At 58.7% G+C, this 230,686-nt stretch carries 198 protein-coding genes, 3 tRNA genes, 5 pseudogenes and 2 riboswitches (2 of these 208 running past the window's edge); of the genes and pseudogenes, 124 read left to right on the top strand and 82 right to left on the bottom strand.

Translation table 11 applies throughout. The features are described from left to right. Positions 1–1,782, bottom strand: the 5' portion of a protein-coding gene (locus ACYZT6_RS12225) for a response regulator (RefSeq protein ID WP_462027098.1). Its footprint begins 1,710 nt before the window's first position; the window shows 1,782 of its 3,492 coding nt (coding positions 1–1,782); its start codon is at positions 1,780–1,782; its stop codon lies beyond the left edge, outside the window. Positions 1,783–2,040: 258 nt separating this feature from the next. Here ACYZT6_RS12225 and ACYZT6_RS12220 point away from each other — a divergent pair, with 258 nt between their 5' ends. Together ACYZT6_RS12220 and ACYZT6_RS12215 are read left to right on the top strand one after the other, a co-directional pair. Beyond that, positions 2,041–2,400, top strand: coding sequence for a response regulator (locus ACYZT6_RS12220; protein WP_462027097.1), 360 nt, complete (start codon positions 2,041–2,043; stop codon positions 2,398–2,400). Between the two features lie 181 nt (positions 2,401–2,581). Then, the gene (locus ACYZT6_RS12215; RefSeq protein WP_462027096.1) at positions 2,582–6,418 is read left to right on the top strand and encodes a hypothetical protein; all 3,837 of its coding nucleotides are present in this window, start codon (positions 2,582–2,584) and stop codon (positions 6,416–6,418) included. 21 nt (positions 6,419–6,439) lie between these two features. On the opposite strand, the gene ACYZT6_RS12210 is transcribed toward ACYZT6_RS12215, so the two are convergent. After that, positions 6,440–6,697, bottom strand: a complete 258-nt coding sequence (locus ACYZT6_RS12210) for a hypothetical protein (protein ID WP_462027095.1) — start codon at positions 6,695–6,697, stop codon at positions 6,440–6,442. 296 nt (positions 6,698–6,993) lie between these two features. Between ACYZT6_RS12210 and ACYZT6_RS12205 the strand changes: the two genes are divergently transcribed. From ACYZT6_RS12205 to ACYZT6_RS12130, 16 genes are all read left to right on the top strand, one after another. Beyond that, positions 6,994–10,761: a hypothetical protein gene (locus ACYZT6_RS12205; protein WP_462027094.1), complete on the top strand. Its 3,768-nt coding sequence runs from the start codon at positions 6,994–6,996 to the stop codon at positions 10,759–10,761. Between the two features lie 108 nt (positions 10,762–10,869). Beyond that, positions 10,870–12,165 (top strand): glycosyltransferase, encoded by a 1,296-nt coding sequence (locus ACYZT6_RS12200; RefSeq protein ID WP_462027093.1) that lies wholly within the window; start codon positions 10,870–10,872, stop codon positions 12,163–12,165. Positions 12,166–12,313: 148 nt separating this feature from the next. Further along, positions 12,314–13,180 carry a phospholipase gene (locus tag ACYZT6_RS12195; protein WP_462027092.1) on the top strand — a complete coding sequence of 289 codons (867 nt, stop codon included), beginning with the start codon at positions 12,314–12,316 and terminating at the stop codon, positions 13,178–13,180. 188 nt (positions 13,181–13,368) lie between these two features. Further along, complete coding sequence (locus ACYZT6_RS12190; protein ID WP_462027091.1) at positions 13,369–14,256, top strand: phospholipase; 888 nt, start codon at positions 13,369–13,371, stop codon at positions 14,254–14,256. Between the two features lie 81 nt (positions 14,257–14,337). Beyond that, positions 14,338–15,243: an AraC family transcriptional regulator gene (locus ACYZT6_RS12185; protein ID WP_462027090.1), complete on the top strand. Its 906-nt coding sequence runs from the start codon at positions 14,338–14,340 to the stop codon at positions 15,241–15,243. Positions 15,244–15,586: 343 nt separating this feature from the next. Next, positions 15,587–16,897: an ABC transporter substrate-binding protein gene (locus ACYZT6_RS12180; protein WP_462027089.1), complete on the top strand. Its 1,311-nt coding sequence runs from the start codon at positions 15,587–15,589 to the stop codon at positions 16,895–16,897. Positions 16,898–17,144: 247 nt separating this feature from the next. Beyond that, positions 17,145–18,071 carry a carbohydrate ABC transporter permease gene (locus ACYZT6_RS12175; RefSeq protein WP_462027088.1) on the top strand — a complete coding sequence of 309 codons (927 nt, stop codon included), beginning with the start codon at positions 17,145–17,147 and terminating at the stop codon, positions 18,069–18,071. 10 nt (positions 18,072–18,081) lie between these two features. Further along, entirely contained in the window at positions 18,082–18,912 is an 831-nt protein-coding gene (locus ACYZT6_RS12170) for a carbohydrate ABC transporter permease (RefSeq protein WP_007936731.1), read from the top strand. A 32-nt stretch (positions 18,913–18,944) separates the two neighbouring features. Beyond that, positions 18,945–20,048, top strand: coding sequence for an ABC transporter ATP-binding protein (locus ACYZT6_RS12165; RefSeq protein WP_462027087.1), 1,104 nt, complete (start codon positions 18,945–18,947; stop codon positions 20,046–20,048). A 15-nt stretch (positions 20,049–20,063) separates the two neighbouring features. After that, positions 20,064–21,536: a mannitol dehydrogenase family protein gene (locus ACYZT6_RS12160; RefSeq protein WP_462027086.1), complete on the top strand. Its 1,473-nt coding sequence runs from the start codon at positions 20,064–20,066 to the stop codon at positions 21,534–21,536. Positions 21,537–21,692: 156 nt separating this feature from the next. Continuing rightward, a complete protein-coding gene (gene xylB / locus ACYZT6_RS12155) occupies positions 21,693–23,189 on the top strand; it encodes a xylulokinase (protein WP_462027085.1) in 1,497 nt (498 codons plus the stop codon). A gap of 13 nt (positions 23,190–23,202) precedes the next feature. Continuing rightward, positions 23,203–24,147 (top strand): carbohydrate kinase family protein, encoded by a 945-nt coding sequence (locus ACYZT6_RS12150; RefSeq protein ID WP_462027084.1) that lies wholly within the window; start codon positions 23,203–23,205, stop codon positions 24,145–24,147. Positions 24,148–24,529: 382 nt separating this feature from the next. After that, positions 24,530–26,725 carry a type VI secretion system Vgr family protein gene (locus ACYZT6_RS12145; protein WP_462027083.1) on the top strand — a complete coding sequence of 732 codons (2,196 nt, stop codon included), beginning with the start codon at positions 24,530–24,532 and terminating at the stop codon, positions 26,723–26,725. Between the two features lies 1 nt (position 26,726). Beyond that, positions 26,727–27,287: a lysozyme family protein gene (locus ACYZT6_RS12140; RefSeq protein ID WP_462027082.1), complete on the top strand. Its 561-nt coding sequence runs from the start codon at positions 26,727–26,729 to the stop codon at positions 27,285–27,287. Further along, entirely contained in the window at positions 27,284–27,817 is a 534-nt protein-coding gene (locus ACYZT6_RS12135) for a hypothetical protein (RefSeq protein WP_462027081.1), read from the top strand. Before ACYZT6_RS12140 ends, ACYZT6_RS12135 begins: the two co-directional genes overlap by 4 nt. 66 nt (positions 27,818–27,883) lie before the next feature. Continuing rightward, positions 27,884–28,528 carry a hypothetical protein gene (locus ACYZT6_RS12130; RefSeq protein ID WP_462027080.1) on the top strand — a complete coding sequence of 215 codons (645 nt, stop codon included), beginning with the start codon at positions 27,884–27,886 and terminating at the stop codon, positions 28,526–28,528. A 51-nt stretch (positions 28,529–28,579) separates the two neighbouring features. Here the strand turns inward: ACYZT6_RS12130 and ACYZT6_RS12125 are convergent, their stop codons facing one another. Further along, positions 28,580–28,876, bottom strand: coding sequence for a hypothetical protein (locus ACYZT6_RS12125; protein ID WP_462027079.1), 297 nt, complete (start codon positions 28,874–28,876; stop codon positions 28,580–28,582). A gap of 506 nt (positions 28,877–29,382) precedes the next feature. Between ACYZT6_RS12125 and ACYZT6_RS12120 the strand changes: the two genes are divergently transcribed. Then, positions 29,383–29,649, top strand: a complete 267-nt coding sequence (locus ACYZT6_RS12120; RefSeq protein ID WP_462027078.1) for a DUF2790 domain-containing protein — start codon at positions 29,383–29,385, stop codon at positions 29,647–29,649. Positions 29,650–29,739: 90 nt separating this feature from the next. After that, positions 29,740–30,135 carry a hypothetical protein gene (locus tag ACYZT6_RS12115; protein ID WP_462027077.1) on the top strand — a complete coding sequence of 132 codons (396 nt, stop codon included), beginning with the start codon at positions 29,740–29,742 and terminating at the stop codon, positions 30,133–30,135. Here ACYZT6_RS12115 and ACYZT6_RS12110 read toward each other — a convergent pair. After that, the gene (locus tag ACYZT6_RS12110) at positions 30,132–30,407 is read right to left on the bottom strand and encodes a DUF1652 domain-containing protein (RefSeq protein ID WP_462027076.1); all 276 of its coding nucleotides are present in this window, start codon (positions 30,405–30,407) and stop codon (positions 30,132–30,134) included. The two genes, ACYZT6_RS12115 and ACYZT6_RS12110, sit on opposite strands and share 4 nt — an antisense overlap. A gap of 385 nt (positions 30,408–30,792) precedes the next feature. On the opposite strand from ACYZT6_RS12110, the gene eco reads away from it, so the two are divergent. Further along, a complete protein-coding gene (gene eco, locus ACYZT6_RS12105; protein ID WP_462027075.1) occupies positions 30,793–31,275 on the top strand; it encodes a serine protease inhibitor ecotin in 483 nt (160 codons plus the stop codon). Between the two features lie 33 nt (positions 31,276–31,308). Here eco and ilvA read toward each other — a convergent pair. After that, positions 31,309–32,304, bottom strand: a pseudogene (gene ilvA / locus ACYZT6_RS12100) (threonine ammonia-lyase, biosynthetic); the annotation flags it as partial. A 248-nt stretch (positions 32,305–32,552) separates the two neighbouring features. Between ilvA and ACYZT6_RS12095 the strand changes: the two are divergent. Beyond that, positions 32,553–32,888, top strand: a complete 336-nt coding sequence (locus tag ACYZT6_RS12095) for a DUF2834 domain-containing protein (protein WP_462027074.1) — start codon at positions 32,553–32,555, stop codon at positions 32,886–32,888. Positions 32,889–33,006: 118 nt separating this feature from the next. On the opposite strand, the gene ACYZT6_RS12090 is transcribed toward ACYZT6_RS12095, so the two are convergent. Both ACYZT6_RS12090 and ACYZT6_RS12085 read right to left on the bottom strand, forming a co-directional pair. Then, a complete protein-coding gene (locus ACYZT6_RS12090) occupies positions 33,007–33,930 on the bottom strand; it encodes a magnesium transporter CorA family protein (RefSeq protein ID WP_462027073.1) in 924 nt (307 codons plus the stop codon). Positions 33,931–33,937: 7 nt separating this feature from the next. Next, positions 33,938–35,512 (bottom strand): RimK family protein, encoded by a 1,575-nt coding sequence (locus ACYZT6_RS12085; protein ID WP_462027072.1) that lies wholly within the window; start codon positions 35,510–35,512, stop codon positions 33,938–33,940. Between the two features lie 92 nt (positions 35,513–35,604). Here ACYZT6_RS12085 and rimI point away from each other — a divergent pair, with 92 nt between their 5' ends. After that, positions 35,605–36,711 carry a ribosomal protein S18-alanine N-acetyltransferase gene (gene rimI / locus ACYZT6_RS12080; RefSeq protein WP_462027071.1) on the top strand — a complete coding sequence of 369 codons (1,107 nt, stop codon included), beginning with the start codon at positions 35,605–35,607 and terminating at the stop codon, positions 36,709–36,711. Between the two features lie 136 nt (positions 36,712–36,847). On the opposite strand, the gene ACYZT6_RS12075 is transcribed toward rimI, so the two are convergent. Together ACYZT6_RS12075 and ACYZT6_RS12070 are read right to left on the bottom strand one after the other, a co-directional pair. Beyond that, complete coding sequence (locus ACYZT6_RS12075) at positions 36,848–37,999, bottom strand: PQQ-dependent sugar dehydrogenase (RefSeq protein WP_462027070.1); 1,152 nt, start codon at positions 37,997–37,999, stop codon at positions 36,848–36,850. A gap of 50 nt (positions 38,000–38,049) precedes the next feature. Further along, a complete protein-coding gene (locus ACYZT6_RS12070; RefSeq protein ID WP_461982023.1) occupies positions 38,050–38,409 on the bottom strand; it encodes a hypothetical protein in 360 nt (119 codons plus the stop codon). Between the two features lie 193 nt (positions 38,410–38,602). On the opposite strand from ACYZT6_RS12070, the gene ku reads away from it, so the two are divergent. After that, positions 38,603–39,475 (top strand): non-homologous end joining protein Ku, encoded by an 873-nt coding sequence (gene ku / locus ACYZT6_RS12065; protein ID WP_462027069.1) that lies wholly within the window; start codon positions 38,603–38,605, stop codon positions 39,473–39,475. Between the two features lie 136 nt (positions 39,476–39,611). Here ku and lpxO read toward each other — a convergent pair whose 3' ends face one another. Then, on the bottom strand, positions 39,612–40,511 hold the full coding sequence (gene lpxO / locus ACYZT6_RS12060) for a lipid A hydroxylase LpxO (RefSeq protein WP_462027068.1): 900 nt from the start codon (positions 40,509–40,511) through the stop codon (positions 39,612–39,614). 494 nt (positions 40,512–41,005) lie between these two features. Here lpxO and ACYZT6_RS12055 point away from each other — a divergent pair, with 494 nt between their 5' ends. Beyond that, on the top strand, positions 41,006–42,595 hold the full coding sequence (locus tag ACYZT6_RS12055; RefSeq protein WP_080943075.1) for an ABC-F family ATPase: 1,590 nt from the start codon (positions 41,006–41,008) through the stop codon (positions 42,593–42,595). Positions 42,596–43,100: 505 nt separating this feature from the next. Continuing rightward, entirely contained in the window at positions 43,101–44,288 is a 1,188-nt protein-coding gene (locus ACYZT6_RS12050; RefSeq protein WP_462027067.1) for an MFS transporter, read from the top strand. Between the two features lie 175 nt (positions 44,289–44,463). Here the strand turns inward: ACYZT6_RS12050 and ACYZT6_RS12045 are convergent, their stop codons facing one another. Together ACYZT6_RS12045 and ACYZT6_RS12040 are read right to left on the bottom strand one after the other, a co-directional pair. Next, positions 44,464–45,501 carry an alpha/beta hydrolase family protein gene (locus ACYZT6_RS12045; RefSeq protein ID WP_462027066.1) on the bottom strand — a complete coding sequence of 346 codons (1,038 nt, stop codon included), beginning with the start codon at positions 45,499–45,501 and terminating at the stop codon, positions 44,464–44,466. 168 nt (positions 45,502–45,669) lie between these two features. Next, the gene (locus ACYZT6_RS12040; RefSeq protein WP_438659255.1) at positions 45,670–46,281 is read right to left on the bottom strand and encodes an FMN-dependent NADH-azoreductase; all 612 of its coding nucleotides are present in this window, start codon (positions 46,279–46,281) and stop codon (positions 45,670–45,672) included. Between the two features lie 129 nt (positions 46,282–46,410). On the opposite strand from ACYZT6_RS12040, the gene ACYZT6_RS12035 reads away from it, so the two are divergent. Together ACYZT6_RS12035 and ACYZT6_RS12030 are read left to right on the top strand one after the other, a co-directional pair. Beyond that, positions 46,411–47,319, top strand: a complete 909-nt coding sequence (locus ACYZT6_RS12035; protein ID WP_461986442.1) for a LysR substrate-binding domain-containing protein — start codon at positions 46,411–46,413, stop codon at positions 47,317–47,319. Continuing rightward, positions 47,316–47,675 (top strand): MmcQ/YjbR family DNA-binding protein, encoded by a 360-nt coding sequence (locus ACYZT6_RS12030; protein WP_462027065.1) that lies wholly within the window; start codon positions 47,316–47,318, stop codon positions 47,673–47,675. Before ACYZT6_RS12035 ends, ACYZT6_RS12030 begins: the two co-directional genes overlap by 4 nt. Here the strand turns inward: ACYZT6_RS12030 and ACYZT6_RS12025 are convergent. Together ACYZT6_RS12025 and ACYZT6_RS12020 are read right to left on the bottom strand one after the other, a co-directional pair. Continuing rightward, positions 47,672–48,103: a DUF1294 domain-containing protein gene (locus ACYZT6_RS12025; RefSeq protein WP_462027064.1), complete on the bottom strand. Its 432-nt coding sequence runs from the start codon at positions 48,101–48,103 to the stop codon at positions 47,672–47,674. The two genes, ACYZT6_RS12030 and ACYZT6_RS12025, sit on opposite strands and share 4 nt — an antisense overlap. After that, positions 48,100–48,930: an undecaprenyl-diphosphate phosphatase gene (locus tag ACYZT6_RS12020; RefSeq protein ID WP_462027063.1), complete on the bottom strand. Its 831-nt coding sequence runs from the start codon at positions 48,928–48,930 to the stop codon at positions 48,100–48,102. Before ACYZT6_RS12020 ends, ACYZT6_RS12025 begins: the two co-directional genes overlap by 4 nt. A 290-nt stretch (positions 48,931–49,220) precedes the next feature. Between ACYZT6_RS12020 and ACYZT6_RS12015 the strand changes: the two genes are divergently transcribed. The 11 genes and pseudogenes from ACYZT6_RS12015 to ACYZT6_RS11965 all read left to right on the top strand — a co-directional run bounded on the left by ACYZT6_RS12015 (position 49,221) and on the right by ACYZT6_RS11965 (position 57,932). Continuing rightward, on the top strand, positions 49,221–49,826 hold the full coding sequence (locus ACYZT6_RS12015) for a cache domain-containing protein (protein ID WP_462027062.1): 606 nt from the start codon (positions 49,221–49,223) through the stop codon (positions 49,824–49,826). Positions 49,827–49,828: 2 nt separating this feature from the next. Beyond that, positions 49,829–49,948, top strand: a pseudogene (locus ACYZT6_RS12010) (HAMP domain-containing protein); the annotation flags it as partial. A 171-nt stretch (positions 49,949–50,119) separates the two neighbouring features. Further along, a complete protein-coding gene (locus ACYZT6_RS12005; protein ID WP_462029942.1) occupies positions 50,120–50,854 on the top strand; it encodes a methyl-accepting chemotaxis protein in 735 nt (244 codons plus the stop codon). Between the two features lie 236 nt (positions 50,855–51,090). Then, on the top strand, positions 51,091–51,654 hold the full coding sequence (pnuC, locus tag ACYZT6_RS12000) for a nicotinamide riboside transporter PnuC (protein ID WP_462027061.1): 564 nt from the start codon (positions 51,091–51,093) through the stop codon (positions 51,652–51,654). Then, complete coding sequence (locus tag ACYZT6_RS11995; protein WP_462029941.1) at positions 51,651–52,175, top strand: AAA family ATPase; 525 nt, start codon at positions 51,651–51,653, stop codon at positions 52,173–52,175. The genes pnuC and ACYZT6_RS11995 overlap by 4 nt, the downstream gene beginning before the upstream one ends. Before the next feature lie 331 nt (positions 52,176–52,506). Continuing rightward, the gene (locus ACYZT6_RS11990; RefSeq protein WP_462027060.1) at positions 52,507–52,944 is read left to right on the top strand and encodes a hypothetical protein; all 438 of its coding nucleotides are present in this window, start codon (positions 52,507–52,509) and stop codon (positions 52,942–52,944) included. 1 nt (position 52,945) lies between these two features. Further along, positions 52,946–53,518: an adhesin gene (locus ACYZT6_RS11985; RefSeq protein ID WP_462027059.1), complete on the top strand. Its 573-nt coding sequence runs from the start codon at positions 52,946–52,948 to the stop codon at positions 53,516–53,518. Between the two features lie 52 nt (positions 53,519–53,570). After that, positions 53,571–55,082 carry a heme utilization protein gene (locus ACYZT6_RS11980; protein WP_462027058.1) on the top strand — a complete coding sequence of 504 codons (1,512 nt, stop codon included), beginning with the start codon at positions 53,571–53,573 and terminating at the stop codon, positions 55,080–55,082. A gap of 62 nt (positions 55,083–55,144) precedes the next feature. Further along, a complete protein-coding gene (locus tag ACYZT6_RS11975) occupies positions 55,145–55,825 on the top strand; it encodes a C39 family peptidase (RefSeq protein ID WP_462027057.1) in 681 nt (226 codons plus the stop codon). 33 nt (positions 55,826–55,858) lie between these two features. After that, entirely contained in the window at positions 55,859–56,605 is a 747-nt protein-coding gene (locus tag ACYZT6_RS11970; RefSeq protein WP_462027056.1) for a hypothetical protein, read from the top strand. A gap of 46 nt (positions 56,606–56,651) precedes the next feature. After that, entirely contained in the window at positions 56,652–57,932 is a 1,281-nt protein-coding gene (locus ACYZT6_RS11965) for a hypothetical protein (protein WP_462027055.1), read from the top strand. Positions 57,933–58,100: 168 nt separating this feature from the next. Here the strand turns inward: ACYZT6_RS11965 and ACYZT6_RS11960 are convergent, their stop codons facing one another. Next, positions 58,101–59,426 carry a sigma-54 dependent transcriptional regulator gene (locus ACYZT6_RS11960; protein ID WP_462027054.1) on the bottom strand — a complete coding sequence of 442 codons (1,326 nt, stop codon included), beginning with the start codon at positions 59,424–59,426 and terminating at the stop codon, positions 58,101–58,103. A 342-nt stretch (positions 59,427–59,768) separates the two neighbouring features. Here ACYZT6_RS11960 and ACYZT6_RS11955 point away from each other — a divergent pair, with 342 nt between their 5' ends. The 3 genes from ACYZT6_RS11955 to nhaB all read left to right on the top strand — a co-directional run bounded on the left by ACYZT6_RS11955 (position 59,769) and on the right by nhaB (position 63,181). Continuing rightward, on the top strand, positions 59,769–60,035 hold the full coding sequence (locus ACYZT6_RS11955) for a hypothetical protein (protein WP_462027053.1): 267 nt from the start codon (positions 59,769–59,771) through the stop codon (positions 60,033–60,035). A 276-nt stretch (positions 60,036–60,311) separates the two neighbouring features. Further along, entirely contained in the window at positions 60,312–61,625 is a 1,314-nt protein-coding gene (locus tag ACYZT6_RS11950) for an NHL repeat-containing protein (protein ID WP_462027052.1), read from the top strand. 53 nt (positions 61,626–61,678) lie between these two features. Next, positions 61,679–63,181 (top strand): sodium/proton antiporter NhaB, encoded by a 1,503-nt coding sequence (nhaB, locus tag ACYZT6_RS11945; protein ID WP_462027051.1) that lies wholly within the window; start codon positions 61,679–61,681, stop codon positions 63,179–63,181. Positions 63,182–63,279: 98 nt separating this feature from the next. Here nhaB and ACYZT6_RS11940 read toward each other — a convergent pair whose 3' ends face one another. Genes ACYZT6_RS11940 through gnd form a run of 3 tightly spaced genes read right to left on the bottom strand, consistent with a single transcriptional unit; the run spans position 63,280 to position 66,601 of the window. Further along, entirely contained in the window at positions 63,280–64,104 is an 825-nt protein-coding gene (locus tag ACYZT6_RS11940) for an HAD family hydrolase (protein WP_462027050.1), read from the bottom strand. Next, a complete protein-coding gene (gene zwf, locus ACYZT6_RS11935; protein ID WP_462027049.1) occupies positions 64,101–65,624 on the bottom strand; it encodes a glucose-6-phosphate dehydrogenase in 1,524 nt (507 codons plus the stop codon). Before zwf ends, ACYZT6_RS11940 begins: the two co-directional genes overlap by 4 nt. Next, positions 65,621–66,601, bottom strand: a complete 981-nt coding sequence (gene gnd, locus ACYZT6_RS11930; protein WP_462027048.1) for a phosphogluconate dehydrogenase (NAD(+)-dependent, decarboxylating) — start codon at positions 66,599–66,601, stop codon at positions 65,621–65,623. Before gnd ends, zwf begins: the two co-directional genes overlap by 4 nt. 272 nt (positions 66,602–66,873) lie before the next feature. On the opposite strand from gnd, the gene ACYZT6_RS11925 reads away from it, so the two are divergent. From ACYZT6_RS11925 to ACYZT6_RS11910, 4 genes are all read left to right on the top strand, one after another. After that, positions 66,874–67,056, top strand: a complete 183-nt coding sequence (locus tag ACYZT6_RS11925) for a DUF6026 family protein (RefSeq protein ID WP_109630878.1) — start codon at positions 66,874–66,876, stop codon at positions 67,054–67,056. A gap of 200 nt (positions 67,057–67,256) precedes the next feature. Continuing rightward, the gene (locus tag ACYZT6_RS11920; protein ID WP_462027047.1) at positions 67,257–69,002 is read left to right on the top strand and encodes a phosphoethanolamine transferase CptA; all 1,746 of its coding nucleotides are present in this window, start codon (positions 67,257–67,259) and stop codon (positions 69,000–69,002) included. A gap of 298 nt (positions 69,003–69,300) precedes the next feature. Next, the gene (locus tag ACYZT6_RS11915) at positions 69,301–71,538 is read left to right on the top strand and encodes a TonB-dependent siderophore receptor (RefSeq protein WP_462027046.1); all 2,238 of its coding nucleotides are present in this window, start codon (positions 69,301–69,303) and stop codon (positions 71,536–71,538) included. A 97-nt stretch (positions 71,539–71,635) separates the two neighbouring features. Further along, complete coding sequence (locus tag ACYZT6_RS11910) at positions 71,636–71,845, top strand: hypothetical protein (protein WP_462027045.1); 210 nt, start codon at positions 71,636–71,638, stop codon at positions 71,843–71,845. 265 nt (positions 71,846–72,110) lie between these two features. On the opposite strand, the gene chrA is transcribed toward ACYZT6_RS11910, so the two are convergent. The 6 genes from chrA to ACYZT6_RS11880 form a co-directional block, all read right to left on the bottom strand. Next, positions 72,111–73,316 (bottom strand): chromate efflux transporter, encoded by a 1,206-nt coding sequence (gene chrA / locus ACYZT6_RS11905; protein ID WP_462027044.1) that lies wholly within the window; start codon positions 73,314–73,316, stop codon positions 72,111–72,113. Positions 73,317–73,322: 6 nt separating this feature from the next. Then, on the bottom strand, positions 73,323–73,814 hold the full coding sequence (locus tag ACYZT6_RS11900) for a GNAT family N-acetyltransferase (RefSeq protein WP_462029940.1): 492 nt from the start codon (positions 73,812–73,814) through the stop codon (positions 73,323–73,325). Between the two features lie 102 nt (positions 73,815–73,916). Then, entirely contained in the window at positions 73,917–74,498 is a 582-nt protein-coding gene (locus ACYZT6_RS11895; protein WP_462027043.1) for a DinB family protein, read from the bottom strand. 18 nt (positions 74,499–74,516) lie between these two features. Continuing rightward, positions 74,517–75,635 carry a cell division protein ZapE gene (gene zapE / locus ACYZT6_RS11890; RefSeq protein WP_462027042.1) on the bottom strand — a complete coding sequence of 373 codons (1,119 nt, stop codon included), beginning with the start codon at positions 75,633–75,635 and terminating at the stop codon, positions 74,517–74,519. A 167-nt stretch (positions 75,636–75,802) separates the two neighbouring features. Then, a complete protein-coding gene (locus ACYZT6_RS11885; RefSeq protein WP_131058650.1) occupies positions 75,803–76,144 on the bottom strand; it encodes a nuclear transport factor 2 family protein in 342 nt (113 codons plus the stop codon). Positions 76,145–76,196: 52 nt separating this feature from the next. Next, entirely contained in the window at positions 76,197–76,913 is a 717-nt protein-coding gene (locus ACYZT6_RS11880) for a helix-turn-helix transcriptional regulator (protein WP_462027041.1), read from the bottom strand. A gap of 202 nt (positions 76,914–77,115) precedes the next feature. Between ACYZT6_RS11880 and ACYZT6_RS11875 the strand changes: the two genes are divergently transcribed. Beyond that, positions 77,116–78,168 (top strand): aldo/keto reductase, encoded by a 1,053-nt coding sequence (locus ACYZT6_RS11875; protein ID WP_462027040.1) that lies wholly within the window; start codon positions 77,116–77,118, stop codon positions 78,166–78,168. A gap of 78 nt (positions 78,169–78,246) precedes the next feature. Here ACYZT6_RS11875 and speB read toward each other — a convergent pair whose 3' ends face one another. Then, positions 78,247–79,206: an agmatinase gene (speB, locus tag ACYZT6_RS11870; protein WP_462027039.1), complete on the bottom strand. Its 960-nt coding sequence runs from the start codon at positions 79,204–79,206 to the stop codon at positions 78,247–78,249. 17 nt (positions 79,207–79,223) lie between these two features. Beyond that, positions 79,224–80,315, bottom strand: a complete 1,092-nt coding sequence (locus ACYZT6_RS11865) for a polyamine ABC transporter substrate-binding protein (protein WP_461981954.1) — start codon at positions 80,313–80,315, stop codon at positions 79,224–79,226. Between the two features lie 101 nt (positions 80,316–80,416). On the opposite strand from ACYZT6_RS11865, the gene ACYZT6_RS11860 reads away from it, so the two are divergent. The 3 genes from ACYZT6_RS11860 (at position 80,417) to ACYZT6_RS11850 (ending at position 83,481) form a co-directional block, all read left to right on the top strand. Continuing rightward, the gene (locus ACYZT6_RS11860; protein WP_462027038.1) at positions 80,417–81,310 is read left to right on the top strand and encodes a LysR family transcriptional regulator; all 894 of its coding nucleotides are present in this window, start codon (positions 80,417–80,419) and stop codon (positions 81,308–81,310) included. A 166-nt stretch (positions 81,311–81,476) separates the two neighbouring features. Further along, positions 81,477–82,949 carry a nucleobase:cation symporter-2 family protein gene (locus ACYZT6_RS11855; RefSeq protein ID WP_462027037.1) on the top strand — a complete coding sequence of 491 codons (1,473 nt, stop codon included), beginning with the start codon at positions 81,477–81,479 and terminating at the stop codon, positions 82,947–82,949. 58 nt (positions 82,950–83,007) lie between these two features. Continuing rightward, the gene (locus ACYZT6_RS11850) at positions 83,008–83,481 is read left to right on the top strand and encodes an LEA/WHy family protein (protein WP_462027036.1); all 474 of its coding nucleotides are present in this window, start codon (positions 83,008–83,010) and stop codon (positions 83,479–83,481) included. A 113-nt stretch (positions 83,482–83,594) separates the two neighbouring features. On the opposite strand, the gene ACYZT6_RS11845 is transcribed toward ACYZT6_RS11850, so the two are convergent. Continuing rightward, positions 83,595–84,518 carry a carbon-nitrogen hydrolase family protein gene (locus ACYZT6_RS11845; protein WP_462027035.1) on the bottom strand — a complete coding sequence of 308 codons (924 nt, stop codon included), beginning with the start codon at positions 84,516–84,518 and terminating at the stop codon, positions 83,595–83,597. Between the two features lie 85 nt (positions 84,519–84,603). On the opposite strand from ACYZT6_RS11845, the gene ACYZT6_RS11840 reads away from it, so the two are divergent. Further along, positions 84,604–85,512: a LysR family transcriptional regulator gene (locus ACYZT6_RS11840; RefSeq protein WP_462027034.1), complete on the top strand. Its 909-nt coding sequence runs from the start codon at positions 84,604–84,606 to the stop codon at positions 85,510–85,512. A gap of 8 nt (positions 85,513–85,520) precedes the next feature. Here the strand turns inward: ACYZT6_RS11840 and ACYZT6_RS11835 are convergent, their stop codons facing one another. Beyond that, complete coding sequence (locus ACYZT6_RS11835; RefSeq protein ID WP_462027033.1) at positions 85,521–85,772, bottom strand: hypothetical protein; 252 nt, start codon at positions 85,770–85,772, stop codon at positions 85,521–85,523. A 164-nt stretch (positions 85,773–85,936) separates the two neighbouring features. On the opposite strand from ACYZT6_RS11835, the gene ACYZT6_RS11830 reads away from it, so the two are divergent. Continuing rightward, positions 85,937–86,254, top strand: coding sequence for an ElaB/YgaM/YqjD family protein (locus ACYZT6_RS11830; protein ID WP_462027032.1), 318 nt, complete (start codon positions 85,937–85,939; stop codon positions 86,252–86,254). Positions 86,255–86,348: 94 nt separating this feature from the next. Here ACYZT6_RS11830 and ACYZT6_RS11825 read toward each other — a convergent pair whose 3' ends face one another. Then, complete coding sequence (locus ACYZT6_RS11825) at positions 86,349–87,389, bottom strand: Ldh family oxidoreductase (RefSeq protein WP_462027031.1); 1,041 nt, start codon at positions 87,387–87,389, stop codon at positions 86,349–86,351. Positions 87,390–87,612: 223 nt separating this feature from the next. Here ACYZT6_RS11825 and ACYZT6_RS11820 point away from each other — a divergent pair. Both ACYZT6_RS11820 and ACYZT6_RS11815 read left to right on the top strand, forming a co-directional pair. Then, positions 87,613–92,483: pseudogene (locus ACYZT6_RS11820) on the top strand (dermonecrotic toxin domain-containing protein). 96 nt (positions 92,484–92,579) lie between these two features. Then, positions 92,580–93,581, top strand: a complete 1,002-nt coding sequence (locus tag ACYZT6_RS11815; RefSeq protein ID WP_462027030.1) for a FecR family protein — start codon at positions 92,580–92,582, stop codon at positions 93,579–93,581. Positions 93,582–93,638: 57 nt separating this feature from the next. On the opposite strand, the gene pvdQ is transcribed toward ACYZT6_RS11815, so the two are convergent. Then, a complete protein-coding gene (pvdQ, locus tag ACYZT6_RS11810; protein ID WP_462027029.1) occupies positions 93,639–95,981 on the bottom strand; it encodes a bifunctional acylase PvdQ in 2,343 nt (780 codons plus the stop codon). A gap of 243 nt (positions 95,982–96,224) precedes the next feature. On the opposite strand from pvdQ, the gene ACYZT6_RS11805 reads away from it, so the two are divergent. Continuing rightward, the gene (locus ACYZT6_RS11805) at positions 96,225–96,596 is read left to right on the top strand and encodes a fe2+ zn2+ uptake regulation protein (protein ID WP_462027028.1); all 372 of its coding nucleotides are present in this window, start codon (positions 96,225–96,227) and stop codon (positions 96,594–96,596) included. Between the two features lie 20 nt (positions 96,597–96,616). Here the strand turns inward: ACYZT6_RS11805 and ACYZT6_RS11800 are convergent, their stop codons facing one another. Beyond that, complete coding sequence (locus tag ACYZT6_RS11800) at positions 96,617–96,805, bottom strand: hypothetical protein (RefSeq protein ID WP_462027027.1); 189 nt, start codon at positions 96,803–96,805, stop codon at positions 96,617–96,619. A gap of 157 nt (positions 96,806–96,962) precedes the next feature. Between ACYZT6_RS11800 and ACYZT6_RS11795 the strand changes: the two genes are divergently transcribed. The 6 genes from ACYZT6_RS11795 (at position 96,963) to ACYZT6_RS11770 (ending at position 104,450) form a co-directional block, all read left to right on the top strand. Next, positions 96,963–97,100 carry a hypothetical protein gene (locus tag ACYZT6_RS11795; protein ID WP_165557409.1) on the top strand — a complete coding sequence of 46 codons (138 nt, stop codon included), beginning with the start codon at positions 96,963–96,965 and terminating at the stop codon, positions 97,098–97,100. A 276-nt stretch (positions 97,101–97,376) separates the two neighbouring features. Further along, positions 97,377–98,618, top strand: a complete 1,242-nt coding sequence (locus ACYZT6_RS11790) for an MFS transporter (protein ID WP_462027026.1) — start codon at positions 97,377–97,379, stop codon at positions 98,616–98,618. A 20-nt stretch (positions 98,619–98,638) separates the two neighbouring features. Beyond that, the gene (locus tag ACYZT6_RS11785) at positions 98,639–99,769 is read left to right on the top strand and encodes a LuxE/PaaK family acyltransferase (RefSeq protein WP_462027025.1); all 1,131 of its coding nucleotides are present in this window, start codon (positions 98,639–98,641) and stop codon (positions 99,767–99,769) included. A 1-nt stretch (position 99,770) separates the two neighbouring features. Then, entirely contained in the window at positions 99,771–102,173 is a 2,403-nt protein-coding gene (locus ACYZT6_RS11780; RefSeq protein WP_462027024.1) for an aldehyde dehydrogenase family protein, read from the top strand. Between the two features lie 52 nt (positions 102,174–102,225). Then, positions 102,226–103,515 carry a phenylacetate--CoA ligase family protein gene (locus ACYZT6_RS11775; protein WP_462027023.1) on the top strand — a complete coding sequence of 430 codons (1,290 nt, stop codon included), beginning with the start codon at positions 102,226–102,228 and terminating at the stop codon, positions 103,513–103,515. Beyond that, entirely contained in the window at positions 103,515–104,450 is a 936-nt protein-coding gene (locus ACYZT6_RS11770; RefSeq protein WP_462027022.1) for a GNAT family N-acetyltransferase, read from the top strand. The genes ACYZT6_RS11775 and ACYZT6_RS11770 overlap by 1 nt, the downstream gene beginning before the upstream one ends. Here the strand turns inward: ACYZT6_RS11770 and ACYZT6_RS11765 are convergent. Further along, entirely contained in the window at positions 104,439–105,365 is a 927-nt protein-coding gene (locus ACYZT6_RS11765; protein WP_462027021.1) for a LysR family transcriptional regulator, read from the bottom strand. The two genes, ACYZT6_RS11770 and ACYZT6_RS11765, sit on opposite strands and share 12 nt — an antisense overlap. A gap of 117 nt (positions 105,366–105,482) precedes the next feature. Here ACYZT6_RS11765 and ACYZT6_RS11760 point away from each other — a divergent pair, with 117 nt between their 5' ends. Continuing rightward, positions 105,483–106,478, top strand: coding sequence for an aldo/keto reductase (locus ACYZT6_RS11760; protein WP_462027020.1), 996 nt, complete (start codon positions 105,483–105,485; stop codon positions 106,476–106,478). A gap of 46 nt (positions 106,479–106,524) precedes the next feature. Here the strand turns inward: ACYZT6_RS11760 and ACYZT6_RS11755 are convergent, their stop codons facing one another. Continuing rightward, the gene (locus tag ACYZT6_RS11755) at positions 106,525–107,058 is read right to left on the bottom strand and encodes a hypothetical protein (RefSeq protein ID WP_462027019.1); all 534 of its coding nucleotides are present in this window, start codon (positions 107,056–107,058) and stop codon (positions 106,525–106,527) included. Positions 107,059–107,445: 387 nt separating this feature from the next. Between ACYZT6_RS11755 and ACYZT6_RS11750 the strand changes: the two are divergent. The 7 genes and pseudogenes from ACYZT6_RS11750 to rarD all read left to right on the top strand — a co-directional run. Beyond that, a pseudogene (locus ACYZT6_RS11750) lies at positions 107,446–108,576 on the top strand (HAMP domain-containing protein); the annotation flags it as partial. A 336-nt stretch (positions 108,577–108,912) separates the two neighbouring features. Then, a pseudogene (locus ACYZT6_RS11745) lies at positions 108,913–109,437 on the top strand (methyl-accepting chemotaxis protein); the annotation flags it as partial. Positions 109,438–109,687: 250 nt separating this feature from the next. After that, entirely contained in the window at positions 109,688–110,134 is a 447-nt protein-coding gene (locus ACYZT6_RS11740) for a DUF411 domain-containing protein (protein ID WP_109630789.1), read from the top strand. Continuing rightward, a complete protein-coding gene (locus tag ACYZT6_RS11735) occupies positions 110,134–110,568 on the top strand; it encodes a YqaA family protein (protein ID WP_462027018.1) in 435 nt (144 codons plus the stop codon). The genes ACYZT6_RS11740 and ACYZT6_RS11735 overlap by 1 nt, the downstream gene beginning before the upstream one ends. An 85-nt stretch (positions 110,569–110,653) precedes the next feature. Continuing rightward, positions 110,654–111,679: an alpha/beta fold hydrolase gene (locus ACYZT6_RS11730; RefSeq protein ID WP_462027017.1), complete on the top strand. Its 1,026-nt coding sequence runs from the start codon at positions 110,654–110,656 to the stop codon at positions 111,677–111,679. A 13-nt stretch (positions 111,680–111,692) separates the two neighbouring features. Next, on the top strand, positions 111,693–112,646 hold the full coding sequence (locus ACYZT6_RS11725) for a D-2-hydroxyacid dehydrogenase family protein (protein ID WP_462027016.1): 954 nt from the start codon (positions 111,693–111,695) through the stop codon (positions 112,644–112,646). A gap of 110 nt (positions 112,647–112,756) precedes the next feature. Further along, complete coding sequence (gene rarD, locus ACYZT6_RS11720; RefSeq protein WP_462027015.1) at positions 112,757–113,644, top strand: EamA family transporter RarD; 888 nt, start codon at positions 112,757–112,759, stop codon at positions 113,642–113,644. 140 nt (positions 113,645–113,784) lie between these two features. Here rarD and hppD read toward each other — a convergent pair whose 3' ends face one another. Then, positions 113,785–114,861: a 4-hydroxyphenylpyruvate dioxygenase gene (gene hppD / locus ACYZT6_RS11715; protein WP_219093983.1), complete on the bottom strand. Its 1,077-nt coding sequence runs from the start codon at positions 114,859–114,861 to the stop codon at positions 113,785–113,787. Between the two features lie 249 nt (positions 114,862–115,110). Then, positions 115,111–116,049 carry a DMT family transporter gene (locus tag ACYZT6_RS11710; protein WP_462027014.1) on the bottom strand — a complete coding sequence of 313 codons (939 nt, stop codon included), beginning with the start codon at positions 116,047–116,049 and terminating at the stop codon, positions 115,111–115,113. 79 nt (positions 116,050–116,128) lie between these two features. Here ACYZT6_RS11710 and ACYZT6_RS11705 point away from each other — a divergent pair, with 79 nt between their 5' ends. The 3 genes from ACYZT6_RS11705 (at position 116,129) to ACYZT6_RS11695 (ending at position 119,245) form a co-directional block, all read left to right on the top strand. Next, positions 116,129–117,001 (top strand): LysR family transcriptional regulator, encoded by an 873-nt coding sequence (locus tag ACYZT6_RS11705; RefSeq protein ID WP_462027013.1) that lies wholly within the window; start codon positions 116,129–116,131, stop codon positions 116,999–117,001. A 115-nt stretch (positions 117,002–117,116) separates the two neighbouring features. Then, entirely contained in the window at positions 117,117–118,649 is a 1,533-nt protein-coding gene (locus tag ACYZT6_RS11700) for an EAL domain-containing protein (protein ID WP_462027012.1), read from the top strand. Positions 118,650–118,882: 233 nt separating this feature from the next. Beyond that, the gene (locus tag ACYZT6_RS11695) at positions 118,883–119,245 is read left to right on the top strand and encodes a histone-like nucleoid-structuring protein, MvaT/MvaU family (protein WP_461981899.1); all 363 of its coding nucleotides are present in this window, start codon (positions 118,883–118,885) and stop codon (positions 119,243–119,245) included. Between the two features lie 177 nt (positions 119,246–119,422). On the opposite strand, the gene ACYZT6_RS11690 is transcribed toward ACYZT6_RS11695, so the two are convergent. Then, positions 119,423–119,947 carry a DUF4946 domain-containing protein gene (locus ACYZT6_RS11690; RefSeq protein ID WP_462029939.1) on the bottom strand — a complete coding sequence of 175 codons (525 nt, stop codon included), beginning with the start codon at positions 119,945–119,947 and terminating at the stop codon, positions 119,423–119,425. Between the two features lie 145 nt (positions 119,948–120,092). On the opposite strand from ACYZT6_RS11690, the gene gloA reads away from it, so the two are divergent. Next, the gene (gene gloA, locus ACYZT6_RS11685; protein WP_010460703.1) at positions 120,093–120,614 is read left to right on the top strand and encodes a lactoylglutathione lyase; all 522 of its coding nucleotides are present in this window, start codon (positions 120,093–120,095) and stop codon (positions 120,612–120,614) included. 177 nt (positions 120,615–120,791) lie between these two features. On the opposite strand, the gene ahpF is transcribed toward gloA, so the two are convergent. The 3 genes from ahpF to ACYZT6_RS11670 form a co-directional block, all read right to left on the bottom strand. Next, a complete protein-coding gene (ahpF, locus tag ACYZT6_RS11680; protein WP_462027011.1) occupies positions 120,792–122,354 on the bottom strand; it encodes an alkyl hydroperoxide reductase subunit F in 1,563 nt (520 codons plus the stop codon). Positions 122,355–122,492: 138 nt separating this feature from the next. Beyond that, positions 122,493–123,056, bottom strand: a complete 564-nt coding sequence (gene ahpC / locus ACYZT6_RS11675) for an alkyl hydroperoxide reductase subunit C (RefSeq protein ID WP_010460707.1) — start codon at positions 123,054–123,056, stop codon at positions 122,493–122,495. 150 nt (positions 123,057–123,206) lie between these two features. Then, a complete protein-coding gene (locus ACYZT6_RS11670; protein WP_462027010.1) occupies positions 123,207–124,145 on the bottom strand; it encodes a site-specific integrase in 939 nt (312 codons plus the stop codon). 178 nt (positions 124,146–124,323) lie between these two features. Between ACYZT6_RS11670 and ACYZT6_RS11665 the strand changes: the two genes are divergently transcribed. Then, positions 124,324–125,343 carry a DNA-binding protein gene (locus ACYZT6_RS11665; protein ID WP_462027009.1) on the top strand — a complete coding sequence of 340 codons (1,020 nt, stop codon included), beginning with the start codon at positions 124,324–124,326 and terminating at the stop codon, positions 125,341–125,343. On the opposite strand, the gene gorA is transcribed toward ACYZT6_RS11665, so the two are convergent. The 3 genes from gorA to galU form a co-directional block, all read right to left on the bottom strand. After that, positions 125,340–126,698 (bottom strand): glutathione-disulfide reductase, encoded by a 1,359-nt coding sequence (gene gorA, locus ACYZT6_RS11660; protein WP_462027008.1) that lies wholly within the window; start codon positions 126,696–126,698, stop codon positions 125,340–125,342. The genes ACYZT6_RS11665 and gorA overlap by 4 nt on opposite strands. Before the next feature lie 107 nt (positions 126,699–126,805). Beyond that, on the bottom strand, positions 126,806–128,368 hold the full coding sequence (locus ACYZT6_RS11655; RefSeq protein WP_462027007.1) for an MFS transporter: 1,563 nt from the start codon (positions 128,366–128,368) through the stop codon (positions 126,806–126,808). 195 nt (positions 128,369–128,563) lie between these two features. Then, on the bottom strand, positions 128,564–129,403 hold the full coding sequence (galU, locus tag ACYZT6_RS11650) for a UTP--glucose-1-phosphate uridylyltransferase GalU (RefSeq protein ID WP_010460715.1): 840 nt from the start codon (positions 129,401–129,403) through the stop codon (positions 128,564–128,566). A 258-nt stretch (positions 129,404–129,661) separates the two neighbouring features. On the opposite strand from galU, the gene ACYZT6_RS11645 reads away from it, so the two are divergent. Further along, entirely contained in the window at positions 129,662–129,850 is a 189-nt protein-coding gene (locus tag ACYZT6_RS11645) for a hypothetical protein (RefSeq protein ID WP_462027006.1), read from the top strand. A gap of 142 nt (positions 129,851–129,992) precedes the next feature. Then, complete coding sequence (locus ACYZT6_RS11640; RefSeq protein ID WP_462027005.1) at positions 129,993–130,274, top strand: hypothetical protein; 282 nt, start codon at positions 129,993–129,995, stop codon at positions 130,272–130,274. Positions 130,275–130,285: 11 nt separating this feature from the next. Here ACYZT6_RS11640 and ACYZT6_RS11635 read toward each other — a convergent pair whose 3' ends face one another. Next, the gene (locus tag ACYZT6_RS11635; protein WP_462027004.1) at positions 130,286–130,516 is read right to left on the bottom strand and encodes a hypothetical protein; all 231 of its coding nucleotides are present in this window, start codon (positions 130,514–130,516) and stop codon (positions 130,286–130,288) included. Positions 130,517–130,588: 72 nt separating this feature from the next. Then, complete coding sequence (locus ACYZT6_RS11630) at positions 130,589–130,945, bottom strand: hypothetical protein (RefSeq protein WP_462027003.1); 357 nt, start codon at positions 130,943–130,945, stop codon at positions 130,589–130,591. Between the two features lie 212 nt (positions 130,946–131,157). On the opposite strand from ACYZT6_RS11630, the gene ACYZT6_RS11625 reads away from it, so the two are divergent. From ACYZT6_RS11625 to ada, 6 genes are all read left to right on the top strand, one after another. Further along, the gene (locus ACYZT6_RS11625) at positions 131,158–131,460 is read left to right on the top strand and encodes a DUF1883 domain-containing protein (RefSeq protein ID WP_007946189.1); all 303 of its coding nucleotides are present in this window, start codon (positions 131,158–131,160) and stop codon (positions 131,458–131,460) included. A gap of 29 nt (positions 131,461–131,489) precedes the next feature. Beyond that, positions 131,490–131,666: a hypothetical protein gene (locus ACYZT6_RS11620; RefSeq protein WP_178082308.1), complete on the top strand. Its 177-nt coding sequence runs from the start codon at positions 131,490–131,492 to the stop codon at positions 131,664–131,666. Between the two features lie 137 nt (positions 131,667–131,803). Next, the gene (locus tag ACYZT6_RS11615; RefSeq protein WP_462027002.1) at positions 131,804–132,310 is read left to right on the top strand and encodes a methylated-DNA--[protein]-cysteine S-methyltransferase; all 507 of its coding nucleotides are present in this window, start codon (positions 131,804–131,806) and stop codon (positions 132,308–132,310) included. Continuing rightward, entirely contained in the window at positions 132,307–133,011 is a 705-nt protein-coding gene (locus ACYZT6_RS11610) for a 2OG-Fe(II) oxygenase (protein WP_462027001.1), read from the top strand. The genes ACYZT6_RS11615 and ACYZT6_RS11610 overlap by 4 nt, the downstream gene beginning before the upstream one ends. Continuing rightward, complete coding sequence (alkB, locus tag ACYZT6_RS11605) at positions 133,001–133,681, top strand: DNA oxidative demethylase AlkB (RefSeq protein WP_462027000.1); 681 nt, start codon at positions 133,001–133,003, stop codon at positions 133,679–133,681. The genes ACYZT6_RS11610 and alkB overlap by 11 nt, the downstream gene beginning before the upstream one ends. Positions 133,682–133,768: 87 nt before the next feature. Next, a complete protein-coding gene (ada, locus tag ACYZT6_RS11600; protein WP_462026999.1) occupies positions 133,769–134,833 on the top strand; it encodes a bifunctional DNA-binding transcriptional regulator/O6-methylguanine-DNA methyltransferase Ada in 1,065 nt (354 codons plus the stop codon). Here the strand turns inward: ada and acuI are convergent, their stop codons facing one another. Beyond that, positions 134,834–135,817, bottom strand: a complete 984-nt coding sequence (gene acuI, locus ACYZT6_RS11595) for an acrylyl-CoA reductase (NADPH) (protein ID WP_462026998.1) — start codon at positions 135,815–135,817, stop codon at positions 134,834–134,836. A gap of 237 nt (positions 135,818–136,054) precedes the next feature. Here acuI and ACYZT6_RS11590 point away from each other — a divergent pair, with 237 nt between their 5' ends. The 8 genes from ACYZT6_RS11590 (at position 136,055) to ACYZT6_RS11555 (ending at position 142,267) form a co-directional block, all read left to right on the top strand. Continuing rightward, positions 136,055–137,119 carry an NAD(P)H-dependent flavin oxidoreductase gene (locus ACYZT6_RS11590; RefSeq protein WP_462026997.1) on the top strand — a complete coding sequence of 355 codons (1,065 nt, stop codon included), beginning with the start codon at positions 136,055–136,057 and terminating at the stop codon, positions 137,117–137,119. 269 nt (positions 137,120–137,388) lie between these two features. Continuing rightward, entirely contained in the window at positions 137,389–138,156 is a 768-nt protein-coding gene (gene modA, locus ACYZT6_RS11585; protein WP_462026996.1) for a molybdate ABC transporter substrate-binding protein, read from the top strand. Beyond that, positions 138,157–138,837: a molybdate ABC transporter permease subunit gene (modB, locus tag ACYZT6_RS11580; protein WP_462026995.1), complete on the top strand. Its 681-nt coding sequence runs from the start codon at positions 138,157–138,159 to the stop codon at positions 138,835–138,837. Positions 138,838–138,840: 3 nt separating this feature from the next. Beyond that, a complete protein-coding gene (gene modC / locus ACYZT6_RS11575) occupies positions 138,841–139,920 on the top strand; it encodes a molybdenum ABC transporter ATP-binding protein (protein WP_462026994.1) in 1,080 nt (359 codons plus the stop codon). A gap of 77 nt (positions 139,921–139,997) precedes the next feature. Further along, entirely contained in the window at positions 139,998–141,038 is a 1,041-nt protein-coding gene (locus ACYZT6_RS11570) for a DNA topoisomerase IB (protein ID WP_462026993.1), read from the top strand. A gap of 73 nt (positions 141,039–141,111) precedes the next feature. Further along, positions 141,112–141,333, top strand: coding sequence for a hypothetical protein (locus ACYZT6_RS11565; RefSeq protein WP_131058711.1), 222 nt, complete (start codon positions 141,112–141,114; stop codon positions 141,331–141,333). A 115-nt stretch (positions 141,334–141,448) separates the two neighbouring features. Further along, positions 141,449–141,679, top strand: a complete 231-nt coding sequence (locus ACYZT6_RS11560) for a hypothetical protein (protein WP_010460746.1) — start codon at positions 141,449–141,451, stop codon at positions 141,677–141,679. Positions 141,680–141,982: 303 nt separating this feature from the next. Continuing rightward, the gene (locus ACYZT6_RS11555) at positions 141,983–142,267 is read left to right on the top strand and encodes a hypothetical protein (protein WP_462026992.1); all 285 of its coding nucleotides are present in this window, start codon (positions 141,983–141,985) and stop codon (positions 142,265–142,267) included. Positions 142,268–142,311: 44 nt separating this feature from the next. Here ACYZT6_RS11555 and ACYZT6_RS11550 read toward each other — a convergent pair whose 3' ends face one another. After that, a complete protein-coding gene (locus ACYZT6_RS11550) occupies positions 142,312–142,977 on the bottom strand; it encodes a TetR/AcrR family transcriptional regulator (RefSeq protein ID WP_462026990.1) in 666 nt (221 codons plus the stop codon). A 179-nt stretch (positions 142,978–143,156) separates the two neighbouring features. On the opposite strand from ACYZT6_RS11550, the gene ACYZT6_RS11545 reads away from it, so the two are divergent. After that, positions 143,157–143,993 (top strand): NmrA family NAD(P)-binding protein, encoded by an 837-nt coding sequence (locus tag ACYZT6_RS11545; RefSeq protein WP_462026989.1) that lies wholly within the window; start codon positions 143,157–143,159, stop codon positions 143,991–143,993. 86 nt (positions 143,994–144,079) lie between these two features. On the opposite strand, the gene ACYZT6_RS11540 is transcribed toward ACYZT6_RS11545, so the two are convergent. The 8 genes from ACYZT6_RS11540 to ACYZT6_RS11505 form a co-directional block, all read right to left on the bottom strand. After that, positions 144,080–144,166 (bottom strand) — tRNA-Leu (locus ACYZT6_RS11540). A gap of 162 nt (positions 144,167–144,328) precedes the next feature. Continuing rightward, a tRNA-Cys gene (locus ACYZT6_RS11535) sits at positions 144,329–144,402 on the bottom strand. Between the two features lie 46 nt (positions 144,403–144,448). After that, positions 144,449–144,524 (bottom strand) — tRNA-Gly (locus ACYZT6_RS11530). Positions 144,525–144,587: 63 nt separating this feature from the next. After that, positions 144,588–145,148 carry a CDP-diacylglycerol--glycerol-3-phosphate 3-phosphatidyltransferase gene (pgsA, locus tag ACYZT6_RS11525; RefSeq protein ID WP_109632018.1) on the bottom strand — a complete coding sequence of 187 codons (561 nt, stop codon included), beginning with the start codon at positions 145,146–145,148 and terminating at the stop codon, positions 144,588–144,590. Positions 145,149–145,180: 32 nt separating this feature from the next. Next, on the bottom strand, positions 145,181–147,004 hold the full coding sequence (gene uvrC, locus ACYZT6_RS11520) for an excinuclease ABC subunit UvrC (protein ID WP_462026988.1): 1,824 nt from the start codon (positions 147,002–147,004) through the stop codon (positions 145,181–145,183). Between the two features lie 2 nt (positions 147,005–147,006). Continuing rightward, on the bottom strand, positions 147,007–147,648 hold the full coding sequence (gacA, locus tag ACYZT6_RS11515) for a response regulator transcription factor GacA (protein WP_008015884.1): 642 nt from the start codon (positions 147,646–147,648) through the stop codon (positions 147,007–147,009). A gap of 127 nt (positions 147,649–147,775) precedes the next feature. Further along, entirely contained in the window at positions 147,776–148,219 is a 444-nt protein-coding gene (locus tag ACYZT6_RS11510) for a GNAT family N-acetyltransferase (protein WP_462026987.1), read from the bottom strand. Further along, positions 148,219–148,980 carry a carbon-nitrogen hydrolase family protein gene (locus tag ACYZT6_RS11505; protein ID WP_462026986.1) on the bottom strand — a complete coding sequence of 254 codons (762 nt, stop codon included), beginning with the start codon at positions 148,978–148,980 and terminating at the stop codon, positions 148,219–148,221. Before ACYZT6_RS11505 ends, ACYZT6_RS11510 begins: the two co-directional genes overlap by 1 nt. Before the next feature lie 626 nt (positions 148,981–149,606). Here ACYZT6_RS11505 and ACYZT6_RS11500 point away from each other — a divergent pair. The 11 genes from ACYZT6_RS11500 to ACYZT6_RS11450 all read left to right on the top strand — a co-directional run bounded on the left by ACYZT6_RS11500 (position 149,607) and on the right by ACYZT6_RS11450 (position 164,062). After that, positions 149,607–150,695: a 3-deoxy-7-phosphoheptulonate synthase gene (locus ACYZT6_RS11500; RefSeq protein WP_462026985.1), complete on the top strand. Its 1,089-nt coding sequence runs from the start codon at positions 149,607–149,609 to the stop codon at positions 150,693–150,695. A 288-nt stretch (positions 150,696–150,983) separates the two neighbouring features. After that, the gene (locus ACYZT6_RS11495; protein ID WP_462026984.1) at positions 150,984–151,865 is read left to right on the top strand and encodes a lipase family alpha/beta hydrolase; all 882 of its coding nucleotides are present in this window, start codon (positions 150,984–150,986) and stop codon (positions 151,863–151,865) included. An 83-nt stretch (positions 151,866–151,948) separates the two neighbouring features. Further along, positions 151,949–152,230 carry a peptidylprolyl isomerase gene (locus ACYZT6_RS11490; protein WP_131058720.1) on the top strand — a complete coding sequence of 94 codons (282 nt, stop codon included), beginning with the start codon at positions 151,949–151,951 and terminating at the stop codon, positions 152,228–152,230. A 135-nt stretch (positions 152,231–152,365) separates the two neighbouring features. Next, positions 152,366–154,234, top strand: a complete 1,869-nt coding sequence (locus tag ACYZT6_RS11485) for an extracellular solute-binding protein (protein ID WP_462026983.1) — start codon at positions 152,366–152,368, stop codon at positions 154,232–154,234. After that, positions 154,234–155,295, top strand: coding sequence for a microcin C ABC transporter permease YejB (locus ACYZT6_RS11480; RefSeq protein WP_462026982.1), 1,062 nt, complete (start codon positions 154,234–154,236; stop codon positions 155,293–155,295). Before ACYZT6_RS11485 ends, ACYZT6_RS11480 begins: the two co-directional genes overlap by 1 nt. Then, the gene (locus ACYZT6_RS11475; protein ID WP_462026981.1) at positions 155,295–156,317 is read left to right on the top strand and encodes an ABC transporter permease; all 1,023 of its coding nucleotides are present in this window, start codon (positions 155,295–155,297) and stop codon (positions 156,315–156,317) included. Before ACYZT6_RS11480 ends, ACYZT6_RS11475 begins: the two co-directional genes overlap by 1 nt. 41 nt (positions 156,318–156,358) lie before the next feature. Next, the gene (locus ACYZT6_RS11470; protein WP_462026980.1) at positions 156,359–157,933 is read left to right on the top strand and encodes an ABC transporter ATP-binding protein; all 1,575 of its coding nucleotides are present in this window, start codon (positions 156,359–156,361) and stop codon (positions 157,931–157,933) included. A gap of 141 nt (positions 157,934–158,074) precedes the next feature. After that, positions 158,075–159,490 carry a sigma-54 interaction domain-containing protein gene (locus ACYZT6_RS11465; protein ID WP_462026979.1) on the top strand — a complete coding sequence of 472 codons (1,416 nt, stop codon included), beginning with the start codon at positions 158,075–158,077 and terminating at the stop codon, positions 159,488–159,490. Positions 159,491–159,785: 295 nt separating this feature from the next. Next, positions 159,786–161,177, top strand: a complete 1,392-nt coding sequence (locus ACYZT6_RS11460) for a GntP family permease (RefSeq protein WP_461958628.1) — start codon at positions 159,786–159,788, stop codon at positions 161,175–161,177. Between the two features lie 7 nt (positions 161,178–161,184). Next, the gene (hbdH, locus tag ACYZT6_RS11455; protein ID WP_462026978.1) at positions 161,185–161,958 is read left to right on the top strand and encodes a 3-hydroxybutyrate dehydrogenase; all 774 of its coding nucleotides are present in this window, start codon (positions 161,185–161,187) and stop codon (positions 161,956–161,958) included. 148 nt (positions 161,959–162,106) lie between these two features. Beyond that, complete coding sequence (locus tag ACYZT6_RS11450) at positions 162,107–164,062, top strand: acetoacetate--CoA ligase (protein ID WP_462026977.1); 1,956 nt, start codon at positions 162,107–162,109, stop codon at positions 164,060–164,062. 129 nt (positions 164,063–164,191) lie between these two features. Here ACYZT6_RS11450 and ACYZT6_RS11445 read toward each other — a convergent pair whose 3' ends face one another. Continuing rightward, complete coding sequence (locus ACYZT6_RS11445) at positions 164,192–165,301, bottom strand: PilT/PilU family type 4a pilus ATPase (RefSeq protein WP_462026976.1); 1,110 nt, start codon at positions 165,299–165,301, stop codon at positions 164,192–164,194. 121 nt (positions 165,302–165,422) lie between these two features. Between ACYZT6_RS11445 and ACYZT6_RS11440 the strand changes: the two genes are divergently transcribed. Together ACYZT6_RS11440 and ACYZT6_RS11435 are read left to right on the top strand one after the other, a co-directional pair. After that, on the top strand, positions 165,423–167,960 hold the full coding sequence (locus ACYZT6_RS11440; protein ID WP_462026974.1) for a hybrid sensor histidine kinase/response regulator: 2,538 nt from the start codon (positions 165,423–165,425) through the stop codon (positions 167,958–167,960). A gap of 53 nt (positions 167,961–168,013) precedes the next feature. Then, positions 168,014–168,289 (top strand): peptidylprolyl isomerase, encoded by a 276-nt coding sequence (locus tag ACYZT6_RS11435; protein ID WP_007898282.1) that lies wholly within the window; start codon positions 168,014–168,016, stop codon positions 168,287–168,289. 118 nt (positions 168,290–168,407) lie between these two features. On the opposite strand, the gene ACYZT6_RS11430 is transcribed toward ACYZT6_RS11435, so the two are convergent. From ACYZT6_RS11430 to ACYZT6_RS11385, 10 genes are all read right to left on the bottom strand, one after another. After that, the gene (locus tag ACYZT6_RS11430; RefSeq protein ID WP_462029938.1) at positions 168,408–169,343 is read right to left on the bottom strand and encodes a sugar kinase; all 936 of its coding nucleotides are present in this window, start codon (positions 169,341–169,343) and stop codon (positions 168,408–168,410) included. A 166-nt stretch (positions 169,344–169,509) separates the two neighbouring features. Next, complete coding sequence (locus tag ACYZT6_RS11425; RefSeq protein ID WP_462026973.1) at positions 169,510–170,727, bottom strand: amino acid deaminase; 1,218 nt, start codon at positions 170,725–170,727, stop codon at positions 169,510–169,512. A 39-nt stretch (positions 170,728–170,766) separates the two neighbouring features. Beyond that, positions 170,767–171,531 carry an IclR family transcriptional regulator gene (locus tag ACYZT6_RS11420; RefSeq protein WP_462026972.1) on the bottom strand — a complete coding sequence of 255 codons (765 nt, stop codon included), beginning with the start codon at positions 171,529–171,531 and terminating at the stop codon, positions 170,767–170,769. 142 nt (positions 171,532–171,673) lie between these two features. Then, complete coding sequence (locus tag ACYZT6_RS11415; RefSeq protein WP_462026971.1) at positions 171,674–172,063, bottom strand: RidA family protein; 390 nt, start codon at positions 172,061–172,063, stop codon at positions 171,674–171,676. A gap of 28 nt (positions 172,064–172,091) precedes the next feature. Beyond that, the gene (locus tag ACYZT6_RS11410) at positions 172,092–172,883 is read right to left on the bottom strand and encodes an amino acid ABC transporter ATP-binding protein (protein WP_462026970.1); all 792 of its coding nucleotides are present in this window, start codon (positions 172,881–172,883) and stop codon (positions 172,092–172,094) included. Next, complete coding sequence (locus tag ACYZT6_RS11405; protein ID WP_149630110.1) at positions 172,880–173,542, bottom strand: amino acid ABC transporter permease; 663 nt, start codon at positions 173,540–173,542, stop codon at positions 172,880–172,882. The genes ACYZT6_RS11410 and ACYZT6_RS11405 overlap by 4 nt, the downstream gene beginning before the upstream one ends. Before the next feature lie 9 nt (positions 173,543–173,551). Continuing rightward, positions 173,552–174,214, bottom strand: coding sequence for an amino acid ABC transporter permease (locus tag ACYZT6_RS11400; protein WP_462026969.1), 663 nt, complete (start codon positions 174,212–174,214; stop codon positions 173,552–173,554). A 52-nt stretch (positions 174,215–174,266) separates the two neighbouring features. Further along, a complete protein-coding gene (locus ACYZT6_RS11395; RefSeq protein WP_462026968.1) occupies positions 174,267–175,115 on the bottom strand; it encodes a transporter substrate-binding domain-containing protein in 849 nt (282 codons plus the stop codon). Positions 175,116–175,331: 216 nt separating this feature from the next. Then, the gene (locus ACYZT6_RS11390) at positions 175,332–175,457 is read right to left on the bottom strand and encodes a hypothetical protein (protein WP_462026967.1); all 126 of its coding nucleotides are present in this window, start codon (positions 175,455–175,457) and stop codon (positions 175,332–175,334) included. Continuing rightward, on the bottom strand, positions 175,447–175,650 hold the full coding sequence (locus ACYZT6_RS11385) for a hypothetical protein (protein WP_462030038.1): 204 nt from the start codon (positions 175,648–175,650) through the stop codon (positions 175,447–175,449). Before ACYZT6_RS11385 ends, ACYZT6_RS11390 begins: the two co-directional genes overlap by 11 nt. Before the next feature lie 206 nt (positions 175,651–175,856). On the opposite strand from ACYZT6_RS11385, the gene ACYZT6_RS11380 reads away from it, so the two are divergent. Continuing rightward, positions 175,857–176,288: a thioredoxin family protein gene (locus tag ACYZT6_RS11380; RefSeq protein ID WP_462026966.1), complete on the top strand. Its 432-nt coding sequence runs from the start codon at positions 175,857–175,859 to the stop codon at positions 176,286–176,288. 30 nt (positions 176,289–176,318) lie between these two features. Here ACYZT6_RS11380 and ACYZT6_RS11375 read toward each other — a convergent pair whose 3' ends face one another. Both ACYZT6_RS11375 and ACYZT6_RS11370 read right to left on the bottom strand, forming a co-directional pair. Continuing rightward, positions 176,319–177,875: a TerC family protein gene (locus ACYZT6_RS11375; protein WP_462026965.1), complete on the bottom strand. Its 1,557-nt coding sequence runs from the start codon at positions 177,873–177,875 to the stop codon at positions 176,319–176,321. Between the two features lie 265 nt (positions 177,876–178,140). Next, positions 178,141–179,007, bottom strand: coding sequence for a LysR family transcriptional regulator (locus tag ACYZT6_RS11370; RefSeq protein WP_462026964.1), 867 nt, complete (start codon positions 179,005–179,007; stop codon positions 178,141–178,143). A gap of 164 nt (positions 179,008–179,171) precedes the next feature. Between ACYZT6_RS11370 and ACYZT6_RS11365 the strand changes: the two genes are divergently transcribed. Further along, positions 179,172–180,710 carry an MFS transporter gene (locus ACYZT6_RS11365; protein ID WP_462026963.1) on the top strand — a complete coding sequence of 513 codons (1,539 nt, stop codon included), beginning with the start codon at positions 179,172–179,174 and terminating at the stop codon, positions 180,708–180,710. A 63-nt stretch (positions 180,711–180,773) separates the two neighbouring features. Continuing rightward, positions 180,774–181,031, top strand: coding sequence for a DUF2790 domain-containing protein (locus tag ACYZT6_RS11360; RefSeq protein WP_109632065.1), 258 nt, complete (start codon positions 180,774–180,776; stop codon positions 181,029–181,031). On the opposite strand, the gene ACYZT6_RS11355 is transcribed toward ACYZT6_RS11360, so the two are convergent. Beyond that, positions 181,028–181,432: a MerR family transcriptional regulator gene (locus ACYZT6_RS11355; RefSeq protein WP_462026962.1), complete on the bottom strand. Its 405-nt coding sequence runs from the start codon at positions 181,430–181,432 to the stop codon at positions 181,028–181,030. The two genes, ACYZT6_RS11360 and ACYZT6_RS11355, sit on opposite strands and share 4 nt — an antisense overlap. Positions 181,433–181,509: 77 nt before the next feature. Between ACYZT6_RS11355 and ACYZT6_RS11350 the strand changes: the two genes are divergently transcribed. Beyond that, positions 181,510–182,733, top strand: a complete 1,224-nt coding sequence (locus ACYZT6_RS11350) for an NADH:flavin oxidoreductase/NADH oxidase family protein (RefSeq protein ID WP_462026961.1) — start codon at positions 181,510–181,512, stop codon at positions 182,731–182,733. Positions 182,734–182,816: 83 nt separating this feature from the next. Next, the gene (gene poxB / locus ACYZT6_RS11345) at positions 182,817–184,541 is read left to right on the top strand and encodes a ubiquinone-dependent pyruvate dehydrogenase (RefSeq protein WP_462026960.1); all 1,725 of its coding nucleotides are present in this window, start codon (positions 182,817–182,819) and stop codon (positions 184,539–184,541) included. A gap of 131 nt (positions 184,542–184,672) precedes the next feature. Here poxB and ACYZT6_RS11340 read toward each other — a convergent pair whose 3' ends face one another. From ACYZT6_RS11340 to cobW, 5 genes are all read right to left on the bottom strand, one after another. After that, complete coding sequence (locus ACYZT6_RS11340; protein WP_462026959.1) at positions 184,673–186,319, bottom strand: phospholipase D-like domain-containing protein; 1,647 nt, start codon at positions 186,317–186,319, stop codon at positions 184,673–184,675. 118 nt (positions 186,320–186,437) lie between these two features. Next, positions 186,438–187,049 carry a vWA domain-containing protein gene (locus ACYZT6_RS11335; RefSeq protein WP_462029937.1) on the bottom strand — a complete coding sequence of 204 codons (612 nt, stop codon included), beginning with the start codon at positions 187,047–187,049 and terminating at the stop codon, positions 186,438–186,440. 53 nt (positions 187,050–187,102) lie between these two features. Further along, positions 187,103–188,101 carry an ATP-binding protein gene (locus ACYZT6_RS11330; RefSeq protein ID WP_462026958.1) on the bottom strand — a complete coding sequence of 333 codons (999 nt, stop codon included), beginning with the start codon at positions 188,099–188,101 and terminating at the stop codon, positions 187,103–187,105. Between the two features lie 150 nt (positions 188,102–188,251). After that, positions 188,252–192,118 carry a cobaltochelatase subunit CobN gene (gene cobN / locus ACYZT6_RS11325; RefSeq protein WP_462026957.1) on the bottom strand — a complete coding sequence of 1,289 codons (3,867 nt, stop codon included), beginning with the start codon at positions 192,116–192,118 and terminating at the stop codon, positions 188,252–188,254. A 3-nt stretch (positions 192,119–192,121) separates the two neighbouring features. After that, entirely contained in the window at positions 192,122–193,183 is a 1,062-nt protein-coding gene (gene cobW, locus ACYZT6_RS11320) for a cobalamin biosynthesis protein CobW (RefSeq protein ID WP_131061542.1), read from the bottom strand. Positions 193,184–193,281: 98 nt separating this feature from the next. Beyond that, positions 193,282–193,495: riboswitch (cobalamin riboswitch) on the bottom strand. Between the two features lie 253 nt (positions 193,496–193,748). Beyond that, positions 193,749–193,976: riboswitch (cobalamin riboswitch) on the top strand. 120 nt (positions 193,977–194,096) lie between these two features. Here cobW and ACYZT6_RS11315 point away from each other — a divergent pair. From ACYZT6_RS11315 to cobM, 4 genes are all read left to right on the top strand, one after another. Then, positions 194,097–194,288: a CbtB domain-containing protein gene (locus tag ACYZT6_RS11315; protein WP_462026956.1), complete on the top strand. Its 192-nt coding sequence runs from the start codon at positions 194,097–194,099 to the stop codon at positions 194,286–194,288. An 11-nt stretch (positions 194,289–194,299) separates the two neighbouring features. Then, the gene (locus tag ACYZT6_RS11310) at positions 194,300–195,004 is read left to right on the top strand and encodes a CbtA family protein (protein WP_462026955.1); all 705 of its coding nucleotides are present in this window, start codon (positions 194,300–194,302) and stop codon (positions 195,002–195,004) included. Beyond that, positions 195,001–195,414 (top strand): cobalamin biosynthesis protein, encoded by a 414-nt coding sequence (locus tag ACYZT6_RS11305; protein WP_462026954.1) that lies wholly within the window; start codon positions 195,001–195,003, stop codon positions 195,412–195,414. Before ACYZT6_RS11310 ends, ACYZT6_RS11305 begins: the two co-directional genes overlap by 4 nt. 98 nt (positions 195,415–195,512) lie before the next feature. Then, positions 195,513–196,259 (top strand): precorrin-4 C(11)-methyltransferase, encoded by a 747-nt coding sequence (cobM, locus tag ACYZT6_RS11300; protein ID WP_462026953.1) that lies wholly within the window; start codon positions 195,513–195,515, stop codon positions 196,257–196,259. A 241-nt stretch (positions 196,260–196,500) separates the two neighbouring features. Here the strand turns inward: cobM and nfuA are convergent, their stop codons facing one another. The 3 genes from nfuA to ACYZT6_RS11285 all read right to left on the bottom strand — a co-directional run bounded on the left by nfuA (position 196,501) and on the right by ACYZT6_RS11285 (position 200,659). Further along, a complete protein-coding gene (gene nfuA, locus ACYZT6_RS11295; RefSeq protein WP_007898222.1) occupies positions 196,501–197,085 on the bottom strand; it encodes a Fe-S biogenesis protein NfuA in 585 nt (194 codons plus the stop codon). 90 nt (positions 197,086–197,175) lie between these two features. Continuing rightward, positions 197,176–198,177, bottom strand: coding sequence for an acyltransferase family protein (locus tag ACYZT6_RS11290; RefSeq protein WP_462026952.1), 1,002 nt, complete (start codon positions 198,175–198,177; stop codon positions 197,176–197,178). A gap of 184 nt (positions 198,178–198,361) precedes the next feature. Continuing rightward, a complete protein-coding gene (locus ACYZT6_RS11285; protein ID WP_462026951.1) occupies positions 198,362–200,659 on the bottom strand; it encodes a fatty acid cis/trans isomerase in 2,298 nt (765 codons plus the stop codon). Between the two features lie 155 nt (positions 200,660–200,814). Here ACYZT6_RS11285 and metH point away from each other — a divergent pair, with 155 nt between their 5' ends. Then, a complete protein-coding gene (gene metH, locus ACYZT6_RS11280) occupies positions 200,815–204,525 on the top strand; it encodes a methionine synthase (RefSeq protein ID WP_462026950.1) in 3,711 nt (1,236 codons plus the stop codon). 303 nt (positions 204,526–204,828) lie between these two features. Further along, on the top strand, positions 204,829–205,047 hold the full coding sequence (locus tag ACYZT6_RS11275; protein ID WP_462026949.1) for a DUF2970 domain-containing protein: 219 nt from the start codon (positions 204,829–204,831) through the stop codon (positions 205,045–205,047). Here the strand turns inward: ACYZT6_RS11275 and ACYZT6_RS11270 are convergent. Beyond that, positions 205,044–206,117 carry an ABC transporter substrate-binding protein gene (locus tag ACYZT6_RS11270; RefSeq protein ID WP_462026948.1) on the bottom strand — a complete coding sequence of 358 codons (1,074 nt, stop codon included), beginning with the start codon at positions 206,115–206,117 and terminating at the stop codon, positions 205,044–205,046. The two genes, ACYZT6_RS11275 and ACYZT6_RS11270, sit on opposite strands and share 4 nt — an antisense overlap. Before the next feature lie 523 nt (positions 206,118–206,640). Here ACYZT6_RS11270 and ACYZT6_RS11265 point away from each other — a divergent pair. Together ACYZT6_RS11265 and ACYZT6_RS11260 are read left to right on the top strand one after the other, a co-directional pair. Then, complete coding sequence (locus ACYZT6_RS11265; protein WP_462026947.1) at positions 206,641–208,299, top strand: nitrite/sulfite reductase; 1,659 nt, start codon at positions 206,641–206,643, stop codon at positions 208,297–208,299. After that, positions 208,283–208,777 carry a DUF934 domain-containing protein gene (locus ACYZT6_RS11260; RefSeq protein WP_462026946.1) on the top strand — a complete coding sequence of 165 codons (495 nt, stop codon included), beginning with the start codon at positions 208,283–208,285 and terminating at the stop codon, positions 208,775–208,777. Before ACYZT6_RS11265 ends, ACYZT6_RS11260 begins: the two co-directional genes overlap by 17 nt. A gap of 47 nt (positions 208,778–208,824) precedes the next feature. On the opposite strand, the gene ACYZT6_RS11255 is transcribed toward ACYZT6_RS11260, so the two are convergent. The 3 genes from ACYZT6_RS11255 to sohB form a co-directional block, all read right to left on the bottom strand. Next, positions 208,825–212,637, bottom strand: coding sequence for a dermonecrotic toxin domain-containing protein (locus ACYZT6_RS11255; RefSeq protein ID WP_462026945.1), 3,813 nt, complete (start codon positions 212,635–212,637; stop codon positions 208,825–208,827). Next, the gene (locus ACYZT6_RS11250; RefSeq protein ID WP_462026944.1) at positions 212,634–217,499 is read right to left on the bottom strand and encodes an NEL-type E3 ubiquitin ligase domain-containing protein; all 4,866 of its coding nucleotides are present in this window, start codon (positions 217,497–217,499) and stop codon (positions 212,634–212,636) included. The genes ACYZT6_RS11255 and ACYZT6_RS11250 overlap by 4 nt, the downstream gene beginning before the upstream one ends. 132 nt (positions 217,500–217,631) lie before the next feature. Beyond that, on the bottom strand, positions 217,632–218,654 hold the full coding sequence (gene sohB, locus ACYZT6_RS11245; RefSeq protein ID WP_462026943.1) for a protease SohB: 1,023 nt from the start codon (positions 218,652–218,654) through the stop codon (positions 217,632–217,634). 204 nt (positions 218,655–218,858) lie between these two features. On the opposite strand from sohB, the gene ACYZT6_RS11240 reads away from it, so the two are divergent. From ACYZT6_RS11240 to ACYZT6_RS11225, 4 genes are all read left to right on the top strand, one after another. Next, positions 218,859–219,569 carry a histidine phosphatase family protein gene (locus ACYZT6_RS11240; protein WP_462026942.1) on the top strand — a complete coding sequence of 237 codons (711 nt, stop codon included), beginning with the start codon at positions 218,859–218,861 and terminating at the stop codon, positions 219,567–219,569. A 64-nt stretch (positions 219,570–219,633) separates the two neighbouring features. Beyond that, the gene (locus ACYZT6_RS11235; RefSeq protein ID WP_007946492.1) at positions 219,634–219,948 is read left to right on the top strand and encodes an SCP2 sterol-binding domain-containing protein; all 315 of its coding nucleotides are present in this window, start codon (positions 219,634–219,636) and stop codon (positions 219,946–219,948) included. A gap of 307 nt (positions 219,949–220,255) precedes the next feature. Further along, positions 220,256–222,103 carry an amidohydrolase gene (locus tag ACYZT6_RS11230; protein WP_462029936.1) on the top strand — a complete coding sequence of 616 codons (1,848 nt, stop codon included), beginning with the start codon at positions 220,256–220,258 and terminating at the stop codon, positions 222,101–222,103. A 397-nt stretch (positions 222,104–222,500) separates the two neighbouring features. Then, entirely contained in the window at positions 222,501–224,228 is a 1,728-nt protein-coding gene (locus ACYZT6_RS11225; RefSeq protein WP_462026941.1) for a hydrogenase maturation protein, read from the top strand. Between the two features lie 163 nt (positions 224,229–224,391). On the opposite strand, the gene ACYZT6_RS11220 is transcribed toward ACYZT6_RS11225, so the two are convergent. Beyond that, positions 224,392–227,022: an MGH1-like glycoside hydrolase domain-containing protein gene (locus tag ACYZT6_RS11220; protein ID WP_462026940.1), complete on the bottom strand. Its 2,631-nt coding sequence runs from the start codon at positions 227,020–227,022 to the stop codon at positions 224,392–224,394. A 273-nt stretch (positions 227,023–227,295) separates the two neighbouring features. Between ACYZT6_RS11220 and ACYZT6_RS11215 the strand changes: the two genes are divergently transcribed. From ACYZT6_RS11215 to ACYZT6_RS11205, 3 genes are all read left to right on the top strand, one after another. Next, the gene (locus ACYZT6_RS11215; protein WP_462026939.1) at positions 227,296–228,159 is read left to right on the top strand and encodes a LysR family transcriptional regulator; all 864 of its coding nucleotides are present in this window, start codon (positions 227,296–227,298) and stop codon (positions 228,157–228,159) included. Positions 228,160–228,257: 98 nt separating this feature from the next. Next, positions 228,258–229,403 carry a sterol desaturase/SRPBCC family protein gene (locus ACYZT6_RS11210; RefSeq protein WP_462026938.1) on the top strand — a complete coding sequence of 382 codons (1,146 nt, stop codon included), beginning with the start codon at positions 228,258–228,260 and terminating at the stop codon, positions 229,401–229,403. Continuing rightward, positions 229,400–230,491 carry an SMP-30/gluconolactonase/LRE family protein gene (locus ACYZT6_RS11205; RefSeq protein ID WP_462026937.1) on the top strand — a complete coding sequence of 364 codons (1,092 nt, stop codon included), beginning with the start codon at positions 229,400–229,402 and terminating at the stop codon, positions 230,489–230,491. Before ACYZT6_RS11210 ends, ACYZT6_RS11205 begins: the two co-directional genes overlap by 4 nt. A gap of 141 nt (positions 230,492–230,632) precedes the next feature. Here ACYZT6_RS11205 and ACYZT6_RS11200 read toward each other — a convergent pair whose 3' ends face one another. After that, positions 230,633–230,686 carry the 3' end of a hypothetical protein gene (locus ACYZT6_RS11200; protein ID WP_462026936.1) on the bottom strand. Its footprint extends 189 nt past the window's final position, so 54 of the gene's 243 nt are visible here — the last part of the coding sequence; the start codon falls outside the window, past its right edge; the stop codon is at positions 230,633–230,635.

Here is a 230,686-nt window from a genome sequence, read left to right as displayed (position 1 = left end):
AAACTTCAACTGCTTGTCAGCGGCCATCGGCTCGAACATCCCGCGCAGCCCGTCCACCAGCCGCGCAACGCTGGTGTTTTCAGGGCGCATTTCCAGCTTGCCGGCCTCGACCTTGGAAATATCGAGAATGTCATTGATCAGATTGAGCAAGTCATTGCCGGCGGAGTAGATCGACTCGGCGAACTTCACCTGCTCGGCACTGAGGTTTTCCTGAGGGTTCTCTGCCAGCAACTTGGCCAGGATCAACGAACTGTTCAGCGGCGTGCGCAGTTCGTGGGACATGTTGGCAAGGAATTCGGACTTGTACTTGCTCGAACGCTGCAATTCTTCGGCGCGCTCTTCAAGCTGTACCTGGGCTTGATTGAGTTCGGTGTTCTTCAGGTCCATCGCATCGCGCTGGTCGGCGAGGATCTGAGCCTGATCAGCGAGTTGTTCGTTGGTCTGCTCCAGCTCGACTTGCTGGGTTTCCAGGTGAGCCTGGGACTCCTTGAGAATCCGCGACTGCTCTTCAAGCTCTTCGTTGGCGGTCTTGAGTTCTTCTTGCTGAACTTGCAGCTCTTCGTTGAGTTGCTGGGTTTCGGCGAGTACTTCCTGCAAACGCTGACGATAACGAGCGGCCTCGATCGACGTACCGATGTTGCCGGCGATCAGCTCAAGCAACTCGATGTCGCGGTCGTTCAAGGGGCGCAGGAAGCCCAGTTCGATCACGCCGTTTACCCGGTCATCGTCGCTGGTGGGCACCACGAGCACGCTATGCGGCAGGCCTTCGCCCAGGCCGGAACTGACTTTGAAGTAGTCGCTCGGCACGTTATCAAGACGAATCAGGCGAGCCTGTTGCGCCACCTGACCGATAATCCCTTCATCACTGTGAATCTGCTGCTCGCGCTCTTCCTGCTCGCGAGAAAAACCGTATGACGCCACACGCTTGAGGCCACCATGTTCTTCACGCACATAGATAGCGGCGACGGCCGAGCCCAGATATTGCGCGCAGAACTGCAGGATGTTGCGCCCCAGCAGATTGAGGGAGAGTTGCCCCAACACCTGCTCGGCCAGTTCGGTCTGGCCATTGCGCAGCCACGCTTGCTGTTCCAGACGCGAAGCGCTGGCCTGTTGCGCGGCGAGGTTGGCGCTGTAACTTTGGGAAAGGTTGAGCAAATCACGACGGCCGATATAGGCCAGCAAACCGCTGATACCGAGAATGAACAACAGGTAAAGGGTGATGCTCCAGATCGTGGTGCGGCGCACGTCCTCGTTGCGCGTGGTACGCAACTGCTGCTCCATGTCGATCACGTCTGCGAACTGCTTGCGGATCTCATCGGTAAGCCGCTTGCCCCGCCCGGCCTTGACGACACTGCGATAATCGCCGCTGGCGCGCTGCAGATCGATAAGCGACTGCGCGTAGTTGGCCCACTCCTGCTGCAAGGCCTGAAGCCTGTGCAGACGGTCGGTTTGAACCGGGTTGTCGGCGGTGAGTTCGAGCAAGGTATTGAGCGCAACCGCGATTCTCGGCTTGGCCGTTTCGTAAGGGTCGAGGAAATGCTCATCGCCGCTCAGCAGAAAACCCCGCATCCCGGTTTCCAGATCAACGGTCAGCTTTGCCGCTTCATTGGCGTTATTGATCACCCGGTCGGTGTGTTCGACCCACTGGATCACCGACAGGAGGTATGTGATCAGCGAGACAAAGAACACCGCACTGAGCACACCGACACCCAACGGCAGGCTGATGTTGCGGCTCAGAAGTTTACGGAATCGTTGCTCATCAACCGAAGACGCAGGGGTCATGGGAAGGCCTTGTCGAACTGTTCAAAACCAAGGAGTTTGCCCCAAAACTGGCACATTGATCCAATTTTCTGAGGTGTATGCGGGCAAATCCCTGCATTTAGCTGTTCTCGGTCAAAGGAGCGGTTATCCTGCCGCCTCTTGTGCAGCTATTCTTTTTTGCACAGTGCTGGGAACTTGTCGGGATCCGCCACTTACTCATGCTAGAGCCCGGCGACTTCGATCGACCGGCGACCCTGAATTTCACTTGAGAGCCCTCTTATGTCCTCCGACCCGTCCATCATCCTGGTAGTAGAAGACGATGCCATTGTGCGCATGCTGATCGTCGACGTCTTGGAGGAGCTGGAATTCAAGGTCCTTGAGGCCGATGGCAGCGAACAGGCGCTGGAGTTTCTCAACGATGAAGACCAGCACATCGATTTGATGATGACCGATGTGGGTCTGCCGGTGATGGACGGCCGAGAACTGGCGACGCAGGCACGGATGCTGCGCCCTGAATTGCCGATCCTGTTTGCCAGTGGTTATGCCGAGAGCATAGATGTGCCGGAAGGCATGTCAGTCATCGGCAAGCCGTTTTCCATTGATCAGTTGCGGGACAAGGTAAAGAGCATTATTAAATAGATATATCGACAATAAAATCCCTTCAAGTGGCAATGAAGGGATCGTCTTCCATAGGCAATTAATAAATGACATAACTCAAAATTAACACCACCAGCAAAACGCACTTACACAGCAACTCTTGATTAACGCCAGATAACAAAAGAGGATCTTTCAAACACCACCCAAAACAACGAATCTAATCATGACCCTCAAACATGCAAACTCTCCAGATCAACGTTTCTTATCCCGATCTATTCCCGACACCACCATTCAATATCGCCATGTTCAAAGCGACATCAATGAGCGGATGGAAATTGTAGACAAACTAAATCAGCGAGCAGAAGAACTTAGCCCTTCGCAAGCCATCAACTTGAAAGGTGCCGTCATTTCCCTGGAGTCCGGGTCGACGCTTGATGACGCTCTGCAACCCGGTCGGGATCTGCTGCAGAAAATGTCCGAACAAAACGCTTTCAAAAAATTAATGGCAACCTTCAACATTCCCGAACACTCGCTGTTCGAAGTAACTTCCGAAGGCGAAGTAAACGCAAGATACTCTGGCAAAACAGTTGGCTTTGCGAACGCATTCAAACTTGCACCGGATCTGACAGATGATCTTCTTGCATTGGTTGAAATGGCGCCATTGACCGGTGGCGTCATCTCTCTCGCTGACCATGTCGAGTTGGCGCAATGGCTGAAATTCCATGATTACATCACTCCCCAAACTGCCGCCGAAGTTTCCAGGCTGACAGAATTCATGGAACTGAAGCCTCCAGTGAGTCCACCGCTGGGTAACTATTGGGAGATGATCAAAGCCGGGGGAGATAACTCAGTCACTCTCTCTGCCGTTCAGCGCAGTGAATTTCGCACACTCATCACCAGTTACATCAAGGATCAGTCGTTACTTGAGCATCTGGTCAATAGCATTTTCGGAGGACGGTCTACCCCCTTCAAACGCTCGGAGGCTGAGGGCGTTCTTGAAAAACTTGTTTCCAGTCCCATCGCTTTTGACTGGGCCAACGCTTACGTGCGGGATCTGGGCTGGTATGGGGCGCAAGAAAACCAACCCCAATCAGATGAGTCGCTTAAGCAAATAATGCTGACTTCGTTCTTGCTCGATCTACATCCGGGCGTCGGCGGACAAGAGCCTCGCAATCATGTGGCAGGTTTCAACTTGTATGCTGTCGAGCACATGGAAAAATCCTTCGCCGACATTCAATCGGAATTCGAAAGGCACCTGATCGAGAACCACCGGATTACCGAAAAAAATGCGGCACTGGCCGCTCACCTGTTGCTGGCAGAGGCCGCACCGGAATTTCTGGTAAGAGATCTGCCTTCCACCCTGTCACTGGGCACGCCGCAATGGGTCGAATTTTGCCGGATCGTCTCGGTGCAGGAAATCATTGCGCCGGGATCGACGCGCTCGATGACTTATGCACAACTACGCCAACTGTTGAAGTTTGATTCGGTCTCCGAGTCGCGAAAGACGCTTGACGCTCTGGCTGCCGTGGACCCGGTGATTGATTGGGGGCTGCTCAACAAAATCATCACGCCGGATGACGTAGAGAAGTCGGTCACGGACTCGCTTGAAGTGGCATTAGGCGCGTACGCCCGACATGCCAAGACGCTTGCCGAAACCGCTGAAACATTGTCTCGCCCCCTACCAACTCGCAAAAGCGTCGCACTGGACATCCTCACGCAGGTCGCCAAAGGATGTACCTATCTTGAAAACGACGTCCTTCACCAACAGAAAAATCGACCGCTGGAGGACGCTTACGCCGACCCGTTTCCCGTATCGCCTGTCGAACTGCACATGTCCAATGACCTGGGGACCGGTGACTGGGATCTGAAGAATGGCGAAAGCATTTACAAAGCGTTTCCCCAAATGCTTCCCAACCTGATTTCTCCTGACGGTGAGTTTCACCGTCAATTCAATCGCGACTATGTGGTGCATGTACAAGCAATGAACATGCATTTGAAGCAGGCTTTTTCATCAATGCCACTGCCTGATCGGACACGCCTGCTAAAAGGCAAGGTGACGATGCTCACCGTCAGACCCTCAGTCGCGAAACTCCAATCGATCACCAGCCTTCCCACAAACCCCATCGCTTCGACCATTGAAGCGGTCCTGAAGGTAACCGAGCGCAAACCCACTGAAAGTCATAAGGACATCGATGAGGCAAAGGGTCGCTACGGTGTAGTCATCTGTTCACACTTCGAAGGTCGAGTGACGTGTTACGAATTATTCACCTTGCACGGAACCTGTCGCGAAAACACCGGGCTGGCTGCGCTTATCCAAGGGGAAAACCTTTTAAACACAACCGTTCGCAGCAGTGAGAAAAACTATTCTCCTCCGGCGAAGGTGCTCCAACTGCCCACGAACATCGAGTGTTATACCCATGGGGTCACGCCCGGCCTCGTCAACGTCAGTCCTGGTGTGATCGAAAAAATCGGTGAATTGGCAGCGTCTCCATCAACGCCAGAAATCAACGGTTATTACCAGAGTTTCTATTCGACAGAGTTCGACCCATTGGTGAACTTCGTACTCAAGCACAGACCCATTGCGACCTACGACGAATTGGTGAAAGAGTGCTGGGGACAGACCCGGCTGGAGGCATTGCGCGCAAAACGGGAAAAGGATCTGGATACGTTTCTCAACTTTGTCGTGCCCTTCAAATCCTGTATCGAAGACCTGAACTCAGACGATCTGGATCGACAATTCCAAGGGGTAGCGGCCTGTACTATAGAAGCCGCAATGACCGTTTTGTTAGTCGTCGGAGCCGTCGCTCAGGTTGCCAGTCTTGCCGCCAAAAGCATGAGCCTTGCTACCAAGGCCAGCGCAATGGCAACCACGGGGCTCGGATTGGTGAGCACCCTGTTCAATCCGCTGGACGGAGCATCCGACTTGTTTTTACAAGGCGCAAAACTGTTGCGCAAAACGTGGCGCAGCAGCGTGGCCGCGTTGGATAACGCGATTGTCAATGCGCGCAAATGGTCGGGTATAACGCCACACCACCAACTGGCCGCAACCGCCGACCCTGACACTATTCGCCTGGGAACCTGGCGTCCCGCGCAAACTTCCCAGGATGTCTTCCAGGTATGGGGAATACGCCGTAATGACGAATGGTACGCCCTGAACCGATTGGGTCAGCCTTGGGGAGCCAAACTGGAAAATTTCAATTACAAATTCAAACTGCCTACCCTGCCGTGGCACAGGATCATGCCAAAAAGCTACACCCAACGTTACATGAAGAAAGCTATTCCCGCCGCCAAAGCCAAACTGGACAGTGCCATCCGTTTGTTGGCCGATGTAGAGGCAGACGACGAGGTTCGCAAGGTTCTCAAATATCTGTTTGGGACAGGATCCGACGAAGCCGCTCAACATATCGGGCTAAAACTGCGTGCAATACGCAAGGATCTCGATGCCTTCACGCTCACTAATGTGTCGTTCCGAAAAGCCGATGTCAGCGCGGTGGCGGCACTGGACGTGCCTGATTACAAGCGGTGGAAGCAGGCGGTAACTAATGGGACTGCACATAAAGAATCAGTCAAGAGATTCATCAAGATTTACCCGGAACACCTGGATGATTTTTTTCGCACAACCAAATACGATGAATCCAGAATTGCGGATGTTTTGATCCATGAGATGTCACATGGCGCACCTGGCACGCTCGATCTGTATTACGGAAAGACTCTGAATCGTGTTGAATTCGACGCTGCACCGTTAATTGATCTCGCGCGTAACCCTCGCATGGTTGACCCGGCTTTTTCGAACCCTTACAAGACGGTGGACACGCAAAAATTTACGCATCTGCATCAGTTTGAGTCCATTCGCCCCAGTCTCCCGACTCTGATTCAGAAGCATCCAGCCTTATACAACGCGGACTCTTATGAAGTAGCGGTTTCCTTGATCGACCAAATCAAATCCGATCCTTCTGGATTTGCCATGAATATGACTACCATCGAGACTGCGCTAAGCAACACCGCAGCCGATAATTTCCTGGGCTCATTAGAAATCAATCTTGGCAGAGTCTCGAAATAATTTTTGTTCTCGACGCCAAAATCAATCAAGTTTGACTGATAAAAAATGCCAGTCCCGTTCAGGACTGGCATTTATGCATCTATCAAATTTTATCCAGAACAAAGAATCCAGCAACCACCACAACGAATGCACGCCATCGCCAAGCAAGATGCGAATCCTGACTCCAAACAGGATTAAAACTATCTGGCGCTGTGGTTTAATTGCGCCCTTTTCGCGCCCTACCGCCTGCAGCAAGGCTGGGACATTACGTTCAGCAGCCCGGCCGGCACCGGTGAACATCGGGCTGACCTGACGGCGCCGGGCATTCGCGAAGTGCCGGCTGGCCTGTCAGTGATCGGAAAGCCGTTTTCCATTGATCAGTTGCGGGACAAGGTAAAGAGCATTATTAAATAGATATCTCGACAATAAAATCCCTTCAAATGGCAATGAAGGGATCGTCTTCCATAGGCAATTAATAAATGACATAACTCAAAATTAACACCACCAGCAAAACGCACTTACACAGCAACTCTTGATTAACGCCAGATAACAAAAGAGGATCTCTCAAACACCAACCCAAAACAATGAATCTAATCATGACCCTCAAATATGCAAACTCTCCAGATCAACGTTTCTTATCCCGATCTATTCCCGACACCACCATTCAATATCGCCATGTTCAAAGCGACATCAATGAGCGGATGGAAGTTGTAGACAAACTAAATCAGCGAGCAGAAGAACTTAGCCCTTCGCAAGCCATCAACTTGAAAGGTGCCGTCATTTCCCTGGAGTCCGGGTCGACGCTTGATGACGCTCTGCAACCCGGTCGGGATCTGCTGCAGAAAATGTCCGAACAAAACGCTTTCAAAAAATTAATGGCAACCTTCAACATTCCCGAACACTCACTGTTCGAAGTAACTTCCGAAGGCGAAGTAAACGCAAGACACTCTGGCAAAACAGTTGGCTTTGCGAACGCATTCAAACTTGCACCGGATCTGACAGATGATCTTCTTGCATTGGTTGAAATGGCGCCATTGACCGGTGGCGTCATCTCTCTCGCTGACCACGTCGAGTTGGCGCAATGGCTGAAATTTCATGGTTACATCATTCCCCGAACCGCCGCTGAAGGTTCCAGGCTGACAAAATTCATGGAACTGAAGCCTCCAGTGAGTCCACCGCTGGGTAACTATTGGGAGATGATCAAAGCCGGGGGAGATAACTCAGTCACTCTCTCTGCCGTTCAGCGCAGTGAATTTCGCACACTCATCACCAGTTACATCAAGGATCAGTCGTTACTTGAGCATCTGGTCAATAGCATTTTCGGAGGACGGTCTACCCCCTTCAAACGCTCGGAGGCTGAGGGCGTTCTTGAAAAACTTGTTTCCAGTCCCATCGCTTTTGACTGGGCCAACGCTTACGTGCGGGATCTGGGCTGGTATGGGGCGCAAGAAAACCAACCCCAATCAGATGAGTCGCTTAAGCAAATAATGCTGACTTCGTTCTTGCTCGATCTACATCCGGGCGTCGGCGGACAAGAGCCTCGCAATCATGTGGCAGGTTTCAACTTGTATGCTGTCGAGCACATGGAAAAATCCTTCGCCGACATTCAATCGGAATTCGAAAGGCACCTGATCGAGAACCACCGGATTACCGAAAAAAATGCGGCACTGGCCGCTCACCTGTTGCTGGCAGAGGCCGCACCGGAATTTCTGGTAAGAGATCTGCCTTCCACCCTGTCACTGGGCACGCCGCAATGGGTCGAATTTTGCCGGATCGTCTCGGTGCAGGAAATCATTGCGCCGGGATCGACGCGCTCGATGACTTATGCACAACTACGCCAACTGTTGAAGTTTGACTCGGTCTCCGAGTCGCGAAAGACGCTTGACGCTCTGGCTGCCGTGGACCCAGTGATTGATTGGGGGCTGCTCAACAAAATCATCACGCCGGATGACGTAGAGAAGTCGGTCACGGACTCGCTTGAAGTGGCATTAGGCGCGTACGCCCGACATGCCAAGACGCTTGCCGAAACCGCTGAAACATTGTCTCGCCCCCTGCCAACTCGCAAAAGCGTCGCACTGGACATCCTCACGCAGGTCGCCAAAGGATGTACCTATCTTGAAAACGACGTCCTTCACCAACAGAAAAATCGACCGCTGGAGGACACTTACGCCGACCCGTTTCCCGTATCGCCTGTCGAACTGCACATGTCCAATGATCTGGGGACCGGTGACTGGGATCTGAAGAATGGCGAAAGCATTTACAAAGCGTTTCCCCAAATGCTTCCCAACCTGATTTCTCCTGACGGTGAGTTTCACCGTCAATTCAATCGCGACTATGTGGTGCATGTACAAGCAATGAACATGCATTTGAAGCAGGCTTTTTCATCAATGCCACTGCCTGATCGGACACGCCTGCTAAAAGGCAAGGTGACGATGTTCACCGTCAGACCCTCAGTCGCGAAACTCCAATCGATCACCAGCCTTCCCACAAACCCCATCGCTTCGACCATTGAAGCGGTCCTGAAGGTAACCGAGCGCAAACCCACTGAAAGTCATAAGGACATAGATGAGGCAAAGGGTCGCTACGGTGTAGTCATCTGTTCACACTTCGAAGGTCGAGTGACGTGTTACGAATTATTCACCTTGCACGGAACCTGTCGCGAAAACACCGGGCTGGCTGCGCTTATCCAAGGGGAAAACCTTTTAAACACAACCGTTCGCAGCAGTGAGAAAAACTATTCTCCTCCGGCGAAGGTGCTCCAGCTGCCCACGAACATCGAGTGTTATACCCATGGAGTCACGCCCGGCCTCGTCAACGTCAGTCCTGGTGTGATCGAAAAAATCGGTGAATTGGCAGCGTCTCCATCAACGCCAGAAATCAACGGTTATTACCAGAGTTTCTATTCGACAGAGTTCGACCCATTGGTGAACTTCGTACTCAAGCACAGACCCATTGCGACCTACGACGAATTGGTGAAAGAGTGCTGGGGACAGACCCGGCTGGAGGCATTGCGCGCAAAACGGGAAAAGGATCTGGATACGTTTCTCAACTTTGTCGTGCCCTTCAAATCCTGTATCGAAGACCTGAACTCAGACGATCTGGATCGACAATTCCAAGGGGTAGCGGCCTGTACTATAGAAGCCGCAATGACCGTTTTGTTAGTCGTCGGAGCCGTCGCTCAGGTTGCCAGTCTTGCCGCCAAAAGCATGAGCCTTGCGACCAAGGCCAGCGCAATGGCAACCACGGGGCTCGGATTGGTGAGCACCCTGTTCAATCCGCTGGACGGAGCATCCGACTTGTTTTTACAAGGCGCAAAACTGTTGCGCAAAACGTGGCGCAGCAGCGTGACCGCGTTGGATAACGCGATTTTCGACGCCCGCAGATGGGCGGGCGTAACGCCACACAGCCAACTGGCCGCAACCGCCGACCCTGACACTATTCGCCTGGGAAGCTGGCGTCCCGCGCAAACTTCCCAGGATGCCTTCCAGGTATGGGGGATACGCCGCAATGACGAATGGTACGCTCTGAACCGATCGGGCGAGCCTTGGGGAGCCAAACTGAAGGGATTTGATTTCAAACTCAAACTGCCCATCCCTCACTGGCATAAAGTCATGCCTAAAAGCTACGCTCGTACAGTGATCAAAGAAGGTTTACCACTCGCCAGCAGAAAAGTAGACGATGCCATCCACGTATTGAATGATCCTGCGCTGATTCAGGAATCGAATGCGGTTCTTGACCTTCTGCTTGCGGATAACTCTTCTGCAGCCCGAGGTACTTACCGCGATTACCTGATTGCAGTCAGAGAGGATCTTTCAAATATCAAACCCGCCAACTTCATAATCGACAGCGGTAAAGAAAGCGACGCAATAGCCGAGCTGCATTGGGGGCTATACAACGACTGGAAGACCGGCAACAAGGCGCAAAATGCCAATAACGAATTCATCCACGTCTACAGCAACAACTTCAACGAAGCCTATCGCAAGGATCATTTCAACCCGGGCATCACTGCCGATACTTTCGTTCATGAAATTTTCCACGGTACGCCGAAAACCAAAGATTTCGCCTACGCCGACCACAGCGGAATATTTCAGCGTGGTTCTCAGCAATTGGACGTAAGTCCACTCCTGAATCTCGCCAACGCCAAGATATCCATGGGCCTGCCGAGCTTTCCAAATGCCAACTACAACCGCGGTACGGCGTTTAAAAATGCCGACTCGTTTGCATTGACGACATCGCTGCTAAGCCAATTAAAGACGAACAAGCAAGCGTATCAGCAGAATATAGCGATCATGAAAGCGGCACTAGAAAATGCCAACCATGAATACATCAGCGGGAAGACAGTGGTAAAACTCAACATTCTTTGAGTTTCAGACGTGTCGAGTGACTGAAACAGGGTGCATGCGACCACTACTGTACTGTGGTTTAATTGCGCCCTTTTTTGCCTCCTCGCTTGCTGCAAAGGATCACTGTTCATGACTCAGCCACCCGCCACCAAAGTCCTGGTCATTGGTTACGTCTGGCCCGAGCCTCGCTCCTCGGCAGCCAGTGGGCACGTCATGCAAATCCTCGATACGTTCCTGCAACAGGGCTGGGACATTACCTTCAGCAGCCCGGCCGGCACCGGAGAACATCGGGCTGACCTGACGGCGTTGGGCATTCGCGAAGTGCCGATCGAGTTGAACAACAGCAGTTTCGACGCGTTTATCCGTGAACTGGCGCCGGATATCGTGCTGTTCGACCAGTTCATGATGGAAGAGCAGTTTGGCTGGCGTGTAGAGAAGCACTGTCCTGACGCGTTGCGTGTGCTTGAAACCTCGGATTTGCAAAGCCTGCGACATGCGCGGCACCAACGACTCAAAGACCGCTTGAAGGCCAGTGACGACAATAATGATTTCAGCGACCTGTTCGCGCCGGCGTTGCGCGAAGAGTTCGAATTGATGGCCGATACCGATCTGGCCAAGCGAGAGGTTGCTGCGCTGTATCGTTGCGACTTGAACTTAATGATCTCTGAAGTGGAAATCGAATTGCTGGTCGAGCAGTTCAAAATGCCGCGCAACTTGCTGCATTGGTGTCCGCTGATGGTCCAGCCTCCAAGCGTGCCTCCGGCCGCCTTTGAAGATCGGGCACACTTCCTCAGCATCGGTAACTTTCGACACGCGCCGAACTGGGATGCGGTGCTCTGGATGAAGACGGTGATCTGGCCGTTGATCCGCGAACAATTGCCCAGCGCTCAATTGCACATCTACGGCGCCTACACGCCGCCCAAGGCCACTGCACTGCATAACCCGGCCCAGGGTTTTCATGTCATGAACTGGGCGGAAGATGCCTTGCAAGTGATGTCGGCGGCGCGGGTGTGCCTGGCGCCGCTGCGATTCGGTGCAGGTATCAAAGGCAAGATCGTCGACGCCATGGTGTGCGGCACGCCCACGGTCACAACGCCTATCGGTGCAGAAGCGATGCATGGAGAGCATCGCTGGCCAGGCGACGTGACCCGAACAGCACGGGAATTCGCCGAATGCGCCGTTCAGCTATACAAGGATCAAACTCTTTGGACCGTCGCCCAATCGCTGGGGCGGACGTTGCTGGCCGATCGGTATCGACAGTCGGAACATGGCCCTGCACTGATCGACAAGTTGTTGTATTGCCAACAACATCTGACACACATTAGAAGCTACAATTTCACCGGCAGCATGTTACGCCACCACCACAATAAAAGTACGCAATACATGGCGCAATGGATAGAAGCGAAGAACCGAAAACCACTGTAAACACGCGCACCAATTCTAAACATTCTGCATTAACACTATTATTGACCAACTTTAACACTCGCCCTATAACTACCCCACCAAACACAAGCTCGCTAGTTGAGCGAGACACTACCACACTCACTTATAAATTAATGCAGGGATGCTTTAAATGGACAACTTCGTTCAAAATAACTTCACACTAAATAACTGGATGGCTGGCAGTCCGACGATTGACACATTGTCACTCAGTGAATTGACACTTCCAGGCACCCATAACGCCGGGAGCGACTGGAACGCATCTTGGCCGACGATTCCAGGAGCCCATTGGCTGGCCTGCCAGCACCAATCGTTTTATTCCCAGCTGTGCAACGGCGCCCGAGCGCTGGATATCCGATTGATGTTCGATGCCAATGCGCCGGGACTTGGAAAGTTCCGAATGCATCACAACGGTTACCGCAACGCTCGCAGCTTGGGGAACCTGTTGGATGACGTGAGGAATTTTTTGCGTGAAAACCCCGACGAATTCATTATCCTGGACTTTCACGAACTAAAAGGCGATACGTTCGATTTCACCTATTTCAACAACATGATGATTCACCTGCTTGGTTACCGCATCATCCCTACTCAAAACCGGTCTCTGAGCCTTCGTCAACTCAAACGAGTCAGTTCTGAACAAAGAGTTCTGGTCTCGGCCCCAGGGAACTGGGCACTTGATCGAAACGTGTTCCTTGGGCAAATTGAACACAAATGGTCTGGCAGTGGCATTACCAGTGCCGCTGATTTGAAAAAGCACATCACTAATGTGCTGACAAGCCCACCAGGAACATGGGCGCCGTGGTCCCTATCCGCCACCAGTTACAGCGCCCTAGGCGGCCCCGAAGATATTCATAAAGAGCTTGATTCGTGGTTTGATCCGAAAAAAAGCGATTGGGCACAAAAATGCAACATCATCAACGTCGACTTCATTGAAGAGACGCAAATTGTTTCATATTGCCGAACCGTGAACTTGAATAAGGCCGCCAAGCGAGCCTATTAACCGCCGTGCCATTAAATGGCTATTTTTGTGCAAGTATTTCCGTGACTGGCAATACTGTCGCTTACTTCTATGCTGGGTCATGAAAGCCTTTCTACGCAGGCGAGCAATACGGGTGTAGCACTCAGCCACATCTGACACCTTTACTTCGTCGCCCAACGGAAGGGGCGAGACAACGACAAGGAACTGTCATGACCCATAACACAGCAGGCACGTTAGACAAACAAAAGTGGATGAGTAACGTCCTCGACATCGATCGTATAAAACTGACCGATGTCGTCTGGCCCGGCGCCCATAACGCCGGCATGGATAAACAGGCGCCTAATTATGATGTGGTCATCGGCAACTGGACGACGTGTCAAAACGACTCATTTGCCTGGCAACTGTCCAATGGCGCACGAGCCTTTGATATCCGCCTGGGCTACACCGAGGGTATTGACCAGTCGATCTTCTATTTTCATCACAATGGATACCAATCCCACCGCGTCCTCGATGAACTGATCACGGCGGTTTCAGCGTTCCTTGAACGTAATCCGGATGAATTCATTGTGCTGGATTTCCACCAGCTCGAAGACGGGTCCAAACCCTTTGATTATCAAAAACTCAATGATCTTCTGGTGAGTCGACTCGGACAGCGGGTGATACCGCCCGAGGATGCGACAAAAACAATCGGTGAGCTCAAGCGGATCAGCACTCGCCGCAGGGTGATGTTGTCGGCGCTTGTACGTCCGGGACTGGATGAGGATTACTTCTGGCCGCGCATCCCGCATAAGTGGGTCAACAAGCGGTTTACCGACACCGAGGATCTGAAATCCCATATTTCCAATACACTCAAAGACGCGCCTTACGAAACATTTCTATGGTCGTTATCGGCCACCAGCTACGCGTTTCTGGGAGGTCCTCAAGACATCAAAAACCAGATCAATGACTGGTTCAATCCCACCCGGGACTGGGTGACGCGCTGCAGCATCATCAATACCGACTTTTTTGATGAGTCAGAGATCGTTCGTTATTGCTGGACGGCCACCAGCATGAAAGCCGTGTACGGTCATGCCTTGCATGATCGGGCTACGGCGTAACGCCCGCAGCGTTGCAAGCTGGCATTACAGGCCAGGAAAGAGGCATGATCAGGGTGCAATGACAATAAGAAGCGCCCTGACATGACCCGAACCGCCAGAGTCACCGATCCTTCCTACGAACTTATGGACGACCACAACGGGTTGTCGATCATCTATCGCCAGCATGGATTCCCCTGCCCTTTGGTGCGCTGGCATTTCCACAAGGAATACGAACTGCACCTGATCGTCGCCAGTTCCGGCAAGGTGTTCATCGGCGACTACATCGGCAACTTTTACCCGGAATCCCTGTTCCTGACCGGCCCCAATCTGCCCCACAACTGGATCAGCCAGGTGGCCGAAGACGAGGTAGTGCCCAAACGCGACATGCTGGTCAATTTCACCGATGAGTTGTTTGAGAGCGGTCATCAGGTGTTCGCGGAACTCAGGACCCTGGAGCCACTGCTGGAGCGTGCGCAGTACGGCATCGAATTTCGTTGCAAGCGCACCATCCGCCAGGCCATGACCTTGATGCAACGCATTGCCGATACCAAAGGCATAACCCGGCTGGGGCACTTTTTTATTCTGCTGGAACTGCTCGCCGCTTCTGACGATTTTCAGTTGCTGTCGGGGGCCACCACGCCGCAACTGGCGGATGAGCACAACATCGATCGCACCAACCGGGCGGTGGATTACATTTTTGCGCATTACGCCCGGGACCTGCCGCTCGAGGAAGTTGCCGAGCACTTGGGCATGAAGCCGACTTATTTTAGCCGGGTGTTTAAACAGGCCACCGGGCGATGCTTCATCGAGTTCGTCAATCGCCTGCGTATCAGCAAATCCTGCGAGCTGCTGGCTGATGGCGACAAAACGGTGACCGATGTGTGTTTCGAGTCGGGCTTCAACAATATTTCCAACTTCAATCGGCGTTTTCAGCAGCTCAAGGGCATGACGCCTTCGCATTACCGGCGGCTGGCGGTGCAGCGGTTGACTGAGCAGAACCTGGGTTGATCGTCTTGGTAATGGGGTGATCTTTAGTACGCCTTCACGGGCAAGCCTCGCTCCTACAGGTTTTACGTATATCCCTGTAGGAGCGAGCAGTGCGGCGATCCGACTTGCCCGCGAAGAGGCCCGTAAACCTGTACAAACTCGATGACCATTCACCTCCGCAAAGCCTGTCCTAACAGTTCCCTCCTTTAATCCCAGTGCAAAATAGTATCGATTCAAGTGCGACGGATGATTTGTCACATCTTCCATTGAACGCTGTAATCAGTGCACATTCTTCCCTCCGCAGGAAGACACAAAAACAATAACTGTCCTTCTGTAACCCATGGGTGCAGAAAAGGAGTGCACGATGCAACCTTCTGTAAAAGCTCTGCTTGCCCTCACCTGCATGACCCTCAGCAGCGTCAGCCTCGGCGCTCAGACCCTGACCATCGCCACCGTCAACAACAGCGACATGATCCGCATGCAAAAGCTCTCGAAAACCTTCGAGGCCGAGCACCCGGACATCAAGCTCAATTGGGTGGTGCTGGAAGAAAACGTCCTGCGACAACGCTTGACCACCGACATCGCGACGCAAGGCGGGCAGTTCGACGTGCTGACCATCGGCATGTACGAAGCCGCACTCTGGGGAGCCAAGGGCTGGCTGGAGCCGATGAAGGACTTGCCGGCCACCTACGCCCTCGACGATGTCTTCCCTTCGGTGCGTGAAGGCCTTTCGGTCAAGGGCACGCTCTACGCCCTGCCGTTTTACGCGGAAAGCTCCATCACCTATTACCGCACCGACCTGTTCGAAGACGCCGGGCTGACCATGCCTGAGCACCCGACCTGGACGCAGATCGGTGAATTCGCCAGCAAACTCACCCATAAAGACAAAGAACAGTACGGCATCTGCCTGCGTGGCAAAGCCGGCTGGGGCGAGAACATGGCGCTGATCACCACCGTCGCCAACGCGTACGGCGCGCGCTGGTTTGATGAGAAATGGCAACCGGAATTCACCGGACCCGAGTGGAAAAACGCCCTGAATTTCTACGTCGAGACGATGAAGAAGTCCGGCCCGCCGGGTGCTTCCAGCAACGGTTTCAACGAAAACCTGGCGCTGTTCAACAGCGGCAAGTGCGCGATCTGGGTGGACGCCAGCGTCGCCGGCTCCTTTGTCACCGACAAGACTCAAAGCAAGGTCAGCGAGTCCGTTGGCTTCACCTTCGCACCCCACGAGACCACTGACAAAGGTTCGGCCTGGCTCTATTCCTGGGCTCTGGCGATTCCGACCAGTTCCAAGGCCAAGGACGCGGCTAAAACCTTCAGTGCCTGGGCCACTTCCAGGGAATACGGCGCCCTGGTCGCCGAAAAAGACGGCATCGCCAACGTGCCGCCCGGCACTCGGGCCTCGACCTACAGCGAGGCGTACATGAGCGCCGCGCCGTTTGCCAAGGTCACGCTGGAATCGCTGAAAGCGGCGGACCCGAGCAAGCCGACCCTCAAACCGGTGCCCTATATCGGCATTCAGTTAGTAACCATTCCTGAATTCCAGGCGGTGGGTACTCAGGTCGGCAAGTTGTTCTCGGCGGCGCTGATCGGCCAGACCACGGTCGACCAGGCGTTGGCGGCCGCACAACAAACAACCGAGCGTGAGATGAAGCGCGCCGGTTATCCCAAGTAACCCCACCTGTAGGAGCGAGGCTTGCCCGCGATAGCGGTGTTCCAGCCGCTGAAGATGTTTCGGATGTACCGGCCTCTTCGCGGGGCAAGCCTCACTCCTACAGGTTTGACGCAATCCATGTGGGAGTGAGCCTGCTCGCGATGACGGCTTCACATTCAACATTGTGGGTGACTGATACACCGCCATCGCGAGCAGGCTCGCTCCCACATTTTGATCTTCGTCTGTCTGTCCTAATCGGTTTAATGCCATGAATATTTCAACTGCCAAAGCTCACATGGACATCCCCCAACCGGTGCGTAAAAACCGGCTGGCCAATCCCGGCTGGTTTCTGGTCAGTCCATCGGTGGCGTTGTTGCTGCTGTGGATGATCGTGCCGCTGGGCATGACCGTTTACTTTTCGATGATCCGCTACAACCTGCTGTACCCCGGCGAAAACCAGTTCGTGGGGCTGGAGAACTTTACGTACTTCCTGACTGACTCCGGGTTCATGCCCGGCGCCACCAACACCCTGTTGCTGGTTGGCAGTGTGCTGCTGATCAGTGTGGTGCTGGGCGTGCTGATCAGTGCGTTGCTGGAGGCCAGTGAGTTCCTCGGTCGCGGCATCGTGCGGGTGATGCTGATCTCGCCGTTTTTCATCATGCCCACCGTCGGGGCGCTGATCTGGAAGAACCTGATTTTCCACCCGGTCTCGGGGATTCTCGCCTACGTCTGGAAGCTGTTCGGTGCGCAGCCGGTGGACTGGCTGGCGCATTACCCGCTGCTGTCGATCATCATCATTGTGTCCTGGCAATGGCTGCCCTTCGCGATCCTGATCCTGATGACCGCCATGCAGTCCCTCGACCAGGAACAGAAAGAAGCCGCGCGCCTCGATGGTGCCGGGCCGATTGCGATTTTCTGGCACCTGACCCTGCCGCACCTGGCACGGCCGATTGCGGTGGTGGTGATGATCGAAACCATCTTCCTGCTCTCGGTGTTCGCCGAAATCTTCACCACCACCAACGGCGGCCCCGGCTACGCCTCGACCAACCTCGCCTACCTGATCTACAACCAGGCGCTGGTGCAGTTCGACGTCGGCATGGCGTCCGCCGGCGGGTTGATCGCGGTGGTGATTGCCAACATCGCGGCCATCGTGCTGGTGCGGATGATCGGCAAAAACCTGACAGATAAAGCCTGAGGCCTGCGCCATGACTCTTCAACAATCCCGCCGCCTGCAAAGCCTGCTGCTTGGCACCCTGGCCTGGGCCATCGCGATCCTGATCTTCTTCCCGATCTTCTGGATGGTGCTGACCAGTTTCAAAACCGAAATCGACGCCTTCGCCACGCCGCCGCAGTTCATCTTCACGCCGACGCTGGAGAACTACCTGCACATCAACGAGCGCAGCGATTACTTCAGCTTTGCCTGGAACTCGGTGGTGATTTCGTTCAGCGCTACTGCTCTGTGCCTGCTGATCGCGGTGCCGGCGGCGTACTCGATGGCGTTCTACGAAACCCAGCGCACCAAAGGCACGTTGCTGTGGATGCTCTCCACCAAGATGCTGCCGCCGGTGGGCGTGCTGATGCCGATCTACCTGCTGGCCAAGAGCTTCGGCCTGCTCGATACGCGCATCGCGCTGATCGTGATCTACACGCTGATCAACCTGCCGATCGTGGTCTGGATGATTTACACCTACTTCAAGGACATTCCCAAAGACATCCTCGAAGCCGCACGCCTCGACGGCGCCACGCTGTGGCAGGAAATGGTCCGTGTGCTGCTGCCGATCGCCAAGGGCGGCCTGGCTTCAACCGTTTTGCTGTCGCTGATCCTGTGCTGGAACGAGGCGTTCTGGTCGCTGAACCTGACCTCGTCCAAAGCCGCGCCGCTGACCGCATTGATCGCTTCGTACTCAAGTCCAGAAGGCCTGTTCTGGGCCAAGTTATCGGCGGTGTCGACGCTGGCCTGTGCGCCGATCCTGATCTTCGGCTGGATCAGCCAGAAACAATTGGTCCGCGGCCTGTCGTTCGGCGCCGTGAAGTAGCCCTCAAAGAATTAGCACTAAGGAGCGCCATCATGGCCAACCTGAAAATCAAGAATCTGCAAAAAGGCTTCGAAGGCTTTTCCATCATCAAAGGCATCGACCTGGAAGTGAACGACAAGGAGTTCGTGGTCTTCGTCGGTCCTTCGGGCTGCGGCAAATCCACGTTGCTGCGGCTGATCGCCGGGCTGGAGGAAGTCAGCGGCGGCACCATCGAACTCGATGGTCGTGACATCACCGAAGTCAGCCCGGCCAAGCGCGACCTGGCGATGGTGTTCCAGACCTATGCCTTGTACCCGCACATGAGCGTGCGTAAAAACATGTCGTTTGCCCTCGACCTGGCCGGTGTGCCGAAAGCTGAAGTCGAGAAAAAAGTCGGCGAAGCGGCGCGCATCCTTGAGCTGGGGCCGATGCTGGAGCGCAAGCCGAAGCAACTGTCTGGCGGCCAGCGTCAACGGGTCGCCATCGGCCGCGCCATTGTGCGCAACCCGAAAATCTTTCTGTTCGACGAACCGCTGTCCAACCTCGATGCCGCCCTGCGAGTGCAGATGCGCCTTGAACTATTGCGCCTGCACAAAGACCTGCAAGCGACGATGATTTACGTGACCCACGACCAGGTCGAAGCCATGACCATGGCCGACAAAGTGGTCGTGCTCAACGGCGGCAAAATCGAGCAAGTCGGCTCGCCGCTAGACCTGTACCATCAGCCGGCCAACCTGTTCGTCGCAGGCTTTCTCGGCACGCCGAAAATGGGCTTCCTCAAGGGCAAAGTTACCCGCGTCGACAGTCAAAACTGTGAAGTCCTGCTGGACGCCGGCACCCGCATCACGCTGCCGCTGGCCCGCGCCAACCTGAACGTCGGCGGCGCGGTGACCCTGGGAATTCGTCCGGAACACCTCAACCTCGCGCAAACCGGCGACTGCACTTTGCAGGTCACCGCCGACGTCAGCGAACGCCTGGGCAGCGACACCTTCTGCCACGTCGTGACCTCTTCCGGCGAAGCACTGACCATGCGCGTTCGTGGCGACCTGGCCAGCCGTTACGGCGAAGCCTTGAGCCTGCACCTGGACGCCGAACACTGCCATTTATTCGATGCCGCCGGCGTGGCGCTGACCCGCCCGCTGCGCGCAGCGGCCTGATTTAGAGAGCCTTTGATGAAACTCAATAAACACAACCTCAACCGCCTCGCCCCCGAGGTGGTCCTGCCCGCCTACACCCTGAGCGATACGCGCCAGGGCATTGCACACATCGGCGTCGGCGGCTTTCATCGTGCCCATCAGGCGTATTACACCGACGCCTTGATGAATACCGGTGAAGGTCTCGACTGGGGGATCTGCGGGGTCGGCCTGCGCGCCGAAGACCGCCGCGCCCGTGACGATCTGAAAGAGCAGGATTACCTCTTCACCCTGTTCGAGCTGGGCGACACCGACGACACCGAAGTCCGGATCATCGGCGCGATTCGCGACATGCTGCTGGCCGAAGACGGCGCGCAGGCGTTGATCGACAAACTCGCCAGTCCAGAGATCCGTATCGTCTCGCTGACCATCACCGAGGGCGGTTACTGCATCGACGACAGCAACGGCGAGTTCATGGCGCACCTGCCGCAAATCCAGTACGACCTGGCGAACCCGAACGCACCAAAAACCGTGTTCGGCTTTCTCTGCGCCGCACTGGCCAAACGCCGCGCCGCCGGCACGCCAGCATTCACCTTGATGTCGTGCGATAACCTGCCGCACAACGGCGCGGTCACCCGCAAAGCCTTGTTGGCCTTCGCCGCTTTACGCGACGCCGATCTGCGCGACTGGATCGACAGCCATGTCAGCTTCCCCAACGCCATGGTCGACCGCATTACCCCGATGACCAGCACCGAGCACCGGCTGCAACTGGCGGACAAACATGCGCTGGACGATGCCTGGCCGGTGGTCTGCGAACCTTTTGTGCAGTGGGTGCTGGAAGACAAGTTCGTCAATGGGCGGCCGGCCTGGGAAAAGGTCGGCGTGCAATTCACTGACGACGTCACGCCGTATGAAGAGATGAAGATCAAACTGCTCAACGGCAGTCATCTGGCCCTGACGTATCTGGGGTTCCTGAAGGGTTATCGCTTCGTCCACGAGACCATGAATGACCCGCTGTTTGTGCGCTACATGCGTGCCTACATGGACCTGGATGTCACACCCCAACTGTCGCCGGTGCCAGGGATTGATCTGACGGATTACAAAAACACTCTGGTCGCACGTTTCTCCAATCAGGCGATTGCCGATCAGCTGGAGCGCGTGTGTTCGGACGGCTCGTCGAAGTTTCCCAAGTTCACCATTCCGACGATCAATCGGCTGATTGCCGATGGCCAAGAGACCAAGCGTGCCGCGCTGGTGGTGGCGGCCTGGGCGTTGTATTTGAAGGGGGTGGATGAGAATGGGGATACCTACTCGATACCCGATCCTCGTGCGACGTTCTGCCAGGCCTTGGTGGCGGATGATGTGTTGATTACCCAGCGGTTGCTCGAAGTCGAGGAGATTTTCGGAACAGCGATTCCGCGTTCGCCGGAGTTTGTGGCGGCGTTTGAATGGTGCTGTAACAGCTTGCGGGAGGTGGGAGTGACGCGGACGTTGGAGCGGGTTCTGGCATAAGCCCTGCGGTGAAACCACTGCCGCCTTCGCGGGCAAGCCTCGCTCCTACAGGTCCGGGGTCAACCATCTGATCCGCGCTCGACACTAACCTTGTAGGAGCGAGGCTTGCCCGCGAATGGCTTCACCAAGATCGACCAGACACACCAAGGATTTTCCATGACAAACCAACACCTCTTCCTCGGCATCGACTGCGGCACCCAAGGCACCAAAGCCATCATCCTCGACGCCGTCAGCGGTCAGGTGCTGGGCCAGGGCGCCGCCTCGCACAGCTTGATCAGCGGCGCCAACGGTCGTCGCGAGCAAGACACCAGCCTGTGGCTGGAAGCGTTCACCCTGGCCACCCACCGTGCGTTGCTCGCCGCGAAAGTCGACGGTCAGGACATCCTCGGCATCGGCGTCTCCGGCCAGCAACACGGCCTGGTGCTGCTCGATGATCAGGGCCGGGCGCTGCGTCCGGCGAAGCTTTGGTGTGACACCGAATCCACTCCGGAGAATGACCGTCTGCTGACTCACCTCGGCGGCGAAAAGGGCTCACTGGAGCGCCTCGGCGTGGTCATCGCGCCGGGCTACACCGTTTCCAAATTGCTGTGGACCAAAGAACAGCACCCGGACATTTTTGCCCGAATCGCCCGCATCCTCCTGCCTCACGACTACCTGAACTACTGGCTCACCGGCCGCAGTTGCAGCGAATACGGCGACGCCTCCGGCACCGGCTATTTCAACGTGCGAACCCGCCAATGGGATCTGCAGCTACTGCGCGACATCGACCCGAGCGGACGCCTGCAAGCCGCGCTGCCGGAGTTGATCGATGCGCATCAAGCGGTTGGCACGATCCTGCCAAGCATCGCCGAACACCTGGGCATCAACCCGCAAGCGCTGGTCTCCAGCGGAGGCGGCGACAACATGATGGGCGCCATCGGCACCGGCAACATCAAGCCCGGCGCGATCACCATGAGCCTCGGCTCTTCGGGAACGGTGTACGCCTATTCCGACCAGCCGAAAGTCAGCCCGGATGCGTCGGTCGCGACCTTCTGTTCCTCCAGCGGTGGCTGGTTGCCGCTGATCTGCACCATGAACCTGACCAACGCCACCGGGGTCATTCGCGAGCTGCTCGACCTGGATATCGAGCAATTCAATGACTTGGTGGCACAAGCACCCATCGGTGCCGAAGGCGTGTGCATGCTGCCGTTCCTCAACGGCGAGCGCGTCCCCGCCCTGCCCCATGCCACCGGCAGCCTGCTGGGCTTGACCATGACCAACCTGACCCAGGCCAACCTGTGCCGCGCCGTGGTGGAAGGCACCACCTTCGGTTTGCGTTACGGACTGGACCTGCTGCGCCAGAATGGCTTACAAAGCCGCAGCATTTGCCTGATCGGCGGCGGCTCGAAAAGCCCGGTGTGGCGGCAGATGGTCGCCGACATCATGAACACCCCAGTCATCTGCACCGAGCAAAGCGAAGCCGCAGCCCTCGGTGCGGCGATTCAGGCGGCGTGGTGCAAGTCCTGGGCAAACGGCCACGAGGACAGCCTGGCGGACCTTTGCGAGCGTTGCGTGAAGCTCGATCCGGCCAGCGAAACCTTGCCGATTGCCGACAATGTGGCGGCCTGTCAGCAGGCCTATGAACGCTATCAACAGCATGTCGCAACCCTTTAAAGAGCGAACAATTATGTATCTGGTGTGTGGCGAAGCGCTGTTCGATTTCTTCAGTGAAGACGACGCCAGCGGCCTGGCTTCAAAAGTGAATTTCAAGGCGATTGCCGGCGGTTCGCCGTTCAACGTCGCGGTCGGACTTCGGCGGTTGGGTGTCGAGTCGGCGCTGTTTGCCGGGTTGTCGACTGATTACCTTGGCCGGCGGTTGCAGCAAGTGCTTTCAGATGAAGGCGTGCGTCCCGACTATTTGGTTGATTTCGCCGCACCTACGACTTTGGCGATGGTTGCTGTCGGTGCCAATGGTTCGCCGCACTACAGCTTTCGCGGTGAAGGATGCGCGGATCGGCAGCTCAAACCTGAGCATTTGCCTGAGCTGGGGCCTGACGTGCGCGGTTTGCACATCGGCTCGTATTCGCTGGTGGTGCAGCCGATTGCCGACACGCTGCTGGCGTTGGTGCAGCGGGAAAGCGGTAGACGCTTGATCAGCCTTGACCCGAATGTGCGACTCAATCCTGAGCCGAACATCGATCTGTGGCGATCGCGGATTGCGACGCTGGTTGAGTTGGCTGACCTGATCAAAGTCAGCGATGAGGATTTGAGCCTGTTGTACCCCGAGCAGGATCCGCAGCGGGTTATCGAGGGTTGGTTGCAGCATCGCTGTCAGTTGGTGTTCCTGACCCGTGGTGGCGAAGGGGCGACGGTGTTCAGTCGCAGTCATGGTTCGTGGTCGGTGCCGGCCTGCTCGGTGAAAATCGCCGACACCGTGGGCGCTGGCGATACGTTCCAGGCGGCGTTGATTACCTGGTTGACGGAGCAGCAGCTGGATTCGGTTGCGGGCGTGCAATCGCTGGAGCGCGAGCAAATCGACGGAATGTTGAAGTTTGCGGTGCAGGCAGCGGCGTTGACATGCAGCAAGACCGGGCCGGATTTGCCGTATCGGCATCAATTAGATCTTCGCTGATTGACAGGCCCCTATCGCGGGCAAGCCCGCTCCCACAGTGATCTCCAGCGGACACAGATTTTGTGTTCGGCAATGATCATTGTGGGAGCGGGCTTGCCCGCGATAGCGATGTAACACACACCGCTAACTTTCGATCCCAACAAGGGCTACAGATGACTTTAGTCTGAAAATGACTATCAGTTTCTGGCCGCCCCGCCCCTGTGATGCAAGGATGTGCTGGAGAGGATAAAGCAACAACCCCCGTATCCATTGGCCGAAACCCCGCACCTAGGGGTTTTCCCGATAGCTTAAGGCATCCACGCCTACGGCATTTGCGCCTTGAACGAGGCGGTTTAATGCTGCACCATCCGCACCAGCTTATTCAAAGGACGGAATTAAAGGCATGCTGGACGCGAACGCAACCCATATTTCCCTGACGCTGGAAGGCGTTTCCGTTGACCTGCAAGTGCTCAGCTTCGTCGGTCGCGAAACCCTCAACCAGCCGTTCTGCTTCGACATCGAACTGGTCAGCGCCCGTCCCGACCTGAAACTCGAAGAGTTGCTGCACAAGCCTGGCTGCCTGACCTTCGGTGCTACCGGCAAAGGCATCATCCACGGTCTGGTCTATCGCATCGAGCAAGGTGATTCCGGCAAAAGCCTGACGCGCTACAGCATCAGCCTGGTCCCGCAACTCGCTTACCTGCGTCACAACCATGACCAGCAGATTTTCCAGCATTTAAGTGTGCCGAAAATCATCGCCCAGGTACTTGAGGCGCGCGGCATCCTGGCGGACGCCTACAGTTTCCAGCTCGGCGCGATCTACCCCGAGCGCGACTACTGCGTGCAGTACGACGAATCCGACCTGCACTTCATCCAGCGCCTGTGTGAAGAGGAAGGCATTCACTTCCACTTCCAGCACAGCGCCAGCGGCCACAAACTGGTGTTCGGCGATGACCAGACAGTGTTCCGCAAACTGTCGCCCGTGGCCTACCAGCAAGACTCCGGCATGGCCGCCACCAAACCGGTGATCAAACGCTTCAACCTGCGCCTGGAAACCCGCACCTCCCGCGTCAGCCGTCGCGACTACGACTTCGAGAAACCGAGAATCCTGCCCGAAGGCGCCGCCAAGAGCACCTTCGCCCCGGACCTTGAAGACTATGACTACCCCGGCCGCTTCACCGACCGCGCACGCGGTAAACAACTGGCGACCCGCGCGCTGGAACGCCATCGCAGCGATTACCAACTGGCCGAAGGCAAAGGCGACGAGCCAACTCTGGTCAGCGGCCACTTCATGGCCCTGAGTGAACACCCGCGCTCTGAATGGAACGACCTCTGGCTGTTGCTCGAAGTCGTGCACGAAGGCAAGCAGCCGCAAGTACTCGGCAAAAACGTCACCAGCGACGTCACCCACAACAAAGACGATTTCCATCAGGGCTACCGCAACACCTTCCTTGCCACCCCGTGGGACGCGCACTTCCGCCCTGCCCTCGATCACCCGAAACCGAAAGTCCTGGGCAGCCAGACCGCCATCGTCACCGGCCCGCCGGGCGAAGAAATCCACTGCGATGAATACGGCCGCGTAAAAGTGCAATTCCACTGGGACCGCGACGGCCAGGCCAACGACAACACCAGCTGCTGGCTGCGCGTCGCCACCGGCTGGGCCGGCAGTGCCTACGGCGGCATCGCCATCCCGCGCGTCGGCATGGAAGTCCTCGTCACCTTCCTCGAAGGCGACCCCGACCAACCGCTGATCACCGGCTGCCTGTTCCACAAGGAAAACGTCGTCCCCTACGACCTGCCGGCCAACAAAACCCGCAGCACCTTCAAAACCCTGAGCTCACCGGGCGGCAAGGGTTACAACGAGTTTCGTATCGAAGACAAGAAAGGTGCGGAACAGATCTACCTGCATGCCCAGTGCGACTGGGATGAAAACATCGAACACGACCAGAAGATCCGGATTGGCAATGAACGCCATGACACGGTTGAGGCCAATGTTTTCAGCGAGTTCATGGTTGAAGAACATCGCATCACGCAACTGGATCGCAAGACTGAGGCGCGGGCGGATGATCACCTGACGGTGGCGGTGACCCAGCATGTGAAGGTGGGGACAGCGCAGTTTGTCGAGGCCGGCCAGGAGATTCATTACCACGCTGGCAACAAGGTGGTAGTTGAAGGCGGGATGGAACTGACGGCCAAGGCTGGCGGGAGTTTCGTCAAGGTTGATGCGGGGGGCGTGACGATTAGTGGGGCTGAGGTGAAGGTGAATACCGGGGGCTCGCCGGGGGCGGGTTCAGGTATACAAGCGTTAATCCCTTCGATTCCGCTCGCTGCTGCAATCGCTAGTGCCGGCCAACTTTTAGAGCGAAAAATAGTCCCTGAGAAAACGGATCACGATCTGGATTTTTTGATTACTGATCAAACCTCAGGTTTGCCGTTGAAAAATTTCCCTTATGTGATCAAAACATCTTCCGGTAAAAGCCTCACGGGACGCACCAACGATGAAGGTAGAACGGCAAAAATCAAAAGTACAGAAGCAGAAATGGCTGTAGTTGAGATTTATGACGACATTCCCCCAATCAATCCAGGATGGGATGCATGATATGCCCAAACAAAAACCTCTGGCCACAAGTCAAAAAGCGTTGACTCCAGCAGCCGATAAAAAACCAGCCTTAGTCATGGTCGATGATAGTAAGCGCCTGAAGGAAATCAGGGCGCTTGTCGAAGTCAATAACAAGTCAACGATCGATACAAATACTGTTATATGCCAGATTTATATGGAGTCGCGCTTCGATGCGAAAGCCGGCGCGGGCCATAATGCTCGTGGTCTGCTGCAGATGCAGCTGGAGGGAGTACAGCAAGTTTACAAATATCGAAAAAAGAAAGAACTTGGTCATATGCCGAGCGACCCTCTGACAAAACAGGCTTTCGCTGATGGCGAGGCTTTTTACAAAAGCGGCGCTCTTTTCGATGAAGCCAAGAATATTCAAATAGGTACGGAGTACATGCAGTACTGGATAGATATTTCGAGCTCAATCGAAGAAGCCTATAAAAAATATCGAGGCCTTTCCAACGGCGTTTATTATAAAAAAATAAGTGCGTGCGCAACAAAGCTCGCGGCCAAGCCTGATTCAATGCAAGTGCTTAGGGACAACTTAAAGTGAACAAAGCATGGTTTTTTTTAATCGCCGCATTGTCAGGGCCTACCGCTTATGCGGGACAAAGTAAGTCTATTCTCAACTGCCCCTTGTCTGACGGGACAAGCGTATCTTTACTGGCCGAGACAGACGCTGAAGGCCAGCGATTAAGAGTCAACGTCGATAAAAAAACACAAATTGCTTTCACCGACATGCCTGACTCCGATTTTGTCGGGGAAGTCGTCATGGCCAAGTGCGCGTCCTCGAGCCTGATATTTGTTATGAACTACGGCTCGCCCTATTTAAAGGGCGTTGTTTTACGCAAAAATCCGGTCAGTCATTCAATCGAGCGAATCGATTTCGCCGAGAAAGCCCTGCCCCGTTATCTTTATTTGGGGCAGCAGCAGATGCGGCTAGTCATTCCAAATATTGGGAATGAAGTGTCTACGAAGTTTTTGGTTTATGACTATGTGTCAGGCAAAGGTCAGCCGGACGAGGCTGCCGGCAGTGACGTCGTGCCTAATGGCCGTGGATTCAAGGTCATACGCCTCAAGTAGACATCAAATTCGGACATCACGCTTGATGCTCTGCACCAAGTAGACTGGGCGCAGGTGTTGATTGATGTGGGCATTGTCGACGCAAAATCAAGGAAGCCTCAGAAAAGCTTCGTGCAGCTCCAATTCGATGCAAATCTTAAGAGATATGGTCAAATGAGAGCCTTTATTTTTGGCATCGGTCTTTTTACTTTTTGCATTCAGGCGCTTGCTGCTCAACCTCATTTGAGGACGGTGATCGATTGCGAATTAGAAGGTCCAAAAAATACGATTTCGCTGCTACGTGGATCACCAATAGTCGACACCTATATCTACAAAGTTCGCCACGCCCAAAAAACCAGCTTCATGTATGAGGATGCAGAAGCATCGCGAGGCGGAAATGTGAAATGGCAATGTGCGTCAGGCCAACAAAATCTAAACGTACTGGTGGTTTCTGGCGAGTTCAGCTCAAATTTTTTGCGGGGTGCTTTGTTTTATTTCGATCCAGGTGATGGGCAGATAGAGCGAATTAACTTCGCCGAAAGAAATCGCCCTCAATGGGTAAGAATCTCTGCACAGGGAGCTCAAGTAATTTTTGAGAATACGGATAATGAAAGCTCGCACAAATATTTGAGCTATGGGAAAAACGGGACTTTTTTGGAGTTAGACGAATTTCCCGTAACCTCAAGTTCAGACGGTGACAGATTAATAGAGCTCGACACTTCCAAACCGTGAAACAAAAAATCCAGCACCCACGGACGCTGGATTGTTTGGGAATTTCAGAGGTCAGGCAGGCGCCTTCCACCCCATCATCCGCTGCTGAGCCACCTGCAGCAGATCAGAACCATCCTGAGTCAGCAGGTAAAGCGCATGGGTAATGTGCGGGATATCTTGAACATCGCCGTGCTTGAAGCATTGGCAATGAAGGGTTTCAAGTAACTGGCTGGCGGCCCGGACCCGCTGTAAGGCGGCTTCGAGAATGTCTTGGGGATTGGCTTCGGTGTCGATCACCAAAGGATTTGAATCGGTAACGCTGCTATTGATTGAACGATAGCGATCGGGAAACGGGTTTAACGTCGGCATAGTAATTACTCGGGTATTAATTAGTAATCGCCAGCACCGTGACCAAACGATGGGAGGCGGCTGTGTGCAGGCTTGGTCAACCGACAACACCCAATCGGCTCGCCCGAAGGCGTCCCGCACACAGCCACCATTACAACGCACTACGAGGACGTAGAAGTCCGCAGCGCGAATGAGGGCACATATATGTGCGGTGTTATCAGGTGACCAAACCTGTCCGCTGATTTTGCAGCGAGCCCAAACAGTAAACGCTGCCCCCATCCGGCGAAAGTCGACAAGGCATCTGACCTTGTAGGACCAAGCCGAAGATCCCGTAGATCGTTTCCCACATGAAACTTCTGACAGAAACGCCCTCGCGACAGGCGGCGTTCAGCCGGGTTAACCATCCGTTAACCCCGCGGTCCAAAACTTTACTGGACCGCACGCCCTCAGGTTCTTCTGACGCCCAGTGCGGCAGGTTCGACGCCAATTCGTCGAGCTGACTTTACGTCTGCACTGGAGATCGCCCCATGAACATCCGCACGCTGCTGATCACTTCCGCCCTCGCCTGCACTGCGTTTACCGGTCTTGCGCAGGCCGACGACACTTCGTCCTCGCAAGCCGTGCCCTATCACTACGGCATGCCGCTGAACATCGGCAAAGTGGTCGCCCTGACTGAGCCGAGCACGCCGGAATGCAAAGTGATAACGGCTGACATGAAGTACATCGATACGTCAGGCAAACCTGAAGAAATCAGCTACCGGAAGCTTTCTGACGCTTGCAGTTATCAGAACTGACCGAAAGGTCTGATTTTGCACTTTGCGGTACTCCTGTGAGGGATCAGGCGCTATGCTTTGGCGCGTCCCTCACTGCCGCAAGGATCCGCCATGCAGTTATCGTTTCGCACCCTGTCGACCTTCACTTCCCTTCTGTGTTTTTTACTGGCCCTGGTCTGGGGTTTGATGCCGGACGGGTTGCTGGCGCACTGGAGTATTGAATTTTCATCGGCGGCAGGGTTTGTTGCGCGGCGCAGTGCGGTGCTGTTCGCGGCGTTGGGCGTGATGTTTTATCTGGTTCGAAACGAGGCGCCGTCCGTCACCCGCAATGCGCTGAGCACCGGGTTCACCGTTGGCTGTTTCGGACTGGCAATACTGGGTTTTGGCGAATGGCTCAACGGCCATGCCGGGCCAGGCATTTTGCTGGCTGTGGTGGTCGAGTCAGCGCTGGGACTGGGGTTTGTCCAGACCCGGCGCGTGTCAGTGGAACTCGAAACCGTCGGTTAAAACGCTTTCCTGTCCAGATGCAAAGGCTGGGCCTCGGCGTGGGACTGGTGCTCCATGTCTGAGCGCAGTCCTGCGATCAAGTCGCCGATTTCACGGCATCCATTGAGCTGTTTGGCATTTATTCCCGTCACACACAGGTCGAGGTGATCGGTCTTACGGTCCGAATACACCTTGACGGTCATCGACAGGTCCGGCGACAGCGTGCACTGGCAGCGTTTCGGCAGAAAACTGCTTTCAATGATATTGCGTAGTTCCAAGGCAGAAAGAAACATGGCGACCCTCTCCTAATTGTGAGATTGCCAAATAAACTCAAGCGTTGGTCCGTGCTGAAATCTCCCGCTTTTCTTCCTCATGCGGAGTTTTTACGTCTCAAACACTAGACCGTCCTCGCGTTCCAAGCTGACTCAATATTGGCCCGGTCAACTCAAGACCTGAATGAGCATAAAACATGCCGCAAATTTCGCCGTGCAGCTCATCGGTAAATCAACGATTTAACGGACATGCCTATAAATGGCCTCATGCAATTTGCAAGAAAGGGCCGCTTCAGCCCTGCAATTTGCATACAACCCCAGCGGGTTTGCATTAGCGGAGGCCGACAGTAAGAATGCGCCTGTCATTCCAGTATCCGCTGACCCCACTCACACGCAAGGAGGCACCATGGGTTCATTGACCTTTGTCACTACCGTCGGGCTGATTGTTGCCAGTCTTTCGAGCGTGGCACATGCCGCAAAGCTCGAAACGGTCGCGCCGTTTCCCAAGCCTGAGAGCGGTTTTACCCGTCAGGTCATTCACATTCCTGAGCAAAAGCAGGAAGAAAACTTCCAGGTCGAGGTGCTCGCTGGCAAGACCCTGACCGTGGACTGCAATCGCCAACGTCTGGGCGGTATCCTTGAAGAAAAAAACCTTGAAGGCTGGGGCTACCCCTTCTACCGCCTGGAAAAAGTCATCGGCCCGATGAGCACGATGATGGCCTGCCCTGACGGCAAGAGTAAAAAGGAGTTCGTGCCGGTGGTCGGTGACGGCTTCATGCTTCGTTACAACAGCAAGTTGCCGATCGTGCTCTACGTGCCCAGGGATGTCGAAGTCCGCTATCGGATCTGGTCGGCGTCGAGCAAGGTCCAAAAAGCTGTTCAGGAATAACCACAGCGCCCCTCCTCACGCTGAAGCGCCGCTCAACGCGGCGCGCTCGGCGACGTGCCGCAAACTATCAAAATTGATGTTGGCGCCCGAGTCGATAGCTACCAGGATTTGACCGCGCGCACCGGTTTGATCGACGTACTTCTTGATTCCGGCCACCGCCAAGGCGCCGGAGGGTTCGGTGATCGAGCGGGTATCGTCGTAGATATTCTTGATGGCGGCGCACAGTTCGTCGTTGCTGACGGTCAGCACTTCATCGACACAAAACCGGCAAACCTCAAAACCGTAAGCGCCGATTTGCGCTACTGCCACGCCATCAGCGAAGGTGCCCACATTGGGCAGCACGATTCGCTCGTCTGCCTGCAACGCAGCGTACAAACACGCGGAATGCTCTGACTCGACACCGATGATGCGCACTTCAGGTCGCAGGTATTTGACGTACGCCGCGATGCCGGCGATCAAACCTCCGCCACCCACCGGGACGAAGATCGCGTCCAGCGGGCCTTGATGTTGGCGAAGGATCTCCATGGCGACGGTGCCCTGTCCCGCGATCACGTCCGGGTCGTCGAACGGCGAGACGAAGGTGCGACCGGTTTGCTCGGCCAGGTTCAGCGCGTAGTCGAGGGCAAACGGAAAACTTTCGCCGTGCAGCACGGCGTCAGCCCCCCGACTGCGCACCCCGTGCACCTTCAATTCTGGCGTCGTGCAGGGCATGACGATGGTGGCGGCGATCCCCAGTTCACGGGCCGCCAACGCCACACCTTGGGCGTGATTGCCCGCCGAAGCTGTGATCACGCCGCGAGCCTTTTGCTCATCGCTCAGTTGCACCAGTTTGTTGTAAGCGCCGCGGATCTTGAATGAAAAGGTCGGTTGCAAGTCTTCGCGCTTGAGCAGGACCTGATTACCCAAGGCCTCGGACAGCGCTGGCGCGGGTTGCAAGGGTGTGCGCACGGCCAGTTCATACACCGGCGCGGCGAGGATCTTTTTCACGTAGTGCTCAAGCAAAGCCTGCTGGGCGGGGGTGCTGCTCATGGTCGTCTCCTGACGTTGATCGGAGCCCGGGAGACAGAAAGTAAAAACCCGCCTCGAGGGCGGGTTGGGTGCTGCAGTCGTGAGCTAGCCCGCCAGATAAGGAATGGCGGTAATAATGCTTGGCTGGCAGCGCAATACGGTGGTAGTCATGGCTGGAAATTAGCCGGGCGTTGAGGGCAAGTCAATGGCCAATTTTCTTCGGCGTCTGTAGGCTGGCGACACCACTCATTGTCCCAAGGAAGGAAACCATGAAGTCTGTTGCCCTGCCCCTCATTGCCCTGATCGCCTTTGCCGGGTACACCGTTTCCGTGATGCTTCAGGCGGAGCAGTCGTTGATCGACTTCGGCATCAGCCTGATGTCGCGCCCGGATACTGCGCAGGTGGTGATTGATCTGTATCTGTTGGCGATTCTGGCTGGGATCTGGATGTACAAGGATGCACGCGGGCGTGGGCAGTCGGGGGTGTCGGTGATTCCGTATTTGTTGATCACGGCGGTTTTCGTGTCGGTCGGGCCGTTGTTGTACATCGTGGTCCGTGGGCTTAAAGACCGCAAGAGTTGCGTTGATGCACGGCAGCAAGTCTGATTCAGGTGTTGTTGTGATGCTGATTAAGTCTTCGCGGGCAAGCCTCGCTCCTACATTGGAATGCATTCCATTGTAGGAGCGAGGCTTGCCCGCGAAAGCGATCTGACAACCGCAAAAGCTATTTCGCCAAGCGCCTGAGCCCAAGCACCATCCCCCCCGCCCCGATCATCATCGCCGTCAGAAACAACGGATACGACACCCACCAAGGCGTGTCCCCGGTCATCATGCTGAACTCGGACATACCACCAATACTCGCAATCAGGTTCAGCGGCAAAAACACCACGTTGATTAACGTCAGTTTGCGCAGCAGGTTGTTCATGCTGTTGTTCATCAGGTTGCCCCGGGCATCGATCAGCCCGGAGAACACCGTGGAATAGATTTCCGCCTGTTTGTAGCACTGGTTGTTTTCGATGATCAGGTCGTCGATCAGGCCGATAGCTTCGGTGCTGAAGTGCTCCTTGGCCGCGTGGTTGCGCAGCCGCGTCAGGACCGCGCCGTTGCTGTGAATCGCGTTGATGTAATAGATCAGGCTTTCGCTGAGGTTGAACATCTGAATCAAGTGCTGGTTCTGCATGGAGGCGTTGAATTTCTGCTGCAACTCCCGGGCAACCATTTTGATCACCTTCAGGTGACCCAAATAGTGATGGATGTTGTTGAACAGCAGGTCTAGCAACACATCCAGCGGCGTGTTCAACCGCTGCCGGGTGCCGAGCCCATGCAGCGGCGCATCGTCGGTGGCAATCACCAGCAATCGCTGGGCAGAAAACAACAGGCCACAGGACGACACTTCAAAAGCCAGGCTGCCGGCGCCGGAATAATTTTCCGGACGCTTCCAGATCAGGAACAGGTTGTCAGGGTGGAACTCGATGCGCGACACCTCGTCAGGGTCCAGGGCCGAGGCCAAGGCGTGTTCATCGAGCTTGAAGTGGCTGTGCAACAGGTCCCGCTCGGCGGCATCGGGGTTGCTGAACAGCATCACTTCGGCATCCAGTCGTTCGACCGATTGCAGGGCGCCGCCGGCCAGTTGAAAGCTTCTGATCATCGGCCGTTCACCAGGCCTGGCCGCGACGTTTCAGTTCCAGCCGTCGGACGAACTCCTCCAGCACCAGCGAGTACAGATCGTCCTGCAAGTACGCGTCTTCGATGCCGGCGTCCATGTTCGGGTTGTCGTTGACTTCAATCACCACCACCTTGTCGCCGGACTGTTTGAGGTCCACGCCGTAGAGGCCGTCGCCGATAAGGTTGGCGGTTTTCACGGCCAGGTCGACCACGGCTCGCGGGGCTTCGTGGACCGCCAGCGTGCGGCATTCACCGTTGATGTCCTGGCCCTTGGCCTTGTGGTTGTAGATCTGCCAATGGCCCTTGGACATGAAGTATTGGCAGGCGAAGATCGGTTTGCGGTTGAGTACGCCGATGCGCCAGTCGTATTCGGTGTAGAAGAATTCCTGGGCCAGCAGCAGCACCGAGTGTTCGAACAGTTCGGCCGTTGCTTCGAGCAAGGCTTGCTGGCTTTCGACCTTGATCACGCCCCGGGAGAAACAGCCGTCGGGGATCTTCAGCACCAAGGGAAAGCCCAGGCGTTCGCCGACCCGTTCGAAATCTTCCGGTCGATCCTTGTAGAGGATTTCGGTGGCGGGCATCCCGAGTTGGTGACTCTTGAGCAGATCGGTCAGGTACACCTTGTTGGTGCAGCGCAGGATGGACGCCGGGTCGTCCATCACCACCAACCCTTCGCTCTCGGCTTTTTTCGCGAAGCGATAGGTGTGGTTGTCGACGCTTGTGGTTTCGCGGATCAGCAGGCCGTCGTATTCGGCAATGCGCGCGTAGTCCTTGCGTTCGATCAACTCGACATCAATGCCCAATGTCTTGCCGACACGTACGAAGTTATCCAGCGCCTTTGCATTGGAGGGCGGTAATGCTTCTTGCGGGTCATGCAGGATGGCCAGGTCATAACGGGCCAGCCGTCGTGAGCGTGGCACACGCCAGATCTTGCGACTGAAACTGTCCAGGGAGTTGGCGAATTGATCTTCCTGGTCTTCGCGCAACTTATGCAAGGCGCCGGACTTTATACCTTCGATGTGCCAACCATTGGTTCTGCGAAACTCAACTAACAATATCGGACACGGAAAAACCTCAAACAACTGGCGCGCCAGATCCTGTAACGGCTCTATATTGGTTTTGCCAAAGTACAACGTCAGGGGAAAGCCTTCGGTGTCGCTGTAAAGATGATTACTGAGGGCTTTTTCCAAGGGTTTATCCAGGTCATCCAGCGCCAGGCCGTACAGGGATTTTTTGGTCAGTTCGCTAATGGTCCGCACCGACGGAATGACCTTATGCCCACGCGCCTCGGCCAGCAACGAGCAGTAATAACCGTGCCCCAGGTACTTGTAGCTACGGCACAGGTTGATCACCTGGACCCGTTTTCCCTGTTCGTTGTCCCGCGTCTGCTCGAGGTATTCCTGGGCGCTGACAATGTCCTCGCTGGGGAAATACGAGGCCCAGTCTTCCTTGCGTTCGACGATGATAATCAACTGACTTGAAGTTTTGCCTGCGTCATTTAAATAAGTTGCTGCCGGCAAAGTTTGCTCGGATACTTCGCGCCAATGACCTTGTACCGCTGACATAGTGATTGATCCGTTGGAGAACAAGACCTTTCCTATTAAGCACGAACTTTTTCGAAAGTCCCGTTTCGTTACGCAACTTTTACGGCGGTCATATGAACACTGTCTTTCGCTTGGCGGTAGTTGAAGACTTACCGGCGCTGCTGGAGCTCGAACAGCAATGTTTCACCACGGACCGGCTCAACAGTCGCAGTTTTCTGTGGATGATCACTCGGGCCCACGGCCAGCTGCTGGTGGCCCAGCGTGGCGAGCAATTAGTCGGTTATGCGGTGGTGCTGTTTCACCGGGGCACTTCGCTCGCGCGGCTTTATTCGATTGCGATCGCGACCGAGGCACGCGGCAGCGGGCTGGGCAAGCAGCTGCTCAAACGCGTCGAGTCCTGCGCCCTTGAACATGATTGCGCCTACTTGCGACTTGAAGTGCGTATCGACAACCCGGCGGCGATTGCCTTGTATGAACGCAACGGCTATCGGCGTTTCGCACTGATCCATGATTATTACCAGGACCATGCCGACGCGCTACGCCTGGAAAAACGCATCCTTGAGCACCGCGATTCGCGCAGCATCAAGGTGCCCTGGTACCGGCAAACCACCGATTTCACCTGCGGCCCGGCCTGCCTGTTGATGGCCATGGGAGCTTTGCAGGGTGATCGAAGGCTGGAGCGTCGCGAAGAACTGCAAATCTGGCGTGAGGCGACGACGGTGTTTATGACCGCCGGCCATGGCGGCTGCAGCCCTCAAGGCTTGGCGCTGGCGGCATGGCGCCGGGGTTTTCGGGTGCGTTTGCAACTGAGCATGGACGGACCGTTGTTTCTCGATGGCGTGCGCGATGAGCATAAAAAAGACGTAATGCGCTTGGTGCACGAAGAGTTCACTGCGCAGCTACTCGAAACTGATGTGGAGCAAGTCATCGGCGGCCCGCTGAACCTTCCACGGTTACTGGGCGATGGCGGACAGCCGCTGGTGCTGATCAGCAGCTATCGGCTGACCCGCTCCAAGGCGCCCCATTGGGTGATCGTCACCGATTGCGATGACGAGTTTGTCTACCTGCACGACCCGGATGTGGACCACAGCCAACATCGACAACCGATGGACTGCCAGCATTTGCCGGTCAGCCATGGGGAGTTCGACAAGATGTGCAGCTTTGGCCGGGGGAAGCTTCGGGCGGCGGTTATCTTGTATGCCCGATCAGAAACCCTGTAGCAGCTGGCGAAGCCTGCGTCCGGCTGCGCAGCAGTCGTAAAATCACCCACCGCGGTGGCTCAGTCAGACCGAGGTGCCTGGGTTGACGACTGCTGCGCAGCCGGACGCAGGCTTCGCCAGCTGCTACAGGGTTGGGTTATTTCAGGCCGATCTTGTACAGCCCGCCATCGTCCTCATCGGTCAGCACATACAAGTACCCATCCGGCCCCTGGCGCACATCGCGAATGCGTTTGTTGAGCTCGCCAAGCAAGCGCTCTTCATGAACCACTTTGTCGCCATCAAACTGCAAGCGGATCAACTCCTGGCTGACCAGCGCACCAATAAACACGTTGTGCTGCCAGACCTTGAAGCGATCAGCGTCGTAGAACGCCATGCCGCTGAGACCGGGGGATTTTTCCCAGACATGGCGCGGCGCCACGGCACCTTCAGCGGTCTTGCCCTTGGCTTCCGGAATCGGCTGGCCGGAGTAGTTGATGCCGTGGGTCGCCAGCGGCCAGCCGTAATTCTTGCCGCGCTCGATGACGTTGATTTCATCACCACCCTGCGGGCCATGCTCGTTCTCCCAGAGGACGCCAGTCCACGGATTGAGCGCCGCCCCCTGCGGATTGCGCTGGCCATAGGACCAGATTTCCGGGCGCACGCCAGCCTGACCGACAAAGGGGTTGTCGTCCGGCACCTTGCCGTCGGGATAGATCCGCACGACCTTGCCTTGCAACTTGTCGAGGTCCTGGGCCGTCGCTCGGTCATTGTTTTCGCCGAGGGTGATGAACAGATAGCCGTCGCGATCAAACACCAATCGTGAGCCGAAGTGGTTGCCGACCGAAAGCTTGGGTTCCTGACGGAAAATCACTTTGAAATCCTTGAGGGTTTTCAGGTCCTCGGACAATTGTCCTCGCCCTACCGCCGTGCCGGCCTTGTCGCCCGCGCCGCCGCCCTCGGCGTAAGACAGATAAACCGTGCGGTCCTGCTTGAAGTCGGGTGACAACACCACGTCGAGCAAGCCGCCCTGCCCCTTGGCCCAGACCTTTGGCACGCCATTGATCGGCGCCGAAAGTTTGCCGTCGTAATCCACCACTCGCAGATTGCCGGGCCGTTCGGTGATCAGCATGCCTTTGCGATCGGGCAGGAACGCCAGGGCCCACGGATGCTCCAGGCCCTCGGCAACTTGCCAGACCTCAAGGGTGCCCTGCTCGCTTTTCATGTCCTGGGGCGGCGCCGCGAGAACGGGTGCCGTGGCGGAGATCAGTACGCTGGCGCAGAAGGTGGCCAAGAGGGTTTTACGCAACATGCACGATTCCTTTTGTCGTTCGAATGGCTGGCAAGAACCTGTCCTGCCGTTCAACGGTTGCTGGTGTCTGCGTCTCGATGGGGAGGGTTGGGAATGAATTTGGGAGGGCTGGCGGGAACCGTTCGGTCCTGCGGATAGCGATTGCCGATGCCGCCATTATCGAGGGTCGGTGGACGCGGTACCGGCACCGTGTTCGGCCCGCGAATGACCGGAGCGCCGGGCTGCGTGCCTTGCATGCTATTGGGATTGGCCCGGCGAATCGGGCTGTTGTAAGGGTTGTTATTGCCGGTGCCCGTTGGGCTTTGTGCCAGCAGTAAAGAGGACGAAGGCACTGCGACGTCGGCCTGGGCCAGATTGCTCAACAGGCCACTGAATGCCAGTACGGTGCAGGCGAGCACGAATCTGTTCATGGGAGGCCTCCGGGCGTCAGCGTGGATAGAGTCTTCGATAGCACGCTACGCCGGGGGTTCGGATTTGTTAACTAAAACCTCTTTCATAAGATGTAACACCAGTTGACCGCCCCGCAGGACCGGGCCGCAGCCCGCTGAAACTTTTGCGCCGCGCGGCAGGTCACCTGAACACATCACTTGCGAGTAGACGACCATGGCACGGGCAATCTGGAAAGGCGCAATCAGTTTCGGGCTGGTGCATATCCCTGTGGCGCTGGTTTCGGCCACCTCCTCGCAAGGCGTGGATTTCGACTGGCTCGACAGCCGCAGCATGGACCCGGTGGGTTACAAGCGCGTCAACAAGGTCACCGGCAAGGAAGTCACCAAGGAACACATCGTGAAAGGTGTGCAGTACGAAAAAGGCCGTTACGTGGTGCTCAGCGAGGAAGAGATCAAGTCGGCGCACCCATTATCAACGCAGACCATCGACATCTTTTCCTTTGTCGACGCCGAACAGATTCCCCTGCAAAACATCGACACGCCCTACTACCTGGCGCCGGACAAACGCGGCGGCAAGGTGTATGCGCTGTTGCGCGAAACCTTGAGCAAGACCAACAAGGTCGCCCTCGCCCACGTTGTCCTGCATACCCGTCAGCATTTGGCTGCGTTGATGCCACTGGAATCGGCGATGGTGCTCGTGATGCTGCGTTGGCCCGCCGAAGTGCGCAGTCTGGAGACGTTGGAGCTGGGCGCTGAAGTGACCAAGCCTGAACTGGCCAAAGGCGAACTCGACATGGCCAAGCGTCTGGTGCAAGACATGAGCGCGGACTGGAAGCCCGAGGATTACCGCGACAGTTTTGAAGACAAGATCATGGCGCTGGTCGAGAAGAAAGCGAATGAAGGCAAGATTGAGGATGTGGAATCGGCGACGGGCGAGGAGGAACGTAAAACGGCTGATGTGATTGATTTGACTGAGTTGCTTAAACGCAGTTTGGGGGGCAAGGCTGGCGGGAAGACGGCTGCGAAACCGAAGGCTGCGGAGAAACCGGCAGCAGCGAAAAAAGCCACGAAACGGTCGAGTGGTTGATCGATTACGGAGTGTCTGAGCGTTTTTCGGAGAATCTACCGGCCCCATCGCCAGCAGGCTAGCTCCCACAGTTGGAATGCATTTCATTGTGGGAGCCAGCCTGCTGGCGATGGCGTAATAAGCGGCGACGCAGAATTCAGATCCAGACAAAAAACGCCAGCAACCCACCAAAAATCGCCCATTTCTCAAGGTAATAAAGTTTGCGATTACGCTTCTTCAGCGCCTTGCCCCGCAAGCGAATCTTGTAGATTTTGGCGAACAGGCGGTTGATGCCACCGGTCTTGTCCCCCGCATCATTCGGCGCGCCCGCCGCCGACATCACATTACGGCTGAACCAACCGTTGAACGCCGCCGCCCACCGATACTTCATCGGTCGCTCGACGTCGCAGAACAAAATGATGCGGTTCTGCTGGGTGGTGTTTTCGGCGTAATGAATGAAGGTTTCATCGAACATCACCGCTTCACCGTCGCGCCAGTGGTAGTTGTCGCCATCGACGTTGATGTAGCAACCGGCATCGTTCGGCGTTTCCAGGCCCAGGTGGTAACGGTAAGAGCCGGCATAGGGATCGCGGTGCCGGACCAGTTTGGAGCCCGGCGGCAACTCGGCGAACATCGCGGCTTTGATAGAACCGATGCTTTGCACCAGTTCAGTGGTGCGCGGGCAGAGTTTCGTCGCCGAAGGATGGCTGTCGCCGTACCACTTCAGGTAGAAACGCTTCCAGCCGGTCTTGAAAAACGAGTTGAAACCGACGTCGTCGTATTGGTTCGAGCGCTTGATCTCCCCGGCCCTGAGCAGGTTCTGGCCTTCCGCGCGAATTTCTTCCCAATGCTCCTGCAACGGACTCAAGTCCGGAAAATCGGCCGGGTCGAGGTAAGGCTTGTTGGGGATTTTCGAAAACATATAAAGGAAGCAATTGATCGGCGCCAGAAACGAAGAGTGATCGCTCAATTGGCGGCCCAGCTTGTGGCGCACCCGACCGCGCAGGTGGACGTAGGCAATGGATACTACATAAATAGCGGCAATAATCAGTTTCACAGAAATCGTCACACGTCAGAGGTGAACAAACTGCTTCCCTCCAGGCCTCGAAGCCCTGGGTTCTTGTGCAGCGTCTGAATACGAAAGAGCGTTCCCGGGTGGCCCGTCCTAGAGCCTGCCGATAGTCGGCATCAGGTAGAAAAATGGCATTTTAGTCTCATTTTGTAACCAATAGTTAACGTTCAAATGTGAAAATCTGTCCGCTGATGCCGCGAAAGCGCCCGCGCGACCTAAACGCCCTATCGTTTAGAGAGCCAGACCAGTACAATCGCCGCCAAACATTACGCGCCCCCCTTGGTTGATGACGGGAATGAACCCCGCCTCAGCGCACTTCGACTCGGGCCAAGCGCTCCATATGCTGCTGTCCACTTATTGCCAGATGGACCTTCCGCTTCTGACCGGGATGCATTTCCCGTGGTTCGGATACCGGAAACGGGTACTGAATCGGTACTGCCGCAACCCTAGCTACTCTGAATGCTTCGCAGGAAAAACCTTTGATCTCTACAGCTAACATCACGATGCAGTTCGGCGCCAAGCCGCTATTCGAAAACGTTTCGGTCAAATTCGGCGCGGGCAACCGCTACGGTCTGATCGGCGCCAACGGCTGCGGCAAGTCGACCTTCATGAAAATCCTCGGCGGCGACCTCGAGCCGTCCGGCGGCCAGGTCATGCTCGAGCCGAACGTGCGTCTGGGTAAATTGCGCCAGGACCAGTTCGCCTACGAAGAATTCACCGTTATCGACACCGTGATCATGGGTCACGAAGAGCTGTGGAAGGTCAAGGCCGAGCGCGACCGTATCTACTCGCTGCCGGAAATGACTGAAGAAGACGGCATGGCTGTGGCCGAGCTGGAAACCGAATTCGCCGAAATGGACGGCTACACCGCCGAATCCCGCGCCGGTGAATTGCTGCTGGGCCTGGGTATCGGCATCGAGCAGCACTTCGGCCCGATGAGCGAGGTTTCCCCAGGCTGGAAACTGCGCGTATTGCTGGCTCAGGCGCTGTTCTCCGATCCTGAAGTGCTGTTGCTCGACGAACCGACCAACCACTTGGACATCAACACCATCCGCTGGCTGGAAAACATTCTGACCCAGCGCTCCAGCCTGATGATCATCATCTCTCACGACCGTCACTTCCTAAACAGCGTGTGCACCCACATGGCTGACCTGGATTACGGCGAGCTGCGCCTGTTCCCGGGCAACTACGACGAGTACATGACCGTGGCGACCCAGTCCCGCGAGCAACTGCTGTCGGACAACGCCAAGAAGAAAGCGCAGATTTCCGAGCTGCAATCGTTCGTCAGCCGCTTCTCGGCCAACGCCTCGAAAGCCAAGCAGGCCACGTCCCGCGCCAAGGCGATCGACAAGATCCAGTTGGCCGAGGTCAAGCCTTCGAGCCGTGTGAGCCCGTTCATCCGTTTCGAACAAACCAAGAAGTTGCACCGTCAGGCGGTCATCGTCGAGCGCATGGCCAAAGGCTTCGACGGCAAGACGCTGTTCAAGGACTTCAGCTTCCAGGTTGAAGCTGGCGAGCGCGTGGCGATCATCGGCCCGAACGGTATCGGTAAAACAACCCTGCTGCGCACCCTGGTCAACGAACTGACCCCGGATGCCGGCACCGTGAAGTGGACCGACGCCGCGGAACTGGGCTACTACGCCCAGGACCACGCACACGACTTCGAAGACGACTGCAACCTGTTCGACTGGATGGGCCAGTGGACCCAGGGCGGCGAGCAAATCGTTCGCGGCACCCTCGGCCGCATGCTGTTCTCCAACGACGAGATCCTCAAGTCGGTCAAGGTCATCTCCGGTGGTGAGCAAGGTCGCATGCTGTTCGGCAAGCTGATCCTGCAAAAGCCGAACGTGCTGATCATGGACGAACCGACCAACCACTTGGATATGGAATCCATCGAAGCGCTGAACCTGGCGCTGGAAAACTACCCGGGCACGCTGATCTTCGTCAGCCACGACCGTGAGTTCGTATCGTCCCTGGCCACCCGCATTATCGAACTCAGCCCAAGTGGTGTGATCGACTTTAGCGGTACTTATGATGACTACCTGCGTAGCCAGGGCGTTGTGTTTTAAGAGCAGCTATTAGTTTCAAGTTGCAAGCGGCAAGTAAAGGCCCTGTCCTGGTGACGTAATGCTGTTCACTTAAGCGCGAGCACTCACATTTGTGGCGAGGGGGCTTGCCCCCGTTGGGCTGCGAAGCGGCCCCCGGCGTCCGTTCAGACAAACCGAGTTGTCCGGTTTTGCGACTGCTTCGCAGCCGAACGGGGGCAAGCCCCCTCGCCACAAGTTTCTTGCTCGACTGAAGATTGTCTTAAGTGAACAGCATTGTGTCCTGGTGACGGGGCTTTTTGCATTCGAGGCTGAATAGATTTAGGTGCTGATGGCCCCTTCGCGGGCAAGCCTCGCTCCTACGGGATCGATGTCGTCCACAATAATTGCGCACGACGCAAATCCTGTAGGAGCGAGGCTTGCCCGCGAAGGGGCCCTCAAGCACAACGAATATAGTTAGCCTGCTTCCTTTTATTTCCCACCCGCGCCATGATGCAACTCTCCCACCGCCGCCCGCGAACGAGCTCTCATGTCTGCGCAGCAACTGCCACCGCAAAGCTCCATGGCGATTACCCTGCAGATCGTCTCCATCGTTTTCTATACCTTTATTGCGTTCCTCTGCATCGGCCTGCCGATTGCGGTGTTGCCGGGCTATGTCCATGAGCAGCTGGGTTTCAGCGCGATCATCGCTGGGTTGACCATCGGCTCCCAATACCTGGCCACCCTGCTCAGCCGCCCCATGGCCGGGCGTATGTCGGACACCTTTGGGACCAAACGGGCGATTGTTTACGGCTTGTCGGGGATCGTGTTGAGTGGCGTGCTGACGTTGATTTCAACCTTGCTGCAAAGCTTTCCACTGCTGAGCCTGTTGATCCTGATTGCCGGACGCTTGTTGCTCGGCATCGCCCAGGGCTTGATTGGCGTGGGCACAATCAGTTGGTGCATGGGCCAGGTCGGCGCGGAACACACCGCACGCTCGATTTCGTGGAACGGCATTGCGTCTTACGGCGCCATTGCGATCGGTGCGCCGCTGGGCGTGGTGATGGTCGCCGAATACGGCTTTGCCAGCCTGGGGATCGCGCTGTCACTGCTGGCCCTGGCCGCACTGTTGCTGATCCGCAACAAACCTTCGGTGCCGGTGATTCGCGGTGAGCGCCTGCCGTTCTGGGCGGTGTTCGGACGCATTGCGCCGTTTGGCGCGAGCCTGAGCCTGGCTTCCATCGGTTACGGCACCCTGACAACCTTTATTACCTTGTATTACTTCAGCCGTGGCTGGACCGGCGCGGCCTACTGCCTGACGGTCTTCGGCATCTGCTTTATTTTGTCGCGATTGCTGTTTATCTCAGCGATCAACCGCTTCGGCGGTTTCACCTCGGCGATGGCCTGCATGAGCATTGAAACCGTGGGCCTGGTGCTGCTGTGGCTCGCGCCCTCGACCGGCTACGCACTGATAGGCGCCGGCCTGGCCGGTTTCGGTCTGTCGCTGGTGTACCCGGCGCTGGGGGTGGAAGCAATCAAGCAAGTGCCCAACTCCAGTCGTGGCGCGGGGTTGAGCGCCTATGCCGTGTTTTTCGATCTGGCACTGGCGATTGCCGGCCCGTTGATGGGCGCGGTGGCGTTGAACCTGGGGTATTCGTGGATATTCTTCAGTGCGGCGATGTTGTCGGTGGCCGGTTTGGGCTTGACCCTGTTACTGAAACGCCGCGCAACATCCTGACTGACCGCGATCCCTGGTAGCAGCTGTCGAGCTTGCGAGGCTGCGTTCGGCTGCGCAGCAGTCGTGAATCGGGTTCCGCGGTTTTTCAGACAAAATGTACATGCAGATTTAACGACTGCTTCGCAGCCGAACGCAGCCTCGCAAGCTCGACAGCTGCTACACAGATGGATGGCGATTACTGATCCGCAGTCTGCATCCCGGCCCGGGTCGGTTTGCCCAGCGCATGGGCGAAGAACCGCCCGGCTTCGGACACCATATTGCGATGGATGTCTTCGCGGTCGACGCCGTCAGCGTCGGTGCACAGCGCCGGCATGGCGGCGATCTGCTCTTCGTTGCAAGGCGCCATGAATACGAAGTGCCCTGCCCCGGCCAGCAATTTGAAGTCCGGTGCGATCGGAAGCTTGCGCGCCAGAGCGGCGGCGTTTTTGTCGAAGGCCACCAGTTTGTCGCCATCTCCGCTATAGAGCAGCACCGGCACATGCACGTCGGCCAGTGTGTGGCGCCCGAACTTCAGGCTCAGCGGCGCCATCAGCAGCAACGCATGCACCCGTGGGTCTGCCACGGGTTGCAAGTCATCACGGTCGACAATCAACTCGCCTTTGGTGTTGCAGGCATCGCGGTCGTCCGGGCGTTCCTGGCAGTAGCGGCGCAGACGATCCAGGTCAGGCGTCGCCCCGGACAGGATCAACGCCGTTTCGCCGCCAGCCGAATAGCCGATCACGCCGACCTGATCGGCATTGACGAAAGGCGCGAGCATGCGATCGCCCAAGGTCGCGGTAATGGCTTCGGAAATCTGGATGGGTCGGCCGTAAAGGTTACTCAAAGTACCGAGGCGGCTGTGGTCTTTGGAGTTGTCGCCGGGGTGGATCACCGCCACCACCACAAACCCTTTGCGCGCCAGCGAGGTGGCGAGGTCGTGCAGCGCCAGCGGGGTTCCGGTGTTGCCGTGAGACAGCATCAACATCGGAAAACGACCCATCGCAACGCGGGTGTCTTCGCCCGCTTCGACGGTGTAACCCTCGATTTTGCTGGAGTGTTCCCGGTCGCTGGAAGGATAGAACGCGATGGCGCGCATCGGCTGCAAATCCAGAGGGTCGAGAAAACTCATCTCATGGAAGCCGACGCTCCAGTGAGGATGCGGTGCAGGCGCGGCATGCACTGAATTCAGGCTGCTGAGCAGGCAAATCAGTATCGTTGCACAAAGACGCACCATGGGATGCCCCACCTTGTTACTTGACCGGAGTCGGTAACCTTCGACTGCATAACCCGGGCCATAATCTGTAATAGCCAGAAACAAAAAACTCCATATCTGGCACTTGCGTGATCAGAATACAGAGTTTTTTGGGTGATGCCTGAGCTGTTTGAACTCTTTACGCAAGTCTTACGCAGCGGCGAACAACTGCTCGCTGATTTGCGTGTGAGCGTCGCTCATGGCTTTGGTGCGCACTTCGTCACCGTAGGCCAGGCCATGGGCGCGAACAAACTCAATGTCGGTGATGCCGATGAAACCGAACAGCACCTTCAAGTATTCTTCATGCGCAACGCCAGTCGCCTGACCGGCATGCAAACCGCCGGACGTCGAGACAATCACGACTTTCTTGCCACCGCACAGGCCTTCAGGGCCGGCTTCGGTGTAGCGAAAGGTCTGACCGGCAACGGCAATGCGGTCGATCCAGGCCTTGAGTTGGGTCGGGATGGTGAAGTTGTACATCGGCGCTGCGATCACAACGGCGTCGGCAGCGAGGAATTCGGCCAGGGTGGTGGCGCTCAGCTCGGCTTCGTGCTGTTGTGCGGCGTTGCGCAGTTCAGCGGTGGTGCCGGCGGCTACCAGGGTGGTGGCGGAGAAATGGCTGATGGCATCAGCGGCCAGATCACGGTAAGTCACCACGGCAGTTGGCTCGGCTGCTTGCCAGGCGGTGACGACTTCGCTGCTCAGCAGACGGGAAGCCGAGTTGTCACCGAGAATGCTCGAATCGATATGCAACAGTTTCATAAGGGATCTCCAGGTGAGGATCGCCACCGGGCGATCTGATGGGGAGGATGCTACAGATGAAACCAATAGCTGATTAGCCCGCAACAATGCGATAGTTCGTCCCACTGATAGAACAATCGGATTCCCATCATGCAAGACCTCAACGACCTCTACTATTTCGCCAAGGTGGTCGAAGCCGGCGGCTTCGCGGCGGCCGGGCGTTTGCTGGGGATTCCCAAGTCCCGGCTGTCGCGACGCATTGCCGAGCTGGAAGAACGCCTCGGCGCACGCCTGCTGCAACGCACCACCCGGCAGCTCAAGCTGACGGCGGTGGGCGAACGCTACCTGCGGCACTGTCAGGCGATGTTGCTGGAAGCGGAGATGGCCGATGAAGCCGTGGCCAGTATGTCCAGCGAACCCCGAGGACGCTTGCGGGTGTCCTGCCCCGTCGGCCTGGCCCACGAAATGCTGCCGATGGTGATCAGCAGATTTCTTGAAAAATACCCCCAGGTTCAACTGGAAGTCATGCTGATCAATCGCCGGGTCGATCTAGTGACCGAAGGTGTCGATGTCGCGTTGCGGGTCCGTGATTTGGGCGACGAGGATCCGCTACTGGTGACCCGTCGCTTGCGCCAGGCGCAGATGGCGATGGTCGCCAGCCCGGCATTCCTGCACGAACGTGAGATCAACCACCCCGAAGACCTGAAAGCCTTGCCGGTACTGGGCGCACTGGAAGCCGACCGCATGGTGCACATCCGCATGCTCGACCAGCAGGGCAAAAGCTATGACTTGAGCCTGGAAGCACGACTGGGCATCGACGACTTCATCGTACGCAAGGCCTGCACCCTCGCCGGCCAAGGCTTTACGATGCTGCCGATGATGTATTGCGAAACGGAACTGGAAAACGGCTCGCTGGTGCAGTTGCTGCCCGACTGGTCACTGCCTGGCGGCTGGCTGCAAGCGGTCTACCCTCATCGACGCGGGGTGATGCCGGCCGTGCGTGCCTGGATCGACCATTTGATCGAATCATTCAATGCCTGTGGGGACCGATTGATATGAAGGCTGGACGCATGAGCGAAGAGGACGTCGCGCAATTCTGTCTCGCGCTGCCCGGTGCGCGGGAAGACTATAAATGGGGAGGCGTACGCGTATTTTCGATTGCCGGGAACAAGATGTTCGCCTTGCAGAACCTGCGCGGCGATTCCCTGGCCTTCAAGGTCGACAAGGATCTGTTCCTTGGGCATTGCGACCGCCCGGGCATTCACCCGGCGCCGTATCTGGCGCGGGCCCAGTGGATCATCATGCAAACGCCCTACCCGCTGGGCGCCGAAGAGCTGCAGGCGTTGTTGCAACGCTCCCATCAACTGGTGGTGAGCAAGCTGCCCAAGCGTACCCAGGTCAGCTTGCTGCTTTAGAACAACGCGAACAGATGGGCGCCAAGGAACAGCTGGTCAATCCAGAACACCTGGTGCATCAGCACAATGAGCCAGAACACCAGCTGATACGAGACCTTGCGGGTCTTGTGCCGAAACACCTGCTGAGCCAGCAAGGCACCCGGCCAACCACCCGCCAGTTCCACCGCGTGCAACACGTTCTCGGGAGTGCGCCAGCTGTCGGCGCGAGCCTTGCGCTTGTCGCTCCAATACAGAAAGAAAGCCAGCACGCTGACAATGCCATAGGCCGCCAGCGGAATCAGCGAAACCCCGCGCAGCCAAAGCGACACCGAACCTGTCAGCGGCAGCGCGCACAGGATCGCCAGCACCAGCAGTTTCAACCGAGGATGCTGGACCCGCTCGCCCCCGGACCTGCGTCCGGGGTTGTTGCGCGCGCAGGTGTCATTCATGGGCGTGCAGCGGCCCAATCGACCCAACCGAACTGCCAGGTAGCCAGAATGAGCAGGCCGAACGCGATCCGATACCAGGCGAACACCGCGTAGCTGTGAGTGCCGATGAACACCAGCAAGCCTCTGACGGCAATCATCGCGAAGATGAACGCGGTGACGAAACCGATCGCGAACACTGGAAGATCGGCCGGTACGAACAGGTCGCGGTATTTGTAACCCGAATACACCGCCGCACCGACCATGGTCGGCATCGCCAGGAAGAACGAGAATTCGGTGGCCGTCTTGCGCGACAACCCGAACAGCAAGCCGCCAATGATGGTCGAGCCGGAACGCGAGGTCCCGGGAATCATGGCCAGGCACTGGGCAAAGCCGACTTTAAGGGCATCTTTCCAGGTGATTTCGTCAACGGTGTGGGCATGCACTTCGTGCTGACGCTTTTCCGCCCACAACATCACGACCCCGCCTACGACCAATGCCGTGGCCACGGTGATCGGGTTGAACAGGTATTCGTGGATCAGATCGGCAAAAATCACCCCCAATACCACCGCGGGCAGGAAAGCGATCAGCAGGTTGGCGGTAAAACGTCGGGCGCTCGGTTGCGTCGGCAAGCCGATGACCACGTCGAAGATCTTGCGGCGAAATTCCCACACCACCGCCAGGATCGCCCCGAGCTGGATAATGATGTTGAAGGCCATGGCGCGCTCACCACCGAAGTTGAGCAAGTCCGCCACAATAATTTGGTGACCGGTACTGGAAATGGGCAAAAACTCCGTCAGCCCTTCTACAACGCCAAGAATCAGTGCCTGCAAGGCGGTCCAAAGTTCCATCAATCCCCCAAAAGGCGATGCGCCAAAGGCATGCCCCATTAGTTTTTTAAGCGTTCATCGCGCCAAGCGTAGCTGAAGTCCCACGCGCAAAGGATCCAGACGGAGCCGTAATAATTCCGTGAAAAATCAACTCGGGTTCAGGTTTTTCCGCGCGGGGCCGAAATCCTATCAGACAAGCCTTGATAACGCTTCCGCGTAATGAGACTTGGGTCGCATATGCCCGACCGGCAAAGCGTGGTTGGATGCTGGCAATCTTTATTACAAGAAAAAGAAATCGGAGTGACAGCGTTATGAACAGCTTGCGCAGTGTGTCGATCAGCCGACGCTTGTGGCTCATCTTGATCGTGTCGGTGGTGATGTTATTGACGTTGGGCGTGTTGATGCTCAATCAGATCCATAGCGACCTTTATCAGGCAAAGGCCCAGAAAACCCAGCACGTTGTGCAGACCGCCAGCGGCATTCTAAGTTACTACCACGGCCTGGAAACCGCCGGCACACTCACCCGCGATGCCGCGCAGAAACAAGCGCTGACGGCCGTGCGTGGGCTGCGTTATGACCAGAACGATTATTTCTGGATCAACGATCTGACGCCGGTGATGGTGATGCACCCGGCCAACCCCAAACTCGATGGTCAGAACCTCTCGGCAATCCGCGACCCGGACGGTTTTGCGCTGTTCAACGAAATGGTGGCCGTCGCCAAGGCCAAGGGCGCCGGCACGGTCGACTACCGCTGGCCTAAACCGGGTGCCAGTGCCCCGGTCGAAAAAACCTCCTACGTCAAATTGTTCGAGCCTTGGGGTTGGGTGATCGGCTCGGGCGTGTACATCGATGACAGCAGGCCGAGTTCTACGGTCAGGTCTGGAAGGCTTCTTTCGTCGGCCTGGTCATTGCGCTGATCATGGCGCTGCTGGTGATCATGATCGCTCGCAGCATCGTGCGTCCGCTCCAGGCCACCGTGAACGCCATGGCCAATATCGCCAGCGGTGAAAGCGACCTGACCCGCAGCCTCGACACCCACGGCCAGGATGAAGTCACTCAGCTGGCACGGCACTTCAATGCCTTCACCGCCAAACTGCGAGGCGTGATCAGCGAGCTGCAAGTGTCTGCCAGCGCTCTGGGCCAGTCGTCCAGCGAGTTGGGCAACGACGCCGCCCAGGCTCAACAACGCAGTCAGCAACAGTCCCAGCAAATGGAACTGGTGGCGACCGCGATTAACGAAGTGACTTACGGTGTGCAGGATGTGGCCAAGAATGCCGAGCACGCGGCCAGCGAAATGCGCGATGCCGAATCCCAGGCGCAGCAGGGGCAGATCAACATTGATGGCAGCTTGCAACAGATCGACAAACTGTCCGGCACCATCGATCAAGCCGTTGAAGTGATTCGCACCCTGGCGGCTGAAAGCAACCAGATTGGCAGCGTGCTGGAGGTTATCCGCTCCATCGCCGAACAAACCAACCTGCTGGCCCTCAACGCCGCTATTGAAGCCGCCCGCGCCGGTGAACAAGGTCGAGGGTTTGCGGTGGTGGCCGATGAGGTGCGCCTGCTGGCCCAGCGTACGCAGAAGTCCACGGCGGAGATCCAGTCGATGATCGAACGCCTGCAGACGCACTCCGAAGCGGCGGTCAAAGTGATCGGCGACAGCAGCCGTGCCTCGCAACTGACCATCGAACAGGCCGGTCTGGCCGGTGCCAGCCTGAATGCAATCGGCCAGGCGCTGCGCAACCTCAACGGCCTGAACGCGTCGATTGCCAGTGCAACTCTGCAGCAAGCCCATGTGGTGGAGGACATCAATCAGAACGTCACCCAGGCCGCGGGGTTGTCCCACAGCACCGCGCTGGCGGCCGAGCAGTCGAGCGTGGCCAGTGTGCGACTCAAGGAATTGAGCGAGCAGTTGAACGGATTGCTCAAACAGTTCCGCGTGTAAAACGCCCTCTTGTAGCAGCTGCCGAGCCCGCGAGGCTGCGTTCGGCGACGCAGTCGTCGTAAACCCTGCAAACGCGGCTTTCCTGATGCGCCGCGGGGGCTGATTTCACGACGACTTCGTCGCCGAACGCAGCCTCGCGCTGCTCGGCAGCTGCTACGGGCCGCGCGAGCCGGTTCTACTTGGCGGCGCCTGCCGGTACAATCCGCCCCCCTCTTTCGTTTTCCCAAGGAACTTCCATGTCCGGGCTTGAACTGTTTGCCGCCACCCTCGGCGTGATTGCCGTCTGGTTGACGGTCAAACAGAATCCCTGGTGCTGGCCGATCGGTCTGGTCATGGTGCTGCTTTATAGCTGGATCTTTTTTGAAGTGAAGCTGTATTCGGACATGCTCCTGCAAGTGATCTACGCCGCGCTGCAGCTTTACGGCTGGTGGCAATGGACCCGTGCGGGTGAGGCGAATACCGGTCGGCAGGTCAGCCGGCTCGATGGAAAATCGATCGCAGTGAGCCTTGTGGCCGGCGCCATTGGCAGTCTGCTGCTGGGTGCCGCCATGGCGCACTGGACCGATGCCGCCCAGCCCTGGCTCGACGCTGCGCTGACCGGGTTCAGCCTGGTGGCGCAATTATGGATGGCGCAAAAACGCGTGCAATGCTGGCCGTTGTGGATCGTCGTTGATGTGATTTTCGTCGGGTTGTTCCTCTATAAAGGCATGTACCTGACCGCCACCCTTTATGCACTGTTCTTGTTGCTGGCCGTGCAAGGCTGGCGTGAGTGGCGCGCCGACCCGGCATTGCGCGCATGAAGGTTCTGGTGCTCACAGGCCCGGAATCCAGCGGTAAAAGCTGGCTTTCGAGCGAGATTCACGCCAACTTTGGCGGCATATTGGTCAATGAGTACGTTCGGCATTTTATCGACAGCGAAGCCCGAGAAACCCGCTACGATGACATCACATCCATAGCGAACGGCCAGTTGGCTTGGGAAGATGAAGCACGCGCCAGACAACCGTCACTGTTGATTCTCGATACACACCTCTTGAGCAACATCCTTTGGAGTCGCACTTTGTTCGGCGCTTGCCCGACGTGGATCGAGCAAGCTTTGCTGGCACGGCACTACGATCTGCATTTGCTGCTGAGCCCTGAAACCGTGGCCTGGCATGACGACGGGCAACGTTGCCAACCGCAGCTGGCAGAACGCCAGGCGTTTTTCCAGGCCAGCCGCCAATGGCTTGACCTGCACCACCAGCCTTGCCAGGTACTGCAAGGTGATTGGCAACAGCGCAAGGACGCGGCATTCGCGGCTGTGGCGCGCTTGCTCAAGGCCTGACAGGGTTCTTACCCTGCCACAGATGTTGCATTCCTGAAACACCCTCCCCTGTGCAGAGCCGCGAGCTAAAGCGGTCCGCGCGCTCCAGCACCGATATGTTAAGCCACTGATACAAGTTGCCTTCAGCGCCGTTGACGAGCAATGCCGCCAGCATGGGGCAGCGCTTTGACGTGGGTCTGTCTCAGTGTCTTTACAAAGAATTTTTGACTACCTCGACAATTAAATCCAACCAACTGTTTTTAAAAGAAAACCAGAAAGCGGCACACCTTCTGCTCTCTACCTCGCAACGCTGATAAGGGCCAGCGTTCCACTTACAGAAGGAATTGCCGCCGTGGGGAAATTTGATAAGCGCATCTTTAGCTTCCTGCTGATCGGATGCGCACTGGGCTCAAGTGTCTGCCTGCCTGTACAGGCTGAAAACGGCATCATTCTTATCAAACGTGATGTCCAACCGCGCAACGCAACGATTCCGCCGCTGATTCCCGATCCTAACCCCACGACCGTCAATGCCAACCCGTCCAAACAAATCCTCAGCCAAACGAACGAGTTGAGCGACGGCGACTTTGCCGGTGTCGCCAGTGGTGCAGGCATCTCCCGCCTGGTCACTCAAAACACCAACAACCTGGGCGGCAATATCAGCAACCAGACCCAGCTTTCCAACCTCCCCGCGGGACGTTCAGGAAACTCGGGCAGCGGTATTGCCAACATGGTCAATTCAAACGTCCAGCAGGGCCTGGGTGCTCTGAGAATCATAACGGGAGACCGTTAAGATGAATCGTACGCTGCTCTTTATCGCCATGTTTTGCAGTGCATCGATCTTTGCCCAACCTCCCGTCATCAATAACGCCGACATCGACGGTTCGGGCATGCAGTACCAAGGCAACCTCACGGTCAACCAGGCCGCGGGCGATTATCAGCAACAGGCCAACGCCCGGGCCATCGCCATTGGCAACAACGCCAGTGCGACCACACAGATCCGCCAACGGCTGCGTACGCATGTCGACCCCAGGATCGATGCCCGATCCAGCATTCAAGGCGACTCCTTCAGCCACGGCAACGGCGTACTGGGTGTCAACCAGAGCACGGGCGCGAGCAACCAGCAAGCCAATGCCCTGCGGATAAGCATCAGTACACAGCCGCAAAGTATCGACGACAGCGTCCTCATGCAACAGAACGTGGCGCTGCTCAACAACTCCGATCCGACTGACTCTGCACCAGGCTTTCGCCAGGTCACTACCAGTGACCAGGCTTTCACCGGTAGCCGTGGGGTGATCCAGTTGAATCAGAGCGCCGGGGTGGGAAACCGAACGGCCAACACCCTGAGCGTACGGGTCGCGGATTGACCCAAAAAGGTAGGAAACAACACTTAACCTAAAATAAGTACGGAGAATCACCATGAAACCTTCGATGGCACTAAAGCCTCTGGTTTTCGCAATTGCTGCGGTCATGGCTGTTGCTGTGCAAGCCGGGCAAAACGATCGGCGTGGCAACCACAATGGCCATCACAACGGTGGCCACCAAACCCCTCCTGCAAGAATGGTCCCTATCAACGCGACTGCCGAAGCAACGGACAGGCAGACCAGTGCCGACAACAGCATCTGGAATGAAGGGACACAAAACTCAGCCGAGATGAGCAGTTCTGCCGCAGGCTCGAGCGGTAACGTCGGCGTCAACGTGGCGGCCGGTGCCGGCAACCAGCAAGACAACGCCGCCGCCATCGCAAACGCTGCCTCCGACAACGCCGCGATCGATAACAGCTTTGTGTTCGGCACTTCCACTGCCACCGCTGACGTCAGGCAAGTCAGCAGAAATAACCGCGTAGACAACTTTGGCTCTACCAACTCTGCTTTGATGAGCGGATCCGGCGGCGGCAGCAGCGGCAACGTGGGTGTCAACATTGCTGGCGGCGATCTGAACCAACAGAAAAACACCATGGCAATTGCCAATACCAATGCCCCACTCGGTAACGCAACCGCCACCGCCTCTGCCAATCAAAACGGTCCTGGCCTGATCGTTAATAACAACGCCGATCGGACCTACCGTGTGGACACGATCACCGTGACCAACTCGGCGAGCGGTAGTTTCTCTCGCGATAAGTCCTTCGAGGCCAGCGGCAGTCAAAGCGCTTCTTCGAGCTGGGCTAAAGCCGGTTCCAAGAGCTCTGATGCCAGCGGTTCCCTTAGCGTTGATATAAGCGGTTCTTCCTCCAGCAATGCGAGCGGTTCCAACAGCAGTGCTGCAAGCGGTTCCAACAGCAGCGCTGCGAGTGGTTCCAACAGCAGCTCTGCGAGCGGTTCCAACAGCAGTAATGCAAGCGGTTCTTCGAACACTACGTTGAGTGCTTCCCTGGACGCTACGTTTGACGCTGCTACGGCGGCTTCCAGTTCCGTTACGTACGGTGATCGCACTCGCAGCAGGTCTTCGGACGCATCGCTTACCGCTTCGCTTGGCGCAACGCTTGACGTATCGGTAGACAAATCGTACGACAAATCGCGCGATTCCTCGTTCGACCGTTCGCGCGACTCCTCGTACGACCGTTCGCATGACTCCTCGTACGACAAATCGCGTGAATCCTCGTATGACAAATCGCGCGATTCGTCGTTCGAGAAATCCTACGATAAGTCGTACACGAAGTCGTCTGACTCCTCGTACGATAAATCGGGCAGCAAGTCGTCCGAATCTGCTTACGACAAAGCGAAAAGCTTCAGTGAAAGCAGCTCATATGATTTGAGCAACACCTACTCTTATCAAGTGCTGACTCCAACTGGCTGGGCAAACCCTGTGACCAACACTGCAACCCTGAGCGGTTCGGTGAACGGCGGCAGCGGCAACCTGGGCGTCAACGTGGCTGCGGGTGTGGGCAACCAACAAAGCAACTCGCTGGCTATCTCCAACCAATCGTTCTAATGGCTGTCTCTGGAGGCCCCCTTACGGGGGCCTTTTTCAACACCATCAGGGGGCGTCCCACCATGCGCATTATCGCCTTGGCATGTCTGCTTTGTGTGGCCAGTGTGATTGAGGCTGCACAAATGCCGCTTTCCGTCCTGCCGGGCGGCGCGCTGGTGTACAAGCCGATCCAGAGCGTTCGCGAGCGAAAATTTGAGGACCTGGTACAACAGAAAACCGACTTCAGTTGCGGCGCGGCTGCGCTGGCGACCATCTTGCGCCAAGCCTATTGGCTGGACGTGAATGAAGAACAGATTATCGAAGGCATGCTGGCTCACTCCGACCAAGACCTTGTCCGTGTCCAGGGCTTCTCCATGCTCGACATGAAGCGTTACGTGGAAAGTATCGGCATGCGGGCCCGTGGCTATCGAGTAGCGCCGGAAACGTTGAGCGATATCAGAATTCCGGTAGTGGTACTGATGGATATCCGTGGCTACAAACATTTTGTGGTCATGCAAAGAGTCCATAACGGCTGGGTGTATATCGGAGATCCGGTGCTCGGTCATAAACGCTACAAAGTCGACGACTTCATCAAAGGCTGGAACGGAATCATCTTTGCCATCATCGGCCAGGGCTACGACAAAACCAATGCGTTACTCGACCCGCCCATGCCACTGACCGCCAGGAACCGCATCAACGCCTTCAGCCCGGTGCAGGACGCAGAATTGATGGATTTTGGATTTATCCAAAGCGACTTCTTCTAATAACAAGCGAGCATGACGCTCCGGGAGCATCCCATGAAGACTTCAATCTGGCTGGCCGTGGTTTGCCTGGCCGCCAGCCTGCCGACCGAGGCACAGTCGTTCAAACCCATCGAACTGAAGGATCAGGAATTGGCGACTCTGCGAGGCCGTTATGTCATGCCGGGACGGATCATCAGTTTCGGCATTGCGATGACAAGCACTTGGCAAAATGCCAACGGCGAAGTGATCGGGGCAACGTCCTCGATGCAAATTCAGCAATCAACCATCAAACCACAGTTCTATGTGTCAATGATCGACGAAAAAGGTAATGGCTCAGCGCGCTCGCAAAACGCGGGCACCGGCACCGTCACTGGCGGCAGCGGCCTCAACACCACCGAAGGCGTCACTCAAGTCGTGCGGGCTGCCGGCGACAATAATACGGCCTACAACAACGTTGATATCAACGTTACAAAAGCTAACCAGGCACCAGCAACGCAACAGCAGGGCCAGGCACTGGCCGCAGGCACGACGTTGGTTGGCAACAATGGCGCGGGCTCGCTGAGCGTTTCCTCGACCGGGACTGGTGTGCAACTCAACATCGTGGCCAACAACAATCAGGGCAGTACCGTACAACGCCTGGCCCAGGGTGGGCTGATGCAGAATACGACTTTGCTCGGCAGTAGCAATCAGGTGCGCAACCTCACTTCCTTCAATGTCGTGCTTCGTGACAACGTGGCGTCAGCCGGATCGGTGAGCGGTAACCTGGATCAGCTCAAAGGCCTTCGCACTAGCGGATTCTGATCTACGCTCAGTCTCATCAGATGTAGTCAGAAGGGACGGCTAACCCATGCACCGATCTTTAACGTTCAGAGCTTTCGTTTGTTTGAGTAGCCTGGCCCCGGCCACTTTGCTATACGCAGCACCGGACCCCCAGGTCGAAATCCTAAAACAAGAACTCATGGAGCTGAAACAGCGTTACGAAGCACAACAGAATGCGCTGATGGTACTCGAGCAACGCATTCGCCAAGTCGAAGAAACACCTGCGACACCCGCTCCCAAACGCCTGACAAAATCCCCCGCCGATCCGGCCAGGGGGGGCCAGGCGGTGGCCGCCGGTGCGCCGGGAACCACCGGCAGTTCATATGGCCAATCGCTCAAGGATGATTCAGAACCTGCGCAAAGCGTTTCCAACCTGTACGACGAAGCGAGCGGCTTCTTTGGTGGCGGCAAATTCAGCGTCGAAACCGGCCTGACCTACACGCACTACGATACCCGTGCATTAACGCTCAACGGCTTCCTGGCACTGGACTCGATTTTTCTCGGCAACATCAATCTCGACCGTATCAAGGCCGACAACTGGACACTGGACCTGACCGCCCGCTACAACGTGGCACAACGTTGGCAGTTCGACATTAACGTCCCCGTGGTTTATCGCCAATCAACGTATTCCTCCGGTGGCGCCGGTGGCGCGGGCCCGGTGACGTCGGACGCAACCGTTACGCGGGACCCGACCATTGGCGATGTGAACGTTGGCGTTGCTTACAAGTTTCTGGATGAGTCGGCCAACCTGCCCGACGCGGTCGTTACACTGCGCGTCAAGGCACCAACCGGTGACGACCCTTACGGCATCAAGCTGATCGAAGACCCGAACAACGACAACCTCGCGGTACCCGAGGACTTGCCTACCGGCAATGGTATCTGGTCGATCACCCCGGGGATTTCGCTGGTCAAGACGTTCGACCCGGCCGTACTGTTCGGCAGCCTGTCCTACACCTACAACGTGCAGGACTCTTTCAGCGATATCAGCCCTCAGGTCGACTCCAAGGTGAAAGGGGACGTGAAACTGGGCGATTCCTGGCAGATCGGCGCCGGCATCGCATTCGCCTTGAACGAGAAGATGAGTATGTCGTTCTCGTTCACCGATCAATTCGCCCGCAAAAGCAAGATCAGGCCGGACGGTGGCGACTGGCAATCAATCACCAACAGCGATTACAACTCGGCCAACTTCAACATCGGCATGACCCTGGCAGCAACCGACAACTTGACGATCGTTCCCAACCTGTCCATCGGCCTGACCGACGACTCGCCAGACTTTTCCTTCAGCCTGAAATTCCCGTACTACTTCTGATCCACAACAACAAAGCCCCGCCGAGACTTCAATCCCGGCGGGGCTTTTGTGTGTGTGTGGGCCTGAAAAGCTCGCAGCCTCGTTCCACTCGACAGCTGCTACATTGGAATGCGTTCATCCTGTAGCAGCTGTCGAGTGGAACGAGGCTGCGAGCTTTTGATGTTGCGTCTAGCGGATCTGATGCTTGTGCAACAAACGGTAGAAAGTGGGTCTGGATATCCCCAGCACCTTGGCGGCGATGCTCAAATTATCGCTGTGGCGGTTAAGCACATCGCACAAGGCCTGGCGTTCAGCACGGGTTTTGTAGTCTTCCAGCGTGCCCATCGGCGCGGCAATCGTATGTTGGCTGATCAATCCCAGGTCTCGCGCTTCGATCTGCCGGCCTTCGGCTAGCACCAACCCGCGACGTACCCGGTTGGCCAGCTCGCGAACATTGCCCGGCCAGTCATGTTTGCCCATGGCAATCAAGGCATCCTCGCTGAAACTGCGAGGGCGGCGGCCGGTTTCATGGCTGTAGAAATGAGAGAAGTGGTTGGCCAGCATCGATAAGTCACCATGGCGCTCACGCAGTGGTGCAGTGACGACTTGCAGAACGTTAAGGCGATAGTACAAATCTTCACGAAAACTTTTTTTCTCGACTGCCGCCTCAAGGTCGACGTGAGTCGCTGCCAATACCCGCACATCCACCGGAATCGGCTGGCTGCCGCCGACATGCTCGATATGTTTTTCCTGCAGGAAGCGCAGCAGATTGGCTTGCAACTCCAGTGGCAGGTCACCGATCTCATCGAGAAACAGTGTGCCGCCATTCGCCGCTTCGATCCGACCAACCTTGCGTTGGTGGGCGCCGGTAAAGGCGCCTTTCTCGTGGCCAAACAGTTCGGACTGGATCAAGTGTTCGGGAATGGCCCCGCAATTGATCGCCACGAACGGTTTGCTGTGACGCTGGGATTGTCGGTGCAGGGTACGAGCGACCAGTTCCTTGCCTGTGCCGCTTTCGCCCCGGATCAGGACCGGAGACTCGGTGGGTGCCAGCTTGCTCAGCAATTTGCGCAGTTCACGAATGGGCTTGCTGTCGCCCAGTAGCTCGTGTTCTGGCTGATCAATGTGAACCGTGCCCTGCCCACGCAGGCGCGCCATGCCGAACGCCCGGCCCAGCGTGACTTGCACCCGGGAGACGTCAAACGGCAAGGTATGAAAGTCAAAAAACCATTCGCAAACAAAATCCCCGACATTTTGCAGGCGCAGGACTTCCTGGTTGAGCACGGCGATCCACTCGGTGCCACTGCGGCTGATCAGTTCTTTGACGGCCTCCGGGCGTTCCAGATGAAAGGGTTGTAATCGCAACAGGCCAATGTCGCACGTTCGGTCGGCGGCGTTCTCCAGGGAACAGCTGTCAACATCCCAGCCCACAGAGCGCAGACCCGGCAACAAACGATAACAGTCGTCACAGGGGTCAACTACTAACAGACGTCGTAACGCAGGCGTTTCGATCATGACTGTTCCTTGACGCCAAACTTTAGGAAATATTATTAAAAACAGTCGTTTGGCGGATCTGGCTGTAACATTAGCAAGAATTTGACGCACCCTTGTACCGTTTGACTATAGGGACGTCGAGTTATTAGTTATAAGAACAAGTTTGTTAGTTACCTAACGAGTTCAAGCTTTCATTCAGCTTTCAAAAATCGGCCTTGCATTGAGTATATGAAAGAAAGTTGAAATTTCTTTTGATTGTGTGTGACCTGACCCCCGGGTGAGGGCATCAGTACAAGTAACCAGCCGAACGGTAAGCCCAACCTACGGCCTGTCACTTGATTGGGCATAAAGAGAGAAGATCCCATGACCGCCCCGCTCCGTATCAACGAAGCTCTTTTGATTGCCAACCGCGCATTCCAACCATTTCAATGCGTCGCCTGGGCCCCACAAGACGGCAATGGCGAACTCTGCCTGACCATTATCGACCGCACCAATGCCCACATCGGCCGCACACAAATCCCATGCAGTACGTATTCCGACCCGGCGCAACTTGAACACATTCTTGAAGAAGCTCGCGCCGAACTGAGCGAGGAAGGCTACACGCTGCAATCGTGGTCCATGCCGCACTAAAGGGCTTTGGCGGATTACTTAAGTGTGATCCGCCTCCTCGCCTTTCTTTCAGTGGACTGTTTTCGGCAGTCACTGCCTCCCGTATTCCAACTTGCCCGCCAAGAATTGCTTGGCAGGCTTGTCAGTGGTTCGAAAAGACACTGTTCTGGCACAAAGCGACCCTCCATCCGTTAGTTGTGACAGTTGTGCTATCGAGCATTCAGGGATTGAATGTTTTGCACACGCAGTTGCCCTCCCGGTACCCGGGTTTCGGTCAGCTCGCAAGGAGATGCGCGCATGCCAGACCAGACTGCTTATGCCCGACCTGCAGCGCAGTACACGGCCGGCCACCTCGATAAAAATTTCGCCTCCAACGGCAAAACCCAAGTGTATTTCGCCGGCAGTACGTCGAGCATCGCCAACAGCGTGGCGATCGACTCGAGCGGTCGGGTGCTGGTGGCGGCGAAAGTCGGCACTCGCGACGGTCATTGCTTTGGCCTGGCCCGCTTGCTCGAAGATGGCTCGGCGGACCTGGCATTCGGCACTCGCGGCAGCGTCATCGGGCAGTTTCAGCGCGGTTATGAGGCAATGGCGGGCAAAGTGCTTGTGCTGGCCGACGGCAACATTTTGGTCGCCGGCCTGCACTATGCAGACGCACACCAGACGTTGCCGGCGCTGGCGCTGTTCGACTCGGATGGTCACCCCGTCAGGGATTTTGGCGACAATGGATGCTGCGTCATACGCCTGCCGGGGAATCTGTCACTGGGCGTGCGCGACGCCTGGCTTCCTCCCGGTGTGCCGGGGGCCGAAGCCTGCGACGTCCAGGTACATTCTGACGGCCGAATCCTGCTGCTGGCCAATCACCATTTCGAACTGGCCGATCACGTTGGCCTGCTGATTTGCCTCACCTGCAATGGCGAACTGGACAGCGCCTTCAATGGCCGCGGCTTTGTCATCGTCAGGCATTTGCTGATGAACTCCTGGCTCAGCAGCCTAATGGTGCAGCGGGACGGTCGGATCATGGTCGGCGGGTCAATCAATTTCCCTGAAGAAGGCTTGCTGGCGCGCTACCTCCCCGACGGCAGTCTGGACGATAGCTTCGCCGTGGATGGTTTCATGACCTTCACTGCTCTGGGGCACAGCGCTCAGGTCAGCCAGATCGTCCAGCAGGACAATGGCGATTTGCAGTGTTTTGGCAGCAGCCGTGACCCGATGCATTGCCTGGCGCTGAAACTGCACAGCAACGGTCGCCCGGACGCTCATTGCAACGGTGGCCAGCCACACCTGCTGAAAATCGGCCGCAGTGGCTGCCAGTGGACCGCTGCCCAACTCCAGCCAGACGGCCGCGTGCTGGCGGTTGGCGCCACGATTGGCGGGGTCGAAGCCGACTTCCTGCTGGCCCGGTATTTACCTGGCGGGCAGCTGGATCCCGGATTTGCCGAGGGCACCTGCTGGGTTCGCACCCGCCTGGGCCGCAGCCTGGACACCGCCACGTCGGTGGCCGTTCAGGCCGATGGAGGCATCGTCGTAGGCGGTTACTCGCTGGATGGCAACTATCGGGCGGTCGTGGTGCGCTATCTCGGTCAGAACAACAACTTTTCCCACACTTGATCTTCCCTTCGGCTTACGGCAAGTTGCGCGCTTCTTAATACAAGGAGTAGCCGATGTCCGGTTCAATGGCCCACGCCTTCGCGCACAACTTTCTCGGCCACTCACCCCGCTGGTACAAGGCGAGCATCGTCGGTTTCCTGATACTCAACGCCCTGGTGTTGTGGACGGTAGGCCCGGTGGCGGCCGGTTGGCTGCTGGTGCTGGAATTCATTTTCACCCTGGCCATGGCCCTCAAGTGTTATCCGCTGATGCCTGGCGGGCTGCTGCTGGTTGAAGCGCTGCTGCTGAAAATGACCACGCCGCAAGCGCTTTATGACGAACTGGTGCACAACTTTCCGGTGATCCTGCTGCTGATGTTCATGGTGGCGGGCATCTACTTCATGAAAGACCTGCTGCTGTTTCTGTTCTCTCGCCTGTTGCTGGGGGTTCGCTCCAAGGCCCTGCTGGCCTTGATGTTCTGCTTTCTCTCGGCGTTTCTGTCGGCGTTCCTCGATGCCTTGACGGTGACGGCGGTGATCATCAGTGCCTCCGTGGGGTTTTATTCGGTGTATCACCGCGTCGCCTCGGGCAATGACCCGCGCCAGGACAGTGAGTTCAGTGATGACCAGCACCTGCCCAAACTTCATCATGAAGACCTCGATCAATTTCGTGCGTTCTTGCGCAGCCTGCTGATGCACGGCGCCGTGGGCACGGCATTGGGCGGTGTTTGCACGCTAGTCGGCGAGCCGCAGAACCTGCTGATCGGCCACGAAATGGGTTGGCACTTTGCCGAGTTTTTTCTGAAAGTCGCGCCAGTTTCATTACCGGTATTGGTCGCAGGTCTGGTGACCTGCGTCCTGCTGGAGAAATTGCGCTGGTTCGGTTACGGCACGTTGCTACCGGAAAACGTACGCACCGTACTGGCCAATTACGCTGCCGAAGACAACGCCGAACGCACCTCGCGCCAACGCGCAGCCTTGATCGTTCAAGGGTTGGCGGCGCTGATTCTGGTTGGCTGCCTGGCGTTTCACGTGGCTGAAGTGGGTCTGATCGGTTTGATGGTGATCGTGTTGATCACCGCCTTCACGGGCATTACCGACGAGCACCGCATCGGCAACGCGTTCAAGGACGCCATGCCGTTCACGGCATTGCTGGTGGTGTTCTTCGCGGTGGTCGCGGTGATCCACGATCAGCAGCTGTTCACACCGCTGATCCAGTGGGTGCTGGCGCTTCCGGTCGATCAGCAGCCAGGCATGCTGTTCATTGCCAACGGTTTGCTGTCGGCCATCAGCGATAACGTGTTTGTGGCAACCATTTACATCACCGAAGTGAAACAGGCGTTCATCTCCGGCCACATGAGCCGTGAACACTTCGAAACCCTGGCCATTGCAATCAATACCGGCACTAACCTGCCGAGCGTGGCGACGCCTAATGGCCAGGCGGCGTTCCTGTTTCTGCTGACGTCGGCGATTGCGCCGCTGATTCGTCTGTCGTATGGCCGGATGGTGTGGATGGCAGTGCCGTATACGGTGGTGATGGGTGTGTTGGGTTGGTATGCAGTCAGTTTCTGGCTTTGAGTCGACAGGTTTGACGCCTTCGCGGGCAAGCCTCGCTCCTACAGGCCCATCGCTGACCTGTAGGAGCGAGGCTTGCCCGCGAAGAACGATAACGCGGTTTAACCTGCGTTGAGGATGTACCGCTCAATCGCCTGCGCCGCGCCGTCTTCGGTGTTGGCGCCTGTCACCACATCGGCCTGGCGCTTCACCGCTTCTTCCGCCTGCCCCATGGCAATCGACAAGCCGGCGCGATGAAACATCGCCGGGTCATTGCCGCCATCGCCCATCGCGGCGGTTTGCTCCAGCGGCACACCGAGAAACTCGGCCAGTGTCGCCAACGCGGCGCCCTTGTTCGCCTGCATCGCCGTCACGTCCAGATACACCGGCTGCGAACGCGAGACCTGTGCCTGGCCCTCCACTTTCGGCAACAGCTGCGCTTCCAGTTCGATCAACAGTTGCGTGTTGTTGCTGGTGGCAACGATCTTGTCGATGCGCGTCAGAAACGGCTCGAAGCTCTCGACCACCACCGGCGGATAACCGAGGCCGTGCTGCTCGCGCGGCACCATCGGCCCGTCCGGGTCTTTCAGCAACCAGTCGCCACCACTGAACACCCAGACTTCAACGTCCGGCTGATCGGCAAACATTGCCAACGCCGTCAGCGCAGCCGTGGCCGGTAAATAATGCGCAACCAGCAAACTGCCGTCCGGATTGACGATCGTGCCGCCATTGAACGCCGCCGTCGGCAGGTCGACGCCGAGGGCCTCGATCTGCTGCAACATGGCTTTCGGTGGACGCCCGGTGGCCAGGCTGAACAGCACGCCAGCCTCGCGCAAGGATCGGACAGCTTCAATGGTGCGCTGGCTGAGCGTGTGATCCGGCAGCAGCAACGTGCCGTCCATGTCGCTCAGCAGAAAACGGATGGGTTGTTGCGTGACATCACTCATCCGAGGCTGTGCCAGACGCGACCGTCGCGAGCCAGCAGTTCATCAGCCGCCTTCGGGCCATTCTCGCCGGCCGGATAGCTCTGTACGCTCGCATCCTGCTGCAAGGCATCGAGGAATGGCTGCACGGCGCGCCAGCCGTTCTCGATGTTGTCGGCACGCTGGAACAGCGTCTGATCGCCGGTCAGGCAATCGTAGATCAGCGTTTCGTAGCCGGTGGACGGCTGCATTTCAAAGAAATCCTTGTAGGCAAAACCTAACTCGATATTGGCCATTTTCAAGGCCGGCCCGGGCCGTTTGGCCAACAGGTCGAACCACATGCCTTCGTTGGGTTGAATCTGGATCCGCAGGTAAGTCGGTTGCAGCTCATCGACCTCGGTATCGCGGAACTGCGCGTACGGCGCGGGCTTGAAGCAAATGACGATCTCGGTGTCACGCACGCTCATGCGCTTGCCGGTGCGCAGGTAGAATGGCACGCCGACCCAACGCCAGTTGTCGATCATGACTTTTAGCGCGACGTAGGTTTCGGTATTGCTGTCCGGCGCTACGTTGCCTTCCTCGCGATAACCGGGCAAGGGTTTGCCATCGAGTTCGCCGGCCGCGTATTGGCCGCGCACCGAGTTGGCCCGGGCCTCTTCCGTGGACCACGGACGTATCGCCCCGACTACTTTGGCTTTCTCGCCACGAACCGCATCGGCGCCAAAGGCTGCCGGCGGTTCCATTGCCACCATCGCCAGCAACTGGAACAGGTGATTGGGCACCATGTCCCGCAGGGCGCCGGTGTGTTCATAAAAACTGCCACGGGTTTCCACGCCAACGGTTTCAGCGGCGGTGATCTGCACGTGGTCGATGTAATGGTTGTTCCAGAACGCTTCGAACAGGCTGTTGGAGAACCGGCTGATCAGAATGTTCTGCACGGTTTCCTTGCCCAGGTAGTGATCGATCCGGTAGATCTGGTTCTCCGACATCACCTTGAGCAAACACGCGTTCAACTCTTCAGCGGTGTGCAGATCGGAGCCGAACGGTTTTTCGACCACCACCCTTCTGAAGGCTTCGGGTGTCTCTTGCAGCAAGCCGGCAGCACCGAGACGGCGCACCACTTCACTGAAGAAACGTGGCGCGGTGGCTAGGTAGAACACCGCGTTGCCCGTGCCGCTGGCGGCGATTTTTGCCGCCAGCGCTTGATAAGTGCTGTCGTCCAGGAAGTCGCCCTGGACGTAGCTGATGCCTTTGGCCAGTTTGGCCCACAGCGCCGGGTCAAGGGCTTCATCGCCCTTGCCGACTTTGGTGGCCGCTTCGGTCCGAATGAAATCTTCGAGCTTCTGCGCAAAGGCTTCGTCACTGATGGCGTTGTGGTCAACGCCGATGATCCGCAGTCCATCGCCAAGCAGACCGTCGCGACTCAGGTTGTACAGCGCCGGCATCAGCAAGCGCTTGACCAGGTCACCATGGGCACCGAACAAGAACAGCGTGGTCGGTGGTGCGGGTTCTGCCTTGGATTTATTGCGGATCAGACGCGTCATTTTTTCGCAGTCTCCACATGGCCGCCGAAGCCGAAGCGCTGGGCCGAGAGAATCTTGTCGCCAAAGGTGCCTTGGCCGCGCGAACGGTAACGGGAGAACAGCGAGTTCGACAGCACCGGTACAGGCACCGATTGCTCCATGGCGGCTTCGATGGTCCAGCGGCCTTCACCGCTGTCAGCCACCGAGCCTGAGTAACCGTCGAGCTTCGGATCGCTGGCCAGCGCGTCGGCGGTCAGGTCGAGCAACCAGGACGACACGACGCTGCCACGGCGCCAGACTTCGGCAATGTCGGCAACGTTCAGATCAAAACGCTGATCTTCCGGCAGGTTGGTGCTGGCCTTGGTCTTGAGGATGTCGAAGCCTTCGGCGAAGGCCTGCATCATTCCGTATTCGATGCCGTTATGGATCATCTTCACGAAATGGCCAGAGCCTGCGGGACCTGCGTGGATGTAACCGCGCTCGGCGCGATCGTCTTCCGACTTGCGGTCCTTGGTGCGAGGGATGTCGCCCATGCCCGGTGCCAGGCTATCGAACAGCGGATCAAGGCGTTTCACCACCTCGGCTTCGCCGCCGATCATCATGCAGTAACCGCGCTCCAGGCCCCAGACGCCGCCGGAGGTGCCGACGTCGATGTAGTGCAGGCCTTTCTCCGACAGGGTTTTGGCCCGGCGGATGTCGTCCTTATAGAAGGTGTTGCCGCCGTCGATGATGGTATCGCCGGCTTCGAGCAAGGTGCTCAGGGTGTAGATGGTGTCTTCGGTCGGTGCGCCGGCCGGCAGCATGACCCACACCGCACGTGGTTTGGCCAGGCCTGCGACCAGCGCCGGCAGGTCGATGACGCCCTTGGCGCCTTCTGCGGCCAGGGTGTCGACAAAGGCGGTATTGCGGTCGTAAACAACGGTGGTATGCCCGTTGAGCATCAGGCGACGCGCAATATTTCCGCCCATGCGGCCCAGTCCAATAATCCCGAGTTGCATGTGCTGATGCTCCCTACTACAAATAATATGTGTCAAAGGTTATAGCCCAACGCGACTAATGTGGGTTAGTCCAGAGCGTTGGCGTGAAGTTTCCGGGCATTGTGCCCGATCCTGATTGATAACGTCGGAAATCGCACCGAAGACACAACGACCATGAAAAATAAAAAAGTTCCATTCAGGGGCAAAAGAAATCAAAATTGGCGCCGATAGTAAATCAGCACCCGATTTCGGGGGCGGGCTTACAGTTGAGACAGCCATTTGCGAGGTGAGCAATGGGCACAGTACAAGCAGCACGGCCAGCACAAACCCTTTACGTCACGATCCGTCGTGATGAATTGCGCCAGTTGAAAGAAGAGCGCGACCTGTTGAAACAGGAGCTCGCGCAGCTGCGCTTACTCACACAAAGCTCTTCGGCTCAGCCCTTGCCCGTCACTCAGCGCGCTCCGCACGCCTGATTCCCTCGCTTGATTCGGAAACAGCCTTCTGCTGTTTCCGACACCGCTTCCCTGCCTTGCCGTTTGCGGCAACTCACAAAGTTTTCACATCGACCTGTTGATACTCCGGCTCATTATGGCCGCTCGGTATCCGTGCGGCTTCCGTTCGTCGGCAACATGGAAGGCTCCCGACGTGTCGACGTGATTTCTTGGAGCGCTGAATGACTGTGTTCAAACGCAGCACTACGACTGCGAAAGGTTTTGATTGGGCAGGATTTCTCTGGTTGTTCCTGTTCTTCTGGTATTTTTCCGGCATTACCCAACTGCTGATTCAGCTGACCGGCACCTCGGGGTTCACCGGTTTCCGCCAGGCCTTTGTGATGAGCGCCATCTGGCTCGCGCCGATGCTGCTGTTCCCTAGACAGACACGGGTGATGGCCGCGTTGATCGGCGTGGTGCTGTGGGCCTGTTCGATGGCCAGCCTGGGTTACTTCTTCATCTATCAGCAGGAATTTTCCCAGAGCGTCATCTTCATCATGTTCGAATCGAACATCTCTGAAGCTGGCGAGTACATGACCCAGTATTTCGCCTGGTGGATGGTGGCGGCGTTCCTCGCCCACACGCTGTTCGCGTATTTCCTGTGGACTCGCTTGCGCCCGGTGTACATGCCCCGCGGTCGTGCGCTGGTGGCCGCCACCGCCATCCTGGTGGCCGTGGTCGGTTACCCGCTGATCAAACAAACTGCACGCACCGGCAGCCTGGCCGGCGGCTTCGAAAAATTCGAAACCCGTATCGAACCGGCGGTGCCTTGGCAGATGGCGGTGGCGTATCACCGTTACCTCGACACGCTGGCCGGCATGCAAGACATGCTCGACAGCGCCAGCAAGATCGCGCCCCTGAAAAACCTCAAGGACACGATGGCCAACCAGCCCGCGACCCTGGTGCTGGTGATCGGCGAGTCCACCAACCGTCAGCGCATGAGCCTCTACGGCTACCCGCGTGAAACCACGCCGGAACTGGACAAGCTCAAGGATCAAATGGCGGTCTTCAACAACGTCATCACCCCGCGCCCGTACACCATCGAGGCGTTGCAGCAGGTGCTGACCTTCGCCGACGAGGAAAACCCGGACCTTTACCTGTCCACGCCGTCCCTGGTCAGCATGATGAAACAGGCGGGCTACAAGACCTTCTGGATCACCAACCAGCAAACCATGACCAAGCGCAACACCATGCTCACGACGTTCTCCGAACAGGCTGACGAGCAGGTGTACCTGAACAACAACCGCAACCAGAACGCCGCGCAGTACGACGGTGACGTCATCGCGCCGTTCAACAAGGCACTGGCAGATGCGGCGCCGCGCAAGCTGATCGTTGTGCATTTGCTCGGTACGCACATGAGCTACCAGTACCGTTACCCGCCAACCTTCAACAAATTCACCGATCGCAAAGGTGTGCCCGAGGGCGTGCGTGACGATCAGGTGCCGAAGTACAACAGCTATGACAACGCCGTGCTGTACAACGACTTCGTGGTGTCGAGCCTGATCAAGGACTACGCCAAATCCGATCCGAACGGCTTTCTGATGTACCTCTCGGACCACGGCGAAGATGTCTTCGATTCCCCGGGCCACAGCACGCTGGGGCGCAACGAGGCCAAGCCGACGGCGCCGATGTACACCATTCCGTTCATGGCCTGGGCTTCGCCGAAATGGCGTGAAACCCACGACTGGAGTTTTGCCGGTGATCTGGCGCGGCCTTACAGCAGCTCGCACCTGATTCACACTTGGGCCGATCTGGCGGGTTTGAGTTTTGATGAACTGGACCGCAGCAAGAGCCTGGTCAGTGACAGCTTCAAGGCGCGTCCGTTGATGATCGGCAATCCGTACGAGCGTCAGTCGCGCCCGTTGATCGACTTCAGCCTGATGAAGCCCAAGGCCAAACCTGGCGATCCGGAAGTTGCGCATAATTAGGCCACAAGCGCACACCTTGTAGCAGCTGGCGAAGCCTGCGTTCGGCTGCGAAGCAGTCGTAAAACCTGTGCATGCGGTATTCCTGGAGTACCCATCGTCTGATTTCACGACTGCTTCGCAGCCGAACGCAGGCTTCGCCAGCTGCTACAGGTCGTGTGTTTGCTGCTTTCTTCCGTATGAAAGCCACTTCCGAAACATCTTAAAATAACAATTATTCTCGTTTAGAACTAAATCCCCTCTCCCTCCTTCGTCTTTGAACAAACGGAATTTTTCCCTCGAAGACAAGGAGTCGGCCGCGATGTTCGCGCCTATCACCCGTTCCATAACCTTTACCATGGGCCTGTGCAGTGCTGCCCTGAGCCCCGAGCTGCTGGCTGAAACCGTCCCCGACCAGGAGCCGAGCCGCACCCTTGAACTGGGCGCCACCAATGTGACCGCCCAAGGACTGGGCGCTACCACCGAAAACACCGAGTCATACACCACCGGCGCCATGAGCACCGCGACGCGGCTGAAGCTGTCGATCAAGGAAACGCCGCAATCGGTGTCCGTGGTCACGCGCCAGCAGATGGACGATTTCAAACTCAGTACGCTCTCCGAAGCCATGAGCCAGACCACCGGCGTGGTGGTTCAGCACAACGACTCGGACCGCATCAGCTATTCGTCCCGCGGTTACCCGATCAACAATTTCCAGATCGACGGGATGCTTAACACCTTCGGCTACATGAAGTCCGATTCCGACACGATCATCTACGACCGCATCGAAGTGGTTCGCGGCGCGACCGGCCTGACCACGGGTGCCGGCGATCCATCTGCGACGATCAACATGGTGCGCAAACGACCGACCGCGCAATGGCAAGCCCAGACCGGTGTCAGCGGTGGCAGCTATGACGATTACTACAGTTATGTCGACGTCGGCGGACCGCTGGCCTTCGACGGGCGCCTGCGCGGTCGCGGGGTGCTGGCCTATCGCGACAGCGGTTCCTACCGAGACAAGTATGAGCTGCAACGAGAAGTCGGCTACGGGATTCTCGAAGCCGACCTGACCGACGACACCGTGCTCGCCGTGGGTTACGACTATCAGGACAAGCAGGTGCAAGGCACCTCCTGGGGCACCGTGCCCTACTGGAACGCTGATGGCAGCAAAGCCGACCTGGGACGCTCCACCAACATGGCCACGCCGTGGAGTTCCTGGCCGCTGAAGGACAAGACCGCGTTTGTCACGCTGGACCAGCAACTGGGCGCCGGTTGGCAGCTCAAGGCAGCCTACACCCACCGCGAAAGTGACACCGACGGCAAGATTTACTACGGCGGTGGCGGCTTCCCCGAGGCGGATCGCAGCGGCATGTCCGCCAACGTCAGCCACATGATCGGCACAGAAAAAATGAAGGCCTATGACTTCAATGTGTCCGGCCCTTATTCGCTGTTCGGGCGCGAGCACGAAATGATGATCGGCTATGGCGAATCCGAACGCAGCGAAGATAACCCTTACACCGTAGACGGCGCACGGTCGTTGGATTACGAGAAAGTCCCTGACTGGAAGTACATGGGCGGCATTCCCAAATTCCCCGACACCGTCACCGGCCTGAAAGGCTCCGATGAAAGCACCCGGCAAAAGGCCGGTTACCTGGCCACGCGCCTGACCCTGACCGACGACTTGCACGCGGTACTCGGCAGTCGCTACGGCAGTTGGGAGATCTCGAAAAACACCTACACATACGACAGCAACCTGCAACGGACCGGTGTCGAGGCCATCAGCCAGCAGCATCACGACATCTGGACGCCGTACGCCGGGTTGCTCTACGACCTCACGCCTGAATACACGGTGTACGTCAGCTACACCGACATTTTCAAGCCGCAGGACGACCGCGACAGCAATCGCAAATACCTCGAACCGGTGGTCGGCAGTAACTATGAGCTGGGGCTCAAGGGCAGTCTGCTGGAAGAGCGACTCAACCTCGCCACCGCGGTGTTCTGGAGCAAGCAGGACAACGTCGCCGAACGCGACGACTCGGTGCCACCAGATCCGGTCACCGGCGAGGAATTCTTCAAATCGGGCGGCAAAGGCAACAAGGTTCAGGGTTTCGAAGCCGAGGTCTCCGGCGAGGTGATGGCGGGCTGGAACATGACCGCCGGTTACACCTACACCCACTCGGTCAATGGCGAGAAGCAGCGCAACAACACCGCCCAGCCGTTAAACATGTTGCGCTTCTCTACGGCCTATCGCCTGCCCGGCGACTGGCAGGCACTGACCGTGGGCGGCGCGGTGAACTGGCAAAGCGACGTCTACCGTGCCGCCAGACGCCCGGTCGGCCGGGGTGCCAATGGCGAAATCATCACCGCCAGCACCAACATCCGCCAGGAGGCGTACACCGTGGTCAAACTGATGTCGCGTTACGAGTTCGACAAGCACCTGTCGGCTTCACTGAACGTCGACAACCTGTTCGACAAAAAGTATTACGACAACGTCGGGTTCTACAACGGCGTCTATTGGGGCGACCCGCGCACGGTCACCCTGAGCCTGGACTGGAAGCTCTGAGGCGGTTAATTCCCAAATAGCGGAATCGGCGGATAATGTCCCGGCAACATTGGTTCATGGACGAAAGGCACCCGATATCCGTAGTGGGAGGCAAACCATGAAACGTACCGCGTTGATCCTCGCCAGTCTGATGATGTTCGGCTCGACCGCTGCCTTTGCTGAAGGTGGCGCCGAGCGCATGAGGTATTACTTCGAAACCCTGCATCTCAAACAACAGCAGGCTAATGGCGTCGAAACCAGATCTATTGAACTGAGGGTTCCGAACGATCAAACCGCACAGGTGACCGAAACCTATCGGCCGAACTAAACGATGACTAGCGGGCATCCTGAGGGGCTAATGCCGATCAGTTACGCAATTTCTGCGGCAACGCAATTTTGTAGCAGCTGGCGGAGCCTGCGTTCGGCTGCGTAGCAGTCGTAAAATCAGACCATGCGGTGTTTCAGATGGACCGCAAACTCAGGTTTTACGACTGCTTCGCAGCCGAACGCAGGCTTCGCCAGCTGCTACAAAGACCGCGTTACGGCTTAACTGACTGGCATTAGTCCTGATGGACGCCTTTTTTGTGCCCGTTTCAGGCGCCCAGCAGCACACCAAAAATACCGCCCAGCAGCACCAGCAACCACGGCGGACATCGCCAGAACAGCAGCGCCATCAACGCCATCGCCGCCAACAGCGCATCCAGCGGGCTGAGGATCGAGGTGGTCCACAACGGCTGATACAACGCGGCCAGCAGTAATCCGACCACTCCGGCATTCACCCCGGCCAACGCCGCTTGCACCCGGCCATTGCCACGCAACCGCTGCCAGAAAGGCAGCACGCCGATCACCAACAGCAGCGACGGCAGAAAAATCGCCACGACGCACACCAGCGCACCACTCCAACCGCTGATGGACCCGCCGAGAAACGCCGCGAACGTGAACAACGGCCCCGGCATCGCTTGAGCGGCGGCGTAACCGGCGAGAAACACGTTATTGCTCAGCAACCCCGTGCTCACCACCTGACTTTGCAACAGCGGCAACACGACGTGGCCACCGCCGAACACCAGCGCTCCCGTGCGGTAGAAACCGTCGAACAAGTTGATCAACGAGTCCGGCCAGCGGTGCGCAATCAGCGGCAAAACCAGCAACAGGACCACGAACAGACCGAGCGCCAGCCAGCCTGCCCGGCGGCTGACCCGAATCGACAAGCCCTCCCGTTGCGCTCCATCTGCGTTCTGTAGCAAAGCCAACCCGATCAGCGCCGCCAGGGCCATCACCGTCATCTGCCCGGCAGTCGTTGGCCAGAGCAACACCCCGACAGTTGCCACCAGCATGATGCCCACACGCACCGGACCTCGGCATAACGTGCGGGCCATTCCCCACACGGCGTGGGCAACCACGGCGACAGCGACGATTTTCAGCCCGTGAATCAAGCCTGCTGGTAATGCCCAGCCACCGTGGGTGATGGCGAACGCCAACAGCGTGAGGATCAGCGCCGAGGGCAAGGTGAAACCCGCCCACGCCGCCAATGCCCCCGCATAGCCGCCACGGGACAGTCCCAGCGCCATGCCCACCTGACTGCTCGCCGGGCCCGGTAGAAACTGGCACAGGGCAATCAATTCGGCGTAGGCGGCTTCGCCCAGCCAGCGCCGACGCTGCACGAACTCACTGCGAAAATAGCCCAGATGCGCGACGGGGCCGCCAAACGAGGTCAGTCCCAGACGCAGGAAGATCAGGAAAATCGTCCACGGTTTGTCTGCCATGAGTGACCTGCCCTGCCCGCCTTCGAGGCTGTTCATGGGCCGTTAAAGTTCCTTGGTCCAGAACAGCATGCGGCCATGGGCGGGGTCGAACATGCCTGGCGCAAATCCGAACTTGTCATAAGAGGCCTGCGCGACGGCATTGCCCTCGAGGACTTCCAGGGTGATCTTGCAGCAGCCTCGTTGCCGGGAGATGTCTTCAACTTTTTGCAGCATCTTCTGGCTCAACCCCAAGCCGCGAAATTTCGGCACCACCGACACATCGTGCACGTTGACCAGCGGCCGGCAGGCGAAGGTCGAGAACCCTTCGAAGCAATTGACCAGCCCGGCAGGCTCGCCGCGGACAAACGCCAGTACGCTGAACGCATGAGGACGCTTGGCCAGTTCTCCCGGCAGTTGTTGCAGGAGGTCTTCGGGCAATGGCTGCCCGCCGCCCATCGGGTCTTGGGCGTAGGCATTGAGCACCACACCGAGGGCCTCGGCATGCAGCGGATTGGTGTAGCTGGCCTGAAGTACCAGAATTTCTGCGGATTCCATTTCCATCGTCAACGTCCCGTCAAGTTGTCCCGGCACGTCTGTCGCGCCGGGAGGTCGACGGACATTATCGCGAGGTGCAGTCGTCGACAACCCGAACCTGTCTCAAACGCCCCAGATTAGCGTTTCGGTCCAGCCCAGTTCGGTAAAATCCTCGGCCCTCAACCGCGATTCACCGGCGCAGAAAAATTCGTCCAGTTGCGGTGGTTTGACCGAAGTGCCGCTGAGCATGGCGTGAACCTGACCGCGATGATGAAGCTGGTGCTCGAAGAGGTGCGACAGCAGGCGCAAACGGCTGTCATGTTGCGGCGTGTCCCGGGCGATGGTCACGATTCGCCCCAGGTCGGCGTCGCGCAATTGTTCGCAGTAGGCAATCAGGCGACGGTCGACATGCGCTTGTTCACGCTGCAGATCGGCGCCCGCCGCGAACGGTTCGTCCTCGGTGAAGAACACATAGCAATCAGGGTGCGGATCGTCACCGCGCAACTCCCGCTCCAGTGCATCCACGTAAAACCAGTCGCAGGTCAGGATGTGGTTGAGAGTGGCGATCAGGCTGGGAAAGAAGCTGACGCGCGGGGCTGCCAGCTCGGCCGGGGTCAACCGATTCCACGCCTTGGCGAGTCGGTAATTGGCCCAGGCGTTCTGATAAGCCATGGTCAGCAAATGATGAGACAGGGGCTGGTTCATCTTCGCGGCTCCCGGTAATTAGGCTTCGGCGAAACGTTGCAGCTGCATTTCCTGTAAACGGCTTAACGTGCGGCGGAACGGGAATTCCAGATAACCCTCGGTGTACAACGTCGCCATCGGCACCTGCGCTTCGAGGTACAGCGGCACCTTGCGGTCGTAGCACTCGTCCACCAGGGCAATGAAACGCCGGACACCGTCGTCATGCACCGACAATTGCGGCAGCTCGCGATCACCGGCCACCACTCGCTCGGCCCCGTCTTCGGTGCCTCGGGCGATGCGCCCTTCGCGTTTCTGCGCGCTGAGGTTGGGCACGTCACTCAACAGAATAGCGCTGAAGGTGTCGCACAGCGCCATGAAGTCCATCGCCGCAAACGGTTGTTCGCACAGATCGGCGTAGCGGCACCAAAGCACGGTGGCACTGGCCTGCACCACGTTGACTGAACGGTAACCGACTGTGATCGGCGCCTCGGACAGCGACTGGCCGGCGGTCAGCGCCTTGATCGCTTCTCCAAGCGCGCTGGGTTGCCCGGGCGCCGTCACCCAGTAACGTTGCAGAGCCGCGCCGGGATGCAGGCGATGGTCTTCGCTGCCGTCCACCGCGATCACCTGCATGTGCTTTTTGATCGCCTCGATGGCGGGCACAAAACGGTCGCGGTTGAAGCCATCGGCATACAGCTGGTCCGGTGGCTGATTGGAGGTGCAAACCACCACTACGCCCTGCTCGAACATCACCTGAAACAAACGCCCGAGAATGATCGCGTCGCCAATGTCGTTGACGAACAGTTCATCGAAGCACAACACCCGCACTTCTTCGCTCAACTCACGGGCCAGTGCCTTCAACGGGTCGGCGGTGCCGGTCAGCTGGAACGAGCGCTGATGCACCCATCCCATGAAGTGGTGAAAGTGCTGCCGCCGGGCCGGGACCTTGAGGTTTTCGTAGAACTGGTCCATCAACCAGGTCTTGCCCCGTCCGACCGGGCCCCAAAGGTAAACGCCGGTGACCGGCGTGCGGCCTTCATGCAAGGCTTCGTGGCATTTTTGCAGCGCCCACACGGCATGTTCCTGGGCTTCGTCCTGGACGAAGCCCTTCTGTTCGATGGCGTGTTGCCAGGCGCTTAGGGGAGAGTCGACATTCATGCGCGGGAGTATACGTTCCTTGTGTAGCTGCTGCCGAAGGCTGCGTTCGATCACGAAGCGGTCGCTTCGATATCCCTGTTCTCACCGATATACCGAGTCGCCAGGTTTTGCGCCTGCTGCGCAGGCGAACGCAGCCTTCGGCAGCTGCTACAAAGATCGCGTTCGGTTTAGAGAGAGATGTCTAGCCGGGCGATCTTGCCCTGTTCATTGAGGCGGAACATGTACCGCAGCTCCAGCGGACTGCCGGGAAACGTCCCGGAAATCAGGTTGTGCACCAGCACTTTGCCGGTGCGCAGCTGAACGTCGAGCACTTCGACACGTGGTTCATAGCGTTGCGCGGTGTCTTGCATCCATTGGGCAATGGCTTGCGTGCCGATCCGGTGCTGACCTTCATCGAACACGTTGGCATCCTCGGCAAAAAAACTGCCGACCCGCGAGGTGTCGCGGGCATTGGCGGCGGCAATGTAGGCGGCGATGGCGGGTGCCAGTGAAGAGGCTGGATTGGACATGTGTGCGGCTCCTTGTTTATTGATTCTGGAGCCATGCTAGAACAGGTCTGTGTCAGTTCTTGTCAGGAGTGAAACGCCCCGCTTCATCCAGTTGCATTTGCTTGCGCCAGGTGCGCAACAGGTCGCTGCGCCGCCCCGGATAGCGTCCGCCCTGTTCATTGGCGGCGGAAATCCGGTCGGTGCGAAACGTTCGATAGGCTCCACGCAATTCACACCAGGCGACAATGATCCGCACTTCATTGAGAAAGCCCAGCGCCAGTGGCCAGATCAGCCGCTGACTGGGCACCTGATGGGCATCCGCATAGTCTATGCTCAGCCTGGACTGATCGCGGATGGCTTGGCGAAACACGTTCAACGGCACTGCATTTTGCGGATAACCGTAGCCGCGCGGGCCCGGCAGCACCGTCGGGTTGCGCAATGCATCTTGAGCTTCAGGGGCCAACACGGCAGCAATCTTCGCCAACGCGTCGGCCGCGGCTTTGCTCAGCACCTCGTCGCCACGCTGATCCACGTAACGCAACCCGAGCACGATGGCTTCGGTTTCGTCGGCATTTAGCATCAGGGGCGGCAGGAACAAACCGCTGCGCAACACATAACCGACCCCCGCCTCACCGAAGATCGGTGCGCCCAGCGCGGTCAGTTCGGCGATGTCGCGATACAGCGTGCGTTCGGAAATCTCCAGTTCACCGGCGAGCGTCGCGGCAGTGGCCGGACGACTTTTACCTCGCAGCACTTGCAGCAACGTGAGTAAACGAGTGGTACGCGACACGATCTGTAGTCTCTTTCCTGAGAAGTTGACGGAGCTTAGCAGAGGCTCCTGTCAGAAACTGGCAGCAGTAAAGACCCCGGTGGTCGGCCCTTTTGTCCTGAATGGAAAAGCGTCTTGACGGCTCATATTACTCGCATCATATTAAATACATGTTGCTAGACATTTAAATCAATCCCGCTGTCGTTCTTCAGGAGTTCACCTCATGCATTACAAAGTCTTCGGCCGCAAAACCGGCTTGCGGGTTTCGGAACTGGCGCTGGGCGCCGGTAACTTCGGCACCGGCTGGGGCCATGGCGCCGAGCGTGACGAAGCCAAGCGCATTTTCGATGGTTACCTGGAAGCCGGCGGCAACTTCATCGACACCGCCAACGGTTATCAGGCGGGCCAGTCGGAAGCCATGCTCAGCGAGTTCATCGCGCCGGAACGAGATCGCCTGGTCATCGCCACCAAATACACCATGGGTACCACGCCCGCCGCGGGCATTTCCCACACCGGCAATAACCGCAAGAACATGGTTCGCGCCGTAGAAGAAAGCCTGAAACGGCTCAACACCGATCACATCGACCTGTTCTGGGCCCACATCAGCGACGGCGTCACGCCAATGGAAGAGATCCTGCGGGGGTTTGACGATCTGGTGCGTGCCGGCAAGATTCACTACGCCGGGCTGTCGAACTTCCCGGCCTGGCGTATCGCTCGCGCCGACGTCCTGGCCGAAGTACGTGGCTTTGCGCCGATTGCAGCCATACAGGCCGAATACAGCCTGGCCGAACGCACCGCCGAACGTGAGCTGCTGCCGATGGCCGAAGCCCTCGGGCTGGCCGCTACTATCTGGTCGCCCCTGGGTGGCGGGTTCCTCACGGGCAAATACCGCAACAGTGATGAGAACAATCGCGCCGCCAAACTCGGCATGCTGATTCACACCGAGAAAAGCGCCCACGAAACTGCCCTGCTCGACACATTGCTCGCGGTGGCGGCTGAACTTGGCGCCACGCCGACCCATGTCGCCATTGCCTGGCTGCGGGAAAAGGCCAAGCGCTCGACGACAGCGCTGATTCCGATTCTTGGTTCACGGACGCGTGAGCAACTGGATGCGACGTTGGGCGCGCTGGAGGTGCAATTGAGCGCTGAGCAATTGTCGCGGCTTGATGAAGTCAGTGGTGTGCCGAAGGGCGTACCGCATGAAACGATTGCCGGTTCGGCAGCGCGGTTCAACGGGGCTGAGACCCTCGACCTGCCAATCATCCCGGTCGCCTGAAAAAGCTTCGCGGGCAAGCCTCGCTCCTACAAGGATCACATCGAACCTGTAGGAGCAAGGCTTGCCCGCGAAGGCGTTTTACCGGTCGACCTTATGTCTGGCCGCATAAAGGCAGAGCATCTCCATCGCCAACGTCGCCGCTGCCAGTGAGGTAATGTCCGCGTGGTCGTAGGCCGGCGCCACTTCCACCACGTCCATTCCCACCAGATTGATCCCGCGCAACCCGCCGAGTATTTCCAGCGCCTGCACCGTGCTCAAACCACCACACACCGGGGTTCCGGTGCCCGGTGCGAAAGCAGGGTCGAGACAATCGATGTCGAACGTCAGGTACACCGGGTTATCCCCCACCCGCGCACGGATCGCCTCGACGATCGCCTCACACCCTTGCCGATGCACTTGCCGCGCATCCAGCACCGCAAAGCCCTGGTGATCATCATTGGTGGTGCGCAAACCGATCTGCACCGAGCGCGACGGGTCCACCAGACCTTCCTTGGCCGCGTGCCAGAACATCGTGCCGTGATCGACGCGCTTGCCCTCCTCGTCCGGCCAGGTGTCGCTGTGGGCGTCGAAGTGAATCAACGACAGCGGACCATGTTTGCGCGCATGAGCCTTGAGCAGCGGGTAACTGATGAAGTGGTCACCGCCGAACGTCAGCATTGCGCAACCGCCGTTCAGGATGTGCTCGGCGTGGGCCTCGATGCTTTCCGGCACCGAGTGCGGCGAGCCGTAATCGAAGTCGCAATCGCCGTAGTCAATCACCGCCAAATGATCGAACGGGTCAAAGGTCCACGGCCAGTGGCGCTCCCAGGCGATGCCGGTAGACGCGGCACGAATCCCGCGCGGTCCGAAGCGCGCACCGGGACGGTTGCTGGTGGCGGTGTCGAAGGGCACACCGCTGACCACCACGTCGACGCCGCGCAAATCACGGCTGTAGCGACGACGCATGAAACTGGTGATACCGGCGTAGGTACTTTCGGCGGCAGTACCAAAGAGGCTGTCGCGGGTCATGGCCTGATCGTTTTGCATCGGGACGTCCATGGTGATCTCCTTGTTATTTATTGGCGGCTACGGAAAGTGGTCCACAGACGTGTGCGCGAGCGCATGTCCTTGAGGCTCATGCTGCGGTCGGCGTACAACCGTTCGCGGGTGTCGGCCAGTGGGTAGATGTCCGGATCGGTGCGCACGGCTTCATCCACCAGCGGCGTCGCTGCCTGGTTGGCCGTGGCAAAGAACAGTGTGTTGGTCAGCGCGGCGACGGACTCGGGACGCAGCATGAATTCGATGAACGCCCGGGCCGCTTCGGGGTGCGGCGCGTCCTTGGGAATCGCCAGGTTGTCCTGCCAGACCAGCGTGCCCTCCTTGGGAATCCGGTAGGCCACCTCGAACGGTTTGTTGGCCTTGCGCGCCTGGTCGGCGGCCATGCTGGCATCACCGTTGTAGGTCAATGCCAGACACACGCTGCCATTGGCCAGATCGCTGATCTGCCGCCCGGTGGCGACGTACAGCACATTGGGCTGCAACTGATGCAACAACGCCTCGGCGGCGGTCAGATCAGCCTTGTCGGTGCTGTAGGGATCTTTACCGAGATAGTGCAACGCCAGGCCGATCACCTCTTGCGGCGAATCGAGAATCGCAATGCCGCAGTCCTTCAACTTGCTGGCGTATTGCGGCTTGAACAGCAAGTCGAGGCTGTTGAGTGGCACACCCGGCAAGCGCTGTTGCACCGCTTCGACATTCATCCCCAAACCCAGCGTGCCCCAGGTATAGGGCACGCCATAACGGTTGCCGGGATCGACGGCGGCGAGTTTTTCCAGCAAGTCCGGGTCGAGGTTGGCGTAACCCTTGAGCCCTTCGTGAGGAATTTCCTTCAGCGCCCCGGCCGCCAAACCACGTGCCAATACGCTGGATGACGGCACCACCACGTCGTAGCCGCTGCCGCCGGTGAGCAGTTTGGTTTCCAGCACTTCCGAAGAATCGAACGTGTCGTAACGCACGTGAATGCCGGTTTCCTTTTCGAAACGCTGCAAGGTTTCAGGCGCCACGTAATCGGCCCAACTGTAGAGGTTGAGGGTCTTTTCCTCAGCCTGGGCCGACACGGCCATGGCGAGGAACAGCGCGGGTAAACACAGCTTGAATGCGGGAGCCATGACGAACACCTGACCAGAGGAAGTGGTTGCAGCGTGCGCGCTCGGATACATTGGCGAAATATCAAGTTTGTTAACCTGACTTTATTGCGGAGTAATGTTTGATGCTCGGTCAACTCCACGACCTCGACCTGCAACTGCTGCGCTTATTTGTCCGCGTGGTGGAGTGCGGCGGTTTCAGCGCGGCGCAAGGCGAACTGGGTTTGAGCCAGTCGAGCATCAGCCAGCAAATGGCCAAACTCGAAACCCGGCTCGGCTATCGCTTGTGCAGTCGCGGCAAGGGTGGATTCAGGATCACGCCCAAGGGCGAACAGTTGCTGAGCGCGACGCGCGGACTGTTTGAATCCATCGAAGCGTTCCGTCATCAATCCAACGGCGTGGCGGGTCGGTTGATCGGTGAAGTGCGCCTGGGCTTGTCCGAGGCTCTGGATCAATCGGTGCTGCAAAAAGTCGCCGATGCCATCCGGCGCTTTCGTGAACGTGACGAATCGGTGCGTATCGAGTTGATGAGCGCCATGCCCGGCGAGATGGAACGCTTGCTGCTGCAACAACGGCTGGACCTGGCGATCGGCTATTTCTCCCAGGTGCAAAGCGCGTTTGACTACCGCGAACTGTTCAGCGAAACCCAGCACCTGTATTGCGCTCCCGGGCATCCGTTGTTCACCAACGATGCGCCAGACGACCTGGCGTTGCAGGCGTGCGACCGGGTCGATCACCCTTATCGTTTCCTGCGCATGGATGAGCCGTTCCAGGGAAAGCTGTGTTCGGCCAGGTCGGAGCAGGTCGAAGGCACCCTCGCCTTCGTGCTGTCCGGCAAACACGTCGGTTATTTGCCCAATCACTTTGCCCGTGGCTGGGAAGACAAAGGCTTGCTGCGAGCCGTGCGCCGGGATGAGATGAGCTTCGACGTGGCGTTTCACCTGGCGCGCCATCGCGCTCAAGTGCCGGGGGATGCGCAGAAGGCGTTTGAAGAGGATCTGCTCGCCGCGTTCACCTGAAGATCAAAAGATCGCAGCCTCGTTTCACTCGACAGCTGCTACATTTTGGAACGCGATCCCCTGTAGCAGCTGTCGAGTGAAACGAGGCTGCGATCTTTTGCCGTTAGCGGGCGCTTTCTGGCATCCTGCGCCTCCATTTTTTGACCTGGCCCCTGGCGCTTTCCTCGTGACCCCTTCCGAACACGCAAAACCCCCGTCCCGTTCCGACCTGATCTACGGCCTCAACGATCGCCCCCACCTCACCGCCACGGTCTTCGCCGCCCTGCAACATGTGCTGGCGAGTTTCGTCGGCATCATCACGCCAACCCTGATCATGGGCGGCGCCCTCGGCCTGCAAAGCGAAGTGCCGTACCTGATCAGCATGGCGCTGTTTGTCTCGGGCCTGGGCACGTTTGTTCAGGCGCGGCGGTTCGGCCCGATCGGTTCCGGGCTGTTGTGCCTGCAAGGCACCAGCTTCTCGTTTATCAGCGTGATTCTCAGTGCCGGGTTCATGGTCAAGGCCCGGGGTGGCGGCACCGATGAAATCCTCTCGACGATCTTCGGTGTGTGCTTTTTCGCCGCGTTCATCGAAGTGGTGTTGAGCCAGTTCATTGGCAAGCTGCGGATGCTGATCACGCCCGTGGTGACCGGCACCATCATTACCCTCATGGGCCTGTCGCTGATCAAGGTCGCCATGACCGACATCGCCGGCGGCTTCGGTGCAGCGGACCTTGGCGCGGCCAGTCATCTGGCATTGGCGGCGCTGGTGCTCGGCACGATCGTGGTGTTGAACCGGGTCGATGTGCCCTTCCTGCGCCTGGGGGCGATTGTCATTGGCCTGACCCTCGGTTATGTCGTCGCCTGGCTGATGGGCGACGTCAATTTCACCAGCTTGCCCGACGTGCCGCTGATGAGCGTGCCGGTGCCGTTCAAGTACGGCTTCAATTTCGATTGGGTGGCGTTTGTGCCGGTGGCGGTGATTTTCCTGGTGTCGCCACTGGAAGCGGCCGGTGACCTGACCGCCAACTCGATGATTTCCCGGCAGCCGGTCAAGGGCCCGGTCTACATCCGCCGGATCAAGTCCGGTCTGCTGGCTGATGGCCTCAACTCGGCCATGGCGGCGGTGTTCAACAGCATGCCGATGGTGACCTTCGCGCAGAACAACGGCGTGATCCAGCTTACCGGCGTGGCCAGCCGTTACGTGGCGTTCTTCATTGCTGGTTTGTTGGTGCTGCTGGGGCTGTTCCCGATGATCGGCGCGGTGCTGCAATTGATGCCTAAACCGGTGCTTGGCGGCGCTGAACTGGTGATGTTCGGCACCGTAGCGGTGGCCGGGATCAAGATCCTCGCCGAAGCCGGTTTGCATCGACGCAACATGCTGATCGTGGCGATTTCCATCGGCATGGGCCTGGGTGTCGCCGCGGTGCCGGAAGTGTTGCGCGAGCTGCCGAAGGCGCTGCACAACATCTTCGAATCACCGATCACCGTCGGGGCGTTGTGCGCTATCGTGCTGAACATCTTCCTGCCCGAAGAATTCATCGAGCTGGAAGAGGACGATTTCGATCCGGAAGCCTCGATCCTCCAGGTCATGGAGAATCCGGATGTCCCGGCCAAGGGTGAACCCGCACGGCCTGCGGCGGTCGCACAGTTGAATCGCTAGAAAGGCTCGAGGGTTGAGCCGTTGGCGGTTCAGCCCTTTTCTACACGAGAGCCCGTTCATGCGCAGAGTCCACGCGACAATTCTTTCCCTGCTGTTGCTCTCCCTGAGCGCCTGCGCCCTCTTCCCCAATCGCGATCCGTTGAACATCAATGTGGTCGGCATCGAGCCGCTGCAAAGCCAAGACATGGAAGTGCGTTTTGCGGTGAAGATCCGCGTGCAGAACCCCAACGAATCGCCGATCGACTACAACGGCGTGGCGCTGGACCTGGAGGTCAATGGCCAGCCGCTTGCCTCCGGTGTCAGTGATCAGTCGGGCTCGATTGCACGCTTTTCCGAAACCGTGTTGACGGTTCCGGTGAGTGTTTCGGCGTTTTCGGTGATACGCCAGACACTCGGCCTGAGCCAGACGCAAACGCTGAACAACCTGCCTTACGTGCTGCACGGCAAACTGGCCGGCGGTTTGTTTGGCACGATGAGGTTTGTTGATACTGGCAAACTGAGCTTGCCGGGTGCGACTGCCGGTAACTGGTAAATCGATGAATATCCCATTGTGGGAGTGAGCCTGCTCGCGATGACGATTTATCACTCAGCATTGAAGTTGCCTGACACACCGCTATCGCGAGCAGGCTCGCTCCTACAGGAGGGTTATTTGTTGAAGCGGACGCCGGGTCTGACGCGTTCGTCGACGGTCAGCTCAAACACGTCCGGGCGCGCGTAGTGACCGACCACATCGAAGTCGTAACGCGCGCGGATCAGGTCGTCGGTGTCGATTTCAGCGATGAGCAACCCCGGCCCGTCACGCAACGGCCCCGCCAGAATGTCGCCCATGGGTCCGACGATCACACTGCCGCCGGCAATCAGCGGTCGATCCGCCGGCCAGTTGGCGATCTCCACGCCCAAGGCTTGCGGTGAGTCCTGCACCTGACACGCGCTGACCACAAAGCACCGCCCTTCATGGGCGATGTGGCGCATGCTGACCTGCCACATTTCCCGCTCATCCACCGTCGGCGCGCACCAGACTTCGATGCCTTTGGCGTACATCGCGGTGCGCAGCAGCGGCATCATGTTTTCCCAGCACACCACCGCGCCGATTCGCCCGACCTGGCTGTCGATCACCGGCAGCGTCGAGCCATCGCCCTTGCCCCAGATCAGTCGTTCAGTGCCGGTCGGCATCAGTTTGCGATGCTTGGCGACCAGCCCGGCCTGCGGATCAAACAGCAGCGCGGTGCAATGCAACGTGCTGCCGGCGCGCTCGATGACGCCGATCACCAGGTTGGCCCCAGTGCGAGCCGACAATCCGGCCAGGGCTTCAGTTTCGGCGCCGGGCACGTCGATGGCGTTGGCAAAATACCGGGCAAACGCCTCGCGACCTTCCGGCAGACGGTAGCCCAGTTGCGTGCCAAAGCCTTCGCCTTTGGGGTAGCCACCCAGCAACGCCTCGGGCAAGACCACCAGCGCCGCGCCGGATTCGATAATCGCGTTTTCCCAGGCGAGAATCTGTTCAAGGGTTTCGGCCTTGCCACCGGGCAAGGCGCCGATTTGCAACGCTGCAACAATGGACTTGGGCATGGCGGTCACTCCGAAAGCAATGAGGTGTTGCCCATTCTCATGCGCCACGGGATCATGAATAAAGCCCGATTCACTGCTGAATGATATGAGCCAAATGAATATCGCCACTGTTGACCTCAACCTGCTCAAAGTCTTCGAAGCGCTGCATGAAGAGTCCAGCGCCAGCCGCGCGGCACTGCGCCTGGGCGTGACGCAATCGGCCGTCAGCGCAGCGTTGCGACGGCTGCGCGAGATGTATGGCGATCAGTTGTTTGTGCGCACCGGCCGTGGCCTGGCACCGACGCTCAGGGCCAACCAGTTGAAACCGGTGGTGAGCGATGCGCTGAACAAATGCCGGCAAAGCCTGGCGATGGTCGATCCGGCGGCCAATCATTACGACGGACGTTCGGTCACCGTGGGCTTGTCGGATGATTTCGAAATTGCCTACGGGCGGCGATTGATCGAGGCGATTGCGCTCAGTGCGCCGAAGTTGCGCCTGATCTTTCGGCAAACTCACAGCCAGATCGTCGCTCAGGCGCTGATGGAGCGCAGCATCGATCTGGCCATCACCGCAGGCGGGTTTACCGAGCGGTTGCTCAGTCGTCAGGTGCTGGGTGAAGGCGGTTATCTGTGCCTGGTGGATCCGCTCAGTCTGGCGCAGGGACAGCAGACAATCAGTCTCGAGGAGTTTGTGGCCCGCGAGCACATTCTGGTGTCGTCGGGCGGCTTTATCGGGATCACCGATGAGGGATTGGCGGCGTTGGGGCTGAATCGGCGGGTGTGCGCTTCGACGACACACTTTGCGGCGTTGCCGCACTTGCTCAAGGGCAGTCAGGCGGTGGCGACCATTCCGGCCCACGCCGCCGAAAGTATTGCGGAGCTCTGCGGACTGGCGCTGCTGCCCTGCCCTTTGGCCTTGCCGCGCTACCCGATCGAACTGGGCTGGCGCACCAGCACGCAGCTTGATCCGGTGGTGTTGAACGTGCGCGAGGCCATTGTCGCGAGTTTTACCTGAGGCGGGCCTTACTTGGCGGCCATCAAGCGATTCACTTCACTGCGCACCATGTTCGCGAATTCCGGCGGCGACATCGCGTCGAGTTCGGAACGGACCCACTCCGCCCATTTGCCCTTGCGCTTGGCGCGCTCGCCAAACAACCGCGCGGCCTCGCCCTTGGATTTGCCCAGGTTACTTTGCCAGAGGTCGAACAGACGGGATTTCTCATCTTCAAGCGCGGCGCGCTCAGCCAGGGGTTTGTCGGCCAGATTGAAGCTCATGGGAATTACCTGCTGCGTAAAATTGGCGACATCTTACACTGTAGGAGGAAATGTCCGACTCTGGATTTTTCCTCGTCGCACAGTCAATGCGCAAACCCGCTGCAACTTTTTCAGTCGCGCAAGACTCCATTGTTCACTGCCCATTTACCTGCAAGGAGTACCCAATGGCCCGGAAAACCGCCACACAAGTCGCCAATGACCAGATCAAGGATCAGGCGTTCAGCGAACTTCAATCCCTGATCGAAGAGTCGGAAATACTGCTCAAAAGCAGCGCTTCACTGGTGGGTGAGGAAGCAGAGACCCTTCGCGGGCAAATCGCCCAGAAACTGCAGCAGGCCCGGGATTCGGTCACCAGTGTTCGCGATCGCACAAAACCTGTGGTCGACGCGACCGAGACCTACATCGGAGGTCATCCATGGCAAACCGTGGCCATTTCCGCCGGTTTCGGCCTGGTGGTCGGGTTGCTGCTGGGCCGCCGTTAAACGGAAACACATCGAACTGTAGGAGCCAGGCTTGCCGGCGAAGGCGATTTCAAATACGCCTTCGCCAGCAAGCCTGGCTCCTACAAAAAGCGTTTCAGAGCCCTGCCAGTTCTCGCAAATTCGCCAATGTCTGAGCATCCAGTTGAATGCCTTGGGCATTCGACTTGGTTCGCTGGTGGTGGCGTCGATCGCCCGGCAGGCGCTTGAGCCCTACGCCGTGCATCTGACGGACCAGTTCCTGGCTGCGTTCGGCAAAATTCTGCCCAGCTGCCTTGCTCGGGTCGATCACGATCAGCAGTTGGCCGGTCCAGGGCGTCTTGGCCCCCGGGTGGTTCGACCAATCGAACTCGAAAGAGAAATTGCCGCCGGTCAGTGCCGCCGCCAACAGTTCGACCATCATCGATAATGCTGAACCCTTGTGCCCACCAAACGGCAGCAACGCGCCCCCTTCCAGAATCGCCTTCGGGTCCTGAGTCGGCTGGCCAAGGCTGTCCACGCCCATGCCCGCCGGCAAGCGTTCACCTTTTTGTGCGGCAATCTGCACATCGCCATGGGCAATGGCGCTGGTGGCCAGGTCAAACACAATCGGTTCACCGTCAGCCCGTGGCGCAGCGAAGGCGATCGGGTTGGTGCCGAACAACGGCCGGTCGGCGCCGTGGGGCACAACACAGGTCATGCTGTTGACCACGCTTAACGCCACCAGCCCTTCATAGGCGAAAGGCTCGACATCCGGCCACAGTGCCGCGAAATGGTGGGAGTTACGGATCGCCAGCACCGCAATCCCGGCGCTGCGGGCTTTTTCCACCAGCAGCGCACGGGCCGCCGCGAGCGCGGGCTGGGCAAAACCATTGCCGGCATCGACCCGGACAAAACCCGAGGCTACGTCCTCGACCACTGGCACGGCCTGGCCGTTGACCCAGCCGCTCTTGAGCGTCGAGACATAACCTGGGATACGAAACACGCCATGGCTGTGGGCGCCATCGCGCTCAGCGCCGGCGCAGTTCAGCGCCAGGGTTTTGGCAACATCGGCGGACGTGCCATGACGCAGGAAAATTTGCTCAAGCAATAGAACGAGCGCGTCGAAATCGAGCGATGGGGTGGTCGAACTGACGGCCACTTCGGGCGTTGCGGTCATCTGAAGCTCCAGTTTTATTATTAAGTACGGGCACCAGGGAAACGTGGTTGCACGGCAACCAAAAGCAGACGTCGATTAAGCGCTGTTTTACCGGCTTCCTGTCAAGTCTCGGCTGTTCGGCTCAAGCAATATGTACCGCACCGAAGCGCTCCGCTGACCTTAGTGTTTTTCCTCAACCAATAGCCTGCGCCAGACCGCTGATCGCAGCACACGAGGAAAAACCATGACTGAACCTGTAGAGCCCTACTTTTTCGACGAGGCAGAGCGTGCGTCCAATGCCAAACAGCCCGGTGACCGCGAAAAAGCACTGAACTTCACACTCGTTGACCTGAAATGGCTGAAACACGTTTACCTGGCCACCCACGCTGCCCGTATCGCGCAAAAAACTCCGATGCACGTCTATCAACTGTTGCTGCAGGTGACGGGCAAACCGGATATTCCACTGGCCGGCGCCTTTGCCATGAGCCGACCCAACGATGGGGAGGTCACGCTCTACACACCGTGGAAAGGCTTGATCAAGTTCGCAGGCATGGCCGACCTCAAAAGCAAGCTCAAAGAATGGCTGGTGCAGTCCACCGAGAAGCAGGAGCTGTTGCGCTTTCTTTCCATCGAACAACGCAGCACTGTACCCGCCGCCACCGCACCCGACATTGCCACCAAAGACATCGAAGGCGCGGTCTTCCAGGACCAGCAACTGACCCTCGATGGCAATCAGGAACAGAACATCAAGACGATGAAGGAGGAGCTGCTCAAGACGCCAACGCTGCAATCGATGCTGGACGACACCCTCAAGAACGCGTTGCACAAATCCTTTCCCAAACTGGACCAGCGCCTCACCAAACTGAAGAGCTTCGTGAAGACTGTGTCAGCCTTCGACGGCAACGAAGACCAGCACACGATTTCCTCGATACCGCTGAGCGATGCGCTGCTGCATTTTTACCTGACCAACCAGTGGCCAACCGGCGATTCAAGAGTCTTCGCCAATCCCGAGCATAGCGTGAGCAGCGACGCTGATAACGAGGCGTGGGAAAGCGCGGTGAAGAAGATCGCACAGAGCTTTACACCGCAGTTGCAACGCCTGCTCGCCTTGTTCTGGAGCACCTCCATGAGTCTTGGCCTCTCACGCCTGGAGTTTTTCACCGAAGGCGTGCGCGACACCTTCCACACGAAGCTGCTTCACCAGCGCCAGAACGGGATTTTAACGACACAGGAATACCTGCGACTGATGAAGGTCAGCCTCCCACCCGACGCGCACGATCCGCTTCGCATCGAGAAAGTGCGTGTGTCCGCGCCCTTCAAGCAGTTTGCGGAGCTGGCCTCGACCTTGATGATCGGGGGCACCAACACCTTGGGTTTCCTGTACAGCCCCTCCAGGGGCATCGAAGCGACGAGCGATCTGCCGGCGGTGAAAAAAATCGTGCTGGAGATGATGAAAACCGAAGGGCATGAAGACACGTTGCTCAATTTTATGTCGCTGGACGAGCGCGCCACCTTTCTTGCACTGGAGCCGGTTGAGCGCCTGATTGAAGGCAAACCGGTCATCGGCCCGGTGTTCAAACATTTGATGACCGGCATCCTTGGCAAGCAGCAGGACAACCTGTCCCATGCGCTGAGCCGCTTTCGCGAAAGCGAAGGTACGATCGACCCCCATGCCTTGCTCGATAGCGCACTGGATGTCCGCGGGTTGATCGATGACCGACTGCTGACGCCCGACACTTCGGGGCGCTGGAGTCCACGAGTGGACCGCAGCAGCGGCGCGCGACCGGCGACCGTGCGCGCCGAGTCGGCCAAAGAGGAGCTGTCGCTGCTCGACTCTGTCGAGCAGGCGCTTGATCAACTCCTTGAAAAACACCCGCCCATCTCCACGGCAACCCGCTCGATCGCCGATGCGCAGCACGTCCTGGGGTCATCTTTGGCGGGCTTGCAGTCGAGTTTCACTCACACGCTGTCAACGGCATTGCGCAGCGAACTGAGACTGCGTGCCGTCACGCGCACCTTGGATGCGACGGAACAGGCCATTATCAAAACCGTGCTCGATAGCCCGATACACCTGCAGCGAGCGGCATTGAACGGTTTTCTGCCAGAAGTATTTTCCCTGGCGCTGAAGGCCGGCGACGCAACGGAACCGTTGAAACTGGCCAGTTGCTTTGTCCTGACTGAACGAGGCGGCCTGGACCCGGTGCATTCGGGAAAAGCGATTTTGTGGACGCCTGCGTTGGGGTTTGAAGCCTTCAAGACATTGAAACCGTTGCTGACTGAGCTCGGAGGACGTCTCGCAGACGTCAACCATCGCACGATGTCCTGGAGAACCTTGGCCGCAGCGAGCGATTGCCCGGCCTGACTTATACGTTGGCGCCGTTGCAGCGGGTCTATGGGCATTTTCTTGATTATCTGCAAAAACCCTATGTGCAGCTGGACCAGTCGTGCCTGACCGATGCGCTGGCGACGAAGCTCTCCGCCACGCCGCTGAGCAATCTCCTGAATCTGGTGTCGCTACGCAAGCCGATGACAGGGCTCGACCGTGCGATGGACATTGCGCGATCTCTGACGACTCAACAAAAACTGCCGGCATGGCTGGCCCAGGCGCCCGTCAAGGACCTGATCCTGCATGCCGAGCTGCTTCAGCAATACCTCAATAACGTCAAGGACGACCAGGATTACCTGACCGGCATACGGTCACTGCAACGCACGGCACACCATGAGCTTGAAAAACAGCTCATGGCCGACGACTTCAACATCAACCCGGACAACGTCCAGGTCCAGATAAGCGCCCGACCGACATCCGCAGCGCGCACTCAAACCCTGACTGACTTTGCCTTGACTCACCTCAAGGCGCTGGATCATCTCCAATTCAAACTGGTGTCTCTGGATACCACCGTGATTCCCGAGGGAATGGACGAACGCTACGTCAAAGACCTGATACGAAACCTGAAACCGGGCGAACATCAGCAGAAATTACTGAGCGAAGCCTTGGCAGACACCACGGCCAACGCGGACCGCAGAAAGCGGTTTTACACACAATTGCCCTGGCAGTTGATGCATTACGCCCACTCGGAAAAATTGCAGGAGCGCCTGAGCGACACCGGGTTTGATCTGATCCGGCAAGTCATGGACATGCCAGACGCCATCGCCCGCGCAGCCGTCGACGGTGCCCACGCGATCATCCGCCCGCTTGAGTTTTTGGGGATCAAGAGTGACCAGACAATCAAAGTGCCGGGTGTTTACCTGATCGGCTCATCGGCTGATCGCGCCGCACCCCAGGTGCTGATTGCGCCTCACAGCCCTCGGCACGGGGTGAAGGAATATGAAAACGAAGCCCAACTGCTGACCGAACTGAAGACTCGCGGACCGCTGCTCGACTGGCTACTCCTGAACCTGCCGAACCCTGATCGGATGCTGCTGGAAACCCGGATGGCGACCACCCATCACCGCGCTGCCAGAGCCACGCAGGCGAGCACCACGCTGGCCTCCAATCCGATCAAGGGCAACCTGATCAAGCATTTGCTCCATGACAACGCTGCGTTGCTGGGCCGATTGCTCGGTTGCCAGTCCGATGACAAACGAGAGGGCGAATGGGCAACCATCAAGCATGTGTTGGGCGAAGACCTGCACGCGGCCTATACGTTTTTCATGGGCAAACTCGCCTACCCGGAGACGGTGTGGCGCAGTTATCGCGATATCAAGCAATCCGCCGAAGACCTGCAAACCCATAAATGGGGCGCCGCCATAAAAGGGTTCATCAGCGGCATGGCCGAACTTTCCACGCTGCGCCAATCACTGGGGGATGAAACACTGCTGTCTTCGACTCCTGCCACACCGGAGGCCGAGACAGAGACGAAGACAGAGGCAGAGACGCAGACGAAAGCGCCCGATACCCGGCTCAAATGGAAGGACATCGACGTCACCGCCCCCGATCGCACGAAACTGAAACGCCACGAAAGCCTCAATGTCGATCTGGGTTCGCTGACATCTGACGCAACGCTTGGGCTCTACACCCATTCGACGACAAAACAACAATACGGACCGGTTGAAGGAAAGGTGTATCCGGTCATGAAGCGCGGCACACGCTGGCGTATCGGCGACACAAATACCCGTGGCCCGCTTCTGCGCCAGAACGGATCGAAACAATGGGTGCTTGATGGGCCCAAGTCGGCGCCCCGCTTCAGCCTGTTCGGACGATTGGAGACCGCAAGCGAGGTTTTTCAGGGCATGAACGTCGAAGCCACAGGAATGTCCGCCATCAGAAGACAGTTTCCGCAAAGAGCCCGTCAGATTGACGAAGCGCTGGATCTGGCAACGACCTATGCCTGGAACAGCTTTCGAAATCTGCAGCTGCTGAAGGCTTCCGGCGACACCGTCACACCCGTGCATCAACTCGTCATGGATTTCATGGGTGTGCAAGAAGTGCTGCCAGCGCATGTCGAGAAGATTGAAAAGGTCATCGGCGACGTTTTCACAGCGCTGCTGGAGCCATCACTCAGAAAGCCAAAGTCCAGCCGTTTTGCGGTAGGCAGGCTGACGGAAGACGCACAAAACACATTTGCCTTCATTGTGGCTTCAGACGCAAACCGCAGAATTCACCTCGCAGAAAGATTCTTCGATCCCAGATTCGAACATTACCGCCAACACCTCACCGACACAGCCTTCCCTATCCACACCCATGCCCGAGCGGTGACCTTGATTCATGAGTTGTCGCACATGGCCTGTAAAACCGAGGACGTTTCTTACCTCGATCCTGGCAGACCGTTTCCCCACCTGATTGGAACAGCCACTCCACTGGCAACTGAACTCAAACGCGCCTTGAGCAGTATTCAAACCACGGCACTCTCGATCCAGACTCCGTACACCCAGCTGTTCATGACCCAGGATCCTGATACCGGTGTGTGGGTGGATCCGGGCAGTACGTCTTATGAAAATACTGATCGGGTGAAGGCGCATATTCTGGCGTTGACCGGCGCCGAAAACCTCAGCGGTGCCCGCCAAACCTTTAAAAAAGATCCACTGGTCAGGCTGGCCGTGCAGTTGGGTAATGCCGACAGCGTTGCCTGGTTAGTCAGCCAACTGGGCCGAGAACTGCACGTCAGCACGCCCTGACGTCAAAAATAGTTCTCATTTGATGTTTAATTGCCATGATGGCTGTTCTCGCATGCTTCCTCACAAGGTTAGAATGTGGGAAATCAGGATGAGTCAATGACCGACAATTCTCTCTCGCAAGCCGAATATGACGCCGTCACCGATGCCGCTGCGCACTGGTGCATGCGTCTGCACGCCGTCGACTGCACCGCCGAAGAGCGGATTGCCTTCGAACAATGGCGTGAAACTCATCCGCTGCATGCGTTCGAGTACGAGGCCATGCTGGAGATCTGGGTAGTCGCGGGGGATTTGCCGCGTCCCGAAGCCGTTCCATCGGTTGCTCGCTTCAAACCTGCCACGCCCTGGCGCACGGTCGGCATCGCCGCCGCCGTTTGCGCCCTGGCGTTGCCGTTGGCGGCGTACAGCGGCTGGAGCATGGGCTGGCTACCGAATTCGTACCAGCACTTCGAAGCGAGTGACACGGTCCGTCAGGTCACCCTGAGCGATGGCAGCCAAGTGGAACTGAACCTGGGCAGCGAGCTGACGTTCAGCAACTACAAGGATCAGCGCCGGGTCACGCTGGAAAAAGGCGAAGCCTTCTTCAGCGTCAGCCATGACATGGCTCGCCCCTTTATTGTCAGGGCGGCGGACGGCAGGATTCGGGTCACCGGGACCAAATTCAACGTCTGGATGTATGAAGATCAGGTCCGCGTGAACCTGATTGAAGGGTCGGTGCTGGTCAGCAGCAACGATGATCTTCCGGGCGATGGCTTGCGTCTCGGGCCGGCGATGCAGGCGCGCTATAAACACGGCGACTTCACGCCGCAGATCAACCAGACCTACTCCAACGACAATGCCCTGGCCTGGCGCAGCGGCAAACTGGTGCTCGATGATCTGGCGCTGAACGACGCACTGCCGCTGATCAACCGTTACCTGGCCAAACCGATCATGGTCGCGGACCACAGCACTGGCACGATTCGTCTGGGTGGCATCTACAACATCAAAGAACTGAACAACCTGGTGGCTTCCCTGCCCAAAGTGCTGCCGGTCTACCTGACCCGTAACAAAGAAGGTAATCCGGTACTCAATTCGATCCCGCAACAAACCCCAAAAAGCTGAAAAGGCCGCGACCCTCAACGGGATGCGGCCTTTTTTATTGCTCGAACCACCCTCTTCTTACTGCGCAGCCACCTTCCCGGCTTTTTCATCCTGCTCACGGATCGTCTGCGCCTGGTACTGCGGATCCGCGGTGATCTGTTGCTCGGTGAACGGCAACGGGCTTAGCTGCTTCTTCGAAAACGCCAGGGTCTGGTCCCGGGAATACTTCGACGTCGGGTCGCTGGACAACGAGAACGCCAGCAGACCTTGAGCGTGCGGCCCCTTGTCATCAAAGGTCACCACCTGCAAATAGCTGGTGCCGCTGACGACCTCGAGTTTGCCATCGGTTCTCGGCACACTCTGGATGGCGTTGTATACGCCCAGCGTGCCCGACCCGCCGTGGATCGGCGTCTGTTGGCCGCCGCTGCTGACCACCTGAATGTCGCCCCAGCGGCTGTCGTCCTTGAGCCCCAGTTTTTTGACCTGTTCCACCGACGCCAGCATCGCCTCGCGAATCGCCTGGGTGACCTGCGGATTATCGAGCGCCAGGCCACGCGGCGTGTGCTCTGGATCTTTCGGGTCGAACGCCACTCGCCAGATGTCCGGGACTTGCTGCAACGGTTCCATGACATTCTGGAAGTGTACAAACCCGAGCCCGCTGTCCAGATTCGCGCTGCGATCCCACGCTTTAAGGCTTGCACACAACGGAGCGAGCGTTCCAGCATCGGTGCCCAGATCACCGGTGCAAACCTGTAGCAGGTCCGGCATCACTTGCCCGGCCTGGTACACCTGATCGTCCATCACCATCCGTTGCAAATCCGCCGCCGAGATCGGGCCGGCCTTGCTCAGCGTGCTCAACCGATCCAGGGCAAAACGCGAGCGCAGCCCCAGTGGCTGACCTTCCTGACTGATCAGGGGCGAGAAACCGGTGAGCGGTTGCGCCGGGTTGGCCATCCACGCCGAGTCGTTGGAGTGTTGTACGTAGTCCTTGCGCAAGAGTTGCGGCAACTTGTCCGCTGCATAGATACCTTTTTGCGCCGCGTTCGGGTCGATGTCCCAGGCACAGGCGCTGTTGGAACCGTCGAGCACGATCATCTGCAATCCGGCGCGCGGGTCGCTGCATTTGGCCAGTTTATCGGCACTGACGTTCGGCACCACTGACAGGTTCATGTACAGCGTCTGCCCCTGATTATCCACCGCCAGGGTGTTGACCCACGGGATGCCCTGAAGCTTGTGCACCGAGGCCTGCAAATCCGTGAGGCTGGTAGCCTGATTCATCGCGTACCACTGCTGCAACACCCGGTCGTTTTCCAGGTTGGCATCGCGCAGGCTGTAGGCGTATTGCTTGTCCCAGTCGAGTTTGCCGGGCCACTGCACGATCGGGCCGAATTGCGAGCTGTAGACCACATGGGACACCGCCCGGGTCTGGCCATCGGGTTGTTTCACATTCACCGTCACGGTCTGCTTGTCCATCGGCAGCGACTTGCCGTCGAGCAGATAGCGGGTCGGATCCTTGGGATCAAGTTGCAGGCGATACAGGGTAAAGTGCTTGGACGTGTCCACGGTATGGGTCCACGCCAGGTGCTGGTTGAAACCGATGTTGATCATCGGCAGCCCCGGCAGCGCCGCGCCCATCACGTCCAGCTTGCCGGGAATGGTCAGGTGCATCTGATAGAAGCGCATCCCGCCAATCCACGGAAAATGCGGGTTGGCCAGCAACATCCCGCGGCCATTGAACGAACGTTCGCTGCCAACCGCCACCGCATTGCTGCCGCGATCCAGGGCAAAGCGCTGCATGCGCGAGTCCGCCACCTGGAATGGCGACGCATCACCCACTTGGGCGACGGCTTGTGGTGGAGTGGCGCCGGCCAGCGCTTCGGCGAACTGCCCTACTCCGCCTTCGACCAACAGACGGCGGGTCAGCTTGACCAGGTCCTGCGAGGTGATGTCCCGTACCCATTCGCCTTGGCACTGCTGCGGCAAACCCTGTGCGCGACGTTCGGTCAGCGAGCGGTTGTACCCCGCGACATAACCTTCGACCAGATCACGCACTTGCGGGGTTTGCGCCTTCCAGAATCCGGCGACGGCTTCAGGGGTATTGAGCCAGGTGAAGAACAGGTCGCTGACCACGTTCTCGCGTTCTTCGACCGTCATCTGATCCGGGCCGAAATAGCGCGAACGCTCGCCATTGACGGTGACAATCTCATTGGCCAGCAAGCACTGGTTGTCCTGAGCGTAGGCGTAACCGATGCCATAACCGAGCCCGCGCTCGTCTGCGGCACGAATATGCGGCACACCGAAACTGGTGCGGCGAATGTCGGCGCTCGCCTGCTCGGGCGTACTGCGCGCGTTTGCCGCAAGACTCAGCCCCACCAACATGCCCGCAAGGCTCAACCTGGTTAATTGCCTGGAAATAATCACGCTCGCTCCTGATCGAAAAGACAAACACCCTGCGTCAAACACGCACCGCGCCATCCTTAGGAACGAAACCCACGACAAAAATTTAGGCCCTGAAAGGCGCTTTATCCGCCCATCTCACAGGCTGCTGACGTGACGGTGACGAATTTTCTACATTCGAGCCTTCATGATTTGTCGTGCTCGTACGTCTTATTGAATGAGAGCACCCATCACATTTCCTGGCCGGCTCGGAAAAGGAGTTTTTGCATGTACAACTCGCAACTGCCAACGGACGGTGGTAACGCGCCAAAGGGCTCAGCCATGGGCTCCGGTGTCTTCAGTCAACGGGGCGAGCGCAATGGCAACGAGCGGATCAGATTGCTGCTCAAAAGCTTTGGCCTGCGAACCAGCCTGATTCGCCTCAAAGTCATCGACGCCTTGCTGGTCGCCGCCGAAAGCGAGCGCAGCCTGGGCGTGCGCGGGGTGCACAGCCATTTGCTGGACCTGGATATTCCGCTGTCCTTTCTCAGTGTGCGAGAAGTGTTGAAACGCTTGTGCAGCGAAGGCGTGATCACGCTCAATGCGGACAAAAGCTACAGCCTGCATCCAGACGCTGTAGCCCTGCTTAATCGCGACTGATCAGCTCAAAGGTGCGTCGTTCAAGGCTTGACCTTGCGACGCATCACGCCATTGATCACCACCACGACCACCGCCACGCCGATGGCGATGTACTGAAACAGCTTCTCGCTGATGGCGCCGGTGTTTTGCAGATACGAAAGGCCGAACATGATCCCCAGCACCACCAGGGAGATCAGAATCGAGTATTTCAAACGTTGCGACTGAGTCATTGCGAGTTCCTGAACCTGAAAGATGTATCCGGTTTGTATCCGAAAGCATGCCAAGCCCCTACCTTTGTGCGGGAATGGGACGCTGCAAACGGGGTCTCATGTTACAGCCGATGAAGAGATTTGGCTTTATTGCGGCGATAACCATGAGGATTTTCAAATGTTCCGTCGAATCACACTGCTGATTCCCCTGCTCGCTCTGCTGACCCTGAGCGGCTGCATCGTTTTCCCCCACGGCGGCTGGCACGGCGACCACCATTACGATCGCGGTGGACCGGGTTATTACCAGCATCGATAACGGTTGCTCAGGTCATGGAGCGTAATTAATTGAACATCCACTCGTAAGAAAAGAAACACATCCAATCACTGAAGAACAAATGCCCGCCTTGTCGCGGGCATTTTCGTACATGCAATTTCACTTCTGTTCTTCTGCCCGCCCTGCATCGAAACCTGGCGAAAACTATTGAAGCTTTCAGTCTTAATAGTCTGTTTGAGGTATTCATACTCGTTTGATTATCGTGGCGCATCGCAATAAGACCCGTTATTTAACTTCAGGAAGAAGAACAGGGATGCCATGCACAAACCTCTAATAAACATCAGCCCCTTTCATGTGTTCGGCTTCTGCCTGGCAATTACTCTGTTTGAACTTCTGACTTACATGGCCAGCGACATGATCATGCCCGGCATGTTGACCGTCACTGATGAACTGAATGCCAGTGCGCGTCATGTCCCCTACGCCTTCAATCTCTATCTGGCGGGCGGCATTCTCCTGCAATGGCTGATTGGCCCGCTGTCGGACCACTTCGGTCGCCGGCCGATGTTGCTCGGCGGTTGTGCGGTATTCGCCCTGGCCTGTGCCGCAGCGTTCAGCGTGAACAGCATCTATGGGTTCAACGGCTTGCGACTGATTCAGGGCATGGGGCTGGGATTTGTCATCGCGGTCAGTTACCCGGCGTTGCAAGAAGTGTTCTGCGAAGCCGACGCGGTAAAAATCATGGCGTTGCTGGGTAACGTTGCGCTGCTCTCTCCGCTCCTGGGGCCGTTGCTCGGCAGTCTGCTGCTGGAATGGCTCTCCTGGCGGCAGCTGTTTTTACTGCTGGGTGTCGGTGGTCTGCTGGTCTGGCTCGGGCTTTATGTGTTCATGCCCGAAACCGTGGGCACCCTGCGCCATGACGGTCAGCGACTGACGCCCGTGCCGTTCGAATGGCGCGGCACCGTGCGCCGTTATGCCGCGTTGCTCGGCAACCCGCGATTCCTCAGCGCCTCTGTTGCGCTGGGGCTCATGAGCCTGCCCCTGATTGCCTGGATCGGACTGGCGCCACTCCTGCTGATCCACAATCAAGGACTTTCACCTCTGCACTACGGCCTGTGGCAGATCCCGGTGTTTGCGGCGGTCATTCTCGGCAATCTGATACTCAACCGACTCATTACCAACACTGATCTGCCGCAATTGATTCGATACGCGCTGTGGCCATTTTGCGGCGGGCTCATTGCCTTGCTTGTCATCGGTTTCTTCGGCGCGTCGACACCCGTGCTGATCAGCGTCCTGGCGCTTTACGCCGTCGGGCTTGGCATGAGCAATGCCGCTCTGTACCGGCTCGCGCTGTTTTCAAGCGACGACAGCAAAGGGCTGGTCTCGGCCATGATCGGCATGATTTCAATCGCCGTCATGGGCGGCGGTGGCTCGCTGATCGCGGCGGCCGGCGCCGGTGACAGTCACGAATCCTTCGCCCTGATGGCGGGTATCGCAGGGCTCATGTGCCTGCTGCCCTTGCGCCTGTTTTTGCGACGTTCCCACCTCCCGCTTGCCGCCTGACCCACCCGATAGGTCCTTTGATGATCCATTTACCCCACACCGATGCGCTTTGCGCGTTAACGCAACCCTATTGCCTGGAATCCGTGCCTGAAGGCCTGTTCGACCGGGCCATGGGGGAAATCAGCCTGTTCCACTGTCACCACACGCCTGGCTATGAGCGCTGGCTCAACTCCAATGGCCTCGATGCACAGGACCTGGAGACGCTGGATGACTGGTCAAGACTGCCGCCGATTTTCGCCCACTATTTCAAACGTCACTTGTTGTACGGCCCCATGGGCGAAGGCGCGCTGGAACTGACGTCGTCCGGCACCAGCGGCCAGAAAAGTCGCCTGCGCTACGACCAACGCAGCATGGCCGCGGCCCAAGGCATGGTGAGCCACATTTTTCGCCATTACGGCTGGGACACGCCGCACAGTCCCTGCAATTACTTGCTCCTGAGCTATGAACCCAAGGCTGCGATCACGTTGGGCACTGCCTACACCGACCAGTTTCTGTGCAGTTATGCGCCGGTCAACCGTATCGCCTACGGGTTACGCCTGACCGGCAAGGGTCATGAGTTTGATCTGTTTGGGGTAATCCGCGCCTTGCAGGCGTTTGCCGAAGAAGGTTTGCCCGTGCGTATTCTCGGCTTCCCGGCCTTCCTGTCTCTCGCGTTGCAGCACATGCAAGACACTGGCGTAGCGGATTTGAAGTTACCGGCCGGGTCACTGGTGTTTCTCGGTGGCGGCTGGAAAACCCAGGCGGCGCAGGAGATTCCTTTGGCGCAATTGTATGAACGGATCAACCGCCAACTGGGTATCGACCTGTCCCGCTGCCGCGACGGCTACGGCGCTGTCGAGCATGCCGTGCCCTACATCCAGTGTGCTCACCAGCATTTTCATGTGCCGGTTTACTCGAAGGTCTTCGTGCGCAATCCATCCGATTTCAGCGTCCAGCCCTACGGCCGGCGCGGCTTGCTGGAGTTCGTGTCGCCTTACATTTCGTCCAGCCCCGCACACGCCGTGGTCATGGGGGATCTGGCGACATTGCACTCCGGTGCGAGCTGCGGGTGCGGCTTGAAGACGGACTGGTTTGAATTGCATGGACGCGCTGGCACGTCCGCCAGCCGAAGCTGCGCAATGGCCGCGTCTGAACTGATTGGAGGGGCCTGACATGTACCTGATCAATGGCGAACTGCGTGACGATATCACCCTCGAAGCAGCGCTCGAGGCGCTGCACCCACAACTGCCACGGCTGCTGAGTGCGCCGATCGACAGCGACACCGTGATCGACGCAGCGGCCCGGTTCACCCTGCAATTGCAGGCTGGCAGGCTGGATGTGCCCCTCGACAACGATCAACGACTGGGGCTTGTCGACTTCTGCCAGCGCAGCAACCTTGCCGCCAAGCTTGAGCGAGAGCTGGGTGTGCAACCGCGCTCGCTGCGACGTATCGATTACCGGCAAGCGTGTTTTGAAAGCTGGCACCCGCTGGGACTGGTGGTGCATATCACGCCAGGCAATGCGCCGATGCTGGCGTTCTGCGCGGTCCTGGAAAGCCTGTTGGCCGGCAATATCAACTGGCTGCGCCCCAGCTCCAGCGATGAAGGAGTGACCGCCCGCTTGCTCGCGGCGCTGGTGCACTGCGACACCAGCGGCAAGCTGGCTGATTTCATTGCGGTGCTGCCGGTCGACACTGCTCAAATCGCACAACTCTGCGCCCACGCCGATGGCGTCGCCGCCTGGGGAGGTGAAAAGGCCCTCAAGGCGATTCGTCAGCAGATTCCGGCCGGGTGTCGCTGGATCGATTGGGGCCACAGGATCAGTTTCGCCTACCTGTCGCCCGACGCTGCGAGTCCATCGACGCTTGACGCGTTGGTGGATGAGGTGTGCAGTCTCGATCAGCAAGCGTGTTCCAGCCCGCAATGGCTGTTGGTGGACAGCAGCGATCCGGCGGTTTTGCTGGACGTGGGTCAACGTCTGGCTGAAGCCTTCGCACGCCGTGCCTCGCAGTGGCCGGCTCTGGTTCCGACAGATCAGGAGGCCTCGGAGATCATCACCCGCACTGCCATGGCGAAACTGGAACATTGCTTTGCGAACCAGACCGGTCAGGTCTGGGCCGGCCCCGGATGGCGAGTCATCTGGGATCACCACCAAACGCTTGCACCCTCGCCGCTGTTTCGTACGCTGCTGCTCAAACCCGTGCCGCAACACTTGATCGCCGAGACGCTATTGCCTTGGCGCAAGGTCCTGCAAAGCTGCGCGTTGATGTGCGCTCCGGCAGAGACGCCTGGGCTGGTTCGGACGCTGGTCAATGCCGGTGTCACGCGTATCGCGCCGTGCGGGTTGATTCATGACGGCTACCCCGGCGAACCCCATGACGGCGTCTACGCGCTGTCACGCTTCAGTCGCCGCCTCTCGGTGAGCCTGGCGCCGGAGGCTGTGCGCGGACGGGCAACGCTCGATGCGCTCCCCGCCGCGCCCGATACACGTCCTGAACCGATCATGGATAAAAACGCGTTCATGACCCAGCCGATCAACGCCACGGCACAGCTGTATTTCCGCTCCGGGGGAAGCAGCGGCACACCGGCCCTGGCCGGGTTCAGCTACCACGACTTTCAACGGCAGATGCGCGCGGCAGCTGACGGCCTGTTCGCCGCCGGCCTCGACCCGTCAACGGACCGGGTGATGAACCTGTTTTACGGCGGCAGCCTGTATGGAGGCCTCTCCAGCTTCACCAAGGTGCTGGAACAGATGGGCGTCACGCACTTCCCCATGGGTGCGCCGCAGCATGATGATTTCAGCGAAATTGCCCAGCTGATTGTGGACCACCGAATTACCGCGTTGATCGGCATGCCAAGTACGTTGCATCGCCTGTTTTTCAACGAGCAAAGCCTGCTCCGCGCGTACGCCGGCATTGGCAAAGTGTTCCTCGGCGGTGAGCACCCGGGTCAGGCCAGCCTGCGTCTGATGGAAAGCTGCGGGGTCACGACGATCTGCTCGGCGATCTATGGCTCGGTCGACGCCGGCCCGCTGGGGCATGCCTGTACGGCAACAAAGGACGGCGTCTTTCATTTGATGTGCGATACCCAGCATCTGGAAATCGTCCATCTCGAACACGATGTGCCGGTGCAAGCCAATGAGATCGGCAGGCTGCTGTTCACCTCCCGGGCCCGGCAAGGCCAGGCCGTGCGCCGGTATGAGGTTGGCGACACGGGGCGCTGGATACCCGGAGATTGCCCGTGCGGTCTCGACACTCCGCGATTCGAGTTGCTACAGCGCCACGGCAAGTTGATACGGATGGGCACGGAATTCATTTCACCGTTGGCGCTGCAGGATAGCGTCGGCATGCCTGTTCAACTGGTCCTGGACCACGCCCACGACGGCAGGGAACGGCTGAAGGTTTTAGCGAACCTGGAGTCCGAAAAGGTTTATGAAAAGTTATTGACCCACGAAGCACTGGCCAATGCCGTAAACGCTGCGCTTTTAACAGTTGAAGTTCACCAGTGTGCTGAATCCGGGTTCACCAGAAATAAATACAGCGGAAAAACACCTCTGGTGATCGACAACAGAAAATAAACAGATCGTTTGCCTTTCAACCGTTAACACGCCTGATAAAAAAGAGAGCCCCGTGAACACAACTTATTCGCTTGAACAACTCGTGCCTTACATAAGGCAACATTCAAACTTCTACCGCACCCACCTGAGCCACTTACCGGATGACGCCATTACTTTAAAAGACTTGCCGCTGACCAACGTGGCCGACTATTGGGCTGACAGTAACGACCTGAATCATTGGCCTGTGCTGACCGGCAATGTCGATGACGCGCTGGTGTTTAAAACCGGCGGATCGACCAGCCACGGCAAACTCACGGTTTACTCGACCAGCGAGTGGCAAGCCTTGGTCAGTACCTTTGGAGACAGTGTCTCCTCTCAACTGGAGAACGGCGACAGGGTCGCCAATCTGTTCTTTTCCGGCGATCTTTACGCCAGCTTTCTGTTCATCCACGACTCGTTGGCGCACGTCAAACGCTCCATCTGTGAGTTTCCGTTTACCGGCGAAGTCAGCATGGACGTCCTGGCCGATGCGCTTGATCAGCACCGGATCAACGTGCTGGTCGGCGTACCGGCGCAGTTACTGCGCTTTGCGGCGTACCTGACCCAGCATCGGCGGGTGCTGTGTGGGGTTGATACGTTGCTGTACGGCGGCGAAAGCCTGTTCGGTCCGCAATTGGCAATTCTCACCCAGGTTTTTCCAAACGTGCGCATCGCCTCAATCGGCTACGCCAGCGTCGATGCGGGCCTGATCGGGGCCACCAGCCGCGACTGCGCTCTGGGCGAGCATCGGGTGTTTGAACCGCAGGCCTTGCTGGAGATCGTCGATGAGCTCACTGGTGAAGTCATCGACGAATGCGATCGCACCGGATTGCTGGTGGTGACCAACCTGACACGCCGGCTCATGCCAGTGCTGCGTTTTCCGGTGGGCGACCGCGCCTGCTGGCGTGAGCCCGGAACGACCCCGATGCGCAAATTCGCCCTCCAGGGACGTAGTGCCCAGAGTCAGCGGGTTCGGGTGGGGTCGATGTCGTTGTTGATCGACGAAATACAGCAGATCGTCCAGCGCGTTGCTGACACCGACCAATGGCAATTGCGCATCGAACATGACGGCTACAAGGACATCGTGAGTGTGAAATGGGTGCCTGACGCTCAAACCGTGGCCACCGCTGCGATGTGCCAGACGCTGTATGAAGCGCTTGTGGCCCACGACTTCGCGCTCGAGCATCTGAATCGTGAAGGGCTGCTGGAGTTGCGAGTGCTGTCCTGCAACGTCACCGAACTGAAGCTTCACCCTCGTTCGGGCAAGCAGATGCGGGTCCTGGACTTGCGCACCTATGACGCGCCATCGCCGGAGACTGCGTGATGCCTCATCTGATTTTTCGACGCTATCGCCCTTCCGACGCCCGCGCCGTGAGTCAGTTGTTTCGCGAGGTCTATGGCGATCATTACGTTCAACCGGATGTTTACCTGCCGAACATGATCAGCCAGCACATTGCCGACGGACGCTGGAAATCGATGCTGGCGGTGGACGACGTACGGGTTCTCGGGCATGCCGCGTTGTGCCATGAAGTGTCCCCGCAGACCACGGAACTGGCCCTCAGCGTGGTGCATCCTGCCGCGCAGGGGCACAGTATCGCGACACGTCTGGGCCGGGAGCTACTGTTGCAGGCAGGGCCGCTGGGTTTCAACAGCGTCTTGATCAAACAAGTGACCCACCATCCCTACACGCAACGCATGGCCGCAAACATTGGCTTCCACAGCACGGGCGTGCTTCCCGACTACGTTCCTTCGCCGTTCGCCGAACCGCACCCGGAAACCATCGTGATCGGTTGCTACCTGGTCGAAGGGCACGCGCGGCCGCTTCCCGACATTCCCTGGCCCGAGCGCTACCGGGGGTTTATGCAGCACCTGTGTTCGCTGTTCGGAACTCACCCGCAAACCACAACACCCCCTTCGCTGCCCTTGCAGATCACGCAACACCATCAGCGCTTCGACATGGTCATTCACCGCTTGAGCAAACGCCTGCTCGAACAGATCCGGCAATTACCCGGTCACTGGATGATCTCGACCCAACTGGCGTTGTCGCAGCACTTTGCCGAGGACCTGCGCAGCTTTACGCGGCTTGGTTTCACCTTCACCGGGTTGATGCCCGCGCCCGGCAGTGATGGATGGTTCGCCCTGTTTCATCGAGGGGCACAACCTCGGCCCCTCAACCTGCATTGCCCCTACATGCAACAGTTGTACGACGGCTTGCAGCGCAACACCGAAACACTGGGCAGCGCTCGCTCAGCCGCTTGAGTCTTTTCTGTGAAAGTCATTGCCCGGATGCGCGCACAACTCCACCAGCCAGTCGACAAACACCCTCACCCGCCTGGACAACTGGCGGTGTGGGGGATAGAGCGCCGCCAACGGCATTCCCGGTGGTGGGATCGCTTTCAATACTTCGCACAAACGCCCTTCATTCAGCTGGCGGGCGACGTGGTAATAAGGTGTCTGGATCAATCCGTAGCCTGCCTCACAAGCGGCCAGGTAACCGTCGGCACTGTTGACCGACACGTGCTTGGGCAGGTCGATCAGCTGGAGCTGGCCGTCGACCATGAACTCCATCCCATAACGCTTGCCGGTGGTGCTGGAGAAATACTCGACCATCAGATGGCCCTCAAGGTCAGCCAGATGTTGAGGCGAGCCGTGGCGTTGCAGGTACTCCGGGCTGGCGCAGGTCACCTGGTCCAGCATGACCAGTGGCCGCGCCACCAGTGAATCATCCAGCGCCGAACCGCCGCGCAGCACACAATCGACGCCCTCACGGATCAGGTCGACAGGTCGGTCATTCAACCCGATTTCCAGTTCGATCAATGGATAACGACGGGTGAATTGCGGCAATGCCGGTATCACGATCAGGCGCCCGATCCCGGATGGCATGTCCACGCGCAGCAATCCTTTGGGATTGTGGTGGGCGGCGGAAAACACCGCTTCGGTTTCCTCCAGGTCGGCCAGCAATCGCACGCACCGGGGGTAATAGGCGGCACCGTCGAGGGTCAGGCTGATTTGCCGGGTGGTCCGTTGCAGCAGTTGCACGCCAAGATGCGCCTCAAGCTGCTTGATCAGAATGGTCACCGAAGCGCGTGGTAATTGCAGGCTGTCCGCCGCTTTGGCGAAGCCGCCCAGCTCGACGATTCGGGTGAACACGCGCATGGCGTTAAAACGGTCCATTGTCAGGTGATCCGGGTGATTATTTAGAAATTACAAACAGTGATAGCAGTTTTAGCCGGTTTATCTTGTTTCTGTCGAGGTCAACACTTGGGGCTTACACCACAGGGAGTTGATTTCATGCAAACACGTCAATTGGGCAAAAACGGCCCGCAGGTTTCTGCCATCGGTCTGGGCTGCATGGGCATGACCGATTTCTATACGACCGGTGTCGATACCCGCGAAGCCACCGCTACCCTGCATCGGGCGCTGGAACTGGGGATCAACCTGCTCGACACCGCTGACATGTACGGCCCGCACACCAACGAAGAGCTGATTGGCAAGGCCATTGTCGGTAAGCGCGAGCAGGTGTTCCTGGCCAGCAAGTTCGGCATCGTCCGCGATCCGTCCAACCCCGACGCACGGGGTGTCAACGGTCGACCGGACTACATTCGCAAGTCGATCGACGGCACGCTTAAACGCCTGGGCGTGGAAACCCTGGATTTGTATTACCAGCACCGGATCGATCCGCAGGTGGCCATCGAAGAAACCGTCGGCGCCATGGCCGAGTTGGTGACAGCCGGCAAGGTGCGTTATCTGGGGTTGAGTGAGGCGTCTGTGGCTACCCTGGAACGGGCGCACAAGGTTCATCCGATCAGCGCCCTGCAAAGTGAGTATTCGCTGTGGAGTCGTGATCAGGAAGAGAACGGTTGCCTGGCCGCGTGTCAGCGCCTGGGCGTTGCTTTCGTCCCTTACAGCCCGTTGGGTCGCGGCTTTCTGACGGGCGCACTGACGAGCCCGGATGATTTCGCCGCCGACGATTACCGTCGCTTCAGTCCGCGCTTTCAAGGGGAAAACTTTGCGAAAAACCTGTTGCTGGTGCAACAAGTGCAGGCCATGGCAGCCGACAAAGGTGTGACGGCTGGCCAATTGGCGTTGGCCTGGGTGTTGGCGCAGGGTGACTACCTGATCCCGATTCCAGGGACTAAACAGCGTAAATACCTTGAAGAGAATGTCGCCGCACTGGAGGTGAAGCTCAGCCGCGACGAATTGCACGCACTGGAAGCGATCTTCCCGGCCAATGCCACTGCAGGCTTGCGCTATCCAGAGGAAGTCATGAAGTTGCTTGACCGGTAACCGACGCCTGGCCCACCCGGCATGAGTGGGCCAGCACTACCAAATGTCAGGCCTTGGCGCTGACGCCACCATCGGTAGAAGGCACCGTCGTCCCGTTGCCCTTGCCGTAAGTCTGCAAGTTCTGCAGTACGTAAATCGCTGTCTTGTATTCCGGGATCAGGCCAGTGGCGTACTTGTCGCCTCTGATGCTGTTGTTCTGGATGGTGTCCAGTTGTATGGCGAAATATTCCAGCGCATTGAATTTTGCATCCGGGTCATTCTGAACCCCGAACCGGTCAAACTTGTCACCGGCATTCATTAACGTCACCCAAGTAGTATCGGAAATCAGGCCTTTACCTCTCAGGAAGGCACTCAGGTTGCCCAGTTGTTTGGCAGAGACATTTTCCGGGTCGAAACCTTTTACATTTCGATGGATTTTCATTGCATCCATTTTCGCCGTGCTCAGCGCATTTGGATTGGTCCCCACCAGTGCCAGCATCTGCTTGATCCGGGCACTTTGCTTGATAGGCTTGCCGCCACCCGTGTCCTGAACCAGTAAACCTGCCTTGGACGTCCAAGCCCCGGCATAGCCGATAGTCATGAATGCACTCCCGACGGCGTGACCATAAAAACTCCTTGTTTAACTCGAATTCAGAGCGCGCAAGTATCAGCGTGGCAACTAGCCATACCAACAACTATTTCCGGTTTTTACAATTTTCGTACATTTAAGATACAAAACACCAAGTGCCTTGGTTCATTGGTCTAGACCAACTTTCCATAATCGGTCTAGTCAACTAATCCGGCTCATAGCGCGGCTGATCAGTATATTTGTATCGACATTGACACCGTCCCAGCCTAACCGTCCGTCATTCCGCACCATTCTTGTACGTTCGTACCTAAAGCTCGCCTGTTGCGGGCCGATAGCCCTTCGAAGCGCCGATCTTTTGATCGAAAACCACAATAAAAACGCTGCACAAGGACCGGTCCCATGCCCGCATTCCGCACCATCCAGGCTCGCTATACGCTGTTTCTGGTCCTGTTCATCCTGCTGTTATTCGTCCTGACAGTGGTCGGCATCAGCCAGTTAGTCGCCCCTAAACTTCGCCACACTGAAGAACAGGTGGCCCTCAACCGTATCGCCGAAGTGGCCGAGCAAATCCAGGGCGAACTGAACAAGGTTCAGGCCCAACAACGCAGCATCACCCAGACCATTCCGTTGCTCGATAGCGCCGCCATCGACACGGTGCTGCCAGGCCTGGTCGATCAGTACGGCGAGTTGAAAGTATTCGGTGGCGGGATCTGGCCGTTGCCCGGCCAGCGCGAGGCCGGACGCAACAAATTCAGCACCTTCTGGCACCGCGACGCCTCGGGCAAGCTGGCGGTCAATACGTTCTGGAACAGTGACGCGGCCCCCAACTATTACGACCAGACCTGGTACAAGGGCGGCATGCAAACCCCGCGCGGCCAATGCGCCTGGGCTGCTGCCTATAAAGATGACGCCAGCGCCGAGCCGCGGACCAATTGCGCCATGGCCATTCAGAAAAATGGCGCGGCGTATGGCGTCTCGACCATCGACGTGACCCTTGGCTTCTTCAATGACCTGATCGCGCGCAAGGAAAAAGACCTCGGCGCAGAAATGCTGATCGTCGAGGCTGACGGCAAGATCATCAGCAACAGCTCGCAGATCAGTGGGCCGATCGTGCTGAAAAACATCAGCGAACTGGCCGGCACCTCGCCCTTCGCCAGCCAAGTGAAGGCTGGTCTGCAAAACCGTGATCAGTCGCAGCGGATCGAGTTCGATAACAACGGTGAAGCCAGCACCTTCTTCATGCGCCCGATCGAAGGAACCCCGTGGTTCCTCGCCACAGCCCTGCCGACCAAGCTGATCACCGCCCAGCGTGACGATGTGCTCAGCACCTTGAGCCTTTTGCAAATCCCGATGGTGATCCTGCTGGCACTGCTGCAAATCTACGCGATTCGCCAACTGGTCCAGCGCTTGAGAATTCTGAAGGCCAACATCGACGCCCTGTCCGCTGGCGATGCCGACTTGACCAAGCGCATCATCATCCGCGCCGAAGACGAACTGGGCGCCATCGGGCACTCGGTCAACGCCTTCATCGTCTACTTGCAGAACATGATCGGCGAAGTCACCCAGGCCACCGGCGCCATGGCGTCCAGCCTGGACAACCTGCAACGCACCTCCGCCCACACCAGCCAGATTCTGGTGCGCCATGCCTCTGAAACCGATCAGACGGTCACGGCGATCACCGAGATGAGTTCGACCGCCGAGAGCGTCGCGCAGAACGCCGCAGAAACGGCTGCCTTCACCCAGCGTGCCAACGAAAACGCCGACCGTTCGCGTGTCGTCGTCGGCGAAGCGTCCAGCAGCGTGATCGCTTTGATCGGCGAAGTGGCGAGCGCCACTCATAAAGTCGAAAGCATGCAGGAGGATGCGCAACGCATCACCGAGATTCTCGGGGTGATTGGCGCCATTGCCGGCCAGACCAACTTGCTGGCGCTCAACGCCGCGATCGAAGCGGCCCGGGCCGGTGAGCAAGGTCGAGGTTTTGCGGTGGTCGCCGATGAGGTGCGCGCCCTCGCCGCTCGCACGCAGGCCAGCACTTCGCAAATCAATGAAATGCTCAAGCGCCTGACCCAAGGCGTGAGTTCGTCAGTGAGCGCCATGGAAAATACCCAGGCCAGCTGCCAGTCTGCCGCCGATGCCACGGCGCGGGTCAACACAGGCCTCGATGAAATGGCCGGTTCGGTCAGCCACATCAACAGCCTGAGCACGCAGATCGCCACCGCCGCCGAGCAGCAAAGCGCAGTGACCGAAGAGATCAACCGCAGCATGGTGCAGATCCGCCACATGGTGGATGAGCTGGTGAAAAGCGGTCAGGCCAGCGAACTCAATACCCAACAACTGCTGCAAGCCAACGCTCGCGTCAGCGCGATCATGGGGCGGTTCAAGGTTCGCTAATCTTTTGTGCGCAACTCCCTGTGGCGAGGGAGCTGTTGTGATAAGGAGCTTTTGTGGCGAGGGAGCTTGCTCCCGTTCGGCTGCGAAGCAGTCGTCGCTTTTGGGACTGCTGCGCAGCCCAGCGGGAGCAAGCTCCCTCGCCACAACAGCTTGGCGCACCTGTATTACTTCGAAACAACCTGGTATCTCTTCACGGCGAAAAATGGTCAAAATGCATCTTTTGGTCGCCACCCCGAGACGAGATCCCCCCATGCGAACCCACCTGCGTCTGGTCGCCCTGAGCGCCCTTTTTATCTCCTCCCTGGCCCAGGCCGCCGACCTGGTCCCGATCGAAGTCCACCGTGACGCCAACTGCGGCTGCTGCAAAAAATGGATCAGCCACCTCGAGGCCAATGGCTTCAAGGTTGAAGACCACGTCGAATCCAACATGAGCGAATTCAAGCAACAGCACGGCGTGCCTCCGCGCCTGGCGTCCTGCCACACCGGCCTCATCAACGGTAAATTCGTCGAAGGCCATGTTCCGGCGGATCAAGTCCTGGCCTTGAGCAAACGCGATGACCTGCTGGGAGTTGCGGCACCGGGCATGCCGATGGGCTCGCCGGGCATGGAAATGGACGGCATGAGCGACGCTTATCAAGTGATCGGCCTGAAAAAGGACGGCACTGATGTGGTGGTGGCGGACTACCCTGCCCATTGATGGGCGGTGCGTATATCGGGCTTTTCTTTGCGGCATTCGGTGCTGCGACCTTGCTGCCGCTACAATCCGAAGCGCTGCTCGTGGGCCTGTTGCTCAGCGGGCAATACTGGCTTTGGTCGCTGCTGGCCGTCGCGACGCTGGGCAATGTCCTCGGTTCAGTGGTGAATTGGTGGCTCGGCCGGCGCATCGAACAGTTTCGCGACCGGCGCTGGTTTCCGGTCAGCCCGCGCCATCTGGAACACGCCCGAAAACACTATCAACGCTATGGTCACTGGTCATTACTGCTGAGCTGGGTGCCGATCATTGGTGACCCGCTGACGCTGGTGGCCGGCGTCATGCGCGAGCCGCTTGGGCGGTTCCTGCTGATCGTGACCCTCGCCAAGGGTGCTCGTTATGGGGTGCTGGCCTTGGCCACGCTGGGCTGGATCGGTTGAACGATCAGGTGCGGCGATTGCCTGTGTTTAATGTCGCCCTAATCATGCCGATCCAGCATCGGCTGTTTTCCAACGGAGTCCGTCCATGTCCCTTACGCTTTCGCGCTGGTTGCCCGGCCTGTTTCTGACAGCGGCACTGCCTGTTGTGGCTCATGCTGAAGGCCCTGAATACGGGCCCGAACTGCAAGGATTCGAATACCCGTACACGGTCAAGCACTTCGCGTTCGAGTCCCAGGGTAAATCCCTGCAGATGGGTTACATGGACGTCGCCGCCCACGGCAAGGCCAACGGGCGCAGCGTGGTGTTGATGCACGGCAAAAACTTTTGCGGCGCCACCTGGGACAGTTCGATCAAAGCCCTGAGCGAAGCCGGTTACCGAGTGATTGCGCCGGACCAGATCGGTTTTTGCACGTCGAGTAAACCGGACAACTATCAATACACCTTCCAGCAACTGGCGACCAATACCCAGCAACTCCTCAAGGCCCTCGGCATCCAGAAGACCAGCCTCCTCGGGCATTCCACCGGCGGCATGCTCGCCACCCGATATGCGCTGCAATACCCCGATCAGGTCGAGCAACTGGCGCTGGTCAACCCCATTGGCCTGGAAGACTGGAAAGCCCTCGGCGTGCCGTATCGCACCGTCGATCAATGGTACGAGCGCGAACTCAAACTCAGCGCCGACGGCATCCGCACTTACGAACGCAACACCTATTACGGCGGCCGCTGGAAGCCCGAATTCGATCGCTGGGTCGATATGCTTGCCGGCCTGAATAAAGGCCCGGGGCACACGCAAGTGGCATGGAACTCGGCGTTGATCTACGACATGATCTTCACCCAACCGGTGTACTACGAATTCAAGGACCTGAAGATGCCGACGCTGTTGCTGATCGGCACGTCCGACACCACTGCCATCGGCAGTGACATTGCCTCCCCGGAGGTCAAGGCGAAGCTCGGTCATTACGACGTACTCGGCAAGCAAGTGGCGAAACTGATTCCGCAGTCCACACTGGTTGAATTCCCCGGCATGGGCCACGCGCCGCAGATGGAAGAGCCGGCGCAATTCCACCAGGCACTGCTCGACTGGCTGAACAAATCCAATCCCGTTCGTTGATGAGGTGAGGCTGATGGCTGTGCAGATTGCGGTGATCGATGATTGGCAGGACGTGGCCCGTGACGTGGTCGACTGGTCAGTGCTGGACAGCCTCGGCGAGGTGAGTTTTATCCATGATTACCCGGCCGACAACGAAACCCTGGCTGAACGTCTGGGCAAATTCGAGGTGATCTGTGTGATGCGCGAGCGCACCCGGTTCGATGAAGACCTGCTGCGCCAGTTACCGACGCTCAAACTGCTGGTCACCGGGGGCATGCGCAATGCCGCGCTGGACCTCAAGGCTGCTGCAGCGCTGGGCATCCAGGTCAGTGGCACCGACAGCTACAAACACGCCGCTCCGGAACTGACCTGGGCGCTGATCATGGCCGCGACCCGCAATCTCGTGGTCGAAGCCAATGCCTTGCGCGCAGGGAAATGGCAGCAAGGCCTGGGTGGCGACTTGCACGGCAAGACGCTCGCGATCCTTGGCCTTGGCAGCATCGGCCAACGTGTCGCGCAGTTCGGTCAGGTGTTCGGGATGCGGGTGATCGCGTGGAGCGAGAACCTCACAGCTGAACGTGCCGCTGAAGTGGGCGTGACCTATGTCAGCAAGCAGCAACTGTTCGAGCAGGCCGATGTGCTGTCGGTCCACTTGGTACTCAGTGATCGCAGCCGCGGATTGGTCGACGCCCAGGCGCTAAACTGGATGAAACCTTCGGCGCTGCTGGTCAACACCGCCCGCGGACCCATTGTCGATGAGGCTGCGCTGATCAAGGCGTTGCAGAAAAATCGTTTGGCGGGGGCTGCGCTGGATGTGTTCGACGTGGAGCCATTGCCGGTGAACCATCCGTTCAGAACGCTGGACAACGTGTTGGCGACGCCCCATGTCGGGTACGTCAGTCAACAGAACTATCATCAGTTCTTTTCGCAAATGATCGAGGACATTCAGGCGTGGTCCGCCGGTGAGCCGATTCGGCTTTTGAGCTAAGACCGCACCGCCGCTCTCGCACTCGATCGATGTAGATCAGTTAGTCAATACTGAACGCGAAAACCACGTATCCTCTGCGCCCGTTTCACGTCCAACTTCGCGAGGGCAGTTTGTCTAAAGGTATCGCTTTATCGGTCTCGGCCTCGGTGCTGTTTGCCGTCATGTATTACTACACCTCGTTGCTCACGCCCCTGAGCGGCGTAGAGATTTTCGGCTGGCGCATGCTGCTGACCGTACCGTGCATGACCGTGTTCATGGTGGTCTCCGGCGAATGGAAGCGTGTGCTCGAAATTTTCCGGCGCATTGCTGGCAACCGGAAACTGATGGCCGCCCTGGTCGCCTCTTCGGCCCTGCTCGGTGTGCAGCTTTGGCTGTTCATGTGGGCGCCACTCAACGGCTACAGCCTGGATGTGTCGCTCGGGTATTTTCTGTTGCCGCTGACCATGGTGCTGACCGGTCGGATTGCCTATGGCGAGCGCCTGTCCTATCTGCAAAAAATTGCCGTGGTGCTGGCCTGCCTCGGCGTGATCAACGAGGTGTATCAGGTCGGTGGTTTTTCCTGGGCAACCTTGCTGGTCTGCATCGGCTATCCCCTGTATTTCATCCTGCGCAAGCGTCTGGCCGCCGACAACCTTGGCGGTTTATGGCTGGACATGGCGTTGACGCTGCCGGTGGCATTTTGGTTCGTGCAGAGCGGTGAGCAGGGTTTCGGCGTGTTTGATCAGCATCCGTGGTTGTCGCTGCTGATCCCGATGCTCGGGGTGATCAGTGCGTCGGCGCTGGTCGTCTACATCATCGCCAGCCGGCTGTTGCCGTTCAGCCTGTTCGGGCTGTTGAGTTATGTAGAACCGGTGTTGTTGCTGGGCGTTGCGTTGCTGCTCGGGGAAAGCATCAAGCCCGGGGAATGGCTGACTTACATTCCGATCTGGTTGGCGGTGGTGGTGCTGGTGTTCGAAGGGTTCAAACACCTGGTCCGGCAACGACGCAAACCAATGTAGGAGCGAGGCTTGCCCGCGAAGGGGCCGATGAAGACGCTAAAAGCTTCGCGGGCAAGCCTCGCTCCTACATTGGTTTTGCATGATCCAAAAAAAACCGGCCAGCATTGCTGCTGACCGGTTTTTCATACATCTGAAGCGGTTTATTCGGTGGCGAGCACACCACGACGAACCTGATCACGCTCGATCGATTCGAACAGCGCCTTGAAGTTGCCTTCGCCGAAACCATCGTCGCCTTTACGCTGAATGAATTCGAAGAACACCGGGCCCATCAGGGTTTCCGAGAAAATCTGCAGCAACAGACGCTTGTCGCCCGACTCGGACGAACCGTCCAGCAGGATCCCGCGCGATTGCAGCTGATCGACCGGTTCACCGTGGTTCGGCAAACGGCCCTCGAGCATTTCGTAGTAGGTTTCCGGTGGCGCGGTCATGAAGCGCATGCCGATGCTTTTCAGGTGATCCCAGGTCTTGATCAGGTCATCGCTGAGGAAGGCCACGTGCTGGATGCCCTCACCGTTGAACTGCATCAGGAACTCTTCGATCTGCCCGGCACCCTTGGACGATTCTTCGTTCAACGGGATGCGGATCATGCCGTCCGGCGCGGTCATGGCCTTGGAGGTCAGGCCGGTGTATTCGCCCTTGATGTCGAAGTAACGGATCTCACGGAAGTTGAACAGCTTCTCGTAGAAGTTGGCCCAGTAAGCCATGCGACCGCGATACACGTTGTGGGTCAGGTGGTCGATGATTTTCAGACCAGCGCCGACAGGGTTACGGTCTACACCTTCGATGAACACGAAGTCGATGTCGTAGATCGAGCTGCCTTCGCCGAAACGGTCGATCAGGTACAGCGGCGCGCCGCCGATGCCTTTGATCGCTGGCAGGTTCAGTTCCATCGGGCCGGTTTCGATGTGGATCGGCTGGGCGCCGATTTCCAGCGCGCGCTTGTAGGCCAGCTGCGAATCCTTGACGCGGAACGCCATGCCGCACACCGACGGGCCGTGTTCGGCCGCGAAATATGAAGCGACGCTGTGCGGTTCGTTGTTGAGGATCAGGTTGATCTGGCCCTGGCGATACAGGTGAACATCCTTGGAGCGGTGGGTCGCGACCTTGGTGAAGCCCATGATCTCGAAGATCGGCTCCAGGGTGTTCGGGGTCGGCGATGCGAGCTCGATGAATTCAAAGCCCATCAGGCCCATCGGGTTTTCGTATAAATCTGCCATTTTGGCGCCTCATCATTTTTTAGAATTAACGGAACGTTAGATGCTAAGAATGCTGAAGCCGGCGGGTGGCGCGCAGGAGATGCCCCGCACGCTGCGGGCGAGGAAGTCACCGTAGATCAATTGAAACCCGAAACTTTTCATTGTCGACCCAAGGCTGATGCGGGCGAGGCTTCTGCTTCCAGAAGACGATTATTATTGTATGCGTAACCCGATTCTACACAGCGTAAATAGGTTTGTCCGCCTTCTGTATCAAATCCCCTTTTTCCCTACTCGCGCAAGGGGTTTGTTGCACAGGAAAATCCCCGCGAGAATCAGCCCTCCTCCCAGGCACATCGCCAGCGACAACTGCTCGCCCAACAGCAACGCGCCGAGGATCACCGCGGTCAGCGGATTCAAGGCAATGAACACGCCCGAACGCGTCGCGCCGATCTGGCGAATGCCGTCGTAATAGCCGATGTAGGCCAGCGCCGAGCCCAACACGCCCAAGTACATCAGGCTCAACCATTGTTGCGGGCCGAGGCCAATGAGCGCGTTGACACTCAGTTCACCGCGCACCGCACTGGCCGCCCAGAGCATCAGGGTGCCCAGCAAAATCGAATACGTCACCGTCTGCACCGGCCCCAGCGTGTGATTCAGGTCTATGGAGAACAGCGAGTAAATCCCCCAGCCGAGCACGCAGCCGAGAATCAACAAGTCGCCGATCCAGGCGTCGGCATTGCCGGCCAGCAGCTGCGGGTTTCGGCTGACGATCACCAGACTCGCCCCGGCGATACAAATCGCGATCCCTGCGACCTTCGTCCGACTCAAGCGCTCCTTGAAGAGCAGCCATGACGCCAGTCCGATCACGGCGGGGTTCAGCGCCACGATCAACGACGCACGCGAAGCGTTGATGTAATGCAGTCCATAAAAGAAGCACAAGTTGTAGAAGAAGATCCCGAAGAACCCCAGCAGGGTCAGTTGCAGCCATTGCCTGGGACTCGGTTTCGCCAACGGCACTCGGGCCAGCAGCAAAAACACCAGCAACGCCACACTGGCCAGGAGGAATCTCAGGCTGGCGGCGAACAACGGGCTGAGGCTGTCCGCGAGAAACCGGCCGGCCACGAACGTCCCGCCCCAGATCATTGTGACGGCGGCGAGTTTCAGATACACCGGCACATCCGATGATGTGGTTTGCGCATAACTATTCATAAGGCGTCAGGGCTTTAATCAGGGGTAGTTGGCGTATCATTCGATTAATGCGCCCTCATCGTAAAATGAGTAAAGACTCATGACCCTGACACAACTTGAGATTTTCTCCCTGGTCGCTGAACTACGTGGTTTCACGGCGGCGGCCAATCGTTTGGGGATTTCCCAATCGGCGGTGTCTCACGCACTGAAGTCGCTGGAACAGGAATTGGGCGTCGAGTTGTTCAGACGCCACCAGTCTCAAATCGAACTGAGCGACATCGGCCAACAGCTCTTGTCGCGCGCCCGGGCGATGCTCGGGCTGGCCAACACCTTGCGCCAGGAAGCCGCCGATGCTCGGGGGATGAAGCGCGGCACGTTGCGCATCGGCTCATTCGGTCCTACTTCATCGATCAAACTGCTACCGCAGATCCTCCAGCACTACCGTGCCGCTCACCCCGGCATCGAAGTCCACATCGACGAAGGTCCGGACCGTCAGATTCTCCTGTGGCTGGAAGAGCGGCGAATCGATATCGGTTTCGTGGTGCTGCCCGAAGATCGTTTCGACACCTTCCCACTGATCGACGACCGGATGGTCGCGCTGCTGCCCGCTGATCATCCGCTGGCGGGTCGCAACAGCCTGAGTTTGAGCGACTTGTGTCACGACCCGTTCGTGCTGACCGAAGCCGGGTCTTCGGAGCTGGTTTCACGGCTGTTCAGCGCTGCCCGGCTGACACCGAACATCCGTTATCGCTGCTCGCAGTTACTCAGTACTCTCGACACCGTGGGCCGTGGTGATGCCGTGACCGTTGTTGCTGAAAGCTCATTGCCCGACGACAACGACAGCCGCTACGTGAAAAAACCGCTGTCGCCACCCGTCAATCGGCAGGTAGGCCTGGCGGTGCTCGACCAGCGCCAGTCGTCGCCCGCAACGCTGGCGTTTATCCAGCTGGCTTCAAGCCTGAACTATCGTTGAGCGGCATAAGCATCGACGGCCATCTATCATGCCCACTACCTGAACTCTTTATGGGAGGCGTGCCCTCGTCCTCCCAGCATTTGAGAGCCGTCCCTCATCGCCACAGGCTTTGCGAATGCCACTGAACGCCCAAACCCATAAACGCGGCAAACGAATGGCTGTAACCCTGCTGAGCGGCGTGCTCCCAGTGCTGTTGGGGGGCGTCATCCTCTGTATGCAGGCTGAGCGCACGCTCCGGCAAAGCTCCGAAATGACGGCCGAAGAAGCCGTTCGCCAATTCGAACTGATGCTCGACAATAACGCCCAGGCCGTACGGGAACTGCTGCCGCTGGCCGGCCAAAGCTGCAATGACGTCAAATTGGCCCTGCGTGAACAGGTCACCCGCCGTCCATTCGTACGCGCGACGAATCTGGTGTGGGACGACAACATCTATTGCAGTTCCTTGTTCGGTGACTATCAGGAAAAGCTCAATGCCGGCGACGCCTCCAAAGGCCGTTTGTTGCTGATGAAAGGCAACTCGGTCACGCCCGACACCGCGGTATTGGTGTATCGGCTTAGTGAAGGAAAACAGGGGGCGATCAGTACGCTGGACGGTTATCACTTGAGCAACGTGCTGCGCATGATTGGCCGCAAGACGACGCTGCTGCTGCAAGTCGGTCCTGACTGGTTATCCGCCGACGGCAAGGTTCACGAAGATCCCCTGCCCGTCCTGCCCGTGGCCGAAAGCAAACTGACGTCCACGCGTTATGGCTTTACGGTCGCAGCCGGCTTTCCCAAGGGAGAAACCTGGCGTTACATGAGCAGCGAGTATCCACCGCTGTTCAGTTTGCTGATCTTCTTCGGGATGGTGTCGGGAGCAATCGGACATGTCCTGCAGAAACGCTCGTCGTCCCCCAGCCACGAAATGCAGCGCGCGCTGGAGGCTGGCGAGTTCGTTCCATATTTTCAGCCCGTGGTGCATGGCGATACTAAAACCTGGTCCGGGGCCGAAGTGTTGATGCGCTGGAACCATCCGAAGGAAGGCCTGGTGCGCCCGGACCTGTTTATTCCTTTTGCCGAGCATTCCGGGTTGATCGTGCCGATGACCCGCTCGTTGATGCGCCAGACCGCAGCGTTGCTGGCACCCGCGGCGTCCTCGTTCGGCGGTCCGTTCCACATCGGCATCAACATCACCGCCAGCCATTGCAAGGACCTGGACCTGGTGGAGGACTGCCGTGTGTTTCTCAGTGCCTTTGCACCGGGTGCCGTCAACGTGGTGCTGGAATTGACCGAGCGCGAACTGATCGAGCCGACAGCCATCACGCACCAATTGTTCGAGCAGCTCCACGCACTGGGCGTGATGATCGCTATTGATGACTTTGGCACAGGTCACTCAAGCCTCGGTTATCTGCGCCAGTTCAATGTGGACTTTCTGAAAATCGATCAGAGCTTTGTCGCGATGATCGGCGTTGACGCGCTTTCCCGGCACATTCTGGACAGCATTATCGAACTGTCGGCCAAGCTTGATCTGGGGATCGTCGCCGAAGGCGTGGAAACCGAGGAGCAAAGTGACTATCTGGCCGCCCATGGTGTGAACTTCCTGCAAGGTTATTTGTTCGGTCGACCGATGCCCGGCGCAGAATTCATTAATGCATTAAGGCACCATTAACCGGCGGTTTTAAGCGACGAGACTACGAAATGGCGCACCAAATTGAATCAAAAGACTACTGTTGTTACATGAAGAAAAAGTCAGGATTTACTCTTGGCCAATTAACTACTACAATTTTTCATGCCTGTGCAAGATTGGCAGGTGAGCCACTATCACCGAGTCGCTTCAAGGCTCTTGGCTTATAGCTTTGTTTGCGGTTGGTATCAGCCAAACACACTATTGGAGTAATGAATTTGTCCAGACTCGCTGAATTTCGTGCCGCTGAAAAGGCCCTTCAAGAACAGCTCAAGCAGCTGGAATCGCTGAAGAATGATGCCGGGCTCAAGAAAGAAATCGAATTCGAAGAAAAGCTCCAGGGGCTGATGAAAACCTACGGCAAAAGCCTGCGCGACATCATCGCCATCCTCGATCCGAACCCGGCAAAATCCGGCTTGCAGACAGCAGCCCCTAAAACCCGCCGCGCTCGCGTGGTCAAGGTTTATCATAACCCGCACACCGGCGAACTGATTGAAACCAAGGGTGGCAACCACCGCGGCTTGAAAGCCTGGAAGGAACAGTACGGTGCCGCTACCGTTGATTCCTGGCTGCGAGGCTAAGCAGTCGCGGTGATAAAAGAAGCCCTGCAAACGCAGGGCTTTTTTTATGGACGCCTTCTAAATGCAACAAAGGGAGACGATCAACTCGCTACTTGTCGATTCAACTTTGTGCTTAATCCGTTTGGGTATGTAAATATTTCTGATCGCGCTGAAATCTGCAGTCATGCAAATCGTCAGCTAAAGTTTCAAGCTGTTACGAGCTGCTGCTATTTCGTCCTGACTTGCCTTATAAGCCTCGGCCTGCCCCGCGTAGGAAAGAACATAGGCTTTATCGGCATCCACCGCCGCGACCAATGTTTGCGACAGCACATGTCGACCATTCTGTGTAATCGTGCAGGTAGTTTCCAACCCCGATAAACGGCTCAAGGGCGCTGGATGAATTTTGTTGCAGACACTTTGATAGCCGCTTTGAAAAAAGTCCTTCTGCACCGACTTGCGCATTTCCAGCAACACGCCTTCCAGATTGACCTGATGACCGCTTTCTACTGGAGTCATGGTCAATTCCATCACCATCACCGGCGTTCCACCCTGGTCGACTTTCACCGCGCGCTGCCGGACAACCTCTGGTTTGGCGTCATCTTGCGGCACGGCTTCGACCTCCCAGCCATTCGGCCAGCTGACCACTGGCGCATCAGCATGAGCACTGGCGACACCTGACAGCAGGCAAATCAGGACGAACGTCGATTTACAGAATCGGATCATTGCAATGAACACTCACGGATTGAACCGTAAAGTCTGAGCCTCACCCGTCTGTCAGGCAATAGCCGACTGCTTGCGTTTGGTGATGTCCCAGCCCTTGCGTATCATTGTCGCCATTCGTTAGCCCCACTTATTTTCCGGAGGGCCCATGAGCCTGCACGAATTGAACACTTTCCCCGGCGTGACCGCTCAACCTGACACCGCCACCCAGAAGTTCGTCTTCAACCACACCATGCTGCGGGTCAAGGACATCACCAAGTCTCTGGATTTCTACACGCGCATCCTGGGTTTTTCGCTGGTGGAAAAACGCGACTTCCCTGAAGCCGAATTCAGTCTGTACTTCCTGGCCCTGGTCGATAAGAACCAGATTCCGGCCGACGCTGCCGCCCGTACCGAATGGATGAAATCGATCCCCGGCATTCTGGAATTGACCCACAACCACGGCACCGAGAACGACGCGGATTTCGCCTACCACAACGGCAACACCGACCCGCGCGGCTTTGGCCATATCTGCATCTCTGTGCCGGACATTCGTGCTGCTTGCGAACGTTTCGAAGCGCTGGGCTGTGATTTCCAGAAGCGTCTGAATGACGGTCGCATGAAGAGCCTGGCCTTCATCAAGGATCCGGATGCGTACTGGGTTGAGATCATCCAGCCAGCCCCGATGTAACATTCCCGCCACAGATCCCTATGGGAGCGAGCCTGCTCGCGAAGCGTTGGAACATTCAAAATGGATGTGGCTGACAGTCCGCTATCGCGAGCAGGCTCGCTCCCACATTGGGAATGTGTAAGGCACAAAAAAACCCCATGATCGCTCATGGGGTTTTTGTGTTTTCAGCGTCGGCGTTTATGCCGGCGCAGAGGTGCGGATCAAGTGATCGAATGCGCTCAACGAAGCCTTGGCACCCTCGCCTACCGCAATCACGATCTGCTTGTACGGTACGGTAGTCACGTCACCGGCAGCAAACACTCCCGGCATCGACGTTTCACCACGGGCATCGACGATGATCTCGCCGCGCGGTGAAAGCTCGATGATGCCTTTGAGCCAATCAGTATTGGGCAGCAAACCGATCTGCACGAAGATCCCTTCCAGCTCGACGTCGCGCAACTCGTCCGACTGACGATCCTTGTAACGCAGGCCGTTGACCTTCTGACCGTCGCCCAACACTTCAGTGGTTTGCGCATTGGTGATCACGGTGACGTTCGGCAGGCTGTGCAACTTGCGCTGCAACACCGCGTCGGCGCGCAGCTGTACGTCAAACTCCAGCAAGGTGACATGAGACACGATGCCCGCCAGGTCGATGGCGGCTTCGACACCGGAGTTACCGCCGCCAATCACCGCCACGCGCTTGCCCTTGAACAGCGGACCGTCACAGTGCGGGCAGTACGCCACGCCTTTGTTGCGATATTGCTGCTCGCCCGGGACGTTCATTTCACGCCACCGAGCACCGGTCGCGAGGATCACGGTTTTAGCTTTCAGGGTCGCGCCGCTGGCGAAGTGAATTTCGTGCAGCTCACCAGACTTGCCCGGCACCAACTTGTCGGCGCGTTGCAGGTTCATGATGTCGACGTCGTATTGCTTGACGTGTTCTTCCAACGCCACGGCCAGTTTCGGCCCTTCGGTTTCCTGCACGGAGATGAAGTTCTCGATGGCCATGGTGTCGAGTACCTGCCCACCAAAACGTTCAGCTGCCACGCCGGTACGAATGCCTTTACGGGCGGCGTAGATCGCGGCCGAAGCACCGGCCGGGCCACCGCCGACGACCAACACGTCAAAGGCTTCCTTGGCGCTGATCTTCTCGGCTTGACGCTCGATGCCGCTGGTGTCGATTTTGGCGAGGATTTCTTCCAGGCCCATGCGGCCTTGGCCGAAGTTGACGCCGTTCAAGTAAATGCTTGGCACGGCCATGATCTGGCGATCATCGACTTCAGCCTGGAACAGCGCGCCGTCGATAGCGACGTGGCGGATGTTCGGGTTCAGCACCGCCATCAAGTTCAGCGCCTGGACAACATCCGGGCAGTTCTGGCAGGACAGCGAGAAGTACGTCTCGAAGCTGAATTCGCCTTTGAGCGAACGGATCTGTTCGATCACTTCCACACTGGCCTTCGAAGGGTGACCGCCGACTTGCAGCAAGGCCAGCACCAAGGAGGTGAATTCGTGGCCCATCGGAATGCCGGCAAAACGCAGGCTGATATCGGCACCCGGGCGGTTGATCGAGAACGACGGTTTGCGTGCATCGTCACCGTTGTCGAGCAACGTAATCTGGTTGGAAAGACTGGCAACGTCTTTCAGTAATGCGAGCATTTCCTGGGATTTCGCACCGTCGTCGAGGGATGCAATGATCTCGATCGGCTGGGTGACCCGTTCCAGGTATGACTTCAACTGGGCTTTAAGATTGGCGTCCAACATACGGGCGATTTCCTTGATTTTGTAAAAAGTCGAATCGAAAAAAAACGCCCGAGCGAATTTCGCCCGGGCGTTTTTTAAAGGGCGGTTGCAGCTTACTTAGGTGCGGAAACCCGCCCTGATGATGCTTTTGTCACAGACTTAGATCTTGCCGACCAGGTCAAGGGACGGAGCCAGAGTGGCCTCGCCTTCTTTCCACTTGGCTGGGCAAACCTGGCCTGGGTGAGCAGCGACGTATTGAGCAGCCTTGATTTTGCGCAGCAGCTCGGAAGCGTCACGGCCAACGCCGCCATCGTTCAGTTCAACGATTTTGATCTGGCCTTCAGGGTTGATCACGAAGGTGCCACGGTCAGCCAGGCCAGCGTCTTCGATCAGTACGTCGAAGTTGCGGGAGATGGCGTGGGTCGGGTCGCCGATCATGGTGTACTGGATTTTGCCGATGGCTGGCGAAGTGTTGTGCCAGGCAGCGTGGGCAAAGTGGGTGTCAGTGGAAACGCTGTAGATCTCGACGCCCAGTTTCTGGAACGCGTCGTAGTTGTCAGCCAGGTCTTCCAGTTCGGTCGGGCAAACGAAGGTGAAGTCGGCTGGGTAGAAGAACACGACAGACCACTTGCCTTTCAGGTCAGCGTCCGACACTTTTACGAAGTCGCCATTTTTGAAGGCGTCAGCTTTGAACGGTTTAACTTGGCTGTTGATGATAGGCATCGATGACTCTCCGTCAGGGTTGAAATGTTTGGTTGAGAAGTTGATGGGGTGAATCCTACCCACTCGATCGCCGCCTGGCTCATTGGCAAAGCTCATGCTGCTGATTGGTTTTCGCTATTAGCGGACAGTATTAATAGAAGAAAACGGTATCTAGCACGCCAATGGCTTTTCAGCGACTCGGGCCATCCCGAGAAACGGGCTGGCTTCAACATAGCGCATGGCTGACTTCACATCCTTCCAACCCACGTAATTCATCAACGATTTCAGATCCCAACCACTTTGATGGGCCCAACTGGCAAAACCGCGTCGCAGTGAGTGGCTGGTGTAGTGGTCGGCGGAGATGCCGGCACGCTCCAGGGCCTGGCGCAGCAAGGGGATGACGCTGTTGGCGTGCAGGCCCTCCTCGCTCAGGTGGCCCCAACGGTCGATACCGCGGAACACCGGCCCGCGAACCAGCGCAGCTTCGGTGATCCATTGGATGTAGGCGTTCACCGGGCAGAGACGCTGCAAGGCCGGGGTCTGGTAAGTCTTGCCGAGGTTCTCGCGATCGCTCTTGCTGCGCGGCAGGTAGAGGGTGATGCCTGAACCGGCGCTCGCCTGCACGTGTTCGATCTGTACGCGGCACAACTCATCGCTGCGAAAGCCACGCCAGAAGCCCAGCAAGATCAGCGCGGTGTCGCGTCTGGCGCGAAGCAATCCCGGTTGATCGTTTTGCGCCTTGGCGGTTTGCGCCTCTTGCTCAAGCCACGCAACCACTTGCTCCAAATGCTGAAGCTGCAGAGGCTCGGCCTGTTTCTCCTGGGCCGGGTGCAGCGCCCGTATGCCCTTGAAGACCTTGCGCACCACCGGCGACTTGGTGGGATCGGCGAAACCCTGGCTGTTATGCCACTGCGCCAGCGCTGACAACCGCAGTTTCAACGTATTGATCGACAGCACGCCCGCATGGGCCACGAGATAACGCGCCACGCTGTCGCTCGTTGCAGGCAGGAAACCACCCCAACTGACTTCGAAGTGCTCGATGGCCGCGCGGTAGCTGCGACGAGTGTTGTCGCGGGTGGCGGCTTGCAGGTAGCGATCCAGATCGGTCATGGGCTCAATTCTCTAAAACGTACCGCTTTAGCGGAGTAAAACCTGTCGCATGGCGTATCACACGGGGTAATACCAGTATATCCCGTATCAATAACTCACAATTTTTATCTTCTAAAACATGATGGTACACTGCGTACTTTAGTGGCACGTACCACAGTACGAAATCGTAGGAGAACACATGGCTCGTGGCGGCGTAAATAAAGCGGTGGTGCAGGCGGCACGTTTGGCAATTCTCGCCCGTGGCGAAAACCCCAGCATCGATGCAGTACGAATCGAGATGGGCAATACCGGCTCAAAAACCACCATTCACCGCTATCTGAAGGAGCTGGATGACGGCGGCGAACGCGCCGAAACGCTTTCAGAGCCCATCGATGACGAGCTGGCAGGCCTGGTCTCGCGCCTGGCGCAACGCCTCAAGGAGCAGGCGCAAGAACCCATCGACCAGGCTCGCGCGCAGTTCGATCAGCAACGAAAAGAGCTGGAAATTCAGCTGGCTGAAGCCCGGCAAGCCAACACTGAATTGCACCAGCAATACGAGATTCAAAGCCTGGCACTGACTCAAGAGTCCGAGACCCTGCACGAAACCCGCTCCATGCTGCAGACCGAGCAAACCCGCAACGCCGGACTGAACCAGGCGCTGGCCGATTTCGAACTGCGCTTGCAGGACAAGGATGAGCAGATCCGCTCACTGGAGGAAAAGCACCTGCACGCGCGCGATGCTCTGGAACACTACCGCAACGCCGTCAAGGAACAGCGCGAGCAGGAGCAAAGCCGCCACGAAGGCCAGGTGCAGCAGATTCAGATGGAACTGCGCCAAGCCCAGCAAAGCGCATTGGTGCGTCAGGATGAGATCACTCAACTGCACCGCGACAACGAGCGCTTGCTCACCGAGAACCGCGGTACGCTGCGGGAACTGGGGCTGGTGCAGGAGCAACTCAAACACACCCACAGCCGCCAGGATCAACTGCTGGAGCAGGTCAACCGCATTGACAGCGAACGCACCCTCCTCCAGGAACGCTTGCGCGCCGCCCTGCTGGAAAGTCAGTCGCTCAAGCAGAGCGTCGACGAGCAGTCTCAGATAAATAAAGGGCTGGAAATCGAACTGCTCAAGACTCAGGCGAGCCTCGATGAAAGCCTGCACCTGGCGGCTGTCATTGCAACAGCGCCAGATACATCAGAGAGCGAAAAGAGCGATTAACCGGCAACCGGCGTACGCATGGTGACGAACTCTTCGGCGGCAGTAGGATGCACGCCGATGGTTTCGTCGAAGTCGCGCTTGGTCGCGCCAGCCTTCAAGGCAATTGCCAGCCCCTGAACGATCTCGCCGGCATCCGGCCCGACCATGTGGCAGCCCAAGACCTTGTCGGTCTTGGCGTCGACCACCAGTTTCATCAGCGTGCGCTCCTGGCATTCGGTCAGGGTCAGCTTCATTGGCCGGAAACGGCTTTCGAAAATCTGCACGTCGTGGCCGGTTTCGCGCGCCTCTTCCTCGCTCAAGCCAACCGTACCGATGTTCGGCAGGCTGAATACGGCGGTCGGGATCATCTTGTAATCCACCGGTCGATATTGCTCAGGCTTGAACAAGCGACGCGCCACGGCCATGCCTTCAGCCAGGGCGACGGGCGTCAGTTGAACACGGCCGATTACATCGCCCAGCGCCAGGATCGACGGCTCTGCGGTCTGATACTGATCATCGACCTCGACGAAACCTTTCTTGTCGAGTTTGACGCCAGTGTTTTCCAGCCCGAGATTGTCGAGCATCGGGCGGCGACCGGTGGCGTAGAACACACAATCCGCCTCTAGCTCGCGACCATCCTTGAGTGTCACCTTCAGGCTGCCATCGGACTGTTTGTCGATGCGCTCGATGTCGGCGTTGAATTGCAGGTTCATGCCACGCTTGGTCAGCTCTTCCTGCAAATGCTTGCGTACTGCACCGTCGAAGCCGCGCAGGAATAGCTCGCCGCGATACAACAACGTGGTCTCGGCCCCCAGCCCATGGAAGATCCCGGCGAATTCGACAGCGATGTAACCACCGCCCACTACCAGAACGCGTTTTGGCAGCTCTTTGAGGAAGAACGCCTGGTTGGAACTGATCGCGTGCTCGTGCCCCGGAATCTCCGGGATCTGCGGCCAGCCGCCGGTAGCAATCAGGATGTTCTTGGCAGTGTGGCGCTCGCCATTGATCTCGACCGTGTTCGGGTCGACGATCTTGGCGTGGCCTTCATGCAAAGTCACACCGCTGTTAACCAGCAAGTTGCGGTAAATACCGTTCAGGCGGTTGATCTCGCGATCCTTGTTGGCAATCAGCGTTGCCCAATCGAACTTCGCTTCGCCCAGCGTCCAGCCAAAGCCCGAAGACTGCTCGAAGTCTTCGGCGAAGTGCGCGCCGTAGACCAGCAATTTCTTCGGCACACAGCCGACGTTCACACACGTACCGCCCAGGTAACGGCTTTCAGCCACCGCCACTTTCGCGCCATAACCGGCAGCAAAACGCGCAGCCCGCACACCGCCGGAACCGGCGCCAATCACATAAAGGTCAAAATCGTAGGCCATTTTCAATCTCCTCGGCAGGCAACCAGCATACCCGCAGACGCTTATTGAGCAAGCTTCTGCCGTAATGCAGATGGACAACACCAAGCGTTCGAGCCTTACGCTTTCGATCAATGACATTCTGCCGGTTGAGCTTTTGGTAACCGTAGCGTGCGCCAGGCGATCAGAATCGCCATGAACGCCAGGCCGAAAGCGACCCACGAAACTAAAGCGATTCCACCTTCAAATGCACCTCCTGCCTGCTGCATCAACTGTTGTGCCTGATCACCCGGCAGACCTGACGCCACATGATGAGCACCAGACAGTGTCTCACTTGCCAGCGCCGTCTGAATGTCGCTCAAAAACGCCGGAAGCTGCAGGCCTGCGCGGTAGTAGGCCGTGACCAGGCCGCCAAGCACGGTCGTTCCCAGCACCACGCCTACTTCATAAGCGGTTTCACTGATGGCGGAAGCGGCGCCCGCCTTTGCCGGTGGTGCTGCCGACAAGATCACGTCATTGGAAACCGTCGCGACAGCGCCTACTCCGATGTTCAGCAACGCGAACGCCGCTACCAACACCGAGAGGCTGCTGCCCATGCTGGCCACCAGCAAAAACGCCGCGCCGGCAAAGGCCATCAGAACCGGTATCAACACATGCAGGGGTACCCGCTGTGCGACCGGCACGACCGCCATCCCGACCACGATTGCCATGATTTGCCCCGGCACCAACGCCAGACTCGCACTCAAGGGCGACATCTGAAGGACAATCTGCAAGAACTGAGTGGTGAAGAAAACGAAGCCGATGAGGAACGCAAGACTCATCAGGTTGATCAGAACAGACCCGCTGAAGGTGCCGTTGCGAAACAGGGTCATATCCATCAGGGGTACAGGAAGACGCAACTGCCGCCGCACGAACATCCAGCCCGCCAATGCACCGACCAAAAAGGTGCCCAGCACGACCCCGTCAACACCCTCACTGGCGCCATGTTTGATACCGTAAACGATGCCACCCAGTGCGACCATCGACTGGAGAATGCTGATCGGATCCAGCGGACCCGACGCATCACGCTCCGATTCCGGGAGCAATAGCGGGCCCAATACCAACAATGGAATCAGGACTGGTACCGCCAACAGAAAAATCGCGCCCCAATCAAAGAACTGCAGCAACACCCCGCCCACCAAAGGCCCCAGTGCCGAACCGACGGTCAACGTCGTTGCCCAGATCGCTACCGCCAGCCTGCGCTCTTCTCGATCCTCAAATACCGAACGTATCAATGCCAATGTCGAAGGCATCAGCATCGCACCGAAAATCCCCATACAAGCCCGCCCAATAATCAGCTGCATGGCCGTCTCGGAATACGCGGTCAACACCGATACCACAGCAAACCCGAGCGACCCGATAAGCAACAACTTACGGTGCCCGACCCGATCACCCAGGCTACCCATCGACACCAGCAATCCCGCCAATACCAGCGAATACGCATCGATCATCCACAACTGCTGGCTAGCACTCGGGCGCAGGGCCTCAGCAATCTTTGGCAACGCGAATCCAAGTACCGTGTTGTCAACGGTTACCAGCAAGACAGGCAGCATCAGTATGCTTAGACCTAACCAGCGTTTTGATCTTGCTCCGCTATGAATCGCCCCATTTATCGTCATTAGCCCAAAACTCCCTGTTACCAGCGAAAAATTCACGGAGCGTTCAACAATGCTGCGCGGACTAACCCTTGAGCACTCCCTTGCCAGGGCTTAGTCAGCTTCATTAATGACAATGCGTAATCGATCGGGCAACAGGAAAAGTATTTCCTGGCGGAAATAATTTGCTTTTAAGCGATCAAAAAAAACCCCGAACAAGTCGGGGTTTTTCCAATACAAGTAACTCAGGCGCTATCAGTAAGCCTTGCCAGTCTTGTAGAAGTTCTCGAAGCAGAAGTTGGTCGCGTCGATGTAGCCTTCAGCGCCACCGCAGTCGAACCGCTTGCCTTTGAACTTGTAGGCCATGACGCAGCCGTTCTGGGCTTGCTTCATCAGGGCGTCGGTGATCTGGATTTCACCACCCTTGCCTGGCTCGGTTTGTTCGATCAGGTCGAAGATGTCCGGGGTCAGGATGTAACGGCCGATGATCGCCAGGTTCGACGGTGCGTCTTCAGGCTTTGGTTTCTCGACCATGCTGTGAACACGGTAGATGTCGTCGCGGATCATCTCACCGGCAATAACGCCGTACTTGTGAGTTTCTTGCGGATCGACTTCCTGGATGGCAACGATCGAGCAGCGGAACTGCTTGTACAGTTTGACCATCTGAGTCAGTACGCCGTCGCCTTCGAGGTTGACGCACAAGTCATCCGCCAGTACCACGGCGAACGGTTCGTCACCGATCAACGGGCGACCGGTCAGAATCGCATGGCCCAGGCCTTTCATTTCGGTCTGGCGGGTGTAGGAGAACGAGCAGTTGTCGAGCAGTTTGCGGATACCGACCAGGTACTTCTCTTTGTCGGTGCCCTTGATCTGGTTTTCCAGTTCGTAGCTGATGTCGAAGTGGTCTTCCAGGGCGCGTTTACCGCGACCGGTGACGATGGAGATTTCAGTCAAGCCAGCGTCCAGTGCTTCTTCGACGCCGTACTGGATCAGTGGCTTGTTTACCACCGGCAGCATTTCTTTGGGCATGGCTTTAGTCGCTGGCAGGAAGCGAGTACCGTAACCGGCTGCTGGGAACAAGCATTTCTTGATCATATAAGTCCTTGAAAGGGCTGTGTGTACGAGTTTCGGCGCAGTCTAATCAGGCGGCGTGCACCTTACAATGCCCCGCGCTGGCTAACCGATGCCATCATAGAGAAATATTCCCGCGGATAGTTCCATCCGCATTTTTGTGCGGTCAAATCAGCGTAGCTCAAAGAGGCCGACAAACTGGACCACCATACGCTTATCGTCCCCCGATGCGAGCATTTGCCGGTATCATGGCGACTTTGAACCAGCGAACGAGACAGATAGATGACCGTAGCAAAAATCATCAACGGGTACACGGTCGACAAAGGAAACGATGGCCAGTGGCACATTACCGCCACCAATGGCGAAGATGTTTCCGGGCCGTTACCCACCGAAGCGATGGCGATTGAAGTGGCGTCGGTGCTCGACTACACGCCCCCCGCGCCTAAGCGACGCGGCAAGAGTCAGGATTGATCTCCTGCAGCACTCGCAGAGCCCTGCCATCGAGCAGGGCTTTTTTGTGGCCGGGTGCAAACAAGTGGCCAATCGCTATAACCTTTTCACACCGGCGCTGTCAGAGCGTCTAGCCCCCCTCGCTGAAGACGACACTATGAACATGAACAGAATTTTGCCCTTGATTGCGATCCTGGCCCTGAGCGGCTGCGCCACATCCGAAAAAATGTACCTGAACAACGGCGAGCAAGGCCTGGCGATCGACTGCTCCGGCGAAGCCAATTCCTGGGCCACGTGCTATGAAAAAGCCGATGCCTCCTGCGCCGGGACCGGCTACCGGATTGTCGGCACCGACGGAACACCGGCGCCCAAAGAAAGCGACAAGACCCTGGGGGTCGATGTCGGCAACTTCAAGAACCGCAGCGTCGTGGTGGTCTGCAAGTAAGGCGCCCTGCCCTACATGTGTATTTCCGCGAATTTGATCCCGAGGCCGCGCACGGTCTCGATCAAATCGTCGAGACGACCAAATGATTCGACCTCGTCATTATCATCCACCAGGAAATAACTGCGCCCAGCGCTTTTCTTGAAAAACACGATCCATTCCCCAGGATTCGCTGGATTTTGAATGACATGGGTGGCAGAGATCAGCCCCTCTGCATGGCATCCCCGTACCTGCTCTCGCTTCATGCTCGACTCCAGAAATGACAATGCCGCCAAAGCATGACTTTGACGGCATCGGTATGAACGGTGGCCAGTCTATCAGCCGGAAATGCACGCATTGGCGGCTTTCTGCACGTCTTTCGGACGCACTGGCACATTGGACATGCGCTCATGCAGCTTGATACCGCTGCCACCCGAGCGATCTTCGATGTCGAACACCGCAGCCGGGGCCGTCGAGAATTTTGCCGGCACGATCACGCGCATCCCGTCCTTTTGCGACTCCACTTGCAGGGCACCACGACTGTCGGCCAGTTTTTCAACCAGGCATTGCGCGTACTCATTGGGCTTTTTGCCTGAGATCACGTTCATGGTGGGCAGCGTCTGGTTAATCTCCGAGACACTCGCACAACCACTCACTACCAATGCCAACGGCAAGACCAACGAACCCCACTTCATATAAAACCTCCGATAAAGACCCTCCGACAGCACAAATGCCAATTTTCTCCGAGGCTCACTGCGTTTATCGCTCATAGAATTCCGAATAACTGTTTTTAATTGTCAAAGCGAACCCCGACGACCGGATAATAACCTGTTCGGGCTGATAAACTGCGCCAATCGCCCATGCTATCGTTTTGATTTTGTAGAAAAAGCCCTTCTGGAGGCGCCTCATGAAATTTATCCACCAGCGCGAGCACCTCAACGAAGACGACATCGTCGTCATCCAGTGCTCCCAAACTTGCAACATCCGTTTGATGAACGACGCCAACTTCCGCAGCTTCAAGAACGGCGGCCGTCACACTTACCACGGTGGTGCGTTCGACACCTTCCCGGCCCGAATCACTGCGCCAAGCACCGGTTTCTGGAACATCACCATCGACACGGTCAATCGCCGGCCGATCAGCGTGACCCGCAAACCGACCCTGACGCACTCGATCAAGATCATCCGCCGCTCTAGCACGAAACTGAGCTGAGTGACGTTCCCACACGAAGACAGGCAGGTATGACCGTGGCCCAGACGACCAAGTACGTCATCAAATACAAACTCAACGGCGAACGCCGCTTCGAATTTGCCCAGCTTGAAAACGGCACAGAAGAAGAAGCCAAAGCCGCGCTGGACGCCATTCATGGTTCGAGCGAAGACGTCATCAGCGACATCGCGGTCAGCAAAGCGCTGTAACGCGACCCGGCATCCGGAGCGACAACAAGGACGTCATGCTCCGCGCCCGTTTCGAATTCGACCGCAAGCGCCGGAGTGTTCACTCCCTTGGCGCTCCCTAGACTGGCCACCTCGACCTTTGGTTAAGGAGTCAGAACATGCTTACTTCCCCGATTCGCTACATCAGCGGCACTTCCAGCCTTGGCGTCTTAATGCTGGCATTCAGCGCCGAGGGCCTGTGCGCGTTGTTGCTTGGCGACGATTTGATCACCCTCGAACGAGATTTGGCGCGGCGCTTCCCCGGCCAACCCACCCCGCAGCGCGATGAAGGCTTGATGCCGGCTCTGGAGCAAACCCTGCGTCACCTCGAAGACCCGCGCAGTGAACTCGATCTGCTACTGGATTTGACCGGCAGCGTGTTTCAACGCCGGGTCTGGGAAGTTCTGCGGCAAATCCCCGTCGGCGAAACCGCCAGCTACCGCGATATCGCCCAACGCCTCGGCCAGCCCAGCGCTTTTCGGGCGGTGGCGAATGCCTGTGGGGCAAACCCGGTGGCCGTTATCGTGCCTTGCCATCGGGTGCTGCGCCAGGATGGCAGCCTTGGCGGCTATCGTTGGGGATTGGAGCGCAAACGGCAGTTGCTCGATCGCGAGGCTCAACGATGAGCGAGCAAAACTTCGATGCGCTGGACTGGGCAACCCTGGAGCAACAACTCGATCAGGATGGCTGCGCCATCATCAGGTCGCTGTTGAGCTCGCAGGCGTGCGACGACGTCAGTGCCCTCTACGCCCAGCCAGGCCCCTTTCGCTCGCAAGTGGTGATGGCGCGTCACGGCTTTGGCCGTGGCGAGTACAAGTACTTTAAATACCCGTTGCCTGAACCGGTCGCCCTTTTGCGCAGCGCGCTCTACCCTCGGCTGGTGCCGATCGCCAACCGCTGGTACGAATGCATGGACCTGCCGACCCGTTTTCCCGACTCCCACGAAGCGTTTCTGCAACGCTGCCATGCCGCCGGTCAGGAGCGCCCGACTCCGTTATTGCTGCAATATGGCCCGCAGGACTACAACTGCTTGCATCAGGATCTGTACGGCGAACACGTGTTCCCGCTGCAAGTGGCGATTCTTCTGTCGGAACCGGACGAAGATTTCACCGGCGGCGAGTTTGTACTGACCGAACAACGCCCGCGGATGCAGTCACGCCCTCAGGTTATCGGCCTGAAAAAAGGCGATGGTTTGATCTTTGCGGTCAGCCAGCGCCCGGTCAAAGGCGTTCGCGGCTATTACCGAGTGACGATGCGTCATGGCGTGAGTCGCCTGCACAGCGGAAAACGGCATACCCTTGGAATCATCTTTCACGATGCGTTATGACCCCATGAGCCCGACCACCCTGGATTTGTTTGCCGAGGCCGAGCCCGAGCAAGCGCCCAGACGCGAGCAGATCGGCGAACAGTCCTACGTCTTGCGCGGCTTTGCCCTGCCCCGACTGGATCAGTTGCTCCCCGCACTGGAAGCGGTTCTGACGGCCGCGCCGTTTCGGCAGATGGTCACGCCCGGCGGCTTTACCATGTCGGTGGCCTTGAGCAGTTGCGGCACCTGGGGCTGGACCACGGACCGCAGCGGCTACAAATACACGCGCAACGACCCACAGACCGGGCAACCCTGGCCCGAAATGCCCAATGTGTTTTTCGAACTGGCACAGGCCGCAGCACGGGAAGCGGGATTTGCTGATTTTGTTCCGGATTCCTGCCTGATCAACCGCTATGTCCCCGGGGCCAAAATGTCATTGCACCAGGACAAGGACGAAGGTTCCTACGCAGCACCGATCGTTTCGGTGTCGCTGGGGTTGCCTGCCATCTTCCTGTTTGGCGGTTTTGAACGGAGCGATAAAAGCCAACGCGTACCGCTGCTGCACGGCGATATCGTGGTCTGGGGAGGCGTTGATCGCTTGCGTTATCACGGCGTGCTGCCGATCAAGGACGGTCATCACCCGCGCCTGGGTGAACAACGGATCAACTTCACCTTTCGAACCGCCGGATGAAGCCCTCGAATTCAACCGCAAGACTCGGGGTGCCGCGGTTTTGCGGGCTGGTTAATCTGAAGGAAACGGGTCAACGGACATGAAGCCATGACAACTCATTCAACAAAGATTGCCACCGAGAACGATCCGCGCTGGGCCGCCGTCGTTGCACGGGATCCCGGTGCCGACGGGCAGTTTGTCTATGCCGTCAAAACCACCGGGATCTATTGCCGCCCCAGTAGCCTGGCGCGTTTGCCGAATCCGCAGAATGTCGAATTTTTCGACACGGCCGAACAAGCCCAGGCGGCAGGTTATCGTCCGAGCAAACGGGCCACGAAGGATCAAAGCGACGTCGCCGCACAACACGCGGCAACCGTGGCCGCCGCCTGCCGCTACATTGAGTCCGCCGAAAATCTACCTGCGTTGACTGAACTGGCAGACGCTGCGGGTCTGAGCAGCTTCCACTTTCATCGAGTGTTCAAAGCGGTGACCGGGCTGACACCCAAGGGTTACGCCAGCGCCCATCGCTCACGCAAGGTTCGCGAACGACTGGCCGACGGCGGCTCGGTCACCGACGCCCTGTACGACGCCGGTTTCAACTCCAACAGTCGCTTCTATGAGTCGGCCGATCAGCTGCTGGGCATGAAGCCCGGCGACTACCGAGCGTCAGGCCAGAACAACGACATCCGTTTTGCCGTCGGCCAGTGTTCCCTGGGGGCGATTCTGGTGGCGCAAAGTGAACGCGGCGTTTGCGCGATATTGTTGGGGGATGATCCGCATCAACTGGTCTGCGATCTTCAGGACAAGTTTCGGCGTGCGAATTTGATTGGCTCCGACCACGCGTTCGAGCAGTTGATCGCTAAGGTTGTGGGTTTTATCGAAGCACCGGCCATTGGCCTGGACTTGCCGCTGGACGTTCGCGGCACCGCGTTTCAAGAGCGGGTCTGGCAAGCGTTGCGGGAGATTCCGGCGGGCAGCACCGCCAGCTACGCCGATATCGCTCAGCGTATCGGCGCGCCCAAAGCCGTGCGCGCTGTGGCCCAGGCCTGTGGCGCGAACAGTATTGCGGTGGCGATTCCTTGCCACCGCGTGGTGCGCAGCGACGGCAACCTGTCGGGATATCGCTGGGGGGTTGAACGCAAGCGTCAATTGCTGGAGCGCGAGACTCGCTAATCAGCGATTCACATCGACTACAACTCGCCCGCGCAATTGCCCGGCGAGCAAGCGCGGCGCGGCGTCGATGGCTTCGCTCAAGCCGATTTCATGGCTGATCAGCGGCAGCAACGCGAAGTCCAGGTCCTTGGCCAGGCGATTCCAGGCCTGTACCCGTTTGGCTTTGGGTTGGGTCACGCTGTTGATCCCGGCCAATGTCACGCCGCGCAAAATGAACGGCGCGACGGAGGCCGGAAAGTCCATGCCTTGTGCCAGACCGCAGGCGGCGACCGTGCCATTGGCCTTGGTGCTGGCGCAGGCGTTGGCCAACGTGTGGCTGCCGACCGAATCGATCACCGCCGCCCAGCGTTCCTTGGCCAACGGTTTGCCCGGCTCGGAAAGCGTGGCGCGATCGATGATCTCGCTGGCACCCAGTTGCTTGAGGTAATCGTGTTCGGAGGTGCGGCCCGTGGAAGCCACGACCCTGTAGCCGAGCTTGCTCAGCAGCGCGATGGCGAAACTGCCCACCCCGCCGTTGGCACCGGTGACCAGGACTTCACCCTGATCAGGCGTTACGCCGTTATGTTCCAGCGCCAGGATGCACAGCATCGCCGTGTAACCGGCCGTGCCGATTGCCATGGCCTGGGCTGCGGTGAATTCCTTGGGTAGCGCAATCAGCCAGTCGCCATTAACACGCGCTTTTTGCGCCAGTCCGCCCCAATGCCCTTCACCCACGCCCCAGCCATTGAGCAGGACCTGGTCACCGACCTTGTAGTCTGGATGACCACTGACTTCGACCGTACCGGCCAGATCGATCCCCGGCACCATCGGGAATTTCCTGACCACCGGACTGCTGCCGGTGATCGCCAGGCCATCCTTGAAGTTCAGCGTGCTGTACGCCACGCGCACTGTCACATCGCCCTCGGGCAGTTGATCGTCATTGATCTCTTGCAGTGTGGCCCGGTAACCGCTGTCGTCTTTGGCGATCAAAATACCTTTGAACATCATTGCCTCTCAACGGAATCAATCAAATGGTGGGACCATTGAAATACCACAAACAAACATTTGGCCGTACAAGACTTTAGCCAAACGAGTAAGGCGCCGAGCGTTTCAATGACGTGCGGTTTCGCTTTTTTTTTGCGGTCCTGGAATACCGGAAAACGTCCCGGATACAAAAGTCGACTGGCCCTGCGTCAGCCATTGCTGGTAAAAAACCGGTCTACCCGTCGGAGAATCTTTCAAATGAGCCAATGGCCAGACACCCGCATTCTTGACCTGCTCGGCATCGAATTGCCGATCATCCAGGCCCCCATGGCCGGAGCAACCGGCTCGGCCATGGTCATCGCGGCGAGTAACGCCGGTGGCCTGGGCTCGATGCCCGCGGCAATGCTGAGCATCGAGCAGCTGCGCGAAGAGCTGAAGACGATCCGTCAAAACAGCCAGCGACCGTTCAACATCAACTATTTTTGCCATCAGACTCCAGCCGCCGATGAGCAACGCGCTCAGGAATGGAAGCATTTGCTGGAACCTTACTACCGGGAACTGGGCGTCGATTTCGATGCACCCACGCCGGTGTCCAATCGCGCGCCTTTCGATAACGCCGCCTGCGAAGTGCTCGAAGAGTTTCGTCCCGAAGTCGTGAGCTTTCACTTCGGCCTGCCGGAAAAATCGCTGCTGGATCGAGTAAAAGCCACGGGGGCGAAAATTCTCTCTTCGGCGACCACGGTCGAGGAAGCCATCTGGCTGGAACAACAGGGCTGCGACGCGATTATCGCCATGGGCTACGAGGCGGGCGGACATCGCGGGATGTTTCTCAGCGACGACTTGAGCAGCCAGGTGGGAACATTCGCCCTGGTGCCTCAGGTCGTCGATGCGGTGAAAGTGCCGGTGATTGCAGCGGGCGGGATCAGTGATGCCCGGGGCGTTGCGGCGGCGTTTCTGTTGGGCGCTTCTGCGGTGCAGGTGGGGACGGCTTATCTGTTCACGCCGGAAGCCAAGGTCAGCGCGTCTCACCACAAGGCGTTGCGCACGGCTAAGGAAAGCGAAACCGCAGTGACCAATCTTTTCACCGGCCGCCCGGCACGGGGAATTCTCAATCGGGTGATGCGCGAAATTGGGCCCATGACCGATAAAGCACCAGCCTTCCCTTTGGCCGGCGGTGCGTTGATGCCGTTGCGTGCCAAGGGTGAAGCGGATTTCAGCAACCTCTGGGCCGGGCAGGCGTTCACGTTGGGAGTTGAAATGACTACGGCGGAGCTGACACGGCGTTTGGCGGAAGAAGGCCTGGCCAAGTTGCTTCATCGGTAACGCATGTTGTTGTAGCAGCTGCCGAGTAACACGAGGCTGCGTTCGGCTGCGCAGCAGTCGTCAAACCAGCCACCGCGGTCATTCAGGTTAACCGTGGCGCCTGGATTTACGACTGCTTCGCAGCCGAACGCAGCCTCGCGTTGCTCGGCAGCTGCTACAGGTCATGCGCGACTTCAGCGTCCAACAATTCCGTTCGCAGGCATTTCGCTATATATTCCGATATATAGCGTTTCACCCCTCGCTGCATTTGCCTATAACGGAGCCGTTTCATGTCCATGCGTGCCTCACGTTTTGCCCCCATCCGCCTCGCGAGCCTGCTCGCCGTGTTCGCTTTCGGGTCCGCCCAGGCGGACGAAGTCCAGGTGGCCGTCGCCGCTAACTTCACCGCGCCGATTCAGGCCATCGCTGCAGCTTTCGAGAAAGACACCGGGCATAAACTGGTCACTTCGTCTGGTGCGACGGGACAGTTCTACACCCAGATCAAGAATGGCGCGCCGTTCGAAGTGTTCCTCTCGGCAGACGACACCACCCCGCAAAAACTCGAAGCTGAAGGTGATACCGTCAAGGGTTCGCGCTTCACTTACGCTATTGGCACTCTGGCACTGTGGTCAGCCAAGGAGGGTTACGTCGATGCCAAGGGTGATGTGCTGAAAAAGAACGAGTACAAACACCTCTCCATTGCCAACCCGAAAGCGGCGCCTTACGGCTTGGCCGCCACTCAGGTGCTGGCCAAGCTGGACCTGACCGACAAGGTCAAAGACAAGATCGTTGAAGGCCAGAACATCACCCAGGCCTATCAATTCGTTTCCACTGGCAATGCCGAACTGGGCTTCGTGGCCTTGTCGCAGATCTACAAAGACGGCAAAGTCACCGCCGGTTCGGCCTGGATCGTTCCGGCCGACATACACGACCCGATCAAACAAGATGCGGTGATCCTCAATAAGGGCAAGGACAACCCGGCTGCCAAGGCGCTGGTTGACTACCTCAAGGGGCCGAAAGCCGCCGCTGTCATCAAGTCCTACGGTTACCAACTCTAAATGACGCTCACGAGTGCCGATTTTTCCGCCATCTGGCTGACCCTGAAACTGGCGTCCCTGACGACGGTTATCCTGTTGATCATCGGCACTCCGATTGCGTTATGGCTGTCGCGCACCCAATCCTGGTGGCGCGGCCCGGTCGGGGCCATCGTCGCCCTGCCCCTGGTCCTGCCACCCACGGTGATTGGCTTTTATTTGTTGTTGGCGCTTGGCCCTCACGGCTTTGTCGGCCAATTCACCCAGTCATTGGGTCTTGGCACCCTGACTTTCAGTTTTGCAGGCCTTGTGATCGGCTCGGTGCTGTACTCGATGCCGTTCGTGGTCCAGCCGCTGCAAAACGCTTTTTCCACCATTGGCACTCGCCCACTGGAAGTGGCCGCTACCTTGCGCGCCAACCCCTGGGACACTTTTTTCAGCGTGATCCTGCCCCTGGCTCGACCCGGATTCATCACCGCAGCCATTCTCGGTTTCGCCCATACCGTTGGCGAGTTCGGCGTGGTGCTGATGATCGGTGGCAACATTCCCGACAAGACCCGCGTGGTCTCGGTGCAGATCTACGATCACGTTGAAGCCATGGAATACGCCCAGGCCCATTGGCTGGCCGGGGCAATGCTGGTGTTCTCCTTTGCCGTGTTGCTGGCGCTCTACTCCAGCCGCAAGACCAAAACAGGCTGGAGCTGATCGATGATTCATGCGCGTCTGAAACTGCGTTATTCGGGATTCGCCCTGGAGGTGGATCTACAATTGCCTGGCCGTGGGGTGACGGCACTTTACGGACATTCCGGTTCGGGCAAGACCACGTGTCTGCGCTGTATCGCTGGTCTGGAACGTGCCGAACAGGGCTTTATCCAGGTCAACGATGAAGTCTGGCAGGACAGCGACAAGAAGATTTTTGTACCGCCGCATAAACGCGCACTGGGTTACGTTTTTCAGGAAGCGAGTCTGTTTCCCCATCTGTCGGTGCTGGCCAACCTGGAATTCGGCCTGAAGCGCATTCCCAAGCAGCAACGTCGGGTCGACATGACGCATGCCACTGAGCTGCTGGGCATCGGCCATCTGCTGGACCGCCATCCGCAGCACCTCTCCGGCGGCGAACGGCAGCGAATCGGCATCGCGCGCGCGCTGCTCACCAGCCCGAAGCTGTTGCTGATGGACGAACCGCTGGCGGCGCTGGACAGCCAGCGCAAAAACGAAATCCTGCCTTACCTGCAACGCCTGCACGACGAACTGGACATCCCGGTGCTGTACGTCAGTCACTCTCAGGATGAGGTCGCCCGACTGGCCGACCACATCGTCCTGCTGAGCGACGGCAAGGCGTTGGCCAGCGGCCCCATCGGCGAAACCCTGGCGCGCCTCGACTTGCCCCTGGCGCTGGGCGACGATGCCGGCGTGGTGATTGAAGGACATGCCAGCGCGTACGACCCTCACTATCAATTGCTGACGTTGCAACTGCCCGGTACCGACCTGAGCATTCGCGTGGCGCACGCTCCGATGACCCAGGGCCAGGCGCTGCGCTGCAAGGTCCAGGCACGTGATGTCAGCCTGAGCCTGCAAGGCGTGGGGCAAAGCAGCATCCTCAATCGCTTGCCGGTGACGGTGATCAGCGAAATCGGCGCCGATAACGCCGCCCACGTGCTGATCCGCCTGAATGCTGCCGGCACGCCGTTGCTGGCACGCATCACCCGCTACTCCAGGGACCAACTGGGCGTGCACCCCGGCCAGCAACTCTGGGCGCAGATCAAGGCGGTGGCCGTCCTGGCGTAAATTCGTCGGCACCACGGCGAACGGGCGCGGTCAATGGCTGTACAGGCCCCCTGACTTGATCGCCAAGGATTTTCGCCATGTCCGACACCGCGCTGCCCGATGTGCTGCCACCCGACCTGCATTATGTCGATGACACGCAGCCTGGAATCACCCGCAAACTATTGCGTGGCAAATTCTGCTACTTCGATCCCGCAGGCCAGCGCATTACCGATCCCGACGAAATCAAACGCCTCAACGCCCTTGCGGTGCCGCCGGCCTACACAAATGTGTGGATCTGCGCTGACCCACGCGGCCATTTGCAAGCCACCGGGCGTGACGCTCGCGGTCGCAAACAATACCGTTATCACGTGCGCTGGCGCGAAGTGCGCGATGCCGACAAATACTCGCGCCTGCGGGACTTTGGCCTGGCACTGCCGAAACTGCGCAAACAGCTTGAAGCACTGCTGGACGCTCCGGGTTTCAGCCGAGACAAAGTCATGGCCACGGTCATTACCTTGCTCGATGCAACGCTGATCCGGGTCGGCAACACTCAATACGCACGGGAAAATCGCTCGTACGGGCTGACGACCCTGCGCAGCCGTCACGTCGAGGTCAACGGCAGTGCGATCCTGTTCCAGTTCCGCGGCAAGAGTGGTGTCGAGCACCAGATCACCGTAAAAGACCGACGCCTAGCGCGAATCATCAAGCGCTGCCTGGAGATTCCCGGACAAGACCTCTTTCAGTACCTGGACGAAAATGGGGAGCGGCACACCGTCAGCTCCTCAGACGTCAACGCCTACCTGCAAACCCTCACCGGCGCCGACTTCACGGCCAAGGATTACCGCACCTGGGCGGGTAGTGCTCTGGCATTGTCGGTGCTGCGCGAGTTGCAGTGGGAACCCGAGTCGGATGCGAAACGGCATGTGGTGGAAATGGTCAAGAACGTCGCGAAGCAACTCGGCAACACCCCGGCGGTGTGCCGCAAATGCTACATCCACCCGGCGGTGCTCGAAGGTTTCATGCTCGGCGCCTTGGCCCAACTGCCGCGGCCGAGGCTGCGTAAAGGGCTCAGGGCAGAGGAAGTGGGGCTGGCCATGTATCTGGAGAAAATGATCGCGGCGGCCGAATCGACGAAATGACCCGTCCATTTTTTTGCACGATCGCAAAGAACTTCTATAGTTGATGTGGACATGAATCAGCCTCGGTGACGCCATGGAAGACATTTTCGTTGTGCAACGTTGCAACAAGATCATCATTCATGGCCGCCGGGCCGGAGAAGTCAGTCACCCGCCACCTGAAGCCGAAGTCTGGTATCGCATCTTCGATACCCGCACCCATGGATTCATCGGTGACGGTTATGATCTTGAAGAAGATGCCCAGCGTGAATGCCTGCGGCTCAATCTCACCTCACAAGTGACGGCCCGACAAGCCTGAAGTACGGGTCTATACTGAAAACAGCTGAAGGACCAGCGACCCCATCGGCAGAGAGCTCGCACCACGCGGGCTTTTTGCTGCTATTTGTCAGGTTTCTTGAACGGAGGTGTTTGCCATGTCCGAAAAAGAGTCCATCACCACCCTGCTCACCCTGCTCGACTCCCGCCAGGCTCGACTTGCCGCTGCGTGCAAGGAGATTGCCGACTGGGTAGATCATCAAGGAGGGCACCCGACAGCCCTCAGAATTCGTGACCGCCTGAACGACATCGAAAAAGACGCGCCACTGATTCGAAACACCCTGTCTTCGTTAAAACCTGTCGACCCGCCTCTTCCGCGGTTCAGATGATTCGATCTGGACGCGCGATTCGAGAACAGGGCCTGATTCAGGACGCATGAACGGCGACTCCATCGTCACCGCGCCCGTGCCTGTCTGATTTTCTTGCGCTACACACCCATCCGGCCTTGCGCTGGGATTTTTTGTGGCCCTCTTTTCACGTAACGTTCACAACACACGTCCTACAGTGAACCACTCCTTTGAGAAATACCCTGGTCTGCCCGCATGCAGGCCTTTTTTTTGCCTGTCTGTCAGCCAGCGAACGTCAACGTCATCGGGAGGTCAAACGATCACACGTCGCGAAGGAGACGTCCCATGGTCACCCACTTCAAAGTCAGCGGGCATCTGGCCTGCGGTCACAAGGGCAGCAATCTCACATCAAGCAGCGAATTGACCCGCGTAAAGTGCAGAAGCTGCCGAAACACCGACGCGTTCAAGGACGCGCGCAAAGACGAACGCAACGCAGCACGCCGTGCTGCACGCAAGGCCAAAGTCACCCACACCGCCAAGGACTGGCGTGCAGCCTGGGTAGATCGGCTGACTGCCATGACCGGGTTGCAAAGACTACCTCGTGGTTTTACCGGCCAGCCTTTTGTTTAAAGTGCTGATTAAAAAGCTGGGTCGACTTGCTCGGCCCAGTCCTGTCATGACTCGCTCGCATTCATGCACACCGGTTCGATGATCTCCGCGAGCGACATGCGCTTGAAAGCTTCAAACAACCGCCGCCCCTCTTCGGGCGCACATGAAATGGCCAGCCGCATGGTCGCCTCTCCGAGCTGCCAGATCAGAAAGGCAGAATCAACAACTCGCTGCGCATCGCTGCCTGGAAACACCCGCAGCATCGCATCGGCCAGCAACCCGCCCGCCACGCGACTCTCCTCCAGCTCCAACGCCAGCAGCTGCTTGTCCGCCTGCATACCCGACCAGATATCACGCATCGCAGGCTCGGCCTGAACGATCTCGTAGTACTGATCCAGCAGATCCGAATAGGCATCAGCCAACCCTTGCGCATCCTGCACCGCGTCCAGCGCTTCTTCGATACAGCGACGGCTTGCGGCGTTGTAGCGCTCGGCCAGCGTGCGAATGACCGAACTCTTATCGGGAAAGTACTGATAAAGCGATCCGATCGAGATCTCGGAGCGTTCGGCAATTTCGCTCATCTTGACTTGATCGCTGCCCTTGGTCGCGATCAGTTGAGTCGCCACGGCAAGAATTCGCTCCTGCCGCTCGCGACTGCGTTGTTGCGAGGGATTGCGTCGGCTCGGCTCTGAAACAGGTTGCTCGAGCCCGGCGGCGGCTTTCTTTCGCACTGGCGTGGTTCCCGATTAATAACATGACAAGCACTCACCTTAGCACCCGGCACGGTTGCTCCCAAGTGGTTGCGTCCGCACGTCGGTTTTCTCGCTCACGTTGGTTGACGGCAGAACATGAGCGTTTATCATCTTTTAAACGTGAGTATCACTCACATAACCCGCTGGAGATGAACGCGATGAAAAACAAACAAGACGCCATCCTCGTTCTCGGTGCGACCGGTAAAACAGGGCGCAGGATCACTCAACATCTCAACGCCGCGGGATTGCCTGTGCGCCTGGGATCGCGCGAGGCAAATCCACCCTTTGACTGGGAAGACCGGACGACCTGGGATGCAGCGCTTGATGGTGTTCACGCTGTTTATATCTCCTATCAGCCGGACCTCGCCGTACCAGGCGCCCTCGAGACAGTTCAGGCGTTTACCGATCTGGCTGTCAAAAGCGGCGTCGGCAAACTGGTGCTGCTGTCCGGGCGCGGCGAGATCGAAGCGGAACAGGCCGAACGCGTCATACAGAACAGCGGTGTCGACTGGACGATCCTTCGGGCAAGCTGGTTTTTTCAGAACTTCAGTGAGGCGCATTTTCTGGAGCCCATTCTTGAAGGAGAACTGGCGCTGCCCGTCGGCAACATCGCGGAACCCTTCGTCGATGTGGAGGACATTGCCGAAATCGCCGTCCAGGCGCTGACCCAACCTGGGCACTCACGCCAACTCTACGAATTGACCGGGCCACGGGCGCTGACGTTTGCCGAGGCGGTCGATGAGATCGCCAAGGGAACCGGGCGCGATATCCGTTTCACTGCCGTTCCGTCGGAAGACTATCGTCAGGCGCTGGAACAGGCACAACTTCCACCGCAGTTGATCGACCTGGTGCTGTATCTCTTCACGACGGTGCTCGACGGTCGCAACACGCCACTGACTGATGGCGTTCAGCGTGCACTAGGCCGGCCTGCACGAGACTTCAGCGATTATGTTAAGCGCGCCGCTGCTACAGGAGTCTGGCAGAACCAGGGTTGAGATCGATGAGGATCGCCTGTCAAAAATTGCGGAGCAGAAACGACAAAGGCCTGCATGAGTTTCCTCATGCAGGCCTTTAATATGTATGGTGCCCGAAGCCGGAATCGAACCGGCACGCCCTTACGAGCGGGGGATTTTAAGTCCCATGCGTCTACCAGTTTCGCCATTCGGGCGGTAGCGCGGTGAAGCTGTCTGGCTTGTGCAACAGAGGACGAAATATATACATCCCGTCCCGGTGAAGCAAGTTCGCAGATACCCTTTTCAAGACAAAATCTTGCAAGGCTGCGCAAATAAAAAAGCTCCGTAAATCAAAGATCTACGGAGCTTGTTTATAGTGGAGGCCGAGGTCGGAATCGAACCGGCGTAGGTGGATTTGCAATCCACTGCATAACCATTTTGCTACTCGGCCTCAAACATTTGCTGTCATGTAGCGCAACATCAAATGTGTACAAACTTGGAGCGGGAAACGAGACTCGAACTCGCGACCCCGACCTTGGCAAGGTCGTGCTCTACCAACTGAGCTATTCCCGCGTCTTGGTGTGGCGCATTCTATAGAATCCAGAAGCCCCGTCAACCCTTTGATTCAAAAAAGTTTTATTTCTTTTCCACGTCGGTCTTCAGATGCGGCCAGGCAGCCCGCAGGTATTGGACCATCGACCACAATGTCAGGCCGGCAGACACCAGCAGCAAGGCGTAACCGATCAAGACCCAGAAAGTGAAGTCCGATGGATTGGCGAGCAGGATCACCAGCGCGAGCATTTGCGCGGCGGTTTTCCATTTGCCCAGGTTCGACACGGCGACGTGAGCGCGGGCGCCGAGTTCGGCCATCCATTCGCGCAGAGCCGAAACGACAATCTCGCGACCGATGATGACTGCGGCAGGCAGTGTGAGCCACAGATTACCGTGCTCTTGCACCAGCAATACCAGCGCAACGGCAACCATGAGCTTGTCAGCCACGGGATCGAGGAAAGCCCCGAATGGCGTGCTTTGTTCCAGACGACGCGCCAGATAACCGTCCAGCCAGTCAGTGGCGGCGGCAAATGCGAAGACCGAGGCGGAGGCCAGGTAGCTCCATTGATAAGGCAGGTAGAACAGTAAAATGAAGATCGGGATGAGCAGGACGCGTAGAACGGTAATCAGATTAGGGATATTCATCGGCACAACTGGCTACGAGGTGAGGTGGCATTCTACTCGCTGTGCAGATTTGCATAAATCAACTCTGCGAGCTTTTTACTGATCCCGGGTGCTTTGGCGATCTCTTCGATGCTGGCACGAGACAGCTCCTGCAATCCACCAAAATGTTTTAACAAATCGCGCCGACGTGTCGGTCCGACGCCTGCGACGCCCTCAAGCGTCGATGTGCGCCGGGTTTTGCCACGGCGAGCGCGGTGCCCGGTAATTGCGAAACGGTGGGCTTCATCGCGTATTTGTTGAATCAAATGCAGCGCGGGGGAATCGCCGCGCAACGTAAATTCGTGGGCTGCGTCGTTCAGGTACAGGGTTTCAAAACCGGCCTTGCGCGTCGCGCCCTTGGCCACGCCCAGCAAAATCAGATCAGGCACCGCCATTTCATTGAGCACGTCGCGGGCCATCGACAGCTGCCCCTTGCCGCCGTCCACCAGCAGAATGTCCGGAAGCTTGCCCTCCCCGTCCTTCAGTTTGCTGAAGCGTCGGGTCAGGGCTTGGTGCATGGCCGCATAGTCGTCGCCCGGGGTCACGCCTTCAATGTTGTAGCGACGATAGTCGGACTTGATCGGGCCTTCCGGACCGAACACCACGCAAGAGGCAACGGTGGCTTCGCCGCTGGAATGGCTGATGTCGTAGCACTCAAGACGCTGCGGCGGCTCGTCCAGGCTCAACACTTCTGCCAAGGCCTCGAAACGGGCGGCGACGTGTTGACGGTTGGCCAGCCTCGCGCCCAACGCCTGCTCGGCATTGGTGACCGCCAGTTGTTGCCAGCGCGCTCGCGTACCGCGGACCCGATGGCTGATGGTCAACTCGCGACCGCGCAGCTCTTCAATGGCCGTAATCAGGGTCGGAAAGTCTTCGTGAACCACGTTGACGATCAGCTCGCTCGGCAAGTCGCGCTCGGGACTGGTAATGAAGTACTGACCGAGAAATGCAGCCATGACCTCGGAAACGTCTTCATCGATTCCGACCTGAGGGAAGAAGTTCTTGCTACCCAGCACTCGCCCACCGCGCACGCTGATCAGGTGAACGCAAGCGCCCCCCGGATTGACGAACGCAGCGATCACATCGATATCGCCGGTGCCACCTTCCATGCTTTGCTGATCCTGGACCCGGCGCAGCAACGATATCTGGTCGCGCAACTCGGCGGCTCGCTCGAACTCGAGGTTGATCGCCGCCTCTTCCATGCCGGCGGACAACTCGTCCGTCAGCGCATTGCTGCGGCCTTCAAGGAACATGACCGAGTGGCGAACGTCCTCGGCATACACCTCGGGCTCCACCAGTCCCACGCACGGGGCCTTGCAGCGTTTTATCTGGTATTGCAGACAAGGGCGCGTACGGTTCTTGTAATAGCTCTCTTCGCACTGGCGAACAAAAAAGGTCTTTTGCAGCAGGCTCAGGCTTTCGCGAATGGCGCCCGCGCTGGGATACGGACCGAAATACTTGCCCTTGGCTTTCTTCGCGCCGCGATGGATGCTCAAGCGAGGAAACTGCCCATCCGACAGAAAGACGTAAGGGTAGGATTTGTCATCGCGCAGCAGAATGTTATACGGCGGGCGCCATTCCTTGATCAGCGTCTGCTCAAGCAGCAAGGCTTCCGTTTCGTTGGCCGTGATGGTGGTTTCGACTTGGGCGATGCGCCCCACCAGCGCCGCAGTCTTGGGCGCGAGACCGGTTTTGCGGAAGTAGCTGGCCAAGCGTTTTTTCAGATTCTTGGCTTTGCCGACGTACAGCAGGCGTGCATCGCTGTCGAACATGCGATAGACACCGGGACGCCCACTGACCGTGGACAGAAAGGCGCCTGGATCGAAGACTTCAGTCATTTTCAGAGGCTGGCATCGACCATGCCGTGGCGCACCGCCAACAGCGTCAGCTCGACATCACTGCTGATCGAGAGCTTCTCGAAAATGCGGTAACGGTAAGTGTTGACCGTTTTTGGCGACAGGCAGAGCTTGTCGGAAATAATCTGGACTTTCTGACACCCGACAATCATCAATGCGATCTGAATCTCGCGTTCCGACAGCGCGTCGAAAGGCGAATCGTTGGTCGGCTGAAAGGATTTGATCGCCAGTTGCTGGGCAATCTGCGGGCTGATGTAGCGTTGCCCGGCAAACACCAGGCGAATCGCCTGGACCATCTCCGGCAACCCGGCGCCCTTGGTCAGATAACCTGCGGCGCCGGCCTGCAACAGCCGCGTAGGAAACGGATCTTCCTCGCACACGGTGACCGCGACGACTTTGATGTCGGGATGACTGCGCAATAACTTGCGCGTGGCTTCAAGACCGCCGATCCCGGGCATCTTGACGTCCATCAGCACCACATCGGGTTTCAACTCACGCGCTTTCAGCAGGGATTCCTCCCCCGACTCAGCCTGGCCGACTACTTGCAGGCCATCGATGTCAGCCAGCATTCGTGTAATACCCGTACGAACGAGATCATGGTCATCGACTACTAGCACCCTAATCAAGCAGACACCTCGCGATATGGTCTTATTGGGTTGCCGGACACCTTAGCAAAAAGCGACTGGCAGACCTAGCGGCAACCGTTATATAAAAAGTTTCAATACATCTTGAAAGGCTTGCCCCAAGCGTGTTTCAGCGATGGAGCTCATCGACATCGCGCTGCATTCTCAGGAAACACTCGTCCCAACCGACCACCTTCAGCCCTTTTCGCTCGTACAGAGCCTTGGCTGGATTCGTTTCAAAAACTGTCAGGCGTAACGCCGGACGCCGTTCCTTGCACGCCATGGCGAATACCTGATCGATCGCCCAGGAACCGGCACCCTGTCTCTGAAAGGCTTCGAGTACGTGCAGCTCGCGGATATATAAAGCTCTAGCGTCGCGACTGAGGCTCACATAACCCTGCAAGACATCGTCACGGACGATCAACCAGTTCTCGCGTCCGGCCCAGGCGACATCGAAGGCTTCGTCCTGCCATAACAAATCATGCCGAATGTAATAGCCGAGCATGGTTCGACAGGTCAAGTCGCGAGCAAACTCCAGATCCCCGGACGTTGCCGGACGCAATTCGAAGCCCATCAAGCCTCCACGACCTCCACGACTTGCCCGTTAAAACAGCCACCAGCGTCTCGGCGAGCAATGACCAGCAGATTACCCGTGCCGGGTGCTGCTGCTATCAACGACCCATCCGCCGCCCAGATCGCGCTGCGCCCCGCCGACTCCCAACCCCCGGTCACCCCGCCATGATTGGCCATGAGAACGGCCATCGAATGGGTGCCGGCATAGCCTTGCAAGAGGGCAGTATCCGGCGCATAGCCGTTTTCGGTGATCAGTACGCCCGCGGCATAAAGGTCGGCGCCTTGTTCCGCCGCCGCTGCGGCGTGACTGGCGTGAGAAAAATCGGCGCACACCGCCAACGCGACGGTGTCGGTGCCGATCTTCAACGTCGAACCACCCGTGCCCGGCGCAAACGCCACCTCCCCGCCTGGATGCAGATGCTGCTTGCTGTACACCCCGAGCGAACCATCGGCGCCCAGGACCAACGCCCCGATCAGTACCGGCGAATCATCCGACAGACGAATCGGCATTCCGACCACACTCGTCACGCCCACTTCCCGCGCGAAATCTCGCAGCGGTTGCAGCACCTCGGCATTCGGATCAATTGCCAGTTCAGCCGCCAGTCCGCGCTCGTACCCGGTCAGCGACAACTCAGGAAAGACGAGCAACTGGACGCCCTGCTCCGCGGCAACCTGCATGAAGCGCTGATGCCAGGTGATATTGGCGGCGAGATCACCCGCGATAGAGATCGATTGTGCAGCGGCGATGGTCAGTGTCGTCATGTTTCGTCCTTGTGATGTGACAGGTTGGGCGGAACGCGAAGTGTGTCATAAACCCTGTCGCACTCAAGCGATAGAAAACGCCGCCGCTGATCCATAGCAATTTCTGATTGAAACCGCGCACCGGCCTCTAGTAAGCTCGGCGCATTCATCGGAGACAGACCATGTTCAACGCCCTCTCACAGCTTCGTACCGCCAGCGCCTCGCGCTCGGGTGCGGCTGCCCGGGCGACTGACGTTTGTGCTCCGGTCAGCTTTTATTTTGGGTATTGGTTTAGCCACTGGCGCGCCTGATACCCACACGGCGCCCACTTTAAACGGGTCGCCACCAGAGAATTCTCAACCCCCGGTCGGCTTCCCGACCGGGGGTTTTGTTTTTTCAGCCCCACCATTTTTAGCGACACACCAGACAACTTGAGGATTCAGAAAATGAACTACACCACTTATTACCGTTACGACAGTTTTACCGCCTGGCGATTTACCAGCCTCCGCTCGGGACAGCCTGCCGCCTCCGATCGGTCACCCACAGGTGGCAAGCACACACACGCAGCCAATCCGGCCAATTGTCGAACACCCCAGTAGGGCCGAGCGCGCGGGAACGAACCCGCCGCCAGCCCAGGAAGCCTGAATATGAACTCGTCCGTCTCTGCTCTGCCGCTGTCCACCTTGAGCCCGGCCAATGAAGCGCTGACTCTGCGTCTGCCCAGCTCATTGCAACTCAAACAGCAATTGCCCCTCGACAATGCCCTGACCCGGCAAGTCGCCACCCACCGCGACGCGGTCCGCGCGATCCTCAACGGTGAAGATTCCCGCCTGGTGGTCATCGTCGGCCCTTGCTCGATACACGACCCCCAGTCCGCCCTCGAATACGCCGCCAATCTCGCTCGCCTCGCCGCCGAAGTCAGCGATGAAATGCTGCTGGTGATGCGCGCCTACGTCGAAAAACCCCGCACCACGGTCGGCTGGAAAGGCCTGGCCTACGACCCGCGGCTTGACGGCAGCGACGACATGGCCGGCGGTTTGACGCTGTCGCGCGAACTGATGCGCGAAATGCTACGCATCGGCTTGCCGATTGCCACCGAGCTGCTGCAACCCATGGCGGCGGGCTACTTCGACGATCTGTTGAGCTGGGTCGCCATCGGCGCCCGCACCACCGAGTCGCAAATCCACCGGGAAATGGCCAGCGGCCTGAGCATGCCGGTCGGTTTCAAGAACGGCACCGATGGCGGCGTTGCCGTTGCCAGCGACGCCATGCGTTCGGCCGCCCACCCGCATCGCCATTTCGGTATCGACAGCCAAGGGCATCCTGCGGTCATTCAAACCCCGGGCAATCCTGACACCCATCTGGTTTTGCGCGGCGGTCATCGCGGGCCGAACTACGATCGCGTCAGCGTCGCCCAAGTGAACAACGATTTGACCCGACTCAAGATCCCGGCCCGGATCATGGTCGACTGCAGCCACGCCAACAGCGGCAAAGACCCGGCACGCCAGCCGGCCGTGTTCAACGATGTGCTTGAGCAACGCCTGCAGGGTGATCGATCGCTGATCGGCATGATGATCGAGAGCCATTTGTTCGAAGGTTGCCAGCCCCTGAGCCCATCGTTGCGCTACGGCGTATCGGTAACCGATGGCTGCCTTGGCTGGACCGGAACCGAACAACTGCTGCGCCAGGCAGCCGACCGGCTGCGATCACAGAACAGCGTTCAACAACCGGCATAACCACTGCCGGACGCCCAGCCCTCGATCGAGGGCTGGGCGTCTGAAAAGCGAATCGGTTTACAGGTAAACGGCGTTCGCAGAGTAGGCCGTTGCAACGATGTGCTCCGTGAACGACAAAAAGATGTCCAAATATTCCGAACAGGACCTCATTCTCTTTCGAACTTTCCTACGTTTTCTATACCTTTTTCATTAGCTCACAGCGGATTCCTCATACACCGCCGAGCTGCCGCCGTGCTTTAGAGTGAGCCCATATTCACCCCTCTGAACCACCGCGAAAAAGGAATGAACATGCTACGGAATGCAACTACTCAGTACCCAATCCTGCTGATCCACGGGCTCTTCGGCTTTGATCGCATTGGCAAAGTCGAACTCTTCCATGACGTCAAGCAGGCCCTCAGAAGTGCCGGCGCAAGAGTGTTTATCCCCCACCTCTCGGCTACTCAAAGCAACGAAGTGCGCGGCGACCAACTGTTGGCACAGATCGAACGGGTGCTGGAAGGAACCGGTGCCCAACAGGTCAACCTGATCGGTCACAGCCAGGGTGCCCTCGCGGCACGTTACGCGGCAGCCATCGCGCCAGAAATCATCGCGTCGGTGACCTCGGTCAGCGGCCCGAACCACGGCTCGGAACTGGCCGACTTTCTGCGCAAGGCACTGACGCCCGGACGCCTGCCGGAACACGTCGCGGCAACGGTTGCCACGCTGTTTGCCGACTTTCTGTCGTTGCTCAGCGGTCACCAGCATTTGCCGCAGAACGCCATCGCCGCGCTCAACGCATTGACCACCGAAGGTGTGGGCGCTTTCAACGACAAATACCCGCAAGGGCTGCCAAAAACCTGGGGCGGCAAGGGCCGTGAGCTGGTTAACGGCGTGCGTTATTACTCCTGGAGCGGGACGTTGCAGGGCGACCTTCTCGACAAAGGCCTGGATGCGGTCAATCCGCTGCACGGTTTCCTCCAGGCCTTTTCCCGCTACTTCACTACCGAAGCGGAGCAGAATGACGGCATGGTTGGCCGCTACAGCTCCCATTTAGGCAAAGTTATCCGTTCCGACTATCCGCTGGATCATTTGGACAGCCTCAGTCAAACCGCGGGCGCACTGCGCAAGGGCGTCGACCCGATTGCCTTGTATGTGCAGCATGCCGAGCGCCTGAGAAATGCCGGCCTGTAAACCGTGCGGAACTTTGACGAGAAATAGGCCACTGAATCCGGTAGGCTCCGCACTTTACTGAACATTGAAAGGAGTATTTTTCCATGGCTAAAGCCACTGCCCGTCACATCCTGGTTGCCTCGGAAGCCAAGTGCAACGAACTCAAAGCCCAGATCGAAGGCGGCGCTGATTTCGCCCAGGTTGCCAAAGACAACTCCACTTGCCCGTCCAGCCGCCAAGGCGGCGACCTGGGTTCGTTCGGCCCGGGCCAGATGGTCAAGGAGTTCGACGCCGTCGTCTTCAGCGCACCGATCAACGTGGTGCAAGGCCCGGTCAAGACCCAGTTTGGCTATCACTTGCTGGAAGTGACCAGCCGCCAGGACTGATCGACGCCCTGGTTTTGTGCATGACGGCCCGCCTTTTGGTGGGCCGTTGTGTTTCGGATACGTGATACGGCTGGCGAGGGACGCGCCGCTAGCGTACAAATTGCGGTTATCGATCACCCGGCTTTAAGGCTGACAATGCGACTGGCTTTCCCTACTTTGTTGTTCACTGCCGTGGCCCTGCTACTAAGTGCCACTGGTGTGAATGCAGCACCGCAACAGGCGTTGACCGTGTACGGCGAACCGGCGAAGTATCCCGCCGGCTTCAGTCATTTCGCCTACGCCAACCCGCAAGCGCCCAAGGGCGGCACGATGCGCCGCTCGGCCATCGAAATCGGGCATTTCGACCATATATTGCCTTACATCGACAAGGGCATTGGCGTCACGCAAATCGACGGTTTGCTCTACTCGCCTCTGGCCCAGCGCTCGCTTGACGAGCCCTACACCGTGTACGGCCTGGTGGCGCAAAAGATGGAACGCTCGGACGACGGCATGTCCCTGCGCTTCTATTTGAACCCCAAGGCGCGCTTCGCCGACGACACACCGATCACAGCCCAGGACGTGCGTTACACCTTCGACCTGCTGATGACCCAGGGCAGCCTGCGCTATCGCACCCAGTTCGCCGACGTCAAAGGCGTCGAAGTCGAAGCGCCGCTGACGGTTCGGTTCGACTTCAAAAGCAACGAAAACCGCACCCTGCCCCTCGACATTGCCACGCTGCCGGTCTTTCCAGAACACTGGTGGAAGACCCGTGAATTCGCCAATGGCGGTGGTTATGAGGCGCCACTGGGCAGTGGCCCTTACAAGGTGGGCAAGGTCGATTCCGGTCGCAGCATCACCTTCGAGCGCAACGCCAACTGGTGGGGCAAGGATCTACCGGTCAGCCGCGGCCTCTACAACTTCGATCATTTCAGCATCGAATACTTCGGCGATACCGACGTCGCGCGCCAGGTCTTGCGCGGCGGTGCCTACGATTACAACCGCGAATTCTCCGCGACCGGCTATTCCATCGGCTACGAGAGCCCGGCCCTGAGCGACGGTCGCCTGCAAAAAGCGCATCTGGCCACACAAGCACCGCAACCGGCCCAGGGGTTTGTCTTCAACCTGCAAAACCCAATATTCCAGGACCGCCGAGTACGCCAGGCGCTGGTCATGCTGTGGGATTTCGAGTGGAGCAACCGGCAGATGATGCGTGATATGTACATCCGCCAGCAGAGTTTCTTTTCCAACACCGACCTCGCCGCCCGCCAATTGCCGGATGCGGGCGAGCTGGCCATCCTTGAACCGCTGCGTGGGCAGATCCCCGACGAGGTCTTCACCAAAGTCTTCGAAGCGCCGAAAACCGATGGCAGCGGTCTGATTCGCGACAAACAATTGCAAGCGCTGGACCTGCTCGAGCAGGCGGGCTGGAAACCCGATGGCGACCAATTGGTCAACGCCGAAGGCACGCCGCTGAGTTTCACCTTTCTGGTCAGCCAGAACGGCATGGATCGATTGCTGCTGCCGTATAAGCGCACCTTGAAGCAGATCGGCGTCGACCTGAATATTCGCCGCATCGACTCGTCCCAGTACGTGAATCGCCTGATGAGCCGCGACTACGACATGATCGTCACCGGCTATCCGGTCACCACTTCACCGGGTGGCGAGCTGTTCAACTACTTCGGCTCGATCTCGGCCAACGACCCCGGTGCCAACAACTACATGGTGCTGAAGAACCCCGCGGTCGACACGCTGATCAACGGGTTGGTCCGCGCCAACACCCAACCGGAAATGCTGCGTTACGCTCATGCGCTGGACCGGGTGCTGCAATGGAACTACTACTGGATTCCCAACTATTACCCGCCGGGCACTTCGACAGTGTGGTGGAACCGGTTCGGCATGCCCAACGAGCAGGCCAGTAATGACGAAGCCATAGAGAGCTGGTGGGAAGTGAGTACCACGCCGCTGACGAACCAGCAGATGACGGCCGAGAAAATCCGCCGTGGCACACCCGGAGGGCCGCATTGATGTGGGCTTATATACTGCGGCGCCTGCTGCTGATCATCCCGACGCTGGTGATCATTCTTCTGGTCAACTTCATCATCGTCCAGGCCGCGCCGGGCGGTCCGGTGGAACAGGCCATCGCGCATTTGCAAGGCATCGGCGGCGCGAGTGTCGGCGGCGGCCCCGGCGAGACCCTGTCCGGCACCTCCCGGGCCAGTCGCGGCCTCGACCCGCAATTGATCAAGGACATCGAAAAGCAATATGGCTTCGACAAACCAGCACCGGAACGCCTGTGGCTGATGCTGACCAGCTACGCGCGCCTGGACTTCGGCAAAAGCTTTTTCCGCGGCGCGACCGTCACCGACCTGATCCTGGAAAAAATGCCGGTCACCATTTCCCTCGGGCTCTGGGCGACGCTGATCACGTACCTTGTGTCGATCCCGTTAGGTATCCGCAAAGCGGTGCATCATGGCAGCCATTTCGATATCTGGAGCAGCACGGCAATCATCATCGGTTACGCGATGCCGGCGTTCCTGTTCGCGATGTTCCTGATCGTGGTCTTTGCCGGTGGCACCTCACTGAACTGGTTCCCGGTGCGCGGGCTGGTCTCGGACAACTTCGAATCGCTGTCGACCGTGGGCAAGATCGCCGACTACTTCTGGCACCTCGTGCTGCCGGTGACGGCGCTGGTGATCGGCGGTTTCGCCACCCTGACGATCCTCACCAAGAACTCGTTCCTCAACGAAATCACGCGCCAGTACGTGGTCACCGCACGGGCCAAAGGCTTGAGCGAACGACGAGTGCTTTACGGCCACGTGTTTCGCAACGCGATGCTGCTGGTGGTATCGGGCATTCCCCAGGCGTTCATCAGCGTGTTCTTCGCCGGCTCGCTGCTGATCGAGGTGATTTTCTCCCTCGATGGCCTGGGGCGCATGAGCTACGAGGCCGCCGTGTCGCGGGACTATCCGGTGGTGTTCGGCTCGCTGTTTATCTTCACGCTGTTCGGGCTCCTGATAAAACTGATCGGCGACCTCTGCTACACCCTGGTCGACCCGCGTATCGACTTCGCCGCGAGGAACGCCTGATGTTCAAGCTCTCGCCGTTAGGCCGTCGCCGCTTCGAACGCTTCAAAAAAAACCGCCGGGGCTGGTGGTCGCTGTGGCTGTTCATTGGCCTGTTTCTGCTGACGCTGGGCGGCGAGTTGATCGCCAACGACAAGCCGCTGGTGGTGAGTTACCAAGGTCAGTGGTACTTCCCGGTGTTCAAGCGCCACACCGAGCAGGAGTTCGGCGGGCAACTGCCGTTTCAGGCCGACTATCGCAGCGACTACGTGCAGAAGCTGATTCACAAGGACGGCGGCTGGATGCTGTTTCCGCCGATCCCGTTCAGCGATGACACGCCCAATTATGAGCTCAACAAACCGGCGCCGAGCCCACCCTCAAGTGTCAACTGGCTGGGCACCGACGACCAGTCCCGGGATGTCATGGCCCGGGTGATTTTCGGTGCGCGGGTGTCGATCCTGTTTGCGTTGATGCTGACCTTTGTCAGCGCGTTGATCGGTATCGCCGCTGGCGCGCTGCAAGGCTATTACGGCGGCTGGGTCGACCTGATCGGTCAACGTTTGCTGGAGGTCTGGTCCGGGCTGCCAGTGCTGTACCTGCTGATCATTCTGTCGGGGTTCGTCGAGCCGAATTTCTGGTGGCTGCTGGGGATCATGGCGCTGTTTTCCTGGCTGGCGCTGGTCGATGTGGTGCGCGCCGAGTTCCTGCGTGGGCGCAACCTGGAATACGTCAAAGCCGCCCGTGCGCTGGGCCTTACGGATCGGAAAGTGATTGTCCGGCATATCCTGCCCAACGCCATGAACGCGACGTTGAGCTATCTGCCGTTCATTCTCACCGGGGCCATCTCCACCCTCACGGCCCTGGATTTCCTCGGCTTCGGCATGCCGGCCGGCAGCGCATCGCTGGGTGAGTTGATCGGGCAAGGCAAGCAAAACCTGCAAGCGCCTTGGCTGGGGCTGACGGCGTTTTTCACCCTGGCGCTAATTCTTTCCTTATTGGTGTTTATCGGCGAGGCGTTGCGTGATGCCTTTGATCCGCGCTCTTGAGCCGCGCTCTTGAGCCTCGATCGTGAAATGGGATAGCTGATATGAGTACCAACCTGATCGAAATCCGTGACCTCAGCGTGGCCTTCAATGGCCAGACGGTGGTACGCAACCTGTGCCTGGACATCCATCCCGGCGAATGCCTGGCGTTGGTGGGCGAATCGGGCTCCGGCAAATCGGTGACGGCCCACTCGATCCTGCAACTGCTGCCCGAGACTGGTACCCAAACCACTGGCAGCATTCGCTATCGCGGCAGGGAGCTGCTCGGCGCCCCGCCCCAAGTGTTGCGTGAGCTGCGCGGCAACCGGATCGCGATGATCTTTCAGGAGCCGATGACCTCGCTCAATCCGTTGCACAGCATCGAAAAGCAGATCGGCGAAACCCTGTTGGTGCACAAGGGCCTGACGGGCAAAATGGCACAAGCGCGGATTCTGGAGTTGCTGCAACTGGTCGGCATCCAGAAGCCCAAAGAGCGGCTCAAGGCCTATCCCCATCAACTGTCCGGTGGCCAGCGGCAACGGGTGATGATCGCCATGGCCCTGGCTTGCGAACCGCAGTTGCTGATCGCTGATGAACCCACCACGGCGCTGGACGTGACGGTGCAGCGCAAAATCCTGATTCTGCTCAAGTCCCTGCAACAGCGGCTCGGCATGTCGCTGCTGTTGATCAGCCACGACCTCAATCTGGTGCGCAGCATCGCTCAGCGCGTGTGCGTGATGAAGGCTGGGGAAATCGTCGAAGAGGCCACGTGCGAGACGATCTTCACCGAGCCGAAACACCCCTACAGCTGCGTGCTGCTGAACGCCGAACCGGAAGGCGGAGCCCTGCCCCGGGATGAGCGCGAGAACGTACTGGAAGTGGACAATTTGAGCGTGCAGTTTGCCCTCGGTGGCGGGTTGTTCCAGCGCAAGACTTACCTGAAAGCGGTGGACGGCATCAGCCTGAACATTCAGCGCGGTAAAACCCTGGGTATCGTTGGCGAGTCCGGCTCGGGCAAGTCGACCTTGGGCCAGGCGATCCTGCGCCTGCTCGATTCCGAAGGCAGCATTCGCTTTCAGGGCGAGGCGCTGGACGGTCTGACGCAAAAGCAGCTGCGGCCATGGCGCAAGAAGATGCAGGTGGTGTTCCAGGACCCCTTCGGCAGCCTCAGCCCGCGAATGTCCGTTGCGCAGATCATCAGTGAAGGGCTCGAAGTGCATAGCCAGTTGACGGCGCAAGAGTGCAAGGACGAAGTGATTCGCGCACTGGAAGAAGTCGGCCTCGACCCGCAAAGCCGCCATCGCTATCCCCACGAGTTCTCCGGCGGTCAACGGCAACGCATCGCCATCGCCCGGGCGCTGGTGCTTAAACCGGCGCTGATTTTGCTCGACGAACCGACTTCGGCACTGGATCGCACCGTGCAAAAACAAGTGGTCGCCCTGCTCCGCCAGCTTCAGGAAAAACACGGCCTGACCTACCTGTTCATCAGCCATGACCTGGCGGTGGTGCGTGCCCTGGCCCACGACATGATTGTGATCAAGGACGGCAAGGTGGTCGAAAGCGGCGCCAGCCATGACGTCTTCGATTCACCGCAGCATCCGTACACCAAAGAGCTGTTGGCGGCGGCGCATCCGCGGTAGGCATATTTCGCGTCATTCAGTACAACCGCGTCGCGCCGTTCGCGGGCAAGCCTCGCTCCTACACGTCGAGGTGATCTGTAGGAGCGAGGCTTGCCCGCGAAGAGGCCCGCAAAGACAACACATATTCTGGATCTGACCTCTATGAACACCACCGAAAGCCTCAAGGACTACCAGCGCGTTCGCCTGCTGGCGATCCGTTCGCTGTTCGAGATCATCGAGCAGTCCAGCGAGGGCACGGTGATTGTCGATCGCGATGCGAACATCGTCTGGATGAACGAACGCTATGCCCGACGTTTCGGCCTGGAGTCGGCCGAAGTGGCCATCGGCAAGGCCTGCGAAAGCGTGATCCCGGGCAGCCTGCTGCGTGAGGTGGTTCGTACCGGCCGGCCGATCTTGCTGGACATGCAGGACACGCCGAAAGAACCGCTGGTGGTGATGCGCCTGCCGATCCACGACGATGCCGGCGCGGTGATCGGCGCCATCGGTTTTGCGCTGTTCGACGAACTGCACAGCCTGTCGCCAATGCTCAAACGCTACTTGAGCATGCAGGAAGAACTGGCCTCCACCCGCTCGTTGCTGCGGTCGCGGCAGACCAAATACAACTTCGCCCACTTCATCGGGACCAGCGCCGCCAGCCTCGAAGTCAAACGCCGCGCCCGGCGCAGTGCCAGTGCCGAGTCACCGGTGCTGTTGCTCGGCGAAACCGGCACCGGCAAGGAGTTGCTGGCCCAGGCGATCCACGGTGCTTCGCCGCGCGCGCACAAAGCGTTCGTCAGCATCAACAGCGCGGCGATTCCCGAGGCGTTGCTGGAAGCCGAGTTCTTCGGCACCGCACCCGGCGCGTTTACCGGCGCCGATCGCAAGGGCCGGGCCGGCAAGTTGCAGATCGCTCAGGGCGGCACGCTGTTTCTCGATGAAATCGGCGACATGCCGCTGCCGCTGCAAAGCAAGTTGCTGCGCGTGTTGCAGGAAAAGGAGTTCGAGCCGGTCGGCTCCAATGAAGTGATCCAGAGTGATGTGCGAGTGATCGCGGCCACCTCCACGGACCTGGAAGCGGCAATCAAACGCGGCGAGTTTCGCGCCGATTTGTATTACCGCCTCAACGTGCTGCCCATCAACGTACCGCCCCTGCGCGATCGGCTGGACGACTTGCCGGCGCTCAGTGAAGCGATCCTCGAGGAACTGCGCAGTCAGCATGAGTTGAACACCGAAGCCTTGGAACTGCTGGGGCAGCACGCCTGGCCGGGGAATATCCGTGAACTGCGCAATGTGCTGGAACGCGCGGCGCTGCTCAGTGATGACCTTGTGTTGAATGCCGGAGATATACGCGCAGCGATTGGTACGTTTACGCCAGTGGAGCGTGTGACGCCGAGGGTGATCGAGGCGGTTGCGCATGAGACGTTTAGTGAAGCGCGGGAGCGGTTTGACCGGCAGTTGATTGAATCTGCCCTGGCGCAATGCGGGGGCAAGGTGATTGAAGCGGCGGCGCGGCTGGGACTGGGGCGGTCTACTTTGTATAAGAAGATGGTCGCGCTGGGGATTGCAGAGTCTCTATAAAGAGACATAAATCTCTGTGGGTAGATTTGGCCTCTTCGCGGGCAAGCCTCGCTCCTACAGGGTTTGCGTCGGGCCGAAATACAGCGGCAACCACAAAACCAAGGAGCGAGGCTTGCCCGCGAAGGCATCCGGACAGTCTCAAGAGTCTCAAAACAGAGACAAATAGTTCAAAATCGCCTCGCTAGTATATAAATATCCTTATATTTCAATATGTTGTGTTAATGGCACGAATCTCGCTAAAGCCCTCTCCCACAAAAGATTCACCCTACAAAAATAACAATCCAGGAGACACACCATGAGTGTGATCATTGCCTTGGCGGCCCTCGCGCTGCTGATGCTGGCTGCTTACCGTGGCTACAGCGTTATTCTCTTCGCCCCGATTGCCGCCCTCGGCGCTGTCTTGCTCACCGACCCTTCCGCCGTCGCCCCTGCCTTCACCGGGGTGTTCATGGAGAAAATGGTCGGCTTCATCAAACTGTATTTCCCGGTGTTCCTGCTCGGCGCAGTGTTCGGCAAGTTGATCGAGCTGTCAGGGTTCTCCCGCTCCATCGTCGCAGCAGCGATTCGGCTGCTCGGCACTCGCCAAGCCATGCTGGTGATCGTGCTGGTCTGCGCCCTGCTCACTTACGGCGGCGTGTCGCTGTTTGTGGTGGTGTTTGCGGTCTACCCCTTTGCCGCTGAAATGTTCCGCCAGAGCAACATCCCCAAGCGGCTGATCCCGGCCACCATCGCCCTCGGTGCATTCTCGTTCACCATGGACGCCCTGCCCGGCACCCCGCAGATCCAGAACATCATCCCCAGCACCTTCTTCAACACCACCGCGTGGGCGGCGCCGTGGCTGGGTGTGATCGGCGCGATTTTCGTGTTCTGCGCCGGCATGCTGTTTCTCCAGCGCCAGCGCAACAAGGCTCAGGCCGCCGGTGAAGGTTATGGCACCGAACTGCGCAACGAGCCGGAAACCGCGGCCGACATCAAACTGCCAAACCCCTGGATCGCCCTGTCGCCGCTGCTGGCGGTAGGCATCATGAACCTGCTGTTTACCCAATGGATTCCGCAGTGGTACGGCAAGACCCACAGCCTTGCGCTGCCGGGCATGACCGCGCCGGTGACCACCGAAATCGCCAAACTCACCGCGATTTGGGCGGTTCAGGCGGCCTTGCTGGTGGGCATCATCATGGTGCTGGTGTTCGGCTTCCAGGCGATTCGCGGCAAGCTGGCCGAAGGCAGTCGAAGTGCGGTCAGCGGCTCGTTGCTGGCGGCAATGAACACCGCTTCCGAATACGGTTTTGGTGCAGTCATTGCCTCGCTGCCGGGCTTCCTGGTACTGGCCGACTGGCTCAAGAGCATTCCCAATCCGCTGGTCAACGAAGCGATTACCGTGACCCTGCTGGCCGGTATTACCGGTTCGGCGTCGGGCGGCATGAGCATTGCGCTGGCGGCCATGGCCAATGACTTTATCGCAGCGGCCCATGCCGCCAACATTCCGCTGGAAGTGCTGCACCGGGTGGCCGCGATGGCCAGTGGCGGCATGGACACCTTGCCGCACAACGGCGCGGTGATTACCTTGTTGGCGGTCACCGGCCTGACCCACCGCGAAGCCTACAAAGACATTTTCTGTATTACGCTGATCAAGACCCTGGCGGTCTTTGTGGTGATCGGTACTTTCTACGCCACTGGCATTGTGTGAGGTATTCATGACGACTCTTTCGGGCAAAACTGCACTGGTCACCGGTTCAACCAGCGGCATTGGCCTGGGCATCGCCCTGAGCCTGGCCAAGGCCGGCGCCAATCTGATCCTCAACGGTTTCGGTGATGCGTCCAAGGTGATTGCCGAGGTTGAACAATTCGGCGGCAAGGTCGGTCATCACCCGGCCGATGTCAGCGACCCGGCGCAGATTGCCGAGATGATCGCCTACGCCGAGCGTGAGTTCGGCGGCGTCGACATTCTGGTGAACAACGCCGGCATCCAGCACGTAGCGCCGGTGGAAGAGTTTCCGGTTGAGCGCTGGGACTCGATCATTGCGATCAACCTGTCGTCGGTGTTCCACAGCACCCGCTTGAGCTTGCCGGGCATGCGCGCCAAAGGTTGGGGGCGGATCATCAACATCGCCTCCGTTCACGGTCAGGTCGGTTCAGTGGGTAAAGCCGCCTACGTCGCGGCCAAGCATGGCGTGATCGGCTTGACCAAGGTGGTCGGGCTGGAAACGGCAACCACCAATGTCACCTGCAACGCCATTTGCCCGGGCTGGGTGTTGACGCCGCTGGTGCAGAAGCAGATTGATGATCGCATTGCCAAGGGGATCGACCCGCAGCAGGCACAGCATGATTTGCTGGCGGAGAAACAGCCGTCGCTGGAGTTCGTCACGCCGCCGCAGTTGGGTGAACTGGTGTTGTTCTTGTGCAGTGAGGCCGGCAGCCAGGTGCGTGGCGCGGCGTGGAATATTGATGGTGGGTGGTTGGCGCAGTAGTTCGGCAGTAAACCGCGTTATCGTTCTTCGCGGGCAAGCCTCGCTCCCACAGGTTTTGTGGTTGCCGCTGGATTTGTGGCTCGACGCAAAACCTGTGGGAGCGTGGCTTGCCCGCGAATGGATCTGAAGATAGAAGAAGAGGCAAGCCATGTCCGACATCCTCTGGCAACCCAGCGCCAATCGCATCAACAAAACCCGCATGGAGGCCTTTCGGCGCTTCATCATTGAGCGGCACAAGATCCACCTCGACGATTACCCCGCCCTGCACCAATGGTCCATCGATCAGCGCGAAGCATTTTGGCAGGCAATCGTCGATTGCTTCGACATCCGCTTCCACGATCAACCGGACGCGGTACTGGTTGAAGGCCCGCAGATGCCCAGCGCCCAGTGGTTCCCCGGCGCCACCCTGAACTTCGCCGAACACCTGCTGCGCCGTCGCGACGACGCCATCGCGGTCATCGCCATTGGCGAGAACGGCCAGCGTGAACACCTGACCTGGGCCGAACTGGCCGAGCATGTCGCCGGCTTCCAACACAGCTTGATCGCCGCCGGCGTCGGCCTCGGCGACCGCGTCGCCGCGTGCATGCCCAACACCTGGCAAACCCTGGTGGCCATGCTCGGCACCACCAGCCTGGGGGCGATCTGGTCCTGTTCATCACCGGACTTCGGCACCCAGGGCGTCATCGACCGCTTCGGCCAGATCGAACCGAAAGTGCTCATCACCTGCGCCGGTTACCGCTATGCCGGCAAGGACATCGACCAGACCGCCAAGGTCAACGAAATCCTCGAACGTCTGCCTTCCTTGCAGCAGTTGATCGTAGTGCCGTATGCCCGGCCACAGGCGCACATCGAGCATTTCCACACCCTGGCCAACGTGACGCTGTGGGATGATTTCTACGACGTCGGCGGCGAGCCGGATTTCGTCCCCGTGCCTTTCGCCCATCCGCTGTACATCCTCTATTCCAGCGGTACCACCGGCGTGCCGAAATGCATCATCCACAGCACCGGCGGCGTGCTGCTGCAACACGTCAAGGAACATGGACTGCATTGCGATCTCGGCCCCGGCGACCGGTTGTTTTACTACACCACCTGCGGCTGGATGATGTGGAACTGGCTGGTCTCGGCCTTGGCCGTGGGCAGCGCGGTGGTGCTGTACGACGGCTCGCCATTCCATCCAGACCCCGAGCGCTTGATCGACCTGATCGACGATGAACGCATCAGCGTCTTCGGCACCAGTCCCAAGTTCCTCGCGACCCTCGAATCCCATGGCGTCAAACCGCGCGAGAGCCATGACCTGGGCAGCCTGAAAACCCTGCTCTGCACCGGTTCCGCGTTGTCACCGCAGAGTTACGATTACGTTTATCGCGACCTCAAGAGCGACCTGTGCCTGGCCTCGATGTCTGGCGGTACCGACATCGTTTCGTGCTTTGTGAACAGCAACCCGTTTCAACCCGTGCGCCGTGGCGAAATCCAGGGCAAGAGCCTGGGCATGGCGGTCGAAGTCTGGAACGACGACGGTAAACCTGTGGTGGGCGAGAAAGGTGAGCTGGTCTGCACCCGGCACTTCCCGGCCATGCCCATCGGTTTCTGGAACGACCCTCAGCAGGAAAAGCTGCGTGCTGCGTATTTCAGTCAGTTCCCCGGCGTGTGGGCCCAGGGTGATTACGCCGAACAACTGCCCCACGGCGCGATGATGATCCACGGTCGCTCGGACGCCGTGCTTAACCCCGGTGGCGTGCGTATCGGCACGGCGGAAATCTATCGTCAGGTGGTGAAAGTGCAGCAGGTGCTGGACAGCGTGGCCATTGGTCAGCAATGGCAGGACGACGTGCGGGTGGTGCTGTTCGTGAAGTTGCGCGACGGCGTTGAACTGGATGAAGCCTTGCAGCAGCAGATCCGCCAGGTCATCCGCGCCAACACCACGCCCCGGCATGTCCCGGCGAAGATTGTCGCGGTGACTGATATTCCGCGGACCATCAGCGGCAAAGTCGTCGAATTGGCCGTGAGGAACGTGGTCCATGGGCAGAAGGTGAAAAACACCGATGCGCTGGCCAATCCCGAGGCGCTGGAGCAATTCCGAAACCGCCCCGAACTCCAGGAGTGATACGCCTCCCCTGTAGGAGCTGTCGAGTGAAACGAGGCTGCGATCTTTTGACTTTGCTTTTTTAGATCAAGATCAAGATCAAAAGATCGCAGCCTCGTTTCACTCGACAGCTCCTACAGGGACTATGCGTCAGTCCATTAGGCCCCATTCTCCCGAGGGCGGCTGGGTGGGAGGCGACGCATCGGCATGCAACTTGATCCGCAACCGCAAATTGTTCACCGAATCCGCATGTTTCAACGCCTCTTCCTCATTGATCGCCCCTTCGACAACCAACGCATACAGCGCACCGTCAAAGGTCTGCATCCCCAATTCCAGCGATTTCTCCATGATCCCCTTGAGATCCGCAAACTCGTTGCTGCGAATCAGGTCACCGATGGTCGGCGTACCCAGCATCACTTCCACCGCCGCCCGGCGCTGACCATCGACGGTACGCACCAACCGTTGCGATACGAATGCCTTGAGGTTGTTGCCCAAGTCATGCAGCAGTTGGGGGCGCCGCTCCTCCGGAAAGAAATTGATGATGCGATCCAGCGCCTGATTGGCGTTGTGCGCGTGCAACGTAGAGATCACCAGATGACCGGTATCGGCGAACGCCAGTGCATGCTCCATGGTTTCGCGGTCGCGGATTTCGCCGATCAAGACGACGTCCGGTGCCTGACGCAGGGTGTTTTTCAAGGCAGCATGAAAACTGCGGGTATCGACGCCGACCTCACGCTGGTTGATGACCGACTTTTTGTGCCGGTGAATGTACTCGATCGGGTCTTCGATGGTGACGATATGGCCACTGCTGTGACGGTTGCGGTAATCGATCAGCGCTGCCAGGGAAGTCGACTTGCCGCAATCGGTGGCGCCGACGAACAGCATCAATCCTTGTTTGAGCATCACGGTTTCGAGCAGCACCGCCGGTAACTTGAGGTCCTCAAAACGCGGGATGTCGAGCTTGATGTTGCGTGCCACGATTGACACATCGTTGCGTTGCTTGAAGATGTTGACCCGAAAGCGCCCGACACCCGCCAAGGAGATCGCCAGGTTCATCTCCAGTTCCCGATCGAACTCCAGACGCTGCTCGGCGTCCATGATGGACCCGGCAATGGCCGCGACCTCTCCCGGTTTGAACGGCTGATCGGTCAGTGGTTTGAGCACGCCGTCGAACCGCGCACTGGGTGGTGCGCCGGTGGAGAGATAGAGATCGGATCCGTTCCGGTCAGCCAGTATCTGCAACAGTGCATCGATTTCCATGGCAAAAAGCACCCGCGAAGCATTCAATGAAAAAATAATGACCCAAGGCGGGTCATCCAGCGTCTACCGCCCTGCAAGGATAGTAGACGCCGCCACACCGACTTAAACGCAGGACAATTTGATGAACGCATCACCGACGGGCAGCGATGCCCAGGCCTTGATCGCCAGACTGGACTGGACACGTACCCCGCTGGGCGCTGCCGGTACCTGGCCACAGAGCCTGCGCACCGCCGTGGACATCGTGATTCATTCGCCGATGCCGATGCTGTTGCTGTGGGGTCCGCAGCTTACGCAGATCTACAACGACGGTTTCGCCCTCCTCGCCGGCAGCAAGCATCCACACGCTTTCGGACAACCGACGCACCAGATCTGGCCAGAACTCCAGGACTTTACCGACCCCATTTACAGCGCCGTCCTACAAGGCCAGGTGCGAACCTACAGCGAACAACGCTTTACCTTGCAGCGCGACGAGGGTGATTCCGACTTCTGGCTGGACCTGACCTACAGCCCGATCCGCGATGAAAACGCTCAGGTCGCCGGCATTCTGGTCACCGCCATCGAAACCAATGAACGCCGACGCATCGCGCTGGAACTCGAACAGCGTTCCGCCGCCAGCCTCAAGGCTCAGCACGAAACCGAACAGCGCCTGCAACTGGCACTGGCGGCCACCGACGCCGTCGGCACCTGGGATTGGGACATCGGCGAAGACCGCTTCATTGCCGACGCGCATTTCGCGCAAATGCACGGCATCGATCCAGCCATGGCCAGCCAGTTACCGATCAGCGACTACCTCCAGGGTGTGCATCCGGAAGACCGGGCGATGATCGCCCGCAGTATCAAGCACTGCATCACTCACGGCACTGAGTACGCCGAGGAATATCGGTTGCTGCAGCCCGATGGGCAACTGCGCTGGGTATTTGCCCGGGGGCGTTGCTACAAGGACCACCACGGCCGGCCGATCCGTTTCCTCGGCGCTGCACTGGACCTCACCGAGCGCAAACACACCGAGCAGGCCCTGCGCCAGAGTCAGACCGAGCTGCAACTGATCATCAACGCCATGCCGATCCTGATCAGTTACGTCGACCGCGAAGAGCGTTTTCGCCTGAACAACGCCGCGTACCTGGACTGGTACGGCCTGACGCCACAGGAGCTGTACGGGCGAACCATTCTTGAAGTGTTGGGCGCGGACGCCTATGCCCTGCGCGCTGAGCACATCGCCGAGGCGCTGACCGGCAAGGCCTGTTGTTTCAGCATTGATGCTCCCCATCGTGATGGCAGCACCCGGCATGCGCTGATGAATTACCTGCCACGGCACGGTCCGGACGGCGCGGTGAATGGTTTCTACATCTTCGTAATCGACGAAACCGAGCGCAAAAAGACCGAAGAAGCCCTGCGTAATCTCAACGAAACCCTTGAAGAACGGGTCGCCGCCCGCACCCAGCAGCTGGCCGAAGCCAACCAACGGCTGCAAAACGAAATGTTCGAGCGCGAGCGCGCGGAAGACGCCTTGCGCCATGCGCAGAAGATGGAAGCAGTTGGACAGCTCACCGGCGGCATTGCCCACGACTTCAACAATATGCTGACCGGGATCATCGGCAGCCTCGACCTGATGCAGCGCTATATCGCTGACGGGCGCGCTGCCGAGATTGGCCGCTTCACCGAAGCCGCGGTGTCCTCGGCCAATCGCGCCGCCGCCCTGACCCATCGCCTGCTGGCGTTCTCCCGGCGTCAGTCGCTGGATCGCAAGCCGCTCAACGCCAATGACCTGGTGCATTCTCTGGAAGATTTGTTCAGCCGTACGAAAGGCGACCACATCGAGCTCAAACTATTACTGGCCGACGAGGTCTGGCCGGTGAGCACCGACGTCAGCCAACTGGAAAACGCCCTGCTCAATCTGGTGATCAACGCCAGGGACGCCATGCCCGATGGTGGCGAGTTGCTGGTCGAAACCGCCAACGTTTACCTCGATGGCAGCGACATCACGACGCTGGAACCGGTCAAGGCCGGGGATTACGTGATGATTGCCGTCAGCGATAACGGCAGCGGCATGACGCCTTCGGTGCTGGCCAAGGCCTTCGACCCGTTCTTCACCACCAAACCCATTGGCCAAGGCACCGGACTGGGGTTGTCGATGATTTACGGGTTTGCCCAGCAATCAGGTGGGCACGTCAGCTTGTTCAGTCTGCCGGGCAAGGGCACCAGCGTTCGCTTGTTCTTGCCACGGTTGCACGCCACAGAACCGGAAAACGTACTGCTGCCGTTGACGGGCGAGGCACCGGCAGCGATTGCCGGTGAGACCGTGGTGCTGGTGGAAGACGACCCGGCGGTACGCATGCTGGTGCTCGACCTGCTCAACGAGCTGGGTTATCACGCCCACGAAGCCGAGGATGCGAAGGCCGCCCTGCCCTTGCTGGAATCCGACCTGCGGGTCGATCTGCTGGTAACCGACGTCGGCTTGCCGGGAATGAACGGCCGCCAACTGGCGGAAATCGCTCGCCAGCACCGTCCCGAGCTCAAGGTGCTGTTCATGACCGGTTACGCGGAGAAAGCCGCCGAACGCCAGGGCTTCCTGGAAGAAGGCATGGACATGGTGGCCAAACCGTTTTCCATCGACCTGTTGGCCAACAAGATTCGCACGATGATCGGCCAACCGGAGTGAGTTGAGGCATAATCGCGCGCCTCGATGTCACGACCGCTGCAAGGTAAGTCCCCATGAAAGCTCAAGCCCGCCATATTCTGGTGAAAACCTCGGAAGAAGCCGAGCAGCTCAAACAACGCATCGCCAAGGGCGAAGCCTTTGATGTGCTGGCCAAGAAATACTCCACCTGCCCGTCCGGCAAACGCGGCGGCGACCTGGGTGAAGTGCGGCCCGGCCAAATGGTCGGGGTTATCGACGCGGTGATCTTCAAAAAGCCGCTGCGGGTGGTGCATGGGCCGATCAAGAGCAAATTTGGCTATCACCTGGTGCAGGTGTTTTACCGGGATTAAGCGACTGGCGAGGGTCCTGTGGCGAGGGAGCTTGCTCCCGCTGGGCTGCGTAGCGGCCCCAATTTACGACTGCTGCGCAGCCGAGCGGGAGCAAGCTCCCTCGCCACAAAAGCTTATTTCAATCTTTGAGGATCAGCGCTCCGGGCGCTTGAATCACCCGACTTGCCAGCCGATGCCCCGCTTCAGCCGCCTCAACCGCACTTCCGCCCTTGAGCCGACTGGCCAGATACGCCGCACTGAACGAATCCCCCGCCGCCGTCGTGTCCACCACTCGCTCGACCTTCTGTGCCGGCACCTCGAACGACTCGCCATCACAGCGAATCAGGCACGCCTCCGCGCCGCGCTTGAGCACCACTTCGGGGGTGCCAATCTGCTCGTAAGCGTCAAACACCGCCTCGCAATCGGAAAAATGAAACAGCGACTGCTCGTCATCGACGGTCAACAACGCCAGATCGACATAGGGCAAGACGCTGCGATAAGCCGCCCGCGCCTCTTCGACTGACGTCCACAAACGTGGCCGGTAGTTGTTGTCGAACACGATTCGCGCATCCCGTTGCCGGGCTTCGATCAGGGTTTCCAGCAACTTCTCCCGACCTTGCACGCCGAGCACCGCCAAGGTGATGCCGCTGAAGTACAGCACGTCGTAATCCGGCAGCGCGGCCAGGATCGGCGCGGCGGCCGGGGTGGTGAAGCAGTCGCGGACGGCCGCTTCGTTGCGCCAATACAGGAAACGTCGCTCGCCGGCTGCATCGGTCTGGATGCAGTACAAACCCGGCAGTCGACCGGGCAAGCGCTGGACCATGCCAAGCCCGATGTTTTCGTTGGCCCAGGTCTGGCACATGGCATCGCTGAAACTGTCGTCGCCCAGTGCGGTGACGTAATCGACGACGCCGCTCGTGCCCAGTTCACGGGACAGGTACACCGCGGTGTTGAGGGTATCGCCGCCGAAGCTTTGCTGCAGACTGCCGTCGGCGCGTTGTTGCAACTCGATCATGCACTCGCCGATCAGGGCGATGCGCGGGGTGTTGGGGCCGAGGGTGTTGATGGTGTTGATGGTGTTCATTGTTGTGGGGTCTCTGGTATTGCGGTGTTGTCTGGGAGGATGTCTTCGCGGGCAAGCCTCGCTCCTACAGGATTCGCGTTGGACGCGAAATCGGCGGCGACCGCAGCACCTGTAGGAGCGAGGCTTGCCCGCGAAGGCCACGCCTCGGTCTCGAGCCTTAGAAACAGGTTTCCATGGTTTCGATGACGTTCAGTTGCTCATCCACCAGACACCCCGTGCGCCATTTGTCGAACGTCAGGCACGGGTGCGAAGTACCGAAAGAAATGATGTCGCCCACCCGCAACTCAACCCCCGGTGCCACCGTCATGAACGCGTGCTGGTCCATCACCGCCGTCACCTTGCAGGCGCTGACATCGTCGCCGTTCACAGGCACCACGCCGGCCTTGTAACGCAGCAACGGCACCGGCAAACCGGCGTCATAGGCCACGTCACGTTTACCCAGGGCAATTACCGCAAAACCCGGCTCCGGCAACGACTGCACATGCGCCCAGACTTCCAGCGCCGGGCGCAGGCCCTCGTGCAAGTCACTGCGACGGTCGAGCACGCAGCATTGCGCTTCTTTGTAGATGCCATGGTCGTGAGCCACGTAGCTGCCGGGGCGCAATACGCTGAGGAAACGTCCGCCGGCGTTCTGCGCTTCGAAGGATTCCGCGATCAGGTCATACCAGGCCGAGCCCGAGGCGGTGATGATCGGCTTGGCAATGGCGAACGCGCCGCTGTCCTGCAACTGCACGGCCAGACGCACCAGGGACGCGGCGAATTCACGAATGCCGGTGACCGCATGATCGCCATGGATCACGCCTTCGTAGCCTTCAATCCCGGTCAGCGCCAGCGCCGGTTGGGCGTTGATGGCTTTGGCCAGCGCGACCACTTCCTCTTCGCTGCGGCAACCGCAACGACCGCCGACCACGCCGTACTCGATCATCACGTTCAGGCGTACGCCGCGCGAGGCGAAATAGGCCCCCAGGTCAGCGACGTTGTCCGGGTGATCGACCATGCAATGGAAATCGAAAGTCGGGTCCGCCAGCAAATCGGCGATCAGTGCCATGTTCGGCGTGCCGACCAATTGGTTGGCCATCAGCACCCGACGCACGCCATGGGCGTAGGCCGCGCGGGTTTGCGTGGCGCTGGCCAGGGTGATGCCCCAGGCGCCGGCGTCCAGCTGGCGACGGAACAGCGCAGGGGTCATGCTGGTTTTGCCGTGGGGCGCGAGTTCGGCGCCGCTGTTGCTGACAAACGCCTGCATCCAGCGAATGTTGTGCTCCAGCGCTTCGCGGTGCAGCACCAGCGCAGGCAGGCTGACGTCGCGTACCAGGTTGGCGCCGGTCTGGGCAAAGCCCTTTTCCACGGCGGCAGTATTTTGGGCAGAAGACATGGTTGAACTCCTCACATTCGCGGCTGCAGCCAGCCGCTGTTATTCGTTGATACGCCGGGCCAGGCTATTGGCGCTGTCGATCAGCACCCGGCGATAGTCGTTGTAGTTGTTCTTGGCGTCGTCCCGAGGGGCAACGATGCACAGGGTCGCAATCGCCACGCCGCCGGGGTCTTTGACCGGGGCAGCGAAGCAATGGGTAAAGGTGTCGGCGACGCTATCGAAGGAGAAAAAGCCATCGATACCGGCCTGACGGATTTCCTTGAGAAACTGCTCCAGCGGCAGACGTTCGCCGTCGGGCAGAATGAAGTCGTCGTGGTCGATCAGGTCGATGATTTGCTGGTCGCTCAAGTGCGTCAGCAGCAGGCGCCCGGACGCGGTCCACGGGATCGGCGCGTTCTCGCCAATGTCCGAGGAAATGCGGAAGTGCCGCTCGCCCTCTTTCATCAATGCCACGGTGTATTTGCGCCCGTTGAGCAAGCACATCTGTGCGGTTTCATGGGTCTGGCTGACGATCTCCTGCAGGGCGTGATCAGCCTCGCGGGTCAGGTCGAAATGACGCAGATGCGCCTGCCCGAGGAAGTACAACTGACGGCCGAGGTAGACGTGACCGTCCTTGCCCACGGGTTCGAGAATGCGTCGTTCCAGCAGGGAAGCAACCAGTTCGTAGATCGTGGATTTCGGGCTGTCGATGCCGCTGGCGATTTCATTCGGGCGCAGCGGTTTGCCGACTTCCTTGAGGAAATCGAGGATATCGAACGCCCGGTCCAGACCGCGAGCCCGGCGCTTGATGGTGTCTTCGGTCATGTCAGTGGTTCCCATTAAAGTGCCGGGAGTTTACCTGGAGTGCAGCGACGACCGTCAGGTCGCCATCGCTAGCAGGCTAGCTCCCACATTTGGGATGCGTTCCCTGTGGGAGCTAGCCTGCTAGCGATGAAGCCACCTCGGTTCAGGCCTTTTTCCTGTACGCGATGCAGTCAATTTCGACTTTGCAATCGACCATCATGTTCGCCTGCACACAGGCCCGGGCCGGCGCATGTTCGGGTTTGAAGTACTCGGAGAAGACCTTGTTGAAACTGGTGAAATCCCGCGGATCTTCCAACCACACCCCGGCCCGCACCACGTCTTCCAGGCCATAACCGGCCTCTTCGAGAATCGCGATCAGGTTCTTCATGGCCTGGTGAGTCTGCTCGACGATGCCGCCAACAATGATCTCGCCATCCAGCGCCGGCACCTGGCCGGACACGTGCAGCCAGCCATCGGCTTCAACGGCGCGGGCAAAAGGACGAGGCTGGCCGCCAGCGGCGGTGCTGCCGGTGCCGTAACGAGTAATGCTCATGAGTGTTTCTCCTAACTGAAAATGATGTTTAAAACCGCGTGTTCTTGAGAAATTCCGCCAGACGCGGTGATTGAGGGCGCTCGAAAAGTTCCTTGGGAGGCCCCTGCTCTTCGATCCGCCCTTGATTCATGAATACGATCTTGTCCGACACCTCGAAGGCAAAACGCATCTCGTGGGTGACCAGCAACATGGTCATGCCTTCATCGGCCAAGCCCTTGATTACGTTCAGCACTTCGCCGACCAGTTCCGGGTCGAGGGCCGAGGTCACTTCGTCGAACAGCATCAGGCTCGGGTTCATCGCAATGGCCCGGGCAATTGCCACCCGCTGTTGCTGACCGCCGGACAGCTGACCGGGGTAGTGATCACGCCGCTCCAGCAAGCCGACCCGCTCCAGCCATTTTTCCGCCAGTGCCACGGCTTCGTCCTTGTGCAGCTTTTTGACCTTGAGCAAGCCAAGGGTGACGTTCTGCAACGCGGTCAGGTGCGGGAACAGGTTGAACTGCTGGAACGCCATGCCGGTCATTGCCCGATGCCGAGCGATGACTTTTTCTGCGTGACGCACGCGTTTGCCGTTGACCTCGTCATAGCCGATGGACTCGCCATCGAGCACGATCTGCCCGCCCTGGAATTCTTCGAGCATGTTCACGCAACGCAGCAGCGTGGTCTTGCCCGAGCCGCTGGAACCGATCAGCGTGACCACGTTGCCGCGCTGCAGGGTCAGGTCGACGCCTTTGAGCACTTCAAGCTTGCCGTACTGTTTGTGCAGGCCGCGAATGTCCAGCAGGGCCTGGTTCTGTGTCGAAACTTGAGGTTGAGTCATGGCAAGGCCACCCGCTTTTCAATGTGCCGGCCGAGTAATTCGATGGCGTAGTTGATGACGAAAAACAGAAATCCGGCGAACAGGTAAAACTCCAGGGTCATGAAGGTGCGGGCGATGATCTGCTGCGTGCTGAGCAACAATTCCGCCACACCAATGACCGACAGCAAGGTCGAGGCCTTGACGATCTCGGTGGACGAGTTGACCCAGGTCGGCAGGATCTGCCGCAACGCCTGGGGCAACAACACGTAGCCGAGGGATTGATAAAACGTCAGGCCGATGGCCTTGCTCGCTTCCATCTGGCCACTGGGCAATGCTTGCAGAGCGCCGCGCACAATCTCCGCCACGTGGGAGCCGCAAAACAGCGTCAGCCCCAAGGCGCCGGCCTGGAACGCGCTGATCTGCCAGCCCAAAGCGGGCGCCATGTAGAAGCAGGCCAGCACCAAGACAAACACCGGCGTGCCGCGAATCAGGTCAACGTAAAACCGAAATGGCGCGCGCATCCAGAACTTGCCGTAGGTCAACACCAGACCGGCGACAATGCCGACCATCGTGCCCAGCAAAATCGCCAGGGCCGAGACCTGCACACTGGTCAGAAAGCCTTGCCACAGCACTTCCCGCGCGACCCACAACTCATGCAACCAACTAGGGGATTCGTACATGTGGGCCTCCTATCGGCGGATCGCCAGACGCTGCTCAAGGTAACGCAGCATCATGGCAATGAGGTAACAGGCCGCCACATAGAGCGCTGTGGTCACCAGCCAGGTTTCAATCACCCGGTAGCTCTCGACATTGATCTTGCGCGCGTAATAGGTCAGCTCCGGCACCGCAATCGCGGCGGCCAGCGAGGTGTCCTTGAACAGCGAAATGAAGTTGTTCGACAGGGCCGGCAGCACATTGCGCAGCATCACCGGCACGGTGACGTAGGCCTTGACCTGCCACTCGCCGAGCCCGATGGCCAAGCCGGCTTCGCGCTGGCCCTTGGGAATGCTCAATAAGCCGCCACGGAACACTTCGGTCAGGTACGCCCCGGCATACAGCGACAGGGTGATGATGAACGATGGGATCTTGTCCAGACGGATCCCCAGGCCCGGCAAGGCGAAGTAGATCAACAGAATCAACACCAGAATCGGCGTATTGCGGATCACCGTCACATACACCGACGCCATCACCCGAAGCGCGCGGTGCTTTGACAGCAAAGCAAACGCCATCATCAGGCCGATCACGCAACCGATGGCGATCGACACCAGCGCCAGCTCAAGGCCCAGACCGAGCCCCGCCAGCAAGGTGTCGAAATCGCGCCACACGGCGGCAAAGTTCAACTGATAGTTCATGGTCAGCAGTACCTTGAACGGGGCGATTCATCACCGCCCCGCTCTCACGGGATCATTTGAATTCGACAGGGAAACCGATGGCTGGGGTAGGCAGGTCAACGCCGAACCACTGCTTGAAGGACGCCGCGTAAGTCGGGAACTCAACGCCGGTCATGGCTTCATGCAAGGTGGTGTTGACGAAGTTCAGCCAGTCCTGATCGCCGCGTTTGACGGCGCAGGCGTAGGTCTGAGGGCTCCAGGCGTAGGCCGGGCTGCGATAGCGGCCAGGGTTTTGCACCATCAGGTATTTCACCGACGACTGATCGGTCGCCGCGGCGTCGGCACGGCCGGAGTTGACTGCCTGATACATCAAATCAACGCTGTCGTACTGATCGACCTTGGCTTTGGGCAAGGCTTGATGCACCAGCTCTTCGGCGTATACGTTCTGCAGCACCGCCACGGTCACGCTGTCGTTGGCCGCCTTGAGGTCTTCGATTTCCTTGTACTTGCTGTTGGCCGGCAGCAGCAGACCGACACCTTCGCGGTAGTACGGCAGGGTGAACGCCACTTGCTGGGCACGGCTGGCGGTCACGGTGATGAACTGGCAACTGATGTCGACTTTGTCGGTCAGCAGGTTGGGAATCCGCGCATCGGACGACTGCACCACGTACTCGACCTTGGTCGGGTCGTTGAACAATCCCTTGGCGATCATTCGCCCGATATCGATATCAAACCCCTGCAACTTGCCATCCGCTCCCTGGAAGTGCCACGGCGCATTGGTACTGCCCGTGCCCACAATCAGTTTCCCGCGGGCCAGCACGCTATCGAGTTTGCCGTCCGCCGCCTGGGCCACGCCCATGGCAGCAGCGGAAGCTGCGACAAATAAAACACACGCTTTAAACAAGGAAGGTCGGCGATGCATGGCAAGCACTCCAGGGTGATGTTTATTCCGCTATACCGGACGTTGGTATGTAACAACGGAATAGACAGCAGAAAGTGTGCCACAGGTTGTGGGGGGAATGTAGGGGAGATTGAAAAGTGTTTTGAATCAAATAGATGGGTAAAAAAACAAAATCGATGTTACGTAACGCGCACAGCGAGATCCGCTACCGTTGGCTACAACGTGCGGGTACGTGGTTCACAGTTGGGGCATTTGACGAGTTAATTCGGTGCGGTTTGTCATCGAAAAGGCAGAGGCAAATGGGCTTCGGCAAAGCGCATTTTCTTTCCAGGCTTGTTCAGAAAACTCCAGTTCATAAGTCATCAATCGAAACCTTAATGGTTGGGTCGTCTTCCCTTTCTTTGCAAAGGGGAAGCAACTCCAGATCCTCCAGGCGATTCATCAGGGTTTCGTATTCTTTGGCGGGAACACAATAGAAAGCCGGATCATTGCGGCGCGGATCTATCTTGCGTTCCAGGTTCTCACTCATTGTTTTAGCCACCTTTTCCCAGTCCATGACCGCCTTCATTGACGGAAGGAAAAAAGTATCACGTTACGCCTTTCTGGCTTTCCGTGATTGCTGTCGGGCTGATCCTACAACCCGGTAAGTCAGTTCCTGATAACCGTAGGAAAATCTACCTGTAATTTCTGACAGTAGACCCGCCCGCCTCCGTTCCTTTACCGTCGACAGACTCTCAATGCACAGTGAAAAAGGAGGGTTCAATGCGCTCGACAACCACTCAACCGACGCTGGCTCCGGTCTACCGCAAAGCCCTGAAAACCTGGCGCCCGGTGATCTGGTACTTCGGCAATCAACACTGCCCCGCTTGCGAATCGGCCGGACCGATCTTTCGCCAAATCGCTGAGGCTTATAGGCATCACGCGCACATCTACATGCTGAACACCAGCGAATCTCCTCGGCACCCGTGCGTCACCGGCACCCCAACCGTGCTGTTTTATCTGAACGGGAAATTGGTGAAGAAGCTTAAGGGCATCGGCACAGAACAAACCTTGCAGGAAGACTTCGCCAGGCACATCGGCAAGGTGAAACCGGCAACGGTGACCCGTAAACCGGTTCACGATCTGAGGTGGTTACGCCAGACCTTGCGCAGACTGTGCACTGTTCCTCGGGCGCGCACGTTGATCGGGGTTTGAGCAATGATCGATCCCACGCGCGGGAACGGGCTAAACCGCACGCTCCAGCAACACCCGCGTCACCCGACGCTCCTCAACCGCTGCCACGGTGAGTCGCCAGCCTTCCCACTCATGGCTGTCACCGATCATCGGCAGGCGATCCAGCAGGCTCACCACCAGCCCTGCCAGGGTCTGATAGTCGTCGGTAGGCTCCGCCGAAAACCCGGTCCGCTGTCGCACCCGTGCCAGGTTCAACGCGCCGCTGACCATGAACCCACCGCTCTCCTCGACCACATCCGGGCCCTCGATTTCGCTGGCATCCGGCAACTCGCCGGCGATCGACTCGAGAATGTCAGTCATGGTCAAGACACCGACAAAGTCACCGAACTCGTTGACCACAAACGCAATGTGAGTCGAGGCTTTGCGCATCTGCTCCAAGGCATTGAGGATCGAGTAACTGTCCAGCAAGTTGATGGTTTTGCGCGCCAGACACTCAAGACCGGGCTGGTTGCCGGCCAGGTATTCCTTGAGCAATTCCTTCTTGTGCACGAAGCCCAGCGGCTCATCCACCGCGCCATCGCGAATCAGCGGCAGCCGTGAGTAGGACGAATTCATCAGGCGCGTACGAATGGCTTCGGCATCGTCGGACAGGTCGATGTGATCGACATCGGCGCGCACGGTCATCAAGGTGCGGATCGGTCGCTCGGCGAGTTGCAGCACACCACTGATCATCACCCGTTCGCGACGGTTGAACAGACCTGTGCTCGGCGCTTCACCGTTCTCCAGCAGGTCGGCAATTTCTTCGCCAACCTCCTCCACCGCCAGCGAGCGGCCACCGAGCAAACGCAACACGGCGTGGGCCGTGCGCTCACGCATCGGTCGCAGGCCCTGCATCGATTTTTTACGGCGAGCCCGGGCAATCTGGTTGAAGACCTCGATCAGGATCGAGAAACCAATGGCCGCGTACAGGTAGCCCTTCGGAATGTGGAATCCCAAGCCTTCAGCGGTCAGCGCGAAGCCGATCATCATCAGAAAGCCCAGACAGAGCATGATCACCGTCGGGTGTTCATTGACGAAACGGGTCAGCGGCTTGCTGGCGACGATCATCAGGCCGATGGAAATAATCACCGCGATCATCATCACCGCCAGCTCATCGACCATGCCCACCGCGGTAATCACCGCATCGAGGGAGAACACCGCATCGAGCACCACAATCTGCGCCACGATCGGCCAGAACATCGCATAGGTCGAATTCGAAGCGCGCTGGCCGACATGGCCTTCGAGTCGCTCGTGCAATTCCATGGTGGCCTTGAACAACAAGAACACACCACCGAACAGCATGATCAAGTCGCGGCCGGAGAAGCTCTTGTCGAACACCTCGAACAACGGCTGAGTCAGGGTCACCAGCCACGAAATACTCGCCAGCAGGCCCAGGCGCATCAGCAACGCCAGGGACAAACCGATGAGCCGCGCACGGTCACGTTGCTCGGGCGGCAGCTTGTCAGCAAGGATGGCGATAAACACCAGGTTGTCGATGCCCAGCACCAACTCCAGCACAATTAGAGTCAACAGGCCCAGCCATGCGGTGGGGTCAGCTATCCATTCCATAAAAACGTCTCAATCTTCAGTGAATTCAGAAAGCCGGGCACGGCAAGGCGCGGCGCAGAGGCCGTGGCGGTGAAGTGACAAGGGGAATCGGAAGTCGGAAAACCGGATGTTTCGCGTGCATCAAGACCGCGTGGTAGCGCGAGGAGAAAGGATAACCGGGAGGCTCCAAGAGGGTGTTCATGCAAGTCCTGAAAGGAAAAAGGCCTTGGAGCGTACAGGCCAAAGCGGCATTTCCTACAGTTGGAAATCATTACAAAATCTGTAATCAGCGCTTTTTGACCTGCTCAATGTACCTGACCACCGCGGCCGACTTCTCGAACCGCCGATGAATCAACGACAGCCACGACGTCGCCTCGCAACCTTTGACGGTCCGGTAAACCACGCCAGGCAAACCGACATGCCCGACCACCGACTCCGGCACCACCGCCACGCCCTGCCCCAACGAAACCAGCGCAATCACCGCCACCAGGCCGCCCGGCTGCGCACCCAGTTTCGGCGCAAATCCGCCCTCGGCGGCGACTTGCAATGTGCCGCTGATTTGCTCCGGCAGGATGAACGTCTCGTTTTGCAGATGCTCCGGACTGATCTCCGGCAAACGACACAACCAGGACTCGGTGGACAGCGCCAGCACAAAGCCTTCTGCATCCAGGCGAATGGCCTCCAGGCCATCGGGCAGGGTCATGGGTGAGCGGACATAACCAATATCGAATCGCCCCTCGACCACCATGGCCGGCAACGACAACATGGGGCTTTCCCGAACATTGAAGCTGACGTCCGGACACTCGCGACTGAAGGCCTGCACCTGTTTTTGCAACAACCCCGAGTACACCGCCGACGCCACGTAGCCGAGTTCGATATGACCGATATCCCCGCGTCCGGCCCGCTTGGCATTGTGCTGGGCGTACTCGAATTGCCGCACCGTCGCCTCGGCCTCGATCATTAACGCGGCACCGGCCTCGGTCAGGCTGACCTCACGTGTCTGGCGCACGAACAGGCGCGTGCCGAGTTCGTTCTCCATGTCCTGGATCTGTCGAGTCAAGGTTGGCGGTGCTATACCGAGCTGTTCAGCGGCGCGGGTGAAGTTGCCTTGCCGGGCAACAGCCAGAAAGTAGCGGAAATGCCGTATGTCCATGGGCGCATTAGCTCAAAGGTAATGAAATCCCGATACCGGGCTAACGAAGCCCGTAATCGATCGCGATAAGCTCATTACCAATCACAGTAGAGAGCCAATGTCATGTACGTCAAACCTCTTGTCACCGCTGCGGCCAACGCTCTTGCCCAAAAGGCAATCACACAATGAGCCGGGTCAGTCCGCGTCTTACCTTACTGACCGCCTCCGGTGTGTGCTCGCTGATCGTGCTCGACACCAACATCGTCGCCGTCACCCTGCCGACCATCGCGCGGGACCTGGGCGCGAATTTTGCCGACATCGAATGGGTAGTCAGCGCGTACATGCTGGCGTTCGCGGCTTTGTTGCTGCCCGCTGGCAGCATCGCCGATCGCTTTGGCCGGCAGAAAACCATGCTCTGTGGCCTGGGCATTTTCATCCTTGCCTCCATCGGTTGCGGCGCGGCGCCCACTGCGTTGTTCCTCGATATCGCGCGGGCGATCAAGGGTGTCGGCGCGGCATTGTTGCTGACCTCTGCCCTGGCCGCCATTGGCCACACCTTCCACGATGAAGTCGAACGGGCCAAGGCCTGGGCGTTCTGGGGCGCGTGCATGGGCGTGGCAATGACCGCCGCGCCGACGGTCGGCGGGCTGATCACCGAGTCTGTCGGCTGGCGCTGGATCTTCTACCTCAACCTGCCGGTCGGGTTGTTCCTGATGTACATGGTCTGGCGCGCCGTGCCGGAATCGAGGAACACTCAGTCTGCGCGGCTCGATCCCTGGGGCAGCCTGGCGTTCAGTGCGAGCTTGCTGTGCCTGATCTGGGGCTTGATCGAAGCCAACCGGATCGGCTGGAGCAACCCGCTCACCTACGCCAGGCTTATCGGTGGCGCACTGCTGTTGGGGTTGTTTGTGCTGATTGAGCGGATGCAGCAGCGGCCGATGGTCGATCTGCAATTGTTCAAGCATCCGCGTTTCATCGGCGCCCTGCTCGGCATGTTTGCCTATGCCGGTTGCGCCCAGGTGATGATGACGTTGCTGCCGTTCTACCTGCAAAACGGCTTGGACTTCTCAGCCATCGCCTCGGGGCTGGGGATGTTGCCGTTTGCGGCGACCATGTTGATTTGCCCGCGAATTGGCGCGCGACTGGCCCATCGATTTGCCCCTGCAACGCTGATGGCAGCGGGATTGACGCTGGTCGGCAGCGGCAACCTGCTCAGCGCCTGGGCCGTCAGCAGCGGCGGTTACCTGCCGTTCGCATTGGCCATTGCCGTAACGGGCGCCGGGGCCGGTTTGCTCAATGGCGACACGCAGAAAAACATCATGGCCTGCGTACCCCGCGAGCGCACCGGCATGGCCTCGGGCATGAGCACCACCATGCGTTTCAGCGCAATCGTACTGGCCATCGGCGTCTTCGGTGCATTGCTGTCCAGCCATACCGAACTGCTGTTGCGCACCAGCCTGTCGACTAAGGGCGAGCAATGGCTTGGCCAGACCCAGGGCATTGCCTCGCGGGTGGTCGCCGGTGACATGACCGCGGCGATGAACCTGCTACCGGAAACCGCACGCCCACTGGTCGAACCGTTGGCGCGCCAGGCATTCGTCGGCGGCTTCAGTCTGCTGCTTATCGTCGCCGGTTTGCTGGCCTTGCTGGGGGCGCTGGTGGTCGGCACGCTGATGCGCAATCCGATCCCCGCGCAGAAAAGTTTTTCCCTGAGCCTGGAATAAACCCCAACGGGGCTCGTCGTACTGCCACTGAAATCGTTCAGTAGCCATTACGAGAGCCCTATCATGAAACGCATTCTGTCCGCCCTGTTTTTGATCAGTCTGAGCGGTGTTGCAGCGGCCGCTTCCGTCGATAATTCCAGCACGCCGAAAGTCGAGGACTATAAGTATTCGACGCCGCTCCATATTGCCAAAGTGCTCAACATGACCAGCAGCGATGGTTGCGGCCCCCTCCCTCGGGAGATGACCTATATTGATACCGCGGGCACCACCCACGTCTTGCGTTACCAGGCCTTTGGCGAAAACTGTCTCGGTCAGAACTAATGCTTGAGCGACGCCAGTACCCGCTCGGCATTCTCACCACAGGCCATCCCTTCGGGCCGTGCCTGAATGTTTTCGATCAACCCCAGCAACTGCGCCTTGCTCTGCGCTAGGTGCAGTTGCATCGCTTCGATCTGTTCGACTTTGCGTCCTAAACCGGCCACCAGTTCATCGTGCTTGAACTCGCCTGTCACCGTGTCCGGCAACAACAACTTCAGCTCTTCAAGACTGAATCCGGCCTGCTGGGCGCACTGGATGATCTTCAGGGTTTGCAAGACTTGTTGCGGGTAACGCCGATAGCCGTTGGCCAGACGCTCCACCTGCTGGATCAAGCCCTGAGCCTCGTAAAACCGAATGCGCGACGGGTTCAACCCGCTCAATTGCGCCAATTCACCAATCTTCATCACGGCCTCGCTTGGCTGCTTGACATTAAAGTTAACTTTAAGCTTAGCCTCTACGCTTTACTGATGAGGAGTCAAGCATGTCGCCCTTCCAAACGCTGAAGTTGCCCAACGGCCAGACCCTCGCCAATCGCATCGCCAAAGCGGCGATGGAAGAGAACCTCGCGGATACCGGGCAAGCGCCGTCCAGCGCGCTGTTTCAGCTGTATCAGGCTTGGGCCGAGGGCGAAACGGGCCTGTTGCTGACCGGCAACGTGATGATCGATCGCCGCGCCATGACCGGCCCCGCGGGCGTCGTGCTGGAAGACGAACGACATCTTGAGCAGTTCCGTCAGTGGGCGACCATCGGCCGGTCCGGTGGCGCACATTTCTGGATGCAGCTCAATCATCCCGGCCGCCAGACCATGGCCAACCTCGACCAGCAAGCCTGGGCACCGTCGGCCGTGGCGCTGGATCTGGGCTCTTTTTCCAAGATGTTTGCCGTACCCAAGCCGATGTCGGAAAGCGATATTGCCGAGGTCATCCAACGCTTCGCCACCAGCGCGGCCCTGGCGGAAAAAGCCGGTTTCACGGGCGTGCAGATTCATGCGGCGCACGGCTACCTGATCAGCCAGTTCCTCTCGCCCTTGACCAATCGCCGCACTGACCGTTGGGGGGGCTCGCTGGAGAATCGCGCCCGTCTGTTGTTGGCAGTGGTCAGCGCGGTTCGCCAAGCCGTGTCGCCACAGTTTTGCGTGGCGGTAAAACTCAACTCGGCAGACTTCCAGCGCGGCGGCTTCGACGCCGACGACGCCCGGCAAGTGATCCAGTGGCTCAACGACCAACAGCTGGATTTGCTGGAACTCTCCGGTGGCAGCTACGAAGCACCGGCCATGCAAGGCGAAGCACGGGACGGCAGGACTTTGGCGCGGGAGGCGTACTTCCTGGAAATGGCCGGCGAACTGGCCAGCGTTGCGAACATGCCGGTGATGGTGACAGGCGGGATCCGTCGTCTGGCCATCGTCGAACAAGTGCTCGACAGCGGCATCTCCATGGCCGGTATCGGCACGGCGCTGGCCATCGAGCCGCAGCTGGTCAAACGCTGGCGCGAAGGCCAGAACAGTCACCCGCAATTGCCGCCGATCCGCTGGAAACGCAAACCGCTGGCCGCCCTGGCGAGCATGGCCGTGGTGAAGTTCCAGCTGCATCGCCTGAGCCGCGGGCGCAAGACCCGGCCACAGGTTTCGGCGATCTGGGCGTTGATTCTCGATCAACTGTACATCGCCCGGCGTACGCGCCAGTACCGGCAGGCGATGGTCAAGTAATCGAACATTCAGGTGAGTCATGGTTGCCCCAGCGTTGTCCTCTTTTAACCCCGAGGACAATTCATCAATCACTGGAGCACCCCATGGCGAAAATCACCATTGCCCAGCAACTGGCAACCACCCTTGAACAGGCCGGCGTGAAACGCATCTGGGGCCTGACGGGCGACAGCCTCAACGGCCTGACCGAGGCCCTGCGCACCATGGACAGCATCGAGTGGATGCACGTGCGCCACGAGGAAGTCGCCGCGTTCGCCGCTGGCGCCGAAGCGGCGGTCACCGGGGAACTGGCGGTGTGCGCCGGCAGTTGCGGGCCGGGCAATCTGCACTTGATCAACGGGCTGTTCGATTGCCACAAAAACCATGTGCCGGTGTTGGCCATCGCCGCGCAGATTCCGTCCTCGGAAGTGGGCCTGAATTACTTTCAGGAAACCCACCCGCAGGAACTGTTCAAGGAATGCAGCCACTTTGTCGAGCTAGTGAGCAACCCGGCGCAAATGCCCCAGGTGCTGCACCGGGCGATGCGCAGTGCCATCCTCAATCGCGGCGTCGCGGTGGTGGTGATTCCCGGCGACGTGGCGCTGCACGAGGTCGAAGACAACCTCAAACCCTGGCCGGCGCTTGCAAAACCCCGCACCCTGCCCGCGCCTCACGACCTGGATCGGCTGGTCGAATTGCTGAGTCAAAGCAAAGCCGTGACGCTGATGTGTGGCGCCGGCTGCGCGGGCGCCCACGATCAGGTGGTGGCGTTGGCCGACGCCCTCGGTGCGCCGGTGGTGCATGCGTTGCGCGGCAAGGAGCACGTGGAGTGGGACAATCCGTTCGACGTCGGCATGACCGGGCTGATCGGCTTTAGTTCTGGTTACCATGCGATGCTCAACTGCGACACGCTGGTGATGCTCGGGACTGACTTTCCCTATCGCCAGTTCTACCCCACCGACGCCACCATCATCCAGATCGACCACGACCCGCAAGCCCTCGGACGACGCACCACGCTGGATTTGGGCATCGCCGCCGATGTTGGCGAAACCCTCGCCGCGTTGCTGCCGCGCCTGCCTTATTGTGGTGATCGGAGCTTTCTCGAGTCCTCCCTCAAGCACTACCAAAAGGCGCGTCAGGGGCTTGATGACCTGGCTCAACCTTCGGCGCCGGGGCGGCCGATTCATCCGCAATACCTCACCCGCCTGCTCAGTGAACTGGCCGATGACGATGCGATCTTCACCGCCGATGTGGGCACGCCAACGGTCTGGGCTGCGCGTTATCTGAAAATGAATGGCAAGCGCCGTCTGCTTGGCTCGTTCAATCACGGCTCCATGGCGAACGCGATGCCCCAGGCCATTGGCGCGCAAGCGGCGTTTCCTGGGCGGCAGGTGATTTCGCTGTCCGGCGATGGCGGTTTCAGCATGTTGATGGGGGATTTCATCTCGCTGGCGCAACTGAAGCTGCCGGTAAAAATCATCGTCTACGACAATGCCTCGCTCGGGTTCGTGGCCATGGAAATGAAATCCAGCGGGCTGCTGGATACCGGCACAGACCTGCACAATCCGGACTTCGCGGCGATGGCCAATGCCATGGGGATTCTGGGGATTCGTATCGAGGAATCCGAGGCGCTGGAACCGGCCCTGCGCCGGGCGCTGGCGCATGACGGGCCCGTGCTGGTGGACGTGGTGACGGCGACTCAGGAACTGGCGATGCCACCGACGATCAAGCTGGAACAGGCCAAAGGGTTCAGTTTGTACATGCTTAAAGCGGTGATGAGTGGGCGTGGGGATGAGGTGATTGAGTTGGCGCGCACGAATTTGTTTCGCTGACCCGCTGAAACTGTGTCGCCCCCATCGCTAGCAGGCTAGCTCCCACAGGGATCTTCGTCATAAGGAGATCCAATGTGGGAGCGAGCCTGCTCCGGGCGGCGTTCCGACGATGGGGCCAGTAAGGCCAACGATTACTGCCCGGAAAACCGCAACCTCGACAACTGACGCAAATTCCCCTCGACATAATAATCATCAGTCCAGCTGTCACCCGCCGCCAACGGCTGGACCTGCTTGAGCGCCAGTTTTTTCGCGTAATAGCGAAACCGGTAATGCTCATAGAACCGCAGCAATTCCAGCCCATAACGATCCGCCAAATCGGTATCGCCGCGAATGATCAGGTAGTTCTCGTCATTGCTGCGACTGGCCGCCGCACTGAGGTTATGACTGCCGCTGATGATCGTCGGCGTATCGGTGGTGAAATCGGTCACGATAGCTTTGGTGTGCACCAGCAGGTTGCCCTTCTGACCTTCCTTGCTTTCCAGGAGCCAACCTTCCAGGCCGGTATTGAGCAGCGCAACCGTGGTGAATTCAGCGGTGCGGTCGGCGTGGAATCCGGTGATTTTGCTTGCGGAGTTTTGCAGGCCGTAGCGCAGGATGTCGTCGTGGGGCTGGCCGAGCAAGGCGTTGAGGATGGCGTCGGGCAAGGTGAACGCGGTGACGAACAGCAGGTCTTTTTTTGCCCCGTTGATGATGTCGGCGAACTCATGCAAGTCACCCTCACCCGAGCGCGGTGAAAATCCGGCGAACAACGTTTGGGTCCGGTCCATCGGGTTGTGTTGCGTGAGCCATCGCCGCGTGGCGCCGACATCTGCCGGTGTGTTCCAGACCTGTTCGAACGTTTGCAGGTAACTCGCGCCAAGCAGACGATCGTCCAGCACATGCACCACGTTGGCCTGGCGGTAAATGCCGTTGGGGGTGAAGTTGGTGCTGCCGCAGAGCACGGCCTCAGGCTGGCGCAGACCCGCGCCGTCGAGCCGGCTCAGAACCATGAACTTGTTGTGGAAAATGCTGTGGGTGACGCGTCCGCGCTTGTTCGCCGCCGGGATCTTTTCCAGACTCGCCTCGTTCATGGCGGTGGTGTCTTCGTCCGGTTGCGCGTGATAGAGGACGCGAACCTCCACGCCGCGCTCGTACGCCGCGTTCACCGCCTCGACAATCACCGGTAACTGGTATTCGTAGATGGCGATATCCAGGGCCCACTGGCCATCGACGGCACGCTCGATAAAACCCAGCAAACGCCCGAGCAAACCATTCTCCAGCCATTGGCGCGGGGCATCGGGCCAGGCTTCGATGGGCAATCTGTCTTTGCCGCTGAGGAGTGCGTCGAGTTCGGGAAACTTGCGCTGGAACGCCTGGCTGGCAGCCACGGCGCGGTTGAAATTGACACTTTGGTTGCCGGGGTGGCCATCGTCGGAAGTGACCGTCACCTCCAGGAACTCACCCAGTTGCGGCGTATCGGCGCTGCCGTAGGCCAGATAGACCCGGTATTGAATCGTCAGCCCCGGATTGACCGCGTAATCGGCCCAGCGGAATTTCTGTAACGGCGCGATATTGCTCGGGGTGGCGTGGAATTGCGGAAAGGTATGGGACTTGCCCGGGAACGTCAGGCTATTGAACAAAAACAGCCAGGGTTTGTTGCCCTGCTGCTTTTCGATGGCAAAACCCAGCAGGCCTTTTCGACGGGGTTCGGCCAGATCCATGGCCAACAGCACGCCGTTGGTGCCGGCATAGGCTTTGACGCGGAAATCGTTCTGAGGGTTAACGGCAAGTACGCGCATGATTCATTCCTTTGATCGAATGGCCCTCAGAGCATAGGGCAGCGATCTCGAATTGCATGATTATCCGGAATCGAGGTGAAGCCTGCTCGCGATGGGGCCGTTGCAAACAACACAGATCTCAGCCTGAAATCAGCTCATCAATATGCCGATAATCTGCTTGCAGCTCTGCCGCCATCTGTCTGGCCCGACCTAGCCGAATCGGCCCGCGTTCGATATCAATCAATAACCCTGGGCAATCCAGCACCGGTAACCCCGGCCATTCCTTCAATCGCCCATCGGTCAGCAGCAACAACCTTTGCTGTTCCGCGGGAAAGCGTTTTTGCCGTGCCGCCAGCCAGCGCCCCGCTTCGCCCAACGCCGCCAACAACGGCGTGCCGCCGCCCGCGCCCAGGTTATCGAGCCAGCCACACAACCCTGCTGTCGCTTTCAAGCCTTGCACCTGCCACTTCGGCGCATGGCCACTCGCAGTCAATAACGCCAGACGCGCGCGCTGTCGATACGCGTCGTCGAACACTTGCGCGAGCAAACCCTTGGCATCGCTCAACGCCTGATGACGACGGGTCGAGGCTGACGCGTCGACGATCACTAGCCACAGTTCATGAGGGGATCGGGTACGCAGATGGAACAGCACATCTTTGTGCTGACGAGGGCGACCATTGAGCAAGGTGCCGGGCCAGTTGATCGAGCCGCTGCGCGCGGCGTGACGCTTGCCCTGTTTACCGTTATCCAGCCGTCCTGCGCGGGGTCTGGCATTCGCCCCCGCGTCAGATCGAGGGCGAATGCCTAGGGCTTTTTTGGCCAGCTCGGCACTTCACGCCTGGCACCGACAGGCAACGCCTGGGCGGGCATTTCGCCCCACTGGCCCTGGCCTTCGCTCAGGCTGGAAGGTTGAGCCGAAGGCGACTGGTTGTGTTGTGGCGCCGATGGCGATTGCTCGCGACGACGATGACGCAGGGCGAACTCGGCCACGGCGTCGATATCTTCCTCGGCGATGGTGCTCGCCCCTCGCCATGCGGCGTGAGCACGGGCCGCGCGCAACCAGACCAGATCGGCGCGCAGACCATCGACACCGGCGGCGAAACAACGCTCGGTAATCTGTGCCAGAGCTTCATCATCCAGGGGAATACTCGCCAACAGGCTGCGCGCCTTCTGGCAGCGTTCACGGAGCGACTGCTGCTGACCTTCCCATTCGGCGCAAAACCGCTGGGGGTCACTGTCGAAATCCAGACGCCGGCGGATGATCTGGCCACGTTCGGCCGGTGCGGTATGGCCACTGAGGGCGACGTTCAGGCCAAAACGGTCGAGCAGTTGCGGCCGTAGTTCGCCTTCTTCCGGGTTCATGGTGCCGATCAATACGAACTTCGCCGAATGCCGGTGGGAAATGCCGTCGCGCTCGATCAGGTTGGTGCCGCTGGCGGCCACGTCGAGCAACAGATCGACGAGGTGATCGGGCAGCAGATTGACTTCATCGACGTAAAGCACACCGCCGTCGGCCTTGGCCAATACACCGGGGGAAAATTGTGCGCGGCCTTCGCTCAGGGCGGCGTCGAGATCGAGGGTTCCGACCAGTCGTTCTTCGGTGGCGCCGAGGGGCAAGGTGACGAATTGACCGCTGGCCAGCAAGTCCGCCAGACCTCGGGCGAGGGTCGATTTGGCCATGCCGCGCGGGCCTTCAATCAGCACGCCGCCGATTTTCGGGTCGATGGCGGTCAGGTAGAGGGCGAGCTTCAGATCGTCGGCGCCGACCACGGCGGAGAGCGGGAAATGCGGGGTGTCGGTCATTTTTATATCTCGGTCATGGTCGGTAGCAGGCACACCTTGTACCTGTAGGAGCGAGGCTTGCCCGCGAAGGCGTCTATCCAGTCGATATCAATATTGAATGTGAAGGCCTCTTCGCGGGCAAGCCTCGCTCCTACAGGGTTTTGCGGCGCATTAGCTGTCTTCTTCTATATCCAGCAAGAGATTTTCCAGTGCCTCGCGATACGCGCCCGGTTCCTGCCACATCCCCCGCTGCTGCGCCTCGAGCATCCGCTCGGTCATGTCGCGCAGCGCATGGGGATTATGCTCACGGACAAAATCCCGGGTTGCCGGATCGAGCAAATACGCATCCGCCAGCAACGCATATTGATGATCGTCGATCAGTTGCGTCGTGGCGTCGAACGCGAACAGATTATCCACCGTCGCCGCCAGTTCGAACGCGCCTTTATAGCCGTGACGCTTCACCCCGTCGATCCACTTCGGATTGGCCGCCCGGGAGCGGATCACCCGGTTCAGCTCTTCCTTCAAGGTGCGGATCTTTGGCAAGTCCGGCTGACTGTGATCGCCATGGTAACTGGCCGCCGCTTCGCCGCTGAGGCTTTCCACCGCGGCGAGCATGCCGCCCTGGAACTGGTAATAGTCGTTGGAATCGAGCAAGTCATGCTCGCGATTGTCCTGGTTTTGCAGCACGGCCTGAACCTGGCTCAGGCGCTGGGCGAATTGTTCGCGGGCGGCGGTGCCTTCATCGGACCCGCCGTAAGCGTAGCCGCCCCAGTTCAGGTAAACCTCGGCCAGGTCCTCGCGACTTTGCCACAGACGACCGTCGATGGCGCCCTGCACGCCGGCGCCATAAGCACCGGGTTTGGCACCGAAAATCCGCCAACCGGCCTGACACCCGGCCGCGTCTTCATCGAGACCCGATTGCATCAATGCTTCACGTTCGGCACGCACCTTGGCGGCCAACGGGTTTAAGTCGTCCGGTTCGTCGAGCGCGGCGACCGCTTGCACGGCGGCGTCGAACAGGCGGATCAGGTTGGCAAACGCATCACGGAAGAATCCGGAAACCCGCAAGGTCACGTCCACACGCGGACGGTCGAGCAAGCTCAGCGGCAGAATTTCAAAGTCGTCGACCCGTTGACTGCCGGTAGCCCAGACCGGGCGCACACCCATCAGCGCCATGGCCTGGGCGATGTCGTCACCGCCGGTACGCATGGTCGCGGTGCCCCAGACGGAAAGCCCGAGCTGGCGCAGGTGATCGCCATGGTCCTGCAAGTACCGTTCGAGAATCAGGTTCGCCGACTGGAAACCGATCCGCCACGCCGTGGTGGTCGGCAGGTTGCGCACGTCCACCGAGTAGAAATTGCGCCCGGTCGGCAGCACGTCCAGACGACCGCGACTCGGTGCACCGCTGGGGCCGGACGGGACAAAACGGCCGCTCAAGGCGTCGAGCAGGCCGCGCATTTCTGCGGGGCCGCAGGCGTCCAGACGCGGGGCGACGACTTCAAGCAGGCTCTCAAGGATGGCGCTAACTTCAGTCCACATAGAACCCTGTGGGAGCGGGCTTGCCCGCGAAAGCGTAGTGTCAGGCGACAATGAGTTGTCAGATACACCGCCTTCGCGGGCAAGCCCGCTCCCACAGGGATTGTGGTTGGCTTGAGATGGGTTCAGTGTCAGCGAGATCATCTGGGCGGCGAAAAGCTCCAGCCGTTCGCGGGTATCGCCAGCCGTGCGCCACACTTCATCAGTAACGCTCAACAGCTCAACGGGCCGAGGCCCGGTCCACGGCTCGGCCAACGCACAATCCAGCGGATCAAACCCCAACTCAAACGCCTTCGCCAACGCCCGCAACAAACTCGACTGCGCCCCACGACCATCGCCACGGGGAATGCGCAACAGCGCCAACAACGTATCGATACGCAAGCGCCCGGTCGGCGACTCGCCAAAGATGTGCAGGCCATCGCGAATCTGCGACTCTTTCAAGTCGCACAGGTACGTGTCCAGCCGTGGCAACCAGATCGCCGCATCGGCATCGCTGTTGAGCTTTTCGTCCAGTTGCAGCTCACGGTCGATGTGCGTCTCGCGCACCAGTTGCAGAATGTCGCGCTGCAACTCCCGGGCGCGGCGCGGATCGAGCAATTGTGCTTCGTAATACTCGTCGGCCAGCAACTCAAGGTTGCGCAGCGGGCCGTAGGTTTCGGCGCGGGTCAGCGGCGGCATCAGGTGATCGATGATCACCGCCTGGGTGCGGCGCTTGGCCTGGGCGCCCTCGCCCGGGTCGTTGACGATAAATGGATAGATATTCGGCAGCGGCCCGAGCAGCGCGTCCGGCCAGCAGTTTTCCGACAGCCCGACACCTTTGCCCGGCAACCATTCGAGGTTGCCGTGCTTGCCGACGTGGATCACGCCGTGAGCGCCATAGGTATTGCGCAGCCAGAAGTAGAACGCCAGATAACCGTGGGGCGGCACCAGATCCGGGTCGTGATACACCGCGCTCGGATCAACCTGATAACCCCGCGCCGGTTGAATGCCGACAAAGGTCAGGCCAAAACGCAGCCCGGCGATCATCATGCGTCCGTCACGGCACATCGGATCGCTGTCGGGCGTGCCCCAGCGCTCCAGCACGGCTTGCTGATTGGCCTCGGGCAATGTGTTGAACATCGCCCGATAGTCGTCCATCGCCAGGCTTTGCTGGCAGGGACGCTGGTCGATGGTGTCGAGGTCGTTGCTGACGCCGCCGAGCAATTGCTGGATCAACGCAGTGCCGCTCTCCGGCAATTCGGCGGGCAGCGGATAACCTTCGGTGTGCAGCGCACGCAGGATGTTCAGCGCGGCGGCCGGGGTGTCGAGGCCAACGCCATTGCCGATCCGTCCGTCGCGGGTCGGGTAGTTGGCGAGGATCAGCGCGATGCGTTTTTCGCGATTTGGCACCCGGGCCAGATCGATCCAGCGCCGCGCCAGTTCGGCGACGAAATCCATGCGTTCCGGTTGCGCCCGATAGCACACCACGTCCGACTGACTGCGCTCGCTGCGCCACGCCAGGTCCTTGAAGCTGATCGGCCGGCTGATGATCCGGCCGTCCAGTTCCGGCAAGGCGATGTGCATCGCCAGATCACGCGGGCCGAGGCCCTGTTCACTGGCACGCCAGCCCGGCTCGTTGTCCTGGGCGCAGATCGCCTGGATTACTGGGATGTTGCGGCGAAACGGTCGTAGATGCGGCGCTTCGGGGCTGGATTGGGCAAAGCCGGTAGTGTTGAGAATCACCCCCGCCTCGACTTCATCCAGCAGGTCCTCGACCACCGTCAGGCAGCCGGGCTCTTTCAAACTGGCCAGCGCAATCGGCAACGGATTCAAGCCCGCTGCCTGCAAACGCTGGCAGAAAACATCGATGAATGCGGTGTTCGCCGCCTGCAAGTGCGAGCGGTAAAACAGCACGGCCGCCACCGGTTGACCGGCCTGCCAGTCGGCTTGCCAATCGTGAAGATCTGCGGGGCTTTTGTGCGGGTGGTAAATCGCCGTGCGCGGCAGGGTTTGCGGCTCGGCCCACACGTAATCGCGATCCAGCCAGCGATTGGCCAGGCAACGGAAAAAATCCAGGGCATTGGCCATGCCACCCTGACGCAAAAACTGCCAGAGGCGGTCGCGGTCGCCGGCAGACACGGTGCTGAGGTCGCTGAGTTCCGGGTCCGGGCGATCATCGCCGGGCACCAGAATCAGCTGCACGCCGCGTTGGGACAGTTCCACCAGACGCTCGACACCGTAACGCCAATAGGCAATGCCGCCGTGCAGCGAAATCAGAATTACCTTGGCGTGGCGCAGCACTTCGTCGACATACAGGTCGACCGACGCATGATTCTGCACCTGCATCGGGTTGGCCAGCCGCACGCTGGGGTAATCATCCGGCAACTGCTGCGCCGCTTCGGCGAGCAGCGCCAGGCTTGAGTCGCCGCTGCACAGGATCACCAGCTCGGCGGGGGTTTGTCCAAGGTCGGCAATGTTGTCATCCGACACGAAACCGCCGGGCTGGGTCCTGAGCAGGTGCATGGCTTAAGCGCTGAGCGCGGCGCGCAATTGCGCTTCGATTAGAATTCCGTCCAGTTCCTGGCCGATCAATACCAGGCGCGTGGCGCGCGCTTCGTCGGCGCCCCACTGACGGTCGAAATGCTTGTCGAAACGCGTGCCCACGCCCTGGATCAGCAGGCGCATCGGTTTGTTCGGGATCGCCGCGAAACCTTTGACCCGCAGGATGCCGTGCTGAACCACCAATTGGGTCAGCGCGTCCAGCAGCAGGCTTTCGTCAGCTTGCGGCAGCTCGATGGAGATCGAATCGAAAGCGTCGTGATCGTGATCGTCCTCACCTTCGTGGTGGTGATCGTGATGGCTGTGACGGCTGTCGATGTGTTCTTCGGAACCGGCACCGAGGCCGATCAGCACGTCCAGTGGCACACGACCGCTGCTGGCTTCGATGACTTTTACTGCCGGCGGCAGCTCTTCAGCGACTTCCAGGCGTACGCGGGCCAGGTCTTCAGGGCTGATCAGATCGGCCTTGTTGAGGATCACTAGGTCGGCGCTGGCCAGTTGGTCGGCGAACAGCTCGTGCAACGGCGATTCGTGGTCCAGGTTCGGGTCGAGTTTGCGCTGGGCATCGACCTGGTCCGGGAACGCGGCGAAGGTGCCAGCGGCGACCGCTGGGCTGTCGACCACGGTGATGACCGCGTCAACGGTGCAGGCGCTGCGGATTTCCGGCCACTGGAAGGCTTGAACCAGTGGTTTTGGCAGCGCCAGGCCGGAGGTTTCGATGAGGATGTGGTCGAGGTCGCCGCGACGGGCGACAAGTTCGCGCATCACCGGGAAGAATTCTTCCTGGACGGTGCAGCACAGGCAGCCGTTGGCCAGTTCATAGACGCGGCCGTTGGCTTCTTCTTCAGTGCAACCGATGGAGCACTGTTTGAGGATTTCGCCGTCGATGCCCAGCTCGCCAAACTCGTTGACGATCACCGCGATGCGGCGGCCCTGAGCGTTGTCGAGCATGTGCCGCAGCAGGGTGGTTTTGCCCGAGCCGAGGAAGCCGGTAACGATGGTGACGGGGAGTTTGGCCAGTGTTTTCATCGGATGCCCTTTGGCTAGGTGGCGGGCATACGGGACGACAATCGCAGCGACGGACGCGCGCGGAAGAGTTCGCCACCGGATCACCCCGCCCGGTTGTAGTGAGAATCTGTGTCGAGGCAGGTCTCCTGGCTGACGGTGTGCCGGGCAGTTGGCCTGGCATTCGCTGCGCCTTCCCGCGAACCCGTTGGACAGGGCTTGCAGTGGCGTGGCAGCGAACATCACCGTTCACAGTTGCGGGGGCAGCCGCGGCATCGACCGCGTTCCCTTCTTAGCTTCGGCAAATGCCGAAGAACCTCGAAAGCGCAAGGCTACGCATCGCGTCGGGGCGGGTCAATGTCCGTGAGGCACTCGTGATTCCCTGTGGCGAGGGGGCTTGCCCCCGTTCGGCGGCGAAGCCGTCGCAAAACCTGCTTGCGGGCTATGCCTGAAAGAATGCAGGGGGTCGCTTCGCAACCCAACGGGGGCAAGCCCCCTCGCCACAGATAAATCCCCTCGCCACAGGTTCTCGACTCAATTCCAAGATGAGAACCCCTGCCAATTGACGCCAAACCCCCGCCCATGCTCTCCTACACGCCTTGTTACGGGTGCCCTTCACAGGGTGAAACGGGAAACCGGTGAATCATGTGCTTTACTCAAGGCCATGTCAGTCCGGTGCTGCCCCCGCAACGGTAAGCGAGCGAAGCGTCAAATCCACTGTGCCAGCAGTTCGGCATGGGAAGGTGATGCTTGCAGGTTCAGGCGCAAGCCTTGGCCCCTCGTGAGCCCGGAGACCGGCCCGCAACACAAAGTGACCACTACGATCACTGAATGACAAACCCGCGGTGGGCGGGCGCTGTTTGAACCTTTGCGTGTCCGACTCGCAGGGGTCTTCCATGCGCTCTATTCACCCGCTGACAGACCAGAGGGAAGCGCCATGTCGATCATCAGCAGCACTCGCCACACAACGGCCAGCACCACCACGACCCTGACTCAACGCCTGACCGCTGCCGTTTGCGCATCGATCCTTGGCGCGTGCCTTGTGTATTTTGCCGGCTTCTCGCACATCGAAGCGGTCCACAACGCTGCGCACGATACCCGTCACAGCTCCGCCTTCCCGTGCCATTGAGACCTGCCGACATGATCAAGCGTATTGCGCAAACCGCAGGTTTCACCGGGCTGCTGGCTGCCCTGTTGCTGACCCTGCTGCAAAGCTTCTGGGTGTCTCCGCTGATTTTGCAGGCCGAAACCTACGAAAAATCCGAGCCGGCCGCGGTTGAAGTTCACGAACACGCCGCCGGTGTCGCCGCTCACACTCACGACGCCGAAGCCTGGGAACCGGAAGACGGCTGGCAGCGCGTGCTGTCGACCACGGGCGGCAACCTCGTCGTTGCCGTTGGTTTTGCCCTGATGCTCGCCGGTCTCTACACCCTGCGTGCACCGACCAAAACCTCGCAGGGCTTGCTTTGGGGCCTGGCCGGTTACGCGACCTTCGTGTTGGCGCCAACCCTCGGCTTGCCGCCTGAACTGCCGGGCACTGCGGCGGCAGATCTGGCGCAACGGCAACTCTGGTGGATCGGCACGGCCGCCTCCACGGCTGTCGGCATCGCGCTGATCGTGTTCAGCCGTCACTGGCTGATGAAGATCCTCGGCGTGGCGATTCTCGCCGTTCCGCATGTGATCGGCGCACCGCAACCGGAAGTGCACTCGATGCTGGCTCCGGAAGCCCTGGAAACACAGTTCAAAATCGCTTCGCAGCTGACCAACGTCGCGTTCTGGCTGGCCCTGGGCCTGATCAGCGCCTGGTTGTTCCGCCGCAAAAGCGATGGCCAATACCACGCATGATTGATACCGGCACAGCGCCGACTTTAGTCGTCGGCCTGGGCTGCCAGCGCGGCTGCCCCGCCAGTACGCTGCGGGCGTTGCTCGATCAGGCATTACAGGCGCATAAAATCGAACTTCACCAGATCAACGCCCTGGCCAGCATCGACCTGAAGCGTGATGAACCTGGCCTGATCGAGTTGGCCGCGCAACTCGCATTGCCGCTGATGTATTTCAGCAGCGAGCAACTGCAAGGTTACAAACCGCAACTCAGCCATCATTCAGACATCGCGTTCGAACGCACCGGCTGCTACGGCGTGGCGGAAAGTGCTGCCCTGGCCCTGGTCGAACAGTTGGCCCAGGCACCGGCAAAACTACTGATCTCGCGACAAAAATATGCCCAGGCCACTCTGGCATTGGCCTGCGTTGCGTAAGATCCCGGATATTCCCTGCCTTCGATCATGAGCAATCTTCATCTGAAGCCTTGCCCAAGCCCTTTTTCTGACAGACTCTTTTTTCAAAGGAATGGACGATGACCGTCTACTTCATTGGCGCAGGTCCCGGCGACCCGGAACTGATCACCGTCAAAGGCCAACGGCTGATTCGCAGTTGCCCGGTAATCATCTATGCCGGCTCTTTAGTGCCCGCCGCCGTACTGGAAGGCCATTGCGCCGAACAGGTGGTCAACAGCGCCGAATTGCACCTGGAGCAGATCATCGAACTGATCACAACCGCCCATGCCAACGGCCAGGACGTGGCGCGGGTGCATTCCGGTGATCCTAGTTTGTACGGGGCGATTGGTGAGCAGATTCGTTATCTGCGAGAACTCGGGATTGCGTTTGAAATCATTCCCGGGGTAACAGCGACTGCCGCGTGTGCGGCGTTGTTGGGGGCTGAACTGACGTTGCCCGACATTTCCCAGAGCGTGATTCTGACCCGTTATGCCGACAAAACCGTGATGCCGGCCGGTGAAGAGCTGGGCAGTCTGGCGCAGCATGGGGCGACTATGGCGATTCATTTGGGCGTGCAGCATCTGGAGAAAATCCTTGCCGAATTGCTGCCGCATTACGGCGCGGACTGCCCGATTGCGGTGATCCACCGGGCGACCTGGCCGGATCAGGATTGGGTGATGGGGACGATTGCGGACATTGCCGAAAAGGTTGCGGCCAAGGGGTTTCGGCGCACGGCGTTGATTCTGGTGGGTCGGGTGTTGGGGAGTGATCAGTTCAGCGAGTCATCGCTGTATCGCGCGGGGCATGCGCATCTCTACAGGCCCTGAGTCACGCCCAACCCTGTGATAAGGGGGCTTCCTGTGGCGAGGGGATTTATCCCCGTTGGGCTGCGACGCGGCCCCCTGCATTCTTTCAGGCATTCATAGCAAGCAGGTTTAGCGACGGCTTCGCCGCCGAACGGGGATAAATCCCCTCGCCACAAAGCCCCCTCGCCACAGATAATCGATCACCCATAAAAAAACGGCGCTCACGGGGCGCCGTTTTCTATGTTTGCAGCGAACACCTTACTCAGTAGTAGGCATTTTCTTTCTGCGTGTGGTCAGTCACATCGCGTACACCCTTGAGCTCGGGAATGCGCTCGAGCAAGGTGCGCTCGATGCCTTCGCGAAGGGTGACGTCGGCCTGGCCGCAGCCCTGGCAACCGCCGCCGAACTTCAGTACGGCGATGCCGTCCTCGACCACATCGATCAGGCTGACCTGACCGCCGTGGCTGGCCAGCCCCGGGTTGATCTCGGTTTGCAGGTAGTAATTAATGCGCTCGTTGACCGGGCTGTCGGCGTTGACCATCGGGACTTTGGCGTTTGGCGCCTTGATCGTCAGCTGGCCGCCCATGCGGTCGGTGGCGTAGTCGACTACCGCGTCGTCCAGGAAAGCTTCGCTGAACGAATCGATGTAAGCGGTGAAGCTTTTAAGCCCCAGCGCGGTGTCTTCAGGTTTCTCTTCGCCCGGCTTGCAGTAAGCAATGCAGGTTTCGGCGTACTGGGTGCCAGGCTGGGTAATAAAGACGCGGATGCCGATACCCGGGGTGTTCTGCTTGGAGAGCAGATCAGCCAGATAATCGTGGGCGGCGTCGGTGATGGTAATAGCGGTCATGGAAACTCCTCGCAGGCTTGGGCGCAGTTTACGCCAATCATCGCGCCGTACAAAGTCCTAGTATTTTTGTCGGGAAAGAGCCGTCGCCGGTTAAGCCGCCGTTTCACCGTCAATCCGGGCTTTAAGCCACTGATAGCTGCGTTTTTCTACAAATTCGTAACTTGCCCAGGACGCTAGACCGATAGTCGCCGCGCAAACGGCGAACATCACGTAGGGATTCACGCCATAACGCTGTGCGACAAATCCACCGGCAGACAGCACCAGCACATGCATCAGGTACACCGAGTAGGAACAATTGCCGAGCAGTTTGAACACCCGATTGTTCTCGACATAGCGCTCCAGCGAAATGCACGCCATCACCAGCACCGCACTCGGCAAGCCCCAGGCCAGGAAACGTGGCGCCGGCGACCAGTGATAAATGGCCAGCAACGCGCCGCCAATCCCCAGCAGCGGTAGCCACAACCCCGGTTTGATCCAGCCTCGGCGGTAAAGCATGCCGATGGCGATCCCCAGCAGGAACTCGTAAACGATGTCCGAACGGTAAAACTCGCTGACCCAGCCATAACCGGTCCAGGCCTGGCACACCGCGAACAGCAACGCCGCGACGATCAATAACCTGAAGTGCAAGCGGAACAGCAGTGCCCAGCCAAACAGCAGGTAGAACAGCATCTCGTAGTTGAGGGTCCAGCCGACGTTGAGGGTCGGATAAATCCCGTAGCCGCCGGGATTCTCTGTAGGAATGAACAACAGCGACAGCAGGAAATGCGACCAGTCGACCGACTGATCCGGCAAAACAGGCTGTGCGAACACGACCACCAGCGCCATCAGCACCGTGTACAGCCAGTACGCCGGGACGATCCGAAACAGTCGGTACAGCAGAAACCGCACCGGCGGCAGCGCTTTGCCCTCGGTGGACAGGAAGATCACCAGGCCGCTGATGACGAAGAAGATATCGACGCCCACGGCGCCTTTGTCGATAAACGCCTGGCCCACCGGCCCACGGGCCTGGAAGTCGAAGAAAATCTGCATGAAATGGTGGCAGACCACCGCCCAGGCTGCGATGGCGCGCAGTGCCTGTACTGAAATCAACATGGGTGCCCCTCCACCGCAAGACCCAAAACCACCACAGTTCCCCTGTGGGAGTGAGCCTGCTCGCGATAGCGGTGTATCTGGCAAATCAATTTCGACTGACATTCCGCTATCGCGAGCAGGCTCGCTCCCACAAGGGTTTGGCGGCGCCTATGAGATCCGACAACTGCCTACCCTCAAAAGTCGATCAAAGATTCTCGTACCGGTTCATGTCCAGCACGCCCTCTTCCACCGGCTCGGTTTCGTGGAGGTAGCGACTCAGGTCATGGAAGTAAAACCAGAACTGCGGATGACTGCGGCGAATGCCCCAGCGCTCGACGATTTTCTCGAAGCGGTGCGCATCTTTAGCGTTTTCCATCGCATCGACGAACGCCGGCACCTGGTCGGCGGGAACGTTGAAGATGAAGTTCGGGTAACTGCTGAGCACACCCGGGAAAATCGTCAAGGTGTCGAGGCCTGGCTGATACCGCAGCGACTCGCCCAGCAGGAACGCCACGTTGCTGTGGGCCCGGTTGCGCAACAGGCTGTAGACCTCGCGTGTACCACTTGCCGTTTCAACCCGCAGCATGGTCGCTTCCGGCAACTGATCGATGACCCGCAAACCGGCCGCCGGGCGTGAAGTCAGGCGACTCAAGGCCTGCTCGGCGCTCTGCAACGCCGGGTCGATGTTCGGCCGCGAGCAGTAAGCGCCGTCGCAACGGTTGATCGGATCGGGCCTGGCATTGAGCTCGCCGTAACGGGACAGCAACTGCATTGCGAAGTCGCGCTTGGGGTCCTTCTCATCCAGTTTCAGCGCCGTGGGCGTGTCGTTGTCGATGGCTTCGTAATCCAGCCACATCTTGAATTGGCCGCCGCTCTGGTACCAATCATTGAGGTAATCGTCCCGCGAATCGGCCGGCATCAGGCGCAGGAAATTCTGTTCGGCGCCGTTGCGGATCAGGTCGAAGTACAGCCGCGTCTGGGCTTGGTGCGACACGTTGCCGAACACATCGAAGTTGACCGCCAACTGATAATACGTGCGCTCCAGCAGCGGAAAGTCGAACAGCCACAGGGTTTGCGGCACGTCGCCGATCAGGCCCTTGTTCACCGAAGCGCTGTCGAAATGCCGGAAGATGCTCAGCAGCGCGTTGTCGTTGCCGGCCCACAGGGTCGACCAGCTCGGCGCCGGCAGCTCGGCGTAATTGTCCCGGCGCAGCGCTTCGTACTCGTTGCGTTTGTTGCGGTAGTCATGCCACAGGCTCAGGACGCTGCCGACGTCGTCGTTTTGCCCCGGCATGGCCAGCAACGGCGTGGCCTGGCCGCGATAGTTCGGGTCGGTGATGTAGAGGTCGTGCTCCGGCGCCTGGAACAGCGCCCAGAAATTATCGCGGATCACATCGGTGGCGATCTGGCCGCGGCAGACCGGGCCGCGAATGAAGGTGCGCACAAAGTATTCGGCGTTATCGAGCATGAACTGATAACGCGCCTGCGCCGGGATCGCTTCGAATGTGGTGAACGGATTGGCCCGACGTTCCGGCCCGTATCCCGGCAAGGCGTTGACCTGCCAATTGCCGTTGTAAAACAGGCTTTTGATCCGCGCCATTTTCGCCGCGCTCAGCGGATAGGTGATGTGGGTCTTGTGCACGATCACGCCCTGCACCGGCCACAGACGGTAATACACCTGGGTGCCTGGATCGTCGTTTGGCCGGCGGGTGTTGATCAGGTCAATCGGCTGCCCGGTCGGGGTTCGCGAGCGCACCCACTGGAAGTAATGCCCCGGTTCGCCATCCTTGAAGTAGAGGTGGGCAAGGAACCAATGCTCGAACAACCAGCGGCCTACCAGACTTTGCCGCGCGCCCGGGGCATTGAGCAGATTTTCCCACTGCACCACCTGCAAGGCTTCCTTCGCGCTCGGCACCAGGCCTTGCTCATCGATGGGCGCACCCGAGGCCAGCCAGCGTTGCAGCGTCTGGTATTGCTGGTCGGTCAGGCCGGTGACCGCCAGCGGCATGCCTTCCTTCGGATGGGTACTGGCGTAACCGTCGAACTCGGCCGGCATGGCGCACATGTTTTCCCGGTTCAGGCCCAGGACGATGTCTTCCGGCAATTTGGCGTTGGGTTGCAGCGGGGTTGTGTGGCCCAGCTCCAGCATTCGTGCCATCAAAGCAGCTTGGCTGCCTTGGGCGTCGAGGACCGAATAGAAGCCCTTCTGCTGCCAGGCGCGTTTGCCGAAGGCGTCGTAAAACAGCCGGGTCGGCGCGGCCGCCTGGCTGCGTTCGCCGTCGTAGACCGGGGTTTTGGTCGCGCCACGCGCCACCCCTTCGCCGCTGCCCAGATTGAGCTGACAGGCGGAGTCGTAGCACGCATGGCAGGCCACGCACTTTTCGGTGAAGATCGGCTGGATGTCCCGGCTGTAGGAAATGGCCGGGGAAATCGCGGGATCCTGCGCAACGGCATCCCAGCTTAAAAGCAGCATGAAAATGCTGGTGATGACGCGATACGACATGTCCCTGGTCCCGATCATGAAAAAGCGCCGCGATTCTACCGGTGTAGCCCCAACACCAACATGAGCGATATTCATGCAAAACCGGGACATGCTCTAAAACCGCACAGGTTTGCTATTATCTCGCCCCTTCGTCATGGTCTTTCCGAGTAGTCCCAATGTCCGATCGCAGTGTCCGCCTTCAAGCTCTCAAACACGCCCTCAAAGAGCGCATTCTGATTCTCGATGGCGGCATGGGCACGATGATCCAGAGCTACAAGCTCGAGGAGCAGGATTATCGCGGCAAACGCTTTGCGGACTGGCCGAGTGATGTCAAAGGCAACAACGACCTGTTGGTGTTGACCCGTCCGGACGTGATCGGCGGCATCGAGAAAGCCTACCTGGATGCCGGCGCCGACATTCTGGAAACCAACACTTTCAACGCCACCCGGATTTCCATGGCCGATTACGGCATGGAAGAACTGGCCTACGAACTGAACGTAGAAGGTGCCCGCCTGGCGCGCAAGGTCGCCGACGCGAAAACCCTCGAGAACCCGGACAAGCCACGCTTCGTCGCCGGCGTGCTCGGCCCTACCAGTCGCACCTGTTCGCTGTCGCCGGACGTGAACAACCCCGGCTATCGCAACGTGACCTTCGATGAGCTGGTGGAAAACTACACCGAGGCCACCAAAGGCCTGATCGAAGGCGGTGCCGACCTGATTCTGATTGAAACCATCTTCGACACCTTGAACGCCAAAGCCGCGATCTTCGCCGTGCAAGGGGTTTACGAAGAACTGGGCGTCGAATTGCCGATCATGATTTCCGGCACCATCACCGACGCCTCCGGCCGTACCCTGTCTGGCCAGACCACCGAAGCGTTCTGGAACTCGGTGGCCCACGCCAAGCCGATTTCCGTCGGCCTGAACTGCGCCCTCGGCGCCAGCGAATTGCGTCCGTACCTGGAAGAGCTTTCCAACAAGGCCGGCACCCACGTTTCCGCCCACCCGAACGCCGGTCTGCCGAACGAATTCGGCGAGTACGACGAACTGCCGTCGGAAACCGCCAAGGTCATCGAAGAATTCGCCCAGAGCGGCTTCCTCAACATCGTCGGCGGCTGCTGCGGCACCACGCCGGGCCACATCGAAGCCATCGCCAACGCCGTGGCCGGTTATGCGCCGCGGGAAATTCCGGAAATCCCCAAGGCCTGCCGCCTCTCGGGCCTGGAACCGTTCACCATCGATCGCAGTTCGTTGTTCGTCAACGTCGGCGAGCGCACCAACATCACCGGCTCCGCCAAATTCGCCCGTCTGATCCGTGAAGACAATTACACCGAAGCCCTGGAAGTCGCCCTGCAACAGGTCGAAGCCGGCGCCCAGGTGATCGACATCAACATGGACGAAGGGATGCTCGATTCGAAGAAGGCCATGGTGACCTTCCTCAATCTGATTGCCGGTGAACCGGACATCTCCCGCGTCCCGATCATGATCGACTCCTCGAAGTGGGAAGTGATTGAAGCCGGCCTGAAATGCATCCAGGGCAAGGGCATCGTCAACTCGATCAGCATGAAAGAAGGCGTCGAGCAGTTCATTCATCACGCCAAACTGTGCAAGCGCTACGGCGCCGCCGTCGTGGTGATGGCCTTCGACGAAGCCGGCCAGGCCGACACCGAAGCGCGCAAGAAAGAAATCTGCAAACGCTCTTACGACATTCTGGTCAACGAAGTCGGCTTCCCGCCGGAAGACATCATCTTCGACCCGAACATCTTTGCCGTGGCCACCGGTATTGAAGAACACAACAACTACGCGGTGGACTTCATCAATGCCTGCGCCTACATCCGTGACGAGCTGCCGTATGCGCTGACCTCCGGCGGCGTGTCCAACGTGTCGTTCTCGTTCCGTGGCAACAACCCGGTGCGTGAGGCGATTCACTCGGTGTTCCTGCTGTATGCGATCCGCAACGGCTTGACCATGGGTATCGTCAACGCCGGTCAGTTGGAAATCTACGACCAGATCCCGGCCGAGCTGCGCGATGCGGTCGAAGACGTGGTACTCAACCGCACGCCGGAAGGCACAGACGCCCTCCTCGCCATCGCCGACAAGTACAAGGGCGATGGCAGCGTCAAGGAAGCCGAGACCGAAGAGTGGCGCGGCTGGCCCGTCAACAAGCGTCTGGAGCATGCACTGGTCAAGGGCATCACCACGCATATTGTTGAAGACACCGAAGAATCCCGTCAGTCCTTTACCCGGCCGATCGAAGTGATCGAAGGCCCGCTGATGTCCGGCATGAATATCGTCGGCGACCTGTTCGGTGCCGGCAAAATGTTCCTGCCGCAGGTGGTGAAATCCGCCCGTGTGATGAAGCAGGCCGTCGCGCACTTGATCCCGTTCATCGAGCTGGAAAAAGGCGACAAGCCGGAAGCCAAGGGCAAGATCCTGATGGCCACGGTGAAAGGCGATGTGCACGACATCGGCAAGAACATTGTTGGCGTGGTGCTCGGCTGTAACGGCTACGACATCGTCGATCTCGGCGTGATGGTCCCGGCGGAGAAAATCCTGCAAGTGGCCAAGGAGCAGAAGTGCGACATCATCGGCCTGTCCGGCCTGATCACGCCGTCGCTGGATGAGATGGTCCACGTGGCCCGCGAGATGCAGCGTCAGGACTTCCATTTGCCGCTGATGATCGGTGGCGCGACCACCTCCAAGGCGCACACCGCGGTGAAGATCGAGCCGAAGTACAGCAACGACGCGGTGATCTACGTCACCGACGCCTCCCGCGCCGTGGGCGTGGCGACGCAGTTGTTGTCCAAGGAATTGAAACCGGCGTTCGTCGAGAAGACCCGCCTGGAGTACATCGACGTTCGCGAGCGCACCGCCAACCGCAGCGCCCGCACCGAACGCCTGAGCTACCCGGCCGCCATTGCCAAGAAGCCGCAGTTCGACTGGAGCGCCTATGAGCCGGTCAAACCGACCTTCACCGGTTCCAAAGTGCTGGACAACATCGACCTGAAAGTCCTGGCCGAATACATCGACTGGACTCCGTTCTTTATCTCTTGGGACCTGGCCGGCAAGTTCCCGCGCATCCTCACGGATGAAGTGGTCGGTGAAGCCGCCACCTCGCTGTACGCCGACGCTCAGGAAATGCTCGCCAAACTGATCGACGAAAAACTCATCAGCGCCCGTGCGGTGTTCGGCTTCTGGCCCGCCAACCAGGTGCGCGAGGATGACATCGAAGTCTACGGCGATGACGGCAAGGCGATTGCCAAGCTGCATCACTTGCGCCAGCAGATCATCAAGACCGACGGCAAGCCGAACTTCTCCCTCGCCGACTTCGTTGCACCGAAGGACAGCGAAATCACCGACTACGTGGGTGGTTTCATCACCACCGCCGGGATCGGCGCCGAGGAAGTGGCCAAGGCTTATCAAGACGCTGGCGACGATTACAACTCGATCATGGTCAAGGCCTTGGCCGACCGTTTGGCCGAGGCGTGTGCCGAATGGCTGCACCAGCAAGTGCGTAAAGACTACTGGGGTTATGCCAAGGACGAGACGCTCGACAACGAGGCGCTGATCAAAGAGCAATACACCGGCATCCGCCCTGCTCCCGGCTACCCGGCCTGCCCGGATCACACCGAGAAAAGCACCCTGTTTGCATTGCTTGACCCTGAAGCCCGCGAAATGCAGGCCGGCCGCAGCGGCGTGTTCCTCACCGAGCACTACGCGATGTTCCCCGCGGCAGCGGTCAGCGGCTGGTACTTCGCACACCCGCAGGCGCAGTATTTTGCGGTGGGCAAGATCGACAAGGACCAGGTGCAAAGCTACACGTCGCGCAAGGGTCAGGAGTTGAGCGTGACCGAACGCTGGTTGGCGCCGAACCTGGGTTACGACAACTAACCCTTAAGCCAACAAAGATCCCTTGTTGGAGCGAGGCTTGCCCGCGAAGAGGTCATAACATTCAACATCTTCGTTGACTGTTACGCCGCCTTCGCGGGCAAGCCTCGCTCCTACAGGTGTTTGGGGTCGTTCGAAAATGTCCGGATCAACCTGATCAAGGGTGGGAGTGAGCCTGCTCGCGATGGCGGTGTAACAGTCAGCGAAGATGTTGAATGTTATGGCCCCTTCGCGAGCAGGCTCGCTCCCACAGGATTCGTGTGCATTGTCTATGCTTGCCTGACACACAAACATGACGAGGGATTTATGGACGATCCAGTCGACAACAAGCCGCCAACCTTCTGGCAGATGCTGCACAGCGTCATGGCGGCGGCGTTCGGGGTGCAGAGCGGGAAGAACCGGGCGCGGGATTTCACCCACGGCAAGCCGAGTCATTTCGTGATTATGGGGATTCTGTTTACGGCGGTGTTTGCATTGACGCTGTTCGGCATCGTGCAACTGGTGGTGCATCTGGCGGGACGTTAGCGCATCAGGGTTTGCAGGCTGAACGGATAGCGATAGGACGTTGGACGGCCCTTGGCCGACAGGCGACGGAAGTTCACCCCGTAATTTGGTGATGCGCCCAAAGCCAGTAAATGTTTGGCCTGGGCCTTATTGATCAGTTGCAGTAACGGAATCAGCCGGTCACGCCCGCCGTACTGATCCAGGTCCACGCCCTTTTCAAGGTCATGCAACTCCACCAGCGCCCAACCGCCCAAGGTGAAGTGACCGCCCAACAACACGCTCATGCGACCGTCAACCATCGCCTGCAACGCGGCTGGCGATGTGTTCACCGCGCTGAACAACGCATCTTTGCCGGGTTCTCCACCCGCCTCCGAAAACGCCTGCATGGCACCAAAGGCCATTTCGTCGTTGGCAGACCACACCAACGAGACATTCGGGTAACGCCGGAACAGCAATTTGGCCTGTTCATAGGCCCGGTCCCGGGTCCAGCCGCCATAAACCAGTTGGCGCAAGCGCACTTCCGGGTGTTCGGCCAAGGCGCGCATCATGCCTTGCTCGCGCAGTTGCGCCGACGGTGTGATTTTCAGGCCGGAAAACGCCAGTAATTCGATGACCTGACCGGGCGCTACCGGCGGATGCTGGCGAATCAGCTCCTTGAGCATCAGGTAGCCGCCCTCCTCATCGTTCGGCACCAGGCTGCCCAAACGATCGGAACGCTCGCCCAGCAGGCTCAGCTGATTGGCCGTCAGCGCAGCATTGACCGTAAACAGCTTGACCCCGCTGCCCTGGGCCAGACGCAAAATCTGCGGGGCGACGTACTGTTCGTTGACGAACACCAGATAGTCCGGACGATCGGGACCTTGCAGCGCGATACGGGCCTGCGCCAGCGTGAGTTCAGGCATGCGTTGGGAATAGAGAATTTGCAGATCAATGCCCAGGTCCGTGGCGGCCGCCTGCATGAATTGCGAATAGCTGAGCCAGAAGGCTTCGTCCGTCTTCCCGGGATTCAGGAACAACACCGACTCCGCGCGCGCAGCAGGGCCGTAAGCCGCGCCGAGCATCAGCAGGAAGGTGTAGAAAAACTTCAACATTAACGTCCGAGCCCCCGGAAATTTCGCCGCGCATTATAGCCAGCGAAGTCCCGGCAAACGGCGTTTATTCCGGTTTCTGTCCGACAATCGTTGGAACCGGGCCCGGACGGGGTCGGTTATTGATGGCTGACCCAAAATACTGCAGTGCCCACGACCAGGATGATCAGGAACAGAATCGCCCAAGCATCGACCGTGCTATCAGGCTTTGTCGCTTTGGTAGGGTTGCTCATTGCATCGCCTCTTGTCGGTTTTATCGGTGATTGCATAAAGACTCGACCACAGTAAAGACGACGATTGCCCTCACTACAAATACGGGTTTATCAATAACGGTTCTCGTTAGTCGTTTTGGTTCTTTGCATATACTCAAACATCACTTTTGCGCATAACTGCAAACTGGTATCTTGCCCCGGCTCCGTAGGGAGTGCGCGGCCGTGCGCGCAGAATTGCCGAGGCAGTATCGGAGACCTCCAGGCGAAAAAACGCAACGGGATCCGACCGGCCCAAGCCTGAGAACAGGACTTATATGTACGTATACGACGAGTACGATCAGCGGATCATCGAGGACCGCGTCAAGCAGTTCCGTGATCAGACCCGACGCTATCTGGCAGGCGAGCTGAGCGAAGAAGAGTTCCGCCCCCTGCGCCTGCAAAACGGGCTTTATGTCCAACGCTTCGCGCCAATGTTGCGGGTGGCGGTGCCTTACGGCCAACTCACCTCGCGCCAGACGCGGATGATGGCCAAGATTGCCCGCGACTACGACAAGGGCTATGCCCACATCAGTACCCGGCAGAACGTGCAGTTCAACTGGCCGGCGCTGGAAGACATCCCGGACATCCTTGCTGAACTGGCCACCGTACAGATGCACGCGATCCAGACCAGCGGCAACTGCTTGCGCAACGTCACCACCGACCAGTTCGCCGGTGTCGCTGCCGATGAGCTGATCGACCCGCGCCCATGGTGCGAGATCGTTCGTCAGTGGACCACGTTCCACCCTGAATTCGCTTACTTGCCACGCAAGTTCAAGATCGCCATCAACGGTTCGACCTCCGACCGTGCCGCCATCGAAGTCCATGACATCGGTCTTGAGCCGGTACACAACGCCGCTGGCGAGCTGGGCTTCCGTGTGCTGGTAGGCGGTGGCCTGGGCCGTACGCCGGTGGTAGGCGCGTTCATCAATGAATTCCTGCCGTGGCAAGACCTGCTGAGCTACCTCGACGCCATTCTGCGGGTCTATAACCGCTATGGCCGTCGTGACAACAAGTACAAGGCGCGGATCAAGATTCTGGTCAAGGCCCTGACGCCTGAAGTCTTCGCGCAAAAAGTCGATGCGGAAATGGAACACCTTCGCGGTGGCCAGACCACGCTGACCGAAGCCGAAGTGCATCGCGTCGCCAAACACTTCGTCGATCCGGACTACAAGGCCCTGGATAACCAGGCTGCCCAACTGGCCGAACTCGACAAAGAACACCCGGGCTTCGCGCGCTGGCGCACCCGCAATACCCTGGCGCACAAGAAACCGGGTTATGTGGCTGTGACCCTGTCCCTGAAGCCGACCGGCGTTGCACCGGGCGACATCACCGACAAGCAGCTCGACGCCGTGGCCGACCTGGCCGATCGTTACAGCTTCGGTCAACTGCGCACCTCCCACGAGCAGAACATCATTCTGGCCGACGTAGAACAGACCCAACTGTTCGCGATGTGGGGCGAGTTGCGCGAGCAAGGTTTCGCCACGCCGAACATCGGCTTGCTGACCGATATCATCTGCTGCCCTGGCGGTGATTTCTGCTCGCTGGCCAACGCCAAGTCGATCCCGATCGCCGAATCGATCCAGCGTCGTTTCGACGACCTGGACTACCTGTTCGACATTGGCGAACTGGACCTGAACATCTCCGGCTGCATGAACGCCTGTGGTCACCACCACGTCGGCCACATCGGCATTCTCGGGGTGGACAAGAAAGGCGAAGAGTTCTACCAGGTTTCCCTCGGTGGCAGCGCAAGCCGCGACGCCAGCCTGGGCAAGATCCTCGGCCCGTCCTTCGCCCAGGAAGCCATGCCTGATGTGATCGAAAAGCTGATCAACGTGTACATCGAACAACGTACCGAAGACGAGCGTTTCATCGACACCTATCAGCGTATTGGCATCGACCTCTTCAAGGAGCGCGTCTATGCAGCGAATCATTAAGAACAACGAGGTCGTCGACGAAACCTGGCACTTGCTGCCCAAGGACTTCAACATCGACGAGATCAGCAACTGCGACGACCTGATCGTTCCCCTGACGCTGTGGCGGGAACACGGTCGCATGCTCAAGGCTCGCGACGGCGGCCTGGGCGTTTGGCTGGACGCTGACGAAGAAGCCGAAGAGATCGGTGAAGACGTGGCAAGCTTCCAGGTCATCGCCTTGAACTTCCCGGCCTTTACCGATGGCCGCAACTACTCCAACGCCCGTCTGCTGCGTGACCGTTATGGTTTCAAAGGCGAACTGCGGGCGATCGGTGATGTGCTGCGCGACCAACTGTTCTACCTGCGTCGCTGCGGTTTCGACGCCTTTGCGTTGCGCGCCGATAAAGACCCGTACGGAGCCCTGGAAAGTCTCAAGGACTTCTCGGTGACCTATCAGGCCGCCACCGACGAACCGCTGCCGCTGTTCCGTCGCCGCTGATTGGCAAACCTTGAACCCCGTCCGGGGTTCAAGGCTCCCTCCTTCGCTTAGAATCCGGCACGCTCCTCCAGCGCCCTGAACGCCGCCATTGGGTGATCAAACCGCCCGCGGCTGCGAATCATCCGTCCCCACATTTCGTCCGTGGCATCTGCCTCCTGCAATAATCGCCAGACCCGCTCCTGAAGCGATAGATAGCCGACCCGAAAGTCGGCCGTCAGGCTCAACCGGTCTATTACAGCTAAAAACCGCGTACCGGAGGGTTTGCTTGCCAGTCGCTGCCAAAGGGCTTGCCGGGACTGTTGCAATGCTTCGTCGCAGTCGCGCAACCACACCGTCGGCGAACCATAATCTGCACCCGGCGCGCTCAACCACAGACTGATTCCCGTTTGTTCACGATGACTGACCAGCCGGCGCAACGTGTCCTCGTCGGTCAACGGATTTCCCCAAAGCAGCACGCGGTCGTCCGCCACCGCTTGATTCATGATCGCTGGCGGAACCCGGGTAATACGGTTGTCGCGCAAATCCAGCATTGTCAGATAAGGCTCATCCTTGATCCCGACCGGGCAGCGGGTAATTCCGGTATTCCTCAGATTGATCTGAAGTAAATTGTCCATGCCCAGCACCATAGGCGGCACACCCAACAGGTTGTCGCTCAGGTCCAGCGTTTGCAAGTGGGTCAGCACACTCAGTTGCGAAGCGGCGCTCTCGGAAAATACCAGCTGAGTGGCTCGCAGGTTGAGTGAGGTCAGGTGGGTCAACTGACCGATGACGGGCGGCAGGGCGCGCTCCATGGCACCGCCCACGAAGAAAGGACGCAAATCGAAACGCTCTAGATTCAACTCTTCAAGGTTTGGAAAACTCTCCAGGAATCCATTCAAACTGTCCTGCACGGTCAGGTGAAAACCTCGCATTGACAAGTCGACCACATCATCGAGCCTGACAGTCAAGGCGGGTAACCGGTGAAAATTCTCGAAGGTCAGATCCAGCCTGACACCACGCAGTTGCCCGTCCTCTGCATAGACGTGATTCTGCAACGGCCCGCGTTTTTGCCAAATGGCAACAAGCTCCTCGGCGAGTTCTGTCCTGACCCCTTGCTCTTGTTGCAGGGCTTCGTGCAAGACGTGGGCATTGTGCACGGCGATTTGCGCATGATTCATTCCCTCCGCCTCCTCATCACCCATGGCCACGAGGGGGATGTCCATGTCGGCAATGTCTTGGGCCGCTTGATCGACCCAGCCGTGCAGGTCAGTGTTGAGCTGTCGCAGTTGCTGATTCAACTGGTCGATATACGCCTGCACCCTGTCACCGGCGAACTGCAACACCTGATCGACGCCCGCCTCGGTGATGTCCGGATAAATGTCCTTGATCTGCAGCCTGGTCGCTTGCAGCTTCATGGCTTCGCCCTGCGGTGTCGCCGGGTAACCTCCGCCGCGCAGGCCCTGGCGCTCGAAGGTCAGACCGGTGTCCAGCCTTTGCAATCCCAGCAGGGTTTCTGAATGGGACAATGCCCGGTCGCTGAGGTTGAGCCGCAACTCACCGGCCGGATCCGGCGACGTGAGTTGCAACGCCGAACGCTCCTCGTCCGACAGCACGCCGAGGATCGCGTCGTAGAAATCCGTCTGCCGGCCTTGTCGCAGGTAACGGTTTCCGACCTTGATGACGTTTCGCAAATGAGGGGTATCAAGGGGGCCGCAACGGTCAAGAACCCGGCCCGTGGACGAACTGTCGAGGATCTCGATTCGCAAATCCTTTGGCCAGCCGGGCAGGTTTTTCAGGGAGTGCAATGCCAGGGTGTCTGTGTCGGTGTTCACGACCGACCGCAGATAAAAACCCTCATAGGCTCGATCGAGTCGTACATGCTGTTGGTATTGGCGCGCCTTACTGTCCAGCCGCGCGAACACCTTCCTGGCCTCGGTAGCGTCGGGCAGTAGCTGAATGTCGACGCCATAGCGGTCGAGCATTTGCTCGATAGCGGTTGTCGGCAGGCCCGGGTATTCGCGTTGAAACAGGCGGACCCACTCATGCTCCGAGCGTTGAAGCGCAGTGTAGCGTTGGTTGAATAACGCGGGGCTCCCGGCCGGACCGAGATCCTGATCGATCTTGAAGCGGCTGATCGTGTCCGCCAACAAGGGCGTCGGTGCGCGGCCTGCTTGCATCAGCCGCAGCATGTCGTCGTCAATCGCGCTGACCTTGGCGATCTGCGCCAGGACCTCATCGCTGAAGGAAGCCACCGAGGGGCCGATTCCACGGATGAGTTCGGTTCGGCTGCTCAAGGGCATGGGGGCAACGGCTGCTTCCGACGCAGGCCGGGCGCCCTGCTCTCCCGGATCCGCACCGGGTTCGCGGGCACGCTCCGCCATGCTGCCAGCCTCGGCAATGTCACCCTTCAGCGTCGACTCGGCACCCAGCATCGGCAACGCATTAAGCAAGCCAAACACCGTGCGCGTCCGGCCCTCCGAACGTTGGCTCGGGGTTCTGCCGTTGACCGCCTGATTCAGACCATATCCGGCGTCAATGAGCCCGACCAATGCCAGCAGCCCCTCGCCTCCGGGAACGAATAGGGCGAGCGGGCCAAATCGGTTGACCCATTGCACAATCGGCTCGACGACGGCGCTCAACTGTTCCCGGTTGACTTGCGCATCGTCACGGATGGTCTGGATTTCTGACTGTGCCGCCTGCTTCATCGTCAACACCAACCGGGCAAAAGGATCGGTCGCGTCGGCCGGATCGTCGTAGCCGATGTACTCGTTCGGGTCCCAGTAGCCGTCGTTGTTGAAGAAGCCGGCATTGTTGGTCAGCCAGTGTTTTGCAGGATAAAGCGCCATGCCATCCAGCGCCGTCAGCACGCCGGCGTGGAACGTACCGTCCTCGCGATCGTCTTCGGCAAAGTGGCGGGCCAATGCCAGTCGGGTCTCGCTGGACTTGCCCTGCGCGACAATCCATTGGTGCAGTTGCGTGGCATCGGCGAATTCGTGCAGCGGGGAAGAATTGCCAGGGATGTACACCAGCACGCAGGCACTGGCGTTGTCACGGAAGACCCAGATATCGGTCGCGGTGTAACGGTACAGTTTCAGACGGCCGAACTTGACGGTTGAAGGAACGCGCGCGGGTGCTTGCAGTTGCTCGAGGGTCAGCGTTTCCCATGGCTGATCAGCCGGCAAGCCCGTTGCCCGCATCGCAAGCTCCAGACCTTTCTGCGTCAGGCATTGCTCATGACGCTGCAAGCAGGCGGCCATGATGAACGCCGCTTTGACCGACGTTCTCAAGGCATACGGTCTGGCCGCAACGAGCACGTCATCGGCCGGCCAGGCCTGACCGAGGTACGCTTGGTACAAGCCCTTTAACTCCAGTTCCCAGACCCATTTCTTGAAATCGGCGGGTCTGAGATTGATCTGAGTCAGCGGCCCATAAGCTTGCGGCGTGGTTTGGCGATAGATGCCTTCATACGTCTGGTGATTGCCGCTGCCGTGATCGGCGAACTCGTCGACGTGCTCGACCATCCGGACCGTTGGCCCGACATCCGGCGGCGTGTACAGACCGAACGCCGTTTCAGCGAAACGACCGTCACCCACTGTCTGGTAGTTGGACAGCAGCGTTTGCAGCAGCGAACGGGAACGCGCCACTTGCCCCTGCGCGATACCGTTTTCTGCGGGATGGCCCTTGTAGCTGTAATCAAGTGTGACCAGCAAGGCAGTCCGCGGATCGATGCCCACCCCCCACTTTTCCTTGATCAAACGTTCACCAAACTGGCCAGGGGATTGCGGCAAGGCGAGATCGATAACGGCTTTCAGTTCATCACGCCATCCCGGTATTGCCGATGCAGGCAGGCTGTCAGCAGTATCGTGAGAGAGATCGTTCATTGGGCTGCCCCCGAATGGGTGCTGGAGCCCGGGACTTGAGGTGCGGGATTGCGTGTCAATGCCGGGCCAGTGAGCTGCCTGATCAATGACCGGCGTTCATTTTTGAAGTTGTCGAAAATGGCATTCATGCGTTCGGTAGCCACCGCACGGGAGAGTTCGACCTGCCCCTCCAGCCGCGCATACGCCTGCGCCGACCGGTCGACGATGGCCAGGAACCGGTCAGGATGTGATGTCTCCAGATATTCCACCCAAAATTGCTGAGTGATGATCCACTCCAGCAACGCGCTGGTGCGTTCGGTTGTCAGGACTTTTTGATAAACCCGATCCAGCGCCGCTTGAGTCACCTCGACATTCCACGCCGATACCACCGCCCTTGGCTGAGCCGGTAAGCCCAGGCGTTCGGCCAGCCCCACGCGGTACGCCAGACTGATCTCCAGGGCGTGTTCGTAGCTGGGAGCCTGGACACCGGTCCGGGTATTGATATCCGCCAGCGCGAGCTCCTCGACCTCATGCAATCTGAACAACCCCCTGAGCAGGGTGATCAGTTGCGGCTCCAGCGAAGCCGCCCCGGTGATGGCCGCGGCCATGGCCCGAAAAAACAACACCTGTACTTCCATCTCACTGAAGAGTGCCGAGTAGCCATCAGCGCTGAACCTCCCGAGCTGGGCCGAACGAAACAGCGAGCGTCGCAAGCGATCATCTTCAGCCGCAGCCTCCAGCACATTCCAGACACGCTGGCTGAAATGATTGAAAAGGCGTTTGTAATCGGCGGTCTCGGACAGCCGCGCAACCACATTGAACATGCCCCGGGAATCTGGATAGGCTCGCAATGAATCCCACACTCCACGCTTGCGCCGGGTTTCAGCCGAGCCCAGCCCTGCAAGCCACACTGAACTTTGCGCCTCGGTCGGTGTGTAGGCGCCTGACCGACGATACTCCGAGGCAAAGACCCCAAGGCTCACACCGGTTTTCTGCTGATGCGCAGCGACCTTTTTCAACGTGTCGGCGGACAATGGGTTGCCATGAAGGTTAGTGCCCTTGTTCGGGACTGCATGCCCCTTGAATACTTCCTCGGGCAGCGTTTCTATCTGATTGTCACGTAGATCGAGCTCACGCAGCCGGGGCAGACTGGAGGCGCCCGAAGGCCACGTTTTTATTCCGGTGCCTTGCAGGTTCAGGTGTTCCAGATGTTGCAGCTTGCTGACATCGGGAACCCTCGTGAGGTGCGGATTGAACGCCAGGTTCACCGATTGCAGGCTGGTCATATCCGCCAATTGCGTCACTGACTCGGGTGTCAGTTGAATCAGGTTATCGCTCAGATCCAGATGAACCAGCCTGGACATCGAGCCTAGCGCCAGCGGCAACCTCGTCAGGTGATTGCTTCTCAACGACAGGCTTCGAAGGTTTTTGAAGTTTTGCAGAAAGGCGTTCAATCCGGCGCTGGCTCCCACGCCATCCATCACCAGCCTCTCTACATGGCTGAAATCCGCGACGATGACCGGCAATTCCCCCAGGGGTTGGGCGTCAAACTCGAGCGTGGTCAGAAGTTTGTCGCCCGATTCAGTGAACTCGGGCTCGTTGCGCCAGCAGCGAATGATCGTCTGAGCGGTGCGATATTTGTTGGACGGCTTGACTTCCAGCCTTGAGCCATCGGGCTGCTGGTGCCAGGTTTGCCGAGCCACCCAGTTGCTCAATACCTGCCTGATGGTCTGAAATTGCAGCCTCAGCGCCTCCAGTTTCTTCAGGGCGTCTGTCACGTTCCTACCCAGCGCATTCACCAAGGCGTGAATGTCCGCGGGAGAATGCATCGGATACAGTTCCAGCGCCCTGCGTACCAGGACGTCATGGGTGCTTTTGATAACCAGGGGATCAGTAAGCGCTGGAGAAGTCGGCGCAACGGTTCTGTCAGCCAGCCTCATCGGGGAGGTGTAGCCCGCTCGCAAAGGCTGAGCCTCGATCAGTTGCGCAATGGCTGTTCGCCGCGTCAGGGCGAGCTGCGTTATCTTCTGTCGCAACGCCGCCCCGCCGTCGTTCAGGTTCACACCCAGTGCTGTTTTGCGCTGCGCCGAGAGCCCATGCCAGAGCGCCTTGAAATAATGTTCGCGCGTACGTTTCGAGAAGGTGGTTGCGGGTGTGACGTCATCGACAGACACGCTGTATCGATCGGGATGAACGTGGACCTGCACCTTCTTCGAAGCGTGCGCCAATCCAATACTGGCCGACTCGCTGTGGGCGCCCGACGACGCCTGTATCTGAACCCGCGCATTGCCGGTCCATCCAGGAAGTTGCTCAAGGGTGTCGAGGACCAGACGGTCCGTGGAAAGTCCGCCCACAGCGTTGAGGTACAAGCCTTCGTAAGCCCGGCTGACATACATCAGCTGCAAGTAGCGACGGGTTTCTTCTGCCAGCCGCAACGGAACGTTGCCAGCCTCCAGACTGCTCGACTCCCCGGCTTCGGCATGTCGAACCAGTTCTTCGGCAATCGCCGAGGGTAAATGGGGGATTTTGTGCATCAACACCGTCGCCCGAGCATCACTTGGAACTTCGGTGCGTTTATAGACCCGCTCGAAAAGCCCGTGTTTGTTGCTTTCGGCTTGATCGGCAATGATCTTTGTCAGGGCCGTTGCCCGGGCGGTCGCGTCTTGCGCATTCGAGCCCAGAAGGCTTTGGCGTTGAGCACTGTCCAGGGCTGACAGCAGCGAGGTATGTAATTGCCCTTTATGCAACGCGTCCTGGTTGAGGTTCACGGTTTTTCCCGCCTCCGCAGTGGCCGCGCCATAGAAACCCGTTTGCCGACCGGCAGCATTGACGACTTTGACGGCGGAGTTGCTCGGCCAAAGGCTGGACGCCGTCAGCAAATGCAATTGCAGATCAGGGTCTGCCAGGGAAGCTGAGGCCGGGGTTTTCAACTGTTCGATAAAGTCCGTGACCGCCGCATCAGCCCGAAACCGTTGCACCGTATCGACCAGTAAAGCCGGGGGCCTGCTGCGGTCGACGTGTGCCTGGCGCAGAACAGTGTCATCGATCCCGCAGACGGCAAGGATTTGCGTTGCGGTTGTATCTGGCAACTGGTCGCTGGAGTAACCGAAACGGCGAAACAGTTTGAGCCGATCCCATTCTTGCGGCAATTCCGAGTCATGGCGCCACGCCCCGGCATCGTTGGTTTCGAGCACGGGTGAATAGGTGTCCTCGTTACCGACCGGGGACATCACCTCCCACAGATCCGTCGCCGTTTTTGGGCGTACGGCATAAAGTTTTGTATCGATTGGCAGGTACGCTTGACCGCCTATCCAGCGTAATCCTCTGGCATCAGGCGTGAGCGTGCGGGGTAGTTGCCGACTCTGTTGATAGACCGCCAGATCGGGATTCCACAAACGGCCCCGGGAGTCTACGCCCGGGACCTTTCTCAGGCGCTCAATGAATACGGATGTCCTTATGGTTTTGTACGCTGTGCCTACGGCCGCCGAACCTGCTGCAAAAGCGGCCATCAGGATCAGGTTTTCGACGGTATCGAACAGATAATCCGTGGCCTGTTCCTGCTCGCCTCTGGACCAGCTGGCGATACCTTCGTAGACCTCCGACAGCAGTTGCATGACCGTCACGGCCAACAGGATGTGGCCAACAACCGGTACAAACGATGCACCGAACAGCAGCAGGTTGATGCCTATGGACTTGTAGGTCTCCAGCCTGTCCAGTCGGGATTTTTCGTCTTCATCGTCCGTGGGCACCACCAGAAGCCGGGTATCCGCCATGACCTGATTCGCATATTGACGAAAGATCTCCTGAAACACATCGCCTTGTACGTCTACCCCAGTCACCGGCACGTAAACACTGGTCGCAGGAAGCGGTGAGGAATTGGGCGATGACAAACCTTTATCAAGGGCTTGCAAGAAAGCCGATTGTTCACCCAGTTTGATGTAGCGCAGGAAGAACTTCCGGAATGCGCTGCCCCTCAATCGCCGACTCAATTCCACTTCAAAATCAATGAACGACGCATACTCCTTCAACGGATGCAGCGGGTCATCCGGCAGATAGACCACGCAGCGGTAATCTGCATCGTCAGTCTCGCCGACCGGCCCGATAGACATTGCGCCATTGATCGTTACATCGAACATCTTCAACGTCTGGTAACCCAGTGTGTTGTTGCCAAGTCTGACAGGCTGCCGATTCTTGACGGCTTTCAATACCGAGTGCATGTCTGCACTGATGGTCTTTCTCATCAGCGCCATATGCCGCTGCACTTCAAAACTGTTCTGGGTGTGGGCAATATATTTGTTGCATAACTCGTTAGCCCCGGCGGCAGGTTGGAACAATGCCTGAACATGAGCCTGGTATTGTTTTCCCAGATCAAGTTTTCGGCATAACGCGGCGAATTCATGCGGCTCCATCGATACAACTTTATTGACAGTGCCGGTGATTTTCTCGGGGATGTAAATTAACGACGTATCACTATAGTTTTCGGCCAGTGTCTCGCTGAGCTCGAAATTTTCACAGGCGGCGGACAGCAAATCCCGGTCAATCGGCAGGACCAGTTTCTTGCGCAGCCCCAGCAGGCTGGACGTTGACCGTACGTGCTGGAAGATGACGCCCACCGTATCAATCGGTGTGCCCAGCTTGTCCGACATGGCTTGAGCCAGCAGCGGAGTGCAGAAGCTTTCAGGGGATTGCAAGCCTTCCAGGATGCCTTTGAGTTCACTCCGTGAACGATGGCTGGCGATCAGACTTTCATAGAGCTCACCTCGCAGTTGACTCGAGGCGGTCAAAAACCAGGCTGGGGCATTGTTTTTAATCAGATCAAAAAAAACACCTTGTTGATCTGGTGTTAAAACAGGCGTGTTCGGGGTCGGAGGCAGAGAAGACATTGTGATCACTCGAAACTGACTAGGACCACTAGCCTATCGAGCCAAATTTTTAGAAAGTGCTAACTATATACCGCCACAAAAAAACGGCCCCTTTCACTGCAAGACAATGAAAGGGGCCTTTATTAAAAAGTGTTACCAGAAGCGTTGCTGGGTCAACCGGCTCCACCAGCTCAACAATACGCGATCGACCGAACCGCTGGCCGCCATGCCGATGCGCTCTTGCAGGCTTTTGCGTTCGGCATAGTGCAAGTGGTACAGCTCGGACTTCTTCGCGCGTTCAGCGAGGTATTCGTCGCTAGTCTTGAGCTCGTCCACCAGCTGTTTGTCCAGCGCGGCGATGCCGAGCCAGATTTCACCGGTAGCGACCTCGTCGATGTCCAGTTGTGGGCGATAGCGTGAGACGAAGTTCTTGAACAGCTGGTGGGTGATGTCCAGGTCTTCTTGAAACTTCTCGCGGCCTTTCTCGGTGTTTTCACCAAACACGGTCAAGGTGCGCTTGTATTCGCCGGCGGTCAGGACTTCGAAGTCGATGTCGTGTTTTTTCAGCAATCGATTGACGTTAGGCAACTGCGCCACGACGCCGATCGAACCCAGAATCGCGAACGGGGCGCTGATGATCTTCTCGCCGATGCACGCCATCATGTAGCCGCCGCTGGCCGCGACCTTGTCGATGCAAATGGTCAACGGCACGCCGGCGTCGCGAATGCGCGCCAGTTGCGAGGACGCCAGGCCGTAGCTGTGAACCATGCCGCCGCCACTTTCCAGACGCAGTACCACTTCGTCTTTTGGCGTCGCCAACGTCAACAGCGCAGTAATCTCGTGGCGCAGGCTTTCAGTGGCAGACGCCTTGATGTCGCCGTCGAAATCCAGCACGAACACCCGCGGTTTGGCCTCGGGTTTCTTCTTTTGCTTTTTATCGGTTTTAGCCTGGGACTTGCGCAAGGCCTTGAGCTGGTCCTTGTCGAGCAAGGTTTGCTCAAGCCGTTCGCGCAGCCCTTTGTAGAAATCGTTCAGCTTGCTGACCTGCAACTGCCCGGCCGACTTGCGCCGGCCTTTGCTGCGCAACGCCGCGAAACTGGCCAGGACCACCAGAATGGCGATCACCAGTGTCACGGTCTTGGCCAGGAAACTGGCGTACTCGGACAAAAACTCCACAGTGACTCCTTCAAAACGATGCGCGGCCTCAAACACGCGCGGGATAACGCCAGCATACCCATGCTCCGCCTCGGCGGCCAGCCGTGAAACCTCTGGCAACAAGCCTGTAACGGGCATTTCAAACAAGCGTATGTTTTTTCATTGACAGCTCACCGCCATCCTCATAACCTCGCCAAACCTTCAACGTACCGGGATGACGCGGACGTGGGCAGCATCTATCTGATTCGACATGGCCAGGCCTCCTTTGGTGCAGACGACTATGACGTCCTGTCGCCGACCGGTGTTCGCCAGGCAGAAATCGTTGGCCAGCACCTCGCCGAGCTGGGTGTCAGCTTCGACCGCTGCCTTTCGGGCGACCTGCGCCGCCAGCAACATACGGCCACCAGTGCGCTGGAACAGTTCGCTGCCGTGGGCCTGCCTGTGCCGACCCTGGAAATCGATTCCGCCTTCAACGAATTCGACGCCGACGCGGTGATCCGCGCGCTGCTGCCAGCCATGCTGGAGGATGAACCGGAAGCACTGGAGATCCTGCGCAACGCCGCGCAAAACCGTGCCGAATTCCAGCGCATTTTCGCCCTGATCATCGAACGCTGGCTCGCCGGCACCTATGACACGCCGGGGCTTGAAAGCTGGCTGGGCTTTGTCGAACGCGTGCAGGCCGGTCTTCAGCGCATCCTCGAAAGCGCCGACAACACTCAGAAAATCGCCGTGTTCACTTCCGGTGGCACCATCACTGCCCTGCTCCACCTCATTACGCAAATGCCGGCAAGGCAGGCGTTTGAACTGAATTGGCAAATCGTCAACACCTCGCTCAACCTGCTGAAGTTTCGCGGTCGCGAGGTGGCTCTGTCTTCTTTCAACAGTCATGCGCACTTGCAGCTGTTGAAGGCACCGGAACTCATCACGTTTCGCTGAGTCCGGACTATTGTGACCCTGGCTGTAATCACCCAGCTCTAATTACCCAAGAAAGGATCGAACCATGACCTCCGTAGCTGATGCCGTACAAGCAATGAAAGCCAAGTTCAACCCAGCCGCCGCTGCCGGTCTGGACCTGGTATTCGGTTTTCGCATCGACGACACCAAGAATTTCTCGCTGATCGTCAAAGACAGCACCTGCGAGCTGCAAGAAGGCGAAAACCCTGACGCCCAGGTCACTCTGGTGATGGACGGCGAAACCCTGCAAGGCATCGTCGACGGTTCGACCGACGGCATGCAAGCATTCATGGGCGGCAAACTGCGCGCTGAAGGCGACATGATGCTGGCCATGAAACTGTCCGAGCTGTTCCCAAGCTAAGACGGCGGTTCCCTTCATCGGGAACCTCCCTGGCTGCACACGAATCCCGCCCCTCGAGGCGGGATTCGTCGTTTTTCGCCCTTGGAAAACGGCTACCTGTGGATTTGCCGTCTATATTCCTTCTGGCCGCATGCGTCAGACATCGGCTGTTTGCCCTCGCTTCTTTTATGAAGAGCCTTTGCGCGGAGCACTGCCCATGAGCCCACCTGACGAGCACGACGGATTCAATCGCCGACGTGTACTGCAAGGCCTTTCGGCAGGTGCCGTCGGTGCCTGGATCAGCCCGCTATTCGCAGGGAGTAAAACCATGCCCGATACCCCGGCCGACCTCATTTTGTACAACGGACGCCTGCACACCGTCGATCGCAAGAAACCCCAGGCCAGTGCCGTCGCCATCAAGGACGGACGCTTCGTGGTGGTCGGCAGCGACGCCCAGGCCATGGCCCTGCAAGGCCCTGGCACACAAATCATCGACTTGCACGGCCGCACGGTGATTCCCGGTCTCAACGACTCGCACCTGCACCTGATCCGCGGCGGCCTGAACTACAACCTCGAACTGCGCTGGGAAGGTGTGCCGTCGCTGGTCGATGCCTTGCGCATGCTCAAGGACCAGGCTGACCGTACGCCCACGCCGCAATGGGTGCGGGTGGTCGGTGGCTGGAACGAATTTCAGTTCGCCGAAAAACGCCTGCCGACGATTGATGAGCTGAACAAGGCCGCGCCGGATACGCCGGTGTTTGTGCTGCACCTCTACGACCGCGCCCTGCTCAACCGCGCCGCGCTGAAAGTGGTCGGTTATACCCGAGACACACCGAATCCGCCGGGGGGAGAAATCCAGCGTGATGCCAACGGCGATCCCACCGGCATGCTGATCGCCCGCCCGAACGCGATGATTCTCTACTCGACCCTGGCCAAGGGACCGAAATTGCCGCTGGAGTATCAGGTCAACTCGACCCGCCAATTCATGCGCGAACTCAATCGCCTCGGCGTTACCAGCGCCATTGATGCCGGCGGCGGTTATCAGAACTACCCGGACGACTATCAGGTCATTCAGCAACTGGCCAAAGACCAACAACTCACCGTGCGCATCGCCTACAACCTGTTCACCCAGAAACCCAAGGAAGAGCTGACCGACTTCAAAAACTGGACCAGTACTTCCCATTACGGCCAGGGCGACGACTTCCTGCGGCACAACGGTGCGGGGGAAATGCTGGTGTTCTCGGCGGCAGACTTCGAGGACTTCCTCGAGCCACGTCCGGACCTGCCGCAAACCATGGAGCAGGAGCTGGAGCCGGTGGTGCGCCATCTGGTGGAACAACGTTGGCCATTCCGTCTGCATGCCACCTACAACGAATCCATCAGCCGCATGCTCGACGTGTTCGAGAAGGTCAATCGCGACATCCCGTTCGACGGTTTGCCGTGGTTTTTCGATCATGCGGAAACCATCACCCCGCAGAACATTGAGCGGGTGAAAGCCTTGGGTGGCGGCATCGCCATTCAGGATCGCATGGCTTTTCAAGGCGAATACTTCGTCGACCGCTATGGCGCCAAAGCCGCCGAACACACGCCGCCGATCGCGCGCATGCTCGCCGAAGGCATTCCGGTGGGCGCCGGTACAGACGCCACACGCGTGTCCAGCTACAACCCGTGGACCTCGATGTATTGGCTGGTCAGCGGCCGCACCGTCGGTGGACTGGAGCTGTACCCGCAAGGCTTGAGCCGCGATACGGCGCTGGAATTGTTCACCCACGGCAGCGCCTGGTTTTCCTCCGAACAAGGCAAGAAAGGCCAGATCAAAGTCGGGCAACTGGCGGACCTGATTGCGCTGTCGGCGGACTACTTCCACATCGACGATGAAGCGATCAAATGGATCGAGTCGGTGCTGACCATTGTCGACGGCAAAATCGTCTATGGCGCCGTCGAGTTCGAAAAACTCGGGCCGCCGCCAGTGCCTGTGGTGCCTGAATGGTCGCCCGTTGCCAAAGTACCCGGACACTGGAAACCCCTGGCGCCACTGACGGCCCAGGTGCATCAATGCGTCGGCGCGTGCGCGGTGCATGCGCACAGTCATGAGCGAGCGCGAATGTCGTCAGCGCCGGTCAGTGATTTTCAGGGGTTTTGGGGGGCGTTTGGCTGCTCCTGTTTCGCGTTTTGAACAAAGACCTGACAAACACCGAAAATCCCCTGTAGGAGCGAGCCTGCTCGCGATAGCGGTCTGACATTCCCATCGATCTTGACTGGACTATCGCCATCGCGAGCAGGCTCACTCCCACAAAGATTCTGCGTTGGGCAGACTTCTCTAGCTGCGACAACCGTCGCGAATCTATTTATCCCCTTCTTTAGCTACCGCCGTCATCGCAAACTCGTCTAAAAAACTGTTAGTTCTTACAGGTGTCAGTACGAGGGCGTTAGTCCTACTATTTCAACAAGCCGGAATGGTTTGACCCAAATCAACTTCCAGCGCCTGTTATTCCCGCACGATAACTTGCATCGAAAGCCAATGAAGGCTCGTTCGAGGCTGCTGGCCGGCCATTCTCAAGGAAGAGGCAAACATGCGACCACTCAACATTATTCTGTTGTCATCGGCATTCAATGGCCTGAGCCAAAGAGCTTGGCTGGAGTTGCGCCAGCTGGGCCATTGCCCCAGCGTAGTGCTGTTCACCGACGAAAAAACAGTCTGCGAGCAGATTGAACAGTCTGGCGCCGACCTGGTGATCTGCCCGTTCCTCAAGGACCGGGTACCGCAACAATTGTGGAGCAACCATGAACGCCCTGTGGTGATTATTCATCCGGGCATTATCGGTGATCGGGGCGCCAGCGCACTGGACTGGGCCATTACCCGTGAGCTGACCCGTTGGGGGGTCACCGCGCTGCAAGCCGTGGAAGAAATGGATGCCGGGCCGGTCTGGTCCAGCTGCGATTTCAACCTGCCCCAAGGCCTGCGCAAATCCGAGCTGTATAACGGCCCGGTCAGCGATGCGGCGATCCGCTGCATTCGTGATGTCGTGGATAAATTCATCGCCGGTTATGTGCCAGTGCCGGTGGACTATAACCATCCTCGAGTAGTGGGCCGCTTGCAGCCGAACATGAAGCAGGCTGATCGGACTTTCAGTTGGCATGACTGCTCACGTTTCATCAAACGCTGCATCGACGCGGCCGATGGACAACCCGGTGTTCTGGCGAGCCTGGCGGGTGGCCAATATTACGTGTACGACGCCCATCTGGATTCACGCAGCGGCACACCTGGAGAGATTCTGGCGGTACGAGACGACGCGGTACTGGTCGCCACCGGCGATCGCAGTGTGTGGATCGGTTCGTTGCGACGTAAACCCCGGCCCGGCGAAGAAACCTTCAAACGTCCGGCCAGGCATGTACTCGCTGCACAATTGAATGACGTGCCCCTGCTTCCCGGATCGATTGCCTCAAGCCCTGACACCGAAACCTATCAACCGATCCGCTACCGTGAATCGGGGCCTGTCGGCGAGCTGACCTTTGAGTTTTACAACGGCGCCATGAGCACTGAGCAGTGCCAGCGACTGGTGAGCGCTCTGCGCTGGGCCAAGTCCCGGGACACCCAGGTGCTGCTGATCAAGGGTGGGCGCGGCAGTTTCTCCAACGGCGTGCACCTCAACGTGATCCAGGCCGCCGAGACGCCGGGACTTGAGGCCTGGGCCAATATCCAGGCGATCGACGACGTCTGCGAGGAATTGCTCAGCGCCCGGCAACTGGTGGTCAGCGGCCTGACGGGCAGTGCCGGGGCCGGCGGCGTGATGCTGGCGCTGGCCGCAGACCTTGTCTTCGCCCGCGCGGATATCGTGCTCAACCCGCACTACAAAACCATGGGACTGTTCGGCTCTGAATACTGGACCTACAGCCTGCCCCGCGCCGTCGGCCCGCAGATGGCGGAAAAGCTCTGCGAGGAGTGCCTGCCGGTCAGCGCGACCCAGGCGATGCAACTGGGCATGGTTCAGGAAATCGGCCCACGCTGCCCGCAAGCGTTTGGCCTGTGGTTGTTGCAACGGGCGGGCAATGCGCTGACCGATCCGGCGTATACCGCTGTGCGCGAGCGCAAGGGGCGGTTCGATACCCAACTCATGCAGCACTGCAGAAATGCCGAACTGGAGGAGATGGAACTGGACATGGTGCACAACCGCAAACAGTTCGCCGAGAAGTGCCGTCATTTTGTGTTAAAGCGCAAGGCGTGTGGCACCCCGATGCGGCTGGTGGCGCCGTGGGCACGGCAGCGCAGTCGGACGCCGCTTTTGGCTGCTGCTACATAAGCCAGATACCGACAACCCCCTGTGGGAGCGACGGTGCGACGATTCGACCTGCTCGCGATAGCGGTCTGACATTCACCGTCGATGTAACTGGACTACCGCCATCGCTAGCAGGCTAGCTCCCACAGGGGTGCTGCGTTGGTCAGAAATCTCCGCACTTGCGCTGTCAAGGCTGCAACAACAGCGCGATAAGCGCGCTCCATCCCGTCTGGTGGCTGGCCCCCAATCCGCGTCCGGTTTCCCCATGAAAATACTCATGGAACAGCACCAGATCGCGGCTGGCGGGGTCAGCCTGCAACTGCGGATACGCCGCCATTGACGGCCGATTGCCCTCTTCATCGCGCAGCACAAGCCGGGTCAGTCGTTGGCTCAAGCTGTCGGCCACTTCCTCCAGCGACGCCAGAAACCCCGACCCCGTAGGGTATTCCACCGAAAAGTTCTGATCGTAATAGCGATGAAACTCGCGCAGGGATTCGATCAGCATGTAGTTGATCGGCATCCACACTGGCCCGCGCCAGTTGGAGTTACCGCCATACAGGCGCGATTCGGACTCTGCCGGTTCGTAATGGGCACAGAGCCGTTCGCCATTGATTTGCAGGCCGAATGGCTGTTCGGCGAAGGCTTTGGACAATGAGCGAATACCGAATTCGGAGAGAAACTCGCTTTCATCAAGCATGCGTTTGAGCAGGTCCTTGGTGCGCTCGCCACGCAGCAACGCCAGCAGCATCCGATTACCTTCGCCCGGTTCGGTCCAGCGTGAAACCAGGCTGGCGAGGTCCGGGCGATGCCGCATGAAACCGAGCAAACGCTCACGCAAACCGGGTAGCCCCTCATGCTCGTGTTGCTCCAGCACTTGCACGGCAAACAGCGGCATCAGGCCGACGATCGAGCGCAAACGTAGTGGCTCATTCACGCCTTCGGGGCGATGCAGGACGTCGTAGAAGAAGTGATCCTGTTCGTCCCACAAGCCTTCGGCATCGGAGTCGACCCGATTGATGGCCCCGGCGATGTAGAGGAAGTGTTCGAAGAACTTCACCGCAATATCGACGTATACAGCGTTGCGTTTGGCCAGCTCCAGAGCGATGCGCATCAGGTCCAGCGCGTAGGCGGCGACCCACGCCGTACCGTCCGCCTGGTCGAGCTGATAGCCGGGCGGCAACAGCGCCGAACGGTCGAACAGGGCAATGTTGTCCAGCCCCAGGAAACCGCCCTGGAACAGGTTGCGGCCTTCGGCGTCCTTGCGATTGACCCACCAGGAAAAGTTCAGCAGCAGTTTGTGGAAGATTCGCTCAAGGAAATCCATGTCCCCTGTTCCAGTCAGCGCCTTGTCCTGCTGATACACCCGCCAACAGGCCCAGGCATGCACCGGCGGGTTGGCGTCATCGAAACGCCACTCGTAGGCCGGTAACTGGCCGTTTGGGTGCATGAAGCGGTCTTTGACCAGCAGCAGTAACTGATGCTTGGCGAATCCGGGATCGATCAGCGCGAACGCCACGGCCTGAAAGCCCAGATCCCACGAGGCGTACCACGGGTATTCCCAGGTGTCTGGCATGGACACGATGTCGAAGTTCGACAGGTGGCGCCAATGGGTATTGCGCCTGTGCGAACGCCCGGGCGGTGGCGAAGGCTGAGCCGGATCGCCGTCGAGCCACTGATTGACGTCGAAGTAATACAGCTGTTTCGACCAGAGCAACCCGGCCAGGGCTTGACGCTGAACGTTGCGCGCATCCGCATCGCCGATACCGGCTTGCAGGGCCGCGTAAAAATCATCGGCTTCGCTGCGACGCCGTTCGAACAGTGCTTTGGCGTTGACCTGAACCGCGCCGGCCGGAGCGAACCGCAGGTACACGCATCGGCTCTGGTCTGCTTCAAAATCCAGGGTGAAGTGCGCCGCTACCCGAGTGCCAGCATCATGGCGGATCGCACCGTTATTGCCCGCGACCAGAAAATCGTTGATTCCATCTTTGAATGGACCGCTCGCTGCCACGCCATCGAGTTTGGGGAGGTTGCTCTCGTTGTTGCAGAACAGCCATTGGCAGTCCTCCTCGCCCCAGGCGCTGGCCTGTCGATCGGCGAGTTGCGGGTGCCGGGCCAGGACCTCATCACCACTCAGCGTGAGGCTCGGTGGTGGCTCGTCCGCCGCCCAGCTCCAGGTGTTGCGTGCCCAGAGCTGCGGCAACACGTGCAGCCGTGCCGGCTGATCGGCCCGGTTGTGCACGGTGACGCGCATGAAGAGGTCATCGGCCGCGTGTTTGGCGTACTCCACCGTCACGTCGAAATAACGGTTGTCCTCGAACACGCCGGTGTCGAGGATTTCGTACTCGGTGTCGGCCAGGCCACGGCGAGCGTTTTCGGCCACTAGGTCGGCATAGGGGAATTCGGCGTGCGGGTATTTGTAGAGCATGCGCATGTACGCATGACTTGGCACGCCATCGACGTAGAAATACAGTTCTTTGACGTCCTCGCCGTGATTGCCTTCGGCGTTGTTCAGGCCAAACAGACGCTCTTTGAGAATCGGGTCACGCTCGTTCCACAGGCCCAGCCCCAGGCACCAGTGTTGAGCCTTGTCGCAAAACCCGGCAAGCCCGTCCTCGCCCCATCGATAGGCACGGCTGCGGGCGTGATCATGGGGAAAATAACGCCAGGCATCGCCATCGGCGCTGTAGTCCTCGCGCACCGTGCCCCATTGGCGCTCGCTCAAGTAAGGCCCCCATTCGCGCCAGGCCTCGGCATCGCGGCCGGCCAGGCGCAGGCCTTCAGTCGTATCGAGGATATTTGCTGCGTGCTTTGCCGTCATGGGGGGCGCCGTTGGGCTAGAGACGGTTGCAGTGTAGTGCTTCGCCGCGCCCCATAACTGAACAGACCCTGTAGCAGCTGCCGAAGGCTGCGTTCGGCTGCGCAGCAGTCGTAAATTCAGACCCCGCGGTGTTTCAGGCAGACCGAGATAGCCAAACTCGCGACTGCTTCGTCCGAACGCGGCCCGAGCCGAACGCAGGCTTCGCCAGCTGCTACATAAGCCGGCCCACGCGTATCCGTTTACAATGCCTGCACTCCCCGCACCGGCTGCCCCATGGACATCGATCTCGCTCGCACCTTTCTGGAAATTGTCCGCCACGGCAGCCTTGCCGCCGCCGCTGAAAAACTCCACGTCACCCAGACCGCAATCACCGCGCGCGTGCAAAAACTCGAGAGCCAGCTGGCCAGCACGCTGTTCGTGCGCAACCGCGCCGGTGCGCGCCTGACGCCCAACGGCGAGGCCTTTGTGGTGTACGCCAATCAACTGGTCGAGACTTGGGAAGCGGCGCGTCGGGACTTGCCGTTGCCCGAGGGTTACCGCGACGTGCTGCACATCGGCGGTGAAGTCAGTCTGTGCAATCCGCTGATGCTCAGCTGGGCCGGCGAACTGCGCGAGAAAATCCCCAGCCACGCCTTGCGCATGGAAATCCGTGACGGCGAGAACCTGTTGCGCCAACTGGAACTGGGGGTGCTGGACGCGGCGCTGGTCTATCAGCCCGAGTATTGGCCGCGTCTGCAGGTCGAACAGATCCTCGAAGAAAAACTCATCCTCGTACGCCTCGCCGGGCGCCCTGATCCTTACGTGTACATCGACTGGGGCCCGGACTTCCGCCGCCAGCACGATTCCGCCCTGCCAGAAAAAGCCAAGGCAGCCCTGAGCTTCAACCTCGGGCCACTGGCCCTGCAATACATCCTGGAAAACGGCGGCAGCGGCTACTTCCGCACCCGCGTGGTCCAGAGTTACCTGGAAAGCGGCGTGCTGGAGCCCGTGCCCAAAGCCCCGGAATTCAGTTACCCGACCTATTTGGTTTATTCGCGCGATCGCGACTCGGCGACCCTGCAACGGGCCTTCGATCTGTTGCGTGAAGTGATCAAGACCGACGACGACTGGTCCCAGCGCTGGAACCCGCTGACCTGAATACACCGGATCATGGCGCTTGTGTCCTTCAGGTTTGCTCAAGCCAGTGCGGGCAGATCAGCTAATCTGCTGGTTAACAATAACCAGAGGTGACCGCAGTGAGGCAGACCACCCAGGCATTTCGCAGCCGCTATCGCGCTGACATTCATCCCCGCTACAACCCATGGCTGCACGGCGCCTTTGTGCTGCTGTTCGGCTTGCTGGCTATCGGCGGGTTCTGGAGCACCGTGCATCAGGTCCAACCGCTGGAATGGCTGGCGGTGCCACTGACGCTGTTGTTCTTCAACTTCGGCGTGTACATGGTGCATCGGCATCTGGGGCATCACAAAAAGAGCTTCGCGCGGATGTTCTACGCCCGCCATGCCGGCGACCATCACAGCTTTTTCGCCCCCGGCCACATGACCTACGACAGCGCTCGGGACTGGCGGGTGATTCTGTTCCCGGCCTGGCTGATCGTGGTGCACACCGTCCTCATCACTCTGCCCCTTTGGTGGCTGTTCAAGCAGTTCGATGCCAACGTCGCCGGACTGTTCGGTGGCTGTCTGGTCCTCGGTTACCTGATGTACGAGGTGTTTCATGCCTGCGAGCACTTGCCCCCCGAAAACCCGGTCACGCGTCTGCCGTGGATCCGCCAGATGCGGCGCCTGCATGAACTGCATCACCGTCGCGAGCTGATGCAGGAGCGCAATTTCAATATCGTTTTTCCGCTGATGGACTACCTGTTCGGCACCCTGTACTGGGAACCGGAGCATGACACCCCGCCCCTGACGAGAACGACCATGACCCGCATGCAGCACCAGATCGCCATCGCTGGAAATCCGATTGAAGTGCTCGCCTATGCCAGCACCGTCACCCGTTGGCCGGAGTGGCATCCGTCCTCCCTCAAGGTCGAGGGGCAAGGTGGCCCGCTGCATGCCGGCCAGCGGTTCGAGGAAGACATCCGTGCCGGCGGGCGTACGGGGCACTTGAGCTGGGAGGTCAACGAATACCTGCCAGGACGGCGCTGGAGTGCCTGGGCGCGCGGTGATCATGGGTTGTCGCTGGTCGTGACCTACGAATGCGAGGCGCAGGGTCAAGGCACACGCTTTGTGCGCACGCTGGAGTATCAGTTCAGTGGCCTGGCGATGCGTATCACCAATAAATTGCTGCTCAAGCGGCGCATCGAACGCGAATCCGCAGCGTCGATGCTGGCGTTGCGCGAGATGGCGCAAAAACACCTGACTCCGGCAGGAGTCACCGTGTGAGAAGAGCCTTCAGGTTTCGTAATCTGCTGTTGCTGCTGATCATTCTCCTGGGGGCTTTTCTGCTGTTGTTCCCGACCAAGGTTCGGCCGGTGGCCTGGACTCCACCACCGGCGCCTTCCCTCACCAGCGGTGTGTACGCCGACAATCAGCGCCTCAAAGGGGTGGAACGTGTCGGCCCGGCGGACATCGAGGGGCCCGAGGCGCTGCTGCTGGAAGACAACGTGCTCATCACCGGGCTGCACGACGGCCGGCTGATCCGCACCAGCCTCGACGGCAAGGACACCAAAGTCCTGGCCGATACCGGCGGCAGGCCGCTGGGCCTGGCACGCCACCCGAATGGATTGCTGGTGATCGCTGACGGCGTCAAAGGTTTGCTGTCCCTGGATGCCCAGGGCCGGTTGATCCCGCTGACCACTGCGGCTGGCAGCGAGCCTTTCGGCTTTACCGATGACGTGGCCATCGACAAGTCCGGGCACTACGCCTATTTCAGCGACGCCTCAAGCCGCTGGGGCTATGGCAAGGATGGCGAGGCGATCCTCGAGCACGGTGGCGACGGCCGTTTGTTGCGCTATGACTTCCAGACGGGCAAGACCACGGTGCTGCTGGACAAGCTCGAGTTTGCCAATGGCGTGACGCTGGGGCCGGACGATAGCTTTGTGCTGGTCAACGAAACCGGCGCATACCGTATCACTCGCTTCTGGTTGAGTGGGCCGAAAGCCGGAACCCACGACGTGTTTATCGACAATCTGCCGGGGCTGCCGGACAACCTCGCCTTCAATGGCCGCGACCGCTTCTGGGTGGCGCTCTACGCACCGCGCAATGCACTGCTCGACGCCACGGCGCCGCACCCGTTCGTGCGCAAGATGATCGTACGGGCAATGACGGTGCTGCCCAAACCCGTGGAAAAACGCGCCTTTGCGCTGGGTCTGGACCTTGACGGCAAGGTGATTGCCAACCTGCAGGATGCTAGTACCGGCAATTACTCGCCGATTACCACGGTGCGCGAGTATGGGGACTGGTTGTACCTAGGGTCGCTGAAGGCAATGAACATGGCGCGGTTGCCCCTCACCATCGCCCTCCAGAAATAACGAAAATCAACTGTAGGAGCGAGGCTTGCCCGCGAAGGCGTCTATTCAGTCGATATCAATATTGAATGTGAAGGCCTCTTCGCGGGCAAGTCGGATCGCCGCACCGCTCGCTCCTACAGGGGATTTGTGTGTGAAGTTGGGTTAGCGGGGATCCATTGGGTTATCGCGTACGGCGTTGTCCGTCTCCTCGCGCCC

It is taken from the genome of Pseudomonas sp. RT6P73, assembly GCF_054897715.1.
The sequence above is the reverse complement of the archived record's forward strand: the minus strand, read 5'-3'. Positions and strand labels throughout refer to the sequence as shown.

Excerpts from the sequence above, each read along its gene's own strand:
- ACYZT6_RS11415 (WP_462026971.1), bottom strand. The coding sequence starts at position 172,063 with ATGAGCATTACTCGTTACGGCACCGGCAGCACCGCCGCTGGCGGCCAG.
- ACYZT6_RS11950 (WP_462027052.1), top strand. The coding sequence starts at position 60,312 with ATGCCAGACCAGACTGCTTATGCCCGACCTGCAGCGCAGTACACGGCC.
- ACYZT6_RS11705 (WP_462027013.1), top strand. The coding sequence starts at position 116,129 with ATGACCCTGACACAACTTGAGATTTTCTCCCTGGTCGCTGAACTACGT.
- zwf (WP_462027049.1), bottom strand. The coding sequence starts at position 65,624 with ATGACGCGTCTGATCCGCAATAAATCCAAGGCAGAACCCGCACCACCG.
- ACYZT6_RS11830 (WP_462027032.1), top strand. The coding sequence starts at position 85,937 with ATGGCCCGGAAAACCGCCACACAAGTCGCCAATGACCAGATCAAGGAT.
- ACYZT6_RS11895 (WP_462027043.1), bottom strand. The coding sequence starts at position 74,498 with ATGAACCAGCCCCTGTCTCATCATTTGCTGACCATGGCTTATCAGAAC.
- speB (WP_462027039.1), bottom strand. The coding sequence starts at position 79,206 with ATGGACGTCCCGATGCAAAACGATCAGGCCATGACCCGCGACAGCCTC.
- ACYZT6_RS12205 (WP_462027094.1), top strand. The coding sequence starts at position 6,994 with ATGACCCTCAAATATGCAAACTCTCCAGATCAACGTTTCTTATCCCGA.
- ACYZT6_RS11825 (WP_462027031.1), bottom strand. The coding sequence starts at position 87,389 with ATGACCGCAACGCCCGAAGTGGCCGTCAGTTCGACCACCCCATCGCTC.
- eco (WP_462027075.1), top strand. The coding sequence starts at position 30,793 with ATGGGTTCATTGACCTTTGTCACTACCGTCGGGCTGATTGTTGCCAGT.
- ACYZT6_RS11440 (WP_462026974.1), top strand. The coding sequence starts at position 165,423 with ATGAACGCATCACCGACGGGCAGCGATGCCCAGGCCTTGATCGCCAGA.
- ACYZT6_RS11995 (WP_462029941.1), top strand. The coding sequence starts at position 51,651 with ATGAAGGTTCTGGTGCTCACAGGCCCGGAATCCAGCGGTAAAAGCTGG.
- ACYZT6_RS11800 (WP_462027027.1), bottom strand. The coding sequence starts at position 96,805 with ATGACTCAGTCGCAACGTTTGAAATACTCGATTCTGATCTCCCTGGTG.
- ACYZT6_RS12170 (WP_007936731.1), top strand. The coding sequence starts at position 18,082 with ATGACTCTTCAACAATCCCGCCGCCTGCAAAGCCTGCTGCTTGGCACC.
- ACYZT6_RS11665 (WP_462027009.1), top strand. The coding sequence starts at position 124,324 with ATGGCTCGTGGCGGCGTAAATAAAGCGGTGGTGCAGGCGGCACGTTTG.
- ACYZT6_RS11275 (WP_462026949.1), top strand. The coding sequence starts at position 204,829 with ATGGACGATCCAGTCGACAACAAGCCGCCAACCTTCTGGCAGATGCTG.
- ACYZT6_RS11470 (WP_462026980.1), top strand. The coding sequence starts at position 156,359 with ATGAGTACCAACCTGATCGAAATCCGTGACCTCAGCGTGGCCTTCAAT.
- ACYZT6_RS11845 (WP_462027035.1), bottom strand. The coding sequence starts at position 84,518 with ATGCCCAAGTCCATTGTTGCAGCGTTGCAAATCGGCGCCTTGCCCGGT.
- ACYZT6_RS11405 (WP_149630110.1), bottom strand. The coding sequence starts at position 173,542 with ATGTACGAATCCCCTAGTTGGTTGCATGAGTTGTGGGTCGCGCGGGAA.
- alkB (WP_462027000.1), top strand. The coding sequence starts at position 133,001 with ATGCGTTATGACCCCATGAGCCCGACCACCCTGGATTTGTTTGCCGAG.
- ACYZT6_RS11250 (WP_462026944.1), bottom strand. The coding sequence starts at position 217,499 with ATGTCTTCTCTGCCTCCGACCCCGAACACGCCTGTTTTAACACCAGAT.
- cobN (WP_462026957.1), bottom strand. The coding sequence starts at position 192,118 with ATGCACCTGCTCAGGACCCAGCCCGGCGGTTTCGTGTCGGATGACAAC.
- ACYZT6_RS11400 (WP_462026969.1), bottom strand. The coding sequence starts at position 174,214 with ATGAACTATCAGTTGAACTTTGCCGCCGTGTGGCGCGATTTCGACACC.
- ACYZT6_RS12090 (WP_462027073.1), bottom strand. The coding sequence starts at position 33,930 with ATGATCAGAAGCTTTCAACTGGCCGGCGGCGCCCTGCAATCGGTCGAA.
- ACYZT6_RS12200 (WP_462027093.1), top strand. The coding sequence starts at position 10,870 with ATGACTCAGCCACCCGCCACCAAAGTCCTGGTCATTGGTTACGTCTGG.
- ACYZT6_RS11360 (WP_109632065.1), top strand. The coding sequence starts at position 180,774 with ATGAAACGCATTCTGTCCGCCCTGTTTTTGATCAGTCTGAGCGGTGTT.
- ACYZT6_RS11700 (WP_462027012.1), top strand. The coding sequence starts at position 117,117 with ATGCCACTGAACGCCCAAACCCATAAACGCGGCAAACGAATGGCTGTA.
- ACYZT6_RS11545 (WP_462026989.1), top strand. The coding sequence starts at position 143,157 with ATGAAAAACAAACAAGACGCCATCCTCGTTCTCGGTGCGACCGGTAAA.
- ACYZT6_RS11670 (WP_462027010.1), bottom strand. The coding sequence starts at position 124,145 with ATGACCGATCTGGATCGCTACCTGCAAGCCGCCACCCGCGACAACACT.
- ACYZT6_RS12020 (WP_462027063.1), bottom strand. The coding sequence starts at position 48,930 with ATGGAACTTTGGACCGCCTTGCAGGCACTGATTCTTGGCGTTGTAGAA.
- poxB (WP_462026960.1), top strand. The coding sequence starts at position 182,817 with ATGGCGAAAATCACCATTGCCCAGCAACTGGCAACCACCCTTGAACAG.
- ACYZT6_RS11375 (WP_462026965.1), bottom strand. The coding sequence starts at position 177,875 with ATGGAATGGATAGCTGACCCCACCGCATGGCTGGGCCTGTTGACTCTA.
- chrA (WP_462027044.1), bottom strand. The coding sequence starts at position 73,316 with ATGAACAGCCTCGAAGGCGGGCAGGGCAGGTCACTCATGGCAGACAAA.
- ACYZT6_RS11815 (WP_462027030.1), top strand. The coding sequence starts at position 92,580 with ATGACCGACAATTCTCTCTCGCAAGCCGAATATGACGCCGTCACCGAT.
- ACYZT6_RS11480 (WP_462026982.1), top strand. The coding sequence starts at position 154,234 with ATGTGGGCTTATATACTGCGGCGCCTGCTGCTGATCATCCCGACGCTG.
- ACYZT6_RS12115 (WP_462027077.1), top strand. The coding sequence starts at position 29,740 with ATGCAGTTATCGTTTCGCACCCTGTCGACCTTCACTTCCCTTCTGTGT.
- ACYZT6_RS11285 (WP_462026951.1), bottom strand. The coding sequence starts at position 200,659 with ATGTCGTATCGCGTCATCACCAGCATTTTCATGCTGCTTTTAAGCTGG.
- ACYZT6_RS11645 (WP_462027006.1), top strand. The coding sequence starts at position 129,662 with ATGACCGTAGCAAAAATCATCAACGGGTACACGGTCGACAAAGGAAAC.
- modA (WP_462026996.1), top strand. The coding sequence starts at position 137,389 with ATGTCCATGCGTGCCTCACGTTTTGCCCCCATCCGCCTCGCGAGCCTG.
- ACYZT6_RS12215 (WP_462027096.1), top strand. The coding sequence starts at position 2,582 with ATGACCCTCAAACATGCAAACTCTCCAGATCAACGTTTCTTATCCCGA.
- ACYZT6_RS11980 (WP_462027058.1), top strand. The coding sequence starts at position 53,571 with ATGAAACCTTCGATGGCACTAAAGCCTCTGGTTTTCGCAATTGCTGCG.
- ACYZT6_RS11560 (WP_010460746.1), top strand. The coding sequence starts at position 141,449 with ATGTCCGAAAAAGAGTCCATCACCACCCTGCTCACCCTGCTCGACTCC.
- ACYZT6_RS11615 (WP_462027002.1), top strand. The coding sequence starts at position 131,804 with ATGCTTACTTCCCCGATTCGCTACATCAGCGGCACTTCCAGCCTTGGC.
- ACYZT6_RS11305 (WP_462026954.1), top strand. The coding sequence starts at position 195,001 with ATGATTGATACCGGCACAGCGCCGACTTTAGTCGTCGGCCTGGGCTGC.
- ACYZT6_RS11350 (WP_462026961.1), top strand. The coding sequence starts at position 181,510 with ATGTCGCCCTTCCAAACGCTGAAGTTGCCCAACGGCCAGACCCTCGCC.
- ACYZT6_RS12070 (WP_461982023.1), bottom strand. The coding sequence starts at position 38,409 with ATGAACAGATTCGTGCTCGCCTGCACCGTACTGGCATTCAGTGGCCTG.
- rimI (WP_462027071.1), top strand. The coding sequence starts at position 35,605 with ATGAACACTGTCTTTCGCTTGGCGGTAGTTGAAGACTTACCGGCGCTG.
- ACYZT6_RS11610 (WP_462027001.1), top strand. The coding sequence starts at position 132,307 with ATGAGCGAGCAAAACTTCGATGCGCTGGACTGGGCAACCCTGGAGCAA.
- ACYZT6_RS12165 (WP_462027087.1), top strand. The coding sequence starts at position 18,945 with ATGGCCAACCTGAAAATCAAGAATCTGCAAAAAGGCTTCGAAGGCTTT.
- ACYZT6_RS11860 (WP_462027038.1), top strand. The coding sequence starts at position 80,417 with ATGCTCGGTCAACTCCACGACCTCGACCTGCAACTGCTGCGCTTATTT.
- modB (WP_462026995.1), top strand. The coding sequence starts at position 138,157 with ATGACGCTCACGAGTGCCGATTTTTCCGCCATCTGGCTGACCCTGAAA.
- hppD (WP_219093983.1), bottom strand. The coding sequence starts at position 114,861 with ATGGCAGATTTATACGAAAACCCGATGGGCCTGATGGGCTTTGAATTC.
- ACYZT6_RS12140 (WP_462027082.1), top strand. The coding sequence starts at position 26,727 with ATGCCCAAACAAAAACCTCTGGCCACAAGTCAAAAAGCGTTGACTCCA.
- ACYZT6_RS11955 (WP_462027053.1), top strand. The coding sequence starts at position 59,769 with ATGACCGCCCCGCTCCGTATCAACGAAGCTCTTTTGATTGCCAACCGC.
- ACYZT6_RS11640 (WP_462027005.1), top strand. The coding sequence starts at position 129,993 with ATGAACAGAATTTTGCCCTTGATTGCGATCCTGGCCCTGAGCGGCTGC.
- galU (WP_010460715.1), bottom strand. The coding sequence starts at position 129,403 with ATGATCAAGAAATGCTTGTTCCCAGCAGCCGGTTACGGTACTCGCTTC.
- ACYZT6_RS12145 (WP_462027083.1), top strand. The coding sequence starts at position 24,530 with ATGCTGGACGCGAACGCAACCCATATTTCCCTGACGCTGGAAGGCGTT.
- ACYZT6_RS11960 (WP_462027054.1), bottom strand. The coding sequence starts at position 59,426 with ATGATCGAAACGCCTGCGTTACGACGTCTGTTAGTAGTTGACCCCTGT.
- ACYZT6_RS11495 (WP_462026984.1), top strand. The coding sequence starts at position 150,984 with ATGCTACGGAATGCAACTACTCAGTACCCAATCCTGCTGATCCACGGG.
- uvrC (WP_462026988.1), bottom strand. The coding sequence starts at position 147,004 with ATGACTGAAGTCTTCGATCCAGGCGCCTTTCTGTCCACGGTCAGTGGG.
- ACYZT6_RS12085 (WP_462027072.1), bottom strand. The coding sequence starts at position 35,512 with ATGTCAGCGGTACAAGGTCATTGGCGCGAAGTATCCGAGCAAACTTTG.
- ACYZT6_RS12195 (WP_462027092.1), top strand. The coding sequence starts at position 12,314 with ATGGACAACTTCGTTCAAAATAACTTCACACTAAATAACTGGATGGCT.
- ACYZT6_RS12025 (WP_462027064.1), bottom strand. The coding sequence starts at position 48,103 with ATGAATGACACCTGCGCGCGCAACAACCCCGGACGCAGGTCCGGGGGC.
- ACYZT6_RS11740 (WP_109630789.1), top strand. The coding sequence starts at position 109,688 with ATGCGAACCCACCTGCGTCTGGTCGCCCTGAGCGCCCTTTTTATCTCC.
- ACYZT6_RS11630 (WP_462027003.1), bottom strand. The coding sequence starts at position 130,945 with ATGAAGTGGGGTTCGTTGGTCTTGCCGTTGGCATTGGTAGTGAGTGGT.
- hbdH (WP_462026978.1), top strand. The coding sequence starts at position 161,185 with ATGACGACTCTTTCGGGCAAAACTGCACTGGTCACCGGTTCAACCAGC.
- ACYZT6_RS11260 (WP_462026946.1), top strand. The coding sequence starts at position 208,283 with ATGCAGCGAATCATTAAGAACAACGAGGTCGTCGACGAAACCTGGCAC.
- ACYZT6_RS11315 (WP_462026956.1), top strand. The coding sequence starts at position 194,097 with ATGTCGATCATCAGCAGCACTCGCCACACAACGGCCAGCACCACCACG.
- ACYZT6_RS12175 (WP_462027088.1), top strand. The coding sequence starts at position 17,145 with ATGAATATTTCAACTGCCAAAGCTCACATGGACATCCCCCAACCGGTG.
- ACYZT6_RS12150 (WP_462027084.1), top strand. The coding sequence starts at position 23,203 with ATGTATCTGGTGTGTGGCGAAGCGCTGTTCGATTTCTTCAGTGAAGAC.
- ACYZT6_RS11355 (WP_462026962.1), bottom strand. The coding sequence starts at position 181,432 with ATGAAGATTGGTGAATTGGCGCAATTGAGCGGGTTGAACCCGTCGCGC.
- ahpF (WP_462027011.1), bottom strand. The coding sequence starts at position 122,354 with ATGTTGGACGCCAATCTTAAAGCCCAGTTGAAGTCATACCTGGAACGG.
- ACYZT6_RS11385 (WP_462030038.1), bottom strand. The coding sequence starts at position 175,650 with ATGGACTGGGAAAAGGTGGCTAAAACAATGAGTGAGAACCTGGAACGC.
- metH (WP_462026950.1), top strand. The coding sequence starts at position 200,815 with ATGTCCGATCGCAGTGTCCGCCTTCAAGCTCTCAAACACGCCCTCAAA.
- ACYZT6_RS11910 (WP_462027045.1), top strand. The coding sequence starts at position 71,636 with ATGAAACGTACCGCGTTGATCCTCGCCAGTCTGATGATGTTCGGCTCG.
- ACYZT6_RS12015 (WP_462027062.1), top strand. The coding sequence starts at position 49,221 with ATGAACAGCTTGCGCAGTGTGTCGATCAGCCGACGCTTGTGGCTCATC.
- cobM (WP_462026953.1), top strand. The coding sequence starts at position 195,513 with ATGACCGTCTACTTCATTGGCGCAGGTCCCGGCGACCCGGAACTGATC.
- ACYZT6_RS12210 (WP_462027095.1), bottom strand. The coding sequence starts at position 6,697 with ATGTTCACCGGTGCCGGCCGGGCTGCTGAACGTAATGTCCCAGCCTTG.
- ACYZT6_RS11265 (WP_462026947.1), top strand. The coding sequence starts at position 206,641 with ATGTACGTATACGACGAGTACGATCAGCGGATCATCGAGGACCGCGTC.
- ACYZT6_RS11425 (WP_462026973.1), bottom strand. The coding sequence starts at position 170,727 with ATGTCTTCTGCCCAAAATACTGCCGCCGTGGAAAAGGGCTTTGCCCAG.
- ACYZT6_RS11215 (WP_462026939.1), top strand. The coding sequence starts at position 227,296 with ATGGACATCGATCTCGCTCGCACCTTTCTGGAAATTGTCCGCCACGGC.
- ACYZT6_RS11735 (WP_462027018.1), top strand. The coding sequence starts at position 110,134 with ATGGGCGGTGCGTATATCGGGCTTTTCTTTGCGGCATTCGGTGCTGCG.
- ACYZT6_RS11565 (WP_131058711.1), top strand. The coding sequence starts at position 141,112 with ATGGAAGACATTTTCGTTGTGCAACGTTGCAACAAGATCATCATTCAT.
- ACYZT6_RS11900 (WP_462029940.1), bottom strand. The coding sequence starts at position 73,814 with ATGGAATCCGCAGAAATTCTGGTACTTCAGGCCAGCTACACCAATCCG.
- ACYZT6_RS11230 (WP_462029936.1), top strand. The coding sequence starts at position 220,256 with ATGCCCGATACCCCGGCCGACCTCATTTTGTACAACGGACGCCTGCAC.
- ahpC (WP_010460707.1), bottom strand. The coding sequence starts at position 123,056 with ATGCCTATCATCAACAGCCAAGTTAAACCGTTCAAAGCTGACGCCTTC.
- acuI (WP_462026998.1), bottom strand. The coding sequence starts at position 135,817 with ATGTTCAAAGGTATTTTGATCGCCAAAGACGACAGCGGTTACCGGGCC.
- ACYZT6_RS12110 (WP_462027076.1), bottom strand. The coding sequence starts at position 30,407 with ATGTTTCTTTCTGCCTTGGAACTACGCAATATCATTGAAAGCAGTTTT.
- ACYZT6_RS11770 (WP_462027022.1), top strand. The coding sequence starts at position 103,515 with ATGCCTCATCTGATTTTTCGACGCTATCGCCCTTCCGACGCCCGCGCC.
- ACYZT6_RS11925 (WP_109630878.1), top strand. The coding sequence starts at position 66,874 with ATGGGCACAGTACAAGCAGCACGGCCAGCACAAACCCTTTACGTCACG.
- ACYZT6_RS11330 (WP_462026958.1), bottom strand. The coding sequence starts at position 188,101 with ATGACCGACACCCCGCATTTCCCGCTCTCCGCCGTGGTCGGCGCCGAC.
- ACYZT6_RS11780 (WP_462027024.1), top strand. The coding sequence starts at position 99,771 with ATGTACCTGATCAATGGCGAACTGCGTGACGATATCACCCTCGAAGCA.
- ada (WP_462026999.1), top strand. The coding sequence starts at position 133,769 with ATGACAACTCATTCAACAAAGATTGCCACCGAGAACGATCCGCGCTGG.
- ACYZT6_RS11785 (WP_462027025.1), top strand. The coding sequence starts at position 98,639 with ATGATCCATTTACCCCACACCGATGCGCTTTGCGCGTTAACGCAACCC.
- pnuC (WP_462027061.1), top strand. The coding sequence starts at position 51,091 with ATGTCCGGGCTTGAACTGTTTGCCGCCACCCTCGGCGTGATTGCCGTC.
- ACYZT6_RS12180 (WP_462027089.1), top strand. The coding sequence starts at position 15,587 with ATGCAACCTTCTGTAAAAGCTCTGCTTGCCCTCACCTGCATGACCCTC.
- ACYZT6_RS11725 (WP_462027016.1), top strand. The coding sequence starts at position 111,693 with ATGGCTGTGCAGATTGCGGTGATCGATGATTGGCAGGACGTGGCCCGT.
- ACYZT6_RS11460 (WP_461958628.1), top strand. The coding sequence starts at position 159,786 with ATGAGTGTGATCATTGCCTTGGCGGCCCTCGCGCTGCTGATGCTGGCT.
- zapE (WP_462027042.1), bottom strand. The coding sequence starts at position 75,635 with ATGAATGTCGACTCTCCCCTAAGCGCCTGGCAACACGCCATCGAACAG.
- ACYZT6_RS12075 (WP_462027070.1), bottom strand. The coding sequence starts at position 37,999 with ATGTTGCGTAAAACCCTCTTGGCCACCTTCTGCGCCAGCGTACTGATC.
- ACYZT6_RS11270 (WP_462026948.1), bottom strand. The coding sequence starts at position 206,117 with ATGTTGAAGTTTTTCTACACCTTCCTGCTGATGCTCGGCGCGGCTTAC.
- ACYZT6_RS11805 (WP_462027028.1), top strand. The coding sequence starts at position 96,225 with ATGTACAACTCGCAACTGCCAACGGACGGTGGTAACGCGCCAAAGGGC.
- ACYZT6_RS11420 (WP_462026972.1), bottom strand. The coding sequence starts at position 171,531 with ATGACCGAAGACACCATCAAGCGCCGGGCTCGCGGTCTGGACCGGGCG.
- ACYZT6_RS11475 (WP_462026981.1), top strand. The coding sequence starts at position 155,295 with ATGTTCAAGCTCTCGCCGTTAGGCCGTCGCCGCTTCGAACGCTTCAAA.
- ACYZT6_RS11500 (WP_462026985.1), top strand. The coding sequence starts at position 149,607 with ATGAACTCGTCCGTCTCTGCTCTGCCGCTGTCCACCTTGAGCCCGGCC.
- ACYZT6_RS11875 (WP_462027040.1), top strand. The coding sequence starts at position 77,116 with ATGCATTACAAAGTCTTCGGCCGCAAAACCGGCTTGCGGGTTTCGGAA.
- ACYZT6_RS12125 (WP_462027079.1), bottom strand. The coding sequence starts at position 28,876 with ATGCCGACGTTAAACCCGTTTCCCGATCGCTATCGTTCAATCAATAGC.
- ACYZT6_RS12045 (WP_462027066.1), bottom strand. The coding sequence starts at position 45,501 with ATGGTGCGTCTTTGTGCAACGATACTGATTTGCCTGCTCAGCAGCCTG.
- nfuA (WP_007898222.1), bottom strand. The coding sequence starts at position 197,085 with ATGACCGCTATTACCATCACCGACGCCGCCCACGATTATCTGGCTGAT.
- ACYZT6_RS11395 (WP_462026968.1), bottom strand. The coding sequence starts at position 175,115 with ATGCATCGCCGACCTTCCTTGTTTAAAGCGTGTGTTTTATTTGTCGCA.
- ACYZT6_RS11380 (WP_462026966.1), top strand. The coding sequence starts at position 175,857 with ATGCGCTCGACAACCACTCAACCGACGCTGGCTCCGGTCTACCGCAAA.
- ACYZT6_RS12050 (WP_462027067.1), top strand. The coding sequence starts at position 43,101 with ATGTCTGCGCAGCAACTGCCACCGCAAAGCTCCATGGCGATTACCCTG.
- ACYZT6_RS11310 (WP_462026955.1), top strand. The coding sequence starts at position 194,300 with ATGATCAAGCGTATTGCGCAAACCGCAGGTTTCACCGGGCTGCTGGCT.
- ACYZT6_RS11865 (WP_461981954.1), bottom strand. The coding sequence starts at position 80,315 with ATGGCTCCCGCATTCAAGCTGTGTTTACCCGCGCTGTTCCTCGCCATG.
- ACYZT6_RS11635 (WP_462027004.1), bottom strand. The coding sequence starts at position 130,516 with ATGAAGCGAGAGCAGGTACGGGGATGCCATGCAGAGGGGCTGATCTCT.
- modC (WP_462026994.1), top strand. The coding sequence starts at position 138,841 with ATGATTCATGCGCGTCTGAAACTGCGTTATTCGGGATTCGCCCTGGAG.
- ACYZT6_RS11450 (WP_462026977.1), top strand. The coding sequence starts at position 162,107 with ATGTCCGACATCCTCTGGCAACCCAGCGCCAATCGCATCAACAAAACC.
- ACYZT6_RS11620 (WP_178082308.1), top strand. The coding sequence starts at position 131,490 with ATGACCGTGGCCCAGACGACCAAGTACGTCATCAAATACAAACTCAAC.
- ACYZT6_RS11490 (WP_131058720.1), top strand. The coding sequence starts at position 151,949 with ATGGCTAAAGCCACTGCCCGTCACATCCTGGTTGCCTCGGAAGCCAAG.
- ACYZT6_RS11795 (WP_165557409.1), top strand. The coding sequence starts at position 96,963 with ATGTTCCGTCGAATCACACTGCTGATTCCCCTGCTCGCTCTGCTGACC.
- ACYZT6_RS11690 (WP_462029939.1), bottom strand. The coding sequence starts at position 119,947 with ATGATCCGATTCTGTAAATCGACGTTCGTCCTGATTTGCCTGCTGTCA.
- ACYZT6_RS12220 (WP_462027097.1), top strand. The coding sequence starts at position 2,041 with ATGTCCTCCGACCCGTCCATCATCCTGGTAGTAGAAGACGATGCCATT.
- ACYZT6_RS11760 (WP_462027020.1), top strand. The coding sequence starts at position 105,483 with ATGCAAACACGTCAATTGGGCAAAAACGGCCCGCAGGTTTCTGCCATC.
- ACYZT6_RS11390 (WP_462026967.1), bottom strand. The coding sequence starts at position 175,457 with ATGACTTATGAACTGGAGTTTTCTGAACAAGCCTGGAAAGAAAATGCG.
- ACYZT6_RS11370 (WP_462026964.1), bottom strand. The coding sequence starts at position 179,007 with ATGGACATACGGCATTTCCGCTACTTTCTGGCTGTTGCCCGGCAAGGC.
- ACYZT6_RS11975 (WP_462027057.1), top strand. The coding sequence starts at position 55,145 with ATGCGCATTATCGCCTTGGCATGTCTGCTTTGTGTGGCCAGTGTGATT.
- ACYZT6_RS11915 (WP_462027046.1), top strand. The coding sequence starts at position 69,301 with ATGTTCGCGCCTATCACCCGTTCCATAACCTTTACCATGGGCCTGTGC.
- ACYZT6_RS11435 (WP_007898282.1), top strand. The coding sequence starts at position 168,014 with ATGAAAGCTCAAGCCCGCCATATTCTGGTGAAAACCTCGGAAGAAGCC.
- ACYZT6_RS11445 (WP_462026976.1), bottom strand. The coding sequence starts at position 165,301 with ATGGAAATCGATGCACTGTTGCAGATACTGGCTGACCGGAACGGATCC.
- ACYZT6_RS11590 (WP_462026997.1), top strand. The coding sequence starts at position 136,055 with ATGAGCCAATGGCCAGACACCCGCATTCTTGACCTGCTCGGCATCGAA.
- ACYZT6_RS12095 (WP_462027074.1), top strand. The coding sequence starts at position 32,553 with ATGAAGTCTGTTGCCCTGCCCCTCATTGCCCTGATCGCCTTTGCCGGG.
- ACYZT6_RS11835 (WP_462027033.1), bottom strand. The coding sequence starts at position 85,772 with ATGAGCTTCAATCTGGCCGACAAACCCCTGGCTGAGCGCGCCGCGCTT.
- nhaB (WP_462027051.1), top strand. The coding sequence starts at position 61,679 with ATGTCCGGTTCAATGGCCCACGCCTTCGCGCACAACTTTCTCGGCCAC.
- ACYZT6_RS12030 (WP_462027065.1), top strand. The coding sequence starts at position 47,316 with ATGAAGGCTGGACGCATGAGCGAAGAGGACGTCGCGCAATTCTGTCTC.
- ACYZT6_RS11940 (WP_462027050.1), bottom strand. The coding sequence starts at position 64,104 with ATGAGTGATGTCACGCAACAACCCATCCGTTTTCTGCTGAGCGACATG.
- ACYZT6_RS11220 (WP_462026940.1), bottom strand. The coding sequence starts at position 227,022 with ATGACGGCAAAGCACGCAGCAAATATCCTCGATACGACTGAAGGCCTG.
- ACYZT6_RS12120 (WP_462027078.1), top strand. The coding sequence starts at position 29,383 with ATGAACATCCGCACGCTGCTGATCACTTCCGCCCTCGCCTGCACTGCG.
- pgsA (WP_109632018.1), bottom strand. The coding sequence starts at position 145,148 with ATGAATATCCCTAATCTGATTACCGTTCTACGCGTCCTGCTCATCCCG.
- ACYZT6_RS11985 (WP_462027059.1), top strand. The coding sequence starts at position 52,946 with ATGAATCGTACGCTGCTCTTTATCGCCATGTTTTGCAGTGCATCGATC.
- gnd (WP_462027048.1), bottom strand. The coding sequence starts at position 66,601 with ATGCAACTCGGGATTATTGGACTGGGCCGCATGGGCGGAAATATTGCG.
- ACYZT6_RS11970 (WP_462027056.1), top strand. The coding sequence starts at position 55,859 with ATGAAGACTTCAATCTGGCTGGCCGTGGTTTGCCTGGCCGCCAGCCTG.
- ACYZT6_RS11465 (WP_462026979.1), top strand. The coding sequence starts at position 158,075 with ATGAACACCACCGAAAGCCTCAAGGACTACCAGCGCGTTCGCCTGCTG.
- ACYZT6_RS11885 (WP_131058650.1), bottom strand. The coding sequence starts at position 76,144 with ATGTCCAATCCAGCCTCTTCACTGGCACCCGCCATCGCCGCCTACATT.
- ACYZT6_RS11555 (WP_462026992.1), top strand. The coding sequence starts at position 141,983 with ATGGTCACCCACTTCAAAGTCAGCGGGCATCTGGCCTGCGGTCACAAG.
- ACYZT6_RS11850 (WP_462027036.1), top strand. The coding sequence starts at position 83,008 with ATGCGCAGAGTCCACGCGACAATTCTTTCCCTGCTGTTGCTCTCCCTG.
- ACYZT6_RS11505 (WP_462026986.1), bottom strand. The coding sequence starts at position 148,980 with ATGACGACACTGACCATCGCCGCTGCACAATCGATCTCTATCGCGGGT.
- ACYZT6_RS11625 (WP_007946189.1), top strand. The coding sequence starts at position 131,158 with ATGAAATTTATCCACCAGCGCGAGCACCTCAACGAAGACGACATCGTC.
- ACYZT6_RS12035 (WP_461986442.1), top strand. The coding sequence starts at position 46,411 with ATGCAAGACCTCAACGACCTCTACTATTTCGCCAAGGTGGTCGAAGCC.
- ACYZT6_RS11255 (WP_462026945.1), bottom strand. The coding sequence starts at position 212,637 with ATGAACGATCTCTCTCACGATACTGCTGACAGCCTGCCTGCATCGGCA.
- ACYZT6_RS11765 (WP_462027021.1), bottom strand. The coding sequence starts at position 105,365 with ATGGACCGTTTTAACGCCATGCGCGTGTTCACCCGAATCGTCGAGCTG.
- ACYZT6_RS11510 (WP_462026987.1), bottom strand. The coding sequence starts at position 148,219 with ATGGGCTTCGAATTGCGTCCGGCAACGTCCGGGGATCTGGAGTTTGCT.
- ACYZT6_RS11410 (WP_462026970.1), bottom strand. The coding sequence starts at position 172,883 with ATGACTCAACCTCAAGTTTCGACACAGAACCAGGCCCTGCTGGACATT.
- ACYZT6_RS11730 (WP_462027017.1), top strand. The coding sequence starts at position 110,654 with ATGTCCCTTACGCTTTCGCGCTGGTTGCCCGGCCTGTTTCTGACAGCG.
- ACYZT6_RS12040 (WP_438659255.1), bottom strand. The coding sequence starts at position 46,281 with ATGAAACTGTTGCATATCGATTCGAGCATTCTCGGTGACAACTCGGCT.
- ACYZT6_RS11920 (WP_462027047.1), top strand. The coding sequence starts at position 67,257 with ATGACTGTGTTCAAACGCAGCACTACGACTGCGAAAGGTTTTGATTGG.
- cobW (WP_131061542.1), bottom strand. The coding sequence starts at position 193,183 with ATGAAAACACTGGCCAAACTCCCCGTCACCATCGTTACCGGCTTCCTC.
- ACYZT6_RS11790 (WP_462027026.1), top strand. The coding sequence starts at position 97,377 with ATGCACAAACCTCTAATAAACATCAGCCCCTTTCATGTGTTCGGCTTC.
- gorA (WP_462027008.1), bottom strand. The coding sequence starts at position 126,698 with ATGGCCTACGATTTTGACCTTTATGTGATTGGCGCCGGTTCCGGCGGT.
- ACYZT6_RS11755 (WP_462027019.1), bottom strand. The coding sequence starts at position 107,058 with ATGACTATCGGCTATGCCGGGGCTTGGACGTCCAAGGCAGGTTTACTG.
- ACYZT6_RS12160 (WP_462027086.1), top strand. The coding sequence starts at position 20,064 with ATGAAACTCAATAAACACAACCTCAACCGCCTCGCCCCCGAGGTGGTC.
- ACYZT6_RS11235 (WP_007946492.1), top strand. The coding sequence starts at position 219,634 with ATGACCTCCGTAGCTGATGCCGTACAAGCAATGAAAGCCAAGTTCAAC.
- ACYZT6_RS11710 (WP_462027014.1), bottom strand. The coding sequence starts at position 116,049 with ATGAATAGTTATGCGCAAACCACATCATCGGATGTGCCGGTGTATCTG.
- ACYZT6_RS11290 (WP_462026952.1), bottom strand. The coding sequence starts at position 198,177 with ATGTTGATTTCAGTACAGGCACTGCGCGCCATCGCAGCCTGGGCGGTG.
- ACYZT6_RS11840 (WP_462027034.1), top strand. The coding sequence starts at position 84,604 with ATGAGCCAAATGAATATCGCCACTGTTGACCTCAACCTGCTCAAAGTC.
- ACYZT6_RS12005 (WP_462029942.1), top strand. The coding sequence starts at position 50,120 with ATGGAACTGGTGGCGACCGCGATTAACGAAGTGACTTACGGTGTGCAG.
- ACYZT6_RS11570 (WP_462026993.1), top strand. The coding sequence starts at position 139,998 with ATGTCCGACACCGCGCTGCCCGATGTGCTGCCACCCGACCTGCATTAT.
- ku (WP_462027069.1), top strand. The coding sequence starts at position 38,603 with ATGGCACGGGCAATCTGGAAAGGCGCAATCAGTTTCGGGCTGGTGCAT.
- ACYZT6_RS11225 (WP_462026941.1), top strand. The coding sequence starts at position 222,501 with ATGCGACCACTCAACATTATTCTGTTGTCATCGGCATTCAATGGCCTG.
- ACYZT6_RS11340 (WP_462026959.1), bottom strand. The coding sequence starts at position 186,319 with ATGCGCGTACTTGCCGTTAACCCTCAGAACGATTTCCGCGTCAAAGCC.
- ACYZT6_RS11965 (WP_462027055.1), top strand. The coding sequence starts at position 56,652 with ATGCACCGATCTTTAACGTTCAGAGCTTTCGTTTGTTTGAGTAGCCTG.
- xylB (WP_462027085.1), top strand. The coding sequence starts at position 21,693 with ATGACAAACCAACACCTCTTCCTCGGCATCGACTGCGGCACCCAAGGC.
- gloA (WP_010460703.1), top strand. The coding sequence starts at position 120,093 with ATGAGCCTGCACGAATTGAACACTTTCCCCGGCGTGACCGCTCAACCT.
- ACYZT6_RS12190 (WP_462027091.1), top strand. The coding sequence starts at position 13,369 with ATGACCCATAACACAGCAGGCACGTTAGACAAACAAAAGTGGATGAGT.
- ACYZT6_RS11365 (WP_462026963.1), top strand. The coding sequence starts at position 179,172 with ATGAGCCGGGTCAGTCCGCGTCTTACCTTACTGACCGCCTCCGGTGTG.
- ACYZT6_RS12185 (WP_462027090.1), top strand. The coding sequence starts at position 14,338 with ATGACCCGAACCGCCAGAGTCACCGATCCTTCCTACGAACTTATGGAC.
- ACYZT6_RS11485 (WP_462026983.1), top strand. The coding sequence starts at position 152,366 with ATGCGACTGGCTTTCCCTACTTTGTTGTTCACTGCCGTGGCCCTGCTA.